This window comes from Mucilaginibacter pallidiroseus, assembly GCF_007846085.1.
GTDB classification, from domain to species: Bacteria; Bacteroidota; Bacteroidia; order Sphingobacteriales; family Sphingobacteriaceae; genus Mucilaginibacter; species Mucilaginibacter pallidiroseus.
Window position 1 is genome coordinate 1 of record NZ_VOEJ01000003.1, and the last position, 230686, is coordinate 230686.

The window sequence follows — 230686 nt, forward strand, 5'->3', positions numbered from 1 at the left end:
ATTATTTTATTTTCTAATCTCTTTAAGAACTTCTTCGCTTCATCTCTCGAATCTGCTTTTATATCTTCAGCCGTTGCGGCTTCAAATCTTCAATCTTTTCGCTCCTGAGAATTGCTCTCAGGCCTAACGTTTTAAAGTCCGTCGTTTCCGATTTCCTCTCCCCCGTTTCGGGTTGCAAAGGTAATAACCTTTTCTATTATTTCCAAACTTTATTTTTTTAAATTTTAAAGCTTGTTTTCTTTGTTTTTCCGCTTCCGAGTTACCTCATTTGCGGGTTGCAAAGATGCAAATTTTAAAGCTTTCTGTCAAGTAAAATTTTCATTTTATTTTAACGTCTTCTTAACCTGCTATCTCTTCAAAAAACAACCTCTCTACGTTCTTGAGCGGGATACAAATGTACGGCTGTAAGTCCATTTGGCAAAAAGAATTTTAAAATAATTAAAACAATCTGTAACTATCTGTACTATAGCTCAAAATAGGTTGCTGATATTATCAAAGCGTCTAACTACGGCACCTATTCTTGCTCTTCAAATATCAAAAACTATCCAAAAAACGCGTAAAACGCCTAAAAAATCGCATTTGCTAAAATTGAGACTCCTCGAAAATCCACAGTTTTATTTTGTGTAAATTTGAAAAACATATGGATAACACTGCTTTTCCGCCTCATTTTTTAGACTCATTGGCCAACGAACCCGGGTTTGACCGTCAAAATTTTGTTGATGCACACCATACATCTGAGCAAATAACATCAATAAGGCTTAATCCTTTTAAAATATCAGCTACTAAAACCGATCAACAAGTGCCATGGTGCACAAATGGATTCTATTTAACTGCACGGCCTTCCTTTACATTTGACCCGCTTTTCCACGCGGGCGCTTACTATGTACAGGAAGCGTCATCTATGTTTATTGATCACGTGATGAAAACTATCCGCACAGATATGGCCGAACCAGTTAAGGTGCTCGATCTGTGTGCCGCACCAGGCGGCAAAAGCACCCTGCTTAATTCGGCGCTACAAAGCAGTGATTTGCTGGTAGCAAACGAGATCATTAAAACGCGTGTACCTATATTAACAGATAACCTTAATAGGTGGGGAACTTCAAATGTTATTGTAACTAATAACGATCCCCGAGATTTTAAGAGCATCAACAGCTTTTTTGATATTGTTTTGGTTGATGCACCATGCTCCGGTTCGGGTATGTTCCGTAAAGATCCGGCTGCGATGAATGAGTGGAGCGAAGGCAACGTAAACCTTTGCCACCAACGACAGGAACGGATCCTTGCCGATGTGTACCCTGCCTTAAAAGAAAACGGACACCTTATATATAGTACGTGCTCTTACTCGCACCAGGAGAATGAAGACATATTGGATTGGCTATGCAGCGAATTTGATCTTGAGAGCGTACGCATACCTATAAATAACGACTGGGGCATTGTTGAAAGCCAGTCGGACCAGCAAAAAGCGTGGGGTTACAGGTTCTATCCGGGTAAAGTTAAGGGTGAAGGTTTATTTGCGGCTTGCCTGCGCAAAAAGGTAAGCAGCGGCGGAATATCAAACTACAAAAACAATGGTCAGCAAAAACTACCTGCCAAAGAGATAGATATTATAAAGACATATATTAACAATGCCGATGACTTTTACCTGTTTAAAGTGAATGATGACTGGTTGGCTATAAACCGTGAACATAAGGAAAGCCTGAATATGCTACACCGGCATCTATACATCAAGAAATCTGGTGTGCGGATTGGCAAACTTGCAGGGAAAGATTTGATACCCGATCATGAACTGGCGCAAAGCCTAATTGTTAATAAGGATGCTGTTTTATCAACGCCGTTAAACCATGAGCAGGCCATACAATATTTAAGGCGGGATGACATAGATATAAATATTGCCGGAAAAGGCTGGAGCCTGATGACTTTTGAGGGGCTTGCGCTTGGCTGGGCAAAACTGTTACCAAACCGTATTAACAATTACTACCCCAAGGAGATAAGGATAGTATCTAAACCACCGGCAAACTAATTGCCATAGTAGTAAAGCCGCCTACATTTATTATATAGGCGGCTTTCTATTTCTATTTATTGTGAAGCATTGTCAGCACATCAGCTTCGTTACCCTCAAACGGACCCGAGGCGCCAATTTTAATGCCAGCCATTGCAGCAGCATATTCCCCGGCTTCCTGGATACCCGCGCCTTTTACCCGTTTATATAAATACCCCGCCATATAGGTATCGCCGCAACCAGTTGCATCAACAATTGCTTCCGGCTTATATGCAGGTATAGTGTAAAATACATCATCGGCATAAATAATCGACCCTTCACTACCAAGAGTGGCAACAACTTCTTTCACACCCCAATCGGCCAATACTTTTGCCCCTTCCCTGATATCAGCGATACCGGTAAGTACCTCAAGTTCGTGCTCGTTTACTTTTAAAATATCTATGTACTGCAACACCTCACGTTTATCGGCCCAGTCAATGGCATTCACTTTTTGATTAACTACCTCACGCAGGTAACCCTGTGCATCAACAGCAACATTACCTTTTCCAAAAAGATATTTAATAAGTTCGGTAGATACGTCATCGGCAAGAAGCGCACCTATATGATATATTGTGGCTTCGATATCTTGCAGATCATTTACGGTAAAAGCATCTGCCTTTTGCAAAACACGTTGCGTGCGATGATTTTGGTCTTCGGCATAAATGTTCTCGAAATATACCGAATGCTGGCTCGGCAACACTTTTACATCAATGCCTTTATCCTGCAAGTTGGTAACGCTTTGCATCTCGCTTTCCGCAAGTGCAGTAACCAGTTTATATTTTACCGGCAAATGCTGTATCGCGTTAGAAAAATAATAAGCCGTGCCGCCGGCCATATGTTTTTCTGCCCGGGATGTTACTACCTTATCTAACGTAACGTGACCAATGCAACAAATATCGTACATGCAAAAAGTGTTTTAAAACCAAAGGTTGCTAAGGTAATAAACCTGCAGAAATTGTTTATTAAAACTTAATGTAACGATAATAAAAATGACAAAATGCAAGAAAGCTTTTACGGCTGGCAATAAAGGATTGAGGACGCGAACTAATCCTTTTTAAAAGTGATGGTGAAAGTGGTGCCCTTGTTTACTTCGCTATGCGCTGATATTTGCCCGCCCAGATTAGTCACGTAGCTATGCACAAGATACAGGCCTATGCCTTTACTATCATCATGATCATGAAAGGTTTGCTGTAGCCCGAAAAGTTTGTCGTGCACCTTGTCCATATCAAAGCCTATCCCGTTATCGCTAAAAGTAAGCTGGCAAACACCATCCTGGCAAACGGATGAGATATTTATTACCGGCGGATGGCCGGGCCGGGCATATTTAATAGAGTTGGATATCATATTTAAAAAAATACTATCCATATATACTTTATTGAAGGCAACACCGGGCGCACATTTAAAATTGGCATTTATCTGCGTACCCGAGTTTATAATTAGCGCACTTAAAGATCGCTTTACAGTTTCCAGGCTTTCTGCAAAACTTACTTGCATGGGGTTGTTATGGCTTGTACGCGCAGAGGCCATATCATCGAGGTAATTGTTAAGGGTATCTTTTAAATCTTCGGTTGCCTGGCGCAGTACGTTAATAAACTCAACAGTATTCTTGTCTTCTATTTTGTTAACGTTTAGCATACCAAATATCATAAGCAAATTATTTACCGGCGATCGCATATCATGAGATGCCCCGTAAGTAAGTTGCTTCAGTTCCCTGTTGATAACCGTAAGTTCTTTGATCAGGAGATTACGATCATGATCCTGCTTCTTTTTATGCGTTACATCTTTTGCAATAGCGTAAACTACTTTCTCCTCCTTAACAGGCATAGATGTCCAGGATAGCCAAACAATTTCCCCGTTTTTTTTAACGTACCTGTTTTCATAGTTAATAAGCGGTACATCATTAACTAATAACTGCCTGTTCACAGCAGTAAGCATTTTGTCTTCGCAGTAAATAAAGTCGCTTATGGGCCGGGCAAACAGCTCTTCTTCAGAATAGCCAAGTAACTTTGATACAGCCGGGTTTATACGACGGAAATAACCATCGTAACCGGCAATACACATCAAATCGGCTGTTACCTCAAAGAAGCGCTCCAGGCTGAACAAGTCCTTATCAAAATACTCTTGTAATACTGCAGACATGCGATTTATTTGCAAACGCCCTTGAAATTTTGCAACAGTGGTAATACTGCAAACGAGCGCTTTGATGTTTATACGGCGCGTATACAACAAATGTTCAGCTATTTATGACGATTTTTCATCATAACAGTTGCGTTGTTACAAAAACATTAACGAAAAGCGCCTTTAAACGTCAATTGGCAAATTGCGTGCTAAAATGTGAGTGGACGCCCATAGTATAAACGTAACACCATGTCCGAAAAAGAAAGCCTGAAGCCTTTTGGAAGTAATTTTTCGGCTTTTAATGCTATGTAGGCAGTATAGCGAATGCGCCATTTGGGATTGATTAGCTTATTTTGCAGCTCGCGTATCATTGCTTTTTGATTATCAACGAGCGGGTTTTTCAAATACCGGGGCAATATGGATATCGCGGCGCTTTTAGTTACGATATTGTCAGAGAATAGCTCTTTGTACAAGCGGTCAACTATTTTCTTTACAAATGGAAGCGTGTCCCGCTCTATCTGTGCATACTCTATCAAATGGTCAACCACGAACTGCGGATTGGTTGATGATTTTGCCCTTTCAAAAATATGGTCCATTTGTTCCACAAAGTAGTCGCCCCACCTGTCTGTACCCTTTGCGAGTGCCTCAACCACTATAGGGAATGGCTGCAATTGTTTGTTAAACTGTACTTCGGCTACTTCCCGTTTAAAAGTTTCGGGATGGGTGTTTGCATATACTAACACATCTGCAAAAAGCTTCTGCATGTCTTTTTCCGGCATTTTATCCCAAAAGGCCTTTATCCTATCTGCAAACAAAACCATGAAACCGTTCATAAGCTTATCAAATAACTTGTCAATCAAAAAACAATAGTAAACAAAACAGGACTGTTATTTTCATAAAGTCCTGCTGTGTTTAACCTAAAAATATTGCTTTTGTTTAGTAATGCGCCATGATGTATGGCTGATTACTTTACTTTACGTATCAAATTATTGCCAGCATCAGCAACGTAAACGTTTCCTTGTGCGTCAGCAGCAATGCCGCTTGGGTTGTTGAACAATGCTGTGCTGCCACTGCCATTTGTTGAACCATTAGTGCCTGATGTACCCGCCAATACCGTAAGTTGTTTTTGCGTATTTATTTTTAGGATGCGGCCATTTTTGTCTGTTATGTACAAGTTGCCTGCAGCGTCAAAAGATAATGAGGTTGGGGCCGCCACTACTGTTGTAGCACCAGGGCCACCTACGTAAACGTTTACCAAAAAGTCTGAAGTTATTTTACGTATCACGTTTGATCCGGCTTCGGCCACGTAGATATTACCGGCGGCATCAAGCGCAATGCCGCTTGGTTTATTAAAGTTGGCTTCGGTGCTAATACCATTTTTAAAACCTTGCGTGCGGCTCCCGGCAATAGTGCTAACAGCTCCGGTAGCAGTGGTTACCTTGCGGATAAGATTGTTACCCAAATCGGCCACATAAAGGTTAGCTCCGGAAGCATCTAAAGCTACAGCAGTAGGTGTATTAAAACTTGCTCCGGCACCGGTGCCATCATTGTAATTAACGCTGCCGCTACCTGCAAGCGTACTTACAACGCCCGTTGCAGTTATCTTACGTATCAGATGGTTGCCCCTATCAGCTACATAAACATTGCCGGCTGCATCAACAGCAAGGCCTGATGGTGAATAGAATTGTGCAGTTGCACCCGGACCATCCTGATAGCCCAAAACGCCGGTTCCTGCCAGGGTAGTTACAACACCTGCAGGGGTAATTTTACGAATACTCGAGTTTGAGGCATCCGCTACGTAAATATTGCCAGAAGCATCTGTAGCTACACCGGTTGGTGCGTTGAATGATGCTGCAGTACCTGTACCATTTGCAAAGCCGGCAGCTCCGTTTCCGGCAAAAGTACTTACCTGTGCAAAAACGCCTGATACATCCCCGCCGGTGGTGAATTTAATTGTATTGCCATAACCTGTACCGGCACTATTGGTGGCATAAGCACGCAAATAATAAACAGTATTGGGGCTTAGACCGGTTAAGGTATTGCTGAATATGTAAGAAACTACATTCTCAGTAGCCTTGGTATCCGCAATTGTTGGTTCCTGGTTGGTAGTGCTGTAGCAAACGCCATACGCCGAGTAGTTGGATACGCCAGAGGTAACAAAGCCGCCGGTGTAAGCCGTTGTGCCTTTATTATCGGTCACTACATCAACTGTTACCAGCGTGGGTATGGTTGTGGCCGTGTTTGTACCTTTTGTGCAGGCAGATATGCCCGCAACTACAATAAGCAATAGTAAATTAACGAGAGTAGAAATTTTTTTCATCTATTAGGGTATGGGCTTTACAGTTGTTACGCGTAAAAAACGCGATTTGAAACAACAAAGTATTACAAGTATCGGCAAAAAGTATGGTTGTGCCGATAAAGAGGATTCTTTTTAACAATCCAGCAAAATTATTCACTTATTTCTATCCAAACAGGTCCGTGGTCGCTGGTTTTTTCCCATCCGCGTACTTCCCGGTTTACGCCAGCTGCAACGAGGCGTGCATCTAAAGCAGGGCTCAGCAAAAAGTGGTCAATCCGTAGGCCGGCATCGCGGCTGTACGCATTGCGAAAATAATCCCAGAATGTATAAATAGTTTGACCCGGGTATAGTTTGCGAAGTGCATCTGTCCAACCCTGGCTTACAAGCTCTTCAAAAGCAACGCGTGTTTCGGGCCGAAAAAGCGCATCATCAACCCAGCGCTCGGGGCGGTATACATCTAATTCGGTGGGTATTACATTGTAATCTCCGGCCAACACAACAGGCTTGCCAGATGCCAGCAATTTCGCTGCATATTTATTAAAGCGCTTAAACCAACTCAATTTATAATCGAATTTTGGACCCGGAGCAGGGTTGCCGTTTGGCAGGTAAAGGCAAACAACTGTAATACCATCTATCTCAGCAGCTATCATGCGGCTTTGCAGATCCTCATCGTCGCCGGGTAAAATGCGATCAAGCTCGGTTATTTTCTTATTTCGGGCTAATATTGCAACACCATTCCAGCTTTTTTGCCCGTGCCATATAGCATTGTAACCCGCGTCGATGATAGCCTGCTCAGGAAACTTTTCCTGGGGCGCTTTTAGCTCCTGTAGGCAAACAATATCCGGAGTGGTTTCGGCAAGCCAGCGTAACAATACCGGCAGTCGGCCATTTACGCCATTAACGTTGTAGGTTGCAATTTTCATAAGCTTAAATATACAACTCCGAAGGTATTAAAATTTTAGCCTGCGATAAACAAGGAGTGCATAAATAACAAATGGCCGCACGTTAATGGTGCAGCCATTTACTTTAACATTTATATTGATCACGGTTGCCCTGCACCACCACCAGCGCCGTAAACCTGCCCAGTAGAAAAACTTGCATCATTGGCAGCAAGCTGTACATAGATAGATGCCAGTTCCACCGGTTGCCCCGGCCTGCCAAGCGGCGTTTGTCCGCCAAACTCCTTCAATTTTTCGGGCGTGGAACCACCGCTTACCTGCAGGGGTGTCCAAACAGGTCCGGGAGCTACGGCATTTACCCTGATACCTTTAGGGCCAAGTTGTTTGGCTAATGATTTTACATAGTTTGCCGTTGCTGCTTTAGTTATTGCGTAATCGAACAAATCCGGAGATGGGTCATAAGCTTGTACTGATGTTGTGCCGATGATTGAAGAACCAGCCGGCATATGCGGAAGCGCCGCCTTGATAGTCCAAAACGGTGCGTAAATATTTGTTTTTATGGTAGCGTCAAAATCTTCGCTTGTAATGTCCATAACTGATGGCTTGGTTTGCTGCCTGGCAGCATTATTCACCAATATATCCAAACCACCCAATTGCTTTACAGCTTCATCAACCATGCGCTTGCAAAAGGCTTCGTCGCGCAAATCACCGGGAATAGCAACAGCCTTACGGCCTTCAGCCTTTATCAAAGCCACTACTTCGCGTGCGTCCGGCTCTTCTGTTGGGTAATAGTTTATGGCTACGTCGGCACCTTCCCGGGCGTAAGCAATAGCAGCTGCCCTGCCAATGCCCGAGTCGCCGCCTGTAATTAAAGCTTTACGACCAGCTAACCTGCCTGATCCTTTATAACTTTTCTCTCCATGATCAGGCCGCGGGTTCATCTGGCTCACCAAGCCGGGCCACGCCTGTTTTTGATCTTTAAACGGCGGCTGCGGATATTTGGTAGTAGGGTTAGTAAGATCAGCCGACGCAAGAGGTGCCGGTCGGAGTGAATTGGTGTTACCCGCCAGTGCCGGAGATACTGCCGCTGCTGCTATCGTTGCACCCAAGCCGCCAATAATTTGCCGGCGTGTTAGTTTATGTTCTTCATTCATGATATATGTGCATTTGTTTACATAGACAACTAATTGCACATACCACAAGTTTTAATTTATTTCTTTTTAAGAAAACTAATTGTTATTTAAAGTCAATTGTTTTTTGGCACGACTTTAGTAAAGGTGATAGTATGAAAGTAGCATACAAAAATCCAAAAGCATCAGTAAAGGTTTGCCCTGTAATAAACATTGTTACCAGGAAGGTTTTAGACTTGAAAGCCATTCATTTTGCTCTTACGCACATTCCAGGCATGATTGCCTGATCAACATATATACATCATCTACCTATTAAGAAGCTCCTGTTTGGGGCTTTTTTTTGTTTAAGCAGATTATAGTTGAAATAGTAATAACATTTACTTGCGCGTGGGCATAAATTACTAATTTAAAGCATGTTCCGACATAACAGATGCTCGTCTACGTCGCTTTGTGGGCTTTTTGTTTCGCTTTCCCCACCAAATTAAAAAGCCTGTGATTGGCAAACTTGCGCATATAAAACTTGCAAAAAATGCAAGTAACTGTGTGGGCAAACCGTATATGCGACCTGTGTGGATGTCCTTATTGGAGTTGCGCCATTTTAATCCAAGCGGCTTTTTAGCGTGTTCCATTTTATCGAACAGTTTACCGGTGCGGGCGTCGTAATAATAATAACTCATGTTGCGCCAGCCATCCGTGCGGTTTTTTAAGTACACATAGGTCATTATTACGTTCTCTTTTTTATCAGGCAGGTTAAAACCAATCACCCGGTAATTATTAAAAACATTGGCCTGCATGCTATCAAATATCCGGTCGATATTATTACCGGTAGTGTCAGCCGTACTTATAATCGGCGCCTTGCGTGTAAGTTCAACCTTTTTAGACGAACCAAAGGCCTGGTACAATCCTTTTTCCCACCATTTAAATGACCATGTTAAACCGGTTATAGCTATAATAATGGCTATCGGCAATACATAAAAACCCAGGCTGTTGTGTAAATCATAGTTTACGCGTTTATACCTGGCGCTCCACTTTACAGTAATGTTCTGCTTAAACTGGCGATAGTTTTTTGGAAGCCAAAGCAAAAACCCGGTAATCATCATCAGCAAAAACAGTAGGATACAGCCGCCAACTACTACGCTACCTACAGGCTTTATTAATAACAACTGCCTGTGCAATTGCTCAACCACGTTGAAAAATTCATAACGGCTGTCAATAACGCCCAACACCTGCCCGGTGTACTGGTTTATGTAAACATCGTTTTTGTACTTAAACTGGCTAAAGTAACTTAAGGTGAGATGTTTCTTGTCGTTTACTTTGAAGTTCGAAAACACATAACTGTCTTCCTTTCCCCCAATTTTAAATGAATTTATAGGCTGACTCTCTCCTACGGCATTTTGCGCAATTCTTAATAATTCAGAAACCGGCCTTGCAGGGCCGGTTCTTTTTACTTCAACCAAATCTTTATGAACAAGGTCAAAAAGTTCTTCGTCAAATACCTGTATGCAGCCTGTTATTGATACAATTACTACAATAATACCTGTTACAAGGCCAACCCATAGGTGCAGCCAGGCGGCAACTTTTTTGACATTTTTCCAGATCATCATTAAAACGAATAATTCATGGTTAGCAAATAGTTGCGCGGCGTACCCGGAAACAAACGGATATAGTCGTAGCCACCTACCCAGTATTTTTTGCCTGTGAGGTTGTTAGCGTTAAACTGCAACTGCATGCGGCCCACTGTGTAAAACATGGCGGCATCAAGCAATGTATAGTTCGGGATACTTTGTGCAAGATTAATAGACAGCGTGCGCCTGTCTACATAGTTGGCGCCTAAACCAATACCCAAACCTGACAAAGGCCCTTGAGCCAGGTTATACCTTGTCCATATGTTGGCCATGTTGCGCGGTGCATTTGGTTTTTGCGCGCCAATTTCGGCAGGTATTGTGCTCTCGGTAATTTTAGCATCATTGTATGCATAAGAGGCCAATATGCTCCAATTTGCAGATAGGCGACCGGTAATATCAAACTCGACACCTCGTGAACGTTCTTTACCTACAGGCCTTAACAAATCGGGCTGGCCGGCAACGTTGGCGTTATAGAGCGTATTACTTTGCTCTATTTGGTAAACCGATGTAGTAATTAAAAGCCTGTCGTTAAACCAGCTGCTTTTGGCGCCTGCCTCAACCATATTGCTTTTAACGGGATCAAAAGGGCCACCTGCATTTGGGTTTGACAATGTAGCGGCCGTTTGCGGGTTGTAACCCATTACATAAGTACCGTAGACATTGATATTGTTTGTGGCCGAATAAACCAGGCCAAACCTGGGCAGCCACGCGCTTGAATGTGTTTTTACCTGGGTAGATGTAGCGTAATTGGCAAAATCTGTATAGTATTCATAACGTACGCCAATTAGTGCCTGCAATTTACCCAGCTTAAGCTGATCCTGTATATAACCGGCATTTAAGTAGTAATAAGCCGGCGACAGGTTAGTAGGCGCAAAGAAGGCTTTGCTATCATCCTGCATGCGCTGCGAGTTGATGGAATTGTTTAAATCAAACGACGGCACGTTGGGTACCGGGTTGCCTTTTGAATCGCGCAGGTATTTAAGGCTGTCTTTGGCAACGTAATTTGCAATTGTACCCGTATTGGTTGCGTTGCGGTAGCCCGATGCCGTTAGCTGCGATGCACCAACAGGTGTTTTTTCGCTGCCGTAATCGTAACCGGCAACTATTTTATGTTCGATGGGCCCGGTGTTGCCTTTGTAATTAAAGTATCCGCTAAAATTGTCAATATAGCGTTTACGAGTACGTGCAAATATTTGCATAGCAACCAGGTTTGGTATATCGTTACCTAATTTATCTTTAGCGTACACATTTGCCCCGCGATGCTCATACAAACTTTCCTGGTAGCCGGTTTTTGAGTACGCAGCGTTGAAACTGAAATGATCGTTAAAATTATGATTTAAAGACAGGGTAACAATGTAGGTCTGCTCGTTCAGGTAATCGTTGCCCGTACTTAGTGATAGCGATTGCGGGGTTGAATAAAGATTGTTACCAATAACAGACTGCCCCCTATCCAACCGGCTTTTTGAGCTATTATAAACCATATCAAAGTTGATATGCGTTTTAGGCGATGCAATAAAGGTTAATGAAGGTGCAACAATCACGTTTTTATCAAACTGCAAATCGCGGAAAGAGTTAGCGTCTTCGTAACCAAGGTTTAACCTGTAAAGCAATGTGCTGTCTTTATTGGCGGGGCCCGTGAAATCTGCAAGGCCCCTGAAAGTATTGAAGCTGCCCAGCGAAACACTTATCGACTTGCGATTTTCATTCAAAGGTTTTTTAGTTACCCTGTTAACTACACCACCCGGGCTTGCATTGCCGTAAAGAGCCGATGACGGGCCTTTTAAGACCTCCACCCGCTCCAGGTAATTGGTAAGCGGCTGTTTCCAGAAACCTGTGCTGCTGCGTAATCCGTTTACCAACTGGGTATTGCTCTGGCCATTCACCCTGAAACCGCGTATAGTGAGGTCATCATAAAAAGAGAACTGCGATACCCCGCTGAAGTTTTTTACCACGTCGCCTAAGCGCACGGCACCCTGATCGGCCATTAGTTCTTTACTGGCATAAGATACCGACTGTGGCAAGTCCTTGATATCTGTTTCAGTTTTATTACCTATAAAGGTTGATTTGGTTTTGTAGGTTTTGGCTTTGCGACCGGTGATTTCTACCATCTGCAACGAATTATCATTGATTGATAATATAAGGTTTACATTTGTTTTGCGCCCAGCCTCAACAGTGATTTTCTTACTTACTTTTTTGTAGCCAACATAGGTAGCATTGATGATATATTGCCCAGGCTCAATTTGCGACATGGCAAAGTTTCCGGCGCCATCAACAACAATACTTTTGCCTGCAGGCTCTAATAACAAAGTGGCATTAGCCAAAGGTTCGTTACCATCGCCTTTGATTGAGCCTTTGATGCCCCCGGCAGGCGACTGACCGAATGATAAATGGGAAAGGAATAAAAAGGTAATAAGTAAGTATCTGCTCATACAACGAATTTTGCGCAAATTTAGAATTAATCTAAATAAATACAAGTCTTATTTAAAATCCTTCTAAATAAGAAAATAAAAAGCCTTGGCAGTCATACCAAGGCTTTCATATCAAATAATTTTGCGCTAATCTTTAAGCTTAAGTGCTTTCCCCGCTATGTCTTCCCATCTATAATAATGGAAAGTGCGATCGGTACTCATTACCACAAAAAGGCCGTGCTTGAACGTATCATTCAATGGTACGTTAACCACGTCCGATCCATCGCTCTCGCGGGCCGCAACGGGCACAATTTCAAGCAGTTTATGTTCAAATGGATTTGCCTTTGTACCCTCCCGGCTAAACAACTGGAAGCGGTTTGCACCTTGGTCAGACACCAAAATATATCCTGTACTATCTGTCAGTTTGTAAATGGAAATTCCTTCGTGGTCAACCTTAAAGCCTGTCGTACCAAATAAGGCTAATTGCTTATTTCCTTTTGACGGATCGGCGTAATACTGGCGCACGCCAAACTGCTCGTCCGAGTAATAGATGTAGCCTAATTCGTTGTCTACAGCAATAGATTCAATTTCCTTTTTGCCGCTATACTCGCCAAATTTACGCACCAGCGTAGCTTTTACATGGCCGGTGCCGTCATCCTCAAGCAGATACTGCCACAGGTAGCCGCCTGTTTTAGGGCCGTTTTTGCGACCTGCAATTGCATACATTTTGCCATCTTTTGCTGTGTATATCGAAATGCCCATGAGGTCGCGGTACTCAGGGCCTGTTTCGCCAACAAAAATCTCAATGCCGCCATTGTCCACAGGTTTCATGTCGGGCACCGAAAATATGCGCAGCTTATGCGTCATCCGTTCGCTGGCTACGGCAATATCTGTAGGTTTGCCATTCAACATTAAACCATACGCCAGGTCAACATTATTCGGGCGCTTTAGGTTATGCACCACCTTGTCCTGCACAATTTTACCGTTCAAATCAAAAACATAAAGCGCGCCGTCGGCATCCTTGTCAGTTCCAATCACTAAACTTTTTGCAGGGTCGGTTTTGTTTACCCAAATGGCGGGGTCATCACTATCATGTGCAACAGGCTCGGTAATTACGGCGGGTTTTACATCAGTAGGTAACGGCCCTTGCTGGCCGCAAGCCGTGCTCAATAAAACGATTGCAACTACTGGCAGCGTATATAAAAGGTTACGTTTTTTCATGCAATTACAGTTTTGTACCATATGCACCAACGTATGTAGCCGGCTCGGGCGATACGTAAGTTAAACCATTGCTAAGCGTAATACCGGCTTTATGGTGGCGGGTAAAGCTTGTTGTACCTTTGCCTAATGCAGGCGAATTACCTTGCAAGTGAAAATCCCATGCGATATTAAAATCAGCGCTGGCAACAGGGTTGTTAAGCGGGAAGTTAACAAATTTAGGGTCGTTTTCTCCTGCTTTTGTGCCCCTTACATCATGACCGCCACCTTCTACAACATCATTTTTACCAACCTGAAACTGATCAACCGTTGCCTGGTCAAAACCGTAGTACCAGTTGTAATCATTTTTTGAACGGTTATCTTCCAATTTCTTAGGGTCGTGCTTTATGCCAAAGCGCGTGTTTGTAAATAAGTTATTGTAAGTATCGGCACGCACGGTAGCTTCCAACCAAACAGAACCGCCTTTTGCAGTTGGCCTTCTCCAGCCCGTATTGATCATTGTATTGTTGTACGAAATGATGTAAGCCTGCGGCGTACGGTCGCCCGCATTTGATAGCTTAAGCGCGTTGGTGTTGGTAGCGTAAATAAGATTGTAGGCAACATCAGCCAAACAACCCGATTTAAAGTTCATGGCCTCGCCGCCGCTAACGCCGGTTGTGTAAAATAGGTTGTTGGCAAAAATAATCTTGCCACCTTCAATATAAGTACAATCCTCCTGGAAGTTACGGATGGTACTGTGCTGAACTATCAGTTTACCATTTACGTTTGAAAACCAAAGTGCCGGCAGGTTTTCGCCAGCGGTAGCCTTATACAAGCCCATTTTTACCGATGTAGATGCATCCGATGTGGTTGCACCTCCGTATTCAAGTACTGTATAATCAAGTACAAGTTCGGCGCAGGTTGGTGCGGCTAATATGCCGCCCCAAAGCTTACCAAATTTATTTTCGGCAGTGCGGTAGGCATCACTCACAGTAAACTTAACGGGGTTGTCAATAGTACCTAACGAATACAGGTTGCCTTTAACCACAATCTCGGGTTTGGCAGTGACATCCATTAATACTGTAACACCTTCTTCGATGGTAAGTGATTTACCTTCAGGAATAATAATGTCGCCCTTTATTTCATGCACGCTGCCCTTGGTCCACACACCGGAAACCTCGCCAATGGCAGATCCGCTTGTGGGTGTTGTATCAACATCAATGTTTGCTTTTTCGCAGCCGGCAAAAACTGTTGCCGATAGTATTATTGCTGCTATAGTTTGCTTAAACTTCATTTTGTTATGTTGTAATGTTGTTTGTATGTCTTAGTTAAATTTATATCGCAGGCCTATCAGATAGCTTTGGCCATAATAATCGCTGCGGATAAGGGTTTGTCCGTTTGATACCAATTGCTCTTTAATGTCATCGTTAGCGCTGTTGGTGCCTTTTATGTATAACTTCGATGGCGTGTTAAGGATGTTGTTAGCCTTTACAAATACACTTATGCCGTTTTTAAATCTTTTCTCGGCAGATGCGTCCATCTGCACAAAACCTTTTTGCCACAGATCGTTATTAAGGAATTGTGATACAGTATTGATACGTTCGCCAGTGTATGCACCAGCAACCTGTGCATCCCAGCCATGCTTGGTATCCTTATAAAGCAAGGAAATATTACCGATGTGAGCCGACTGGCCATACAATGGGCGGCTTTGGTTAACTAAATAAGCTTCCTGATCGCCGGTGGTTGCATTGATTCGTCTGGCAGTTTTAGGCGTTGTAATGCGCGAGTGTGTATAGGTATAATTTGCCTTCACGCCTATTTTACTAAAGAACTTGATATAATCTATCTCGGCACCATAGTTATGCGCCGTACCAAAATTGCCCGGTGTATAATAAATATCCTGGCCACGCACTGCATCCGGCTGGAAGGTGTATTCGATAGGGTTTTTGATTCGTTTATAAAAACCGCCTACCAATAGTTGCTCTGATGCACCCGGGAAAAGCTCGTAACGCAAATCGTAATTGTCGGCTAAGGCGCGTTTCAAATCGGGGTTACCACGCTCTTCATATTCCTCGTTAACTATTTTGCTTGGTACTATCTCGTAAAAGCCTGGTCGGTTAACCGCTTTGTAATATGATGCATGTAATTGTGCCTTATCAGTTAGGTGGTACTTTAAAGTTGCGCTTGGTAATACATCGGTATATACCTGGCTGCCTGTTGGTCTTGATTCGCCCTGCGGAAACAACAGGTTATAACCCTGGTTGGTATGCTCAACCCTGGCACCACCAATCAACTCCAACTTATCTGCAGTAAATTTAAACATACCGTAACCGGCACCTATTTTCTCAGATGCATCGTACGTTAACGAGTTGGCTACCCCACCTTGCGGGTTACTCACAGTAAGGTTTAAATCGCTGTAGCTTTGAAAATCCACACCGTAGCGTGGTGCTGTTCCGTCGGCCTTAAGTGGTGCAAAAAGGTTGTACTTGTTAAAGAAACCGGCTCGTTCTTTATCGCGGTATAAACCACCGGCCATAAAATCAATTTTGTTAGCACCTGATTTAATTGAGTATGTTAAATCTAAATAACCTGCCTTGTCCTCATCAGTGTTACGCTCCCAACGGCGTTCAACCGGGTTGGTATTAACTAACGACAAGCGGGTATCCTGCCCGTTTGTGCGCAACCCGTTAACGCTTATGTTGGTATTATCCGGCACTTCGTTACGTGCCGATGAATACACGCCAGACCATTGCACCTTAAATTTATCATCAAAAAATTTGTGATCGCCATGCAACGTGGTATTGTATATCTGCTGTTCGGTTAAGCGGGCACGGGTGCTGTAAACCAATTCGGCATTGTTGCCGCCGCTTGCTGTATAAATATTGTTGTAAGTGGTAGTTACCTGGTCGCGCAGTTGCTGATTCTTCAGGTCAACATACACATTGTACAAGCTTATCTTGTTGTTCTTGTCAAACACATAATCAATTTTTCCATGTAAGCCCAGGCGCTTTTGCTGCTCAGAATATTCGCGATAGCTTTTGCTGGTGATTTTGGCGAAGGCATCCGTACCGTCTACAGCTGAATTATAAAATGTGCTATTGCTACCGCGGTAAGTGTTTTGATAGCTACCGGCTACTATAACGCCTAATTTGCTGTCAAAAAAACGCTGACCAATTGATATGCTTCCGATAGCGTTAGGAGCAGGTTTTTTGGATGTGTATTGTAGGGTTCCTTTGGCAAAGTCGGCCTGCGTTGCATTATAGTTACGGCCATTGATCTCATAGGGCGACTTATGACTTATGCCTGATGCGTCGTAACTGGTAAAGTTACGGTCGAAAAATAATTGGCTGTAACCGGTAGCGATATTGGCATTGATCTGGAAATGATCTGGTGCGTTTTTCATTACCATATTTACCGCACCGCCAATAGCATCGCCCTCAAGGTTTGGCGTAAGTGTTTTATAAACCTCAAGCCTGTCCAATAGGTCAGACGGGAACAGATCTAATGGTACATAACGGTATTTATTATCAGGACTGGGAATTTTCACACCGTTCACAAGCGTGTAATTATAGCGTTTATCCATACCGCGCAGAATGGCGTACTGGCCATCACCGTTGCTGTTACGCTCGATAGAAACGCCGGAAACACGTTGCATTACGTTAGCCACAGTTAAGTCCGGAGATACTTCTATGGATTTGCCTGATACGATATTCATCACCTGTGTAGCATTTTGTTCGATACGGCGTGCATCGCGGTCATTTGAGCCTGATGCGGTTGCCCTGACAGTTACTTCACCTAAATCTTTCCCGGCCGATTCCATGTAGAATTTAACATGTGGGTTATCTTCTTTTAAAACAGTCACATCCCGAGTGATGGTTTTATAAGTGATATAAGATACGCGAAGTGTTACCTGCCCTACCTTAAGGCCTTTTAATTCGAATGATCCGTCTAAACCGGTGCTGGTTGCCTGGCCTGTGTTTGAAGAGATGGTGGCACCAACCAGGGGCTCGCCGCTTTGTTTATCATATACGTGCCCCTTGATATGTGCAGCACTTAGGGTTGCTGCAGTTAACATGAGGGGTATTAATACTTGTAAAAGTTTTTTCATTGCTTTTAATGGGTTGCGTTGTGTCAATAGTTTTTGTTCGACACTGCAAAGGTGTAACGCCCCGTGTAACGAATGAAATTTTAACAGTTACATAAAAGCAACAGCGTTACGTACAGCATATACACAAAAGCAACATTAATACACAATACACTTATTTACAGATATTTAATGAGTTAAAAAAGCGCCGTTATGCTTTTATTATCGTTACATTAAGATAATGTTAAGGACTGTTTTAAGCGCCTATCGTTAACTAAAAAACATTGTCAGTAACGTTATAACGACTGTATAAACGCGGTGAGATTGTCGCCTTGAGCGATGTTTAGTTTTTTACGAAGCCTGTATCGCGACACCCGAAGGCTGTCTGTAGAGATACCTAACAGGGTTGCAATGTCTGAAGAATCAAGGTTGATGCGCAACAAAGCAATCAATCGCATATCAGCCGAAGTAAGTTCATTGCTATATTGCCTGATGTTCTCGTAGAATTTCTGGTGTACCTGCTCAAACGCTGTTGTAAATTCTTTCCAGTTTTGTTCATGGTTAAAGCTCTCGTTTATCTGCATGATGATTTGCTGCATCTGCTTTTTTTGGTCACGCTTGTCTTCTTTAACCATGGCTTGCAATGTACTGCGCAGGTTCTCGAGTAACTGGTTATTACGGATCAGGTTGAGCGTATGGGTAGATAGTTCGCTGCTTTTCACCTCAAGCTGCCTGCGCAGGTTATCTTCTTCCAGGTGCTTGTTTTTCAGCTCGAGCTGGGTAAACTCATGCTCGGCGGCTTGCTGCCTGGCCAGGGCCTGCTGATCTTTAATTTTCAAACGCTGCCTGCTAAATATTACTATCACTAATACGGCAAGCAAAATAGCCACCACAAATACAGCAATACCAACAATTCTGTTGACCTTTCGTATGTTGTTAAGGTGTGTTATCTCATCACTTTTCTTATCCATATCATACAGCACTTGTAAAAAGGCTGTTTGCTCCATCCCTTCCTTAGAATATACCTCTAATGAAAAACGACGGCTTAGCTCTGCATAATGATAGGCACTGTCCATGCGCTCCATTAGCGCAAAAGCCTGGCCCATATCTTTGGTGCATGATGCCATTTGATATGTGTTATCAGTTTGCTTAGCCATTGCCATTGCCCGCCTGGTGTAAACAAGGCTGCTATCATAGCGTTGGGTTTTGCGATAGATATCGCCAAGATTATTTATCACCTCTATGCTGGCAACCTTATCACCAGCATCATTATAAAGTTTAAGTGCGTTTGTGAAGTTTACCCCTGCCGAGTCGTACTTTGCCAAATCCTCATACACGCTGCCCAAGTTCTCGTAAATTTTAGCTGCCCCTTTAATGTGCCCGGCCTTCCGGTAGTTTCCTAACGCAGCATTCTGGTAATACAAGGCGCTGTCGTAACGTTTTGCCTTTTCATACAAATGGCCGATGTTGCCCATTATTTCTGCACGGCCTTCCAGGTTACCGGTTTCATTGTAAATGGAAAGTGCTTTAAGGTAAAGCCCCATTGACTTTTGGGTTTGCTTGTTATAATAATAAAGTACGCCAAGCTCGCCCATGTTCGCAGCAATTAAATTTTTATTGGGCTGCGCTGCCAATTGCTTTTCTGCACGGAGATAAAATTCAAGTGCCTGCGCATAGTGCCCCTGATTATAACATACTTTGCCCATTTGCTGCAAGCACAAGCCCTGTGTAAGCACATCATTCTTATCTAAAGCTACATTATATAACTTACGCAAAGCAGTAAGTGCCGAATCGGGGTGTTGCTGTGTAAGCTTACGAAGATCGTTTGACAGTTTTGGTTGGGCATAACAGGTCATAAACGCCTGCGCAGTAAATATCAGAGAAAATAAAAGGGTAACTTTTTTACGCATTAACTGCCATTGCTTGTATAGCAATTCAAATTAACGATTACAATGTTAAGTATATGTTAAGCAATGGTCTACAGCTAAGTTTGCTTTCTGCTATTGCTGATACTTGTATTAGCTTAACGCTTCATCGAACCTTAAGCGCTGCCCGAAACGCACGCCCGGCGTAATATGACTGTGCGCCGTTATGATAAACAAAAACGGTATTGTAACGCCTGTCGGCAAATATGGCACCGCCAAGTTTCCGTATTTCAACCGCGGTGGCCAGCCAGCTCGATGTTTTTAAATCAAACTTTCCTAATTGCTGCAGGTATCGGTACTGTTCCTCATTTAAAAGCTGCACCCCCATTTCTTCAGCCATATCAACGGCAGTATTTTCAGGGCGGTTGTCCTTTCTTGACTCCCACCCTTCCCTGTCATAGCAAGTGCTGCGGCGGCCTGCGGGAGTTTCGGCCGAGCAATCGAAAAATGTGTATTCGTCTGTTTTATCATCAAAAGCAACCACATCAGGTTCGCCGCCGGTAATTTCCATTTCGTTGAGCGACCATTGCTTCTCTTCATTGTCTTTTAGCCTCGTTTCAACATCTGCCCAATCCAAGCCGGGATGCCTGTCCATATTTTTAAGGAAACGGTTTTTTAAAATCTCCAACAGATCCTGACTTTGAGTTGCTGATAATTTCATACTGATGTTAATGTAAGATTGATATTTATTTGCCTTGCCACTGCGACGATCCATTTGTAATAACAGCATTATTGCTGTAAAAAGTGCAGCACCAATTGTTCCCACTCTTCATCTAATGACACAGCCGGGCGCGCTTTACTTGCCCGCCTGTACCAATAATCGGCGTTCCAGGTATCACCTTCCTTTCGGTGCAGGTAGGCGTGTACCCATGCAGATGGTTGGTCGGTTAGCTGATCTATCAGATCATGTGCCTGTTGCCAGTTGCCTTTACCATCATACCAAAGGCTTTTCAATTGAACCGAAAAGGCACTATCTGGTTGTGCTGACTGCATGGTTGCTTTAAAATCGGGTAATGTTTTCATAGCCTCGGTTGTGTTTGTGCAAAATACAAAAAGCCGCTTTACTTTCGTAAAACGGCTTCAGTAAGGCCTTTAAAATTTTGCCATTACTTAGCAACTGTTACGGTACTTATAGCACTGCCTACTTCATGGCCTGCTGATTTTTTGAAATCAAAGCCAAATAATTGGGCAATGGTTTGTGCCAGTTGCTTATGGTAGGTTACGGTTGCTGTTTTTACTTCGCCGGTTGGCGGGGTATCCGGGCCGATAACGGCAAACCAGGTTTGCTCAGCACCCTTTACATCGGCACCATGGTTGCGCCAGCCATCGCTTTCGCCGCGGCCATGGTCGCAGGTAATTAAGAGGGTTGTTTTATCTTTATAAAATGGATCGGCCTGTACCATGTTCCATAAGTTCATTATAAAGCCATCTTCCTGTTTTGCGCGTGCCAGGTAATCTTTATAGTTGCCCTCGTGAGCCATATCATCCGTTTCATCAAAGGCCATATACAGCACGCGTGGTTTGTATTGCTTTATATATTCCTTGCTAAACTCGTAAGTAATAAAGTCTGACCGGGTAGAGTCGCCTATATATTTGGGCGTGCTGTGCTGCAACTCGTTCAGGTACTTCAATCGAGGGTTTGCATCTGCATTTTTAAGCTCGGCATAACCCGAATATACCGGCAAGCCTGATCTACCAACATTTAAAATCTGAGGAAACCTTTCCCATGATGAAAAGGCAATCACCTTACCTTCAAAACCTTTTTGCTTGTTTATAAACTCCAGCACATTCATGTTTGGGTTAACAATAGGGTCATTGGTATTCATCCGCACATCGGGGAAGCCGGTAAATATTTCGTTATAGCCAGGGTACGAAAAGCGGTATTGATTGGCCAGCTCATCTTTATTCCCTAAATCGCGGTTACCGTAAAGCTGCCCTTTTTTGGCTACTACATTCCATAAAAACGGGAACAGCATTTCGCGTCGTGCTGTTGCCGTAGCGGCCCAGTACTTCTTCCTCACATCATCTTTATCGCTGGTATATTTTGAATTTACCAGGCCCGAGTCGGCCCCTCTGAAAACTTCCTGCCAGCGCATACCGTCAAGCGTTACAATGATGAGGTTTTTGGTTTGGCGGTTTTGGGCGGTAACTGTTAAAGCACTTGCAGCCAAAACCAGTACAGCAAATAATTTTTTCATAAAAAGTATATTAAAAAAGCATGGCCGTTATTGCTAACGGCCATGCTTGTAAAACAGGTGAATTATTTTAGTATCCACATGATACCATTAATATCGTCGTTACCACCAAACTGGCTATCGAGCGCTTTTTGATAGTTTGCCGAATTGGCCGTACGCTCTGATGATGGATACTGGAAACGTGTTGCTATACGTGTACCGTTACCTGTGCCGGGGCCGGTAGTAAACGTTGGCACACCGGTACGGCGATAAGTAAAGTAAGATTCCAGACCAGAGTGGCGGAACAGCGCCAGGTATCTTTGCTGCAAAATTTTGGTTAAACCAGCGCCATCCGCAGTGTATTTTACTGTGGCCTGGTTGTAATACGTTGCAAAGTTAGCCGCAATGCTGTAGGTATCGTAATTACCTGCAACAGATACGCTTGTTGAACCAGGGCGGTAGAAGTAGGCCGTAAATGAGCCTGTTTCTGGGATACCGTATGATTGCATTGACGCTTTTATACCGTTTTGGTAATAGGTCTCGGCACTTGCGCCGCTTGCCCAGCCGCGGTTTAAGCCTTCGGCGATGTTAAACATCATTTCAGGAAAACCAATTTGTATAGCAGGCTCGCCTGTGTAGGTCGAGTAGAAATGCTTGCGGTTAAGGAACGAGTAACGCTGTAAACCGGCATTGTTATACATTACGCTCAAATCCAAACCCGGGTCGGCGCCTACAAATGATGCAAAATCAGTAGGGCTTTGCTTTTGCTCATCAACCAGATAACGCGAAGGCTCAGCAGTTACAAACACGCGCGGGTCCTTTAAGCTGGTAAGCAAACCAACATAAGTTGCAGACATGTTTTTACGTGACCCGCTCTGGCCAAAGTTATTCGGGTTTTGCGGGTAGTAATTATTTGGCTCACGGAAAACGTATTGCAGGTTATCGGCGTTGCTACTCATCAATGGATACTTTGATGGAGATGCCAGGATGGCCGCAAAGCGCGAAACTACTTTAAGGTCGGTATCAGCAGTTTTTTTGCTTAAGGCAACTAATAAACGCAGTTGCAAAGCATTAACTGCCTTTTGCCATTTGGTAAGGTCGTTAGCAAAATAGATATCGTTTTTAAGGGTAGCGCCTTCGCCGCTTCCAAAGTTGCCTGGGTTAGCTATTAACTGCCCTAAATCATCATTAGCGCTATCCAGCCATTGTAGTGATTGCAGCATTACGGCCTTTTGCGAATCATAAGCTGGGTTTAACTTGTCCAGCCCCTGCAACGCCTCGGTCATCGGGATGTCGCCCATTTCAAGGCTCATCTTGCTAAATAAGTACGCCTTAAAAAACTTACCGAGCGCCTCGTACGGGTTTATGGCAGCACCACCTGTAGCGGCAGCTTGCTTTTCCATCTCCTGCACGTTTTTTAATATGGTATAATAGTTATCGCCGGCACCCAGGTCATAACGGTTGTTACCGTAATAATCGTAGTTATAAAGGTAGTATTGTGCGTATATCTCCTTTTGGCCATCGGGTGTTTCGGCAATGCTGTTTAGCACACCATTAAAAAGCAATGAGGCCGGTACCGAGTTCGGCACGTTTTGGTTTTGGGTAAGCTCGTCAAAGCTCTTTTTACAACCCGTTACTGATAACAGCAACGCTGCAGGCAGTATATATTTTTTTAATATCGTTTTCATTTTTTACTGATGATCAGTGTTTTGCTTAGAATGATACATTAAGGTTTAAACCGTAGCTACGTACCGTTGGCGATTGCAGGCCTGTTGAGCCGGATGCATAGTTGTACTGGTCAAGGTCAACATCCTTAAAGCGTTTGTCTTTATAGAAGTAAAGCAGGTTACGGCCATATAACGATACCGATGCTTTTTGGATAAAGGTTCTGGCTAACATGGTTTTAGGAAAATCGAAACCAATGGTAACCTCACGCAACTTCGAGTATGTTTTGCTCATTAAGTTGGCTTCGTCCACATTGTAATATGAGCTTACGTAACCCTGTACAAATGATGTAGCCGTATTTGGCGCATATTGCAATTGGTTGTAGTTAAGCACTGCACCTGTTTTTGAATCGTAGTTGATAGACTGCCCGTTTGAAATAACAACACCTTCGCCTACGTAGCTGCCATTGTAACCTGTTTTGCCAAAGTTTGACCAATCCTGGAAACGTGCTGCACCAAGTGCGCCTTCGGCAGTTTCTGCATTAGCGCCGCCACGCATGGTTTTGTTGTGCATGTAATCAACAATAACACCACCAACCGAGCCATCAAACTGGAACGAGAAGCTTAGGTTTTTATACCTGAATTTGTTATAGATACTCCATGAATAGTTTGAGTTCATGTTACCCAGGAACTGGGCTACCGGGCTCGAAAGCGGTTTACCGGCCGCATCATTTATGATCTGGCCATCAGGTGTGCGTACAAATGCCGATCCGTATAATTTGTCTGTACGATCGCCTGCTTTAAAGAAGGTTTGGTAAGTATCCTGGCCTGCAGGCAACTCTTTATAAATCTCTTTGAAAGTTGATATGTTTGCCAACACATCCCAGCTAAAGCCGCCCATGTTTTTGATAGGCGTACCCATGATAGAGCCTTCGTAACCTGTCTTTTTGGTTTTTAAAGCGTTTAGGTACTCAACAGTGTAACCTGTAGCACTTGATATAACGTTGGGCAAAATGCGCGGACCATCGATATATTGGAACGCGGTACCTGAGAAGCCCAAACGGTTCGCCAGGAATTTAATATCAAAACCTTCCTCGTAGTTTACGCGGGTTGATGTTTTAATACCGTTTTGGTACAAATAATCTGTAGCGTAACCTGCCGTTTGGCTGTTATAAGGTTTACTTGTAGAGAATGAAGTATTTAAAGAATAATCAGGGCCGTTGTACGGAGATGTGTAGGTAGAGCCATAACCCAGCGGATTATTAAATAATGATGCACCTGTGCCGCCACCGTAAACAGTGATTGAGCTAAACGGAGCCGGGCCGATAGTTGTTGATGTAGCATCAGAACGAATGTTTGAGTATGATGCCCTGCCTTTTAAGAAAGTAATAAACTCAGGCATTTTTATATAATCAGACACTACGGTAGCTACCGATACGCTTGGATAGAAATAGGTTGTAGGCACCTGAAAAGCGGACGATTTATCGATACGGCCGGTGCTTGAGATGGTTGCATATTTACCAAAGCTGGCGTCTAATGAATAATACGCACTTAATACGCGCATATCCGAGCTGAAGCTGGTTGCCTGCACCGGGTTCATCGAGTTACTGAATGAGTACACACCCGGTACGTTCAAATAATCTGTCGATGCCCAGTTTGAGTTGTAGCTTAAGTTACGCATGTTTCCACCTACGGTACCCGATAAGTTCAGAAACTTTTTAACGGTATAATCGTAGTTGATCATCAACTCCGTATTGTTGTCAAAAAGGTTGCGGCGGTCTTCGCGGTAGTCGCCAAGGTTACCTTCACGTCCGTAAGGGTGTGCCGAATAAGGCATTTTTTCGGTGCGAAGGATATTGTAGGTATTGATAGCCGAACGCAAAGTAGCATTTAGGTTATTATTGATTTTGTAGTTAGCAGAAAGATAGCCGTATGTATCATTTTTGTAATGACCGCGGGTCCACTCTTTTACCATAAACCATGGGTTGTGGTAACGGGTATACTCTGCAAATTGCTGTTGTATACCTACTTTACCTGGCTGCCAAATGGCTTTAATATCCGGTGCGTTAACATCCCAATCGGCACCTGTCCATATAGCCAGGTTGTATATTAAGCTGTTAGGGCCGTAGCTTACATCCGGGAAATTATCTGTTGTTTGGCGGTTAAAGCTCACGTTACCTTCAAACTTCCAGCGCGGGTTAGGGCTAAATGCAGCGTAGATATTAGCATTGGCAATATCAAGGTACTGCTCAGGTATGTAGCTATTTTGGTGCTGCTGCGATGCCGAGAAGCGTACGTTGTAGTTATCGCCATTGGCACTTAATGCAACGTTATTGTTGGTTTGGTAACCCGTGCGCAAAAAGTTGTTAAGGTTATTTGCGCCACGAGCGGTGTAAGGAGTAGCCTGACGAACGCCGTTGATAATAGGGCTATCGTATTGCTCAATTAGCTGGCCATTAAAATATGGACCCCAAACGTCATAATCGGCATCCACACCACCCGGTGCACCACCTTTACCGTCAACAAATTTATAGTAGGTATTCTCGCCTGCGCCGTATGATTTTTGCACACGCGGGAAAGCAAGGAAACCGCTATTAATAACGGTACTGCTGTTAATATCAACCGTTAAACCTTTTTTGTTCTTGTTGCCTTTTTTAGTGGTTATTAATATAGCGCCATATGATGCACGGTTACCATAAAGTGCCGCAGCGGCAGGGCCCTTTAATACTGTGTAAGTTTCAATATCATCCGGGCTGATGTTGTAGGTGTCCGTATTGATAGGGAAACCATCTACCACGTATAAAGATATCTGGTTACCACGTATCCTTACGCTTGGCGCACCCAGCAACTCTGCAGAGGGGCCAACTGATAAACCGGCTACTTTACCGATAAGGCCTGTAACCGGGTTAGGGTCGCGGGCTACGGTAAGGTCTTCGCCGGTTACGGTTGATACTGCGTAACCTACGCGGCGGGTTTCTTTCTTAACACCCAAGGCAGTCACTACCACTTCGTTAAGTGTTTTGCTGTCGCCTTTTAAATTAACCACCATGGTATTGCCGGTACCAACAGTTGCTTCTTGCTGGGCAAAACCTAAAAATTTAAACGTCAAAACCTGGCCGGGGCTGGCATTGATAATAAACCTTCCGTACACATCTGTAGTTGTGCCCTGGTTAGTTCCCTTAACCATAACACTTACGCCTGGCAGCGGCTGTCTGGTTTCATCATTTACTGTACCCGTAATTTTTGTTTGAGCAAACAAAAAGAGGGGCGTAAGGCTACACACGAGTAAAAGTGCAAGCTTCTTTAAATTAGGGTAAAAGTGTTTCATCTGCTTTTAAATCTTGTTTGTTTAGTTTGATTTTATCAGCAGCAAAAGTAAATTGTGTTTATTATTACTAAACTAAGTTTATATTAATTAAACTTTAAAACAGATAGGGAGAAAGGTTAAGCACCACGAGCACTAATAACACTAACAACACAAAGCCGTTAAATTAAATTAACAATGCTTACAGTGTAGTTTTTTGTGACTGCAAATGGCTTATAGACTTTTGCTTAAGTTCCTGGATATTGATAACCGGGATGTTTTCAAGCTTTGCTTCGTCATCCCAATGCCTAAAACGAATTATCAGATCTTTATCGGGATTAGCCTCAAATGTGGCAGCCTCTACTACAGACATTACGCCACCCTGAAAGTTGAGCGTAGCCCTGCTTGCAGGAGACAGCTTAGCAAAGTAATCGGGATATTTAAAGGTAAGGTAACGCTTGGCTACTACGTGGCTTTGTACAAGGCTTGCAACACGAGCCGAATAACCAAGGTTAAGGAGATAGTCGGCGCCCAGTTTTTCATGCTCAACATTACCCATACCATCCATGCTTTCGGCTTCGCCCTGTGCGGCGCATAAATGGCCTATATCGTGGAAAAAGGCAGCAAGTACTACTTCGTCGTCATAGCCCTCAGCCTGGGCTAAAGCAGCGGCCTGCGCCATGTGCTCAAGCTGAGACACGGGCTCGCCAATGTAATCTTCATCTCCGTGCAGCTCATATAAAGCAAACACCTTTTCGGTAATTTCCTGCGGGCTTAGTTTGGGGGGCATAACAAACTTTTCAGCAAAAGAAGGGGCACAACATTAAGTTATCATTAAGCCTCTATCATATAATTTATCGCGGCGTTTTTTGTGAGCGTATTTGTGATAGTTTGATTTAATGTATAATTTTCGGCCATACAACCAGTTATAATGATTGATGGAAGACGATATACTTATACAGATAAGCAACCGTATTAAAGAGCGACGTCGCGAAAAAAACATTACTGTACAGGAACTTGCCAGCCAGGCAAATGTAAGTAAAGGCCTTATTTCGCAGATCGAAAACAGCCGTACTATCCCCTCTCTGATTGTATTGATCGATATTATTCGCGCACTCGACATAGACCTGAATGTATTTTTTCAGGATATTAAAAGCCGTGAACGCAACTTCCCGCTTATTATTAAACGGAAAGATGAGTACGAACGCTTTGAAAAAGAAGACACTGAAGGATTTCATTATAGCCGTATTTTTACCCAGCTTATTAAAAATTCCACTATTGACATCGTAATCCTTGAGCTTGAACCAAATGCCAGGCGCCCGCTTGTGCAAACAGAGGCCTATGAGTATAAGTACATCATTAGCGGAGAGATTGAATATTTATTTGGCGATGATAGCACCCACACGCTTTACCAGGGCGACAGCATGCTTTTTGATGGGCGCATTTCCCACACTCCCCGCAATGTAGGCAAAGGGAATGCAACTATGCTGGTCATCTATTTCTTTGAAGAGAAGCAGAACAATTAAACATAAGTTAACATACCCTTAGTTTATAATTAATAAACATAGTTTATAATTGCTAAACATCTTTCAGATGATTGCATACTATGTGTATTATTTTTAAGCGCGATAATCATGTTGCTGTTAAATAGGCTAAGGCCTTTTGCAGCCAAGCTGCCCTATCCTGTTATATCTGTATTAGCAGGGCTAGCAGCTTTCGGAGCTTATACCTCTATGTATGCCTTTCGCAGGGCTTTTGCCGCCGGTACTTTTGCCGGGCAGCAATATCTGCATGTAGATTATAAAGCATGGTTGGTTATAGCCCAGGTGTTGGGCTATATGTTAAGCAAATTTTACGGCATCCGTTTTATTGCAGAGGTTAAGGCCCAAAACCGCGGGCGATATGTTTTAATGCTGGTTGGCATATCCTGGCTTGCCTTACTGGCTTTCGCTTTTATTCCGGCTCCTTATAATATTGTTTGCCTGTTTGTAAACGGCTTTCCGCTTGGCATGATCTGGGGATTGGTGTTCGGCTACCTTGAAGGCCGCCGGGCTACAGAGTTTATGGCTGCTGTGTTGTCTATAAGTCTTATTTTCGCTTCGGGCTTTGTAAAAACTGTAGGCCGTACCCTGCTTACCAGCTTTCATGTAAACGAGTTTTTGATGCCATTTGCAACGGGGGCAATATTTGTTTTGCCCTTGATATTATTTGTACTATGCCTTGAAGCCCTGCCTCCACCAACAGCGCAAGACAAGCAGCAGCGTACCGAACGCCGTAGCATGCCCCCGCATGAGCGCCGGGCATTTATAATACGGTTTTTACCGGGCATTATACTTACCGTAATAGTATACCTGATGCTAACCATTATGCGCGACGTAAGGGACAACTTCGAGGTGGAAATTTGGCACGGGCTGGGCATAAAGAACAATGCAATTTTTACCAGCATAGATAGTATTATTTCTTTAATTGTATTGGCTGGCATGGGCCTACTTATCCTTGTAAAAAACAACTTAAAAGCTTTCGGTATCATTCACCTTTTTATCATAGGCGGATGTATTTTGGCCGGCGTTGCAACATTGCTCTTTAATGCCAAAACCATTGAACCAATTACGTGGATGACACTTGCGGGCCTTGGCTTATATGCCGGTTATGTACCTTACAATGCTATATTTTTTGAAAGGATGATAGCTTCTTTCCAATGCAAAAGCAATGTCGGCTTTATTATGTATGTAGCAGATGCCATTGGCTACCTTGGCAGCATAAGCGTATTATTGGTTAAAGAGTTAGGCAACCCAGGCGTTAGCTGGGATGTATTTTTTAAAGACGGCTTATTAATTCTGTCCGTTGTGGGCAGCATAAGCGCTACATTTTCATTAATATACTTTTGGCAAAGCGCACGCCGTAGCCGCGTGCAGGCCAAACCTTTAAAGTTTTCAGCAATATGAGTAACAGATCTGCCATAGTGATTGGCGCAGGTATAGTTGGCCTTGCAACGGCACGAGCATTGGCTACACGCGGCGTTAAAGTAACCGTTTTTGAACGTAACGAGCGCGCGGTAGGTGCATCCATTCGTAACTTTGGTATGGTATGGCCGATAGGGCAACCAACCGGGCCTTTGTTCGACAGGGCGATGCTATCAAGAAGTATTTGGAAACAAATTTGCACCGAAGCAAACATCTGGCATGATGAGGTTGGCTCATTACACCTAGCGTATCAGGATGACGAAGTGGAGGTGATGCAGCAATATGCTGATGTTAATAGCAGCCTGCGCGACTGTTCATTACTTACTCCGCAACAGGCATTGTTAAAATCTGAGGCGGTTAACCCCAATGGCTTAAAAGGCGCTTTGTGGAGTGGTACCGAAATGATTGTTGAGGCGCGCGAGGCCATAGGCCATGTGGCCGCCTACTTAGTCGAAAAACACGGCGTAACGTTTAATTGGAACACGGCCATAAGCGAAGTGAAAGGCAATACGGTAACCTCCGGACAACGCAGCTGGCAGGCCGATGAAGTATTTGTTTGCAGCGGCACCGAGTTTGAAACTTTATACCCGGAGCTTTTTGCAGCCGCCCCCCTCACAAAATGCAAATTGCAAATGATGCGCATGGCCGCCCAGCCCAATAACTGGCGCATTGGCCCTTCGCTTTGTGGTAGCTTATCAATGGTGCACTACCCCGGCTTTCAATCGGCAGCATCATTACCCGCACTACGTAAACGGTACGAAGAACAATACGCCGAGTATTTAAAATGGGGGATCCATGTGATGGTTTCGCAAAACCATTTGGGAGAATTAACCGTGGGCGACTCGCACGAGTATGGCCTGGTGCATGACCCATTTGATAAGGAGTTTATCAATACCATGATTGTAGATTACTTAAAAACTTTCACCGCACTTAAGGATACCCGGATCATACAAACCTGGAACGGCATCTACCCAAAGCTAACTAACGGCAAAACGGAGTTGATTTTGGAACCCGAACCCGGCGTTACCATCATTAACGGGCTTGGCGGTAACGGCATGACTCTATCGTTTGGGCTCTGCGAGGAACTGATAGCAGCAAAATATTAAGCCAAAAAAACGGCGGAACCATTTTTATAGTTCCGCCGTTTTGTATTTATGCAGAGCAATTAAATAAGCTCCAACAGTTCCTGCAAATTATTGATTATGTGATCTGGGTTTGCTGCCTGTAATTGGTCAAACGTGTGGGCGCCTGTGGTGATACCTATGCTCATGGCACAGCCCGCGTTTTTACCTTCTTCAATATCTATTACCGAGTCGCCAACTTTAACAATTTGAATTGGCTCGACATTAAACTTATTGGCAGCCATCAAAATCATATCAGGCGCGGGGCGGCCGTTGCTTACATCGCTTGCAGTAATCAATTCATCATACTCCCGGCCTTTTTGCCAGCCCAGTTTATCAACTATAGTTTTGGCAACACGCCCGCTGTAGCCGGTGTTTAACACAACTGCGATGCCTTTCTGCTTAAGTGCAGTAAATGTCGCCAAAGCACCTGGTTGAGGTGCTATCTCGCTATTGCTATAAGCATGATCTAATCCTGTAGCAAAATCGGCAAAGATGGTTAAAGCAACCTGCTCATCCGTAACATCGGCTTTTTTTAATAATATACTTTTTATGGCCTGAAGCTTTTCCATACCTGCACCAACTTCAAGTACATCGTTAAGTGAAACGCTATACCCGGCGTTTAATATTGCCTTATGCAACGTTTTATAAACTATGTTCTGCTCATCTATTGTTGTTCCCGCCATATCGAAAACAACCATCTTTATTAAAATAGCCATTGTAAAATTTGTTTAGCAAAACTAAACATAATTTAATTATCGAGCCATTAACTGAGTGTTATGAAAACTTTATAAAGCATTTATTTTGAAAAAATAGTACCTGTTCATCGAACTATCAAAGGTCTTTTGACAAACTGTAAACAAGTCAGTTAACTGCAACCAAATAATTTGATTTAGTTTTACAGCACTACATTATGGCAAAGAAACCTATCGGCAAATACGTTATCTATATTCTTGGCTTATTGGCAGCCCTTGGGCCGTTTTCAATTGACATGTATTTGCCTGGTTTTAAAGTTATAGCGGCTGATCTTAAAACCTCTCCGTCCGAAGTTTCGCTAACACTGTCCAGCTATTTTATTGGTATATCGGCAGGGCAACTTTTATACGGGCCTTTGCTTGACAAATTTGGGCGGAAGAAGCCATTGTACTTTGGTGTGTTTATTTACCTGGCAGCCTGTGTTGGATGTTATTTTTCTACCGATATTAACCAACTTATAATTTTCCGCTTTATACAGGCAATTGGCAGCTGCGCAACTGCAGTGGCATCAGTAGCTTTGGTTAGAGATTTGTTTGAGGCTGATGAACGCGCAAAAGGTTTTGCTTCCATCATGTTGGTTATAGCCCTTTCGCCTATGTTGGCGCCAACAATCGGCGGCTATCTCATAACTATAGCCGGCTGGCACACCGTATTCATATTTCTGGCAGTAATGGCCGTGCTCATACTTACCCTGTCGTACTTTTTTATACCCGAAGTTTACGTACCCGACCCGCAATATTCACTTAAACCCGGCCCAATCTTAAGCAACTTTTTATTGGTATTAAAAGAGCCGCAGTTTGTTATTTATGCATCGGTATCGGCTTTGATATTTTCCGGGCTATTTGTTTATGTGGCATCGTCGCCTATTATTTTTATGGAGTTGTACGGCGTTAGCGAAACCACCTACGGATGGATATTTGCAGGCTTATCTGTCGCCTTTATAGGATCAAGCCAGGTTAATTCTTATATATTAAGATGGTACTCCAGTCAAAAAATCATCAACTACGCCATGGGGCTTTGCCTTTTAAGCAGCCTGATATTTTTGGTTTTTGCCTTAATGGGGATGCTGAACCTGACAAACACCCTTGTTTTCCTGGCTTTGTTCCTTGCAGGGCTTGGCTTTATTAACCCAAATGCTTCTGCCCTTTCACTCGAGCCTTTTAGCAAAAATGCAGGTAGCGCTTCTGCATTAATGGGGGCTTTACAAATGGGTTTGGGGGCTTTGGTTTCGGCCGTTGCAAGCTCCTTTCCGGCCGGCTCAGTATTGCCTATGCCGCTGGCAATGGCCGTAGCATCGGTAATTGCAGCTGTTATATTGGCTGCAACTAAACAGCCAAACAAAAGAACCAGCAATTTATAAGGCCTTGGCCATTCGTACTTTATCATAATCCAATTACAATGTGCTTTTTATTGCATTACGTTCGTCCAACGGCATTCCTTATCATATAATGATGTAAATTTGATAAGCTCAAAATTGTGATACCTGATGAAGAAGTGTTTGTTGCTGGCTTTAACTTGTGTTTTACTATCCGTTGTTACCGTTGCATCGCCTTCACCAGATAGCCTGCTAAATGTACTTAAAAGCGAGATAGCTAAAAAAGCGGCATATGACTCTAAAAAAGAAAATCATATTACAACGCTTATACAGCAATTAAACAAGCAGCCATCATCCAATTTAAGGCAGCGTTACGATATCACCTTATCACTCTTTGAAAGCTACAAGGACTACCGTTTTGAGCCTACATATAAATATGCTAAACAGCTTGTTTACCTGAGCACCCGCCTTAACGATAAAAAATTAATTGCTGCAAACAAGCTACGCATGGGTATGACCATGATTGCATCAGGCATGTTTAAGGAGACGTTTGATTGCCTGCGTGAGATAAACCCCGCCTTGCTGGATAACGACTTAAAGAAAAACTATTACATCCTGAGTTCATGGGCGTGGTCAGACTTGTCAAAATACAACGCCGATAGATACTATACGCCCGAAAACCTTGATCGGAAATACCAATATCTTGATTCGGCGATAGCGCTGACTGAAAAAAACTCATTTGAACAACTGATTTTGTTAGCGCAGCAAAATCCAAGATCAGGGTCGCAACCTGTACAATATTATCTGGAGCTGCAAAAACGGCTGCTTACAAGGCACGAGGAAGCTATGGTTGTTACCGGCCTAAGCCGCTATAAAACAGGTGCCGAAAAAATTAAGTTGCTTGCCACAGCTGCAATAGATGATGTTCAATCGTCTACTTATCGTGCACAGGCCATGCTGGATCTCGGCAATACCCTTTATGAACAAGGCAATGTTGACGATGCTTACTACTTTCTACAACAGGCCATGATCCAGGCCGATAAGTTTGGAAGCCGTATGCAGCGCTACCAGGTAGCCAGGCTGTTGCCAATGGTTGCTCAAAAACGCGATCAGGTTATAAAGCAAGGCAGGCAACGCTTTATAGTTGTTATCGGCGTCATATCAATTGTAGCAATTATTGCCGGGCTTGTAGGCTTTATCATATTTGTACAATTAAAAAAGGTACGCGCTGCCGATGTGATTATACGTGAAAAGAACGACTTGCTGGCTAAGCAAAATATCCAGCTTTTTGAGGATGGCAAAATCAAGGAAGAATACATAGGTTTCTTTTTCAGCGAATTATCCAGGCACATCTTAAAGCTTGACCGCCTTAAGAATAACGCGCACAGGAAGATAAAGTCGGGCAGTATAGAAGAGGCATTGCAGCAATTAGAAAAGGTTGATGTACAAGGCGAACGCAGGCAGCTATTTGCCACATTTGATAAAGTGTTTCTTAAACTTTTTCCTGATTTTATAAGCGTGGTAAACTCCATGCTGCAGCCCGAAAACCAATTAAAACCCAAAGCGGATGGTACCCTTACCACGCAACTGCGCATTTTGGCCCTCATGCGTCTTGGTATCAATAATAACGAGACCATAGCGCTTATCCTCGAGTCGACCGTCAATACCGTTTACACCTACCGCATTCGCCTTAAATCTAAGGCAAACGTACCGCCCGACAGCTTTGAGCAGCGTATTATGGGCATCCAAATTGCCCAAAACCTGTTGGCTTAAGCAAGATTTTTGCTGAACATATTTTTGTAAACACCTCTTTTACAACGTCTTGATTTTATAAATGTCAAGATTTTTGACACGGGCATTGCTTGTACGTGTATTTAAAAAGTCTTAGGGTGTAACTTCGTCATACACCATTTATAAAGCGGGCTCCGCCCCGTACATTACCTAACTTCCGAATGAAAAAAATTGTTGCCTGCGATGCAGCGCCTCCGTGAGCGTGTGCATTATGCTGCCCGGTAAATTAATCCCGGAGAAACTACTTTTTAACCAATTAACCAATTTTATGGAAAGAAAACTTTTACTTTTTACAAGCATCTTTGTGCTTTTAATTGCCTTTGCCATACCGGCAAGCGCACAAAACCGGACAATTACCGGTAAAGTTACCGAGGAGGGCGGCACCACGCCCATGGCCGCTGTTAGCGTTGTTGTTACAGGATCTGCCATAGGCACTACTACAGATGCCGATGGTAAATACACTTTGAGCGTGCCTGCAAGTGCAAAGAGCCTCACTTTTAGCTTCATTGGATATTCTTCTAAGGAAGTCAACATCAACGGTGCCTCCACCATCAACACCAGCCTTACCACATCCAGCAACTCGTTGCAAGAGGTTGTGGTTGTGAGCGTTGGTTACGGCACGCTTGACAAACGTGAAGTATCAAGTGCTATAACCCACGTATCAGGCAAGGATCTTTTGCCGGTATCGGCTAACAATCCGCTAATGTCTTTACAAGGCAAAGTGGCCGGGTTAAGTATCACGAATACGGCCAGCGGCGATCCAAACTCATCACCAAGTATACAGTTACGCGGCGCATCATCGCGTAATGCAGGGCTTGGTCCGCTATACGTGGTAAACGGTGTTCCTGGTGGTAACATTGATAACATTAACCAAAATGATATAGAAAGTATAGACGTGCTTAAAGGCGGCGCTGCATCAGCTATATACGGTACACGCGGCAGCAACGGTGTTATCATCATCACTACCAAAAAAGGAACCTCACAATCGCGCCTGTTTTATGATGGCTACGCCAGCTGGGACTATGTAACCAACAGATTGCAAAGCCTGTCGCCGGAGGAATTTGTTGAAAAACGCGTTCAAAACAAACAGGGACAGGATTACGGTGCGCGCACAAACTGGCTTAAAGAGGTAACACGTTCCCCGGCTTTTAGTCAGAAACATACTTTGCAACTTTCAGGCGGCTCGGGCAAAACCAACTATTTTGCCTCTGCAGATTACCGTAACGCCGATGGTATCGACCTGCGTGCACATAAAAAAGAATACGGTACCAGGATAAGCATCAACCACACTACAGATGATAATTTCCTGGTAGCTACGCTTAACGTTGCGCCGCGTTATATGTACGCCAACAATTCCGATCAGGGCAATTTTAACAACGCCCTTACCCTAAACCCAACCTACCCTATTTACAACGAAACGGGGGCTTTCAACTACCTTAACACAGGCTTTTTCTCAAACAACCCGGTGGAGAATGCTACAGTGATCAAATCTGAAGCTGAGATCAAAGAGCTCGACATCAGCGGATCATTAAAGGCCAACATCCTTAAAAATTTCAGCACAACCATCACCGTGTCTGAAATTAGCCGTTCGGCACGTAATATGGATTTCAGGCCATCAACCCTATCATCAATCGTACAATCAAACAGGGTTACACAAACCAACTATGCAAGGCAGGAACAGCAGGAAAATGATCAGAAAAACGTGGAATGGATAGGCAACTATTCATTAGACCTGAATAAAAACCATTTCAAAGTATTGGGTGGCTATTCATACTCGCTGTATAACTACAAACAGTTTGCGGCTCAAAACTACGACTTCCCTTTTGACACCTACCTGTGGAACAATCTTGGCTCGGGCCTTTACAATGGTGGCGCTGCCGGCCAGGGCCAATCTGCCGTTGGTTCAACCCAAAACGGATCGACATTAATCGCATTCTTTGGCAGAGTTAACTATGACTTTGATAACAAGTACATCCTTACAGGTAGCTTGCGCCATGAGGGATCATCAAAGTTTGGTGCCAATAACAAGTGGGGTAACTTCCCGGCGGTATCAGGTGCCTGGAGAGTATCAGAAGAAAACTTCATCAAAAACAGCGCGCCATGGATCAACGATCTGAAATTAAGGGCTGATTACGGTATAACAGGTAACCAGGACTTTGGTAACTACCTGTCGTTATTGCTTTACGGCGGTGCCGGGTACTTTCCATTCAATGGCGTTCAGTACCAGGTTTACGGGCCATCATCTAACGTTAACCCTGACCTTAGCTGGGAACGTGCATACAACTTCAACGCCGGTGTTGATTTCAGCTTGTTCAATAGCCGCTTAAGTGGCTCGGTGGATTACTACATCCGTACCAACAAGGATTTACTTGGTTACTATAATGTACCGTTACCGCCAAACCCGCAGTCGCAAACGTTTACTAACGTGGGTACAATGCGCAATCAGGGCGTGGAAGTAACTCTGTCAGGCGTTGTAGTTAAAGGTGCTAATTTCAGCTACAATGTAAGCACGGCCCTTTCGTACAACCGTAATAAGTTTATTTCATTCTCTAATGACCTGTACCAGGGCGCTACCTTTCAGGACGTAGCAGGATTATCAGCTCCGGGGTCCCCAGGTAACGTACAACGTATTGAAGAAGGTCACAGTATTGGCGAATTTTATACGCTTAAATCGGCCGGTGTTAATGATGCTGGCGCGTTGTTGGTGTATAAAAAAGACGGCACAGTGGTACCTGCAAACCAGGCATCGAATGATGATAAACAATACGTTGGCAACGGCTTACCAAAACTGAATGTTTCATTAACTAATAGCATCCGATACAAACGCTTCGACTTGAATATATACCTGCGCGGTGCATTCGGATATAAACTATTCAATACCCCGGCATTTTATATTGGTACGCCATCGAGCCAGGCAGATGCAAACGTGCTTAAATCGGCCTTTGATAGCAAAAGCAAATACTCGAAGCTAACCAGCAACTCAACTACATCTATCGCGTCAGATTATTTCCTGGAGAACGGCTCATTTGTAAAAATCGACAACGTATCTATGGGCTATTCACTGCCGCTTAAAACAAAGTATTTGAAACAGGTTCGTTTTTATGCAGCCGGCAGAAACCTGCACACGTTTACAAGCTATACAGGCGGCGACCCCGATCTGGTACAGGTTAACGGCCTTACGCCGGGTGTAAACACCTCATTAAATTATTATCCGTCAACCCTGCAAGTTATAGTGGGCCTGCAAGCAACATTTTAATTTATAAAACATGAAAAGATATAAACTATATATAAGCACCTTATTCTTTACTGCAACACTTGCAGGCAGCTGCACCAAGCTTGATGAGAAGGTGTACGACCAGGTGGATGCATCGGGTTTCCTTACCCGCCGCGATGATGTGATAAGGGATTTTTTACGCCCATTTGAACATGGCTACTGGAGCATACAAGGCAATGATTATTATGCAGCCGGCGAAGATTGCACAGATGAGTTTGGTACCTATAACCGCCAGGGCGACTGGCAGGACGGCGGATACTACCAACGTATGCACTACCATACCTGGACACCGCAGGATGGATTTACCAGCGGCGTATGGACCAATCTGTACCAGGGTATTGTGCTATCTACAAACTCGCTGCAGGATATGGAAAGCATACAGGATCCTGCCAAACTAAATGTTACGCCGGAAGAGCTGGCTGATTTTAAATCGGAGCTGCGGACCTTAAGGGCATGGTTTTACCTAAGAGCGCTTGATTTTTACCGCAATATTGAGATTATTACCGATGTAAAGAACTCCACGCAAGGTAAACCACAATCTACACCGCAAGAGACCTTCGCATTTATAGAGAAAGAGCTTACCGATGCCATACCAGGATTGCCAACGCGCGACCAGTTAGGCGCTAAAGGTATAGGCCGCTGGACAAAAGCCGGTGCGGCAGCATTGCTGGCAAGGCTTTATTTAAATGCCAAGGTTTACACCGGCGTTGAAAAATTTACCGAGGCCGAAGCTGTTTGTCGTGATATCATCAGCGGTAAATATGGTGGCTACGCACTTGACACGCGCTGGGACGCACCGTTTGACTATACCAACACGTCATTAAACTCTGAGGTGATATACGGTTTCCCGGGAACGCTTGCGCGTACGCACTGGCAGTATGATGGCGGTATGTTTTTCAATGGGATGACTTATGATGCCGCACCGCTTTACATGGGCTTTACAGATTTTGGCCAGGCAAACCCACGCTTTGCATTACAGCCCGGCCGTGATGTTGACAGCGTAGAATACACGCACCAATTAGGTAAACCGTTTGTGAAATTTCAGCGATACCCCGACGATCTGAGATTGAAAAAGTATCGTAACCTTGGCAATAGCCAGCGCGAGGGTATGTTCTTATATGGTTATCTGCCATTTACACGCACCGTTAATGGCCAGCCGCGTGCAGATACCGTTAGGGGCAACAAGGGCCCATACGCGCTGTTTATACGTGACCAGGTTGGCCAGTTCCTGGGTGCGAAGCCGGGAACAAGAATTGCAGACAAGGAATCGAACATGAATCATGCAGATCATAACTCGGGCGTGTTCCTGATTAAGTACCCAATTTATCCAACTCCCGATGCTAATCGCATCACATCAGCCTATGCAGAGGTGCGCTTATCTGAAATTTACTACACCCTTGCCGAGTGCCAATACCGCAAAGGCGACAAAGCCGGCGCAGCATCAACACTAAACCAGGTACGCAGGCGCAACTACCCTGACGGATCTGCAAGTTTGTACAGAACCGATGGCAGCCAGCTAACAGATCAGGAAATGCTTGATGAGTGGGGACGTGAATTTATTGGCGAGAACCGCCGCAGAACGGATCTTATACGCTGGGGCGTTTTTAATACCGGCACCTGGTGGGATAAAAAACCTGATGGCGATAGCCACACCGAGATTTTCCCTATAGGCAGGGACATTTTAAACGTTAACCCGCAGCTAAAGCAAAACCCGGGTTATTAATAATAACCATAAAACAAGAGCGGCGTTCTATTTGAACGCCGCTTCTTTTTTTGTACAAATTGTTACCAAATCACTCTAATTATCGTGCTAAAAGGAAACTCAAATTTAATTGCCCGGCTTATTAATTAAGCTAAGGCGCGCATACAGCTCGGCAATACAAGCCTCATCTAAGAGCCATTTAGGCTTACTTATTTCATCAGGCTTGGTAGTCCAGCTATGGGTGGTGTAACCATATTTATCGCGGGTATTTTGCCACGCGTAGTTCAGGTCTTTTTCAATAGCTGCAAGGTATTTGTAGTTGCCATCTACTTTATATAAAGCCTCGTAACCTCTAAATAGTACGGTTACAAACCAAGGTAAATCAATGTGCAGTGTCAAATTTTTATCATGCGCTACGCTGCTAAAGTGTTTGTAGCTATCGGCAGCCAATTGCTGTGCCTGCTGCAGGTATTGTTTATCGTTGGTAAACTTGTACAGCAATACGGCGGCCTCTATAAGCGAGCCTGTGTTATACGTCCAAAAAGTGCGGTTTAGTTTACCGCCTGGCTTTACGTCGTTAGCAATAACACCTGTCGAATCGCGCAGGGTTGTGTACATCCAGTTGTAAAACTTTTTACCCTGGTTTAAGTAGTAAACGTCTTTACTGCCCTCATAAATTTTAAGCGCTGTAAGCGTAGCCATGCCGTTTGTACAGGCAGGTTTTTGATCGTTATGGCCCTCTAACCACATTACGCCGCCGCCCATATCTTCGTTCCAGCCGCTTTCAATAAACTTAAAAACCTCCTTTGAGCGCAGCAGGTAAAGCGGGTTTTTGGTATTGAAATATGATTCCATGTAATCGATACCAACCAAGCCGTTGTCATCGTAATAGCGGTCAGATTTTTCTAGCTTTACGGGGTATGCCTGGTAGCCTGCCGGTTTACGTACCTCATCCCTATACTGTTCAACGCCCGTTACCAGGCTATCCTGAAACTTTTTGTATTTGCCTTTTAAAGCAGGCACCTTCATCAACACATTGGTTGCCGAAAACATACCTGAAAAGGGCCACAAAAAACTTACAGGTTTTTCGCCAACGTTGCCGCCCTGCATATAGGTAAGGCTATCCTTTTTGTTGGATGGAAAATTTTCTGAGAACAAACCTTTGTATGCCGGCACCCGGTAATTTTTCCAGATGCTGCTGTACATAGTTTCGGCACGTTTTAAGTATTCGGTCGACTGAACTTTTTGGGCATTTGCATTTGTTGTTGCTGCAAACACGGCAGCCAGCACAAATGCCGAAATAGTTTCCGTTTTAAATAACTTCATAGCTTTTATATAAATGCTTATTGGGCCGATGGCGGAGGCACTTTTGTACCCCAATTGGTATTTGGCTTATTGCCCATTGTAAACGATAGCTTGCCGCCTTTCATCAACTCATCGCGGTAAAGCCAGCAGTTGTTTAGCGGTTGGCCTTTAAAAGTTGCCGATTGTACATAGATATTCTCACCGCCGTTGTTTCTAGTTTCGATGGTTAATGTTTTACCATCGCCAAGCGTAATAGTTGCCTTATCAAACAAAGGGCTTCCCAGCTGAATAATTGGTCTTAAATCGGTAAATCCTTTAACATCAAACAAGCCCAATGCGTTTATGACATACCACGAGCCAAGCTGCCCCTGGTCCTCGTCCTGCCCATATCCATATCCATGAATAGGATCGGTACCGTAAAAGTCGCGCCCTATCAGCCTTGTCCATTTTTGTGTAAGCCAAGGCTTACCCGAAAAGTTGAACATCCAGCTAATGTGCAGGTTGGGTTGGTTACCATGATTGTAAATAGAGTTGATGCCGGCAAAAGCGTCGATAGTTTTACCGCCACCAAAGCCAAGCTTTTCTGACACAGTGAAAATACTGTCGAGCCTTTTGTTAAAATTATCTCGCCCAATAGCATTTACTAAACCTGCCGGGTTTTGTGGCACGTAGAAAGTGTATTGAATAGCATTACCTTCCTGAAAACCGCGCCATGGCTGGTATGGGTCAAACTTATCTATAAAGCTGCCGTTGGCACGCTTTGGCTGCATCAGTTTATTCTTCGGGTTGAAGATGTAGCGCCATCCGTTTGACAGTTTTATCAACTGCTGATAATCGGCCGTTTTGCCCATTGCTTTTGCCATTTGCGCAGCTGCAAATGCGCTGTAGCTATACTCCAAAGTGTGCGAACCAGCAAAGTTTGAGCCTGTCGAGTCGGTTACAAAGTCGCGGCCTGTTTGGTCAAAAAATGGCACATAGCCGTAATCAACAAATGCTTTTGTATCTAACTTACCTGCACCTACCGGCCTGTTTTTATAATTAAGCTCGTTTGCTTTAACAGCCTGGTAAGCCAAGTCGATATCATAATTGCGGATGCCCGTATTGTATGCACCGGCAATTGAGAGGCCCACAAAGTTGGTACCCACCCCAGATACGTATTCGCTATTGGCAACGCCATCGCTAAACCAGCCTTTGTCTTTATAAATTTGTAATTGCGTATTCACAAAACTGCCGTACCATTCCGGGTACGATAGTGCCCATAGCTGGGTTAAGTTCCAAAACCCACCCCAAATGGCATCTGTGTTAATAAATTCTGCCTTTAGCTTGCTATCCGTTTGCGAAGGCAGCCGGCCTGTTTGCCCGCCATGCTTAGGGTAATCGCCATTTACATCGCTTGCAATACCCCTGCCCAAAAGCGCGTGGAAAAGCCCTGTGTAAAACTTGGTTTTATCTTGTTCATTAGTGCCTTCTACAGATATTTTAGCCAGCTGCTGTTCCCAAACCTGTTGCGCATTGGCTTTGGCCTCATCAAAAGATAAGCCGGTAGCCTCGGCCATATAGTTTGCCTTTGCATTGGCTGTTGATGTATACGACAAGCCTGTTTTAACTTCTACTACCTCGTTATTTGTTGTTTGATAATTTAGTACCAGGCCGGCTCCTTTGCCTGTTGCCTGGCTCATGTTTTGTTTTACATTGCCAGCGTTAAAAGCATCAACATTTGCGGGTTTTTTACTCAGCTCACCGTAGAAATACATGTTAACTTTACCCTGCGGATCATAAATGTTCACGTATTTTGGATAGGTACTTACAAAGCCTTCAAAGTGCGTATCATCAATCATCTTTATTGATGCATCGGTTACATCGCTACTTTCGCCTTGTTTATTGCCGATATCAAGAATAATATGCGACGATGCATTTGCCGGGAACGTATAACGCTGAAAGCCCACGCGCTTAGTTGCCGTAAGCTCGGCCGTAATACCGTAATCATCAAGCAAAACCTTGTAGTAACCTGGTTGTGCAACCTGGTTCTTCCTGTCGAATTTTGAGCGGTAGCCATTATTCGGGCCTTCCAATTCGCCCGGAATAACTTTTAACGGACCGTTGGTGGGCATGTAGCTTACGCCCCCCACCTGCCATTCGTGGAAATGCACAAAGCCTTCTATCGAGTTTTGGCGGGTATCATAACCAACGGCTTCCCAGCCCGATGCGTTGCCAAAGTGCCCGTTTGTTGACGGTGCAAGCTTAGCCATACCGTAAGGCACTGCAGCCGGCGTATAAAAAAACCAACGACTATGTGCCGTGCCAATATTAGGGTCGACATATTTTGAAACCTGCCCGCGTTTAACACTGCAGCCGGCCAGCGTGGCAGCCAGTACTACAGCGCTTAAACTTAAATTAATTTTCATGTAGATGTTATATAACGGCGGCCATGCGGCCGCCGGTTAATTTATTTTTCGTATTTGGCCATCATAGCCTGTACGCGCTGCATCCAGGCCTGGTCAACACCCTCAATTTCGGGTGCACGGTTTGAACCATTAAAGGCGGCAAAAAAGTAATAAGCATGTGAGTCGGCGTTACGGGTTGCCTTATTCAGCGCATCAATATTATTGCGTGCATAGGTAAGCCATTTTTCATCCTTATCCTGCTCATAAAGCCTTATCATGCCCTGCGATCCCCAACCGCACCATGCAGGGTTAATACGTGTCTGGGTTGGGTCGGTATTAAATATATAGCCTTTGTATTGCGCGTTCCATAATACTGCATTCATGGCGTTGCCAATTGCCTGCGCCTTGGCCAGGTATGATGCATCATTCATAGCTTTTCCTAAAAGGATATCTGCTTCTAGCATTACGGCATTATCGTATGTGAATTTTTCATAATGCTTTGTGCCTGCACCGGGGCCGTCAATTTTCCAGATGTACAAGCCGCTTGCCGAGTCATACATTACCGCGCGTAACCAATCATTAGTTTTAACAGCCCAGTCACGGTAAATGGTTTCGCCGGTTATGATATACAGCTTAGCAAATAATTGCATGGCAACTCCGTTGGATTGTGTTGGCTTATCGGGTTTAGCAGTATTCCACCAAAAGCCGCCGCCGTATGTGCCATCCCACATGCCGCTGTTTATCAACCAATCGGCGCAAGCCCTGGCTTTCGCCAAATATGCGGCTTTATCTGCACCTGTAGTAATCTCATACGCTTCCAGGTAAACCATACCTGTTAAGCCGTTATCATCTATATATTTATCGCCCCCGGCACCCGTGCCGTTCAGGTTTACAGATGCAAAGTAACCACCACGTGGGTCGGCTTTGTCCCAAAAGCCTTCCATAAATTTAAACGTGTTGTTCATGTACGGTAAAACAGATGCATCACCGGCTGCTGCCAAAGCAGCATCCGCGTATATCTGGCTTACGTTATACCATTCAAAACACGAGTTTGACAGGGTTGTGGTGTTAGCCCTGTAGCTAAAGCTCGATGTTAAAAGGTTACTTGTAACAAAGCTGCGGGTTTCTTTAGCCAGTTCAAGGTAGCTTTTGGCGTTTACCGGTGGTACTACAGGAGGCGTTGTGCCACCGCTGCCACCGCCGCCGGGCGTAACGCCGTTATCTTTACTGCACGACGCTGTAATTACCATTGCAGCAGCCATTAACCCAAATATTGCTTTTTTCATGATGATGATTATTTAAATAGTACCCGCAGCAAAAGCCGCGGGTGCCTGTACAACTGTTTTATAAAACAGTTACTTTATGTGTATAAGCATTAGGCTGTAACATTACATCAACCTTCACATTTTTCCTGTCGGCAGATGGGTCAAACTTGTAAGTGTTATCCCATTGCGAGTTTACCACCGGCACCAGGTAAAAGTATGATGCAGGCTTACCTGCAGGCTGATCGTTATTTTGATTAACGCTGCCCACATACTCGTTACCCGCCACAGTGTGGATGATGAACTTGTAACGCTCATCACGTCCCCATGAAAACTGGTAAAACTCAACCGCCACTTTTGGTGCCTCAAATACCCCATTACCAATGTAGCTTAGCGTACCTATCTCGGTACCATAAGCAGACATGTACAAACCAATTGAACGGATCTCAACAGATTTTGCGGTAGCTGATGTAAAGTCGAAGTTTAAACGATATGGTTTCTCGCTACCGCTTACCGTAGTTGGTGCAGTACCTTCTTTAATTATACCGTTGTCGATGTAGTATTTTTTACCACCTTCGGTATTTTTATCGGTAAGGATATAATCGCCGGTTTTTAAAGCGGTGTAAATTTCAAAAACACCTTCTTCGGTTTTCTTTAACTTGATAGCCTTGCTCAGGTCGGTACCGCCCTCGGTAGCAGAGCCTGTTAAGTAAAGCTCGGCAGGGTTTTCTGCGAAACCGGCCGGGCGCTCCAACTGCATGGCGTGCGATGTTGTAGACGTTTTGGCATTGGTACCCTTAGAAGCAATTACGGTCCATTTTAATTTACCGGTGCTTGATGCCGCAATCCCAGCTGCATTACCAATTTTGTTAAGATCCTTGTGTGATATGGTCACCTGGGTTTGCGTACCGGCCCCGTCTGACAATACTTTGTAAACAGGTTTGCTAAAGTCGCCGCCCTCTTTGTCAAAGGCTACTTCATAAAGTATCAAGCCACCATCTGCCGTGGTTGCTGCATCCCATTTAAACAGCACATTGGCATTGGTTGTAGGCTCAAGCTTTACAGCTACGTTATCGTTAGGCGTAGCCAAAGTGCCTACAGGCGTAAGGTTAAGGTCTAACGGGTGCTCATCTTTTTTGCAGGATACTGCTGCAATTGCAGCCAGCAGCATTACACCTGTCAGCTTCATTATCTTTCTCATATTTTTAATGGTTATTATGGTTTAATTGGTGTAGCCCGGGTTTTGAGTCAGGTTTTTATTCAAATCAACATCACGAGCAGGTATAGCCCACAGGTAATCTCTTGACGGATTAAACTTGCGTTGCTGCACCCTGATGTAACCATTATCTGTGTTCTGATCTGTAGAGAACTTGGCACCGTGGATAAATCCGTTCATGGTTACCTCGGCTATTCTCCATCTCCTGATGTCATCTACACGCAGGCCTTCCATAGCAAGTTCCACGCGGCGCTCACGACGGATAATGTTTGTCATATCGCCGTTACCCGGGTAGTTTAAAGCACCTGCTTCGTTGAAACCGGCACGTGAACGCAGTGCGCCAATGGTTTTAGCCCAAACGGTTGCATCCATCTGGCCAAGGCTTTGTTTAGCTTCCGCGTAATCCAATAACACTTCGGCATAGCGTATCAGATGCAGGTTATTGCCTGATACAAAATTTGCCAGTGCACTTGGGTCATAATACTTTCTCCAGTAATATGCTGTTGCAGATGCTGCCTGCGAGCCTGCACTGTACTCATCCAAACCCGGCTGAACAGGGTCTGAACCTGGCCTGATATAGATAGTTTTGGTTGAGTTATTTGCATTAACCCAGGTATATCGGTCATACACTATAGTTGCAGTTAAACGCGGGTCGCGGTTTACATAAGGGTTAGCCTCGTTATAACCTGAGCCCGACTCCCTGATGCCTTTACCGTTAAGCATAATGTAATCATCAACAAGCTCCTGAGTTGGTGCCATATTGCTTACGCGGCCACCTACGGTGCGTGGTGCAAAATCCCAGAAGTTTTGCCATGTGCGCAAGGTTGGTACATATTGCAATGACAGGATGCTTTCTTTGGTGTTTTTATTAACGTTAGGATCGCTGAACAATGCGCTGTAGCTTGTTTCCAAACCATAGCTGCCATTAGCACCCTGGTCGTTCATCAGTTTTTCGCAAATCGTTGCCACATCGGCCATACGGTCGCCCTGGTAAAGGAGTACCCTCGCCTCAAGCGCCAATGCAGCACCTTTGGTAATACGCCCATTCTCTGAAGCAGGGATAGCATCTTTGGAAGGCAATACGGCAGCAATAGCTTCCAGTTCGCTCACAACAAATTTTATTACATCGGCCTTTGGTGAACGTGCAATAACTTGTGCGTCTTCAGGCGACAAATCGCGGTCAACAAGTGGTACGTCGCCATACCATTTGGCTAAATTGAAGTGTTCAAACGCACGTATAAAACGGGTTTCGGCAACAAGGCGAGCTTTTACTTCAGCTGGCAACGTCGTGTTTTTGTCAATGTTAGCCAAGAAGATGTTGCACGATTTAATGGCCGAGTAATAGTTGCTCCAGTCGCCGCCAAATTTGCCTGTTTGCGAATTTGCATTACCGCTGGCAATAATGTTAAGGTCGCCCGATGGTGAGTAAGCATTATCGGATATCGCTTCGGCATCAAAGTACAAACCGCTGTTGTAAATTAAGCTGTAGTTATTGTATAGGGCATTGTAAACGTTTGCGTCTACCTGCCAAAAGGTAAGATCAGAGAACCGGTCTGTTGGTGCAATATCAAGTTTTTTACAACCCGATGCCGCTACAACCGCAACAGATACGATTAAAAGCTTTTTTATAAATTTCATTTTATTATTTTTAAGATGATCTGTTTATTAGAATGTTATGTCGAGGCCTGCTCCATAAAATACCGGCAGCGGGTATTGCCTTGCGCTGTTTGATGCCGAACCCGGGTTAAGGTTGTTGCCAAACTCGGTAGTTTCCGGATCGATAAATTTCAGTTTGCTTAATGTTGCTAAGTTTTGGCCGATAAGCGATAATCTTAACCTTTGGATACCCAGTTTTTGAGTTACTGCTTTACTGAAGCTGTAACCAATGTTTACGTTTTTAAGGCGTATGTAGGCAGCATTGTACTTGTAAAGGTCAGACCCGGTGCGCCAGTTGTTGGTATTTGACGGCGAACCGATGTTAGCCAATATTGGGTAACGGGCATCCGGATTGGTTGGCGACCAGATATCACTTTGATGATCATAAACAGTAGCACCATAACCATAGTGGAAAGGCTCAACCAACTCACCGCGTAAAAACGCGTCACGCTTGCCAACACCCTGTACGAAGAGCGATAAATCAAACCCTTTGTATGATGCACGGTAGGTAAAACCAAATGTGTAGCGTGGGAAAGGATTACCTAAAATGGTTTTATCTTTCTCATCTAAGATACCATCGCCGTTGCGGTCTTTAAATTTAAGGTCGCCCGGCTGTACGCCGCTATTGGCGAATTTTGGTGAGCTATCAATATCCTGCTGGTTCTGGAAAAAACCATTGGTTTCGTAACCGTAGTATTGCGTAATTGGCTGGCCAACTCTTCTTATCAACTGAAATACATCCTGGTTATAAATGTTTTCTGTTGCGTCGCCGGTAAGCTTTAATAGTTTATTTTGGTTATCAGCAACGTTTACACTAAAGCTTTGGCTCAGGTTTTCGCCGCGTAGGTTGTATGTTAATGAAACTTCCCAACCGGTGTTACGCACTTTTGCTACGTTATAATCTGGCGAGCCTGCGCCAAAAATCAAAGGTACATCGGCGCGCGCTGCAAGGATATCGCTTCTTGTTTCGCGGAAGTAATCTAAAGTAGCAACCAATTTGTCGCCAAATAAACCGGCATCTAAACCAACATTTAGTTTTGCAGCCTTTTCCCATGTAATATCGCGATTAGCAATATTGGTACCTGCACCACCTACTATGTTGTTACCAAAGCCATAAGCATTGGCATAGTTAAAGTAAGTAGTTTGATACTGGTAATTACCTACGTTTTGGTTACCCACAACACCGTATGATGCTCTTAGCTTTAACGTGCTCAAAGAGTTACGCAAAGACTCCATAAATGATTCCTGGGTAACGATCCAACCTGCACTTACTGACGGGAAGAAGCTGCCCCTGTTACCTGCTGCAAATTTTGACGATGCATCCTGGCGGAACAAAGCTTCCAACAGGTACCTGTCTTTGTATGAATAATTTACACGACCGAACAATGATAACAAGCTGGTAGAGTTAACAGCTATACTGTTGTTGGAGTTTTGGGTGTCAACAATAGTACCTGTAGTGGGCGTACCCAACAACGGGTCTGTTAACGTCTTCTGCAACTGGAAACCACGCTGATTGTAGGTTTCGCTCGACCCGCCTATTTGTACCTTAAAGGTGTGATCGTTGATCTTTTTGTTATATTCTGCAGAAAGCTTTGTATTTGTCAGGAACGATTTGCTGTTACCATCTAATACGGTAAGGTCGTTACCGTAAACACCTGCCGGCAAATAATTTACCTGCGTACGGCGGAAAAAGGTACCGTTATTTTGTATGGTACCGCCAAACTCGCCAACCAATTTTAAATCTTTGGTTACGCTAAGCTGGCCGTTAAATGCACCAAATATCTCGTCGTTATCTGCTTGGTTAAAGCCACCTTTTTCAAGCACGCCGTACTCGTTGTATTGCGATGCAACAGGATTGGTAAGGTAGTTGCCATCAGCATCTTTCCAGTTGTAGTTATGCGGCACGCGGTTGGCATCGGCAAAAATGTTATTGTCGCCAACGCTGTTTGTTTTGTTGCGTGTTTTGGTGTAGTTTAAAATAACGTTAGTTCTGAACTTACCTATTACCGATGTTTGGTTTAACCTCAGGTTATATTTCTGATAACCGAAATCTGCACCCGAGCCACCATTACCAATTAAGTTGCTGCCCTGGTTTTGGTAACCTGCAGAAATGTAATAAGAGTTGGTTTCGCCACCACCTGTAATGCTCAGGTTATGTGATTGCAAAGGAGCTGTTTTAAGCAGGTGCTCGATATCCCAGGTACCGTTACCGGCATCTTTCAACGCCTGGATCTGATCCGGAGAATAAGCTGCAGGCAGGCCCGAATTTACTAGCGATTGATTTTTGTAGTAAGCATTATCCCATGCGTCAACTTTGTGCACCAACACTTTTGCATCTTGTATGCCGTAGCTGCCGTTGTAGTTAACCGTCGGCTTGGCATTAAACCTGCCACCTTTAGTAGTAACCAAAATAACGCCGTTTGCCGCACGCGAACCGTAAATAGCTGCCGAACCGGCATCTTTTAGTACAGAAACGCTTGCAATATCATTAGGGTTAATAGTGTTTAAGTTACCACCTACTATACCATCAATAACCACAAGCGGCGTATTGTCGCCCAGTGTACCTACACCACGAATGTTAACGGTAACGTCGCTACCCGGGTTTAGGTTAGATTGCTGGATAATTAAGTTTGGCGACTCGCCCTGTAAAGCCTGGTAAGTGTTTAGTACAGGTTTGTTCTCAATGTTTTTTGAACTGATTGTACCTACAGCACCCGTAACGTTTATACGTTTTTGCGTGCCGTAACCTACTACCACAACTTCGCTTAGGCTGGTGTTGTTGGCTTTAAGGCTTACGTTGATCTCGGTTTTGCCGGCAACAGGAATTTCCTGTTTTGCATAGCCAATGAACGAGAACGTTAAACTGCGGCCGGTGTAAGCATCGGGCACATTTAATTTGTAGCGGCCGTTAACGTCGGTAATAGTACCAATTGTGGTACCTGCAATGCTCACGTTTACGCCTGGTAATGGCTGATTGTTTTCATCAAGTACCCTACCGCTAATGCTGATGTCTAAAGCGTTTTTAATGTACAGGCGGTTACCAGTAACTGTTGCATGTGCAGCAGTATTAAATACAGCTACGCCAAGCATGCCAGCTACCAGCGATCTGCTGTAGAGCCACTTTAGTTTTCTTAGTTTGTGTAATAGTTTTAATCTCATAACTACGGTTTTGTTGGTTTATATGTATTGGTTTTATTGTTTGCCTAAGCGCTCTTCACTACGCTTTGGCTTTGTAATTTTCTTTCCAGTAATTTTCAATGTTCTCGAGCGACATGCCCTTGGTTTCGGGTATCAGTTTCCAGGTGAGCCACAAGGCCGGCGAACAGCAAATGGCAAACAGCCAAAACGTCCATGATGAGCCAAGCCCTTCCAGCATAACGGGCGTAAGCTGGCCAACTAAAAAGTTGCCTATCCATAATGAAAGGGTTGCAAGCGCCATGGCCTTGCCGCGCACAGCGTTAGGAAATATTTCGCCCACTATTACCCAGCAAACCGGGCCAAATGAGAAGGCAAAGCAGGCTATGAAGGCTAATATGAAAATGAGGATCCACGGGCCGGATGTAATGCCAAGTGCAAACAATGCGCCTATGATAACCAGCGAAATTACTGCCCCGCCTACGCCGGCAAACAACAGTGGCTTACGCCCCCATTTATCAATAGTAAAAATGGCTACGAACGTAAACACCACGTTTACCAAGCCAATGGTTACCTGCCCGCCAAGCGCACTGTTTAGTGTAAAACCGGCTTGCTCCAATATCCTGGGGCCATAATAAATCACGGCATTTATACCACATACCTGCGACAGGAACGGCAGCAGCAAACCTATCCACAACGCTTTGCGGTAAGCGGGTTTAAACAATTCGTTTATCGATGCATCTTCACTTTCATCCTGTGCTTTAAAGGCGGTTATCTCACTTTCGGCCGCTGTTGCGCCGTCAATCTTTGTGAGGATGGCTTTGGCTTTTTGCTCATCACCTTTAAGTAAGAGCCACCTTGGCGACTCGGGCACTAAAAATAAACTTACCAAGAACACAGCGGCCGGGATTGCACCAAGGCCAAGCATGGCACGCCATACCTGTGCCGAAAATATGGTGTTCATGGTGCCGCTGCCATAACTATCGGCAGCATGATTTGCCAGGTACGCGTTCGAAAAATAAGCCAGTACAATACCAATGGTTAATGCCAGTTGGTACAATGACACCATCATGCCGCGGTAGCGCGATGGCGAAAACTCTGATATGTACAGCGGCGATACCATTGATGCAACGCCGATACCAAGCCCGCCAACAAGACGAAAAACAATAAGCACCGTGAACGACTCCGACAACATACAGCCAAGCGCCGATGCAAGGAACAGCACGGCCGAAAGAATCAATACTATCTTGCGGCCATATTTATCGCTAAGCTTGCCGGATATACTTACGCCTATAATGCACCCCAAAAGTGCGCAGCTTACAAACCAGCCCTCGCTAACGGCATCCAGCTTAAAATCATTTTTCACAAGGCTTACTGTGCCGGAAATTACGGCGGTATCAAAGCCGAATAAAAAGCCACCCAGTGCCGCTACTATGCACACCAAGTACAGGTAAGTGGCGCTCTGTTTAGTTTGATTTTGGGTTATCGTATCAATCATTTCGCTTATTTTAAAAATGCTTTAATAACCCGGGCACGGCTTTTTCCAAGATTGGTGAGTGTGTACGAACCTGCAGCGGCAGGTATCACAAAGGTTTCGGCATAGGCGTATTTATTTACTGTGCCGTCGGCTGTTTCAAGGCTTACGGCCTGTCCTTCAACCAGCATCATTACGTGGCAGCAATTGTTGGTATCTAAACTGATCTGCTTATCAAACTCTAAGCGGTGTACATCATAAAAGTGATCGGCATGGGTGGGCACATGTATAATTTGCCAATCATCTCCCTGCTCAATTACCGATTGTTTAGAGATCAGCTCAGTCTGCACCTTTTCGCCTTTGCGGTTAAAGTCGAGGTTTTTAAAGGCGTGCTCAATATTTATGGGGCGGGGTTTACCGTCAAGGTCGAGCCTTACCCAATCGTACATTTTAAATGTGAATATGTAGGGCGTAGCACTTATTTCAAGTACCAGGTTGCCCGCACCTGCGCTGTGTACGGTACCGTTAGGAATTAAAAACAGGTCGTGCTTTTGCGCGGCATGCGCCTGTACAAATCGCTCAATATCAATTTCCTTGCTATTCTCTTGGCTGTCTTCAAGTGTTGATTTAAATACGGCAGGCTCTATACTTTCTTGGAAACCGAGGTACACTTTTGCATCCTGTTCGGAATCCAATATGTAATAGGTTTCATCCTGGGTTATGTTCTCGCCGAAATTCTCCTGGATATAATTTAAGCGGGGATGACATTGTATAGATAAGTTTCCACCATCGTAAGTGTCCAAAAAGTCGAAGCGGATCGGGAACTCGTCGCCAAACGTGGCAGCATGCTTACCAAGCACCTGCTCACTATTATGAAACATCAGGGTATCAAATGAAACCTCGAGCAGGTTGCTGTCACTTTCGAACACCAAGCCGTTCTCCGGTACGATCAATTCAAAGGACCATGCGTAGTTAACTACGTCGGTATTTAAGTTTTTAATACGTTCCTTAATCCATTGGCCACCCCATGCACCCGGCTCAAACCATGGCCTTACGCGTATAACCGACTGGCTTATTTTATTTAAACCATCAGCCAAATCGCTTTTGTACATCCAGTTAATGGTATCAGGCCATTGGCCGTCTGCTACAGCAGTTATGCTGTCAAGAATTGCCTTTTTATGCTCGTTTAACAGCGCCCAGTCAACAAAATAAAAGCGCTTGTACATTTTAAAATGCTCAGTCAGTTCGGCAGCACCCAGGTTGTTGATAGACCCTGCCCTCAATCTAAACTGTAATTCGTTTTTAGGCAGGTCGATGTATAATATAGCTGCGTCCCAATTTGCAAGGGCAGCACCCGTACCAATTAAAATATTAACACGCTTCGCGTTGTCCGGCGATGTAGCCTTAAGCTCTGCTTCGCAATAAAGGTCGGCCAGTTTTAAAGTACACTTGGTTCCCCAAACAGCTTCCTCTTCACCCAAAAAAGGCGCAATCAACGTGTCAATATCTGCCGATGATTTTAAAAAATCTTCTGTATCTATCCAGTTGGCTTCAATACCTTCTTCAGCAAGGCAATTGTTAATACCAGCTTTAATTCTATCCCAAAACACACCAACATATCCATCAATAACCACCGTTTTTTGCCCAATGATCCATCTGGTAAGCGACTCGTAGCCGTTGAATATCTTACCATCACCGAGCTGGCAAACCGGGTAAATGTTGTAGCCCCCGTCAACATCAGGATGTTGCGGCAGCTGAGCCGGCATTAAATATTGTGCGGTTTTACGTAAAGCTTTTTGCGTATCTGTAGGGTTGATTTTTAAATCAGAATTCATCTTTTTAAATAATGCGTATACATATAGTTAATGCAATCGGCCTAGGGCCAAAAAACATCAGGAAAAGCAAAAATTATAACTGGTTTATTATGAAGTAATGTACAAACATATAAAATAAATTAAATATGCAAATAAGTTTGAAAAACTATTTTATGCGATGATATGTGTGTAAGTAACACTAAGTAGCGCGCAAAACAATCTGTTTATGTACATACATATTTGATTTTTATACAAAATTGTTATAATTGCATATGAGTTTGAAGATGCGCTACAATATCGACCATAAGAGCCCCGTACCACTCCATGCCCAGGCAGAACAAATGCTAAGGGAGTTAATCACCGAAGAAGAGTACCAAAACGGGAAGAACATCCCCAATGAGGTTGATTTAGCTAAGATGCTGGCCATATCACGCACAACCCTGCGCATGGCTATCAATAAGCTGGTATTTGAGGGGTTATTGGTTCGAAAGAAAAGAGCGGGCACCAAGGTTGCTACCGGCGCGGTAAGTTCAAAGTCGAACAACTGGCTGAGCTTTTCGCAGGAGATGAAACTGCGCGGTATTCCCATCAAAAACTTTGAACTGCACGTGAGCTGGGAAACACCAGACATAAGCCTTGCCCATTTTTTTGATATAAAGCAAGATAAGCCTGTTTTGAAAATGAAAAGGGTACGCGGACGCCCGGAAGAACCTTTCGTGGTGTTTGAGTCTTATTTCCACCCGAGGGTAGGCCTTACGCTTGATGACGACTTTAAAAGGCCGCTTTACGAATTACTTGAGCAGGAACATTCGGTTATTGCTACGCTATCTAAAGAAGAGATAAGCGCCATTTCGGCAAGCAAGGAAATTGCGGAAAAGCTGCGTGTACCTGTAGGCAGCCCAATTCTGTTTCGTAAACGCTTTGTATTTGATCAGGGTGAGCGCCCTATAGAATTTAACGTAGGCTATTACAAAGCTGATAGCTTTGTGTACACTGTTGAAAGCCGCAGGTAATAACGGCCAACATAACCATCTCTCCCTTACATAAACATACCACCGGCAAATGCGTCAAACACGACTAACCGGTGGTATGTATAACGTTTGAAGCAGGCATTAGCGCCGCAACTGCTTATTCGCTATTTACTTTTATTGGGTATAGTAAGTTTCTTTAACACCTTGCCATTCCTGTCAATCGCTTGCATGAGTAATTTATCGGGCGTTAATGAGAAAGTTAAGAAGCCTTGTATCGGTGCAAAAAAATCAACAGGGCCGCGTGGCTTCAATTGTTCATTGGCCTCCGAACCGGCACCAGATATAAAATGATAGGTAAACTTGCCCGGCGGATGGTAGTACTGCAAATGATGCTCATGCCCGGAGATGTACACGTTAACCTTATATTTCTCCAAAACACTCTCCAGCGCATAGCGCATTTCCGGTTTGTTTAAGGCCCGGTTACCTGCCGTGTAAAGCGGATGATGGCCAATTACAATTTTCCATTTGATGCTTGAGCTGGTATCGCTCAAAACTTTTTCCAGCCATTGCTTTTGTTTGGTACTGTCCTGCTTAATCAATTCATCGCGGTAGCTGCTGTTGTATGAGCTTGGCTCAAGCGGGTTGGTATCAATAAATACCAGCAGCGCTTCGGCGTTGGGGCCTACCTTTTGCTTCATGGAATAATAGCGGGAGGGCATATTCCACCTGCCGCTTACCTGCGAATAGTCGACTTCGGCTTGTGGGTTTTGGTGGTAGTCATGATTACCCAACACCACATACCAGGGGCGGTGCAGCGGGTACTGGTAAAACACATTTTCGAAAGATAAGTTCCAAAGCGGATCGTGAACGCTTGCCACGCCGTCGGGGTAAATGTTATCTCCTGTGGATACGATAAACGATGCGTTGATGCCTGTTACCGCCTTGGCAAGGGTAGCAGCCATATCTTTTTGAAAATACTCGCCGCCACGGCCAAAATCACCAACTACGGCAAACTCCAAAGCGCCGTCTATCGACTCCTGGTCTTTTATAAACCCGCCTCGATAGCCTTTAATATATTCGGCCTGGTAATCTTTGGTTTGGGCAAATGTGCACATTACAAACAACTGCGCCAGCAGCAAAAGGGTGTACTTCATCTTCATAGCATCTAAAATAGGCAATGCCCGGCTTGCGGCCGGGCAATTGCAAATAACTCAATAATTTATTAATAACCGGGGTTTTGTACCAGGCTTGGGTTTAAAGCACGTTCGCTGGTTGGTACCGGGTAAATACGCTTGTTTGTTTCGGCGTTGGTTTTAAAGCCCCATGCGCTTTCAAACTTACCAAAACGTATCAAGTCGTTACGTCTCCAGCCTTCCCAGGCAAACTCACGGCCACGCTCATCAAGTAATTGGTCAAGCGTTACGCCTGACACAAGCGGTGCTTTTGCGCGGGCGCGTATCTTGTTAACCAAAACATCGGCAGTTTGCAGTTCGCCATTAACAGCGGTTGGTGCGGCACCGCGTAAAATAGCTTCGGCCTTCATCATCATAACATCGGCAAGCCTTAATACCGGCATATCATTACCCTGGTAACGGGTGCTTGGGTTGGAGTTTTTATCCGGGTAAAATTTAATTGAACGCACGCCTTTTGCTTTGCCCAACTCATCATTACCCACATCCATGGTTGCTGGTTTTACCAGTGTCATTTCGGGCGTAAAGTCCAATTGATAATCAACCGCTGCACTACCGTCTGCTCCTGTGTATGATGCGTCAACACCCTTTTTGGTTGACTTGATGATAATTGGAGAACCGTTGTTTTCAAACTGTTTACCTGCCAACCATTGGGTATTACGCACATCATTTGTAAGCGTAAATTTTGCATAAAAGTCTTTTATGGTACTTAATGCTATACTCGGACGAAACGGAATGGCATATTTATTTTGCACCGCGGTATGTAAACCAAAACGGGTAAAATGGTTACCCTCCGCCACGTTAGGATCATAAGGTACGGCAAATATGGTTTCTTTTATTTGCGGGCCGTTCTCGGGTGCAAACAAGGTCATGTAATCGGCGTCTAACGAGTAAATGGTGCGGGCCCTGGTTAACACACTATCTGCCATGGCAACAGTTTCGGTAAACTTAGCCGAACCTGTGTAGTACTGCGCGTTCAGATAAAGTTTTTCCAACAGTGCAAACGCCATCCATTTGGTTGGGCGGCCGTAAGTAATTTGCCCTGCCGACGCACTTAGGTTTGGAATAGCCTCTTTCAACTCTTTCTCTATAAAAGCAAAAACCTCGGCCCTTGGCGCGGTGGCCGGCTGGCCAACAACCGGGAAACTTGATATGATAGGGATATTGCCATACAGATCCATCATGAAGTAATAGTAAAGGGCACGCATGGCCCGCATTTCGGCAATGGTGGTTTTGGCCGTTGCGTTGCTTGCATTTGCCTCAAAAAGGCTTATTAAGCGGTTACAAGTATTGATGCCACCAAAACCCCACTCCCAGTTTGATTTAACGTTGGGATGATCTGGCCCCCAAGTGTGCATGTGCAGAAAGCGGTACTGACCGCCATCGTCATAATTACCATCACGCGCCGGGATGATGGCCTCATCTGTCGACAGCTCCTGCATGCGCCAGTAATCAACTGCGTAAATAGAGCGTAGCTGCGTGTAAACGGGGCCGGTTGCGGCAATGTAACTATCCGGGTTGTTAGGGAAATTATCGGGCGTAAGCTCCGACTCGACATTTACACCAAGTTTTGTACAGCCAACTACCGCTACCGATAGGATTGCTGCTATTATTGATATTTTTTTCATGGTTTATTACAGGTTAAAAGGTAACACTCAGGCCAAGTAGGTACGAGCGTGTTTTGGGGTAAAAATTGTTGTTATCAATACCGGGAGTAAGGCCGCCCATGTTCATCTCCGGGTCCACACCGCGGTATTTGGTAATAATGAAAAGGTTGTTACCGGTTGCATAAATCCTTAAGCTGTTAATCACTTTGTTTTTTACCGGGATGGTGTAGCCCAAAGTGGCATTATCTAAACGCAGGTACGAGCCGCTTTCCAGGTAACGGTCAGACAGGAGGTAGGCATTATTATCCGTAGCTGCTTCGCCCAACGTAAACCTTGGTATGTTTACGTTTACGGCATCCTGCGGGCTGTTTAAATTGGCAAGCGTAGCATTCAATATTTTGTTGCCATATACACCACGTACAAAAAAGCTCAGATCGATATTTCTATACGTGAAGGTATTGTTCCAGCCGTAAAGCAATTTTGGCTGGGCATTGCCGGCTATCACAAAATCTTGTGATGATGGTGCGGTGGTTAACGAGCCGTCGGCTTTAACAATTTGTGTTACACCCGCAGCATTTTTGCCGCCGTAATGCCAGATATTGAACGTACCGATAGGGTAACCTTCTTTAATAATTTGTGATGAGTTGGCCGATTGCCCTTTACCGCCCAGGTAAGCTGTGTACTGGTAAGGCAATGAGAATAAGCTGCTTGATAATGATTCAACTGTATTTTTATTGTGAGAGAAGTTTAAGGTGGTTGTCCATTTAAACTGACCTCTTAACGGCCTGGCTGTAAGCAAAACCTCGATACCCTTGTTGCGTATCTTACCGGCATTAGCGGTAAGCGAATTAACAAAGTATTGCGTGGTTGATACACCATAATCGTAAATCAAATCCGATGTTTTTTTGTCATAAACATCTACCGAACCGCTAAGCAAGCTGTGGAACAAAGTAAAATCGATGCCGATATTGGCAACGTTTGTGCGCTCCCATTTCAAATCGGGATTAGCGTTTTGGTAAGGACCAATAGAGTTGACGTAATTACCGTTATAGTAAAATTTAGATGTGGTTGATGTGCGGTAAAGCAACAGACGCGTAAAGGCGTTAAAGCCCTGGCTGTTACCGGAGCTACCGTAACCGGCACGTAGCTTAAGATCGTTCACAAAATTTACATCCTTCATAAATTCTTCCTCGCTGATGTTCCAGCCGGCAGACACCGCAGGGAAAGTACCCCATTGGTTATTTAAACCAAACGCCGATGAACCATCACGACGAACTGTTGCCTGGAAAAGATATTTATGGTTGAACTGATATTGCGCCCTGCCGTAAAAAGATATCAGCCTTAAGGTTGATATAGGTGGCAATTGGTCGTAAGCTACTACAGAACCTGCAGGTGCATTACCCAAACCAAGGTTGTTGTACGTTAAAGCATCGGTAACAAAGTTTCGGTTTGATGTACTAAAACCATCGTTAAGACGATCTTCCTGCCATGAGTAACCAGCAAGTAATTTCACATCGTGCTTGCCAAAGGTTTTATCATAGTTAAAGAAGGTTTCGAGGATCTTTTTGGTGTTGGCGAAAGTGTTTCTTAAACCGTAGCCATTGTAACCCTGCGCCAGTCCCGAGAACCTGTTATAATACGTGTTATTGTTTGTTTGCTCATCCTGGTATGATAGGCTTAAGGTGTATTTTAAACCCGGTAAAAGTTTGGCTTCGGCAAGTGCGTTACCTAAAAAGGTTTTTACCTTTTTGTCGATGGCGTTGTTGTCAATCAACGATACCGGGTTTAGGTAGTTACGTGTGCGCGAAAAATTTTCGGTATAGGTTCCATCCGGCTGCTTAACACTTACTGTTGGCAGGTAGGTAAGCATGTTCAGGTAAACCAAATCAGATATATTGCTGCTTGATGTGATGCTGTTTACTGCCGATACGTTTAAGCGAAGCTTATCTTCAAAATATTTCTGGTCTACATTGGCGCGCAACACCATGCGCTCAAGGCCTGTTGTTTTGATGATACCTTCGTTCTTAAAATAGTTCATGCTGGCGCTATAAGCAGTGGTGCCCGAATTACCAGATAATGAAAGGTTGTGATTTTGCGATATGGCTGTTTGCTGTAACTCCTTTTGCCAATTGGTATTGGCACCGTTATCGTCAGCAGGGTTTAAGCTGCGGTTACTTTCGGCAAGGTAGGCGCGTAACTGGTCGCCGGTTAATACATCAATCTGGTTTGATACCTTTTCTGCAGCACCGTAAACATTATAGCTTAGCCTTGACTGGCCCGCCTTTGCCCTGCGTGTGGTGATCATAATTACACCATTTGCTGCTCTTGAACCGTAAATAGCTGTGGATGATGCATCTTTTAGCACGTCCATTGACATGATATCATCTGGTGCAACAAGATCAATAGATGCGCCCGGCACACCGTCAATAACATAAAACGGTTCCTGCGCGCCGCTGCGTAAAGTTGACGGGCCACGTAGTATAACAGTACCCACATCATTAGGGTTACCGCTACGCGTAATGTTTAAACCGGCTACTTTACCCTGCAGCAATTGCGCCGGCGTGCTTACCACACCACGGTTAAAATCTTCCTGGTTAAGGGATGATACGGCACCTGTTAAATCGGCCTTGCGGGTAGTGCCATAACCCGTTACTACCACCTGCGAAAGTGAAGTTGAACTTTCCGATAGCGAAACGGACAAGGATATCTTATTACCTGCCGATGCCTGGTAACCCGTAAGCGTTTTGGTGATGTAACCAATATAGGTAAACGTAAAGCTATACGTGCCGCCCGTTTGCAGGTTAGCCATGTTAAATACACCGTTTACATCTGTAATGGTATTTAGTGACTTACCTGTTGCAGCATTTTGGGCTTTAACAGTTACACCGGCCATTGGCGTACCTAAAGTATCTTTTACAATACCGGTTGCCGAGGGTGTGCCTTGCGCATGCGCCGCCGTTACAGACAGCATAATGCAACAAATAGCTATTGCTACCTGCAAGCACCTCATGAAATGATTTTTGTAAATTTTAAGCATAGTGTGGGTTTTGTTTTTTTACTGACTTTTAGGGTTTGGTGATAGTGTAGGTACTATCTGTTAGGGTGTATTTAAGATTGTTTAATGACATGATGGTGCCAAGCACATTGCCTATAGAATCATGACGGGTATTAAACTCGCCGGTGAAATAGTATTTCTTGAGATTGGCTTTGGCCTGTATATGCACGCCGTACACTTCCTGCAATTTTTGCATCACGGCCGGTAACTGTTGGTTTGAAAACTTTACATCATCGCCGTTTACGGTAGTAGTGCCTTTTACCATAGCCAGGGTAGATACGGCAAAGTTTGATACCCTTGCCATCAGCTTTTCTTCGTCGAAAACAAGTTCCTTACCTGGCAGCAGCAAAATATTGGTGGGGTGCGAGCTGGCATGCTGCCAAACCTTAACCTTACCGCTAAGCAGGCGTACTTTAAAAACCTTTGTACCAGGCCATGCCGTTACGGTAAAAACAGTACCCAGGGCGGTAGTTGCTAATGGGCCGCCATAAACGGTAAATGGGCGTGCTTTATCTTTAGCTACAAAAAATTTTGCTTTCCCTTTTAAGTACATATTTCTTAAAGGCCGTTTAAAAGGTAGCTGGTATTTGATACTGGCTTTGGCCGAAAGCACCACCGTTGAGCCATCATCCAGCTTGATGTTCTTTTGCGCTGATGAAGTGTTTGTTATAGTTTTCCAATCGGCAGAATCAACAGTTTTGTTGATGGCTACCTGTTGATGCACATTGCCCACGGGAGTTTTGGCATCAAAAAGTAACAGAAAGCCAACAGCCAGGCAAAAAATCGCAGCTGCACCCATAAGTACCCTGTTACGCAACTTGATGACCCTTACAAGCGGTGTATCATCTACCTGCTTTAGGATGTTGCCCAACATACGGTCGGTACGCTCTTCAAGCGGCTGGCTGTACTTTGCAAAGTTTTTCCAATCGTCGTCAGCTAAGTACCGCTCCAGCTCGTCCGGGTTTTCTTTAAAAAACTGGTAAACCTGTTCAGCCTCTTCGCTGGTGCACTGGCGATTAAAAAACTTTGCAATAAGTTGAGCTGTAGGCTGCATATACCTACAATACGGCTAACTGTTAAGCAGCCCCCAATGCTTAATAATTATTTAACATAGCATCTAACAAGGAAAGAAAAGAAACTGTCGCTATAGCCGATTTGCGCAATTGTTTTATGGCAAGGCTGATATGATTTTCCACAGTTTTTGAAGAAAGGGATAGCATTTCTGCAATCTCTGCATTGGTAAGATGGTTAAAGCGGCTAAGCTTAAAAACCATTTTGCGCATAGGCGGCAAAAGCTCAATTGCCTTATTTACCTGGGTTAATGTATCGCGGTCGGCAATCCGGTCACTATTATCAGCAGTGATAGTTTGCTCGAGCTGGTTGATGTAATTATTCCGCACCGCATCTTTACGCAACTCATCTATCAATATGGTTCGTGCTATTCTGAATAACTGTACGTCAATTGGAAATTGTTCGGAAATATTAAGCCTGCTGTTCCATAGTTTTATGAAGGTAAGCTGCACAACTTCCTCGGCAATGTATGATGATGATGACTTGCTTACCAGGTAGGCATACAGTTTTGCATGGTATTGAAAGTACACCATTTTAAAGGTTGTTAAACAACCTTCTTTAATTGCAACCAGGTTTTCCATGTGTCGCAAAGATTTGCCTTTGGTGTTACTTTACCTTTGTATGCGCGTTAGCTTATTGTTAATTATTATGCGCGGGCAAATACATCTTCTTAAATTAAGCCAGGCAAGTTACTTCCTATAGGCACAAAAACCTTGGCTTTCGGCTATCTACGCTTGTTACACTAAAAATTAATGGTACTGATTTTAGCGTTCATGCTTTGTCCATACCAGTTTGCTAACGTCGTACCCTAAGCTTTGGGCTTGTTTTAAGTAATCAGTAACTACAGCCGGTGGCATAGTTTTTTCGCGCGACAATAGCCATAGATATTTTAAATTGTTTCCGGCAATCATAGCATACTTATAGTCCTTATCAATCGCAATTACATTGTAACCAGCATAAAATGGCCCAAAGAATGAAACTTTCAAACGTGCGAGATCGGTGCCTTTAACAAACTTAGCTTTACCAACACTTTGTTTCCACTCCTTTTTAACGTAATCATAACCTCGATTGTCAACACGTATATCGCCATTGGGCTTAAGCGAATAATTAGCGGTTACATTGCTTAAATTCTTTTCGAATTTAAAATCCATCCGGCATATCTCGTACCACTTACCCAGGTAGCGCTCTTTATAAAAAGGCTGTACCGCATTAGCCCCTTTCGGGATTGAAGCACATGATGACAGACCAACAATTAGGGCAGCGGCACCTATACCAGCAAGGCCTATTTGCCATTTTTGTATTTTCATTATTGAGCAACCTGCTGCGGCAAATTTTGTTTCTGCTTATTCAATAATCATCGGTAAATTACATACATAAAAATGCCATCACTAACATTCCTAAATTGTTAACGATGGCATTTTTGTAACTTATATCTTAAATTATTTACCTTCAGCGGCGGCTTCAATAACTGCTGCAACCGCTTTAGGCTGTGTAAGGTACAAGGTATGGCCACCTGTTATATGCGTTACTTTAGCTTTTGAGCGTGCAAACATTGTATCTTCAAGGCCCATGTTTACTACCTCATCATTTGATGGTTTTATCGCGTAAACTGGTTTATTTTTCCATGCAGTGATAGTTACTTTGTCAGTAAAAGCTTTAACAGTTAGTGGAATTTGTGAATCATACATAAAATCAGCTTTTTCTTTGGTTTCGCCTTTGGCAAACGTCTCCCAGAAAGTTTCTTTTGCTAAGTAAACGTTACCTTTTGCGTCGGGAGGTAAAATACCTTTGGGCTGGTCTTTAACCCTTTGCACAAGGTCAAGCGTCGATTCCCCTTCATCAGGTATAAATGCAGCTACATACACCAGGCTTTTTACATTGTCTGCAGACCCGGCCTGTGTTATAACCGTACCGCCCCAGGAATGTCCTACCAATACAACAGGGCCCTTTTGGCGTTCTAAAGCGTTAGTGGTTGCCGTTACATCATCGGCTAACGAGCTTGTTGGATTTTGCACAAGCGTAATATTGTAACCATCTTTTACCAGTATTTTATAAACAGGCTCCCAACCAGACGCATCCGCAAACGCGCCATGTACTATTACAATATTTTTTATTTTGGATGTTTGAGCCTTGCCTGTAAAGGGATTACAAACAATTGATAAAATTGCCACTGCTACAGCGGCAATACTTTTGATAGATAAATTTGCTTTCATGTTTTTGATTATTTGGAACACAATAATCTACAAACATGCCCATCATTAACTCATTGATAATTAATCAGATATCAAATCCTTTAATAAATATCTATAACTATATAACGTCAATTTACTATCCTTACAAGTACGTTAAAAATGCTTTCGGTTTAAGCCAAGCCTTTTAATTTTTGAATTGAGTGTTGTGGCAGGAACACCCAACAGTTTAGCTGCTCCTGACGGTCCGGAAATTTTTCCCTTGCATAAGGTTAAAACATCGAATATGTGATCGCGCTCATTTTCATCGATGGTTTTTACTTTCTGAGGCTTCCCATTTTTGTCGTTCAGGGTCTTTTCATGGGTAGGTAATGGAATTTCATTCACAACCTTACCTTTGTTCAATAGCACTTGCCGCTCAATCAGGTGCTCCATTTCCCTGACATTACCCGGCCATGCATAATTCCGCATCTGTTTGAGAACCCCATTGGTAAATCCTTTAATGTCTTTCTTTGCCTTTCGGGAATATTTGTGTAGAAAATGTACTGCAAGCAGCGGTATATCCTCTGTACGTTGCTTAAGCGCAGGGAGATGAATTGGGAAAACATTGAGGCGGAAGTAAAGATCTTGCCTGAAAAAGCCTTTTTTTACCTCTTCAGCTAAATCCCGATTGGTGGCAGAAATAATCCTGACATCGGTTTTAATGGTTGCCTTGCCCCCTACTCTTTCAATTTCTTTTTCCTGAAGCGCCCGTAGTAATTTTACCTGCAACTCTAACTGCAGCTCTCCTATTTCGTCAAGAAAAAGTGTACCGCCGTTGGCCAGTTCAAACTTACCAATCCGTTTATCCATCGCACCGGTAAACGCTCCTCTCTCGTGTCCGAACAACTCGCTTTCTATCAGGTTTGGCGGAACAGCAGCACAATTTACCATAACCAAAGGCTTTCCGCTACGGTCAGAGCAGTTATGTATTGCCTTTGCAACCATCTCCTTCCCTGTTCCGGTTTCACCAAGAATAAGCACGGTAGATTCTGACGCAGCCACTCTATCTATTAATGAAAAAACCTTTTTCATTTCGGGGCATTCTCCAATAATTCCTTCGTAATTTCCCGCAAACCGTTCGTCGGTTGATAGTAGTGCTTCTTCATCAGAATGACTATTATGAACCACCATGTTATCAAGCTGGAATTTTAGCCTTTGATATGCAACCGGGAACACGCTTTCGCAACGAGCAAAAAAAGAATCGAGGGTTGAAGATTGTTCAATTGCATCAATCTGCTTTTTAAGGTTATTAAATTCTACAGGATCCCCATCTGATTGAGCGTGCATTTTATCTTTTAACTGCCTGGCATCTTCTATTTTAAACAAAACAACGTCTAATAAAAGGTCGGCTATTATGCTAAAAAAACGCAAGCACTCGGTGTCTAACTGTCTTGATTTATTATGGAGGCCAATTGTCCCTATTAACGTGTTGTTAACCTCGAGCGGCAAATAGCAATGATAATGGTAATCAGCGGTACGCCCAACATTATGGTTGTTTCTCGCTTCCAGCTTCCATTCTTCCATTGTTTTAAGCACAGGATAGGAAAATTGTGCAATGATTTTTTGTATAGACGTAATTGGCGTTGGTACGTCGATAAATTGAAAGTTTGGCCGGCCTTCGTCAAAGTCGTATTCTGATAAATAAGACTCTTTGATAAGGTTCATTTCGGGATCGTAAAGCACCACGTTAATGCAGTCAATCGAAAAAAGCGGGTGGAGCTTAGAAAAAATCGCCTTTAAAAAATCAGTAGTAGCTAACCGATTTTTAAGCGTGTAGGCACCGTCGCTGAGCGCGACAATATCATCTAAAAGGGTTTCATCAATAGTTTTAAAAGGCTGCTTTTCAGTCATTACTTAATTCCTAAAGTTAACTTCCTAATAAAACAAATTTACAAATTAACTTTCTTTTGCAGCAAGGGCACTATCTATAGATGATACGCAATACTTCAAAAGCAAAAAAATAAACCCTGAAAGCGATAATCTGCAGGGTATTGTTTTGAAGAAAATTAACAGGTGAACCTTTTACAACCCCGTCCTCTTTTTTAACTGATTTTAATATGATTTTCATGGCTTTGAACTTTGCCACCATAGTCCAATTTAAATGCCTCGTATTTAACTAGCTAGCTTACAGTAATTTATAATTTAAATAACTTTCTGACGTAAACGAAATACAGCAAATTTATGAGGGCATCAGCTTTGCCCACAAACAAGGCTGCATCGTTAATTTACGAAATATCATGAGTTGAAAACTTCATATTTCAACATAAACAATTGTTTATCAATTCATTATTCCGTTGGCACCTTTAATGTTAAAGTCTGGTTAAAAGTAAATTTTATGAAACCATCACCAGACTTACTAACACCACAAAATCACACTTTAGTACTTATTGATTATGAAAGCCAAATGGCTTTTGCAACTAAAAGTATATCCATAAGCGAGTTGCGTACCAATACTGCTATCATATCAGGTGCGTCAAAAATATTTGGCGTGGAAACGATAATTACAACCGTTGCCGAAGAATCTTTCAGCGGGCCGGTGTTCCCTGAGGTTGAAGAGTTTTACCCGCAAGTGGCATCAAATTATATCGACCGCACATCAATGAACACATGGGAAGATGAAGCTGCGTACAAGGCCATCACAGGCAAGGGCAAAAAGAAACTTGTTTTGGCCGGACTGTGGACGGGAGTTTGCATTGTTGGCCCCGCTTTATCTGCCATCACAGAAGGTTACGACGTTTATGTAATTACAGATGCTTGCGGGGACGTTAGTGCAGAGGCTCATGAACGCGCAGTACAACGCATGATACAATTTGGCGCAAAACCAATAACCTCGGTACAGTATTTACTGGAGCTACAACGCGATTGGGCCCGCCAGGAAACCTACAAGGCCGTAACAGATTTAATGAAAAGGTTTGGCGGGGCATACGGGTTAGGCATACAGTACAGCCATCGCATGCTTGCTCATTAAATTATTTCATTATACATCAAATCATACGGCATAATCAACACCCATTAGTGAAAAAGGCTTTACTCATGCTGGCTTTGGTAATATCTTTTCGTTCAACTGCGGTACTGGCTCAATCGTTCAAGTTAATGCGGTTTGATGAGGATTACGGTGCGTTTAAAAACGATACTTCAGCAAAGCTTTATGATAAGGTTAAATACCTGGCGCTTACGAAAGACCGAAATGTGTATTTGTCATTAGGGGGAGAACTACGATACGAGTACGCCGGTAAATTTGACGAGAACTGGATTGCACATCAAGGTTATAATTATAGCTTTTTACAGCGCTACTCGTTACATAGCAATTTGCAGATTGGTAAACGTTTGCGTGTGTTTGCGCAACTAAATAGCGCGATTGAAAACGGCAGCAAGTACGGGCCCGCCCCTGTTGACGAAGACAAACTGAATGTACAAAACCTTTTTATTGAAGGCAAACTATGCGATAGTGATAAGCAGTCGTTATCGTTACGTGTTGGCCGACAAGAGCTTAATTATGGCACAGGCAGGCTAATATCAGTAAGGGAAGGCACAAATGCCCGCTTGTACTTCACCGGAGCTAAGGCGATGTATCGTTCACCAAATTTTACACTCGACGCTTTTGTAATGATGGCAGACAATGTATACCCTGGAGTATTTGATAACAAATCTACTTATAAAGCAAATTTATGGGGCGCCTATTCGTCACTCATTATACCCAAAGGGGGCAATTTCGACTTTTATTACCTGGGGGTTGCCAATGCTGATAAGGAGTTTGAAGATGGCCAGGCCCAGGAAATAAGGCATACCGTAGCAACCCGCTACTGGAGATATGGTGGCGGGTTTATATATAATCTTGAGGGCGCGTACCAATTTGGCACATTCGGCACAAGTAGAATTAACGCGTGGACAGCAGCCATAGATGTAGGATATGTGTTTAATGATATGAAGGGAAAACCAAGCATCAACCTTCGTAACGATTACATATCCGGCGATATGCGAAAGGGCGATGGCAAGCTGCAAACGTTTAACCCGCTATACCCGCGCGGTGGGTACTTTGGCTTCAACCCCCTTATCGGGCCGGTCAATCTTATTGATTTACACCCGTACGCAACTATCAGTATCGCTCAAGGGTGCATGCTGCAGGCAGATGTTGTTTATAACTGGCGGTATTCTGTTAATGATGGGTTATACCGGCCAAGTGGAAACTTCAACCTGCCGGGCTCAGGCTCTGCGAAAAAATATATCGGCACCACTTACCTGGCAAGTGCAGATTATCAGTTAAGTAAGTTTTTTTCAGTCAGTACAGGTGCGCAATATTTTAAAACAGGCCCATTTATAAAAGACGTGGTAACCCCTACAGCCAATTCCTGGTTCTTTAATACTCAAATTACATTTAAATTTTAAGACAATGAAAAACATTAAAAAACTGCTATTGAGCATTGTAGCGATCATAACCATATCGTTAAATGTATATAGCCAAAACGCGAGTGAAAAGCTCACACCTATAAATACTTATAATGTGTTAGGTAATGCAAGCGGATTAACAATTGCCGCAAAGGTTCAAAGCCCATCTGCACAGGCTACGCCTCTTCAAATAATTTGTGTGTTTGAATATACCGAAGGTGACATTTTTAACTCGCCACCCGCTTTACCACGTAATTTAAACGGTATGGTGCACGTAGATGAAGCATTGAAAGGCCTTATTACCGATTTAAGACAGAGCGGAAAATTTGCAGGCCACGCGTTTGAAACCCTTTTAATTACACCTGCTGATAATAGTATACCTGCAAAAAAGCTACTACTTATCGGCCTTGGCGATCGCAAAAACTTCAACCCCGATTTGATGACGGAAGTAGGCAGAATAGGCATGAGAGAAGCTTTGCGCCTTGGTGTTAACAGTTACTCACATGCCAGCGATTTAAAAGATGCAGGTATTGATTCGCCAACCGGAACAGTTGCGGTAAACGTTGTAAAAGGCGCTCTTGACGCTTATGAAACCGAGAAGTATTTGCAATCAAAAGCTATGGCAAAAGCGCCAACTGTTAAGCAAGTCACCTTATTAGCGGGCCCGGCATTTTTTACACCATCTGGTGATGCCGTCAAAAACTACCTGTCAACTCAAAAATAATATTGCCATGAATAAAGCAGATCTTGTTTTGTACAATGGTAAGATACATACCGTTGATAAAGAATTGCCTAAGGCAACAGCCGTGGCTATACTAGATGGGAAGATCATTGCCGTTGGCGATGACGCTGATGTACTAAAGTTTGCGGACGATGACACCAGAACTATCAATTTACGCAAAAAGACGGTTATACCAGGCATCAACGACTCACACACGCACTTAATAAGAGGAGGCCTTAATTACAACCTTGAACTACGCTGGGATGGGGTGCCATCACTTGCAGATGCAATGCGCATGCTTAGGGAACAGGTTGACCGTACTCCCTCTCCGCAATGGGTAAGAGTGGTAGGCGGATGGTCGGAGTTTCAATTTACGGAACGCCGCATGCCAACCTTAAATGAAATTAATGCGGCAGCGCCAGATACGCCTGTATTTATACTACACCTTTATGACAGAGCCTTACTTAACCGCGCGGCTTTAAAAGCGGTAGGCTACACAAAAGACACACCCGCACCGCCCAGAAGTGTTATCGAGCGAGATGGTAAAGGTGAGCCGACGGGTATGATTATAGCTACCCCTAACGCGCTTATCTTATACTCAACTTTAGCGAAAGGGCCTAAACTATCTTACGAACATCAATTAAATTCCACCCGTCATTACATGCGCGAAATGAATAGGTTTGGTATTACAAGCGTAATTGATGCAGGGGGCGGCTCTCAGAACTATCCTGATGATTACAAAGTGATTAAGGAGCTTCACGATAGTGGGATGCTGACAGTGCGGATAGCTTATAATCTTTTCACCCAGCATCCAAAACATGAGAAAGAGGACTTTCAAAGCTGGATAAATTCTGTAAAGTTATACCAGGGAGATGATATGTACCGCCACAATGGAGCTGGGGAAATGCTGGTATTCTCGGCAGCAGACTTTGAAGATTTTATGCAGCCAAGGCCCAACCTGGCCGAAAACATGGAAGCCGAACTGGAAGATGTGATACGCTTACTAGTTGAAAACCGGTGGCCGTTCAGATTGCATGCCACTTACAACGAAAGCATCTCCCGCTTCCTTAATGTTTTTGAGAAGGTTGACCGCGATATTCCGTTTAATGGTTTGCCATGGATATTTGACCATGCTGAAACCATCGACGAAAAAAATATCGAACGCGTAAAATCCCTTGGTGGTGGCATAGCGATACAAGACAGAATGGCTTTCCAGGGAGAATATTTTGTTGATCGGTATGGCAAAACTGCTGCATTAAATACGCCCCCTGTTAAGAAAATGCTCGCAATGGATGTGCCGGTTGGCGGGGGTACCGATGCTACAAGGGTTTCAAGTTATAATCCCTGGCTGGCGCTTTACTGGCTAAGCTGCGGTAAAACAGTGGGTGGTTTGCCAATTTACAATGACGACACCCGCCTAAGCCGCGAAACAGCACTTGAGCTTTACACACGCGGCAGCGCATGGTTCTCTAATGAGCAGCATAAAAAAGGCAGCATTAAAGTTGGCCACCTTGCAGACATTGCCGTGCTCGACCAAGACTATTTTACTGTTAACGACGAAGACATAAAAAGCATAGAAGCAGATATGACCATCGTGAACGGAAAGATAGTATATGCAAAAGGATACTTTAAAGAATTTAACCCGCCACCTATACCGGTATTGCCGGATTGGTCTCCAGTAACGGTTTATAACGGCTATTTTCCCGGCAGCAACCATTTAGAACAGGCACATTCAAAGCAAGCAATTGCCGAAAAAAGACGATCGGACGAAGGTATCAGGCAAGCACAAATTGCTTCGGCTGTGCACGCATGTATTGACAGTTGCACTGTACATGGCCACAATCATAATGCCGCGCGCCTAAGCGATATCCCGGTAACAGATTACACCGCTTTTTGGGGAACATTAGGATGCTCATGCTTTGCTTTTTAAATTCTTACCGCCATGAATGAAATACTCAAACACTTGCTTTACTCGGATTTATGCTCAACAACGTCCAATTATGCCATTTTGGTTTTCAGGATATTGCTCGCGTTAGAGCTGTTCCGGGTTCATGGCATGAAGAAGTTTAGAGGAAACGATGGCAAGCCGGAGGTTGTGCCAAACCCATTGGGCTTACCTGCGCCAATTAACAACCTAATAGCAACACTATCAGACACGGTAGTTCCGCTACTTATTGTGCTGGGTGCATTAACAAGGTTGGCAGTATTACCCACAATAGGCGTTACCGCAGTAGGCTACTTTGTAGTACACAGGCACGATTCATTAGAGGTTCGTGATGTACCCTACATATACACCATCTGCTTTTTACTATTATTAGTAATTGGGCCCGGCAGCTATTCTATCGATCAAATTTTATACAATCACCTTAAATTAAAATAAAATGGAACCAAACATCGGATTATCATCAACCAACTTAAGTAACGTTGCACATGCCCTTAACAAAATATTAGCTGATGAATTTGTGCTTTACACCAAAACCAGAAACGCACATTGGAACGTAGAAGGGCCAGATTTTCATGCTAAACATTTGTTTTTTGAACGCCAGTATCAGCAGCTCGACGAAATTATGGACGGCGTTGCGGAACGCATCAGGTCGTTAGGACATTACGCGCCGGCAACTTTAAAACTTTTTTCAGAACTCACACAACTGTCTGAGGTGCTGCACAGCAAGAACGACGCAACCGGCTTCATTAAAGAACTACTTGTAGATCATGAAAGTATCATCATTGGTTTAAGAGAAAACATTAACGTTTTTGCTAACAATTTTAAAGACCTGGGTACAAGCGATTACATTACCGGGCTTATGGAAACCCACGAAAAAATGGCGTGGATGCTTCGCTCTCATTTAAAATAAATATGAAAGATCAAAAAAGCACGTGGCTGGTTACACTCATTTTGGCCTTGGTAGCAGGTTACTGCGATACAGTAACTTTCGTGTCTGCAGATTCAATATTTTCGGCCCATGTTACAGGGAATTTTATTGTATTTGCTTACCAGCTGATTAAAGGTTCCGAAACGCTGGCCTGGGTAAAGCTGCTTACCTTTCCGGTATTCATCATTTCCGTGATGATTGGCGGAAAGATCGCCGCCAAAGCCGTTGACCCCTACAAACTGCTGCTAATAGAAGGTTTAACCTTATTTACCGCCGGTTTATTATCTGCTGTATTTATCAGAACGCCGGGCTTAGTATGGGAAACTTATTTGGTAGTGATGATGGTTGTAGCTGGCATGGGCCTGCAAAATGCGTTTGGCAAATTATATGCTAAAGAAACGTTTGGGCCAACAACCATGATGACAGGAAATGTAACGCAGGCTTCGCTCGATCTGGGAAAAGCCATAACCTCATTCTTTAGCGACTTAGCATCAGTTGCAAGCCTTAAAAAACAGCTTGTGATTATCGGTGGCTTCCTTATTGGTTGTGTAGCTGGCGCCCTCATGTCAAAATTATTTGGCCTTAGTGTGCTTATTTTACCCGGCGCAGGCCTCGTCATCTGCCATCTTTCAACAGGCAGAAACAGCAAGTTGTAAATATATAAACCAACAAGGGAATTGACACCCTTGTTGGTTTATCTTATAGTTCGCAAGCTAGTCAATTGGCGAAATACCGTAAATTTTAAAACCAATCTTATTAATTAATCAGCTATAAAACAGCATGTTGGCTGCTGGTATATTGTTTGGCTTTTATGAACGATTTAAAATCCAGAATAAGATAAGGGCTGATATATGAAATGGCTGTTAAAATATACTCTACTAATTGCAGCCGCTTTGATACTTAAGTGCGCCAGCGCACAAAAACTAGAGATACAATCACCGTTATCAAAAAATGGGCGTACCATTTTTTATACAAAAACTAATATAGATACTTTGATAAGGTTAGGTAATTATTACCTAAACAGGCCGGGCGAAGCTAAAAAAGACTTGGATAGCGCATTACATTATGCCCAACGTGCCAATACTGCAAGTATTTCTATTAACTACAAGCAGGGCAAAGGGCAAAGCATGCTGCTACAAAGTAAGGTATTGCGCGAGGCCGGAAATAAAGACGCAGCCTTTGTAACTGCAAATGCTGTACGCAATTACGCTACAAAAGCACAGCTCCCAAAGCTCCTGGCTGATGCTTACATGTCATTAGCAGACTTTTACAGTAGCGAAAATGATGATCTTGCAGTAAGAATATCTTACACAGAAAAGGCAATTCCGCTTTATCACCTCACAGGGCATGTTTTAGATCAGGCCAAAGCCCTTAAAATGCTTGGAGATTATTATCATTTACAGGCTAACAATGCTAAGGCGCTTATTTTAGTTGAGCAGTCGTTATCGTTATTTAAATCGGTTGGGTATAAAGATTTACAGGGAGTTTATGACCTTTTGGGTTACCTTAACGCACGGTTGGGCAATGATGTGCAAGCGCTAAAATATGGGTTATTGGCAGTAAGCACTGCAGAAGCCCGTAGTGACACCAGCATGCAACTATGCACCATTTACAATCGTGTAGCAATAACTTACAACGGCCTTAAAAAGTACAATGAGGCTTTTAATTACTATCAAAAAGCACTCAATGTAGCTTTACTTTATAAAGACAAGGAGGCTATACAGCAGATACGTTTTAACCAGATTATCTTGCTGATGAGTATGCACAAGACCAAACAATCACTAAATTATCTGCAAAGCATTGTTAGCCATTACCCACCGGGCAATAATACACGCTGGCGCATCACCGCACTATCCTTATTTGCTACCATACATATGGACTTAAATCACATGACCGAGTCGCGCCGGTATGTTGATTCTCTCATTTATTATTTCCCTGAATTTGGGAAAGAATTTGGCTATGCCCCATTTGTTAATCAACCCATCATTAAGTTTTATTACAAAACAGGTCAGTTTAAAAAGGCTTACAAATATTTGGTAGCCAATGACAGCATGGCCAGGGCAAGAAATAACCTTACAACCATTGCCACCAATGAGTTGATGTGGTCTAAAATCGACTCGGCAAACGGCAGCTATGCAAACGCACTATCACACTATCAACTTTATAAGGCGGCCAGCGACTCCTTAAAAAACATTGATAATAAAAAACAGATAATGGGTTTGCAGTATCAGTTTGATATTGATAACAAAAACCGTGACATACTAGTGCTAAAACAAAAAGCGCAATTGCAGCAAAACAGAATAGACAATGAAATGAACGTACGTAATGCTGTGTTGGGCGGCCTTGTGCTATTAATGGCCTTATCGGGATTGATATATAGCCGTTACAATGTTAAAAATAAAAGCAATAAGCTATTAACGCTGCAACAAATTGAAATAAACCGGCAAAACAGCACCCTGCTTAAACTGGTTGACGAAAAGGAATGGCTTTTAAAAGAAATTCATCACCGGGTAAAAAACAACCTGCAAATAGTGATTAGCTTACTTAATACGCAGTCAGCCTATCTGGAAAATGAGGACGCGCTTGAGGCAATTAAAAATAGTCAGCATCGCATGCAGGCCATGTCATTAATACATCAAAAACTTTATCAATCCAATGACTTAGGTACTATCGATATGGCAGTATACATACGAGAGCTGGTTGAGTATTTAAGCGAAAATTTTAGCAGGGAAAAGAGGATAGCTGTAAAGATGGATATAGCCGCCATCAGGCTTGCCGTATCGCAGGCCGTTCCGTTGGGATTGATTTTAAATGAAGCGATAAGCAATGCCATAAAATACGCTTTCGTAAACAGGCTTACGGGCCAGATAGATATTTGCCTGAAGCAAATTAGTGATGAAAAACATTTGTTATGCATTGCTGACGACGGGATTGGTTTACCCCCGGATTTTAATGCCGACAATTTAGAGTCGCTTGGGATGAGTTTAATGAGAGGCCTTACTGAACAACTTGATGGCGAATTCACATTAAAAAACGATACCGGTGTTAAAGTTTGCATTGTGTTCGAGGCCATGAAATTTAATAATTTAGAGAAATAGATTTCCTGTACCACAAACAGGAGATGACAAGTAATATGAGAGAAAAAATTTTAATCGTTGAAGATGAGTTCATCGTTGCAAACGATCTAAGGATTATGCTTCAAAAAGCAGGTTACGATATTTGCGGCATAGCACCTTCGGTAGCAAAGGCCCTCGATCTTATAAAAACAAAAAAACCTGATTGGGTTCTGCTGGACATATTCTTACAAGGCTCAAAAACAGGGATAGATCTTGCGGAATCGTTGACCGAGATGGGCTTACCATTTATATACATATCGGCAAATACCAACCAGGCTATTCTTGAGGCTGCCAAATCAACGCAACCATATGGCTTTCTGGTAAAGCCTTTCAGAGAAAAGGATCTTTTGGTTATGCTTGATATTGCTTTGTACCGGCATGAACAAGCCAAAAAGCTGAATACGCCAAAGACACTCACTTTGGCCGAGCAAATAGCACAAATTGTTTCTAAAGCTGATGGTAAGGATGAACGGCTTAAGCAAGTAGCTACAAGTTTACTTAATGTTGTACCCTTCTCTTGCCTAAACATCACCAAAATTGCTGCAGGTGCAGAAAACGATCAGGTTTTTTTAATTAAAAACTCGCTCAACATTTTTCAAAAGTTCAGTTTTCAGGATATGCTTGAACAGGTAGGGGTAAGTCAGCGGCAGTACACTTCATGGCGCGTTCCCATAACCGAAGGCCGAAATCAATTTTATACCAATTTTGAATTTAGGGGGCTCAAAATGGATAATCTTTGGATTAAAGCCTTAAGTGATCATTATCAATACCAATCATGTTTGAGCATTGAGGTTGCTGCTGACAACAGCGATACCTACCGTTTTACCTTTTTTAATGCAGAGGCTGAGGCCTACAACCAACTGCAAATGGACATTTTGCAGCGCAATAACGAAGTTTTAAAAAGCACAATACAAAACATATTACTGTTTAAAGATGCCCCGCCTAAAACGGAGGCAATTTATCGATCAGGGCCCACCACACAACGCCTAACGGTACCGACCGAAAGTTTCAATGGTATTATAGGTGAAAGCCAATTACTAAAAAATGTATTCGAAAAAATTTCCATTGTGGCGCCCGATGACACTTCGGTGCTTATAATGGGCGAAAGCGGCACAGGTAAAGAACGCATTGCGCAAACTATCCATAAATTATCTCCAAGAAAAAGCAAGCACCTTATTACCGTTAACTGCGCTGCGCTGCCAATTAACCTGATAGAGTCTGAGCTGTTTGGCCATGAAAGAGGTGCTTTTACGGGCGCTACTGATAAACGGATAGGTAAATTTGAGCAGGCTGACGGCGGTACAATCTTTTTAGATGAAATTGGAGAGCTTCCGCTTGATGCACAAGTGAAATTATTAAGGGTACTGCAGGAGCGTGAGATTGAAAGGCTTGGTGGCAACTTCACCAAAAAAGTAAATGTCAGGATAATTGCTGCTACCAACCGCAACCTGGAGAAAGAAGTGGCAGAAGGCCGCTTCAGGCTCGATCTATACTACCGTTTAAATGTATTCCCTATAGAGCTACCACCGCTTAGGCAACGTAAAGAAGATATACCGTTGCTTGCCAACTATTTTGTTAACAGGCTGGCAAAAAAATCTGGCAGGGATATCATCGCCATTAGCGACAAGGTTATGGATGAGCTATTAAAGTACGACTGGCCAGGTAATATTCGCGAACTTGAACACCTGATTGAGCGCAGTATGCTGATGACCTCCGGAAACATCGTTGAATATGTGGAAATTCCGACCACTGCACAAATTGGCATTGCACAAGCACCCGGCACTCCGCGTGTCATGACTTTGGAAGAAATGGAACGAGAACACATCTTAAACACGCTGAAGATGTGCAACGGTAAGGTATTTGGCCCTGGCGGGGCCGCAGAAATGCTTAATATTCCATCCACTACCCTTAACTCAAAAATTAAGAAACTTGGCATCAGGCATGAATTTGTAAAGTAGTGTAATGAAAGGCCCGAAAGGGCCTTTTTTAATACAGGTACACCCTTTCGTAAAATAACGAAATAAAATTAAGTCGAAATCTTAAATTCGAAATAATTTATTGATTATCAACCATTTAAATATAGGCATGTGATTAGCATAAATAGAAGTAAACCACTAATAATTTATCACTATGCTACCCACCAGATCACAGGAAAAATTTAGTAATACTCAGCTAAATCAAGACAGACATTTTTACAACTGCATAGATCAGCTTTCCCTTACATCACTTTTATCCAGCTCCGGAATTGCCTGCTGGGTGTTTGACCAAGCTACCATGAGCTTCAACGTATGCCCAACGTTTAAAAATTTATTAGGGCTTGCTAATAAAAACCGCTTCTCTTTTACAGAACTATTTAGACTTCTTTGCCCTGCTTCCCGGTCGCGGTTAACTTCAGAAATAAGAAAGGCTTGCCTGAAGGAGAGTGAATTCTCAGTTCAGTTCATGACCCGGAATGCTACGGGCGGCCCCGGCAGATGGTTTAAATTAACCGGACGAGGTACATACACTAACCGCAGTTATATGGGTACACTTATGGAGATAACTGATGAAAAGAGCAGGGAAATATGGAATAACGATAGAATGGCTTTATTAAGCCATGAGTTAAAAGGACCGCTTAGTGTAATAAGGCTGTACCTACAGCGTGCATCACAGATCGCATCAGCCAAAAGTGTTAGGGATGCCGAGCTCTTTTTAAATAAGGCAGACGAGCAGGTGTCTACAATGTCGACGTTAATGGATGACCTCCTTGAAAACTCCGTAGAGAATCCATCAAACCTCAATTTAACCTACACTACTTTTGACCTGGCCGGGGCTGTAAATGATGCGATTACTAATTTAAAATTAAGGCACCCTGACAGAAATTTTATTGTGAAGATTGGATCGTGGTTAAGTTTAAGGGCAGACAGACCTAAAATAATTCAGGTATTAACAAATTATATCACCAATGCTATAAAGTACTCTGCAGATAATACGCCAATAAAAATAAATGCTGTTAAGATCAATAATGAAATCTGCGTTTCTGTTGAAGACAAGGGAACCGGGATTAGCCAGGAGCACCAGTTAAAGGTGTTTGAAAGGTATTACCGTATTCCCGGCGCTAAAGCAAAAGGCTATGGTTTGGGCCTGTACCTGGTTAAAGAAATTATTGCCGGCCATGGTGGTCGCGTTTGGGTAAGTAGCATACTGGGCAAGGGGTCATGCTTCTGCTTCTCACTACCCATATCTTCCAACAAGCATAGTTAGCTCACAGATAAGCGACACTTTAGCGTTAGCTTATTCGTTTAAGAAGCTCCTGTTCCTGAAAGTGTCTGATACATATATTAGCATGTAACAAATTGTTTCACCTCAAACATTATTGCCGCTTACATAGGTCTTAAGACCGTGCTACACATCAAGTACGTGCTTCTATAAAACTGTACCTTCAACTAACCAATTTTTAAAATTCCGGGAGTCAGCGATATCTCTTGTGTGAGGGCTTGTGCGCTAAAAAACATTATAAGCCATTAGTTTTTAAAATTGACTAAGGCTACGTATTTATAAAGTATGTTAACGGCAAAAGCCGCTCAAGCATATCTAGTGATACACGTTAGCGGCTTTCTTGAGATATATAAAATTAACCCTGTATAAAGGCCAATATATCGGCACTGATTCTGGCAGCTTCTGTTGTTGGCATTCCGTGCGGAAAACCTGGATATGAAATAAGTTTACCATTCTTTAAAAGCTTTACGGCTTTCACGGCAGATATTTCAAACGGTACAATCTGGTCGTCCTCACCGTGCAATACAAGCACCGGTATATCAACGGCTTTAAGGTCTTCGGTAAAATCAGTTTCAGAAAATGCAGCAATGCCATTAGTATGCGCTAATACGCTACCCATCATGCCCTGGCGCCACCAGTTGTCACGAATGCCCTGAGATATCTTAGCTCCTTCGCGGTTGTAGCCATAAAAAGGAATTGTAAAGTCCTGAAAGTACTGCGGCCTGTTAAAGGCAGTACCCTGACGAATCTCATCAAATACAGACATTGGTACGCCATCAGGATTGCTTTCTGTTTTAACCATCAAAGGTGTCACCGCGCTGATGAGTACAGCTTTAGGAACAATTCCTTTACCATATTTTGCCACGTACTTAATAACCTCGCCGCCACCGGTTGAGTGACCAACGTGAATTGCATCTTTTAAATCAAGCGCATCTACCAATTCCTTTACATCGTTTACATAGGTTTCCATATTGTGCCCCTCGGATGTTTGAGTAGACCTACCATGCCCACGGCGATCATGTGCAATAACGCGGTAACCGTGCTGCACAAAAAACATCATTTGAGCGTCCCAGTCGTCGCTTGATAATGGCCACCCGTGATGAAAGAAAATTGGCTGTCCTTTGCCCCAATCTTTGTAGTAAATCTCTGTACCGTCTTTAGTTGTAATTTTCATGACTTTAGTTTTTGTGTTTATTAATACAATTTTGATGGTTAATTACGATTAACATGCCAATACATAAATTATTATTGTTCAGACTATTGCGATTTTAACCCGGTTTAAAATCAGCGCTATATCGTCAATTTACCTTGTGCATGAAAATAGCCTTTGTAAATTTACCAAGCATAATAAGCGCTACACAGGAAATCCATTAATATCGGCTTTTAAGTTTACAAATCAAGGATACATAACCTACTTAATATACTTAATCAGTAAACTTCCATTTTTTGTATTTTAGATATAAATACGAACTGACTTGCATAATAAGATAGTGTGATTACATTTCAATCATCTGTTTATAGCGATATGCCACACCAGCAAATTAATTAAGATAGCTTAAAACTTGTAGCGCCTGTTAAATCATTTATCAACTTTGCCTAAGATGAAAAAATACAATTGCAGATGAATCAAATTTCGAGAACAATTGCATTTCTGTGTACTATCCTATTTTTCGCTGCCGAATCAAATGCGCAGGTTGATCTTAAACATGCATTGCCTGATTTGTTGAAAAACTACGCTCAGGCGTCTGATGCGAAGATGAAAGCGGGCTATGCATTAACTATCAGCAATTTTTATTTGTATAACAAGGGTTACCCGGTGGCATTAGACTCGGCTGTGATATATTGCAAACAGGCCGAAATGTTAATGAAACAAGTTACTAATGCACAGCAAATAGATGACGCCAAATTACTGAATGCACGGATATGGATTGCCAGAAAAATGCCTGCAAGCGCCGAGAAATATTTTAATAATGCCAACGTAAAACTGAAGGCCAGGCTTGGCTTGCTACTTGGCAGATATTACCTGGTTAAAGATGGATCTGACAAGCAGGATATGAGCATGGCAAAGCGCTATTTTGATATGGCGCAGTCCTATGCCCAAACGGCAAAAAACCCCTCGCTGCTAATTTCATCAATGATTGAACGGTACAAGTTGTTAAAGGAAAATGGTACGGCAGCCGATAGCTGCGAAAATTACTTTAACAGCATTTTAGCTACATGCAACAAGTATCGCAAAGGCTTGTTAGCGGCTCATGCATGGATCAATCGCGCCTATTACGCAGACAATGCGGATTTGAAGATAAGGTATTTTGAAGAAAGCAAAGCTGCAGCACTTAAGGCCGGCGATAAAGCCTTTTACGCCTTTTCATTGAAAGAACTTGCAGATGTCAATCTTCAAAAAGGAGAACTGGAGCTAGCCGAAAAAAGGCTGCAAGACGTGTTACAAATTTATAAGGAAATCGATTACAAAAATTTGCAATTTACTTATGATTTATTGATCTCGACGCTTTCAAAAAAAGGAGAATATGAAGCAGCTATGCGCTACGGTTTACGGGCTGTGCACTATGCAGAGAAAACCGGAACCGAGCTCGGACTTAGTTTTTTTGAATATCGCCTGGCAAGGCTTTGTGAGTATTTAGGGCAAAGGGATGAAAGTTTGTTTTGGGCTAAAAAATGTTTAAAATCATTTGAACCTGATACGTATTACCCTTACGGTGTATACTTTAAAGTTGAACGTGAAAACATTACACCGCTAAAAGCCAGCGGTGTTCTTGTGCGTTTAAAGCAATTAATAAAAAAACATCCTACCATAGCTCCTGATCAGTCCTTCGCAGTCGCTTTGATAAAGGCTGAATGTTATACGGCCCTTAACAAACCGGCAGAGGCCAAAAAGAACTTTGCCTACGCAACTGAGATTATAAAACTTGCCACTGTAAATAGCAGCCCCTACATTATCCTAACTCAGGGAATGGCAGCCTCATACACTCATTTGGGCCAGTATGAAAACGCCCGACCATTTGTAGCCATGCTGTTACGCGCCCCACAAGCCATGATAGACAAGGCTAACCAGGCAACTATTCAAGAGCAACAATTTAAAATTGACTCTGCTGCGGGCAATTATGTTACCGCCATTAAGCATTTTGAGAAGGCGAAGGCTATAAGGGATTCAATTCTTAACCATACCCGGTTAAAGCAAACTGAAGAACTACAAATTCAATTCAAGACCGCCCAAAAAGATCATGAAAATCTTGTTTTACGCAACCGTAATACAGTACAAAAATCTGAATTGACCAAAAGTACGCTCCAAAAAAAGTTGTATTTGACAGTATTGGTTGCTTGTATACTTATACTTGGTTTAATGTTTTATTTATATGTGGCCAAGCAACGCAACAATTATTTGCTTAAACACCAGCGTGACGAGATAAATGATCAAAATAAACAGCTTAATCAGCTTTTACGGGAAAAAGAATGGCTAATAAAAGAAGTTCATCACCGTGTAAAAAACAACTTACAAATAGTTACCAGTTTGCTTAACACCCAAACCGCATATCTAAAAAATACCGAAGCCTACAACGCTATCAGGGACAGCCAAAACAGGATGCAGGCTATTTCAATTGTGCATCAAAAGCTTTATCAATCAAATGATTTAGCTAAAGTTAATTTCAAGGTTTATGTGCACGAACTTATCAAAAGCATCTACGAATCGTTCGAATCTAAAATTAACTTTGAAGTAGATATAACAGATGTGTATTTAGATAGTGCTGAATCGGTACCTATAGGCTTGATACTTAACGAAGCAATAACAAACTGCATTAAGTATGCATTTGAAGGGGTCAAAAATCCGCTCATTTTAATATCGCTCAGCTTTAAGTCTACAGAAGACTACAACCTGATTATCAAAGATAATGGCATTGGTTTGCCAGCTTCATTCGACCCCGAAACTTGCACGTCGCTCGGCATAACTATGATGCGGGGCTTGGTAGAGCAAATATCGGGAAGCTTTAATATTTATTCTGATAATGGGACAGTGATATCAATTGACTTTAAAAGGGTCCCGAAAACGGCAGAGTTAAATTATATGTGATGCATCAGTGTTTGGCCTCTTTAATTGGCTTCTTCCCCTTCAAATTAACACTTAAAAGGTAGCCCGCGGATTTGCCACAGACTACCTTTCCTAAAGACTTATAGTACAGCAATTTCTTCTAATATAGTGCTTAGCTTGTCAGGTTGTGTCAACATCGGAAAATGCCCGGTTTCCAGGGTGTAAACGTCCTGGATGCCAGCATCACTTACCATTTGTTTCTGCAGTAAATTGCCAATGCCGTTATCATTCAACGTTTCAACATAAAACTTCTTAATACTGCCAAAGTTTTTGTCGGTTAACAAGACCTCGTCACTAAACGGCGCTGCAGGCTCCGGCTTGTAATGCTCCAAGATTTCCTCCTGAACCTTTTCGCCCGCATCCTGGCAAAATATGTTGGTTATGTTTTCTCTTACGATATCAAAAGTAGATTGGTCTGGAGATACAATTAAGGAAGCACCCAGCAAGGATTGCGTGTCTTGTAAAGATAGCGCGTATGCTGACTGGCCGCTTTTAGGAACGTATGCGGCAATGTAAATCAACTTTTCAACTAAGTTGGGTATGGCTTCGGCAACACCAGACACGATGATCCCGGCCATGCTATGACCAACAAGTATAACTTTTTGATTGATTTGTTTAATGCCTTCAACAATATGTGTTACATAAGATTGCATGTGTAAATCTTTAGGGTCGGTATTATCATCTCCGTGCCCTGGCAGCAATGGAATTATAACCTCAAAGCCTTGTGCTTTTAAATTTTGGCTTACTGTTGCATATGCAAACGGGGTGGCCCAAGCGCCATGTACGAGTACAAAAACTGGTTTATTATTTAAGTTGACCATATTATTTATGATTTAGAAGTAGTTTTTAATAGGTATTTGTGTGTGCCCGACAACACTAATTCACCGCGCTGATTATGAACCGTTGCAGCCGTTTCTACTACACCTGTTGCCCCTTGTGGCGTTAGTGAGATAATTTCGAGCGCCGGGTACAAGGTATCTCCAGAGTTCACTTCCTTTAAAAACTGACATGTAAGCTCTGTAAACGCAATAAACACCTCGCCAATAACATGCGGAAACATGGTTGCTCCCGGTGCTGTAAATGCCAACACTTGTAAACCATGCACTACAGGTGCCTTATGCCCATGTTTTTTTGCCCATACATCATCATAGTGCACCGGATGATTATCGCAAGATACTGTTTGGAATGCAGCTGCGTGAGCATCAGTAAGGGTACGGCTAGGTGCCCTGAATATTTCGCCAACTTTTAGTTGTTCAAATGTGCGGGCATCGACAATAAGAAAATTGTCCGGATCAAAATTTCGAGTCGCTTCCATAATCGTGAAGTTTTACTCTTCAGATTCCAAATTGGAAGCCAACATACAGCAACACTGGTATTCAACAACTTAACCCATAATCAGGATATGACAGCTCACGATATTCCGTTATTTAATGATAGTTGAAATTAACACACTTTTAAATCGATTCACTTAACCTGTTCTTTAACATATACGAAGTACCTATGAGCCTTCGCCTCATTCGTAAATCGGCGATATGTCGTTGGCTATACAGCTAGCCAGTGTGTATAATTTACTTATAATCAAATCCATATCTAGTGGACTCATATTTGGGCACGTAAGGTTTATATTCTCCACCATCAAACCTAAATAGCTATCAAAGGAAAGATGACGCTTAAACTATCACGCGTGCGGCCTTGCCAAATCTTCATCATCTCCCTGATGGTATTTTGCAGTTATCAAGGGTTTTGCCAGATCGATCTTAAAAACTCGCTTAATGATCTTAAGGCTCAAATTAACACCGCTAAAGACGATAATACCAAAGCTAAATTAGCTATCACAATTGGCAGCTTTTTCTTAACCATTGATTTTCCAATTGATGGATAGCGTTGGTGAGTGACGCATTCAATGTCATCCAGCTAAGTTGATGTCGCTTAAAATCATCATAGACAAAAAAACGCCGATCTCTAAGAAACCGGCGTTTTAGTAGCCCATAAGGAATCGAACATTGTAATTAACCCTATCTAACAATACCTTATGTGATCATGTATGCAATAAGCACTAAATCACTAACCACTATTTGATGCAGATATCTACAAATCTTACTTATTTAAAAAAATTAAATAATGGGGCTTGTAGATAATATCTCTAATTAATAATGCATGAAATTTAGCCCTAAAAGCTTCAACCACTAGTTAATTAACGCTACTTATCTGTTGATAAAGAGTACGGAAAATCTTGTGGGTTAGTTCCGCGTGCTTTATTTGGCTTATCAGTCATATTAAAGTTTAATACCGCACCTGCCTGAAGGCCTTTATGGCTGATCCAGTTTTTAGAATAAGGCTTACCATTCATTTGCAGAGTTTGCACATAGCGATTTTGATCGCTGTTTGCCGCGGCCGAAATCACAACCTTTTTACCATTATCTAAGGTGATGGTAGTCTTTTTGAATAGCGGCGCACCAAGTACATATTGATCTGTAGCCGGTGTTACCGGATAAAAGCCCATAGCCGAAAAAACATACCAGGCAGATGTTTGGCCGTTATCTTCATCGCCGCAGTAGCCGTTTGGTATCGCTTTGTACATACGGTTCATTGTTTCGCGTACCCAATATTGTGTTTTGTAAGGTGCCCCCCCAAAGTTATACAGGTAAATCATGTGCTGTATGGGCTGGTTGCCGTGCGCATACTGCCCCATGTTTGCAATCTGCATTTCGCGTATCTCGTGTATTACGCCGCCGTAGTTTTTTTCGTCGAAAATTGGTGGCATCGAAAACACAGAATCAAGCTTATCCACAAATTTGTTGTGTCCACCCATTAGTTTAGCCAAGCCATCTATATCCTGAAATACCGACCATGTATAGTGCCAGCTGTTGCCTTCTGTAAAGGCTCCACCCCACTTAAATGGGCTAAAAGGGCTTTGGAAAGTACCATCGGCATTTTTGCCACGCATCAAACCTGATGATGGGTCGAACAGGTTTTTATAGTTCATGGCGCGCTTTTTATAAATATCAATTTCGCTTGCCGGCTTGCCCAATGCTTTGCCTAGTTGGTAAATGGTAAAATCGTCGTAGGCATACTCCAAGGTCTTTGCCGCATTTTCGTTGATCTTAACATCAAACGGAATGTAACCAAGCTCATTATAATACTTTACGCCGTTGCGGCCAACTGCAGCTATTGGGCCTTCGTTATTAGCACCATGTTTAAGCGCATCCCAAAGGGTATTGATATCATAACCGCGCAGGCCTTTAATGTAAGCATCTGCTACAACAGAAGCCGAGTTATTGCCCACCATAATATTGGCATAACCAGGGCTGCTCCACTCGGGTAGCCAGCCTCCCTCCTTATAATCGTTAATTAAGCCTTCCTGCATTTCCTTATTTATTGAAGGATAGACAAGATTTAGAAACGGATATAATGCCCTGAATGTATCCCAAAAGCCGGTACCAGCAAACATGTACCCCGGCAGTATTTTGCCATTATAAGGGCTCCAGTGCATCACTTTGTTGTTTGCATCAAGCTCGTATAGTTTGTTTGGAAAAAACAAGGTGCGGTAAAGGCACGAGTAAAATGTCCTGATCTGATCTATGGAACCACCGTCGACAGCAATTTTACCAAGCGTTTTGTTCCATACCGCTTTGGCTTTGCTTTGCGTAGCGTCGAAAGAGTCGTTAGCCAGTTCGCGTTCTAAGTTCAGTTCCGCTTGTTCAAAGCTGATAAAAGATGATGCAGCCTTGGCTATTACTTTTTCACCCTTCTTCGTTTTAAAACCAATAACGGCACCGCTATGGTCGCTTTCCATCTCAAGGCGGTTGTTCAGCGTATCGGCAGCAAAAGTTTTGGTTATGGTAAAGTCTTTATCGAAGTATAAAACAAAGTAGTTTTTAAAGTTTTTTGCAATAGGCCCCCTGGCGTATTTGGTAGTATAGCCAATTATCTTCCTTTCTTTCGGGAATATCTTAATGTACGAGCCTCTGTTCTGGGCGTCTACAACTACAAATGCACTGTCTGTTTGGGGGAAGGTAAATCTAAATTGCGCGGCCCGTTCGGTAGGTGTAATTTCTGTAGTTACATCGGCATCAGCCAAAAATACACTATAGTAATACGGCTTTGAAACTTCTGCATTGTGGCTGAACCAGCTTGCGCGTTCATCATCCTTAAATTTAATTTTGCCTGTTACGGGCATAATGGCAAACGCACCATAATCGTTCATCCAGGGAGAAGGCTGGTGGGTTTGTTTAAATCCGCGTATTTTATCGGCATCGTAAGTATACGCCCAGCCGTCGCCCATTTTACCGGTTTGCGGTGTCCACATATTCATACCCCATGGCAACCCTATAGCAGGATATGTGTTACCTGTTGACAGGCTTGGTTTTGACATGGTACCCATTAGCGGGTTTACAAACTCAACCGGGTCTGTAAGATGGTTGGGAGTTTGTGCTGAAGCGTAAAAGCAGGAAATGCCCAAAAAGGCAGTAAATAATTTTTTCATAAATAGATGTAGGATCTTAGGTTAATGATGGGTTTTGCGTGTAGGCAGCCCATAATTCGTCAAGATTTTTACCGGTAAGCTGTTGCCATATTTCGGGCGTATATGTATGGTCGCGAAGGCTTTTGTCAATTGTTTTTATAGTGCCGGCTTTTATTTTATTTTCAATCCAAATAAAAAAGCGGGCCGTTATGCGATAGCTGTTTTTGTAATTGTGCTCTGGCTTTAAATCTGGCAATGTCCATTTAGCGCCGGCGTTATCTATGCCTGCTGTGTATCTTACATAATCAGCAATGCCCTCTGTTAGCCAACCCGGTCCTACGCTTCGTCCGTAGCTCTGGATAATGTGCATTACCTCATGTGTAACCACATCAATATCGCCGGGGTGCGCCATCATGTAAACAGGGCTGTACCTAACCTGGCCATTGGCTGTTGCTGCAACCCCTTTATATGCGGTATCTACCAAAAACTTTACTTCTTTTATGGTTTGTGGATTATATTCTTTAGCAAGTTTTGGGTAAACCTCGAAAAAAGTCTTGATCATACGGTTCTTCAAGGCAGGATCAAAGCCGGCATAGTTGCTTTCGTAAATAAGTGTGTAGCCACCTTTCTTTATAACTTCCTGTGCATGGCTGGCTAATGATGTAGTAAACAACAATGCCGTTGCTGCGGCAACATATCGAAATTGTTTTTTCATTTATTACGCTGTTATCAAATTCATATAAAAAAAACCAGGGTGTATAAACACCCTGGTTTAAGTTGTTAGTTGTAACCCGGATTTTGTTTCAGGTTTACGTTGAGATCCCTTTGTTGTTGCGGGATAGGGAATAGCGATTTTGTAGCTGTAGTTGGGCTGTGATCCCACCAGCTTGCGGTGGTAAATTTGCCAAACCTTATCATGTCGTCGCGTCTGAATCCTTCAAAGATAAATTCGCGGCCACGCTCGGCCAGTAGTTCATCAAGTGTAAGTGTACCGATAGTATAAGCACGAGACTCAAAGTCGGCAGCGCTGAAAGCACGTTTTTTACATTCGTTTACCAAACGAATAGCCTCGGCAGTTGCACCGCCACCGGCTTTTCGCATAAGGGCTTCTGCCTTTGCAAAGTAAACCCAGGTAAGGCGGTAAACATTCCAGTCGGTATTATTATAGTTTGGATCAATAGCAGGTACGCCACCCGGACCCGCAATTTGATTGCCAAGTTTGTACTTGTTGAAACGCACGCCGCTGTTTTCTTCGCCCTCGCTCATGTTTGACACGGTTGAGTTTGTTTTGTTCCTGCGGATGTTATCAACAAATACCAGTTGCGAACCATTGTACTCTTCAGATGCAAGTACAGGCGTTACACCGTCGGCAAATTTCACCATCGGGCCTATAAGCAACCAGTTTGATCTGCGTAAATCTGCAGCATCATAGGTTGTGTAATTACCAGGTACCACTACTACACCATCGTTACCGTTACGGCCGCCGCCATAAATTTCCTGTTGCTTAAAGTGGTAAAACTCACCCGTCCATGATGGCTGGAAATTTGCCACAGAATAGTTATAAGCAATAGAGAAAATCACTTCTTTAGAAAGATCATTGGTAGTTTTAAACTGATCTGTAATGTTTGGATCAAGAGCCATAGTTCCATTTTGGGCACCACCTGCACCGTTAATCAATTGATCGGCCGCTGCAATACAATCATCCCAGCGTTGTGTACCAGACCAAACCTCGGCGTTTAAGTAAAGCTCAACCAGCATGGCGTAACCAGATGCCTGAGACATACGGCCAAGCTGGCCTCTTGATAGTTTTGGTGCTTTGTCAATATTCTCTTTAATCTCCTTCTCAATAAAATTGAAAACTTCTGCTCGCGGCATTGTTTCGGGCCTGGTAGGTATACCAACCTGCGTTACTACAGGTATGTTACCAAAAAGGTCCATCAATTTTAAATAGTGGAAAGCACGCAATAATTTAAGCTCGGCTATGTACGAGTCTTTTTCAGCTTGAGTTATTCCCATTTGGGCAAGGCTTCTTTTCTCGATGTTCTCGATAGGGTCATTACAATAGCCCACGCCTGTGTACATTAAACGCCATGCGTTGTTCAATCCGTTTTCGTCGGTTGTCCAGGTATGGTAATGCAGGCGTTTCCATTTACCACCGTCTTCGCCATGGCGGCCCTTTGTAGGCCATGCCAATTGATCGGCAGATAACTCGGCAGGCCGCCACCAGCCATCCTGGCCAGATGGTGTAACCCAGGCATTAGCATGTGTGTACGGCCTTAATACAGCCGATAGCACTTCGGTTTTATTGTTATAAAAGTTATCAGCAATTAACTGATCATATGCGTTTTCCTGTAATTGCTTTTTGCAGGCCGTAGTGATCAGAACGGCAAACAACCCTATATAGATGATATATTTACTTTTCATGTCCCTTTAAATTAAAATCCAACGTTTACTCCAAAAACAAATGATCTTGTGCTTGGGTACGCACTTCTGCTATCAACACCCGGTGATGTACCAGTATCCTGGATGTAATCCGGATCGCTACCGGTGTAACCTGTTATAGTAGCAAGGTTTTGGCCGGTGAAATAGATGTATAATCTATTCATGTACTTGGTTTTCAGCTTAAAGTTGTAGCCAAGCGTAACCTCATCAAGCTTTACGTATGTACCGCTTTCTATGTAGTAATTCGAGTACTGGTACGTATCGTTAATTTGGGCGTATTTGGTAAACGTGCTTTGTAATAAGTTGCCGCTCCAGGTCCTGTTAGCGTATGATAGTGCTGTGGTGTTAAGAATATCAAAGTCAAACTTACCCCTTAAGAAAATTCTTAAGTTGAAGTTTTTATACCTGAAGTTGTTATTTAATGATGCATAGTACTTAGGTACGGCATTACCAATAAGTGCAAGGTCGGTTACGTTACGATCTTTAGAGTTATTGATTTGCGTATTTGAAATTGCTTCGCCATTTCTGTTATAAAACAACCATTTACCATCGGCAGTGAATCCTGCAAAACGTTTACCCCAAAACTCGCCAAGGCTACGGCCCTCGTAAGTTGTAATTGCATCGCCAAGGTCACCAGCGCCGCCAATGCCACCGAAAGTTTTGTATAAAACTTTGTACTCATCATTTGAATAAGAATCAAGCGTGTTTTTTAAAGTACTTGCGGTAACATCTACATCCCAGCTAAAATCTTTTTTCTTGATTGCTGCATAGCTTAACGCCACCTCAATACCTTTTGATGAAATCTGGCCAACGTTTGTGTATAAATTGCTTTGTACATACGGTGGCTGCGGAGATGTATAGGTGTCCAACAGGTCTTTTACAGTACGGTTAAATAAATCTATCGTACCAGATAACCTGTTATTAAACATGGTAAACTCAGTACCAATGTTTACTTCTCGCTTACGCTCGAACCTCAAATTTGGGTTAGGGTTACGGTTAGGACCGTATGTTTCCAGGTATTGGCCATCAGGGTAAATGTAACGACCGCCGCCACCTAACGTTACGCGCGAAGCGTTGTTGGCAAAACCACTGTTACCTGTTTCACCGTAACCACCTCTAATTTTTAAGCTATTGATAAAAGTTACGTTTTTTAGGAAATCTTCTTCAGATACTACCCAAGCCGCTGATGCTGCCGGGAAATTTCCGAATTTGTTATTGTTACCAAACCTTGAAGATCCCTCTCTCCTGATAGATACGGTTGCAAGATATTTACCGTTGAATGAGTAGTTTAACCTTCCAAACAAGGCAACAAGCGTATTGTCATTTTTATTACTTGACATGGAAGCTTTACCCAAACCAAGTGCAGAGCCCTGGCCAAGATTATCTTCGTGGAAAAGGTCGTTTATAAAGCCACGGTTTGATGCGCTGAAGCCTTCTTCGATATGGTACCTGTAGCTATAACCACCCAGCACTGTTACGTTATGCTTCCCTTGAAATAAGCGGTTGTATTGAATTGTCGGCTCAAAAGCATAATCCTGAGACAGGAATGTACCCCTTGCAGCATAACCACCGCGTGGAAAGTCTGTATTTTCTACAGAGTTTTCGCCTGCTTTAAGTATGTATTGGCCATCAACCCTGTTATCCCTCAAAGCCGAACCAAATGCAGATAGTGTAAGCCCGTCGATAATTGTAAGGTCGGCTTTAACGTCTGCTGAACTGGTTTGCTGTTTACGGTAGTTGGTTTCCTGCGCCAGGCGTGCAAGCTCGTTACGGCTTGTTAAATCAAAGCGATAGGTACCATCCGGGTTAAAGTTTGATAGCGTTGGGTTTTTGGTAAGTTCGCTTTCAAAGCCCTCGCCACCCAACAAATTGGCATTGTTTAAGTTAGTAGCCAAATTAACCTGCATTTTAAGCCTGTCATTTAAACCGGTTTGGTTTATATTCAAACGCACGGTATAATCTTTCCTGCCGTTTTCTTTAGCTATACCTTGCAGATCGCGGTAGTTTATACTTGCGCGGTAATTAGTTTTGTCGCTACCACCAGATAAGGCAAGGTTGTGGTTTTGGCTAAAGTTATCGTGATTGATAAGCTGATCATAAAAGTTTGTTGAACTGCCAAAATCCTGCTGCCTTATATCGCCTGATGCAATACGGTCACGGAATTGCTGTGGTGTTAAAAACTTCAATCGCTGGTTCAGATACTCCTTACGGATGTATGACGAATAGTTGAATTGCGGCGGCCCTTTTCTTCCCTTTTTTGTGGTGATGATAATTACACCTGCGTTGGCCGTTGAACCATAAATAGCCGCACCTGCACCGTCTTTCAGCACGTCGATTGATTCGATATCATCCTGTTGTAACAGATCGAGGTTACCACCTGGTATACCATCAATTACGTATAATGGGCTGGCACTGCCTGTTACGGTTACTGCACCACGTAATTGCACTGCTACGCCGCTGTTTGGGTTTGAGCCGCTTGTGCGGGTTATTTGCAAACCGGCAACTTTACCCTGTATAAGGTCTAAAGGATTACGCGAGCCAGTTTGCCTGAAATCTTCCGGGCCAACGTGTGATGTGGCCGAGGTCACTTCTTTCAGGTTTTTTGTGCCGTAGCCTACGCTTACTACCGTAACCTCATCAAGACTTGTGCTTGCCAAGCCCAGTTTTACGGTATAACCACCCTGCCCAGCTTTTTGATTTTGCGTGGCAAAACCAATAAAAGTAAAGCTGAGTGTATCGTCTGCGTTTGCATCTATACGGAAAATACCGTTTACATCTGTAACTACGGCCTTGCCCGAGCTTAGGTTTTTTACGGTTACACCCGGCAGTGGTGTACCTTTGTCGTCAACTACCGTTCCGGTAATTTCCTTTTGAATATTTACCGCCGCTGCATTATTTCCCACTTTGTAGAGCGTCGGCTTGAATCCAACAGCGGCATTTGCCAAAGCTGGATCACTTAATAAAACAACAGCGGATAAAGCTGTGATCTTAAGTAAAGTATTTTTCATACGCGATTGGTTAGATCTTTGTTAGAATTTATTTATTGGTTTTTGGGGGATAGAATATATCACCTATCCCTTGTTTGTGAGGTTTGGCTATCCAGATAGCTGCTATCTTAAAATAGCATAGAAATTATTGGGCTTTCAGACGCATTAGTGAGGGTTTAGTTGAAGTAATTAGTCAATAATCTGTTATGATGAGGTTTAAAAAATCCGTCAAAAGCATGCTTTTTAAAAAGCATAACAAGCCCCTGCAAGCATTCATATCCGATTGCCGCTCCATGTAAAGAGTTTATTTGTATGGTGATCTTAGCCTTGAGCTAAAAGATTGAAAATAGGTTTGATGCAAACGGGCCAAGCCGCCTTTTCACAAAGTTGTTTAATGTAACTTATAATATTACCATCCCAGGCACCGAGCGGAATAAAATCAAAAGCCCTAAATATTTATCAAAATGATTTACAATTACTTATAAATAAAAAGTGTCGAAAAAATCAAACTTTTTTTCGACACTTTCCTATTAATTAAACCAGCTATTATTGGATATACTGTTCTTCCGTGGCCTGCGAACCGTCATTTGCATACTTGTAGTCATCAGGGTTACTAAATTTGATTTGCATAATCATTTTATCAAACTCATCTCCTTTAACTAAAGCTTTAGATTTAATCCTGAATTTATAAGTATATATAGTGCTTACTGTGTTTTCTAAGATGTTAGCAATAGTTTGGTTTTCTTTTATGCCCAACCTCATTAAAGCAAATATTCTCAGGCTGGTGTTTAATACTTCCGTTTTCTTTGGAATTACATGATCTACCTCTGGCAATAGTTTATTGAATGATGTAATAAAATTGGGGAATAGCTTAAGAAAAATATGATCGAAAGTGTTAAATAACGTGGCTCTCTCCTGCTTTACATCAATACTTTTAACGAGGTTTTGAAGATCCTTAAGGCTTTCTGTTTTAATGATGCGCTCCATAGATCGCTTTAGCTTTTCGCGCTGCGAGATATTGGCCGAAATACTACTAAAGAAATAGCCTATATACTCTTCTTTAATGATGGCATCCTCGGCTAATTTTTTGTTCATTTGGTCGAGGTGCTGATTTTGCTCTAATACTTTTGCTTCTCTTAACCTTACTACCTTAAGCCTGTCATACACTTTTTTTGCAATAATTAATGTCCCGCAAATAGCCAAAACCAGCACAATGATCAGGAAAGTCAAAAGCTTATTTTTCCCGCTCTCCAACCGAATAAGCTTCTCGGCCAAAACTGCGTTCAGCGCGGTTGAGGCTTCCATCACACGCAGCTTATTCCCGTAAAAGCTTGCCTGGCTCAGGGCCTCTTTAATTAAAATTTCGGCATCTGTTAGGTTGCCCTGCTCAAAAAGCATTTTACCTAATGTAAATATTGCCAGGGTTTCTTTTGTAGAAGATCTTATATCTGCAATAGCAGAAACCGTAATTAGGTTCCTTTTCTCGTTGTCGTCAGTTATGTGGCTTAAATCGTGTGCCACCATGGCCTTTTGGTGTTGGGTTAATTTGTCCATGTTCAATAATGCACGATAATGCGCTTCTGCTTTAGCGTCATGCCCTAAACGCTTGTAATAAGCTGCGGCATAGAAATGCCTTTCATAAGACCCGGGCTTTGATAATAACACAACGGAATCAAGCGCCTTAAGTGATGCCGCCTTATGATCAGCGTTGTAATTCTCATCAGTATTATAAAGTGCAAGACGACCATACGCTATCGACTTTAGTTCATAATATTTAATCTTCAAGCTATCGGGCATTTTTTTGGAATCCATTTGATAGATGCCGTCAAAGGTTTCTTTGAACATGCCCCAGGAAAGTTGTATGGTAGCCAGTTTTATACGGCTATCATATTGCTTAGCCATATCCGGGATACGATTGCTTATATCTATGAGTTTGGTTGTGTAAATGTGTGCCGAGTCGAAGAGGTAGTCCTTGTACTCCAAATATAATTTATTACTAAGGTGGTACTGCCTATTTAAATCATTAACAGCGGTTTGGTGCAGTTGCTTTCTTAATTGATTTATTCTTATTTCTTTAGCCTTATCGTAAATCTTTTTATTTGTGATTTCGTTTTTTAAAACTGTTAGTAAACTATCACTAACCGGGCTGCTATAAGTCGCTATAGGCAAAAGAACATTTATTAATAACACCAATAAAATTTTCATATGCAGCAGAAATAATGGCTAAATTACCTTTTAATGCCAATATTTCCTTCTAAGTAAATTGGTTTTACCAGTACTGCATTGCTGCTTAGTTACAAAATCTGGTTTTGAATTTATCGAGATGCTTAACATGTTGAATTGAGTGCACCCTCTTAAGCTTACCTTTTTATTTGAAACTTAATTGAATTAGATATCATTGTCAGATAAACTAACTCAATCCATGAAAAGCATCATCATTCTTATCTTAATCTCAGCATTTTACATTCCGCTAAAAGCACAAGACACTACCTATAGCCAAAAACTGGCAGGAGATCATATTATCGGCGTTTGGCAAACACAAGATCAAAAAGCTCAGATCACCATTAGCAAACAAGACAGCTTATATTTTGGAAAGCTGAGCAATGCCACCTTAAATATTGATAAATCAATTCACATTAATCTGCCAATAAGCCTGCTTGGAATTTATATTTTACGTGATTTGAAGTTTAATGGCGATAACAGGTGGGACGGAATGATATTCGATCCGAAAAGCCAAAACACCTATAAGTGTTACCTTAGAATGAATGCTGACGGCACAATGAAGGTTAGAGGATATAAAGGGATTTCGCTATTTGGGAAATCGCAATATTGGAAGAGGGTTAAATAAAACAAAGATGGAATAAATGAAAAACGCCGATCTCTTGTAAGAGATCGGCGTTTTAGTAGCCCGTAGGGGAATCGAACCCCTGTTTCCAGAATGAAAATCTGGCGTCCTAACCCCTAGACGAACGGGCCTTAATATGTTTCCCTTGTTTTGGGACTGCAAAGATAAACGTTAAAAACATTTTTTAAAATTTTATTTCAAAAAAAATTTAAATGGCTGGCTATCAGTAATAATAATTTAGTTCGACAAACAAAAAGCTGTTAGCCCTGCTTTTAAATCATCTAATTATACAATAAATTTATAAAATCATCTCCCATTATATATGAAAGCCATTTGGAACGATCAGGTTATAGCCGAAAGCAATGATACCATCGTAGTTGAAAATAATCATTACTTCCCAAAAGAAAGTGTAAGGACCGATCTTTTGAAGGAATCTGCTACTCACACCACTTGCCCGTGGAAAGGCCTTGCATCTTATTACAGTATCGAAGCTGGCGGACAAACCAACAAAGACGCGGCATGGTATTACCCCGAGCCAAAGGACGCTGCCAAACAAATTGCCGGCTATGTTGCCTTTTGGAAAGGTGTTAAGATAACCGACTAATATGAAACAGTACGACGCAATTGTAATTGGATCCGGACAAGCCGGGGCACCACTGGCTAAAAAACTTGCCGCCGCAGGTAAAAAAACTTTAATTGTCGAAAAACGCTTCTTTGGAGGCACTTGCGTTAATGATGGCTGCACGCCAACCAAAACAATGATAGCAAGCGCACGCGTGGCATACCTTGCCAGCAAATGCAATGACATGGGCGTAACCATAAAAGGCTACAAGGTTGATTTACGCCAGGTAAAAAAGCATAAGGATGAGATAGTGCTTAAGTCTCGCAATGGAGGGTTAAAGGCTGCCGAGAATACGCCTAATCTCGATGTTTTATTTGGAGAGGCATCTTTCACGGGGCCCAAGACCATAGCTGTCACAACTAAGAAAGATGGTACACAGGAATTTAAAGCCGATCAAGTATTTATTAATACCGGCGCTAAACCTGTTATCCCGCACGATGTGGAAGGATTGGATAGTATCAACTATCTTACATCAACCACCATTATGGAACTCGAAGAGGTTCCCGAACATCTGTTGATTATTGGTGGTAACTACATAGGGCTGGAATTTGGGCAGATGTTTGCCCGCTTTGGCAGCAAGATTACCATTATCGAAAAATCCGCAAGGATACTTGCTCATGAGGATGAAGATATATCTCAGGAAATAACAAATATTCTTGAACAGGAAAATATAACTATTCGTAGTGGTGCCAATGTAATTCGCTTCAAGCAAAAAGCAGCAGGTAAAATAACGGCTACAGTAAAAACAGGTGGTACCGAAGAAAAAATTAAGTGTAGCCACGTACTGGTAGCTATTGGCCGTGCCCCGCAAACCGACACATTAGGGCTGGATAAAACGGGTGTAAAAACCGACGGTAAGGGCCACATATTGGTAAATACCAAACTGGAAACAAACGTTAAAGGCATTTACGCGCTTGGTGACGTTAAGGGCGGTCCTGCTTTTACACATATCTCATACAATGATTTTACCATTGTTTACCGCAACCTTATCGACAAACAAAACTTAAGTACGCGCAATCGCCCGGTACCGTATTGTATGTTTACCGACCCTGAACTTGGTCGGATAGGTATAACAGAGGCCGAAGCAAAAGAAAAAGGGTTGAATTACAAGGTGGCCAAACTACCCATGGCCCATGTTGCCCGCGCAATTGAAACCGGCGACACCCGGGGCATGATGAAAGCTATTGTTGACGCTAAAACCAAAAAGATTTTAGGAGTAGCTATTTTGGGTAGCGAAGGCGGGGAGATCATGTCGGTATTGCAGATGGCGATGGAGGGCGGCATCACTTATGATAGGATCAGGTACTGCGTGTTTGCGCACCCAACTTATTCGGAATCGCTCAACAATTTATTTATGACCCTGGAACCCTAAGCCGCCCGATGATAAAAGTTGAAAATCTTGTAAAATCATTTGGGACGGTAAAGGCAGTCGATAATATTTCTTTCGAAGTTAACGATGGCGAAAATATGGTATTACTCGGCACAAGCGGCTGCGGTAAAACCACGTTGCTTAAAATGCTAAACAGGCTGATCGAACCCGACAGCGGATCGATAACAATCAACAATGAAAATATTAATGCACAGCCTGCCGAGGATCTTCGCCGCAACATGGGTTATGTACTTCAAAACAACGGATTGTTTCCCCATTACACTGTGGCGCAAAATATTGCCGTTGTGCCAAGCCTTTTAAAATGGGACAAGGCCAAAACGCTATCAAGGGTTGACGAGCTAATTCAGAAACTACATTTATCGAAAGATCATCTTGATGCCTACCCTCATGAACTTAGCGGCGGACAGCAGCAACGTGTAGGCCTGGCGAGGGCACTGGCTGCCAATCCGCCTGTGTTGTTGATGGACGAACCATTTGGCGCGCTTGATAATGTCACCCGCTCAAAAATACATGATGAATTTAAGGCCCTTGACGAACTAAAGCGCAAAACCATCATAATGGTAACGCACGATGTGCAGGAAGCTTTTGAACTTGCCGACAGGATTGCTTTAATGGATAATGGCCGTATAGTGCAAACGGGAACACCTACCGAATTACTTTTTAACCCCGTAAACGATTTTGTACGTGGTTTTTTACAACACCAGCGTCTGCAATTGGAATTACGGGCTGTAAAGCTTGCAAACATTTGGGACTACCTGCCAACCGGCGGCCGAAAAATAAACACATCTTTAATCCCTGCTACAGCCGGTGTTTGGGAGGCGTTGAAAAATTTTAAATTCTTCCCGCGCGAAACCATCAACCTGTTAAACCAGCAAAACCGGGAAGTTAAGTCTGTTACGTTTGATGAGTTGATGTCTGCTTATTCACAGTTTAAAATACAACAGCCGCATGAATGAGCATCAGCAAACCCTGTTCGAGTTTATGCAGCAGCAGGCCGATAAGCTTGGCGTACAAACCCTGCAACACATAGGCCTTACCTTTATCTCGTTACTTATTGCGGTGATTATTGGCTTACCGCTTGGCATATACATCACCCGTCAAAAAAAAATATCGGGCCTGGTATTGGGCATAGCCGGCGTATTGCAAACTATACCCAGCATTGCGCTGCTCGGTTTTATGATCCCGGTTTTAGGCATTGGTGCCAAGCCTGCCATTGTTGCGCTGTTACTTTATGCACTGTTACCTATTATACGCAATACTTACACAGGCATTACAGGTGTTAACCCCGCTGTGAAGGAAGCAGCCATTGCTATGGGCCTTAACAAGTGGCAGGTACTGTTTAAAGTGGAGCTACCGTTAGCCATGCCCGTTATTTTGGCGGGGATACGCACAGCCACGGTAATTAACGTAGGTGTAGCTACCCTGGCATCTTACATAGCAGCAGGCGGATTAGGCGAGTTTATCTTTGGCGGCATATCGCTTAACAACACCAACATGATTTTGGCAGGTGCAATACCTGCCGCACTATTGGCCATTTTGTTTGATTTCCTGCTATCACGATTACAGAGGCTCAACTTTAAAAAAATAAGGGGTGCCGTAAAGGCCGCTCCTGTGCTGCTCGTATTACTCGCCTGCCTTTACTTCATTCCCTCGGCATACGGCAGCAAACTTACCGCAGGCTTTACGCCCGAATTTATGGGTCGCCAGGATGGCAATCTTGGTTTAGTCAGCAAATATGGCCTTAAAATACACACCATTGTTATAAATGATGCAGTAATGTATAAGGCTGCGCAGGAGAAAGAACTGGACGTTATAAGCGGCTACTCTACCGATGGTCGGTTAAAGGCCTATGATTTGGTTGTACTGGATGACGATAAAAAGATTTTTCCGCCCTATTATGCAGCCCCTATTGTGCGTGAGGATGCTTTAAAGAACTTCCCTGAGCTTGAAAAAACACTTAACTTACTTTCCGGGCTGATAACTGATTCGGTTATGACCGACTTAAACTACCGTACCGATTACCTGCACCAAACGCCCGAGCGGGTGGCCAAAGATTTCCTGCAATCCAAAAACCTTTTAAAACCCGATAAGGGCGGCAAAAACGGCATTGTGCGCATCGGCTCAAAAATATTTGGTGAGCAATACATTTTGGCCAGCATATATGCCATGCTGATAAAAGGCTATACCGACTATGATGTAGCCACCAAAACGGGCCTGGGTGGAACCAAAATTTGCTTTGATGCCCTTACTAACAATCAGATCGACTTCTATCCCGAATATACCGGCACCGGCTTGCTTGCTATTTTACAGGCGCCTACCCAAACCGTTACGCGGCTGCAAGCAAGTAAGGATAGTACCTACAATTATGTACAGCGGCAGTTTCAGGAAAAATATAAGATCAAATGGCTGAAACCCATTGGCTTTAATAATGCCTATGCTTTAATGATGAGACAAAAGCAGGCAAACGAGCTTAATATCAAAACAATTTCTGATCTTAAACGCTATTTGGAAATCAAATAATACCGATGGATTTATCCGAATGTTATAAAAAGGTGAGGCAACGCACCGAAGACATTTGCAGCCCCCTGCAAACCGAAGATTATGTCGTTCAGCCTGTAGTTGATGTGAGCCCGCCCAAATGGCATATAGGCCACACTACATGGTTTTTTGAAACTTTCATACTCAAGCCCTATTTTATGGGTTATCAGGAATATGATTCTAACTTCAATTACGTCTTTAACAGCTACTATGAAACTGTAGGTAACCGCGTAATCCGTACAGACAGGGGCAACTTAAGCCGCCCTACCGTTATCGAAATACAGCTTTACCGTAAGTATCTAGATGATGCCATGTACAACTTTTTAAGTGAAGGCGTTACTGATGATGTTAAGGAACTATTAGTGCTTGGTTTGAATCATGAAGAACAGCATCAGGAACTGTTACTTACCGATATCAAATACATACTGGGCAATAATCCGTTGTTTCCTGCTTACTCACTCGATTATAAAACGCCGGAGATTGACCATACCGATGCGGGCATGATAACCCTAGACGAGGGTATTTACGAAATAGGCTTTAACGGCGAAGGCTTTAGCTTTGATAATGAGCATAACCGCCACAAAGTTTACTTAAACAGCTTTGCAATAAGCCCCAATCTGGTTACCAATGCCGAGTACATAGAGTTTATAGAAGCTGGTGGTTATCATGACTTTCGCCACTGGCATGCTGCCGGTTGGGACTGGGTAAATACAAACAAGGCCGAGGCACCTATGTACTGGCACAATATTGACGGGCAATGGCACAACTATACTTATCACGGCTTACAGCCCGTAACTGCGCACCAACCCGTATGCCACATAAGCTACTACGAAGCTTATGCTTACGCATCGTGGAAAGGACTGCGCCTGCCTACCGAATTTGAGTGGGAAGCAGCATCTAATCAATTTAAATGGGGCAGCCGCTGGGAATGGACAGAAAGTTCGTACCTTCCTTACCCGGGCTTTGCTAAAGCACCCGGCGCAATTGGCGAGTACAACGGCAAATTTATGGTGGGGCAAAAGGTTTTACGCGGCGCTTCAGAGGTGACGTCGCCAGACCATAGCCGTAACACCTACCGCAATTTCTTTCAACCCGAACTGCGCTGGCAGTTTACAGGCATACGCCTGGCCAAATAACGTCAACAATGGCAAGTAATACACTAACACCACAAGATTGCGATTCGCAAATCATGAATAGCCAATTTTATAAAGATGTTATAGCCGGCCTTGGCTCAACGCCAAAACATCTCGATTCTAAATACTTTTACGACGCCGCAGGCGATAAGCTCTTCCAGGACCTGATGAGTTGCGACGAATATTATCCGACCAATTGCGAAATGGAGATATTTACCTCACAAACCGCAGAGATTTGCGAGGCAATGATGGGTAATGGCGACGCCTTCGACCTTATTGAGCTTGGCGCCGGTGATGCCACAAAATCATCGCACTTGCTACGCTACTTAATAGATAACAAGGCTGACTTCTCATATATGCCAATCGATATTTCAGACAATGTAATATCGCTTTTAAATATCACCCTGCCGGTAACATTACCGGGCATAAATATCACAGGTCTTAACGGCGAATACTTTGATATGCTTAAGAAGGCTGCGGCAATGTCAAACAGGCGCAAGGTTGTAATGTTCCTTGGCTCCAATATTGGCAACATGCCCGTAGCTGATGCGCAGGAATTCGCAAAAGAACTGCGCCGCCACCTGTCGCCGGGCGACATGGTATTTGTAGGCATCGACCTAAAAAAGAGTCCAAAGACGGTACTTGCAGCCTATAACGACAGTGAAGGAATAACCAAACAATTTAACCTTAATCTGCTGCACCGTATTAACCGGGAGCTGCATGGCAACTTTAATATAGACAACTTTGATCATTACGCTGTTTACGACCCCGAGACCGGTGCCTGCCGGAGCTACCTGATAAGCCTTACGCAGCAAGAGGTAATGGTGGGCGACAAGCTTATTCATTTTGAGAAGGACGAATATATTTTCATGGAAATTTCTCAGAAATACACCATGGCGCAAACAGAAGAAATGGCCATCCAGGCAGGCTTTAAAGCAACGGCGCACTTTACCGATAGTAAAAATTGGTTTACAGATGCGGTATGGCTGGCTGTATAATTTCCCAGTTTTAAGTATCATATATCCAGGAAAAACATTGCGCTTTTTCGAAAGTCATTAATTGAAATTTTTGTTATAAAGCATTTTGCTTTGCAAAAATTCGATACTTTCGCACTGCGAATTTTCTCCCTCAAATTTGCAGTTAAGTTGCTGTAGCTCGAGCTACGGTACAAAAAACCAATTGTAAGTAGCGCGCACTTTTATGCGCCATAATTTTTTTGACTGTACTTGTGTTATGAGCGCAAATTTATTTGAGCCTGTTTTTATTGAACGCTATTTTGATGCGGATCCGCAGCATCTATTTGCCGCGTGGACCGATCCGGAATTGATAAAACTATGGCTTTTTAAAAGTGATAGCAGCAACATAAGCAGTGTGGATATTGATTTGCAGGGTGGGGGCTGTTTTTCAATTATCGAGCAAACGTCTATCGGGCAACTAATAGACCATTTTGGTATTTATAAGCGCATTGTACGCCCGCAACGCTTATCATTTACCTTGCAGGTTCCCCACCATTTCACAGGCTCAACCACAATTGAAGTAAATATAAACCCCGATGGCGATGGCAGTTTGCTCGCCTTTAAACAAACCGGCATCGACCCTAAGATAGTTGGCAACGCATGGCAAAAAATGTTCGATCAGTTAGATAAAGTCTTCGCAACACTCTCTTGATATTGCCTTTGTAATTATAAGCCCTATATTTATACAAAACAACCTTAAATGACGCCTTCATCAATGCTCTTGTTGCTCATCGTATTTTTTGTACTCATTGTATTGTTCTCTTCATTTGTAACAGTTAAACAGGGTACAATTGTAGTTATAACCATATTTGGTAAGTACCGCCGCATACTCACGCCGGGCCTAAACTTCAAGATCCCCTTAATAGAAAACATATACTCTAAAATATCTATTCAAAACCGGTCTGTAGAGCTCGAGTTCCAGGCGGTTACGTATGACCAGGCCAATGTTTATTTCAAGGCCATGCTGTTATACTCGGTACTTAATCAGGAAGAAGAAACGATTAAGAACGTCGCCTTTAAGTTTGTTGACGAGCGTAACCTGATGCAGGCGCTTATCCGTACTGTTGAAGGTTCTATCCGTGCGTTTGTAGCCACAAAAAAACAGGCCGAGGTATTGGTGCTTCGTCGCGATATAGTAGAACACGTTAAAGAGCAATTAGACAATATATTGGAGAACTGGGGTTACCATTTGCAGGACTTACAGCTTAACGATATTACGTTTGATGATATCATCATGAAATCAATGAGCCAGGTAGTAGCATCAAATAATCTTAAAGCGGCTGCCGAAAATGAAGGACAGGCTTTACTAATTACAAAAACCAAGGCTGCAGAAGCCGATGGTAACGCTATAAAAATATCTGCCGAGGCCGAGCGTCAGGCAGCACAGCTACGCGGGCAGGGTATAGCATTGTTCCGCGAGGAAGTAGCCAAGGGTATGACCATGGCTGCCAAAGAAATGCAAAGCGCCAACATGGATACCTCGGTTATTCTGTTTACCATGTGGACCGAATCAATCAAACACTTTTCTGAAAACTCAACCGGCAACGTTATTTTCCTTGATGGCTCTGCAGATAGCATGCAGCGCACCATGAAAGAAATGATGAGCTTAAACCTTTTGCATACCGAAGCAGTCAAAAAGTAACAAACTTTACTGCCGGTTAAAATGGTTAAAAATATTTTTAAAGTGCTATGCGCTGCGGGTATGTTTTGCCTTAGCATTGCAACATCAAAGGCCCAGCCGCACCGTATGTTAACCCCTGATGATTTCAGGGGAATGCCACGTGTAAACAACCGGGGCGTGGTGGCTTATACCAATTGCACCATAAATTTTAGTTACCAGGCCAACCATGCCGACGGCTACTACCGCGTGCATGCCAATGTGAGCCTCACCATGAACCGCGACCGCTCATGGATTGATATGAACCGTATAACATCGCAAGCCCAGCTTAACGAAATTTTGAAGCACGAACAGGGGCACTACACCATTGCCTACCTGGAGCAACAGGAAGTTTTAAGAGCCATACAACGCACCCGTTTTACAGCCAACTACCGCTACGAGGCTATGGATGTGTTCAATCGCATTGACGCCAAGTACAAGCAGCTTAATATTGATTATGACGAAGATACCGAGCATAGTGTAAACAAACAGCAGCAACACAGTTGGGACGTATACTTTGCAAAGCGCCTGCAATTTATGCCGCAGGAAACTGCAAGCCTGTGAGTTGAACATTAGCTTGCCATGTGTGCATTTATAATTACTTTTGGGCAATATGCCTGCTGGTACTAAAATTTACTTTGCTTCTGATTTTCATTTAGGGGTTGATGGGGTTGAAAAAGCCGCCGTTCGTGAAGCCCGCGTTGTGCGTTGGCTGGAGCATATACGCCACGATGCTGCCGAGGTTTTCCTGGTAGGCGATGTTTTTGATTTTTGGTTTGAGTATGCAACCGTTGTACCCCGTGGCAATATTCGCTTTTTGGGCAAACTGGCCGAAATGGCCGACGCGGGCATAAAGCTTTACTTTTTTAAAGGCAACCACGATATGTGGATGTTTGATTATTTTGAAAAGGAGCTGAATGCAACCATCATAAGCAATGAAATGGAGTTTGAGCGCAGTGGCAAAAAGTTTTATCTGCATCACGGAGACGGGCTTGGCCCCGGCGATAAAAAGTACAAGGTGCTTAAAAAGATATTTCGCAGCCCGCTGTGCCAGTGGTTATTTGCAAGGCTGCACCCCAACCTGGGCATAGGAATAGCCTCAAGATGGTCGCACGGAAGTAAGCTTTCTAATGCACGCATGGCCGAAGAAAAGTTGCACCCCCAGGAGTGGATCGAGCTTTATGCCCAGGAGCTCGCAACCACCCATCAGTTTGACTACTTTATTTGCGGTCATCGCCACAAACCAAAAGATATACCCATCCCCGGCAGCAACAGCCGTTATATTAACCTTGGTGACTGGATAGGCAATTTTACCTATGCCGTATTTGATGGTAACGATGTTGAACTGAAATCTTTTGATGGCGGCAAAATGAGCTACGTACCCAAGTAATATCAACGCATCATCACACCGGCCATATTCTATTGAGACACAGCAGCTATCTTTTACAATCTGCTGAATTTATTATCTGCCTTAAAATGCGTATTTTCGCATGCTTTTAGCAAGCGCAGCCACAATAAACCATTTTATAACGATGCTTTATAGTTAGTGACGTAGCTTGTATAGCAAAGCGGGGCCGCAGTAACCTACAAACTACTGCAATTGATTTTCTACGAATTATAATACGATGTTAGAGAAATTAGAATTGATATTTCAGCGCTGGAAAACGGTAGAAGGCGAACTTAGCAGCCCGGATGCGATGGCTGACATGAAGCGTTTTGCCCAGCTGAATAAAGAATATAAAGACCTGGCTAAAATTGTTGACGAGTATAACGTTTACAAAAACGTAATGAGCAACATTGACGCCAACAAAGAAATTTTAGCAACAGAGAAAGACGAAGAGTTTCGTGAAATGGCTAAGATGGAATTGGATGAGCTTTTAGAGAAACAGGATGAAATGGAAGAAAAAATCCGTTTGATGCTGATCCCTAAAGATCCGGAAGACTCGAAGAATGCCATTGTGGAAATACGCGGCGGTACCGGTGGTGACGAGGCTGCGCTGTTTGCAGGCGACCTTTACCGCATGTACATGCGCTATTGCGAACGCCGCGGCTGGCGTACCGAATTGGTTGACTACACCGAGGGTACATCCGGAGGTTACAAGGAGATTGTATTTAACGTAAATGCCGAAGATGCCTACGGTAATTTCAAATACGAATCGGGTGTACACCGTGTACAGCGTGTGCCTGATACCGAAACCCAGGGCCGTGTGCATACATCAGCAGCTTCTGTTGTGGTATTGCCGGAAGTTGATGAGTTTGACATTGTGTTAAACCCTGCTGATATCCGTAAAGATTTATTCTGTGCATCGGGCCCGGGCGGTCAGTCGGTAAATACCACTTATTCAGCAGTGCGTTTAACACACATGCCAACAGGTATTGTTGCGCAATGCCAGGATCAGAAATCGCAGTTAAAAAACTTTGACAAGGCTTTACAGGTACTACGTTCACGTGTTTATGAAATGGAGCTGCAAAAGCACCTGGAAGAAACATCGAAAAAACGTAAAACGATGGTTGCTACTGGTGACAGGAGTGCTAAAGTACGTACCTATAACTATCCGCAGGGCAGATTAACCGAGCACCGTATCGGTTTAACCATATATAACCTTACCGGTGTTATGAACGGCGACCTGCAGGAAATTATGGAAGCTCTGCAATTTGCAGAGAATGCCGAAAAGCTAAAAGAAGGAACGGTTGCTTAAGTTGTTATTATTTATTTAGCTTTGTTATAGCAGGTTAATATTATACGCCATGAAAATAACTATTGAGATAGACGAAAGAAGCGAGGTTGTGAAGCTTACTGCTTTTTTCAAGGCTTTTAATATTGAAACAGTTAGTATGGTAAAAACTGACGGCGAAACAAAGCATATCATTACCAAAGGCGACAAATCAATTGACCCGGAAGCCCTTTTTGGCATTTGGGAAAAAGAGCCTAAAAACCTTGACGATATACGTAAAGCCGGCTGGCAAAAGAGATAAGAATATTGGTCATGATATTATGTGATACCAATATTCTTATCCATCTTTTCAATGGCGACAAATCTACCTTTTCCACACTCACTAATTTCGGATTTGATAATGTTGCCATCTCGGCAGTAACCGTAATGGAACTTTACCAGGGCATGGGCAACAAAGCTGAGTTGCAAAACATGAAGAAGAAGATTCGGTTTTATGATATCATTGAAATCGATTCAGAAAGCTCTGCTTTGGCAACTGACCTGATTGAGAAATTCAGGTTGAGCCATAATCTACAAATCCCCGATGCAATTATTGGCGCATCGGCCATAATCCATCAAATACCGTTATTTACTTACAATAAAAAAGATTTCAGCTTTATGCCTGGCCTGCAACTGGCCTAGGATATTTTTTCATTTCATTTCAATTTCATGTTGCCAATATATTTTAGCATTAGTTAAGTAGCATTCTGTATGCAATGTGCGTATGGTTTGTAACAATGTTTTACTCAAATGTAATCCTGTACAATATGCTGGCACTAAAAAAACTTACAGGCACCCCAACACTTTACAGTCACGACACCCGCTTAATGGGTAATAACTTTATTTTTAGTGTTGTAGCCGATAATCATGCCTGGGCCAATGAACGCATTAACGCCGCCATTGCAGAAATCACCCGTATTGAAAAGATGCTAAGTGCGTTTACAGAAGACAGCCAGCTTAACTTAATAAACAGCAATGCCGGTATTGCACCTGTAAAGGTTAACCCCGAAATTTTCGGTCTTGTACAAAGAGCCATACAGATCTCTGAACTTACTTATGGTGTGTTTGATATAGCTTACCCGGCTATATCCGAACTCGATAAGAATAGCAAAGCAGCCAAATCAAAAGATAAATACGATTATACCAACATTGAGCTTGATGCGCTTAAGCAAACGGTGTTTTTAACAAACAGCGATATGCGCATTGGCTTTGGTGCGCTAAGCATTGGCTACGCGGCCGACAGGGCACGTTATATTTTGCAGATGGAAGGCATTAGCAGCGGCGTTATCAATGCCGGTGGCGACCTGGTAACATGGGGCCTTCAACCTGATAATACGCCATGGACAATTGGCTCTGCCGACCCATCAAAAGCTGGCTTGCCATACGCTGATACGGTAATTAGCAATATGGCAGTAGCTACCTCATTTAACAATGGTGTTAAAACAGCCGCCTTGCCTGCCGGGCAATTAGCTAATATCAGCCACGAAAACGGTTTTGAGGTTAGTAAAATTAAAAGTGTAAGCATTATTACCCCTACTGCAGAACTTGCCGACGCAATGGCATCACCTATTATTACAATGGGTGTTAATACCGGTTTGTATCTTATTAATAAGTTAAACCAAATTGCCGCAATCATTACTGATGATCAGGCTCGTTTTTATACTTCAAACAGCATTGGGCTTTTAGGCTGATGCTGTTTGTATTTCCCTTCTCCCCTAATTAAAACTTAACACAAACTTTTAAAATTTGGTACTACTTTTACGCTCAATTTAATTATACGTGCACGGCCGACAGCGGCCCAAATTGTGCATGTTAATTATCCAGCCCTCTTCCTGAAAACTTAATGATAAAGCAGTTTATATACATTGTGCTATTAATTGCGTTTAGCCTTTGGCTAACGGCCGGCACAACTACTGCTAAAAATTCGCCGCCTGCTTTTTATCGACACAGTGTATCCTTAATGCCTGATAACGCGTTACAACAACAGCGTGATACTACTGCAAATAAAAAACAGCACCCCACAGAAGAGGAGAAAAAGAAAATAAAGGAGATTGCTAAGGCTAAAAAAATGCCAAAGCCCGAAAAGGTTGAGGAAGTTAAAGTTAAACCAAAAAGACAACGTCGCCCTGATGGCTTGGAAAGACCGCCCGAAATACCCAGGAGAAATAATAATTAGTAATTTTAAAACAGACTTAGTAATTGATGAGATACTTTGCCGTACTGTTTTTTATAACCATTTGCAACGCTTTACATGCAGCCGCCATAAAACCCGGCCTGCTTGCTTACGCACCATTGCAATTGGCAGCCGATACCGACACAACGGTGGTTGATACTGTCCCGGCAAAAAAGAATTCGGCATCGGTAGGGATCAGCTATGGCAGCGACGCATTATTTTTTGGCCGGACAGGGCCAATAAGGTATCCCTTCATGGCTACAGATTTGATATTCAACAGTAAAACAGGCTTTTTTGTATACGGCTCTGCTTTGAAGGTTTTAGGTTATAAACCGGTTGTTGACGAGGTTGACATCGGCGGCGGCTACTTCTATCGCTTTTCTAAGAAATTTACCGGAACCATAAGCTATACACGTTTTATTTTTAACAAAAATGCCGACATCATTAAATCGGCATCTTCAAATGACATCAACTTTAAGAACTCGTACGACTGGAAGTATCTAAAAACAAGCATCATTGCCGATTACCTTTTCGGTAAATCATACGATTTCTTTACCACAATCAGCAACTCAAAGTATTTTGAAAGTGAGTTTAACATTTTTACTGATCAGGACTTCATTTCAATAAACCCAACCATTAATATCATATTGGGCACGCAAAATTTTGTAAACCGCTATAATGTTGACCATCCGCGGCGTATAGAAGTTGATAATATATTTTCGCCTTACCCATATGGCCGTAACCCGAGGGGTAACGCACGTTTTACTATGCTTAATTACAGTTTTAAGCTACCGTTAGCCTATAACACACCGCATTACACGCTCGAAGCATCATACCGCTACTCAATTCCAGTAAACGTTGAGGGCGCGCTTAAAAACAGAAAGGAATCTTTCTTTAACTTTACATTTTACTACGTTTTTTACTAAGGCCGATGAATGTACTGATCATAGAGGACGAACGATCGCTTGCTTACGAGATAGAGTTGTTTTTGAGCAAGAACAATTACATATGCGAGGTTTGCGTAAACGGCACCTCGGCATCTGAGAAGATTGCTGTTAACCTTTATGATTTTATATTAATAGACCTTGGCCTGCCCGATTATGACGGGCTTGACCTGCTTAAAGAAGCTAAACAAAATAACAGCTCGGCATCATGCATCATCCTGACGGCGCGCGCTGAAGTAAGCGACCGTATAAAGGGGCTTGATCTTGGGGCCGATGATTACCTGCCCAAACCATTTTCGTTGCTTGAATTACAAAGCCGTATGCAGGCAATTACCCGCCGCAAGTTTGGGCTTACCAACCATGTAATTGAGCTGGAGTACTTTATGGTAAACCTAACCGACCGCAGCATATCTTTCAATAATAGCCCAATAAGCGCCATCACCAAAAAAGAGTTTGATTTGATAGCTTATATGCTTCTGCATAAAAACCGCACGCTTACTCGTGCGCAACTGAGCGAGCATATTTGGGGCAGCGTTGTTAACGATGATTACGACTCCAACTTTATTGATGCCCACGTAAAAAACATACGCAAAAAGCTAAGCGCCTTTGCCCCTGCCGATTGGTTAGAAACCGTGCGTGGCCTGGGCTACCGTATTAAAACAAACGCTTAGGTATTGAATTTAAAAACCAAACTTACCTTCTTTAATGCCATCTCCAAACTGGTGGTAGTTACCTTGTTTGTGTTGCTTTTGCCCAACATTATTGAGAATATTAATAAAGAATATACAGATAGTCGGCTGGAGAAACAGCGGGACAAGTTATTGCAGATTGTTCGCGAACAAGGCATACAAACTTATATTGAAAACGGCCAAAGCTACGGCAGCTACCTACCCCTTAAAGAAGAATACATTAGCCTTGATGAGGTTGAACCATCATACTTTGCTGATACTATACAGGACGAAAAGCGACTGGTTGAGCGGGACACTATTGACTACCGCATACTTAGCCATACCTTTAAGGTAAACAATCAAAACTACCTGCTGGAAATTGGTAAAAGTATTGAAACCATTGGCGATACCAGCGGCCCGCTGCAAAATATTGCATTCCAGATATTGCTGGGAATGATATTGATAACCATCCTGGCCGACCTTATTTTTACCAACTACATCCTGGCTCCACTAAATAAAATTGTGCGTACAAAACTGGTGGCAAACAGGTTTCCAAGCTTTACTACTTACAAAGAGGTCCGCACAACCACTACCGATTTCAGGCACCTTGATTTAAGTATCCACCGCATGGTAACTACAATTGAGCAAGCCTTTTTAAAGGAAAGAGAATTTATTTCCAATGCATCGCATGAATTAATGACACCTATCTCCATACTTCAAACAAAAATTGAGAACATGTTTGAAGAGGAAGATATAAACGACGAGGTTAAAGTGCGCTTGCTTGAGATGCAAAAAATACTTAACCGGCTCAAAGCTATTACCAAAACCCTTTTGTTGATATCGCAAATAGAGAACGACCAGTTCCTTAAAGAGGACCACATAAAAGTAAGCGACCTTTTGCAGGACATCTATGATGAGATCTCCATTCGCCTGCAGGACAAGAATATTCAGCTTGACATAATCATACACCAGGATGCTACTTTTATACGTGTGAACAAGTTTTTACTTTTCAACCTGCTATTTAACCTGGTAAACAATTCCATAAAATACAATGTCGAAGATGGCACAATCAACATTACCGCGCAAACTACTACAAAGGGTTATGAGATAAGCATAGCCGATACCGGCATAGGTATTCCGGAAGCTGAGCTACCTTTGATTTTTAACCGCTTTAAAAAAATAAAGCAATCGTTATTGCAAGACAGCTTTGGCTTGGGCCTGCCAATCGTTAAATCCATAGCGCTTTTCCACGAGATAGGCATCTCTGTAGATTCGGAACAAGGCAAGGGAAGTACCTTCACGTTAAACATCCCGGCAAAAATTATAGCTAAATAAGCGCGCGCTGTACTAAAAAAAAGTCAGCCAATAATTGCTGTATAATTTTTTGACAGGGAAATCGAATTCTCATTTTCCTTAACCTTAAAAAATTATATTTTAAATATTATCAGTGCTTATTAGCGCAACTTAAAGCTGCTTAAAATAATTTTTAGTGCTTTGGCATTGGCTTTGCAAACCCATGCACAACACAACATACTTAAATTATGAAAACACTAAGAACACGTTTAGCAACTTACAGCATAGCATTAGCATCACTGGGTATTTTAGCCGCAGGTTGCGACTCGATGACCAAAACCCAAAAAGGTACTGCAATTGGTGCAGGTGCAGGTGGTACTGTGGGTGCAATTATAGGTAAAGCAGCAGGTAACACTGCATTAGGTGCAATTATAGGTGGTGCCGTTGGTGGTACAGCCGGTGCTTTTATTGGCCGTAATATGGACAGGCAAGCTGCCGAAATTAAACAAACTGTACCTGGTGCTACCGTTATTCGTGAAGGTGAAGGTATCCTTGTAAAATTCGATTCAGGTATTTTATTCGATACAGATAAATCGGACCTAAAAGCCGCTGCCCGTACCAACTTACAAAACCTGGCTACATCATTACAAAATAACCCGCAAACCAACATTCTGATTGTGGGCCATACAGACAACACCGGTTCAGATTCACACAACATGGATCTATCAATCCGCCGTGCCGAATCTGTTAAATCCTATGTAGCTGCGGGTGGTGTTGCCAACTCACGTTTAACCGTGCAGGGTAAAGGCGAAAGCGAGCCAATTGCCGATAACTCTACTGTAGACGGTCGCGCACAAAACCGCCGCGTAGAGATTGTAATTGTAGCAAACGAAGCCATGAAAAACCAGGCTCGTAGCGCATCAAATTAATTTGTTTTAAGTAAGATCAGTTAATAGTTTCAGAAGCCCTGTACTTTAGGTACGGGGCTTTTTTTGTGCCCCGCCATTCCCTTAGCTATAATGGCTATTTTTGTACATTTGCGGCATGGCATCCATCAAACCATCTGTACCAAAGGGTACCCGCGATTTTTCTCCGGCCGAAATGGCTAAGCGTAACTTTATTTTTGATACCATTAAAAGCGTTTTCAAAAAATACGGTTACCAGCAAATTGAAACCCCTTCAATGGAGAACTTAAGCACCCTTACCGGTAAATATGGAGATGAGGGCGACAAACTGATGTTTAAGATTCTTAACAGTGGCGATTACCTTGCTAAAGCTGATGCCGCAGCATTAGAAAATCGAAATTCAAACAAAGCCACTGCTTCTATTTCAGAGAAAGCCTTGCGATATGACCTTACGGTGCCCTTTGCACGTTACGTAGTGCAGCACCAAAATGAAATTACTTTCCCTTTTAAACGCTTCCAGGTACAGCCTGTTTGGCGGGCAGATAGACCGCAAAAAGGCCGCTATCGCGAATTTTTTCAGTGCGATGCTGATGTAGTAGGATCGCCGTCATTGTTAAATGAAGCCGAATTTGTGATGATATATGACGAGGCTCTAAGCAAGTTAGGGCTTCAAGACTTTACCATCAAAATAAACAACCGCAAAATACTATCGGGCATTGCCCAGGTTATTAATAAGCATGATAGCATTGTTGACCTCACAATAGCTATTGACAAGCTTGACAAAATTGGTCTGAATGGTGTTATAAAAGAACTGCTGGAGCGCGGCTTTAATGATGCCGACATTGAAAAACTTAAACCGGTAATTTTATTGGACGGCAGTAATACGGAGAAATTGGCCAGCTTGCGTGATGCGTTACAAACCTCACCTATCGGCTTACAAGGCTGCGATGAAATACAAACTGTTTTCGATTACCTTGCCAACTGCAAATTACAAAGTGCAAACTTAGAGCTGGATATTACACTTGCCCGCGGGCTTAACTATTATACGGGAGCCATTTTTGAGGTGAAGACAAACGAGGTAGCAATGGGCAGCATTGGCGGTGGTGGCCGTTATGATGACCTTACCGGCATGTTCGGTTTAAAGGGCCTTACCGGTGCAGGTATCTCTTTCGGGGCAGATCGCATTTACGATGTATTGGAAGAGCTTAACCTTTTTCCTCAATCAACAGATCAAAGCACGCAAGTATTAATCATTTGCTTTGATACCGATGGCGAACGTTATGCCTTACCACTATTACAAAATTTGCGAAACAGCAATATCAATAGTGAAATGTATCCGGCTGGTGCAAAAGTTAAAAAACAGATGGAGTATGCCAATAACAAAAATATCCCTTACACCATATTAGTAGGGAGCGACGAAATGCAAACCGGCCTGCTGACTTTTAAAAACATGCAAAGCGGCGAACAGGAAAAACTGACAGCCGAAGATATTCTACAGAAGCTGAAGTAAATTTATGTTGAACTTAGCCTTACGGTAAATTTAGTGCCCTGGCTTGGTTGGCTGCTTACAGTGATATTGCCACCACAAGCTTCTACCTGGTTCTTGGTAATAAATAAACCCATGCCTTTCGCATCGCTATTGCCATTAAAGGTTTTGTACATACCGAACAGCTGATCGCCGTATTTTTCGAGGTTGATGCCTATTCCATTATCTGCTACGCTAAAACCTGGTTTCCCATCAGCTTCAATATAATCAACTATAATAATCGGGCGCTGCGTTAACGAGCGATATTTAATAGCATTACTTATTAAGTTGAAAATAATGCTTTCCATGTATGCCGGGCTGTAAACCAGGTTTACGTGCGCAGGTATGTTGTTTTGTATATCCACATTCCAGCGTTTGATATCATTTTGCAACAAGCCAATTGCCTTTTCAAAATAGTCGCGAAGATTAATTTCAGAGGTTTGGATATCAATATTGGTTTGTATCGATACCACTTCATTTAAATTATTGATGGTATCGTTAAGTAACTCAGACACATTCAATAAGTGAGCAGACATTTCGGCCTTTTCACGTTCATTAGTATGCGGATCATTGATCACATCCATGATCATCTTAAAGTTGCTTGAATGTGTACGCAAGTTGTGCGATACGATGTAAGCAAAGTTTAGCAACCTGTTATTTTGCCCGCTAACAGTATTTAATGTACGGCGCAATTGCTCCTCTTGCTGCTTTTGCTCTGTAATATCGGTATGCGTCCCAATTACACGGGCGGGGCTGCCATCTGCAGCATATTCAATTACTTTGCCCCTGTCAAGTATCCATTTGTAGCTACCGTCTTTACATTGCACCCTATGCTGATTCTCATACATGGCGGTTTCACCTCGCAGGTAGCCCTGCACATCATTAACATATTTTTCGCGGTCGCTGGGGTGAACACGCTTTGTCCAAACACCGGGCACGGTATCAAACTCATGCGGCTCAAAACCTATCATCCGGATGCACTGATCGGAGTGGAAAACGCTATTAGTGCGTAAATCCCAGTCCCATATACCACCGCCAGTACCTTCTGATGCAAAAATCCAGCGGCGCTCGCTTTCCCGCAATGCGTCTTCGGCAATTTTGCGATCTGTAATATCTTTTATCTGCGATACAAAATAAAGTGGTTTTCGGGCCTGGTCTACCACCATTGATACGTTTAGAAATATCCATAAAATGCTGCCGCTTTTCGTAAAGTAACGTTTTTCCATTTTATAGGTAGTTACCTCGCCCGCCAACAATTTATCCAGCAGCTCAAGATCAGCTTGCAGGTCTTCCGGGTGGGTTATTTCCTGGAATGTTTTACTTAACAGTTCCTCTTCGGTGTAGCCCAACAACTCGCAAATACTGTTGTTAACCTTCATAAACCTGCCTTCTAATGATACCAGCACCATTCCAATGGGCGAGTATTGAAAAGCACTCTTTAAGGTTTCGTTAGCTATTTCTGCTTGTTGCTCATCAAGTTTCCTTTGCGTAATATCAATATGGCAACCCACCATTCGTACGGGTTTTTTTCCCTTCCATTCAATAACACGGCCTGTAGTATTTACCCAAATGGTTGAGCCACTCTTGTGCCGGTACCTAACATCGATATTGAAAGGAATTTTACCTCCGCTTTTAAAGCACTCGGCCAAGTGAACTTCTAAGCGGCTCTTATCTTCCGGTTGGATGATTGTGTCCCATAAGCTTATAAAATCTTCCAGTTCGTGCTCCTCATAACCAAAAACAGCTTTTAGCTTAGGGCTAAGGTAAACTCTATTGGCTAAAATGTGCCAGTCCCAATGGCCGGCAAGGCTCTCTTCCAGAATGATCTTGTGAATATTATCCATTGAACAGCGGGGGGCAATACAACCGGTGTTAATGTACACAAAATCAAATCACCTTTCAACTAAGGGCACGTAATATTATTTAGGTGTTGTGTGTCAATTAAATAAACTCCAACCCGGCAAAACTTTTATCAAGCACCTGGTTGTTGTTTACATCAAGCCACTTGTCAAGCAGGGTGGCGTAAACACTCCTGAAATCAATTTCGTATTTAAGGTCGCCGTTGTCAAGCTGGGCCAGGTTGGGTGCATTGTTATAAATACCTGCTTTTTTCAGCTTGCCGCCAAACATCATAATGTTATTGGCCGTGCCATGATCGGTACCGTTGCTGGCGTTTTGTTCAACGCGGCGGCCAAATTCAGAGAAGGTCATTACCAGCGTATCATCCAGCTTACCGGTTGCCTTGAGGTTTTTAACAAAAGCAGCTATGCCTTCGCTGTAAATTTTAAGGTTGCGCCCCTGCTGATTTAACTGCGTGGTATGCGTATCGAAACCACTTAATGATACATAGTAAACCCTTGTTTTTAAACCCGAGTTAATAAACTTTGCTACCGTTTTAAGCTGATTGGCAAAGCCGGTTTGCGGATACTCGGCCACTGTTTTATAGATCTTAGATGTTTGCTGAATGTAATTTGCCGACGAATATGTTTCAACCATGGTTTTGTACAAATAACCCAGGTTATCATCATTCAGATGCAAATCGTCGTGCTCGTGCACCAATTCTTTAAAAAGTGGCTCGCGGGTTGATTGATAAAGCTTAGCAGGATTTTGCACCGCTATCCCTTTCATTTTTGCACCCTTCATTGCGAGTGAAAGGGTATCATCTACCTCAATAGCAGTATAAGTTTCCTTATTTACAGCGCAATTGCTATCCAGGTACCGGCCTATCCATCCAGTGTTTAAAAACTGGCTCGAATCACTTGCGGTTTGCCATATATCCATCGACCTGAAGTGCGACCTGTCCGGATTTGGATAACCAACCGAATTGATCACCCCCATCCATCCCTGGTCATAAAGTTCCTTCAGGGCTATCATATTGGGGTTTAGTCCCTGCATGTCATTAAGCTTAACTATATCAGGTTGCTTTATGGCAATCGTGTTTCGTTTTTGATAGTAAATATCGTTACCATAAGGCACAATTGTATTAAGCCCATCATTACCGCCCGACAGTTGTACAATTACCAGATTTTTATAACCACTAATTTGAGGCGAGGCCAAAGCCTCCAACGGTTTCAGGAATGATGGCACCAAAAATGCGCCCGAGGCGAGGCTGCTATATTTTAAAAAATCTCTTCTTTTCATGATGGTTTAATTTTAGCAAAGCTGGTACTCGGGAGTGGATACCAGCTCAATAACCATTGCTTTTACATCTTTTGAACGGGTTACAATATTCATCAGGTTATTGTTAAGCCGTGGCGCAATCAGGATTTGTGCTATAGTAGCCCTGCTGGTGTTTGCCGGTATACCATTTAAAAATCGGCTCCAATCCGGCTGGGTTTGTACTTGCGTATTCACATCCTTACGCTTATTAAGCGAAGTGGCTATAAAGGCCTCGTCTTCCGGATCGGGCTTACCGCTAAAATTAATAACGCCATCGTTTAACACAGTTGACGGGATCTTGATGCGATACATCAGCGATGAGCTATCTATCCAATTTTTGCCACCCGGCCAGCCTGCCACATTTGGCGGGTAGAACAATACCTGGCCAAGTGCCCGCTCAAATTGCATCAGCACATCGGGATTTTTGTAATCGATATAAAACTGGCGGTTAAGCCCAACAATAAACTCTACCGGCGATTTAATAAGCGTGCCCACATTTTTATCAGCATAAAACCATTCGGCGTTAAAAATATGCTTCAGCAAAGGTGTAATCTCGTAGCCGGACTGGTAAAAAACATCGGCCATGCCGGTAACATGAGCAGCATCCGGCGTTTCGTTTACAAGATATTTGTAAAGCTTATTACATATAAACAGGGCAGTTTCTTTTTTGCTCAATAGTATGTCAATAATATCATCGCCTGTAAAGTTGCCGCTTTTGCCCAAAAAAGTTTTTGAACCATCATCATGTAATGGCGCACGGGCAACAAAGGCACCATCCTTTCTAAATCCCCATCCAGTGAAGGCTCGTGCCGATTCCTTAATATCCTGCTCGGTATAGTTGCCACGGCCAATGGTAAACAACTCCATCAGTTCGCGCGCAAAGTTCTCATTAGGATGATTCTTCTGGTTTTGCTGATTGTTTAAAAACTGCAGCATAGCAGGCGCTTTTGAAACTTCGGTTAGCAATGTTTTAAAACTCCCTAATGCGCACTGCCTGTGTATATTGTTAAGCTGTTGTGCAAACCAGGGGTTTTGCGTGCGGCAGGCAAAGTGGTTGTGCCAAAAAAGCGTCATCTTCTCGCGCAGCTGTGCATCTGTGGTGCTCATTTGCTGTACCCAATATACGTTTAGACCTTTTTCCTGCTGGCGCTGCTCCTGTAAAAACATCTTGCGGGTAAGCCCGTCTTTTTCTAAAAAATCTTTAAAATTTATATTGCCTGATACAATATCAAGCGGAATATTTGGCTGCGAACGCATAAATAAGTCATCAACCGCTTGCTTAACAGTTAAAGCGCCTGCACGCTTAGCATCTTCAAGGCGCAAACCAAAGGCCGCCCTACTGTATAAATGCTTAATTTTTTTGATGTTATCCATGCCGCTATTTGACATAACGTATTAGCTATAGGTTTAATTTAACACGTCAATTTTTTTTGTATATACATTTCATAAGTGTATCATAAATAATATCTTAGATGTTGTACTAAACCCTAATTACACTATATGACCAAAACCTTTACGCTGCTATTGGTTTGCCTTGCATGTACATTTGCAAAAGCGCAAACCGCCCCTTCCACACAACCCTTCGGAAAGGTTGACATTGCCGACCTCGAACTTAAGTCGTGCGAGTTTGAACCCGACGCAAATGCTGAAGTATTATTTGACAAAGGCCTTGTTTATTACGATCACAATTTCAGCCTCGCTATGGAACGCCATAAGCGCATCAAAATTTTCAACGATAAGGGTAAAGATAATGCCAATATCCGGATTGAATATTTTAGTGGCAGCCACGTAGAAAACATTACAGGGTTGCAGGCGCAAACAATCTCTTTGGTTGATGGCAAACCCGAAATTGTTAAGCTTGATAAGAAGCTAATTTACGTGGAGCGGGTTGATAAACTACGAAGTGCTTACGTATTTTCTTTACCGAATGTTAAGGCTGGCTCAATAATAGAATATAAATACGTTTGGAACACTACATCCATAAGTAACTTCCCTGATTGGGATTTTCAGGACAAAATACCTGTTCGCTACAGTGAACTTATAACACAGGTACCTGATATACTATATTTTAAAGTTAAAAACACGCTTATGGAACCTCTTGTGGTTTCTAAACGGACCGAAGAATCTCGTAACCTCGCCGACGGTACAAACGGTGGCACCGGCTATCAGTTAGTAAAAACGGTTAGAGGCGTTGCCAATATCCACTCTTTGCCAGATGAGCCTTACATGACATCAACCAAAGACAATTACCAGTCTATCGTACACTACCTTACAGGCATAGCACCCATAGGACAGGGTTTTGCAAAAAACTTTTCGGACAGTTGGGCAAAGGTGGGCGGGATACTTGCCGACGATGATGATTTTGGCGGCCAGCTAAAACGAAAGCTGGCAGGGGAAGAAGCAATTATTGCTAAGGCAAAAGGCTTAAATAATGACCTTGACCGTATTGAGTATTTATTTAATGAAGTAAAAAACACGGTTAAGTGGAGCGGCGCTGACAGTTATCAGACAGATGACGGCACTGTGGCCGCATGGCAAAAGAAAAGCGGCAATTCGGCCGAGGTGAACTTGATACTGTATCATCTACTTAAACAATCTGGCGTGCAGGCATTCCCAATGATAGTGAGTACACGTCAACATGGCAAGGTAGCTTCGTACTATCCTTTTCTGTACCAATTTAACCGGGCCGTAGTATATGTGACATTAAAAGACGACCGGGAATTTATATTAGATGCGACAAGTAAATACAATGTTTACAATGAAACACCAGACGATTTATTAAATGGCTATGCCTTGTATATAGATAAGGAGCGGAAGATATATGACATGGTTTACTTATCAAATAGCACGCCGGCTAAGCAAGTAGTTGTTATAAGTGCCGATATAAAAAAGGAAGGTAAAATGGACGGCGTTGCGCAGGTAAGCAGCTTTAGCTATAACCGCGCCCACCGTTTAAAGATGTATAAAACGGACGGTGAGAAGAAATACACGGAATATATAACCGGCAATAACAACAATCTTAAAGTTGCTTCATTGAATATAGAGAACATGGACATTGATACATTGCCGCTTGTCCAAAAAATCAACTTTAATCAGGAGCTTACCGGGTCTGACGATAGCTACATATATTTTAACCCGAACTTATTTACCAACCTAAAATCAAATCCTTTTTTAAGCGAAACCCGGCTTACCGACATCGACTTCGGGCACCGCAACAATTATTCGTTAATAGGTTTGTTTAAAATGCCGCCTAATTACAAGGCCGATGCAATACCTAAAAATATTACGATGATAATGCCAGACAGCAGCATTATTTTTAGGCGCATGGTGGCCAATGATGAAGAAAAGATATCTGTGCGGTATTTCATCGATTATAAAAAGACAACCTATCGCAAAGACAATTACGCCGAGTTTTATGAATTTTGCAAAAGGATGTATGAAATGTTAAACGAGCAAATTGTATTAAAGAAATCGTAGTGATGCTCAAAAAATTATTTTGCTGTAAACCTATTTATTTTGCTGCGCTTTTTTGTATTTCGTTTTTAACAACTAATGCCCAATCAACAAAAATAGGTAAAGAACTGTATCAGGCATCTGCCATTCCAGATTCATTAAAAACGGAGGCAAACTCTGTTGTAAGATACTCATCGGACGTTTTGGTTGTTAAAGGTGCCGGGCGTGCTACCAAAAAGCATCATAGTATAATAACTGTACTGAATGAGAAGGGCGATGACGACGCTATGCAGGTGCTTTTTTATGACCGGAAATTTAATTCCGTTGGCAGTTTTTTAATGACAGTTTATAATGCTGCCGGGCTGCCTTTAAAAAAATATCATAAAAGCGATATGTATGATCGCGCCGCAGTAGATGGTATATCAATAGTTACAGATGATAGATTGCTTGCAATAAAACATACTATTGCAAGCTACCCCTGCACTATCGAACTTGAATATGAAAAAAGCTTGAACAGCTACCTGAGTTTAGGGAGTTGGGTAATACAGCAACCGGAAAAAGCTGTTGAATTTGCAGAATATATAGTGCAAGTAAGCCCGGAAACTGGTTTCAGATTTCAAAATAAGAACACAAAGGTTGCCCCTATAAAAACAAGTGACGGCATTTTAGATACATACATATGGAAAGTGGCCAACCTAAAAGCCGCTAAGCCTGAAGACGACGCGCTTGACTGGCAAATTACGCCAAGGGTGATTTTTGCAGCCAATCAGTTTCAATTTGACGGTATCCCCGGGGACTTTTCTACGTGGCAAAACTACGGTAAATGGCATTTGGCTTTAAACCAGTATGCAAGTGATTTGAACCCGGCGCGAGTGCAGGAAATACAACAGATGACTGCCGACTTAAAAACCGATAAGGAAAAGGCCCGGTTTTTATACGAGTATATGCAGCACAATATTAGGTATGTGAGCGTGCAATTGGGCATTGGTGGCTTAAAGCCGTTTGCAGCCAGCTTTGTAGATCAAAAAAAGTATGGTGATTGTAAGGCCATGTCCAACTACATGTCAGCGTTACTCCAAGCTGTAAATATACCGTCACACTATGCAATTGTAAATGCCGGTACTAATGCCGAACCGGCCGATGAGCGCTTTCCTAACTCTGCGTTTAACCATGTAATACTGTGTGTTCCTTTAAAAGGCGATACCACCTGGCTGGAATGTACCAGCAGCACCCAACCATTTGGCAAGCTTGGCTCATTTACAGAAAACCGTCGTGCATTACTGGTTACCGCAAACGGAGGTTTGTTGGTTAACACGCCAAAAAGCACGGCAGATGACAATCAGTTAAACAGCGATGTTCAAATTAAATTGAACGCCGACGGAAGCGCAAAGGTAAAGATGAAATTAATAGGTACAGGCGGTTATCGCGAAACCTATGTCGACCTGGCCTCAGCCAAGTTGGATGAGCAAAAAGAGTCGTTGCTTAGGTTATATAGGATAAAGCAACCTATACTTTTCAACCTGACAGCAGCCGAAGATAAAAATGGATTAAAAGAAATAGACCTCGACCTTGAATATGACAAGTTTTATGAAATTGCAGCCGGTAATAAACAGTTTTATCGTCCACGTGCATTTGACCTATGGAGCATAACCTGCCCCCCATTAGATAAACGCAAAACAGATTATTACTTCAATTACCCTATGCAAAAGTTATGCACCACATTAATTGACCTTCCCGAAGGTTTTGAGGTTGAATCATTGCCTGCAAATCAAACCTTAAAATTTACGTATGGTAATTACGAGGTACAATACGTTTACGACACTGCAAAGAACCAGGTAAAAAGCGTAGCCAAATTTAATTTGAACAGCCAGGTAATACCTGCTGCGAAATACACCGAGATGCAGCAGTATATGGACAATATTGCAGCTGCACAAAATAAAAAATTGGTAATACGTAAGAAGGCCTAATTTTGCCCGCATGATTTTTAGGCTTGATGAACGCCTGCTGTTTCCGGACCCTACCCTGGCAGAAGATGATGGCTTCCTGGCAGTAGGCGGCGATTTAAGTACAAACCGCCTGCTGCTGGCTTACCAAAACGGTATATTTCCCTGGTATAGCGAGGATGAGCCGATTTTATGGTTCTCTCCCCATGAGCGGTTTGTGCTTTTCCCTGAAGAGTTACAAGTCAGCAAATCTATGCGGCAGGTCTTAAGATCAGCCAAGTTCTCAGTAACCCTGAATACGTGTTTCAACGACGTGATAGAGGCTTGTGCAGCGGCCAAGCGCGAAGAACAGGATGGTACATGGATAACCGCCGACATGAAAGCAGCTTACAACAACTTGCATAAATTAGGCCACGCACATTCTGTTGAAGTGTGGCATGCCGGCAAGCTTGTCGGAGGCTTATATGGTGTACAAATTGGTCGGGTATTTTGCGGCGAAAGCATGTTTAGTAAAATGAGCAACGCGTCAAAAACAGCTTTGATATGGCTTTGCCAAACAGGTCAATACCACATGATTGACTGCCAGGTGCACACAGCACATCTTTAATCCATGGGTGCGCGGATGATTCCGCGGCAACTATATCTGAACATGCTGCAAAAAAGCAACGCCTAAACCTTAGCTTTGCAACAATGGAGCAAGCCCCTAATGAGCGGATTATTTTAGGTATAGACCCCGGCACTGCCGTAATGGGTTACGGGCTTGTGCTCGAAAAAGGCAGCAAGCTTGAGCTGCTGAGCCTTGGTGTAGTTAAGATGGATAAAATTGACGACCACATGCTTAAGCTGCAGCGTATATTCGAAAAAACAGTTGCCCTTATTGATAATTACCACCCGGACTGCCTTGCTATCGAGGCGCCTTTCTATGGAAAAAATATACAGGTGATGCTAAAACTTGGCCGTGCGCAGGGTGTGTGTATGGCAGCAGCACTATCGCGCAACGTTACCATTACCGAGTATTCTCCGCGAAAAATAAAGCAGTCGATAACCGGCAACGGTAGCGCAACCAAAGAGCAGGTTGCCGCCATGCTGCAAACCGTGCTAAAGTTTAATGAAACCCCGGAGTTTTTAGATGCTACCGATGGCCTTGCGGTAGCGGTATGCCACTCATTCCAAAAAATTCCTGTAGCGCGCGGTGGTAAAGTAAAAAGCAAAAAAGCCTACTCCGGCTGGGATACCTTTGTTAAAGATAATAGCTCACGTATTGTTAAAAGCGCGAAATAGCTAAAGCAACATATCAGCAACTTCTTTCCAGCCATTAACACGTACATCCCACTCAACATTTACATTATGGGGCGCTGTAAATAATATGCCCTGCCCTATAAATCGTTTGAAGTGCCCAACATTGTCGTCTATCAGGTAGTCGGCGTTGATGATGCTTTTATCGCCGCAGTAAACAATGTTTTTCCAGGTAATGTAGGGGAAATGGTCTTTCATCCACTGCAATTTGGGTAAAAAAGAATTTGGAAATTCCATAGCCGCTGTAGTTATGAATATTTCGTACTTCTTATATAGCTCACCAATTACTTTTTGGCTATCCTTTATAACAGTAAGGTCCTTAAAAAAGTCATCGTGGTAAACATATTCATTTATAAGGTATTTATGTTCTTCCGGCAAAAGGTCGGTGAAACGTGTTGTTGATAATTGTTCCGGTGCGAATACAATTCCATGGTCACGCTGATACCAGGCTGCGAAGCGCTCATTTGCATCTGCAATTACTTCGTCCATGTCAATAGCTATTCGCTTCATAGTGTTGTCCATACACAATAATACAGTTTATATAGCTGCTCTCACAAATAGATTTTCAAAACCTACAAATGCCCTTATGAAAAATGGCGCATATTATTTATAATAAGTCTAAATTATTTTGATGATGCCAATTATAAGTATACATTTGCCACATTATTTATAATAAGTCTTAATAAGCATGAATATACTTCGACCCCTTCACTTTAAACTATTTATAATCTTAACAGTGCTTTTGGCAACGTTAAATAATAGTGCATTTGCGCAAACACGCGGTACCGTAAGCGGCCGCGTAGTAACAGCTAGCAACCTGCCTGCAAGCAGTGTTTCTATTGGTTTATTAGGTACGCAATACGGCACCACTACAAATGATAATGGCGAGTTTTCGTTCCGCGCACCTGCCGGCTCATATAAAATCATCATCTCATACATAGGTGTGCAAACTGTTGAAATCCCGGTTACAATAACCGCAGGTAATAATACTGTAGTTCCGAAGATTACGGTAAACGCCAGCCTTTCGCAACTTAGCGAAGTAAATGTTATAGCCAACCGCGGTAACCGTTTTACCCGTAAGGTGAGTGTGGATGTGGCTAAGATACCTTTGAATAATCTTGAGAATGCACAAAGCTATACGGTTGTTACCAACGAACTTTTAAAAGAACAAAATATCTTTAATGTAGAAGATGCGCTGAGAAATGCACCCGGCATCCAAAAAATGTGGGATGCTACCGGCCGCGCAGGTGATGGCGGCGGTTATTTCACTTTACGCGGATTTGTTACACAAACGCGCCTGCGTAATGGTGTTGCCGGTTTGGTTACCAGCGGTATTGATGCAGCAAACATCGAAAAAATTGAAGTGATTAAGGGCCCTTCGGCCACGCTATTCGGCAGCACGCTAACTTCTTTTGGCGGTTTGGTAAATCGTGTTACTAAAAAACCTTACGATGTTTTTGGTTTGGAAATTGGCCACACTGTAGGCAGCTATGACCTTAACCGCACGAGTATCGATTTAAATACGCCGCTTAGTTCGGCAGTATCGTTCCGTTTAAACTCGGCATACAACTACGAAGGCAGCTTCCAAAACTATGGCAACAGCCGAACGCTGGCAGTTGCGCCAAGCCTGGCCATCAAAGCCAACGACAAATTATCTTTCCTGTTAGAAAGTGAAATGTTCTTCGGCAAAAATGCTGCTAAGCCTTTCTTCTTCTTTTACGATTCGCCAAATGCATTGGGTGCGCACAAGGTTAGCGACCTGAACATCATGTACAAAAATGCTTACGTAAATGATGATATCCAGTCATTCAGCCGTAGCATGAATTACTTTGGTACCATGAATTACAAGTTCAACGACAAGTTTACTTCGTCCACCATATTCTCATCATCAAACAGCTACTCTAACGGCCCAAGCCCTTATTTTTACCTGATTACTGATGCAACAGCTGCTACGATTGCACCCGGTACACCTAATTTGCCTGGCGAAGCCAACTATGTTTATCTTAACGACCAGTCTACTTACCGTAGCAAGCTAAACGCTATCGAGATACAGGAAAATATTAACGGCGATTTTAACATTGGTACAACACGCCACCGCTTCGTTTTTGGCTTAGATTTCCAACGCCAAAACTCGAATCAGATATTTTACGGCGGATCATACGGCATAGCCCCAATAAACAGCCCTAACTACGATTATGGATCGTTCAACAAAAGGCTAACCGATGCTAATGTTTATGACCCTGCAACTGCATATCCTTACATCTACAAAACAAATACCTACAGCGCTTATGCATCTGATGTGGTAAACATTACCGACAGATTAATTGCATCTGCGGGTTTACGTGTTGACCGTTACGAGAACAAAGGCAACTACAGCGTTACAGGCACGCAAACGTCTGCGCCATATGCTCAAACTGCTTTTTCTCCGAAATTCGGTTTAATCTATCAGCCAATCAAAGAAGCTTTATCATTATTTGCCAACTACCAAAACGGCTTCCAAAACCCTGCTCCTTTCACCAACGAGAATGGCCAGATCACTACTCCGAAAATCCAGAATGCTAACCAAATTGAGGGTGGTGTTAAAATGGCTTTGTTCAACGGAAAGCTGAACGGTACTGTAAGCTACTACCGAATTAACTTAACCAATGTGTTAAGGTCATTTACCGGCCCAAACTCACAGTTTTACCAGGTACAGGATGGCACGCAGCTTAGCAAAGGCTTCGAGGCCGAGATCATTGCCAATCCAATTGCTTCTGTTAACATCATTGCCGGTTTTGCCTATAACGATTCGAAGCTGACCAAAGCTGACGCAGACGTACAAGGCCTTCGCCCTAACACAGCAGGCTCACCATACATGGCTAACTTTTATGCTAGCTACCGCCTGCCCGAAACATCGCTTAGGGGTTTAGGCATTGGCTTTGGCGGTAACTACGTTAGTGCGAATAAAATTATCAACAGCGTAAGCCAGGGAACTTTTGAATTGCCCAAATACACTGTACTAAACGCCAACTTGTTTTATGACAGGGCGCAATACCGCTTTGGCCTGGCAGTAAACAACCTGACTAATAAGGAATACTACACCGGTTACACCACCATAAACCCGCAGCGTTTACGCCAGTTTGTATTGAGCGCATCGTATAAAATAAAATAGTTTATATGACCCCATTCAAAAAAGTAACACTTTTTTGCCACCGCTGGCTCGGATTCATTTCCGGGCTTGTGGTGTTTATAGTGAGTATTACAGGTTGTCTGTTTTGCTTTCAGGATGAAATTCAGGATGCCATGTACAGCTACCGTACGGTGCAAAATACGGGTAAGCCTTACGTGCAACCGTCGCAATTGATTGCCGAGGTAAAAAAGAACTTCCCAACAGTCAGCCCGGATTATATATACTATTATGGCGCCGAGCGCCCGGCCGGGGTATTGGCCAACCAGGGTAAAGATGGTTATCACTATGTGTTCCTAAACCCTTATACCGGTAAAATCACGCATCATGAAAAGCCTCAAACCAACTTTTTTATTATAGTTGAGTATATACACCTGTACCTGTTATTACCGCCTGCAATTGGCAAGTGGATAGTTGGCGTTTCGGTGATTATTTTTATGGTTATCATGATAACCGGGTTAATACTTTGGTGGCCCAAACGCAAAAGCGACCGCAAGCGCAGCTTTACTATTAAATGGGGTGGCCGCTGGCGCAGGGTTAATTATGACCTGCATAACGTGCTTGGATTTTACGCTACTGCTGTAGCCATCGTCCTATCAATAAGCGGTCTGGCTATCGCTTTTGAGCCGGTGAGCAGGGCAATCTACAATACAGCCAACGTTGGCAGAAACATCACTTACAAACAGGAAGTTTCGGAACCAAAATCCGATTCATTAAAGCGGACAGGGGTTGCTACACAACCGGTAGTAGATATGGCATTTGCTTATGCACGCCAACAAAGGCCGCAGGCACAAATGTTTTTAATACACAATGATCCGGCTTTGTCGGGCGCTATTGGTGTGGGTGCGTACCCCAAATCGATGCATTATGCACGTGCAACGGGTTTTGAGTTTGATAAATACAATGGTAAGCTGCTAAAATCATACATCTACGAGAAGAAGAGCCCGGGCCTAAAGCTCACCGAGATGAATTACGATATACACGTTGGCCAGATATTGGGTTTAACCGGGAAGATCATTGCCTTTTTGGCCAGCCTGATCTGTGCATCCTTACCTGTTACCGGCTTTATAATTTGGTTGGGTAAACGCAAGAAAAAGCCCAAGGCAGTACGTAACGTAGTGCATCGCAGAACGCACAAACGCGAACTGGCAATAATTAAATAACCATACTATCATAATCTATTGATTTTTAAACCCGCCGTTTTTACCGGCGGGTTTTTTATTTAGAGCTTTCGGTTATGCGCCAACTGTTTTACCTTCCATATGTTAACGGTTTGATTTATTACCTTAGCCCCTTCCAAGACACCCTTGTACTGCATGAAAAAAATCAATCTGTTACTTACTATCCTGGCCGTAATTATATTTTCGGCTTGTTCTAAAAAATTGAAGCCGAGCCAGGTCACCAAAGATTTTTACACTACCCGCACCGATAGCCTAGTGGCCGTTATTGAGCAACAAACTGCTACAAGCCTAACGGATAGCGCAGGCGTTGCCATCCCGGCCGAATGGGTGGGTACCGTAAACTTTAACCTGCGTAAACCCAACTATGTAATTATACATTACACCGCGCAAGACTCTGTAGCGCAAACCATCCGCACGTTTAGCCTGGTGAAGCCACAGGTTAGTGCACATTATGTAATAAGTGGCAATGGCAAGATTTACCACATGCTTAACGATTATATGCGCGCCTGGCACGCCGGTGTAAGCAAGTGGGGTAATGTAACAGATATGAACAGCAGCTCGATAGGTATTGAACTGGATAATAAAGGTAATGTGCCTTTTACCGAAGCGCAAACCAAAAGCCTGATAACCCTGCTTGCTTATTTAAAAAGAACCTATAACATACCACAGGCTAACTTTATCGGTCACGGTGATATAGCCCCGGGCCGTAAGCCTGATCCTGGCATTTTGTTCCCATGGAAACGCCTTGCCGAAAAAGGCTTTGGATTTTGGCAGGACCCGGTAATTACCGAAGTGGCTCCTGCCGATTTCAATGCTGAGATTGCCCTTAAGCTTATAGGATATGATGTATCTAACCTGCCTGCCGCAATATCTGCCTTTAAACGCCACTTTGTGCAAATTGAAGACAGCCCGGTTTTAACACCTTGTGACTTGGATGTGTTGTTTAATGTTTACAGGAAGTATTAAGCCTTGTCTGCAGGGTGCAGTTAATAGTTATCAGTTGAAAATTTGTTATAAGGCATTTACGATAAATGGCTTGGTTAAATTTCGAAAACAAAAGCCGTTAGCAATAATTCTGATTACTGCTAACAGCTTACTAATAACTGCAAACTATTTCTTTACCCACCCATCTTTCAAAGTCACCGTTCTGTTGAACACCAACTTATCAGGGGTTGAGTTTTTATCTAATACAAAGTAACCTTTACGCATAAATTGCACGGGCTTGCACGGCGTTGCATTGGCCAGATCAGGCTCGATAAACACATTCGATAGCGCCTGTAAGCTGTTCGGATTAATGTAATCTTTAAAATCGCCGTCCTCGTTGCTTGGGTCCTCTACCTGGAAAAGTCGGTCGTATAAACGCACCTCTGCTGTTTTAGCATGTTCAACGCTAACCCAGTGAATGGTACCTTTAACGTTGATACCGCTGGTATCATTACCGGATTTTGACTCCGGGATATAAGTGGCGTGGATTTCGGTAATATTACCTTCTTCGTCCTTAACAATACTTTCTCCTTTAATGATATAAGCATTTTTTAAGCGCACCATTAAGCCTATACCAAGACGGAAGTATTTCTTGGTAGGGTTTTCCATAAAGTCGTCGCGCTCTATCCAAAGTTCGCGACCAAACGGGAACTCGCGGCTACCATCACCGTCTTCAGCTTCAGGATTGTTCTCCCCGCTGAATACATCGGTTTGCCCTTCCGGATAATTGTCGATGATCAATTTAACAGGATCAAGCACCGCCATACGTCGCCATGCCGTTTTGTTCAAATCCTCGCGGATGCAAAACTCAAGTAAACCAACGTCAATCATATTCTCGCGTTTGGCTACGCCGATACGTTCACAAAACTCACGGATGCTGGCTGGTGTGTAACCACGACGGCGCAAGCCGCTAATGGTTGGCATGCGTGGGTCGTCCCATCCGTCAACAAAACCATCGGTAACAAGTTGCAGCAATTTACGCTTGCTCATTACCGTATAATTCATATTTAAACGGGCAAATTCGTATTGCTTGCTCGGGAAAACTTCAAGCTGCTCAATAAACCATTCGTATAAAGGGCGGTGCGGTACAAACTCCAAAGTACATATCGAATGGGTAATTTGCTCGATAGCATCACTTTGGCCATGGGCAAAATCATACATCGGGTAAATGCACCACGCATCGCCGGTGCGGTGGTGGTGCGCATGCTTTATGCGATACATCAACGGATCGCGCAAGTGCATGTTTGGCGCGGCAAGGTCAAGCTTGGCTCGTAAAACTTTGGCACCATCCGGATACTTCCCGGCTTTCATATCCGCAAAAAGCTGCAGGTTTTCTTCAACAGATCGGCTGCGATACTGGTTAGGTGTCCCCGGCTCTGTAGGTGTACCTTTTTGTGCCGCGATTTCTTCGGCAGTGCTATCATCAACATAGGCCAGGCCTTTGCTTATCAGGGCAACGGCAAAGTCGTAAAGTTTATCAAAATAGTCGGAAGCATAAAGTTCCTGCGCCCATTCAAAACCCAGCCATTTTACATCTTCCTTTATGCTGTCAACATATTCAACATCTTCCTTTACTGGGTTGGTATCATCAAAGCGCAGGTTGGTTTGGCCGTTATACTTTTTTGCCAAACCAAAGTTAAGGCAGATAGATTTTGCATGGCCTATGTGCAGGTAACCGTTTGGCTCGGGCGGGAAACGGGTTAATACCCTACCGTTATTTTTACCCGAGGCTAAATCCTCTTCAACTATTTCTTCTATAAAGTTTAATGATCTTTCTTCGCTCATGATTGTGGCAAAAATAGCAAAATTTATTGTGTGATGGTTTAGATGAGCAAGGTAAGAATCGGCTATTGATGTTCTTAATACTACGTATTGACGCCGGCAATTGCTTTGTACCTGGCTATGACATATGGTTATGCCAAAATCCATACATTTACATAACAAACATATTTACCTATGCAATTTGAAAACATCCTGATCCAGAACAAGGGTCGCATACGCTATATAATCATTAACCGCGAAAGCAAACTTAACGCGCTTAACCAATTTACCCTTGCCGAACTACATGATGCATTTGCAGCAGCTTTTGAAGATGAAAGTGTAGGCGGCATTATTATTACAGGCGCCGGGAAAAAGGCCTTTGCCGCCGGTGCAGACATTGCCGAATTTGAAAAAATAGATATTGATGGTGGCCGCCAAATGGCACGCAACGCACAGCACAATGTTTTTAATTTTATTGTAAACAGCACTAAACCCGTTATAGCAGCCATAAATGGCTTTGCTTTGGGTGGCGGCTTAGAACTGGCCATGGCATGCCATTTACGCACTGCAGCTTTTAATGCAAAACTGGGCCTGCTCGAGGTTACACTTGGCCTAATACCTGGCTATGGAGGCACCCAACGGTTAACCCAATTAGTTGGCCGCGGCAAAGCACTCGAGTTGATTATGACAGCTGATATGATAACCGCCGGACAGGCTCTTGAAATTGGCCTGGTAAACAGTATAGCCGAACCGGATGAATTAATGCCGGAAACAGAAGCACTTTTAGAGCGTATCCTTACGCGTGCGCCATTGGCTATAGCCGCAGCAATAAAATGTGTTAATGCAACGGGTGACAGTGGGCAAAACGGCTTTGAAACCGAGATTGAAGCTTTTGCCGCCTGTTTTGGTACCGAAGATTTTGGCGAGGGTGTGGCTGCATTTATACAAAAGCGTAAACCACAATTTAAAGGAAAATAGTGCTTGTTCAGGACAACCTATTAGTTAGCTATGTTTTTTACAATCATTTGTGAGAAACTCAAGCTCGCTGAACAGGCAGTCAATGGAGTAAGACCTTATAATGTGACTTTAAAAAATCTTTTCTCAATGATTATTACACAATCCTGACTATAGTACTGATATAGTCAAAAAATAAAATACAGTCAATCAATCGATTAAATAAACCTTACAATTCGATGAAAAATTGAATGTGATTTGGTGCTTTACTTTGCGACGTGTTAAACAAAACACATTTTTTATAATATCATTTAATCATGAAAACATTAAAAATCGCAGCTTTAGTATTAGCCTTTGCAGGTTTATCAGTTGCAGCAAAAGCACAATCAACGTCAAGTACATCTACAACTACCAATGGCGGTATCCGTTACAGCATTGGTGTTGAAGCAGGCGTACCTACAGGTAACTTTAACAATGCATACAAGTGGAACCTCGGTGGATCATTACAAGCCGACATCCCCGTTGCTAACCAATTATTTGTTACTGTTAACGCTGGCTACAACAACGTATTTGGCGAAACTTTAAATGTTGCCGGCGGTAAAGTTGAAGTACCAAATGTTCAGTTAATTCCTGTTAAAGCAGGTTTAAAATTTTTCCCGGTATCTAATTTTTATGTACAGGGTGAAGCCGGTGCTGCTTTCTTGTTAAACAAATCTGATTTCTTTAATGATAAATCAGTAGCGTTTGTTTACGCACCGCAAATTGGTGTACAGTTCCCGGTAAGCGCAAGCGGCAATTTTATTGATGCCGGTGTACGTTATGAAGGTACTACCAAATACAGCAGTGCATTTAACGCCAGTAAAGTAAACTTTGTAGGTGTACGCGTTGCTTACGGTTTCTAAAAACTACTACCCTGCATCTCACAACAATTTGAAAATCGAAAAAGGAGGCATGTGCCTCCTTTTTTTATGCGTTGAAAGATGAACAAGCTGGCGTTACTAAATTGGTTTTATTTTGTGCAAATATTTGTACCTTACATCCCAAAATACACTACCGTTATACAGTTTGTGCGCTATGAAAAAAATTCTCATCATTGATGACGAAGTTAATGTTGGGCTTTTGCTGTCGAAGTTTTTGACACGCAATGGCTATGAGGTTGATACTGCTACAAACGGAGCCAGCGGGCTTGAGTACTTAAAGGCTAATACCTATAGCCTGGTGCTTTGCGACTTTAGGTTGGAAGATACTGATGGCCGCGAGATGCTGCGGAACATTAAAGCCCTTTATCCTACTACAGGTGTTATTATCATTACCGGCTACTCGGATATAAAAATGGCCGTTGAGCTGATTAAAATGGGCGCTTATGACTATATAACCAAGCCCCTTTACCCCGATGAAATATTAAACACCATAAACAAGGCCATTGAAACCCAATATGCCTTGCAGGAGCAAGCCGCCAGTATTGACCTTGCCGCCGATGAAAAGCCGCAGAAAGAAAATAAGAAACAAGTATTAAGCGCCGAGTTTGTTGCAGGTACCAGCCGTGCATCTAAAGAATTGTTGAGGCAGATTGAACTTGTATCACCAACCAATTATAGCGTAATTATATTGGGCGAAAGCGGAACCGGTAAAGAGTCGGTTGCCAAGAGCATACACCTAAACAGCCCAAGAGCCAATCAGCCGTTTATTGCAATGGACTGCGGATCATTAACCAAGGAGCTGGCTGCAAGCGAATTTTTTGGCCACGAAAAAGGCTCATTTACAGGCGCTTTCAGCACCAAAATTGGCCATTTCGAAATGGCGAATGGTGGTACGCTATTTCTTGATGAGGTAGGTAATTTATCATATGAGATACAAGCCGCTTTATTGCGCACCGTACAGGAGCGCAAAGTAAAACGTATAGGCAGCACCAAAGAAATTGACCTGGATGTGCGCATTATTATAGCTACTAATGAGAACTTGCAGGATGGTATAAGCAAGGGCCGTTTCCGTGAGGATTTGTACCACCGCTTTAACGAGTTTAGCATATACATGCCGCCATTGCGTGAGCGCGGAAATGATATTATGATGCTGGCCGAGCATTTCTTAAAAATAGCCAACCAGGAGCTCGACCGTAACGTCACATCATTCTCGCCCGAAGTAGTTGAATGTTTTATGAATTATCGCTGGCAGGGTAACATACGGGAGTTGAAGAACGTAGTCCGCAGGGCAACATTGTTAAGCGAGGGCAGCGAGATAAGCATGAAGGCACTTCCTTTAGAAATCTCAAACTTTAAACTAGCAGCTTTTGAGCCTTCTTCAGCGATAGCCTCATCGGCAAACGAAGTTAAGGAAGGGCCTAAGCACGACCTGAAGAACGCCGCACTTGGTGCCGAGCATGAGACTATTTTGCGTGTACTTCGCGAAGTTAACTTTAACAAAACCAAAGCAGCCGAGATACTTAATATTGACCGCAAAACGCTTTACAATAAAATGAAAGCTATTAATTTAAAATAGATGAGCAGCGTTGACTTAACAGATGCAAAACAGCTTAGCCTTTTTAAGCATGACCTGCGTAACCAGCTTTCAAATATCATGATGTCTTTGGAGGGTGTAAAATATGAAACCCGCAACAACGGCGGCGACATCGTATTTTACCTGCAAAACCTTACCGAATCGGCACAAAAGATCCAGGAACTTCTGGACAAGCTTGAATAGCATAATTTATGCATAAACAAACGTAAGCGCTAAACCTTTAAGCGCTTTTTTTGTTTGTATGCAACAGGGTAACCTTTTCACGGCCAATGTCAATTTTTAATTATAAGCAGCGCAACAACATAGTACTGGTAAGCATCATTGTGCTTGGTTGTTTCCTACTTTATGCGCTAAGTGAATTGTTTAGTTCCATATTAGGCGCTATAGTATTGTTTACCATCTTCAGGCCGTTTTTTGTTTGGATGGTTGAGAAGAAAGGTCTTAACGCCGCCCTGGCTGCAGTAATCATAATTTCAGTATCACTTATTGTAATTGTAATTCCGTTTTTGCTGCTCAGCATCATGGTAATCACCAAGATAGCCGGCATCAACAGGCAAAGCCTCCCTATTGACGAATGGCTCAACAAAATTGACACCTTTGCCGGCTCAAATTTAAACCAACCACACCTGGCCGAAGATACCATCGCAAAGCTGGGCACCTACGCTACCGACTTGTTCCCTTCAATTATAAGCAGCGCTGCCAACATCATACTCACCCTGCTGGTAATGTACTTCCTGCTTTACTTCATGTTTGTGCAGATGCGCGAGTTTGAAACCGGCCTGCTAAAATATGCCCCATTTAGGGAGCAGCATGCCTATAAATTCGCTACGGAACTGCGCAATTCCACCTACTCCAATGTATTAGGACAGGGTGTGATAGCCATTACACAAGGCGCGTTGTTAGCCAACGGTTTTTGGATATTTGGCATTCCCGATCCTATCTTTTGGGGCGTTATAGGTGCTTTTATTTCATTTTTACCGGTTGTTGGTGCGCCTACGCTATGTATTCCTGCCAGCATTATCATATTTGCTAACGGGCAAAAATGGCAGGGTGTTGTGCTGTTACTATACGGCATTTTGTTTATAGGCAATGTAGATAACGTGTTAAGGATGGTTATCAACCGCCGCATAGGCAATACCCACCCTATTATTTCAGTTATAGGTGTGTTTATTGGCCTACCCCTTTTTGGTATATTGGGACTGGTGTTTGGCCCGGTTTTATTATCGTATTTCTTATTATTGCTGGAGATTTACGAAACCAACCGCATGGCTGCCGACAGGCTGGAGCGTATACGCACCGGGCCAGATATGTAGGGATGCCGTTTTTAAACCAACGCTGTAAAACTTTTAAATTAAGTTGTAAACAGCTGATGTAAATGTTATTTAATAATTATAAAAACAAATATTCAACTTAAAAATTAATATAATATGAAAGATAACACAAAAGTGATTGTAGCATTGCTTGCAGGCGTAGCGGCAGGCGCAGCATTGGGCATATTATTTGCACCTGATAGCGGAACTGAAACCCGCGACAAACTTTCTGATTCATTAAAAAAACTTAGCGACACCATTAAGGAAACTGCTGCCAATGAAATTGACAACCTGGTTGGCTTAAAAGACAAGGTTGTTGAAAATATAAAAACAAAAGTACGTGGTGCCGAAGAAGAGTACCAGGACGATCTGGAACACGCCTAAAAAAAAACAGTTGCCGGTATAGGCAACAAACATCAACTATGGAACAAGAAAAAAAAGAAAGCGCTCGCCCTATAATCGAGCAAATAACGGAGTATGCCGAAACACGCTTTAAGCTGGTAAAGCTCGAAGTGATTGATCGCAGTACTTCAATAATAGCCGGTATTGTTACAGATATTGTTATTATACTGAGCTTAATACTTACCTTTTTATTTGCCAGCTTCACCCTGGCATTGTACCTGGGCGATGTTTTAGGCGCCAACTGGAAAGGCTTTGGCTGCATTGCTGCCTTCTATCTGCTTATAGCATTGGTAGTAATTTTTGCCAAAAACACTTTTGAAAGGCCTATTGTAAACGTACTTGTCAGAAAGTTATTTAAATAAGATAAATGGAACCATCAATCAAAAACATACACGATCTGAAAGTTGAAATAGGCCGCCTTAAAAACCTGACTGCTGAGCAAGGTATTGCTTTAAAAGCACGCTTTGCAGGGCCATCAGCTATTATGGCTACGGTTATGTCCATATTCCCACCTTCACCTACTGTTGACGGCATCAGGAATGCGGGTTTCTTTAAACAGGATTTCCTGGGTATGCTTTCAAGGTTTGTGCTGCCACTAACGCTTAACAAAACTTTGTTCCGAAACTCAAACTTTATTGTGAAAACCATTGTAGGTATCCTGTCGCAAAAAGCATCCGGCTACATCAGCGAGGAATCTGTAGGCGGTGTTTGGGATAAAGTTAAATCTGTATTTGGAAAGCTTACTAAAAAGAAGGAAGAAAAAATTGCAGTAGTAGTGCCTGTACCATTGGCAGCACCGGTTGCAGTGCCTGGCGAGCCATTGGGCTTGTAAAACTATAAACAAATTGGGTATTGTTGTGAAACAACGCCCGGAAAGGGATAACCTCATGTGAGGTATATCCCTTTCGCTTTTTATAACGCTCAGCAACAGTCGGCCTATCATCTAAAATTTATTTTATTTTTGCATTTTATATAAGTTATAGTGGGAAAAGATAAACTTAGGCGGTTTGCCGAGATAGAAACATTTGACAACGTTTTACAGCTTGACGCAGGTAAGCCTTACCAGGGCCAATGGGCAACAGGCTTTTTTAAAAATAACAATCCGGTAGTGCTTGAGCTTGCTTGCGGCAAAGGCGAATACACCGTTAACCTTGCACGCATGTTTCCCGATAAAAACTTTATTGGGATTGATTACAAGGGCAACCGTATTTGGCGGGGTGCCAAAACAGCTATTGAAGAGAACGTGCCCAATGTTGCTTTTTTGCGCATGCAGATAGAAAACCTGCGGGACTATTTTGCCCCTGGCGAAATTGATGAAATATGGATCACCTTCCCCGACCCTCAGCCGCAACTTAGCCGTGAGAAAAAGCGCCTCACATCACCAAGATTTACCGAGCAATACCGGTTGATCTTGAAACCGGGCGGTGCTGTTAACTTAAAAACCGATAACGATGGCCTGCATGCGTATACCTTCGAGAAAATTGAAGAACAGGGCTTTAATCTGCATATTAAAACCGAAGACCTTTACAAGTCGGAGTTTGCTGATGATGTGTTATCAATTAAAACATACTACGAGAAAAAATATCTTCAGCACAACAAAAACATCAATTACCTTAAATTCTCCTTTAAACACTAAATGGCCGAACGCAACTTTTATGATGATGTGTACGATGTTGTGCGGCAAATACCACCGGGCAGGGCAACGTCATACGGCGCTATTGCTGCCTACCTGGGCAGCAAGCAATCATCAAGGGTTGTGGGTTATGCCATGATGGCTTGTGGGAATGCTCAGCCACCTGTGCCTGCTCATAGGGTAGTTAATCGCCAGGGCTTGTTAACGGGCAAATTTCACTTTGGCGGCAATACAATGGAGCAACTCCTTGCATCGGAAGGCATAGCGGTAAAAGACAACCAAATCCAAAACTTTAAGGATGTTTTTTGGGATCCCGCTATAGAATTGGCGCTTTAAGAACATCGCGCTTACGGCTGTAGTCGCTAAAGATGGCGATGATAAACAGAAACACGCCAAAGCTTAAATAGAATGGCCTTGCACGATCGTCGTATTTAAAAAACGTAAACGCCAAAATAATGAGCACTATGCTTAAAACCAGCTCAATGATGCCATGCACTCTAAGCGGTATGCTCTTAAATACGCCAAAGCTGTAATTTGTTAATACGGTGAGCAACAAAAACGCTGTTGCAATACTATATACCAAGGGCATGGAGTGTGTTGGCATTGTGTATAGCGTAGGTGCGGCAAACAAAAACACTATCATAATATAATCAATAATGCCGTGGAGTTTTGGGCCTATCAGTTTCATTTAATAACAGTTACGTCGATGCGGCAAATTCAGCCGTACACACTAATAAAGTATTAAGCAAAGCTTTAGGTTTGACAGAGTGTACATAACCTTACAACTACAGGTGGTTTAGTCGTATTGCAACAGCTCCATCCGATTGCCGAATGGGTCTAAAAAAGCAAAACGTTTGCGGCCGGGTATGGGTACTTCATCAATAATTGTTACGCCACCAGTGTTGCTAAGTATGTTGAAAGCCTCATCAACATAGTCTACCACCAAAGCTGTATGCCTGATGGTGACTGGCAGCGGATCTTCCACGCCCAAGTGCAGTTCTATTTCGCCAGCAGTTAACCAATGGCCGGGGTGACCAAACAGATGGTTGGGGCGCTCGGCAACGTTAAAGCCTAATATTTCAGTATAAAATGCCAACGCTTCCTCAAGCTTCTCGGCAGGTACACATATATGAAAATGATCTACCCGCTTAGGCCTGATCATGGCTATGCTGGGCAAATGTAAGCACGTAGTTATTATTGTCTAATATGGTAAACTCGGTAGCCCCGTAAAAAGTAGTCTCCAAACCCTTCAAAATGGTTACCTTATCTTTCACCTGCTCAAACAAGCTGTTTATATCATCTACACTGATATAAAGCAATAAGGAGCCACCGCTGGTACGGCTAATTTGCGGCAGGTCGTCGCCAAGGCTTTCCATGCTTTGCAGCATTATGGATACGCCGCCATTGTTAAGCATTGCCCATACAAGAGGGCCGCTACCATCGTCAGGCACTGTCATTTGGGTTTCAAAGCCAAGTATCTTATAAAAATCTATAGTAGCATTTACGTCGTTTACAAATATATTGGGCGATAGGCTTTGCATAATTAGGGTTGTTATTGTTTTCCAAATATATAGTTAAATCGTTACGCCGATATTTTAACCTTCATAAAAATTTACGGCGATTACTGGTAGTTTTGTGGTAGTACAAAGCAAATACTTATGGGACAATTAATAAATGATTTTGAAGCCTATCGTACCAGGATGAACGACAGGATAATGGAAACCGCAAATACCAATATTAAACGCTTTTTTTCACTGGATACCACTACCTACGCCGATGGTGCACTGGATGTAAAAACAAAAGAGATGCTTGGGCTAGTTGCATCAATGGTGCTGCGTTGTGATGATTGCATTAAGTATCATCTGGGTAAATGCCACGAAGCCGGGGTTAAGCACGATGAGATGAACGAAGTATTTATGATAGCCAACCTTGTTGGTGGCTCTATAGTTATACCACACTACCGTAGGGCGGTTGAGTATTGGGACGAACTGAATGAGCTTAGCAGCGCACAGTAGCTAAATGACAGTAAATTAAATTTAAAAATATGCCAACTGCAAAATCAAACCCTAATGCTGAAAAGCAACGTTGCTCCTGGTGCGGAACCGACCCGCTTTACATGGAATACCACGATAAAGAATGGGGGAAGGTAACACACGATGACAAAGTATTTTTTGAGTTTTTAACGCTTGAGGCAGCACAGGCAGGTTTAAGCTGGATTACCATACTGCGCCGCAGGGAAAATTACAGCAAGGCTTTTGCAGGGTTTGATGTTAAAAAGGTGGCCGACTTTGATGAAAATGATGTTGAGCGCCTGAAGAATGATGAGGGTATAATTCGTAATAAGCTAAAGATCAACTCGGCAATAAAAAACGCACAGCTATTTATTGATGTGCAGCAGGAATTTGGCTCATTCAACAATTACCTATACACCTTTATGCCCAACGGTGAGCCCATAACCGAGTATACAGGCCCGCATGTAAGCACGCCCGAATCTGACGCCATAAGCAAGGACATGAAAAAGCGCGGCTTTAAGTTTTTTGGCACTACCATTTGCTATGCCTTTATGCAGGCCACAGGCATGGTTAACGACCATGTTCCGGATTGCGATTTTAGATGAATTGATCACGCTGATTGCTGAAATGATTGCGACGATATCCAATTGATACTTTACGCATCAACATAAATTGTATTTTTGAAAAAGCGGGTAGATAGTTAACTGTACAAGTCTTATCGGTGTAATCTCCTCGTAATCTGTGAAATCATAAACAACATGAAGAAACTGTTTCTATTGGATGGCATGGCCCTTATGTACAGGGCGCATTTCGCGTTAAGCAAATCCCCTCGTTTTACATCGGGTGGTGTAAATACATCGGCAGTAATGGGTTTTACCAATACCCTGCTGGATGTGCTTAAAAAAGAAAAGCCTACACACATGGCCGTGGTGTTTGACACAGATGCCCCAACAGAACGCCATACCGACTATGAAGCCTACAAAGCGCATCGTGAAGCAATGCCGGAGGATCTTTCAAAAGCGATGCCTTATGTTATAAAACTGATACTGGGTTTCAACATTCCGGTAATTACTTCAGATGGCTACGAGGCCGACGACATTATAGGCACCCTTGCCAAAAAAGCCGAGAAAAAAGGGTACCAGGTTTATTGCATGACACCCGATAAAGACTTTGCCCAGCTTGTATCTGAAAACATATTCATTTATAAACCTGCCCGCATGGGTAACGACATGGAAATACTTGGCGTTAAAGAGGTTTGCGCCAAATGGGAGGTTGAACGCGTAGAGCAGGTAATTGACATTTTGGGCCTTTGGGGCGATGCGGTAGATAATATACCGGGCATACCCGGCATTGGCGAAAAAACAGCCAAGGCACTTATAAAACAGTACGGTTCTGTTGAAAACATTATAGCCCACAGCCATGAGTTGAAAGGCAAACAGCGCGAAAACGTTGAGAATTTTGCAGAGCAGGGTATGCTGTCAAAAAAACTGGCAACTATTCTGCTTGATGTTCCGGTTGAACTGGACGAAGCCGGCCTTGAGATATGCGCGCCAAGTAAAGATTTGCTGGAGCCACTATTTGCCGAACTGGAGTTTCGTACCCTTGGTCGCCGGGTGTTTGGCGACGACTTTAGCATTACAGAGTTAAAAGCTGTTAGCGTACAAACAGATCTGTTTGGCTCACCCACTGCCGATGGCCGCACAACACTTACTGTTGACGTTAGCGATATTGCCACCGCAGATCTGCCCATTGCAGGTAAAAACATTGGCAATGTGGAGCATACTTATCACCTTGCCGATACACCCGAACTGCGTGCAGAATTAATAGCGCATTTACAGCAACAAAAAAACTTTTGCTTTGATACCGAAACTACCGGTACCGACGCCAATCATTGCGAGCTGGTGGGCCTGTCGTTCGCAACCAAAGCGCACGAAGGTTGGTATGTACCTGTACCCGCCGATGAAGAGCAAACCAAAGCCATTGTTGCCGAATTTAAAGCGGTGTTCGAAAATGCAGCCATCAGCAAAACCGGGCAAAACCTGAAGTTTGATATCTTGATGCTGAAATGGTATGATGTGGAGATTAAAGGCGACTTGTTTGATACCATGATGGCGCATTATATCATCGACCCGGACACCCGCCATAATATGGATATTCTGTCAGAAAATTACCTGGGTTACAAGCCTGTTTCCATCACTGAACTTATTGGGCCAAAGGGTAAAAACCAGGGCAATATGCGCGATGTGGAGATAGAAAAGATCAAGGAATATGCTGCCGAGGATGCCGACGTTACCCTGCAGCTTTGGGAAGTTTTTGAACCGAAGATAAAGGAAGCCGGTGCCGAAAAGCTGCTGCACGAAGTAGAAAACCCTTTGATATATGTATTGGCAGATGTAGAACACGAAGGTGTTAAAATTGATAATGAAACGCTTAAAGAGTTTTCAAAAGAGCTCGAGACAGATATAGCCCGTTTGGAAAAAACGGTTTATGAAAAAGCAGGTGTTAGCTTTAACATAGCATCGCCGAAACAATTGGGCGAAGTGTTGTTCGAGAAACTCATGCTAGACCCAAAAGCAAAAAAAACCAAAACCGGCCAGTATCAAACCGGCGAGGATGTTTTACTTGCCCTGGCCAACAAAAGCGATATTGTTAGGGACATACTTGATTTTCGACAATTGCAAAAGTTAAAGTCTACCTACGTTGATGCTTTGCCGACGATGGTAAACCCAAAGACAGGACGCGTGCATACCAGCTACAACCAGGCAGTTGCCGCAACAGGCAGGTTAAGTTCAACTAATCCTAACCTGCAAAATATACCTATCCGTACCGAGCGTGGACGGGAAGTACGGAAGGCCTTTATTCCGCGCGATGAAAACCACACCATTGTATCTGCCGATTATTCGCAGATAGAACTGCGCATTATTGCCGAGATCAGTAAAGATCCAAATATGCGCCAGGCTTTTATTGATAATGTGGATATTCATACCGCCACTGCTGCAAAGGTGTACGGTGTTGCCATTGAAGATGTTGATAGTACACAACGTCGTAATGCCAAGGCAGTAAACTTTGGTATCATCTACGGACAATCTGCGTTTGGATTATCGCAAAACCTGGGTATACCACGTAAGGAGGCTGCGGAAATCATCGAAAATTACTTTATACAATATCCCGGCATAAAAAACTACATGGCCGACACCATGAACTTTGCCCGAGAGAACGGTTACGTAACTACGCTGATGGGCCGTCGACGTTACCTGCGCGATATCAACTCCGCCAATGCAACTGTGCGTGGCTTTGCCGAACGAAATGCCATTAATGCACCTATACAAGGCTCGGCTGCAGATATGATCAAGATTGCCATGATCAATATCCACAAGGAGTTTAAGGCACTTAGGCTTGATGCCCGCATGACGATGCAAGTACATGATGAGTTGGTGTTTGATGTACCAAACCACGAGATAGAGATAGTGAAACCCATCATCCTTGACAAGATGAAGAACGCTATTAAGACCGAGGTACCCATTATGGTAGAGATAGGAACCGGGTTGAATTGGTTAGAAGCGCATTGATGGGATGAAATACGTTTGCCTTTTGATAATAAGTATGTTATTGGGTTGTAACCAACCTAACAAAAAGGCTATATCAAAAAAAGCTATTGGTAATAAAACAGATTCGTTACGTGCGATAAAACGAAGGGAAATTGAAAAAAAATGGCTGGCTGATAGTTTAAAAAATGAAAAAGTTGTTACCGATGTGATAGCGTTTATAAAAACAAGGCAAATCAAGAGTTTTGATAAGATTATCCGGATATGGAAAGATACATCCATATCGGCATATGTTAAAGTTGGTCATCTTTTTTCAAAAAAACTTAAACATATTTTTATCAGAACTCATGCTGGTTGGAAATTAACAATCTATGTTTATCGCTTGGATAATTTAAAAAGGGAAATAACCGATGATTGGTCAGATTTAACTTATATAGGAGATGAGATTAAAGATATAAACGGTGATGGTTTAAAAGACCTGTCAATTAATTGGTACCCTTCTTCAGGGTGTTGCGCGCGTAATAACTTCCACATATACCTTTATACCGAATCCGACAAATTCACTAAATACTTCGACTTTATTAATCCGACGTTTTATCCAAACGAAAGCTGATTCGTGGTGTCGAATACAGCCATCCGGGCGAAGTTCCATTATACAAGTACAAATGGAACGGTTTAAGACTGGACACAATTGAGTATATCTACCCTGCCGATACAATCAAGAAAAAATTTTACAGAGTTAAGCATTATGGGGATGAAGACAACCCTAAAAAGCGGCAGGAATTATCAACCGTACCAAATGAATACCACAATGTAATAGGTTATGATTGGTTTATGGATTATTGACTACCTATTAAGTCAAAGCTATACCATACATACACAGGAAATGAGTTTTTATTATTTTAAATGAGGCAGGCATAGGCTTTTTAAAATTGAACGCTCGATTCACCCAAATCCCCCTAATTCATTAATTGTAAGCAAGCTGCGCTTTCACTTAAATAATTGCAGTTTTTTAAACACATTTTTAGGATTATCTGTTTGTTTATACGGGGTATAGTTTGCTAACTTACCCCTTATATAACCCCAAATGAGAGTATTCCATTTAAGTGCCGAATGTTACCCCATTGCTAAGGTTGGCGGGTTGGCCGATGTGGTTGGCGCCTTACCAAAATATCAAAACGAAGCCGGCTTAAATGCTGCCGTTGTGATGCCTTTTTATAACCGCAAATTTGTTCACGAAAACCAATTCGATCTTGTTTTCCAGGGCACTACCCTATTGGGTACAAGGCGTATATATTTTGAGATCATAAAAGAAAAAACCAATAAACTTGGCTTTGAGCTTTTCATGATCAAAATTCCGGGCCTGCTGGATCGTGAAAATATTTACAGCTACCCTGATGAACGCGACCAGTTCCTGGCTTTTCAGATCTGTTTTCTCGACTGGATAAACTGGAGCGGACAAACGCCTGATATTGTGCATTGCCACGACCATCACGCGGGCCTGGTGCCGTTTTTAATGTATCATAGCGCACTTTACCGCAGGTTGGCACACATACCAACTGTGTTTACCATACACAACGGCCAGTATCATGGTGCGTTTGGATGGGGCGAATTAAGCAAACTGCCCGAGGTTGACTTTTACAAAACAGGCATGCTCGAGTGGAGCGGCGGCATTAATCCGCTTGCTTCAGCCGTAAAGTGCTGTTGGAAATTCACCACGGTTTCGCCAAACTACCTACGCGAACTTACATGGAGTTCCAACGGCCTCGAATACCTTTTCTACCTCGAACGATTTAAAGGTTATGGCATTGTAAACGGCATTGATACCGAGGTTTGGAACACTGCTACAGATCCAATGTTGCCTGCCAAATTCACCTCAACAACGGTAACCAAAGGCAAGCAAAAAAATAAAGAAATATTGTGCGAAAGGTTTGGCCTCGCTGCCGATAAACCCTTGATAGCATTTATAGGCCGGCTGGTAGTTGAAAAGGGTGCAGACTTACTGCCCGAAGCTATTGAACGCAGCCTGCGCACACATGGCGACAGCGTTAACTTTTTATTGCTCGGCGCCGGCGATGCCGAAACAGAAAATGCCCTGCAGCATTTAAAAACCTTATTTCCGCAAAATTGTAATGTATTTATTGGGTATGACGAAGCTTTGGCGCACCTGATATATGCCGGGGCCGATTTTCTGTTGATGCCGTCGCGGGTGGAGCCATGCGGACTTAACCAATTATATGCTATACGCTATGGTACTGTGCCGATCGTAAGGTCGACAGGAGGGCTGAAAGATACCGTAATTGATTTTGGCGATGATGGCGGATACGGCATACGTTTTGAACAAGCTAATGCTGATGATATTTACGCATCAATAAACCGGGCAGTTGTAGTATATCAAGACAGTAAAAAAATGCTGCAGTTACGTAAAAAAATGATGGCCCTTGATTTTTCGTGGCAGCAATCGGCCCAAGAATATATAAACCTCTATGAAAGCTTAACCTCCTAAATTATGACATCTAAAGTAATCAGCATTGTACTGGGTGGCGGCCAGGGTAGCCGTTTGGCACCATTAACGCTTACCCGCTCCAAACCGGCAGTACCAATTGCTGGTAAATACCGCCTGGTTGATATACCTATTTCAAACTGTTTGCACTCGGGTATCGACCGTATATTCGTGCTTACGCAGTTTAACTCGGCATCGCTAAACAAACACATCAAAAACACCTATCACTTTGGCACTTTCAGTACCGCCTTTGTTGATATACTTGCTGCCGAGCAAACGCCAACAAGTGCGGGCTGGTTCCAGGGCACTGCCGATGCTGTTAGGCAAAGCTTGCACCACCTTGCCGTGCATGAGTTTGATTATGTATTGATCCTCTCCGGCGACCAGCTGTACCAGATGGACTTTGCAGAAATGATGCAACAGCACATTGATAAGGGTGCTGATATTTCAATTGCAACCATACCTGTTGATGCTGCAGATGTACCCGGCTTTGGCATCCTAAAAACGGATAGCGAAAGCATGATTACGTCATTTATCGAAAAGCCAAAATCAAATTTTGAAAGCTGGGCATCAGAGGTTAGCGATGAAATGAAGCAACAGGGCCGTGTTTACCTTGCATCAATGGGTATCTATATCTTTAACCGTAAGCTGCTTTACGATTTGCTTGAAAGCAATGACTATCCGGACTTCGGCAAGGAGATCATTCCGCAATCTATAGAAGGACATAAGGTACTGAGTTACCAATACGAAGGTTATTGGACCGATATCGGAACCATCCCATCTTTCTTTGAGGCTAACCTTGGGCTTACTGATGATATCCCTAAGTTCAACCTGTTCGATAAAAACTACATCTATACACGTGCGCGCATGTTGCCGCCTACCAAAGTGTCATCAACCAGGTTTGAGAAGTCGATCATTGCTGATGGTTGCATTATTAACGCGAAGATCATTAAACATTCGCTAATTGGTATCCGTACCCGTATAGGCTTTAATACCGAAATAGAAAGCTGTTATGTAATGGGGAGTGATAATTACCAAACCCTTGAAGAAATTGATGAGGCCAGGAAAAACCACTTGCCAATTATGGGCATTGGCGATAACTGCTGCATCAAAAATGCTATCATAGATAAAAACACATACATAGGCGACAATGTAACCATCAATTGCGCCGGAACCTTGCCTGATGGCGACTACCCGACATACACCGTGGTAGACGGTATTGTGATTATTAAAAAACGTGCAGTTATCCCAAGCGGCACCGTAATTTAATTTTTAAGATATCGAAACAAACCGTGAGTTAATTGGCTTATTATTTTAACCAATAAACTAAAACTAATTAGCCATGAAAAAAACGCTGTGTATGGTCGCCGTAGCTGCGATCTCTTTCGGAAGCATTAACGCTTACGCGGTAAACCCGTTGCAAACCCAACAGGATACAACTAAGAAGAAGATGGACAAGAAAAAGATGAAAAAGAAAAAAATGATGAAGGACACTTCAATGATGAAAAAAGACACCATGAAGATGTAGTAAATCATTACTAAGCAAAAAGCCCCTTTTAAACTATTTGAAAGGGGCTTTTTGCTTTAAGGCTATAAACTACAAGTCGAGCGCCTCACCTATTGCGGGCAACTTAAGATTGAGGCCCGCCTTTAAAAACTTCTCTTTAACCTCGTTTTTATCGATGGCAATAACCGGGAATGAATCATAATGCACACCGATTATGTTTTTACAGTTGATGAATGCTGCTGCTTTTATAGCGTCGTCCGCACCCATGGTGTAGTTGTCGCCGATTGGCAAAAACGCCCATTCGATGTTTTCGTCGGCCAGTAACTTCATATCATAAGTTAATGCAGTATCGCCGGCAAAGTAAATTGTTTTACTTTCCGAGTATATCACAAAGCCTGCCGGGTTTCCGCCTGGGCTACCGTCTGGCAAGGTGCTTGAGTGTACGGCATTAACCATTTTAACCCGGCCAAAATCAAAATTAAAGCCACCGCCAATGTTCATGCCATGCACGTTTTCAATTCCTTGCTTAACCAACCAATCAGCAATTTCGGCTATACAAATTACTTTGGCGCCGCTGCTTTTCGCTATGGTAACCAGGTCGGCAACGTGGTCGCCATGGCCATGAGATACCAGGATGTAATCCGGCTTCAGGCTATTAACATCAATATTTTTCGCCAGTTCATTTGGCGTGATAAACGGATCGAACAATAATTTCTTACCGTCAGCAACCAACTCGATAGTTGATTGGCCATAATATGTAACTTTCATAGAGTTTGTTTTTTTAGTACAATAGACCTTACCAAAACAGTGCCGATATGTAGCTTAATTAGCGAGACACCTTAGTATGATGCCTTACGCTTATTTGCCGAACAAGCCGCCCATGCCGCCAAACATAGCGCTGGTCATGGCTGCCATTTCACTTTGGCTCACGTTTTCGGCCTGCTCCATTGCTTTGTTTACAGCAATAACTAAAAGCTCTTCTAATTCTTCCTTGTCAGCCTCTTTAAGAAAGCTTTCATCAATAGTTACCGATTGCACGGCTTTATTAGCATTTGCCTGCACGGTAATTTTACCACCTTCTGCAGTGCCGGTTACGGTAATTGCATCCAGTCTCTTTTTTATCTCGCCAGCCTTTTGCTGGGCTTCCATTAGTTTGTCGAACATATCAATTTTGGTTATTGGTTGATTAGTTAAATAGTGAGTGGTTCTAACCAATTAACTACTCACTCAATCAACTACTCTCTATTTTTAATCTTCCGCTGTATCGCCGGCGCCGTTGTAGGCTCCTTTGCGCACTACCGGCATACCTGTCATTTTAAACAGATCGTCGAGGTGCAGCAGGCTGCCGTTTACCATATTACCCAACAAAACAATGGTAACATCGTTTTTCATATCACGCAAATAAATATGCCTGAAGCCGTGCCACCAACCAGTGTGGTACACTACCTTTTGGCCCGGGCTTTCAAATATTCGCCAGCCGTAACCGTAGTTAAAGTGCCCGCGTATCATTGGGTTACGGCCGGTATATGCCGAGTCTTGCGTGGCGGGTTTAATTAAACGCCCTGCCTTAAGCGCCTGGTCGAAAAGGAACAGGTCGCCAACGGTGCTGTAAATACCTTTATCGCCAACCGGGCCATCCAAAAAGTTTTGGGCTACAGAGTATTTCCAGCTATTGCGGTCATGCCCAACAACATCGGCAGGAATCTTGTCATAAACGGCTTTTGAATAAACAGCTGTATGCGCCATACCAGCCGGTTTAAATACATGTTCTTTCATGTAATCGGCATAGGTTTGGCCGGTAACCTTTTCAATAATGGCGCCCAGCACCATAAAGTTACTATTGTTGTATAAAAAGCTTGCGTTAGGCTTATTAAACCTGGCGGGTTTGTATTGGGCTATCAAATCCATAACCTCTTTATTTGTCAGGCCTTTCTTTTGGTTTAGATGCTGGGTGCGGTATATGTTATCGATGAAATAAACATAGTTCATCATACCCGAACGATGCGTAAGTAACAACCGGATAGTTACCCCCTCGTATGGAAAATTCGGAAAGTATTTACGCACATCATCATCAAGCTTAATTTTGCCCTGCTCCCAAAGCTGCATAATGGCAGTACCCGTCATGGTTTTGGTTACAGATGCCAACTCAAATTGCGAAGCTAATGTTAGGCTATCGCGGGTTAAGTGGTTAGCCCACCCAAATGCCTTTTCATAAATAATTTTGCCTTTTTTAGCTACCAAAACGTTACCGTTAAAGTTGCTTACCTTGTGCAAATGCTCCATAAAAGCATCAATTTTCTTATCCTCGTCCTTAGGGTTGTACTTTAAAAGTTCGGCCGGGTTAAAAGGCTTACCATTATCGGCTTCACCTTGTTTATTTTCGCCTTTTTTTGACGAGCACGAAGTAATGACAAGTAACGAAAAAACGAAGGTAATAGCAGTTGAAAACACTGGCTTCATAGGTAAAAAATACATCACTAAAACAGAGGGCGAAAATTAGAAATTATATAGCAGGTATAAGATTAAATTTTAACTAATGTTTCAACAAATTTAAAAAGCGCATACTTTTAACCATGAATTTATTTATCCGTGTATTAACAGCTTTAAGTTGTTTGATTTTAAGCATTGGCGCATTGGCGCAAAGCGCACCAAACGATCCTGTTAAAGAAGGGCAGCAATTAACTGCAGCTAAAAAATATGCAGAGGCCATTGAAAAGTATAAGGCCGCACTTACAGCCGAGCCTACTAATGCAAATGCTAATTATCAAATGGCCTACGCGCTTTACTTAAGTGGCAAAGGCGCAAGTGGGATACCCTACCTCGATAAAGCAGTAAAAGGCAATACAAGCCCACAATTTATCGCGGGCGCCTACAGCTTACTGGGCAGTATTTACAGTAGCAATAAACAACTGCCATTAGCTATTGAGGCCTATAAAAACGGCATTAAAGAAGATACTGCCAATAAGCGTATCTATTACAATCTGGGAATAGTTTATTATCGAAGCAAACTTTACAACGATGCCCAACAAACCTTGCTGAAGGCATTGCAACTCGATAACCACTACACAGATGCCCAGCGCATGTATGCCTTAGCCGCCTTTCATCAAAATAAACGGGTTGATGCCGTATTAGGCTTTTGCAGGTTCTTACAATTGGAACCCAATACAACCCGAAGCGCTGAAGCTTTTGGCAATTTGCAGGCTATTTTACAGGGTGGCGCCTTAAAACCCGAGCAGGGCTATCGGCCTGATGCTGCAACAAAGCTGGCTGCCAACTGGCAAATGCAACTGGTTGGCAAAGCACTATTAGGCTTCGCCACCCGCAGATATGCCTCGCCTACCGATTTATTAACAGCCCAACTAAAAGCCGTATTTGAGGCGGCAGCGAACGATAATAAATACAAGTATGCGTTTGCAAATTACTACAAGGCGTTATCCCAGTCGGACAACGTGGAAGCATTTGCACGCATCATAAGCCTGAAAGCAATTCCGGAAAATCAAAAATGGCTTGATAGTAATCGGGACAAAAAGTTGTCGTATGAGGACTGGATGAAATCGACAGCGGTGACACTTTAATATCGGGCGGGTTTACACCGAGCCAATAACTTCATTGTATTAATTTTATAGCAACTGGCTTTAAACCACATAAAAGCCTAAATTTGCCACGCTAAAACATACTATCATTATGAGTTTCAGAACAGAACATGATACCATGGGAGCGGTACAGGTACCGGCCGACAAATATTGGGGCGCACAAACAGAACGCTCGCGTAATAATTTTAGAATTGGCCCCGAGGCATCAATGCCAAAGGAAATCATTGATGCTTTTGCTTATTTAAAGAAAGCTGCTGCATATACCAATACAGATTTGGGTGTTTTGCCAGCCGACAAACGCGACCTTATTGCTGCCGTTTGTGACGAAATATTAACCGGTGCTTTAGACAGCGAATTTCCGCTTGTTATATGGCAAACCGGCTCGGGCACACAATCAAACATGAACGTGAACGAGGTGGTGGCTAACCGTGCGCACGTTTTACAGGGTAACAAATTAGGCGAAGGCAAGACCTTTATCCACCCTAATGATGATGTAAATAAATCACAATCATCAAACGATACTTACCCTACGGCTATGCACATTGCTGCATACAAAATACTAATTGATGTTACCATCCCGGGTATCGAAAAACTGCGTGATACCCTACAGGTTAAAAGCGAAGAATTTAAAACCGTTGTTAAAATTGGCCGTACCCACCTGATGGACGCTACGCCTTTAACTTTGGGCCAGGAGTTTTCGGGCTATGTATCGCAACTAAACCATGGCCTTAAAGCCCTGCGCAATACCTTAGACCACCTGAGCGAGCTTGCACTTGGTGGCACAGCTGTAGGTACAGGCATTAACACGCCGCAAGGTTATGATGTTAAAGTGGCCGAATACATTGCACAATTTACTAATCTGCCATTTATAACTGCCGAGAACAAATTTGAAGCTTTGGCAGCGCATGATGCTATTGTTGAGAGCCACGGTGCCCTTAAACAAATTGCCGTTTCTTTAATGAAGATAGCTAATGATATCCGTATGCTGGCTTCTGGACCGCGTTCTGGTATTGGCGAAATTCATATACCTGATAACGAACCGGGTTCATCTATTATGCCGGGTAAAGTTAACCCTACCCAAAATGAGGCAGTTACCATGGTGGCTGCACAAGTTATGGGTAATGATGTTGCCATATCAATAGGCGGCTCAAACGGCCATTACGAGCTTAACGTATTTAAGCCGGTTATGGCTGCAAATTTCCTGCAATCGGCCCGTTTGATTGGGGATGCCTGCGTGTCGTTTAACGATCATTGCGCTACAGGTATCCAGCCGAACTACGATGGTATTAAAAAACACCTCGAAAATTCGCTGATGCTGGTTACGGCACTTAACCCGCACATTGGTTATGATAATGCTGCCAAAATTGCTAAAACAGCGTTGAAAGAAAATAAATCGTTACGTGAAGCGGCTATTGGTTTAGGCTTACTAACCAACGAGCAGTTTGACGAGTGGGTGCGCCCCGAAAACATGATTGGAAGTTTGAAATAACAAAATCGTATAAAACCCCTCTCCACAAAACGGAGAGGGGCTTTTTTATTGCTATGCAAAATTTTTCACGTTTAAATCTTTCCATTTCAAACCACAAAAAAACTTTAAGCTTTCTGCTTTTAGCTTTCTGCTTAAGCGCTTGCAAATTCAACCCCAACATGCAAGGCAGCGGTCAAGCTTATTTGCAGGGCGAATGGCTGCAGGACACCTCTGCTCTGCAAAAGAGGCTGGTAACTTATTCGTTATATAACCTTAAGTTCACTTGCGACTCGTTTTTTGTAGGCATGCAATCATACACATCTGTTAACCACGGCGACGACTCCTGCGTTGTAAACGGCAGATGGGCCGAATACGCCAAGGGTGTGTACGAGCAAAAGAACGATACTATCCATTTAAAGGGCTTATTCAGCAATGCCAACGGATCATACAAAGTACCTAACGGCTGTTTCCGGTCGGGTGTTTATGAAGAGTTTTTTAAGGTGAGCAAGCTCACCGACTCTACTTTGCGGTTCAGCCCAACATCAAGCGTAATTCCATTCAATACACATTTAGTAAAAAGATATACCTGTAATCCAAAACCATTGTAATTATGAAATTTTCATTATTAAAAAAACTATTTCTGGGCGTAGCCATGATGTACCTGCCCCTGCAAAGCATGGCCTGGGGCACTAACGGCCACCGCATAAGCGGGCAAATTGCTGATAGCTACCTTACCCCAAAGGCCCGCGCAGCTATAAAAGCATTACTTGGCGATGAATCACTTGCTATGGCCAGCAATTGGGCGGATTTTATTAAATCGGACCCTAAGTATAATTATCTGTATAACTGGCATTTCATTGACTTCGACAAAAAGTATGAGTATGCAGAATTACAGGCTTTTTTAAAACAGGACACTGCTGTTGACGCTTACACAAAGCTCAACTACTTAGTAGGCGAATTAAAAAAGAAAAACCTACCGAAAGAGAACAAATTGCTGGCGCTTAGGATGCTTATACACATTGTAGAAGATGTGCACCAACCATTACACACGGGCCACACTAATGATAAGGGTGGTAACGACGTTAAAGTTAACTGGTATAAAAACGAAACAAACCTTCACTCAATCTGGGATTCTCAGTTAATAGATGCACAGCAACTAAGCTTTACTGAGTACGTAGCCTGGATTAATCACACCACTGTTGCGCAACGTACGGAGTGGCAAAAAGCGCCGATCAGCCAATGGTTATATGAGTCGAACCAGCTTGCCGAAAAAATTTACAGCGAGGTAAAAACCGGTGATAATATCAACACTTTCAAATACACATTCAATCACATAGCTGAGCTTAATACTCAATTGCTTAAAGGTGGCGTTCGCCTGGCAGGTTTATTGAACCAGATATTTGCATAATTTTTAGATAAGAGGCAGAAAGCAAAGCTCCCAGGGCATGGTTGCTTTAACTTTCTGCCTTTTCGTTTTAAGCTTTAATATATGAAGATCTTAATGGTTTGTCTGGGCAACATCTGCCGCTCCCCGCTGGCCGAAGGCATTATGCAGCACCTTGCAGATGAAGCAGGTTTAAATTGGCAGGTCGACTCGGCCGGTACTGGCAAATGGCACATTGGTCAGTCGCCGGATATGCGCTCTATTAAAGCCGCCCGCGATCAGGGTGTTGATATAAGCAAACAGGTTTGCAGACTTTTTACCGTGGCCGACTTTGATGAGTTTGACCTGATATTGGTAATGGACAAGAGCAACCTGGGTAATGTACGTGATATGGCACGCAATGATGCCGACCGTAAAAAAGTGAAGCTGCTTTTAGGCAATGACATTGTACCCGATCCATATTATGACGATGAATTGTTTGCGCCTGTTTTTAAATTAATTGAAGCCGGTTGTAAGGAAATTATAAAGCAGTATGCTTAAACTTGCTTAAATCCGTTTTATAATCATGAAGAAATTATTGTCAACCCTGGTGCTGCTTATTGTTGTTGTTGCAGCACAAGCCCAAAATGCCGGCATAGATAAAATTGCAGATGCCTATTTAGCTGTAAAAGATGCCCTTGTTGCAAGCAACGCAACGCTTGCAAAAAGCCGTGCAAAAGATTTATCTAATGCGCTAAAAGCTCCCGCAAAAGGTTTGCAGCCTGCTCAACAAAAGCTGTTATCTACATACGCCGGCAAGTTAAAGGCAGGCAGCCTTCGTATAAGCCAAACCAATTCTATCGACAGCCAGCGTACACAATTTGAAGATTTATCAAAAAACATGTACAGCCTGCTATCGGGCCTAAAACTTAACAAGGCGCCGCTATACCAGCAGTACTGCCCCATGAAAAAAGCATCATGGTTAAGTAAGGATGAAGATATACGCAACCCTTATTACGGCGATGATATGCTGGAGTGCGGAAAAGTTACCGCAACTATTAAAGGAAAGTAAAAACGATGTCCTTGCAGCGATAGCGAAGCAATCTCGTCGCTTGGCAGCAGATACGATGAGATCGCTACGTCACTACACTCCTCGCGATGACATAAAACATAAAACAAAAGGCCACGCAAATTGCGTGGCCTTTTGTTTTAATAAGCAAGTTTGCTATTACGATTGCTTTAAATAAGAGTTGATCACTTTTACAGTTTCCGCTTTGTTTTTGGCACCGCTCCATTTTTCTTTGGCTGATGTTTCGGCTACCTCGAAAAGGCGGTCGTAAAGGCGTTTACCTTCTATCTTGTCTGTTAACTTCAAGGTCGGGTTTTTGGCAAATACTTCTTCCCAAGCTACGCGTGCATCTTTCCAGTATGCCTGTTGGTCTGCCCACCATTTTTTAGCATAGGCAAATTTTGCTTCATCTACTTTGGTAAATTCTTCGTAGCCTTTTTCCTGTGCTATCAATTTGTCGCCGTTTGCGTTGCGCAATACTTTGTTGTTATCCTGTTCAAACATCCAGCCCTTATCAGTCATGTAGATGCGATTACCACGGTTAAGCACATTATAGTCGTTGCGTTTGGTGTACTCGCGACGTGGCAGCGGCGAATCAGTGCGGCTTTGCCATTCGTGGCGGCCATCAACATGCGTCCAGGTGCCAATACCTTCGTAACGCGGGCTATCATCAACCTGGTAAACCTTTTGTATCCAGCGGCCTTTAACATCGGCGGGTTTAAAGTTAACCTTCTTCCATGTATTGTCTTTTTCGTAAGTAAGCATGCTTGGCTGTTCGTACACCCAATCCTCACGCCAGTGTTTAATGATGGTACTGTCGCCTACAACAAGCAAGTGCTGAATGGCAATCTTTTTAGGTGAGTCTTCAACTATTGTTGCCCACTCATAACCCCATGACTTATAACGAGGGAAAAACTTGTAGGCCGTGTCGGTTGCAAATGTTTCAGCATAATTAAATGTTACTTTATAATAACCCGCGAGCGATTTTATTGCCGCCCTGTCCTGATCCATCTTTGTTTGTGCAGATACACTTAGCGCGCCTGCCGCCAAAGCCGATAAAAATATAAGTTTCTTCATTACAATTTTTATTTAGATTAATTCTAAACAAATAAAGGTATAATGTTTTGAATCGCCAAAATGTTGTGCGAAAAAATTGCAGAGCGGTGATTTGTAATGCGTAATATAATTGGTTAGCTTTGTAAGTATGATGAAAAGGACGGGCATATTATTGTTTGCCCTGCTGTATACTATTACAGCAGCGGGCTTTGCCCTTAACTTACATTATTGCGGCAACTATGTTGCCGATGTTAAAATTAATGCCCCGGCCAAAGGTTGTGCTAAGCCAATGGCTAAGAAAAAAATGCGCTGCTGTAAAGACAGCCGTTTGGAGGTTAAGGTTAAAGACAACCACCAGGCGCAGCAAGCTTCTATGCTTGCCAAGATTTTTGCTATTGATCTCCCGCGTGAAGCTTATCAGTACGCATTTGCATTACCCGTATCAGGTGTTGCAGTAAACACACTTGATCGCGGGCCGCCCGGGCCCTTGCTCTCGGGCAAATCTATTTTTACCAAAAATTGCGTTTTCCGGATCTGATTGCAATTGAACTTAAGTTTTATCAAACCAAATTTCAATTACAAGTGAATTAAAAAAGATCATGAAAACGTTAAAAGCATATATCGTAATATTTATTGCAACCATTGCTGTTGCCAAAGCACAATTTACTAAAGCCGAATTACAAGTAAGCGGACTTACCTGCTCACTTTGTGCCAACACTACCGAGAAATCATTAAAAGCGCTACCATTCATTAGCGAGATTAAGCCTGATTTGGTACGCAATGTTTATTATATCACATTCAAAGATAATACCCCAATAAACTTCGAGCTAATAAGCAATAAGATAAAAAAATCAGGTTTTTCTGTGAGTTATTTAAAAACAACTTACAATTTTGATAATACTCAGCTGGCCGATAATTCCTTTACTTACGGTGCCGATACCTATAAATTGCTTAATAGCGATAAACAGTTAAAAGGGCCGGTATCACTTACAATTGTCGATCAGGGTTTTGCACCCAAATCAGTTACCAAAAAACATTTGGGTAAAGAGCCTGTACCAACCACCACAGCTACAGGTCGTATTTATCACGTAACAGCTATTTAAGCTTCCTCTTAAAATTATGAGGTCCGTTTTATTGGCTTTTTGCCTTATGGCATTGGCATGTACCGTATTTGGGCAGGAGTTGTATGTAAATACCGAACCTGCCAGTAATATGGCTGCCGGCTCATTGGGCATCCGGTTAGAAAATCAAGGATTTTTTAAACCTACGTACAAAAATCGCAGCACGCTGGAGGCCATGTACGGCCTGTCGGGAAAAGTAATGGTGCACGGTGCAGCCTACCTGTCAAACTTCTACCAAAACAGTCAACGGTTTGAGGGTGGAAGCTTTTATGCCAAATACCGGTTCCTTTCCTTTGATGACGTGCAAACACATTTCAGGGGCGCAGTATTTGGTAAGGCGTCACTTATAACCAACCCGTATGTAATGCAGGAAATATCGTTAGAGGGCGATAATACCGGCCTGCAAAGTGGCCTGATCTTTACGCAGCTGCTGCACAAATTTGCCATTTCGGGTTCGGCAAGCTATCTGCGCGGATTTGACAATCTTGGTAACAACCATGCGCAAATCACCGGGGCAAAAGATGCTTTAGCCTATAGTTTGTCTGCAGGGTTATTGGTCCTGCCAAAAATCTATCGCAATTACAATCAGGTGAATGTTAACATTTACGCCGAAGTACTGGGAAAGACCAACCCCGGCTATAATCAAAGCTATCTTGATATTGCGCCGGCCGTGCAGCTGATATTCAACAGCGTTTGCCGGCTCGACCTATCGTACCGAACGCCTATTTACAATAACATGCAGCGCAACAGCGCCAACATGTACCTGCTGCGTTTCGAATATAATTTTTTTAACCTTTAACTACCATGAAAGATTATCTAGTACTGTTATATATGCTGGTGTTTAGCACAACGGCAAGCCTCGCCCAAGACCATATGCAGCACATGCAGGCTGATACTGCAAAAAAACAAATGAAGCATGACCATGCTAAAATGATGATTGATATGCAGCATGATACCAGCAAGCATACCATGAATATGATGACCAGCCAGTTTTCTCGTGATTTACCAATGAACCGCGACGGCTCCGGAACCTCATGGGTGCCCGATGCAACGCCCATGTACATGTATATGATACACGGTAAAAACTGGATGCACATGATACATGGAAGCATCTTTACCCGCTATAATAAACAGGATGTATTTGGCAAAGGCGCTCGCGGCGACAGCCAGTTTGACGCGCCTAACTGGTTAATGTACATGGCACAAAGTAAGGTGGGAAAAAACGGCTTGTTCTCCATAAACACCATGTTTTCGTTAGATCCTTTTTTAGTTGGCGCCGGCGGATATCCGCTTCTTTACCAAACAGGGGAGTCATACCAGGGGCGAAAACTGGTAGACAGGCAACATCCGCATGATTTGTTTGCCGAATTGAGCGTTGCCTACACGCACCGCGTTGCCAAAAATACCGATCTATACCTGTCTGTGGGCATGCCGGGTGAGCCAGCCTTGGGGCCACCTGTATTTATGCACCGTTTATCGGCCATGAATAATCCGGATGCCCCCCTGAGCCACCACTACGCCGATGCTACACATATCACTTTTGGTACGGCTACGCTGGGCTTCCGCTATAAAAACGTAAAGCTGGAAGGGTCGGCATTTAAGGGCCGGGAACCCGATGAATTCAGGTATAATTTTGATAAGCCAATGTTTGATTCATACTCCATGCGTTTATCTGTAAGCCCTTCAAAAGAATGGGCACTGCAAGTATCACATGGCTGGCTTAAAAGCCCTGAAGAGGCCGAACCTGACGATAATGTAAAGCGTTTTACAGCATCAGCCATACACACAAAAATGCTGGGCAAAAGCAGTTACGTAGCTACAACTGTTGTTTACGGGCAAAACACATCTCACCATGGCGGTATCCTTCCCTCAGCATTGGCAGAAAGCAGCCTGCAACTAAACAAAAATGCCATTTACGGGCGTTATGAATTTGTTGTGAAAGAAGCCGGCGAGCTTGACCTTAGCAGCCTGCCCGATGAAACCCGTTTCAATATCAATGCTTTTACGTTAGGTTATAACCGCATGATCACAACGTTTAAAAAGACGAATTTAACGATAGGTACGCAGGCAACCGCTAACTTTTCGCCCACAATGCTAAGATCATTATACGGCACCGCTCCTATTGGTTTTCAGGTTTACCTGCGATTAACCCCTTCGATGATGAAGATGAGCGGAATGAAGATGTAGATTAAACTTTAATCAATATTGCGTCATTGCGAGGAACAAAACCTCGGAACTATCTATAGACGATATGCACACCGGGAAATTGCTTCGTACCTCGCAACGACGCTTTTTAATATTTTAAAACCGCCTTATGGTTTCTGTAATATGGGCCAGGTGGTGCTTACCATGCCAGGCGTAAGTAGCCACAGCCTTTTTAAGCGGCACTGTTTCGCCAGATGCCGGGTGGATAAAACTCAGGTTCCACTCGGTATCGGTAAAACTTTCAAAAAGCGTGGTCATGTGCTGGTGTATACCCTCAAGCATACGTAACGATGGCTCAACAGCCAGGCGGTAATCGGGCAGCAGCGCCCAGTCGCCCTCTTCGTAAGGTTTTATAATGGGGGTGTCTTCGGTAAGGGCAAGTTTGAAACGCGTGAGCGAGTTCATGTGGCTATCGGCCAGGTGATGCACTACCTGTCGCAATGTCCAGCCACCCGTACGATATTGAGTATCCAATTGCCGCTCGGTAAGCGGCATTACCACGTTACGCAACTGCCCGGGCAACAATTTTATTTCACTTATCCAGCGGCGCTTATCTTCTGCAATGTAGGTTAGCGGGGCTTTAAATTTTCCAATGGGGAAACGCATTTGTTTGTCGGTAAGCATAAGATACAGTTAGGTAACTAAAATTATTGCTGCTTGCGTAAGCTTTTGGCCTAAATTAGCGTTTTGTACTTGTTTTAAAATACGGATGATAAAAAAGTTACTGGCACTATTACTTGTTCTGAATGCTGTGTTAAGCTATGCCGAAACCATTAAAACCGATGTACTGGTTATTGGCGGCGGCGCAAGTGGAGTGGCAGCGGCCATACAAAGCGCACGTAGCAAAGTACCTACGCTACTTATTGAACAGGGCCCCTGGCTTGGCGGCAGCATGACTGCCGGAGGCATGTGTATCCTGGAGGCCAACCGTAAAAATCCTGCCGGCATATTTGCCGAATATCGCAATCACATCCGTAAATGGTATAAGCCCAGATTGGGTTATGACACTACCAGCAATGCACCACTGGTATTTGAGCCTTCGATGGGAGCAAGTACCCTAAAAAAGATGGTGGACACAGTAAAAAATCTCGCCGTAAAGCTCAACACAGGTTTTACAGCGATCAAGAAAGACGGTAACGGTTGGGAAGTAAGCATTACGCAAAACGGGCAAACGGATATTATCAAAGCTAAGGTTGTAGTGGATGCTACTGAATTTGGAGATGTAGCTGCAAAAGCCGGAGCCATATTTACATCAGGTTTTGACAGCCGTAAGGATACCGGCGAACAGTTAGCTCCCGATAATGCTACTAACCAGATACAGGACATCAGCTATTTGGCAATCCTTAAAGACTACGGGCGCGCGGCAGATAAAACCATAGCCAAACCGGCCGGGTATGATGCATCCCGATACACATGTTTAAAAACGCAGGATATAAAAAAACTACTGGCAGCGGCAAGGTTACCAAATGAAAAGTACCTCATCAATTGGGCAAACTGCGGCAACCAATATTCGGTAACTGCCGAAGATTTGCAACCCGAAAACCGTGCAGACACATACAATAAAGCTCGTTTGCGCACGCTTGGCCTTATATACTTTTTACAAACCACCTTAGGCTACAAAAACCTGGGCATGGCAGAAGATTATCCTACGCCTGATAAACTACCCTTCATCCCTTACGTTCGCGAAAATGGCCGTGCTGCAGGCCTGATACGCATGGTTATTGATGATATTTATTCGCCTTATAATCGCGCATCGCAGCTTTACCGCACAAGCATAGCCGTTGGCGACGCAATGCCCGGGCAATTTTACAGTGAAGAGCGGGTGCCGCACATCAATTACCCGCCCTTTCCGGCTTATGGCATTCCGTTAGGCAGCATAGTAGCGAAAGACATGGAGAACCTGCTTGTTACAGAGAAATCGTTATCGGTAACACATCTTGTTAACGGTAGCATTACTTACCCATCCATCCAGATGACACTTGGGCAGGGTGTGGGCGCCGCAGCCGCTTATTGTGCGTTTTTTAAAACATCAACCAAAAACCTTAACGTGCGTGTTATACAACAGGAGATCTTAGATTATAAAGGTATCATTATGCCCTTTAATGATATAGCCACCACCGACCCCGATTACCGCGCTATACAACAAGTAGGCGCTTCGGGCATATTACAAGCAATCCAAAAAGCTAATGGTAACAGTGCAGATGTGCTTTTCATGCCAGACAGCAGCGTAAAAACTGCAGATATACAACCTATGATGATAGAAATGTATGCCCGTGCATTTTTATGGTTCAATAAAGAAAAGCCCGGCGAGGTATTTACTCTTGGAAACCTTTTGTCATACATCAGCGAGATGAACCTGGCCGACCCTCAAACACTGCAAAAAACAATGGCTGCATCATGGAAAACCAAATACAAGTTTACCTTGCCGTTTGATGTTAAACGCCCCGTTACCCGGCGGGAATTTGCCGTGTTAGCCAATCGCTATTTTAACCCATTCGCACGCCGGGTTGATATTACAGGCAAACTCATTAATTAATGCTCACCTTCCACCTGCTACAGTCGAAGTTTTAGGGTTGTTCAAATTGGCATTAAGTTTGGGCATCTTGCAATATCCCAAGCCATCTTTTTAACTTTGCCCCATGGAACAGATAACCTTGAGCGATTTTGAAAAGGTTGAATTAAGGGTAGGTACAATAATTGAAGTATCGGACTTTCCGAAAGCTAAAAAGCCAGCCTATCAGTTAAAGGTTGATTTCGGCCCGTTTGGGATAAAGCAAAGCAGTGCACAAATCACTAAGCATTATACCAAAGAGGAATTGCCCGGCAAGCAGATATTAGGCGTTATTAACTTCCCGGTAAAACAGATAGCCAACTTTATGTCGGAGTTTTTGGTTACCGGGCTGGCTGATGAAAATGGTGATATTGTACTTGCGGCAATAGATAAGCCGGTACCAAACGGCAGCAAACTAATTTAAAACAACATGAGTTACGAACACTGGATAATTGGCCCGCAATTGATTGGTTTAGTGTTTGTAATTGCAGGCACAGTTACCAAACGGTACCCGCCAAAAAGCATCAACCCATTATACGGATACCGCATGCCATCAGCCACAAAAAACCAGGAAACATGGAATGCAGCCAATAAGTATTCGGCGCAATTTATGACAAAGATAGGCGTAGCGCTTTTGATAACTGGTTTGGCTATAAGCGCTATATTACAATTGCTTGGAATTAATCTTGACGGTTTTATGGGCGTACAATGCGGGTTGCTTATCATGTCATCAATGGGCGCGGCCGTTATGTTGATTGTATACACCGAAAAACATCTTAGTAAACTATTTGACGAAAAAACCTGATGCAATATTATAATTTCGGCGATGACGAACAACCGGCCGTATCTCCTGATGATTTTTTTATGAACGAGGCGCTTAAGGAAGCGCGCCAGGCTCTTAAAGAGGACGAAATACCTATTGGTGCTGTGGTAGTTTGCAAGGGTAAGATAATAGGCCGGGGGCATAACCTTACTGAGCGGCTTAACGATGTTTCTGCACATGCGGAAATGCAGGCTTTAACCGCAGCAGCAAACTATATGGGTGGCAAATACCTGCCCGATTGCACTTTATACGTAACCCTTGAACCCTGCGTAATGTGTGCCGGTGCCAGCTATTGGTTCCAGATAGGGCGTATAGTGTTTGGTGCCTATGATGCACGCATGGGCTTCGGTAGGCTCAACCAATCGGTAACGCACCCAAAAACATTAATTACCGGTGGTATTCATGAAAATGAATGCTCACAACTGGTTAAAGATTTTTTTAAAAGCAAAAGGAAAAGGAAGTAACAAAGAATAAGCTGATGTTAACTTTTTATTTCACTACTAACAACCTACGGGTAAGTAATAACCAAAACTTGACAATTAGTTAGAACAAAAAGCGTTTTCGGCGCTTATATTTGCTGGGTCACACAATTTGTTTAACCTTAAAAAATTAAATATTATGGCATTTACACTACCGGCGTTACCTTACGCTACTGATGCTCTTGAACCGCATATTGACAAAGCCACCATGGAAATACACCATGGCAAACATCACCAGGCTTATGTTACCAATCTTAACAAAGCTTTGGAAGGCAAACCAGAGGCTGATGCTAAGATCGAGGACATCATCAAAAACATATCAAAATATCCTGCTGCTGTACGCAACAATGGCGGTGGACATTTTAACCACACCTTGTTCTGGACTATCCTTTCTCCAAACGGCGGCGGCGAGCCAACAGGCGCATTAGCTGATGCTATAAAAAGCACTTTCGGTTCATTTGCTGATTTTAAAACCAAAGTTTCTGAAGCCGGTGCAACCCGCTTTGGTTCTGGCTGGGCATGGTTAATTGTAACACCTGATAAAAAGTTAGCTGTTACATCTACTCCTAACCAGGATAGCCCTTTAATGGATATTGCCGAAGTTAAAGGCACACCAATTTTAGGCATAGACGTTTGGGAGCATGCTTACTACCTAAAATATCAAAACCGTCGCCCCGATTATTTAGCTGCGATATGGAATGTTATTAACTGGAACCACGTAGCAGAGCTTTACGCAAAAGCAGTATAATTCACTAACCCTGTAACGGATTATCATAAAAAAGCGGCCCGGTTAAACAATCGGGCCGCTTTTTTATTAATCTATTATTCAAAATGTCATTGCGAGGTGCGTAGCAACACGGCAATCCCCTCGCGTTTATGGCGAATTAGTGAGATTACTGCGCTTCTCGCAATGACATAGTCCAATCCAAAATATAACATATCCCCCATGAAAGCAATCGTCCTCGAGTCTGCAGAAAACCCGATAGTATATAAAGAAGTTGATAAGCCTGTACCCGGCCCCGGCGAAGTGTTGGTAAAGATAAAGGCTGCCGCACTTAACCGCCGGGATTATTGGATAACGCAGGGTAAATATGCCGGTATAAAATATCCAACAATTTTAGGTGCCGACGGAGCAGGGATTGTAGCTGAAGCAGGCGATGCAAATAGCGACTGGCTTAACAAGGAAGTGATCATCAACCCATCGCACAACTGGGGTGAGCACGACGAATACCAGGGAAAAGATTTTAAGATACTCGGCCTGCCTGAGGATGGTACGCTGGCAGAATATGTGTTGACCAAAGCCGAATATCTTTATCCTAAACCGGCCCACTTAACGTTTGAGCAGGCAGCTGCATTGCCCTTAGCCGGGCTTACCGCCTACCGCGCGTTATTTACAAAGGCCAAGGCCCAAAAAGATAGCAAAGTTTTAATTGTGGGCGTTGGTGCCGGTACGGGTACTTTCCTGCTACAATTTGCTGTTGCTGCAGGCTGCCAGGTTTTTGTGACATCGGGCTCGGGCGAAAAACTTGAACAAGCCAAACAGCTTGGTGCAGCGGCCGGTGTAAACTACAAAGCACAAGATTGGGCCGATGAGTTGAAGCATCTTGCAGGCGGCTTTGATGTAGTAATCGATAGCGCCCTGGGCCCCGACTTTAGTAAGATACCTAACCTTTGCAACCCCGGTGCGCGCATAGCTTTCTTTGGTGCTACAGCCGGCAATATCCCCGAGATAGATGCCAGAATGATATTTTGGAAACAATTGCAAATATTGGGAACCACTATGGGCACCCAGGCCGAGTTTGCTGCCATGGTTGACTTTGTTACGCAGCACCAAATAGTTCCTGTCATAGATGAGGTTTTCCCGCTTGCTAATGCTAAGGAAGCTTTCCAGAAGATGGGTGCAGCAAAGCAGTTTGGGAAATTAGTTATTAGTATATAGTTCTTAAATAAAGTATAAGGATGGTATTGATGCTAAGTCATTAAACATCCTTATTAGCTATTAATACGCTGCGTAATTAGGGTTTAGATAATAAACTACTATTTTTGTAGCCTTTATTATATTTATGATCAAAAAACCAATCAGCCTGTTGCTGAAAGAATCGGCTGACGATAGCGAAAACTCTTTAAAACGCACCCTTGGGCCAATCAATCTAATACTGATAGGCATAGGCATTATTATAGGCGCCGGGCTATTTTCTTTAACGGGTATTGCTGCTGGCCAGCACGCCGGGCCGGCCGTTACCATATCATTTTTAATAGCTGCATTGGGTTGTACATTCGCTGCGCTATGCTATGCCGAGTTTTCGGCCATGATACCGGTAGCAGGTAGCGCCTACACCTACTCGTACGCAACGATGGGCGAACTGTTCGCTTGGATAATAGGGTGGGATCTTGTATTGGAATACTCGGTTGGTGCCGCTACGGTGGCCATCAGCTGGTCGCAATATTTAACCAAATTCCTATCGTGGTTTGATCTTTACCTGCCTCCGCAACTAACCTTATCCCCTTTTGAAACAGCTAAGTCAGCCAATGGAGATATTGTTAGTGGTGTCATCAATTTACCAGCAGCGCTTATTGTTATTTTGGTAACGTCTATCATCATCCGGGGAACAAAAGGTTCGGCTATTGTCAACGCTATAATTGTTACGCTGAAGGTTGGCGTAGTGCTGGTGTTTATCGCGGTAGGCTGGTCGTTCATTAACCCGCAAAATTATCACCCATATATTCCGCAAAACACGGGAGTTTGGGGCGACTATGGGTGGTCGGGTATTTTGCGTGGTGCCGGTTTGGTTTTCTTCGTCTTTATCGGTTTTGATGCCGTATCAACAGCCGCGCAGGAAGCCAAAAATCCGCAGCGCAACATGCCTATAGGGATCATTGGCTCTTTGGTGATTTGTACTATACTGTTTGTGATTTTTGCACACGTGATGACGGGCATGGCTAACTACAAGGAATTTATTGGCTCGGGCGCACCGGTAGCCATTGCTATCGAAAAAACTAATTACCAGTGGTTAAGCAAGGCCATAGTTTTAGCTATATTAATTGGTTACACCTCGGTTATCCTGGTTGATTTGCTTGGACAATCGCGTGTATTTTTTTCCATGTCAAAAGACGGGCTGCTGCCAAAAGTATTTTCAGACGTGCATCCAAAGTTCCGCACGCCATGGAAATCAAATATAGTGCTATGCGGCTTTATTGCCGTGTTTGCTGCATTTGTACCCATCCGCGTTGTTGGCGAAATGACCAGCATCGGTACGCTACTGGCCTTTGTTATGGTTTGTGCAGGGGTACTTACCCTGCGTAAGCAACAGCCCAATGTACACCGTCCGTTTAAAACGCCGCTAGTGCCTTTAGTACCTATATTAGGTATTTTAACCTGCTTTGCCATGATGACTTTTTTGCCAGGCGATACCTGGTTAAGGCTATTGATTTGGCTGGGAATTGGTTTGCTGATATACTTTACTTACGGTAAAAAGAATAGCGTAATCAGGAGGATGCTGGCCAGGGGCGAAAAACTGTAAAGGATGTTGTATGCTTAATTTGCGCGTAGATGCTATTGAATGGGATTTATCTGATGTTGCGACGTTTTATCTTACTCCTATCAGCGGGCAAAAAGTTGCATACAAAGCGGGGCAATTTATTACGCTGGTGTTTAGCCATCATAATCATGAAATACGCCGCTCTTACTCGCTTAGCTCATCTCCTGACGAAGATCGCCTGGCAATTACCATTAAACGGGTAAGCAACGGCGAAATCTCGAGGTTTATGCTAACCAAAGTGCAGGTTGGCGATATTATACAGTCGACAGACCCGGCAGGTGTATTTACTGTTACTTATCCTGATCAAGAAAAAGACATTGTGTTTTTTGCAGCGGGCAGCGGCATAACACCTGTTTATGCGCTGATAAAATATATACTAAACCGCGCCGGCAAAAGTAAAGTCCATTTAATTTACAGCAACCTTAAACGCAGTTCCATTATTTTTAATGAGCAGCTTACAAAATTATCAAACGCTCATTCTGACAGATTTAACCTGGTGCACCTTATTAGCGATGAGGCAAATCGTTTAAACAATCTGGTAATTGAAAAGCTGGTAATGCAACAGGTAGTTTTTGATGCCAGTGTAGCCGAATTTTACATCTGTGGACCTTTCTCCTATATCCGTACCATAACGCTTACGCTACAATACATGGGCATTGCAACCGGGCAAATTCATAAAGAAAACTTTGTACTGGAAACCATTCCTGTAAAGGCCAATACAGCCAATTATCCCCCTCGCGACGTAACCATTAATATCGACGGCACAACTCACAACATCACCGTAGCCGAAAACCAAAGCATTTTGCAGGCAGCCCTGCAAAACAACATCCAGCTACCCTACAGCTGCCGAAGCGGTATTTGCAGTGCCTGCGTAGCCCGCTGCAAAACCGGCCAAGTAGAAATGACCCAAAACGAAGTACTTACTCCGCAAGACATACAAAACGGCTGGATACTAACCTGCACCGGGCACCCGATTAGCGATGATGTGGTGGTGGGTTATGTGGGGCGCAGAGAGTACTAATACTGCCCCACGCTCAACAACACCAACGTACAAGCATAATCTGTAGCAATGCCGGCTTCATGGGCGCGGCGGCGGAGTTCGGCGTTTTCGGTTCCGGGGTTAAAGATGATGCGTTTGGGTTTGGTGTTTATGATATAGTCGTATAGTGGTGGCTGGTTTTGCGGGCCTACATAAAGTGTAATGGTGTCAATATCGTTATGGATGGATTCAGGCTTTTCAATCGGTACGCCCGCCACTTCGCCTGTTTTTATACCAACGTTCACAATTGTGTGGCCATAATTGGTTAATCTGTGCGCGGCCAGGTAAGCGTATCTGCTTGCATCGGGCGTAGCTCCTAATATGAGTGTTTTCTTATCAGCCATAATATTTAAACAGATAGGGTTGGTAATAGTTTGCAGCGGCAGTTGGCAGGCTCTAACACCCAAAGTATTAAAGCCTGCGCCTTATTTACCCTAAATTTCCTCCCGTCTTAAAAAATTAAAATAATTTAAAATGTTTTTAGGGCATGCTCGTCTTTATATTTAAATACCAAAGCATTGAGCACCGTTGTAATGCCCCAGGATAAAAACAGCCACATCATACAAACTATTGCGTCGTATGGTAAAAGCCTGTTGGGATTTATCCGCAAGCGGGTTGCCAACGATGCCGATGCCGAAGATATCCTGCAGGATGTTTGGTATCAGTTTAGCAACGTAGTTGATGCCGGTGCCATTGAACAGCCAAGCGCCTGGTTGTATCGCGTTGCGAAAAACCGCATACTGGACAAGCATAAAAAGCATACCGAAACCCTGCTTGATGATATTTTACCCGGCGACAATGATGACGATGAAGCACCGGACTTTAAAGCCATCCTGATGCAGGAAACCAAAACACCGGAAACCGAATACTTACGCAACCTTTTTTGGGAACAGCTTTTTGTAGCGCTTGACGAGCTGCCCGAAAACCAGCGCCAGGTATTTGTGTGGCAGGAGCTTGACGATTTACCTTTTGAGGAAATTGCCAAACGTACCGGCGAAAATATCAACACCCTTGTATCAAGGAAAAGGTATGCAGTGTTGCACTTGCGCAAGCGTTTGCAACAGCTTTACAAAGAAATTATAGAATATTAGAAGAACTTATTGAAATGAAAAGAAATTATAGAAAAAAACTATTTCTAGCGCCCATTTGCATAGCCGCGGTATTGTTTGGGCTCAGCTTAGCAGTAATGCTGTTATGGAACAATTTATTACCGCAGATACTGCATGTAAGCACTATTACATACTGGCAAGCCATGGGGATATTTGTGCTTTGCAAAATTCTGTTTGGCTTTGGCCCTGGCAAAGGTGGCGGAGCGCCATGGATGCGCCGCAAGCAAATGATGGCCGAGCGCATGCACAACATGAGCGATGAGGACCGCGAACGTTTTAAGGAGCAACTTAAAGCCCGTTGCGGTTGGGGAAAATCACGCTGGGATTGGAATGACAGACCCGACACAAAAGAAGCAAAAACAGAATAACCTCCTCTCGCCGAATGCTTCAGCAGTCTTCGCAGAATACATTTTGATAAAAGTCAGTCTACGCTTGTCGATCACTCAATCACAACGAGAGTGCTTCGACAGGCTCAACATGACACTATAATTTAACCACCAACAAAACTCTTACTGCCATGAACATACTTGTCTTTAAAACCAATGTTACTACCAAACAGCAGGTAAGCTCGGTACATAACCTGCTCACCGCCATGACCGACATTGAACAGTACAATTTCGACCTGGAAGATTGCGATAACGTACTACGGGTGGTAAGCAATAACCTTGAAGCGCAAACCATAAGCAGTGCACTACAGGTGGCCGGCTTCAGCTGCGAAGAACTGGTTTAATTAGATTGCATTTAAAAACGCTTAGAAACACTTGTAATATAGCGTAATTAACTCGAGGCCAGCAAATAAACATATAGCAATAAACTATTGATTTATAGTTTCAGATAAATATATCTTATTGCATCCCGACATATTTTAACGCCGCATCTGCACAATTAATACCGTCAATAGCTGCAGAAATGATGCCGCCTGCATAGCCAGCCCCCTCTCCGCATGGAAACAATCCGGCAATCTGCGGATGCTGATAGGTTTCACGGTCGCGCGGGATTTTAACAGGAGATGAAGTACGTGATTCTACGCCCACAAGTAGTGCCTCATTTGTATAATACCCTTTCATTTTACGCCCGAACGCAGGCAGTGCTTTGCGAAGCCGCTCATGTATCCAGTTGGGTAAAACCTCCTTTAAGTCGGTACTACGGCAGCCTGGCAAGTACGAGTTTTCGGGAAGGTTTACAGATACGCGACTCTCAACAAAATCAACCATGCGCTGCGCCGGGGCAACCAAATTGCCACCCCCTGCTTTAAAAGCAAGCCGTTCTATCTCCTGCTGGAAGTTTAACATCCGGAACGGATCAGCCATATCGCCCTTTACATCTTCCATATTGATTTGCACCACCGTGCCCGAGTTTGCAAAGGGATTGTTCCGCTTAGAAGGGCTCCAGCCATTCACCACAATCTCATCTGCATCGGTAGCACAAGGAGCTATAATACCACCAGGACACATGCAAAATGAAAATACACCGCGATCATTCACCTGTTCAACTAAATTGTAGTACGATGGCGGTAAGTCTGGTCCACGGTATTCGCAATGGTATTGCGCACGGTCAATAATTTCCTGCGGATGCTCTATGCGTACACCCAAGGCAAAAGGTTTTGCCTCTATTAATATGTTCTGCTTATGCAGCACTTCGAAAACATCACGCGCGGAGTGGCCAGTAGCTAAAATAACAGCATCGCCGTTCAGCTTTTCTCCGTTGGCCAATTGAACACCTTGTATCTTTCCAAAGTCTACCAGCAAGGCGGTTACCTTGCAATCAAAAATAAACTCGCCACCGGCATTTAATATGCTTTCGCGCATGGCAGTAATTATTTGCGGTAGCTTATTGGTACCGATATGCGGGCGTGCATCCACCAGAATATCCTCGGTGGCGCCATGTGCTACAAAAGTTTTAAGGACAGCATTTACATCGCCACGCTTGGTTGAGCGGGTATAAAGCTTACCGTCCGAATAGGTACCCGCCCCACCCTCACCAAAGCAATAGTTTGATTCCGGGTTTACTAAGCCTTGCTTATTGATATTAGCCAAATCACGACGGCGCTGTTTTACGTCCTTGCCACGCTCCAATACAATCGGCTTTAGCCCTCGCTCTATACATTGCAAAGCTGCAAAAATACCGGCCGGGCCTGCACCAACAATTAAAACAGGCTTTGCATCTTTTACGTCTTTATAATCAACGCTAAAAACTTCGTGTGTATAAGGCTCATCGGCGTATATGCGTACCTGCATACGGTAAACCACCTTGCGTCCGCGTGCATCTATAGATCTTTTTAAGACCTGTACACCTGTAATCCTTTTCTGCGGAATATTGGCTGCTGTGGATGCAAGGGCTGTTAAAACCGACTGATCGTCCTGCTGCCCGGGCGGGCAAACAATTTCAATTTCTTTTTTCATGCTAATGGTGCCGGGTTTTTATCCCGGACAGTGCAAAGGTAAGTCTTTTTTAGCTGAGGTAAAACCCATGCCGGCACTGTTCTGTACCGAACGTTGAGTGTCCGTTTCCGAACGATTGAACTACGTCATGAAATCAAAATAGATGATTATCAATTGCTTATAATATTGGCAGCAGTTTGGCATACCCCATTTTAAATATCAATGCCATGACACCGAACACCGACAACAGATTAAACCAGCTTTGGGCAGGTTGCTTAAAAAACGATCGTAAACAGCAGGAAATGTTGTATAAAATACTGGCCCCTAAAATGCTGGCCGTTTGCATGCGTTATGCAAAAGACAAAGATGAGGCGCAGGACATATTGCAGGAGGGCTTTATAAAAATGTTCAAGAACATGAACAATTACCGCGGCGAAGGCAGCCTTGAAGGTTGGATACGCCGTATAATGGTACACAGCGCTATATCGCGTTACCGCAAAGCAAAAACAACTGTATTGGTAGAGGACTTTGCAGAGCAAAACATACCAATGGGTGCAAGCAGCAACGGCAATAACCTTGAAGCTCGCGAGATTATGCAGATGGTAGATGAGCTGCCTACTACCTACCGCTCTGTATTCAGCATGTACGCCATACAAGGTTACTCTCACCAGGAAATAGGTAATAGCCTTGGTATTTCTGAACTGCTATCACGTACAACACTGCACCGTGCACGTACCATGCTTAAAAATAAATTAATGCAATTAACTGCAGTGGAAAGTCATTGCTTCGCATAACCCGGATTCAGCCGATTGATATGATTGAACGACTTTAATTTAGCTTGACAGATTTCTAAAGTTAAAGAATTTCATCATCAACCCAATACCGTTAATTTAAACAAAAAAGGTTGACCAGTATTACGCTGATCAACCAATCTCTAATCTCCAGTCACTAATGTTTACCGGTGCTTATTACTCATCCAGAAAACCATATCGCCACCTTTCATGATATCTTCATGACTGATAGAAAGGCCGTTTAACGGTTTGCCATTCAGCGTTATCTTTTGCACATAAACATTTTTATCGCCTTGGTTTTTAACGGCAATGTTGAATGTTTTGCCATTGCCTACCTGCACCACTGCACTGTTTACAGATGGGCTGCCGATAGCATACACAGGTGAACCCGGCGCCATTGGATAAAAGCCCAGACTGCTGAAAATGTACCAGGCACTCATCTGGCCTGTATCATCATTACCACCCAAACCATCTGACGTTGGCTTATACATACGTGGCAATATCATGCGTATGCGCTCCTGTGTTTTCCATGGCTTATCTGTCCAGTTGTACAAATAAGCAACATGGTGCGATGGTTCATTACCATGCACGTAATTACCAATAATACCGTCGCGGGTAATATCTTCTGTTTCAGCAAAGTATTTATCAGGCAGGTTCATAGTAAATAGCGAATCCAGGTAACCTACAAAACGCTTGTTACCACCCATAAGCTTAATTAACCCTTCCGGATCCTGCGGTGCAAATAAGGTGTAGTTCCAGGAGTTACCTTCAATAAAGCCCTCGTTAATGGTGCTTAAAGGGTCGAACTTAGTGCGGAATGTTCCGTTAGCCAGTTTAGGCCTCATGAAGCCCGCTTTTGCATCATAAACATTTTTGTAGTTTTCGCTGCGTTTTATAAACTCATTGTAGATGTCAGTCTTGCCCAATTTTTTGGCCATTTGCGCAATTGCCCAATCATCATAAGCGTATTCAAGGGTATTTGATACAGACACCCCTGTTTTTTCATCGGGCACGTAGCCCATGTCCATATACTCGCCAATGCCTTCGTAGCTGCGGTGGCGTGCAGTGGTTACAGCAGCTTCCAAAGCTTTATTTGCGTCGAATGGTGCATTACCTTTAACAATGGCATCAGCCAATAGCGATACGCTGTGGTACCCGCTCATGCACCAATTCTCATTTCCCGAGTTGCTCCAAACCGGTAACATTTTCTCAGGGCTTTGATCGTAATGAGCCAGCATGGATTTTATCATGTCCGCATTACGCTGCGGCTGGATGATGTTAAACAGCGGGTGCAGGGCACGGTAAGTATCCCATAACGAAAAGGTTGTGTAGTTAGTAAACCCTTCTGTCTTGTGTATATTTTGATCCAATCCCTTGTACTGACCATCCACATCCATGTAAATAGTTGGGTTGATCATGGTGTGATACATAGCGGTATAAAAGTTTTCTTTCTTTTCCTTATTACCAGCTATCGTAATCTTGTCCAACTCATTTTCCCAGGCTTGCTGCCCGTCTTTCTTAACTTTATCAAAATCCCAGCCCGGTATCTCAGCCTGCATGTTGGCAACAGCGCCGTCCATACTCACCGGAGACAAGGCAAATTTAATCTTGATCTTTTCACCTTCAGCTGTCTTGAAATCAAAGTAAGCACGAATCTGCTTACCGGCTATTTCCGGGAAGTTTTTGCTTTGATTGAACTTGCCCCAGAAACCGTTATAAGCCTGGCGCTTGTCGTACTTCTTAAACCCGTGCGATATAAACGGTTTAGAGAACGACATGGCAAAGTATAAGCTACGCGTACGTGCCCAGCCATTAGTTTGGCGATAACCCACCAGCGTACTATCATTCAATACTTTTACATAGGTCCAAACCGTTTTATCAGGATAATTATAAATACCGGCCATCAAATCCAGTATAATGTGCGATTGGTCTGACTTTGGAAAAGTATACTGATGAAAGCCAACACGCGTGCTGGTAGTCATTTCGGCCAGGATGTTGTTGTCATCCAGTTTCACTTTATAATAATTGGCTGCGCTTACCTCATTGGCATGCGAAAATGCCGAGCGATAGCCACTACCCGGCTTATCTGCCGTACCAGGGTTTAACTTTAAGGGACCAACAGTAGGCATAATTAAAAAGTCGCCAAGGTCAGAGTGTCCCGTACCGCTAAAGTGTGTGTGGCTAAAGCCTACAATGGTTTTGTCTTCATATTGGTATCCCGCACAGTATTCGTAAACCTTAGGGTTATATTTTCCATCGCGTTCATAGCTTACAGTATCCGTTTCGGGGCTAAGTTGCACCATACCAAACGGAACAGTTGCACCCGGGTAAGTATGCCCCATGCGCGCCGTACCCACTATAGGCTTTACGTATTGAACAAGATTTTCATGTGTTGCCTTTTGTGCTATGGCGCTGAGGCCGCAACCGGTAGCAAGGGCGGCCGCTAATAATTTTTTTATCATTAAGTAGAAACTAAGCGATCAGTAAATCAATTTAAACGTTAGCAAATATAAAATCATCTGTATGTTAATCAGTAATTAATTACATTTACATACACTGTAAATTGCCATTATGGCGCAATTGTTACATATTGTAACATCGGTATGAGATTTGTATCTAAACTAAAAACACAACAAAAAACTATGAAAAGATTATTGACCGTTGTAATGGTTATTGTGGCAGCAATGTCATTAAGCTCATGCAGCTATAACAGCATGGTTAAGGCCGATGAAAACATTAAAGGCAAATGGGGCGAAGTACAAACCCAGTACCAACGCCGCAGCGACCTTATACCTAACCTGGTAGCAACCGTAAAAGGCGAGGCAAACTTTGAAAAAAGCACATTAACGGAGGTTACCGAGGCGCGTGCCAAAGCAACTTCTATACAGGTAGATGCAAGTAAACTTAGCCCCGAGGCTATCGAGAAGTATCAGCAGGCACAAGGGCAACTTAGTACTGCGCTGGGCCGTTTATTGGTAGCGTCAGAAAACTATCCTACACTGCGGGCAAATGAAGCGTTCCGTGGTTTACAGGTGCAGTTGGAAGGAACAGAAAACCGTATTTCTGTAGCGCGCCGCGATTTCAACGTAGCTGTGCAGGATTATAATAGCAAAATACGTTCGTTCCCGGCTAATATTACAGCCAAAATGTTCGGCTTTTCTGAAAAAGGATATTTCCAGTCTGAAGCTGGCGCAGATAAAGCACCAAAAGTTTCTTTTTAATTGTTCAGGAATTAAACCAGGATTGAGCAGATTTAAAGGATTAATGGGATTTTAAAATCATAAATCTTACCAATCTATCAAATCCGCTTAATCCCGGTTCTAATCGGTGCAATCACCAAATAAATCAGTGAAATCATATAGAATATTATGGCGGCAATTACCGACGAAGAGCAGCAACGTATACAGCAGGCTGTAGCCAATGCCGAAAAAAACACGTCGGGCGAGATTCGCGTGGCGATGGAAAAAACCTGCAGCGAGGAAACACTTGATCGTGCGGTGAAATATTTTAGCCAGCTTGAAATGAACCGCACCCACTTGCGTAACGGCGTATTGATTTATGTTGCCACTGTTGATCGTAAGTTTGCCATAATTGGCGACGCCGGAATTAACAAAGAGGTACCGGCTGATTTTTGGGATACCACGAGAGATGAAATGCTAAACCATTTTAAATACGGAAATTTGGTTGAAGGCATAATAGCCGGTGTAACAAAAGCCGGGGAGCAACTTAAAAGGTATTTCCCGCACCAACTTGACGACAAAAACGAACTGCCGGACGATATTGCTTTTATGGACGGCAAATAAGTATAAAATGCTGAAGAAAATATTTTTATGCCTCGGTTTGCTATTTTGTATAGCCGGGGCATTCGCTCAAAACTACCCTGAAAGGCCATCGCAAAGCCCTGTTGCAGACTTTACAGGCACGCTTACCGATAGCCAAAAGCAACAGCTTGATGCGCGTGTAAAGGCATTTGAGGATTCTACATCGAACCAGGTGGCGATTGTGCTTATCAAAACACTGGGCGATTACGAGATAATCGACTATGGCGTAGGCCTTATACGCAAATGGGGCATTGGCCAAAAGGATAAAAACAACGGCGTACTGGTACTGATTGCTGTAGACGACCGCAAAATGTCTATACAAACCGGGTATGGACTTGAAGGTGCATTACCTGATATCACTACGCAGCAGATCATTCAAAACGATATGCGCCCCCGCTTTCGCGAAGGCGATTATTACGGCGGTATAGATGCCGCGCTGACCAACATCATAAAGGCTACCAAAGGCGAATATGTGGCTCCTAAAAAAGCCAAACGAAGCAGTGGAGACGGCGATGGCGGGCCGGGCGGATTTATCATCATCATTGTTATTGTAATCATCATCTTTATCATCAGCAAAGGCGGTGGAGGCGGTGGTGGTAAACGCGTTATTGGCGGCCGTGGCGGCGCAAGCCCGTTCTGGTGGTTCCTGGCAGGCAATATGCTTGGCGGTAGCGGCCGTAGCAGTGGCAGCGACTGGGGTGGCGGCGGCAGCTGGGGCGGTGGTGGCGGCGGCAGCAGTTGGGGTGGCTTTGGTGGCGGCTCGAGCGGTGGCGGCGGTTCAAGCGGCAGCTGGTAATCTTCTCATATCTATTCTTAAAACTTCATGAGCGATCTTAAATGGAAAGTTCTTTCCAGTCACTACATACATAAAGGTCCGTGGGCTACTCTGCGATCTGACGAGTGCGAGATGCCCGATGGCAAAATTGTACCGGATTATTACGTACTCGAATACCCAAACTGGGCCAATGCGGTGGCCTTAACTCATGACAACAAAATCATTATGGTAAGCCAGTACAGGCATGCAGCAGGCATCGTTTCGCTGGAAATACCGGGTGGCGTTGTTGAAGCCGGGGAAGAACCGATAGAGGGGATGAAACGGGAGCTATTGGAAGAAACCGGTTATGCGTTTGATAGCGTCGAATTGATAAGCACCATTTATGCTAATCCATCTACCGCCAATAACAAAACTTTTTGTTACCTGGCACTCGGCGGCAAAAAAGTACAGGAGCAAAACCTTGATGAGCACGAACAATTAATTGTGCATGAGTATAGCATAGCTGAGATAAAACAATTATTACTTGATAATAAAATACCGCAAGCTTTGCATTGCACGGGTTTGTTTTATGCGCTAATGAAATTAGGGGAGCTGAAGGGGTAAAGAGTCAAGCTTATCAAACCGCGTCATTGCGAGGCACGAAGCAATCTCCCTAATAACAAGGTTGGCAAAATAACATTTTAAAGATTGCTTCGGACCTCGCAATAACGCCAGAGAGGCATCAAAGCCTTCTTATTTTACAAAAGCATACTGAATCAAATTGGCACCCATCCTAAGCGCTCTTAGTCGCGCTTCTTGGCTATCGCCGGCGTAGGTACCATAATCTTCCCACCCGTTCCCCAAATCACACTCGTAAGTGTAGAAACATACCAGGCGGCCTTGGTATACTAATCCAAAACCTTGCGGGCGCTTACCGTCATGCTCGTGCACTTTGGGTAATCCTGTAGGAAAGTTAAATTTTTGATGGTAGACGGGGGAGTTTACCGGCTGCTCCACAAAATCAAGCTCAGGAAAAACCTTCTTCATTTGCGGCCTGATAAACTTGTCGAAACCATAATTATCGTCGATGTGCAAAAAGCCGCCGCCCGTGAGATACTTTCGCAGGTTTTTAGCTTCCTGGTCACTAAAGATTATGTTGCCGTGCCCAGTCATAAACACAAATGGATAATTAAATAACTCTTCACTCCCTACTTCTACAACATCTTCTTCGGGTTGAAAGTTGGTCTTAAGGTTAGCGTTGCAAAATTTGATGAGGTTGATAAGTGCGGTTCGGTCACCATACCAGTCGCCGCCACCATTGTATTTTAAGCGCGCAAGTTTGTAAGCGGGGACAGTAAAACTACTCGCCGCTAATAGTAAGCCCGCAACTGCAGCTATACAAGCCAAACGCATCATAAAGGTAAATCTACTTAACGGTTCAAAAAATTGGCCTCAAAACAGGCCTCCAAAGCGGCTGTTTCGGTACGCAGACGGCTTTCGCCTAAAGTTATCGCTTTGTAGCCGCTTTGCAAAGCAGCATCCACTTCAGCCGGGCTAAAGTCACCTTCGGGGCCTATCAATATTAAATAACGGCCGTTTTTCTCAATAGATTGCGCAAGGCTTACTTTTTCATCTTCTATACAGTGAGCAATAAATTTTTGGCCATCAATGTTAGTTTTGATAAATTGTGTAAAACTAACTGGCGCGTTAAGCACCGGATGGTATGCCTTAATAGATTGCTTGATAGCTGAAGTAATGATCTTATCTAACCGCTCAACCTTGGCCTCTTTACGTTCGGACCGTTGGGTAATGATTAGCGATATTTCATCGATACCAATCTCTGTAGCTTTTTCTAAAAACCACTCAATTCTGTCCAGGTTTTTGGTTGGCGCTATAGCGATATGTAGGTAGTGATTGCGTTTATTATAATCTGTAGTAACTGAGTTTATTTGTAAAATAGTGCGCTTAGGGTGCGCATCTTTTATTTCGGCTTTGTACAAGCCACCCTTGCCATCAATCAGCGTTACTTCGCTGCCCACCTCAAGCCGTAACACGCGGATAGCATGTTTACTTTCTTCCTCGCTTAAAAAGTATTCGGAAACGTTAGGTGTAATATCGGGGGTATAGAAAAGCTGCATGTATAAATCCTTAAATTACAACTACCACCACATGGTACTTTAAGAGCTCTGTCTTGATACTTGATACTAACTACTTGATACTTCGAAATACTAATGCAGGTCTACCGCGTCTTCTTCATTGATAAGCAATTCCAGCTTTACCGACTCGATGTACTGATCGGATTTCTTCAACACGGTAATGTTATAGCCGTTACTTTCCTTCTGCTCGCCAACGTCAGGTATCTTACCAAAAATGTCGCCTAACCAGCCCGATACGGTGTCATAATCGCCGTCTTCCGGTAAGTCATGCGGTAAGTGCTCGTTAACATCATATATTGGTGCAAGTGCATTTACTACAAATTCGCGTTCATTGATCTTTTCAACGATAGGCTTTTCCTCGTCGAACTCGTCCTGGATCTCGCCAACAAGTTCCTCTACTATATCTTCAAGGGTAACCATACCTGCAGTACCGCCAAACTCGTCAGATACGATGGCTATCTGGATACGTTTTTGCTGTAATTCGGCCATCAGATCATTGATCTTCTTGGTCTCAGGTATAAAGTATGGCTTACGGATGATGTCACGCAGTACAATATCTTCACCACGTGCAAGCAAAGGCAAAATATCCTTGGCATGTACAATACCAATAATTCTGTCAATCACCTCATCATACACCGGCATACGCGAGTAACCCTCGTCTATCAGGATATTAAGCAATTCTTCTTTTGGAGTTTCTACCTCAATACCCGAAATTTTAGTACGCGGTACCATGATGTTCTTGACAACACGCTCGTTAAAGTCGAATACATTTTGGATCAACTCATGCTCGTTTGAGTCGAGCGCGCCGGTTTCGCGTCCCTGCTCAAGCAGGTATTGCAGCTCTTCGGAACTATGGTGCGTTTCGCCGCCCTCTAATGCGGTAATGCCAAACAACTTTAAAATAAAATTGGCAAAACCGTTAAGCAGCCAAATGGCAGGCTTAAAAATTACAAAGAAAAACCTTAATGGCAACGATACTGCCAATGTAGTACGAACAGACTTTTGAATGGCAAGCGATTTTGGAGCTAACTCACCAAACACGATATGAAGTACAGTAATTACCACGAATGACAATACGTGGCTGGCAGTGATGAAGCCCGGTGTAAGCTCGATATTCATGGCCATGAAGGCACGTAGTACAATGTTTGTAACTACACCCTCGCCCACAACACCAAGGCCCAGGGAGGCAATGGTTATACCCAGCTGCGTGGCAGCCAGGTAACCATCTAAATTATGCAGTATGCCACGGGCTATTTTGGCTACGCCGCTGCCCGATTTGGCTTTAATTTCTATCTGCGAACCGCGAACCCTTACCATTGCAAACTCTGCGGCTACAAAAAAACCGTTGAGCAGCACCAATAAAATGGTTGCTATTATATAAAAAGCGCTTATCTCGTAATGCCCGGGGTCCATTCAAAAATTATTTGTTATCGGGAAAAGTAGTCTTGTAAAGCTGGATGCTTTCTTCAATCACTTTATGAGCGTAACGTACACCTAACAAATGTTCGATTGTAACGTTTTTGCCTTCAAGCTTTTTATAGTCTTTAAAGAAGCGTACAATCTCTGTCATGGTATGCGGCGGCAACTCATTTAAATCATTGATGTAGTTTACAGACATATCGTTTTTAGCAACCGCAATGATTTTATCATCCTGCTCGCCGTTATCAACCATATGCATTACACCAACAACTTTAGCTTCGATGATAGACATCGGAAAAACGTCGATAGAGCATAAAACCAGGATATCTAACGGATCTTTATCATCGCAATACGTTTGCGGGATAAAGCCATAGTTTGCCGGGTACATCACCGATGAAAATAAAACCCTGTCCAATTTTAACAGGCCGGACTCTTTATCAATTTCGTATTTAGCTTTTGAGCCCTTAGGTATTTCTATGATCGCATGAACAACTTCAGGAACGTTATCGCCAGGTGATACCTGGTGCCAGGGGTGTTGAGTACTCATTTATTATTTTTATTCTTGTTTAGTGTTTTGTAGTTCGTCGGTATCATCAGCCTTACTCATGCGCCTGCGCACATAAGCAATAATTAACGGTATCGACGTAATTATAATAAGCCCCAATACGATGTACTGGAGATAATCTTTTAACTGCGGAAAGCGCCTGCCTAAAAAGTAACCTGCTAATGTTAACGTAGTTACCCATGCAACGCTGCCTACAATATTGTAAATAGTGAATTTTTTAATATCAACTTTTACAACTCCTGCAAATATAGGTGCAAATGTCCTAACTATTGGGAAAAATCTGCCTAAAATGAGTGCCATCCCGCCGTGCTTTGCATAAAACTCTTCGGCAACGGCTATATAACGCTTTTTAAAGAAGAACGAATCGTTCCGTTTAAACAACATCGGCCCTGCACGGTAGCCAAACCAATACCCCGTAAAGTTGCCTAAAACGCCGGCGGCTATTAGTGATAATATCAAAACGTGGATTGGAACATCAACCATGCCGGCGGCAGCTAATAAGCCCGCAAGGAAGAGCAGATAATCGCCCGGGAGGAAGAAACCGAAGAATAGCCCCGTTTCTGCAAATACAACTATCAGTAACAGGTAAAACCCGCCGCGTAAGATAGACTGCGCATCTGTTAAGTTTTGAAGGTATTCCCAAAAGGCTTCCATTAGACTATATCTGTAAAACTACAAATATTTAATGGATTTGCTTTAGCGACTTTATTTTAAATAAGTGCTGATATCAATGTTGGGTAAATACCTATAACTATTGTTGCCAGAGCCGAAAAGCCGAATACCAGTTTGTAATATGCCGGTATAGCCACCTCTGCATCATCACCGCTACGAAAGTACATGGCGATAATAACCCGGAAATAATAAAATATGCTGATGATAGCGTTAATAACGGCTATGATAACCAGCCATACCTTATACTGCGAAAGGGCACCTGTAAACATGTAAAACTTGCCGATAAAGCCGGCCGTTAACGGGATACCAGCTAATGATAGCATACTTACCGTAAGTACAAACGCAAGAAACGGATTATGCTTAGCCAAGCCGTTAAAGCCCTCAAAATTATCGGTACCAGAGTGCTGTCTTACCAATATCAATGAGCCAAAAGCTACAATTGAGGCAATTGAATAGGCCGTTGCATACACAAATATTGAATTGGCGGATGCTGCGCCAATAGCCACAATGGCAAACATCAAATAGCCTGCGTGTGATATGCTCGAAAAAGCCATCATGCGTTTAAAGCTTTGCTGATAAAGCGCGGTAATGTTTCCGATAAACAAAGTAACGATGGTAATAACCAACAGCACCGGTGTCCAGAAATCAGCCATTAAAAGGAAGCAAGCCGAAAACAGGCGCAGGAATGCTGCAAAACCCGCTACCTTAACAACGGTAGACATGTAAGCAGTAATAAGCGAAGGAGCACCTTCATATACATCTGGCGTCCAGAAATGGAATGGAGCTGCACCTACTTTGAAGCACATACCCACAATTATGAGTAAGATACCTGTGTAAAAAAGCGGATCGATATTTTGGGGATTGCCCGCTACATAGGTACGGATGCCCTCCAAGTCGAACGAGCCGGATGAACCATAAATAAGCGCTATACCGAACAGTAAGAAACCAGTAGAAAAAGCACCCATCAGGAAATACTTCAAAGCAGCCTCGTTTGATGCGAAGTCGTTTTTACGAATCCCTGCTAAAATATACAAGCTAACAGACATGATCTCGATACCGATAAACATCATGCTGAGGTTGTGATACGATACCATTACAATAATGCCCGCTAATGAAAACAATATAATAGCATAATATTCGGCAATGTGATTGCTTATCTTCTCGAAGTAGCCCTTCGATAAAAGTAATATCAATATGGTAGATACAATGCTGATGGCAGAGAATGCGATAGAAAAGTTATTGAAGAGCATCATGCCGCTGTACATAGGTGCAGCTTCATTTTTTTCAGTCCACTGCATAACAGCGGTACCCAATGCAACCAGCAGCCCCAACACGGTTACAGGCAACAAAGCTTTTTGAGCTTTATATAACCCCATGTACAAAAGCACCAGCGGTAAAACAGATATGATTATTAAAGTAGTCATTCTTATAATTTCTAAAACCTGCCTGTATTGAATTTAGCCCCAACAGTATTTACCAGGTTTGTAACTGCGGCTTCAGATATGTGTAACAATGGTTGCGGGTAAACGCCAATGACAATAATCAGCGCGCAAATAATACCCAATGCCAGTTTTTCTGATCCTTTTATATCGGCAAATACAGCTGTCAATTCGTTGCTTTCGCCCTGCATAACATTTTTGTACATGCGCAGCATGTAAACCGCACCAAAAATAATGGTTAAGCCGGCAACGGCAGCAAACCAGATACCGTAATTGTACACACCTTTAAGCAATAGAAACTCGCCAACAAACCCGTTTGTAAGCGGTAGAGCTACAGTGCCCAAAACCACTATTAAAAAGGCGATGGCAAATTTTGGAGCCACCTTGGCTATGCCACCCATGCTGGCAATTTCGCGCGTTTGTAAACGACGGCTTATAATATCCCAAATAAAGAACATACCCACCACATTGATACCATGACTTACCATCTGGATCATGGCGCCTTGTACACCCTGAATGTTCCAGGCAAATATGCCCGCAGCAATAAGGCCAACGTGCGCTATGGACGAATAAGCAACTAAACGCTTACCGTCTTTTTGATTGAATGCAATAAGTGATGCGTAAACAATACCGATCACTGATAGTATTATAGCTACACTTTGCCATTGTAAAAAGCCAAGCGGTGCATTAGGTATTAGCCAACGGATAACACCGTAGATACCCATTTTAAGCATAATACCTGACAGCATCATTGTACCTGCCGAAGGTGCTTCGGTATAAGTATCGGGCTGCCATGTGTGGAAAGGGAACAAAGGCATTTTAATAGCAAATGCTATAAAGAAGGCCAGGAACACCCATGACTGCTGTGACGGATCGAGCGTTAAGTTATAAAACGCATGAATATCATAAACCTTGCCAGGCGTTTGCAGGTAAAGGTAAATGATACCCACCAACATAAATAGCGAGCCGGCAAACGTGTAAATAAAGAACTTTATATTAACCTTAATGCGGTTTTCGCCACCCCAAAGCGCGCAAATAAAGTAAATTGGAATAAGCGCTGCTTCCCAGCCAACATAAAATAAGAAACCGTCAAGCGCAGTAAACACAGTTAACAAACCAGCCTGCATAAATAATATTAAAGCATAAAACGCTTTTGCATTGGTGTGCTCATGCTGATAAGTAGTAAGAATGATGAGTGGAACCAACACAGTGGTTAGTAAAACCATTACCATGCTGATGCCATCAATACCCGCGCTAAAGTATACACCGGCTACCGGTATCCATGGTACATCAATAACATACTGTGTTGATGCATTGGGCACAAAGCCGGCCAAAAAGTAAATAGCTAAAGCAAGCTCGGCAAGGCCGAAAAACATAGCAACATGCTTTGCGCTTTCGTTCTTAAACAACAGCACAATAAGCGCTGCAACTACCGGTAAAAAAAGTAAAATGCTAACCGTCATTATATCTCGATAAAACGCTAAGTGCGCTTTTTATACTTTAATAAAATTGTACACCAATATGGCAACAATGCCAATTACCATCATAAATATGTAGAAGCCTACATTACCCGTTTGCAATAAACGCAGGCCCTTGCTCGTTTCAACAGAACCTTTGCCAAGCCCGTTTACAAAAGCGTCAATACCGCTCTTATCAACAACCTTATAGAAGAATACCGACATGGCATCCAAAGGCTTCCTGATAATGGTATCGTATAATTCATCAACGTAAAATTTGTTGTACGAAAGGTTTGTGAGCGCTGTTCGTTCCTCTGTATCAGCAACCGGGATATTGGCACCTTTACCATATTTGCTGTAAGCATAAGCCATGGCCGCTAAAGCAATAGCAACAGATGTACCCATTAATATCCATTCGGTATTGTGGCTAAGCTCGTGCTCGCCTAACACTTTGTGTGATGCTTCAAATACCGGGCTTAAATAAGCACCTAACTCATGATGCCCGCCTAATACAGCCGGTACACCTATAGCGCCCGCAATAGCAGATAATATTGCCAGGATAATTAACGGAATAGTCATGTTAGCCGGCGACTCATGTAAATGATGTTCCTGCTCATGCGTACCACGGAATTTTCCCCAAAACGTTAGGTACATCAATCTGAACATATAGAAAGATGTTAAACCTGCTGTAATTACACCTACCACATAAAACACAGTGCTGTGTGCAAATGCCGCTGCTAATATTTCGTCTTTTGAGAAGAAGCCCGAAAACGGTGGAATACCAGCTATTGCGATGGTACCGATCAGCATGGTAATAAAGGTAACTTTGATATTGCCTTTCAGACCGCCCATTTTGCGCATGTCCTGTTCGCCGCTCATGGCGTGGATAACCGAACCTGCCCCTAAGAATAACAAGGCTTTGAAAAATGCGTGCGTTAATACGTGGAAAAATGCACCGGTATAGGCACCAACACCTAAACCTAAAAACATGTAACCCAATTGCGATACGGTTGAGTAAGCCAACACTTTTTTAATATCGGTTTGGGTAAGTGCTATTAAAGCTGCAAATGCTGCGGTAGCTAAGCCAACAATGGCAACTACTTCCATTGTATCAGGCGCGAGCGTGAATAAAATGTTGGAGCGGGCAATCATGTATATACCTGCTGTAACCATGGTTGCAGCATGTATCAAAGCTGATACGGGGGTTGGGCCGGCCATTGCATCGGGCAGCCAGGTAAATAATGGCAACTGGGCCGACTTACCTACTGCACCTACAAACAATAAAATAGTGATCAAAACGAATGGTGCACCGTTTGCGCCCATTGAGGCGGCCTTAGGGAAGATATCGCCATAAGCAACGCTGCCGAATGTATTTACGATTAGGAATATACCTAAAAGAAACCCTAGATCGCCTATGCGGTTCATGATAAAGGCTTTCTTCGCAGCATCAGCATAACTTGGGTTGCTATACCAGAAACCGATAAGCAGGTATGAGCATAAACCTACACCTTCCCAACCTATAAACATTACTACATAATTTGAGCCCATTACCAGCAGAAGCATGAAGAACACAAACAGGTTTAGATAAGCGAAGAACTTACCAAAGCCTGCATCATCATGCATGTAGCCGATAGAGTAAAGATGGATAAGGAAACCAACGCCGGTAATTACCAATAGCATTATGGAACTTAACTGGTCAATCAAAAAGGCGAAAGGAATTTTAAAATCGCCTACCGCAATCCAGTCGAACACAGTTACATTGATAGGTACCCCGGTAGATTTTATCTGAAAGAAAGCGGAAACGCTTAAACCAAATGCCACCAGTACCAATACACTGCCTATAGCCCCAATAACACCTTTAGACAAGGTATTACGGCCCAATCCGTTAATGATAAAGCCGGCTAAGGGTAAAATAGGTATAAGCCAGATCAATTTGTCCATATAAGTATCTTATGCTGCCTATCCCCTGAAGGGGAGTAGAAGTTTTTCTTTTTTTATTTTATCCTCCTGCACCCCTGTGAGGGCGCCGGTGGGCTTACCATTTAAGCCTGTTCAATACGTTAATATCTATCGAGTTGGTATTGCGGTAAATCATTACGATAATAGCCAAACCAACGGCTACTTCAGCCGCGGCGAGTGCCATGATGAAGAATACGAAAACCTGGCCCGCTGCGTCGCCACGGTAAACCGAAAATGCTGTAAGCAACAGGTTAACCGAGTTAAGCATAAGCTCAACCGACATAAATATAACGATTGCGTTACGGCGCAATAGCACGCCCATAACACCTATCGAAAAGATGATTGCACTTAAAAGGATGTAATGATTAAGCGGAACCGCTTGTATGGTATTTGTTAAACTTTCCATATCAGATGGTTGCTTTAGGTTCTTTATCTTTTGTTGCCAATAAGACGGCACCAACCATTGCAGATAGCAACAGTACCGACGATACTTCAAACGGTAACAAAAATTCGTTAAACAATACCTTACCTAAGTTTTTAACCAAGCCAAGGTTAGGATCTTTAAGCACAACAGGAGCCGATGTACCCAATAATTTTAATGATGACACCAATGCTACGGCAAGTATGCCACCGCCAAATACTGCGGCAACCTTAACCATAAATGGCTTAACAGGCTCGCTCTCCTTATTAAGGTTGATGAGCATCAGCGTATATAAAAACAAAACCAGTATGGCACCCATGTAAACAATAAAGTTTACAATAGCCAGGAACTGGGCGTTCATTAAAATGTAGTGAATGGTAAAAGTAAAAAAGGTAAGTATAAGGTAAAGGATGCTATGCACCGGGTTTTTTGCAGAGATAACCAGTATTGAAAATACAATGGATAAAAACGCGATGATGTAAAATGTCTGCATATTATTTTTACAATACCTGCCCGGCTAAAAAGCTGGGCAAAGGTATAAAACTTTGGTTATTGATTTAAAGGCGCCTCTACTAATTTGTCTTTACCGTAAATAAAATCTTTCCTCAAATAGTCTGACGGTACGATATCGCCGTCAAGATAAATAGCTTCTTTAGGGCAGGCTTCTTCGCACAGGCCGCAAAAAATGCAACGCAGCATGTTAATCTCATAAACGGCTGCATACTTTTCTTCGCGGTACAGGTTTTCTTCACCTTTCTGGCGCTCGGCAGCTGTCATGGTAATCGCTTCGGCAGGGCACGACAATGCGCATAAGCCACATGCAGTACAACGTTCGCGGCCCTCTTCATCGCGCTTAAGCGAGTGCATACCACGGAAGTTTTCAGAAAATTCACGCTTTTGCTCCGGGTATTGTATGGTAACCGGTTTTTTAAAGAAGTGCTTCATGGTAATGCTTAACCCCTGTACAATGGCAGGCAGATATGCCTTTTCCATAAGGGTTAACGGCTTTACCGTTAGTTGTTTCTTTTTATTACTTAATGATTCCATTGAAAATAACCTCTCGTTAATTAAAAAAAGTAATAACAATACCTGTAACCACAATATTTGCAATGGCAAGCGGTATTAGTGTTTTCCATCCAAGATCCATCAACTGATCGTAACGGAAACGCGGGATTGTCCAGCGCACCCACATAAAGAAGAAGATGAACAGGAAAATTTTTGCAAAGAATATAGCCGTGCCAATCAACGGCGCAGCAACCGGGCCTACATGTGCAGCAACCCAATCCATGCCCGGATAATTATAACCACCCCAATAAAGCGTGGCCATTACAGCCGAGGAAATGAACATGTTGATGTATTCGGCAAACAGGTAAAAACCAAGCTTCATTGATGAGTACTCGGTATGGTAACCGCCCACAAGTTCCGTTTCACACTCCGGCAAATCGAACGGTGTACGGTTAGTTTCTGCAAAAGAGCACACCAGGAACAATATAAAGCCCACTGGTTGATATAATACGTTCCAGTGCCAGCCATGCTGTTGTTTGGCAATTTCGCCAAGGCTTAGGGTACCAGTAACCAGCAACAGGGCAATTATGGAAAGACCCATTGAAATTTCGTAGCTGATGTTTTGTGATGCAGCGCGTATAGCACCCAGTAAAGAGTACTTGTTGTTTGAAGCCCAGCCACCAATCATTACACCGTAAACGCCTAATGATACTACACCAAAAATGTATAATATACCAACGTTAATGTCAGTAACCTGCAGCGGGATAACCTTATCACCAATTACCAGATCCTGACCCCAAGGTATAACAGCCGAACCGATACACGCCGTTAATATTGCCAATGACGGGCCAACAATAAATAAAAAGCTGGTTGCATTGGCAGGGATGATCTCCTCTTTCAAGAACATCTTTGCACCATCGGCCAGTGGTTGCAAAATACCAAATGGACCGGCGCGGTTAGGGCCCACCCTGTCCTGGAAAAATGCGGCAATCTTGCGCTCGGCATAGGTAGAATACATGGCAACCAACAGGCTGATACCGAATATAATTACTATAAGGCCAAACTTTATGGCAATATCAGTTAGTTCCATTACAGGCGTGTCTCCCTTTCAAATTGTTCTTTATTTGCCTCTATCAATAACGGGTTGCTTTTAACAACAGGCAGTGGTTTTAAAGTTTCGTAGTGGTTTGCGCTGATAACCGATTTGTTTGAAATTTTGCGTGGGCCTTCAATAACCCAGTCAGCCGTTTTCTTTTTATCAAAACGGCAGGTGTTGCAAATAAATTCTTCGGCTTCGCCGTACTCATCCTTGCGGGCAGTAACGCGTATAACATCTTCGCCTTTGTACCAAAGGGTTACTTTACCGCAGCAGCCTTCGGTATGGCACTCGCGATGTGCTTCAACTGGTTTAGTAAACCAAACACGGTTTTTAAAGCGGAAAGTTTTATCGGTTAAGGCACCGACCGGGCAAACGTCGATAACGTTACCCGAAAAGTCGTTATCTACCGCTTTTTGTATGTAGGTAGATATTTCAGAATGATCGCCACGGTTAAGGATACCATGTATACGATGGTCGGTTATCTGATCGGCAGTGAACACGCAACGGTAGCAAAGTATGCAGCGCGTCATGTGTAATTGTATCTTGTCGCCAATGTCAATCTTGTCGAACGTACGGCGGTCAAACTCATAACGTGTTTTAGCAGCACCGTGCTCAAAGCCAAGATCCTGCAGGTGGCATTCGCCTGCCTGGTCGCAAACCGGGCAATCAAGCGGGTGGTTTATCAATAACATTTCAACCACGCCTTTACGCGCCTCAATAACTTCCGGCGAGGTAATGTTTTGCACCTCCATGCCATCCATTACGGTAGTACGGCAGCTTGCTACCAGCTTAGGCATAGGGCGAGGGTCTTTTTCAGAACCTTTGCTTACCTTAACCAAACAAGTACGGCATTTACCGCCGCTACCCGCCAGTTTTGAATAATAGCACATAGCCGGCGGAACAATATCTCCCCCAATCATCCTCGCGGCGTTCAGGATTGTAGTCCCGGCTTCTACTTCAATAGGAAATCCGTCTATTGTAACTTTCATTTATAATTCAAAATTAAAAAGTCAAAATTCAAAAACTTTGCACTTTTCATATGCCTTACTTATTTAAATTGATAATGATCGAAGCAATGATCTTTGATATTTCATCTGCTTCATTCAACATCTCATTTAATTTTTCCTTTTCGTTTGGTAAGATTGTATCTCTTATCAAACATAGCCAGTACTTCGTTTCATTGCTGATTTCAGAGCTATTGTATAAAAGTTCCTGAAATCTTTCGTCGAACTACCCGACTTAGCTTCAATAATATTGGCACCTATTGAGGTACCACTTCTAATTAACTGATCAAAAACAGAAAAGTAAATTCTTTCATATTTAGCAGCTGATATTAAAAGCACAATCTCCTTTGAGAACTAATAACACCTGTATTTGATGTCGTAAGGCTTTTCTATCAAGCTATCTTATTTTTAATTTTTACTTTTTAATTTTGACTTAATTATGCCACCGGCTCAGGCGTAGGCAACGGATCTGCGTAATGTGCAATACCGTAGTTACCGCTAATTGCCGCCGATGGATTTGATACATGCCATTCAAACTCATCTCTGAAGTGGCGTATTGCACTTGCTACAGGCCATGCTGCTGCATCACCAAGCGGGCAAATGGTGTTACCTTCTATCTTCTTGCTTACATCAACCAACAGGTCCATGTCGCTCATTTTACCGTGACCGTACTCCAGACGATGCAATACTTTTTCCATCCAGCCCGTACCTTCACGGCATGGCGAACATTGTCCGCAGCTTTCATGGTGATAAAAGCGGGCAAAGTTCCAGGTATTGCGAACAATACACTGATCTTCGTCATAGGCAATAAAACCGCCCGAACCCATCATGGTACCGGTAGCAAAACCACCGTCAGACAATGATTCGTAGCTCATCAAACGGGCTTCGTTATTAATGGTTTTCAGGATGAGGTTGGCAGGCAAAATTGGTACTGATGAACCACCTGCAACCACTGCCTTTAAGCGTTTGCCATTGGCAATACCCTGGCAATAATCATCACCGTAAATAAATTCTTCAACAGGTACGCCCAACTCTATCTCGTAAACACCGGGACGTTTCAAATTACCGCCTGCAGAGATGAGTTTAGTACCCGTACTGCGGCCGATACCAACCTTTGCATACTCGTCGCCACCCTCATTAATGATCGGGACAACTGCTGCAATGGATTCAACGTTGTTTACCACCGTTGGGCATCCGTATAAGCCAGCAATAGCCGGGAACGGAGGTTTTATCCTCGGGTTACCCCGTTTACCTTCAAGCGACTCTAACAATGCGGTTTCTTCGCCGCAGATATAAGCACCACCACCAGGTTGTACATAAAGCTCCAGATCGTAACCTGTGCCTAAAATATTTTTACCAAGGAAACCGGCATTTTTGGCCTCCTGTATAGCTCTTTCTAAAATACGTATCTGCGGCATCATTTCGCCACGAACGTATATGTACGACGTTTTTGCGCCTAAGGCATAGCTGGCTACAATCATCCCCTCAATTAATAAGTGAGGGATGTGCGTCATCAAATAACGGTCTTTAAATGTACCCGGTTCAGACTCATCAGCGTTACAAACCAGGTAGCGTTCAACACCTTCCGGCTTAGCTAAAAAGCTCCACTTCATCCCGGTAGGGAAACCGGCGCCTCCACGTCCACGTAAACCCGATTTTTTAACCTCTTCAACCACATCATCGGGCGAAAGGGTTTTTAAAGCCTTTTCAACAGATGCATAGCCGCCTTTTGAGCGGTAAACGTCGAAGGTGTTGATACCGGGTACGTTAATATGTTCTAATAAAAGTTTGCGTCCCATTAGTTGTTGGCCTTTCCTTTTAAATCAGTGATCAGCTTATCAACCGAGTCGGTAGTTAAGTTTTCGTAAAAAGTATATTCGGGGCCAATTTGCAAAACAGGGCCAAAGCCACATGCAGCAAGGCACTCAACACCTCTCCAGCTAAACAAGCCGTCAGGCGTTACATCGCCTTCTTTAACGCCAAGTGTTTTTTCGATATGCTCCATTATCGGCGTTGCACCAACAATTTCACAAGGGCCGGTACGGCAAACCTCAAGCATATACTTGCCTTGCGGCTTTAAAAAGTACATGGTATAAAAGGTAGCAACCTCGTAAACCTCAATAGGCTGAATGCTTAAATACTCGGCTACTTTGTCCATAGCCTGCGGGCTTACCCAACCAAACTCGGCCTGCACAAGGTGCAATACCGGCAACAAGGCAGATTTTTGCTTGCCTTGCGGGTAGCGGCTTACTATATCATCAAATTTGCTGATCAGTTCCGGTGTAAAAATTACCGGCGTACTGGTATCCTGTACACTAAGCATCTAATTCTCCCGCTATTACGTTTAAACTACTCATGTTGATAATCGCATCAGATAATAACATACCGCGGCTCATTGGCGCATACATCTGGTAATTGATGAAGCTTGGCCTGCGGAAATGCAAACGGTAAGGTGAGCGGCCACCGTCATTCAACAGGTAAAAACCAAGTTCGCCGTTGGCACCTTCTACAGCGTGGTAAACTTCGGCTGTTGGGGTGTGCACCTCGCCCATCACAATTTTAAAGTGATAGATAAGCGCTTCCATGTTATTATATACTTCCTCTTTTGGAGGCAGGTAAAAGGCCGGTACATCCGCGTGGAATATATCCGACGGCTCTTTTTCAATTTTATTAAGTGCCTGCTCTATAAGGCGCAGGCTTTGCCACATTTCTTCGTTACGTACCAAAAAGCGGTTGTAAACGTCGCCATTTTCACCTACAGGCACCTCAAAGTCAAACTCTTCATATGATGAATAAGGCTCCATTGCACGCACGTCGTAGTCAACACCGGCTGCACGCAACAAAGGGCCGCTCCAGCTGTAGCTCAATGCGTCCTCGGCAGTAACAGCAGCTACGCCCCTGGTACGATCTACAAATATCCTGTTACGGTTAAAAAGCGCTTCAAACTCTTTTAGCACAGCAGGGAACTTCGTAATAAATTTACGGATCTTGGCAAAGGCAATATCATTGAAGTTGCGCTCGAAACCACCTATACGGCCAATATTAGTTGTTAGGCGTGAGCCACAGATCTCTTCATAAATTTCATAGATCTCTTCGCGGTATTCCATCATATAAAGGAAACCGGTAAATGCTCCCGTATCAACGCCCAATACACCATTACAAACAATATGGTCGGCAATGCGGGCCAGTTCCATAATGATGATACGCATGTAGTCTACACGTTTAGGAGTAGCTATACCCAGCAGCTTTTCAACTGTCATGTGCCAGCCCATGTTGTTTATAGGCGACGAGCAATAGTTAAGCCTGTCGGTAAGTGGCGTTATCTGGTAAAATGGGCGGTGCTCCGCAATCTTCTCAAACGCACGGTGTATGTAGCCTATGGTTGATACGCCGCTTACAATGCGCTCGCCATCCAACTGCAAAACGTTTTGGAACACACCATGCGTTGCAGGGTGCGTTGGACCAAGGTTGAGCGTAGAATACTCGGTTTGCGGGTCGTTATCGGTATATGCGGGATGGTTCTGCATCTTCTATCTTCCGAAAAAATAATCTTTTTTATCAACACGATTCGGGTCTTCCAGCGGGAACTCTTTCCTCATCGGGAACACTGTCATGTCATCAACATTCAATATCCTGCGCAGATCCGGGTGGCCGTCAAATATAACCCCAAAGAAGTCGTAAGTTTCGCGCTCCATCCAGTTGGCGCCATCCCAAAGCGGCGTAGCCGATGGGATATGCAGATCATCAACAGACAATTGTACTTTTACACGAATACGCGTATTAGTGGTTAAGCTGTGTAAATGATAAACAACTGCAATGGCTTTCTCAAGCTCCGGATAATGTATAGCAGTAATATCCGTCAGGAAAATAAACTTAAGCGACGGATCTGTTTTAAGGTAAGCAAGCACATCGGCTATCACTTCTCTTTCGGCCTCAACCGTAAGTAAGCCAAAATCTTCGCCTGTTTGTTTTACCGTGTTGGTAAATCTCGCAGTAAGCTTTTGTAAAAGTTCTTCGTTAGCTATCTTACCCATTATTATTGAATTCCGTATTTAGCAAGTAATGCCTGGTATTTAGGCTCTTCGCGGCGACGCAGTGTTTCTGTTTGTACAAGTTTTTGGATACCCATAAAGCCATCAATAATTGCTTCGGGGCGTGGCGGGCAACCGGGCACATAAACGTCAACCGGTATCACTTCATCAATACCCTGCAAAACAGAGTAAGTGTCAAATATACCACCGCTTGATGCGCAGGCACCAACAGCCATCACCCAACGTGGCTCGGCCATTTGAAGGTAAACCTGGCGAAGTACCGGTGCCATTTTTTTTGATATGGTACCCATCACCATCAGCAAGTCGGCCTGGCGTGGCGAAAAGCTCAAACGCTCGGCACCAAACCTCGAAAGGTCATAGTGCGAGCCCATGGTGGCCATAAATTCGATACCGCAGCATGATGTAGCAAATGGCAGAGGCCATAAAGAGTTTGAGCGTGCTAAACCTATGGCTTTATCAAGCGATGTGGCAAAAAAACCAGATCCTTCAACACCGGCAGGCGCGTCAACTATTTGTATATCACTCATGAATTTTATCAAATAAAAAATACCATCAGTAAAACTGATATGCAAATTTAAATAAAATACCGTTTGTAATGCGCGATCTCAAGCTTGCACAATATATTTAGAATCAATCTAAACAGATTGTATTAGTCCCAGTTTAAAGCGCCTTTTTTAAGAATGTAGAAGAAACCGGCAAGCAAAGTGCCCATGAATATAAACATCTCTACCATACCGTCACGGCCCAAATCACGGAAGTTTACAGCCCATGGGTACATGAAAATAACCTCCACATCAAACAGTACAAACAGTATCGCAACCAGGAAGTATTTAATTGACATGGGTGTACGGGCGTTACCCACAACCTCGATACCCGACTCGAATGGAGTAAGCTTGTCCGAAGTATTACGTTTAGGGCCAATTTTGTGTGTAACAAACATAGTTGTAACAACAAAACCTATTGCAACCAGCATCTGGAATATAATAGGCAAATAATTAACCGGTAAACTTTGTAATTCCATGCTGCAAATATACAAACAGGTGCGTAATAAAAAAGCCCTCTTTTTTTGAAGAGGGCTTTTAAAACATTCAGCTTAAGGTTATTTACCTTTTGATGCACCGCCTTTGCGCGAGAAGAACGCTGCTACCTGTTTGTTGGTAGGGTCAAGCTCACGGGCTTTGGTGTAATTTTCAGTAGCTTTTGCCTCGTCTTTTTCTTTGTACATGGCAAGGTTACCTAAGTATATGTAAGCTTCTGCTAATTCTCTTTTTGCTCTTTCGTCAGCGGGCGGGGTAGCACTTACTGCAGCAATATATTGCTCGTAGTAAGGTTTAGCATAGCCTTTAATGTTATTCCTGTCGGCATCTTTACTTTCGTTAACACGAGCCCTGAACAACAATACTGCCGGAATTGGCTTACCAGCTTTTTGATTGATGTGGCTAAATGCAGAATCTGCTTTAGTTAACAAAGTAGTATCAGGCTTTTTAGGATCAAAGGCATAGTAGTAGCTTGAACCCAAACGCAGGTAATCATTCAGTGTGCTTTTACGCGATTTTGCAACATAAGCCGCATAAGCATCACCAGCTTGCTCGTATCTTTTTTGAGCGTAAAGTGACTTACCAATTTCTGCATATACATCAGCCTGAGTAGTATCAATTGCATACGCTTTTTTCAAGGCGCCGATACCTAATGAATCCTGACCTGAAGCGATTTGCAAACGGCCTTGTACAAGGTAGTCACGCGCAATGATACGTTTAGGGTCAGCTTTTGATATCCAAGTATTAATAGCTGTTAAACCAGCTGGATAATCTTTATTCTCTAAAGCGGCAATGGCCAGGTAACGGTAAACTCTTAAGTTACCATTCGCAGCTTTAGCCAGTTCATTAGCTTCTGTTTGCAAGGTTTTGTAATCACCAGCATAAGCAAGGAAGTCGGCATAACGCATACGTGACTCAACAGACATATCTGTTAACGACAAGTATTTACGGTAAGCATCAACACCTTCTTTGATTTTTACAGATGCCATTTTAGGATCAGATAATGCCCAACGAGCATCAGTTTCTGCCCATTCGCGGTAAGCCGGTCCGTAGTTGGGATCGATAGCTAAGGCCGCTTTAAATTCACGTTCCGAATCTTCAAAGTTGTTAGCAAATTTCCAAATCACACCGGTTGCAACTTTGGCACTGGCCAACTTAGGGTCAATTGCAAGTGCAGCCTGGTATTGGTCTAATGCCTCAGTGTTTTTCAACTGGCTACGGTAAGCATCACCAAGCGCTACCAATAGCTCGGCATCTTTAGCATTTACTGCTTTACCTTTGTTTAGGATAGCTATTGCAGCGTTTGCATCAGCAGCGGCAACTTTACCATCTGTTTGGTTCAATAAATAAGCTTTACCAACGTAAGTGTATGGTGTGCTGCTTTTACCTGCCAGAGCAATTGCCTGGTTAAAGTTTGTAGTAGCATTAGCTTTATCTTTATCAACAAAAGCTGCGGCACCTAAACCTGCATAGTTAAGGGCAGATTTTGGGTTAACAGCAATACCTTTCTGAAAAGTTGCTTTTGCAGAATCCGGATAGTCTTGAAGGATGTAAACCCAACCCAGGTAAAAGAAGTTTTCGTCTTTTGTACCCTGTGTTACGGTCAAATTTTTAAGCATCGACTTAGCTTTCTGATATTGTTCGGCATCGATCGCTTTTTTGGCATCTGCTATGCTTTGCGCAAAAACTGATGAGCCAACAAGCACCAGCGCTAATACTAATTTGCTTATTTTACTGATCATTTTCATCTTTAGTTGTATATGTTAATATTAGTGTGTTATGTTTATTTGCCTTTGCGGTAGTGAATCAGGCAACAAGCCCGATTTCAATATTATTCTCTGCCCCCTCTCGCTGGCCAGGAACCAGGCAAAACCTGCACCCAAGCCACGTTTACCTGAACAGTCGATAACGTATAACGATCTGCTTAACGGGTACAGATCTTGGACAAGAGTTGATTGCGATGGTTTAAAATACTCGTTAGGCGCCTTCTTGTTATCTTCATTCTTAACCCCCACTATCTTTACTTTATCTACCGCAGCGGCATAGTCATCATCGGGGTCGTTTAACCAGGCAAAACCCGTTAATCCAATAGCGTCCTGATGAGTACTAACGTATTTTATAACCTCTTTATTGGATTTCAGCGCATAAATATTTTGTTTTGGCAAGTTTTTTACCCCTGCAATTTGCTTCAAATACCTTACCAAACTTGAGTTAGGATTATCAAAAACAAGGCTTTTGGTGGTCTTAACCGTACCATTAAGCATTCCCTTCAAATCCTTCAAGGTTAGTAACGTATCAACCGACTGTTGGTTTACAATAACTGCAACAGCATCAATAGCAAATTTAGTTACAACGGGTGGTAAGGTGCGCCTTTTAAATATGCCGGTTTCAGCGGTGTCCAACTCGCGGGCCATTATCGCTACCCTTACACTGTCGTTAAGTAACATATTAAGCACGCCGGTCTCGGGCCTGTATTGAAAAACAGGATTTGCTTCCGGGTTGGCTGCCTTAAAAATATATGCCTCTTCATCGATAATCGGCGAAAAAGATTCGTCCACTGCTATTTTAGCCGTACCTTTTAAAAAATTATCGCTTTGCACTTTTGGTTTATTGCCGTTGCCGCAAGCCTGCATAAGCAAAGTGGATGCACATGCAGCTACAAGAAATAATTTTAAATTAGTTTTCATCGGGATCCTTCCTAAAATAGCGCGAAAAACGCAGAACTGCATAAACTAAAATAACTGAACCGTAGATGGTTCTTTGGGTTTTGGGGATGTCAAAGGGGATATCGTCCCAAAAAATAAGGCCTAAGCCTAAAATGCAAAACCCTATAAATGCGGCTACTCCTAAAATAAGCAAAAACCGCCTTTTGGGCGATTTTTGCTGTTCTTTGTTATCTGATAACATTAATTTACTTGTTACTCCTGTGCCAAAGCAAATGCTACTGGTACGCTATATTGTACACGTACCGGGCGACCGTTCTGGATACCAGGGGTCCACTTTGGAGAGTTTTTAAGGGCGCGTATTGCTTCTTCGTCACAACCGCTGCCAATGCCTCTAACAACTTTAATATCGGTTAATGAACCATCACGCTCAACAACGAAAGTTAAGATTACCCTACCTTGTACGTTGTTTTCCCTTGCAATAGCAGGGTAACGGATAGCTTTACCTAAGTACTTACCAAATGCTGCGTCACCGCCCGGGAAGCCCGGAGATTTCTCTACGGCTGTGAAGATCTGGTTAGGGTTCTCTTCTACCACTTGTTTAATATCAGAGTTACCAACCGGCTCATCAATCCTAATGTCGGCATTCGGGTCACCTTTCTGGTCTTTCTGACCTGGGTCAGCAACCTCCAACTCTTTGACTGTTGGTGGTTCTTTCTCACGCACCTCGTTATCCGGTTTTACTACCGGAGGAGGGAAACGCACCTGGTCAACCTTTGGTTTAGGTGGCTCCGGAGGTGGCGGAGGTGGTTGTTTTGTTTGGTCCACCGGTGGTGGAGGCAGCACAACTTCGGTAACTTTTACCTTTTCTGCTGCTTTCGGGATGAATCCTTCAATTTTATTGATGATTGTTTTTAGCGAGATCACGAAAACGAATACTACGCATCCGATGATAAGGGCCCTGTTAGTATGGCGGGCATTTGTTTTCCTTAACTCGTACGCACCATATGCTTTATTACGCCCTGCAAAAACAACGTCAATCCATTGCTGATTCAATATGTCTAATTTTGATCCGAACATCTTATAGCAATTTTATAATAACGTTAATTTATTCTTGTTTAAATTGTTAATAATTACCATCTCTTTTCAGGAGGTCAAGCTCCGGTTGAGATATATCAACAATAGCGTAAGATTGCACTGCTGTAATCTTCATTTCATCTAACGCGTCAACAAGGTTTTTGTAGTCAGACTTATCGCTTGGTTTGATCAGCACTATCATGAATTTACCTGTAGTTTGCTGTATTTCTTTACCTTTTTCGATAAGGGTTTCACGTAAACCATTTTTACCATAGCCAACTGTTTCTGGCTGTGATTTTCCAGGCTCACCTACAAACCACTCTACCTTATTATTAGCGCCCAGTAACAAAGTCATTGAACGGGAAGCCGCAACAGCCAATTGGTCTGTTTGCTTCTCTTCCTTATCAGGCATGGCAACATCCATAGCCTTTGGTTTGGCAAGGGTGGTAGTAAGGATGAAGAAAGTGATCAACAAAAAAGCCAAGTCAACCATTGCGGTCAAATCCACACGGGTGGACGCCTTCTTACTTCTTACTTTCCCGCCTTTTTTACCCCCGCCGGAGGAGGTGTCTAATTCTGCCATTTTTTATTTTGTTTTCTGAGCAGTTCTCAGCGAAGTGATTAAACTGAATTTATTAACTTTTTGTTTCTGCAACAACGCGATAAGCTTCTGCACTGCAGGATACTTTTCTTTGTTATCGCCTTTTATTGAAATCAATAACGGTTTCTGTTTTATAGAAGCATTAACCTTGCGCGATTCCCTGATCCAGTCAGACAACTCACTGGTTGCTGTTGTATCATAAGGGATGCCTGGTTGTTTGTAATTCTTTTTATCGTTACCGTCCAGTGCCAAAAACTGTTTTAATGAACCGATAGGTACACCGAAAATAGTTGTCGACATAAACTTGTTTTGCTCCTCGGGAGTGAAGTTGATTTTATACTTCTCGCCCATTTGCAATAAAGTTTGTTTGCGAACATCTGCACCGTCAACCGTGTAGAAAACTTTACCGCCGTCGCCAATGGTTAACAATAACACATTTTCGTCAGGGATAGCTACCTCAACACTTGATGATGGTATATCAACCGGAATAGGGTCTTGCGGCCTTGGTTTCGCGGTCAAAATGAAGAAAGTTAGCAACAGGAAGGCTACGTCGCACATAGCCGTCATGTCTATGTGGGTACTCTTTCTGGGAACTTTTACTCTTGCCATGTTGTAAAATTAAAATTATTAGTGTGAAAAAACAAATTAAATCCAAATTATATTTTGTTATAACGTGGATACAGCCACTAATATTTTATCTTAAGCTATTTTTGTGTGATGCTGCGAACGTTTGAACGATGCTGAAACCAGTTTCGTCGATAGCGTAAGTCAACTTGTCAATCTTAGATGTAAAGATGTTGTACATTACGATTGATACAGCTGAAGTACCGATACCCATCGCAGTGTTGATAAGTGCCTCAGAGATTGAGTTTGATAATGCTGAAGGGTTTGCAGCACCAGATGAACCCAGCTCGCCGAAGGCCTTGATCATACCCACAACCGTACCTAACAGACCGGTTAATGTACCGATTGATACCAAAGTAGCGATGATGGTTAAGTTTTGCTCTAACATTGGCATTTCCAAAGCAGTTGCTTCTTCGATGTCTTTTTGGATAGCTAAAGTTTTTTGATCAACATCCATTGTCTGATCAATTTCCATCTCTTTGTATTTTTTCAAACCTGATTTGATCACGTTTGCTACAGAACCTTTTTGTTTGTCGCACTCTGCGCTTGCAGCGTCGATTTGGCCTGAGTTAAGTAAAGATTGGATTTTTTTAACGAAAGATTCTACGTTACCAGTACCAGATGCTTTACCAATAACAACCATCCTCTCGATAGAGAATACGATTACCATTAACAGGTATGACATAATTAAAGGTACGATAACACCACCTTTGTGTACTGTACCGAATAAATCTGTAGGCTCGCCGTCAGCAACGTCGCCACCTTTGTAGTGACTTGGATCGCCAAGGATGAAGATGAATATACAGATAGCGATAGCCAGGCAAATTGGAATAGTTAAAGATGCAAATGCGCCGGATGCACTTGAGCTTTCTTGTTTAACAGGAGTAGTTGGTTTTGTTGGTGCGTTTGCCATTACTTTGAAATTTTAGTTTTTCGTTTTGTTTAATATAAGTTAATAAAATGTGTGCGCATTTAAGCGAATAACAAAAATAGAATTTCTATGAAATAAAAAAACTATTAAAGCAATTCTTTATAATAATTTAATATCAAGTTGCTTATGCTATTATCAAATTGGTAATACATAACGCCTTGAAAAGCAAAAATTGTCTATTTGACAGACAATTTTTTACAATAAAACTTATTTTTTTTATAACTCGCAAGTTATAACACATATTTTGTGTGTAACTAACCTGATATAATCGGGTCTAACAACATCACGCTACATGCATACAAACCTTACTGGTCTGTTTATAATTGGTTTTTTTATTAGTTAACGCCTTTTAGGGTACTAATACAAATTTATACTATTTTTTTAGTTATCCGCCCGCTTTTTTCGATTTATATCCATCGGCAAGCAGCATGGCAAGTATCTTGTCCTTGAAATCGCCCTGCAACAATATTTCGCCATCTTTCACGGAACCGCCTACACCGCACTTTGTTTTAAGCTTTTTACCTAAAGCCTCCAAATCTATCGTTGTCCCTACAAAGCCATTCACCCGGGTTACTAATTTGTTTCCCTTTATGCGATCCAAAAAAATCTTAAGGTTTTGCTGCTGTGGTGGCAAAGTTTGCTGCGCGGCTTCGTTCTCCTCCTGGTATTGAAAGTTAGGGTCAGTAGAGTACATGATGCCTGTATAGTTCTTCTTAGCCATGGTTTAATCTTTATAGTTATTACCTACAATTACATTTAAAGATGCCGGCATTACGTTAATATCAATCTGGGTACCGGCAACTTGCGGCTCTCCATCTAAGTGGATGGGCCCTTCGGTATGGCGCGTTATCTTAATATCTTTCCCTTTAATGATATCAACATACTCGGATCCATCTGCTGTTTTAGTAAACATGCGCACGCCCATTTCCGGGAATCGCCACAATGGAAACGGCTTTATAATGCAAACATCAAGCAGCCCGTCCTGCACAGAAGCCTTTGGCGATATGTGCGCATTGTTGCCGTATTGTGATGAGTTTGCAATGCTTAACATAAATGCCTCGCTGGTTACTGTGACACCATCAATATCTATTTTGTACTGCTGCGGCTTATATGTTGAAATTTCGTTCAGGGTCGATTTTAAATAATTCATAAATCCCCGCTTATCGCTTCCATGCGCAAAAACATGGCTTATATGTGCATCAAAACCCATACCTGCCATATTAAAAAACCATTGCCCGTTTAGCTTGGCAGCATCTATGGTGATGCTCCTGGCATTATTTAATGTGTTAAACGCACCTTTTATATCCATTGGTATATTTAAAAAGCGTGAAAGGCCATTACCCGAGCCGGAAGGGATGATACCCAAGACAACATTGGTGCCAGCAATGGCCGACGCTATTTCATTTATAGTGCCATCGCCGCCAACAGCTACAACAACGTCATACTCGTCAACAGCGGCCCCGGCAAGGTGGCGGGCATGTAACACCCCGGTGGTATATTCGGTATCGTATTCAAAAACATCTGTATCCAAATATTCTTTAATAAGCTCCGGCACGCCATCCTTCTTCTTCCCCCCAGACACCGGGTTTACTATAAATAAAGCTTTCCTTTTCAACTATATATGTTTTGCGCTGCCAAAAGTAAATATTTTCGGCTTTGCGAAAAATTGTTTTATTTTTGCCCACAAAGGTGGACTGATTTATTGCCGCGCACTGCGGCCAAATTGCAACCACGTAAAAAAGTGCTAAAGTTTTGCTTCTTTTTACAACGTTACAACTCAATCCTTCCTTTTTTGTAAACGTTTATTTAACTTAAATATGCCATATTTATTTACATCCGAATCAGTGTCTGAAGGGCACCCGGACAAAGTTGCCGATCAAATATCTGACGCATTAATTGATAACTTCCTGGCTTTTGACCCCGAATCAAAAGTGGCCTGCGAAACGCTGGTAACTACAGGACAGGTTATTTTGGCCGGTGAGGTTAAATCAAAAGCTTATTTGGATGTACAAAAAATTGCCCGCGAAGTAATCAACAAAATTGGTTACACCAAAGGCGACTATATGTTTGACGGCAGCTCATGCGGCGTATTGTCTGCCATTCATGAGCAATCTCCGGATATCAACCAGGGTGTTGACCGCAAAGCTAAAGAAGAGCAGGGCGCCGGCGACCAGGGTATGATGTTTGGCTACGCAACCAGCGAGACGGATAATTACATGCCATTGGCTTTGGATATTGCACACGCGTTATTGATTGAGCTTGCAGCCATACGCCGCGAAGCTACCGACATTAAATACCTCCGCCCGGATGCAAAATCGCAGGTTACTTTAGAATACAGCGATGATAACCAGCCTACCCGCATTGATGCTATAGTAATATCCACACAGCATGATGATTTTGACGAAGAGCAGGCTATGTTGGAGAAGATCAAAAACGATATCATCAGCATACTTATACCACGCGTAAAAGCTAAGTATCCAAAATACGCGCACTTTTTCAACACCGATATCAAGTATCACATTAACCCAACCGGTAAATTTGTTATCGGCGGCCCGCATGGCGACACAGGCTTAACCGGCCGTAAAATTATTGTTGATACTTACGGTGGCAAAGGTGCTCACGGTGGTGGTGCATTTAGCGGTAAAGACCCATCAAAGGTTGACCGCTCTGCAGCTTATGCTACGCGTCACATTGCTAAAAACCTGGTAGCCGCCGGTGTTTGCAGCGAAGTGTTGGTACAGGTATCATACGCTATAGGTGTTGCCCAGCCAATGGGTATTTACGTAAATACTTATGGCACAAGCAAAGTAGGCCTGAACGATGGCGAAATAGCTAAAAAAGTTGAAAGCGTATTCAACATGACACCTTATGCTATTGAAACCCGCTTTAAGCTGCGTAACCCTATTTATAGCGAAACCGCTGCTTACGGACACTTTGGCCGCCCAAGCGAAACAGTAACCAAAAAATTCAACGCGCACGATGGCAGCATTATTGAGCGTGAAGTTGAACTGTTTACCTGGGAAAAACTGGACTACGTTGATCAAGTAAAACAAGCCTTCGGTTTATAATTGAAAGCTTAACTAAAATATCAAAGGCGTCCTTTTTAAACCGGGACGCCTTTTTTTATATTGTAACACCACCTGTCATGACCAATAATAAACACGCCCCTACCCTTTTAGTGGCTCTGGCTTTTTTTAGCATCTATGTAATATGGGGATCAACCTATTTAGCTGTTATTTATGGATTGAAAAGTTTCCCGCCGTTTATATTAGTCGGCTTACGCTATTCCGTGGCTGGTTTGATACTATTTGCCTGGTGTAAGCTAAAAGGCGAAAAGCTGCCCGAGTGGCGCTTTCTGTGGCGACATGCGCTAAGCGGTACAATGATGCTGGTTGGCGGCACCGGCATGATAGCCTGGGCCGAACAGTACATCAGCTCGGGGCAGGCGGCCATACTTGTAGCTACCGAGCCGCTGATGTTTTTACTGGTTGATCGTAAACGCTGGGGCGAGTATTTTTCAAACAAGTACATACTTGCCGGTTTGGTTATTGGCTTTACGGGAATCTTTTTATTTCTAAAGCTTGGCGTATCGATTTCAAATACATCACCTATGGCTACCATTGCCAGCATAGTTGTAATTGTTAGTGCTTTGATATGGGTAATGGGTTCCCTTATAACAAAAGATAGCCAGGGCGATAGTTCTACGGTGATGAACGCCGCTGTTCAGCTACTTGCCGGAGGGTTAGCAAGCGGCCTTGTTGTTTTGGTGAAAGGCGAATATACCGGCTTCAGCTTTGGTAAAGTAAGCACCGAAGGCTGGGGCGGGCTAATCTTCCTGATTGTTATGGGATCTTTAGTTGCCTACCTTTCTTTTATATGGCTCATCAGTATAAAGCCACCTGCCATAGTTAGCACCCATACTTATGTAAATCCTGTAGTGGCAGTATTGTTGGGCTGGCTTTTAATTGGCGAACCGGTGAACCGCGCCCAGTTACTAAGCCTGCTTATTATTTTAGTAGGCATATTGCTGGTTAACGTGCCGGCTTACCTTGAAAAGCGGACTGAGAAATCTGCAACAGAAAGCAATTGATCTACTGAATACTAATTACGGCGCCATATTTAATATTAATAGAATACATGCAAAACTCGACAGATAATCCCTGGATAACAAACAGCAGTAAGCCGGTTTACGACAACCCCTGGATAAACGTAACCGAGTACCAGGTCACCAATCCATCGGGCAATCCGGGTATTTACGGCAAGGTTAGTTTCAAAAACATGGCCATAGGCATTTTGCCGCTTGACGATGATATGAACACGTACCTTGTAGGCCAGTTCAGGTTTGCATTGGGCCAGTACAGCTGGGAGCTGCCGGAGGGCGGCGGTCCACTTGGCACCGATCCGCTCGACTCTGCTAAACGTGAATTACTTGAAGAAACAGGACTAAAAGCTAAAGAATGGATTGAAATACAGCGGATGCACCTTTCCAATTCTGTTAGCGATGAACTGAGCATTGCTTATGTTGCGCGTGGCCTTGAACAGCACGAGGCCGAACCCGAAGATACCGAGCAATTGATAGTGCAAAAAATCCCGTTTGATGAAGTTTACCGGATGGTTTGCGCCGGTGAGATCACAGACTCGGTAACTGTGGGGGCAGTGCTTAGGGTTAAGCTGATGATCATTGAAGGGCTGTTATAAGCCTGCTTACCATTTTCTTAAAAAGATTTACCTTTGCGGCAGTAATGAAAAAGCTTTTAGGATATATAGTATCGCCGTTTGCTTTACTGGCGTTTTTTTTGTCGCTGCTCATTTTTCATCCTATACAATGGATGTGTTATAACTGGGGCGGATACAAGGCGCACAAACGCTCAGTAGATATACTAAACTTCTTCCTAACCTATTCGGTTACACTGGCATTTAATAGCATACGGTTTGTTAATAATCAAAATCTGCCCACCGGCAGGCCGATGATATTTATTGCCAACCACCAAAGCTTGTTTGATATACCGCCCATGATATATTTTTTGCGAAAGTACCATGCAAAGTTTATATCAAAAGCCGAATTGACGAAAGGTATTCCTTCAATATCCTATAACCTGCGCGTAGGCGGCGGTGCCAATATCGACCGTAAAGACCCGCGCCAATCCATTACGGAGCTGGTTAAATTTGGTACCAGGATGAAAGAAAACAACTGGTCGGCCATGATATTCCCGGAAGGCACACGGTCTAAGGATGGCAAGGTGAGGCCTTTCCAATCGGCGGGCGTAGTTACCCTGCTCAAAAAATGCCCTGATGCCTTGCTGGTACCTATTGCTATCACCAACTCCTGGAAACTGGTACAATATGGGATGTACCCATTAAATACCTTTACTAAGCTAACATGGGAGGTTCTCGAACCGGTTGAACCCTCAAGTGGACTTATAGATGAATTAATTAAAGGTATTGAGGATAGGATAAGGGAAAAAGTAGAGCAGAAATAGATTTTCCCTTTTTGTTTAATAAGTCGCTTTAAGTCATGTCATCGCGAAGAGCTTCGCAATGACATAACTATTCCTTCTTAATAGGTTACATGGTTAGATAAGATTGCTTCGTACCTCGCAATGACGCGTACTATTACAAATTATCTGCTGCGAAGGTGTTACCCTGCTTGATATCGCCGGTTTCGTAGCCCTTTTTAAACCAATACATGCGTTGGGCACTGGTGCCGTGGGTAAAGCTGTCGGGCCTAACATCACCCTGAAACTCGCGCTGCAGTCGGTCGTCACCAATGGCATTGGCTGCATTAAGGGCTTCTTCAATATCTCCCGGATCAAGCACATTCTTTAAATTGTGCTCATAGTGTGCCCAAACTCCTGCATAAAAATCGGCTTGCAATTCAAGCTTAACCGATATCTTATTAAACTCCGTTTCGCTCATTTGCTGGCGAGCCTGGTCTACCTTGGCGGTTACCCCTAACAGATCCTGCACATGGTGGCCAACCTCGTGTGCTATTACGTAAGCCTGGGCAAAGTCGCCGGCTGCGTTAAACCTACTTTTAAGCTCGTCGAAAAATGTAAGATCGATATATACTTTCTGGTCGCCGGGGCAGTAAAACGGACCAGTGGCCGACGATGCATTACCACATGCGGTTGATACACCATCGGTAAAGAAAACCATTTTAGGCTCGGCATAGGTGCGACCCATTTCTTTAAAAATCTTGCCCCACACGTCTTCCGTGTCGGCCAAAACCACTTTGGCGAACTTGCGCTCCGGCGTGTCTTCCTGGCCTGAACCGCCGGGGCGGGTATCTATCTGTTCGGTTTGAGCCGAGCCGCCGCCCTGCTGCTGGTTTAATATCTGCGATGGATCTATCCCGGTAAAAAAGTATATAGCTGCGGCAATAATGCCTACTATACCTCCGCCAAAAGCCAAACCACGGCCGCCACCGCCGCTACCACCATCCTCGGTGTTACTGCTCTCGCGTCTGCCCATCCATTGCATAAAAACCTCCTGTTTATTTTAGGCTTTAAACAGTAAGGCCCAAACATTTGTTTGAGCCTTAACTTAATCACTTATGTTGCTAAATATTTAGCGTTCCAGCTTAGCCACACGTGTAGGCGTGTCTTTGCCTGATACAATGCTGCGCGAGCCTAATGCAATGGCTTTGATAGTTGCTACAATATTGTTTACATCAAGGCTTTCAAACTCATCGTTAACAGAGTGGTAAAGTTTGTCGGTATCTATCTGGTCGGTAGAAATGCTGTGCGCCGGTACACCCAGGCGGGCCAGGGTGGCGTTATCGCTGCGGTAAAATAAATCCTGCTCCGGGTATGGATCCGGATGGAACTTAAACTCGGTGCCCTCAACATTCTTTTGCAATATCGAGCCGAAGTTCGATCTTTCGAAGCCGGTTATAAAGGCCGTGTTTGGGCCAAACTTGGAGTCTTTACCAATCATCTCGATATTGAACATAGCAACTACCTTATCGGCATCCAATTGCTTCGAAAAGTATTGCGAACCATAACCGCCAATTTCTTCGGCCGTGAAGGCAACAAATATCAGCGTACGCTCGTTATTTTTTAGCTTCTTATAGTATTTGGCCAATGCAATTACTGCCGTAGTGCCCGATGCATCATCATCCGCACCGTTGGCAATACTATCGCCTTCCATCGGTTTAATTATACCCAAGTGGTCGTAATGGCCCGAGAACACAACGTATTCTGCAGCCTTGCTTTTACCCGGAATCATACCGACAACGTTAAATAAGGGTAACTCTTCCGATTTTACGCCGCAGCTAACCTCAAATGTTTTTGGTGCAGTTGCACTTAATACGTACACAACCGGCGCTTGCTCAGCAGGGTTGTTCACAATGCCGCCCTTGATAGCCCTGTCGCGAATACGTTTAAATATGGCTGCCATAGATGGATTCATCACCACTAACGACTTTTTACCGCTACGCATAACGCCCGAATATTGGCTCCTAAAATTTTTCTCATCAGTAATATTTACTACGGCGATACTGGTATCTCCCTTCCAATTGAATGATGTACCGGTTGAAGCTGCAATGCTTTCTGCAGGTAACGCTGTACCATCAAAAGTCACTTTCAGATCGGTAGGCGTAACACGTGTTTTTGAAAATGACTGCCTGAAGCCTTTACTGCCTTTTAATGGTTGTAAACCGGCAGCTTTAAATTCACCCTCGATGAAGGTTGCGGCTTTATCAATGCCCGGTGTAAACGTGCCCCTGCCCTGCATATCGTCGGCACTCAGGGTTTTAATAATGCGCTCAACATCTGCCTTATCAACAAGTTTGTTTACATCTTGTGCAAAGGTTATTGAGGGCGCCAGGAACAATGCAGCAACTGCTGCGTATAATTTCAATTTCATGTACTGAGGTTTATTTTACTTTTGATGATAACCAGCTGTCGCGGAAATCCTGTTGTTGTTTGGTTAATTGTTTACCGGCCTTTTCATAGCTTACTACTTCAAATGCAGGGCTTTCGTCTGCCGTGATTACGGTTTCGTGCTCACCTGTACGGTTGGTGTAGGTAATGGTAAGCTTATCACCGGGTTTCTTTTCCGATACCGCTTTTGAAAGGCCTGCAGCATCAACCGCATTTCCATCAACCTTGGTAATAACATCACCCGCATCTAAACCGGCTTTGTAAACAGGAGTGCCTTTAATTGTTGGCGAAGTGATAGCCACACCATCTGCAGCACCTTTTGTTTGACCCGATTTACCGCGACCACCGCCACCTGATAACGAGCCGATCCAGGCTTTGCCTGGCTGCGCTTTGCGCAACACATAGCCCGCTTTATCTAACAGCGCCGCATAGTCGTTTTTCTCAACGCCATAAATGTATCGTTTAAAAAAGTCGGCGGCAAAGCCGGGGTTAGTCACCTTTGCCAGTACAGCCTGCAGGTCCTCAACCGTATATGGTTTTTCGGTTTTACCGTGGGTTAACCATGCTTGGCGCATAAAATCATCAAGGGTTTTATTGAACTCGCTGCGTAAACGCAGGTCGAGCGCCAAGGCTGTAGCACCGCCATAATAATAGTAACTGGTAAAGATGTTACCTGTATTTAGTTGATCTACAGCTACGCCTGCATCGGCATATATGGCGTATCTGCTGGCTTGTATTGGCGTAAAATATTTGGCACCCGGTGTATTCAAAACAGAGTTGATCAAACCTGCCAGTGTACGGGTATATTCATCAGGCGTATGGAAACCGGCACGGGTAAGCGCAAGCTCTCCGTAGTATTGCGTAAAACCTTCGGCACACCAAAGCTCGTTGCTCATGTTGGCATGTGTAAAGTTAAAAGGCTCTAACGTTTTCGGGCGGATACGCTCTACGTTCCATGAGTGGAAAAACTCATGCGAAAATGTGCCCAGCAACCACTGCTCGTTACCGCCAACTTTATTAACGGGCTGTACAATTACTGTGGAGTTGCGGTGCTCCATACCGTCGCCGGCAGTGCTTGGGTGCACATCATGTAAAAACACGTAGCTGCCGTAATCAAACGTTGGCAGTTCACCAAAGATGGCCTTTTCTTCAAGCACCACTTTTTTAACCATGTCGGCAAACTTATCTACCGTTGCCTGGTCATCGTCAGAATGTGTGCTTAGTTTAATGGTTTCATCTTTGCCATCGGTATTCTTCACAACCCAGCTGGTTTCCTTATAGGCAGAAAGCTCAATAGGGCTATCCATCATATACTGCATATCGCGTGCAGAATACACATTGGCACCTTCGGGTTTCAGCTGTGTTGCAACACGCCAGCCATGTTTAGCTAAATCATTAAATACAAATTTGGCAGGGCGGTTCTCCAAACCAATGCCCCACATAAATGAGGCGGGCATGCTAAAGTGCGCATGGCTTGGCTCTATACTGGTGTAAGTACCATCTGTCCAGTTACCAAATAGTGTATAGCTTATTTTTATTGTGGATGGGTGCGCGGTAAGTTCATAAACGTCGCCATCAAGCTGTTTAAGGGTAAGCGCTTTACCAGTTGCATCTGTTGCTTTAACATTATACACGTTTTTGCCAAATTCATGCGTGGCGTATCTGCCGGGCGATGATCTGCTCATACGCACTTTTAGCGGACCAGCCGGCACCTGCGGGATGGTCATGCTTATCTCGGCCTCATGATGGGCAGCATTTGGAAATGATACGTTGTAAACAATTGCATTGGAGCCGGTTTGGGCAATGGCAGCAGATGCGAGCATTGAAGCAGCTGCCATAAAAAGTAATTTCTTCATGGTGTTATATTACGGTTGTAAATTACCATAAATTGACCATACTGGAAATATCAATTTCGTTACGCATTAACCAACGTAAATTGCCTAATCAATCGTAGCTATGGCGCTCGAAATCAAAGTCGGACTGGCCAGAAATAATTCGCTTTCGGCGTTCTACATCCGTATCCAGGCTATGATCGAATGTTTGGTTGGTTACGGCAATATCTCGGTCTTTATCGCGCTCGGCGAAATAACTGTTGGCTTCGGATATCTTCGCAATAGCCACATCATAAGGCCCACGTGGCGACATCAGCTTGACGAAAACCGGTAAACACTCGAAAATTATAAACAGGTAACCGATGAAAGATATGGCCAGATAAGTATCCAGATCGCGCTTACCTTTTTCATTGAATGACAATTGCCCAAGCGCCCAGTTGCGGTCGGCGAAACCGGCCACGTTTGCAAGGCTGTCCAGTTGTCTTTCGTTAAATAAACGCGTGCTGCTTAAGCCTTCAAAATCGCGACGCTTTAACAGGTATTGGTCCATCTGCCCTAAATTATCTGTAACAGTTTTAAGGCGATCTTCTTTTTCTTTTAAAATCTGTGCTTTCTGCTTGGCATAAGTGCCGTAGCCTGTAATGCCTGAGGTTTGGTTGGTTTTATCACCAAAAACCTCCTGGTTCAATTCATACCTCGAGCGATTGATATCGCGCTCGAGCGAATCTTTCTCTTTTTTAAGATCAGTGTTTTTAACAAGCTCGGGCGTGTATTTAAGCTGATAGGTTTTTTGCAAGGAATCAATTTTGGTGCGCTGCCCTTTAAGATAAGCCGTTTTTAACTTAGTGCGGATCTCTTTGTCGAAAATCTTGAGCTCAAGTGGGCGCGATATTACGATGCCTATAACAATTGCCAATAAAATACGCGGCGATGCCTGCAGTATTTGCTGGTTAGTTGTACCTACTTTGTTGATGCTGGATACAATATAACGGTCCATATTGAAGATAGCCGTTCCCCATATTAAACCAAATATGATGGCAAAGCCGACAGCAAATGCATTACCGCTGAAAACGAAGTACATGGCATAACCGCCAGACAAGGCTGCAAACAGTGCCGTAAAGAAAATGGTTGCCCCTATACCAACGTATTTATTATGTTCGATAGGATATTTTCTCAGTGTATCTATATGCGCTCCGGAACAAAACCAAAAGAAGCGGGTTATTTTTTTCATTAATAAAAAGGTTTTGCTAACAACACCTTATGTATAAAACGCACTTAGGTACTGATTGTTACAGTTCATAAATAAATAATTGGTATAGAAAAACCTACCTTTGGGCCATAATTGTATTTATTATGAAAGAAATAAGCGTACAGGAATTAAAAGAGAAACTTGACAACGGCGAAGATTTTCAACTGGTTGACGTTCGTGAAGATTTTGAATATGAAACATCAAACCTTGGCGGCACTTTGATACCGCTGGGAGGCATTTTAATTGAAACAGATAAAATTGCTAAAGATAAGCCTGTTGTAATAATGTGTCGCAGCGGCAAGCGCAGCGCAGCTGCCGTTATGCAGTTAGAGGCACAAGGTTTTAGCAACCTTTACAATTTGCAAGGCGGTATCCTGGCCTGGAAAGCAGCTATCGACCCAACTATTAACGTTTATTAAACATGGGCAAAAAGCTGATATTTAACGTACTGCTTAACCTTGGCATTTTCTTGTGCCTGCTGCTTACCTATTCGGGCTTCCAAAGCGGCCGTTATGAGTATGTGTTAGGCTCGGTATTTATTGGCGCTGTTTTAGTGATCATTAAAATAAGGTTGATTAAAGAAGTGAGAAACACGCAACGCTAACAAGCGCCCGATATCAAACAAAAACCCGCTCCATTTTTTGAAGCGGGTTTTTGTTTGTTGATGAATACTTTTAAACTTATATGTTTACTTGGCAGGTACTTTTAAGCCCAGCGCCTCTATATAGCCTTTTTGGGGCACGCAGTTTATAAACCTACAGTTCTCTAAGAAATCATCGAGCGCTTTTTTAAGCTCGGCCCTGTTTGCGGGGGCAGCTTTGCGGATATCATCAAAAGATGTCCGTTTCTTTTCGGTGTATTCAATTATCTTTTCATAATTAGCCGGCAAGTTAAAGCTCATGAAGCCACTGGTGTTATCCAGTTTTTTATATGGCCAGTAGTGCCAGCCAATATTGTTCTTCTCGCACAGGATACGAAAGTCCCGAACCCATTCGTCTTTATTTTCACCGGTTTCGCCAACATAAATGGGCACGTTGTATTTATTACGATAATCTATATACTCCTGTATCACGTCCTGCTTTACATCTGTCCAATATTTATGGAAGGTATAAACCAGCCTGCTATCAAACGGGGCACCAAAAACTTTAAAGTTGCTATCCCATTGCGCACCGCCAATAAACAGGATATGGTTTTTATCTACAGTGCGTATTGCGGCTGTTATCTCTTTGTAAGTTGGCTCGAGGTGAGGGTTAAGATCATTTACATCAAAAAAATGTGCAATAGGTTCGTTGAGCAGGTCGTAGCCTAACACAATCGTTTCGTTTTTGTAATGATCTGCTATTTTACGCCAAAGCTGTGCTGTTAATTTGCGGCTTGCTGCGCTTTTAAACAAAAACGGGTATCCGTCGCCATCGTCTATATTATCACCGGTTTGCCCGCCGGGTGCACAATGCATATCTAAAATAACGGGCAAGTTTTCTTTTTTACACCATCCGATAACCCTGTCCAACAGCTCAAAGCCACGGTTAGCATTGTTTTGGCCCATGTAATCTTCATTAGTAAAGAGCTTGTAATGAAATGGGATACGCAAAGAGTTGATACCCGACTGTTTCAAAAAATGGATATCGGCCTCGGTAATATAGTTTTCCTGAAACTTGCGCCAAAACACCTTCATCTCTTCGGGGCCGACGATTTGCGTAAGCGCCTCATTTATCATCCGCTGCGAGTTAACACTCTTAAACTTAAACATGTAACCCTCGGGCACCAGCCAGTTGCCCAGGTTAGTGCCCTTTATTAAAAACGGCTTTTTATCGGGCCCGATAATTTCTTTGCCCCTTGTATCATAAAATCCTTTTGCCTGGCCAAATACATTCACCGAAATTGCCAGTGCTGCTAAAACTGTAAAAAATCCCCTCTTCATCATTTATCAATCATTTTGTAAAAACGCACGTAATCAATATCCATCGAGGCCGGGAAAGCTGTGTCATCAACCCCTTTTTGACCGCCCCAATTGCCGCCGACGGCAATGTTAAGCAAAAGGTGGAATTTTTTATCGTAAGGCCAGGTAGCAAAACCGTTACTTTCATTAACGTAAGTATAAACCAACTCGCCATCGAAATAACTTTTAATGGCGTAAGGTGTCCAGTCGATGCGGTAGATATGATAATCGGTACTGGCGGTTGCGATTGTTTTGCCTGCACCTTTGCCGTTTGCCCCGTTGTAAGTTTGGTTATGAACAGTAAAATGCACTACGTTGGGGTCAAACCCTACCATCTCCATCAAATCTATCTCGCCCGATTTTGGCCAGGGCCCATAAGAATAGTCATCGGGCAGCATCCATATAGCGGGCCATGTGCCTACACCCGATGGTAGCTTGGCCTTTACTTCTACCCTGCCGTACAACATGCTACCAGCTCCCTTTGATACCATACGCGCCGATGTGTAACCGGCACCGCCCATACTTTCTTTTTTGGCGGTAATGGTTAATTTGCCATTGGCGACATTTGCATTGCTTCCATCAGTATAGTATTCCAACTCGTTATTACCCCAGCCGCCTGCGCCAATGTCATAGCCCCATTTGGCTGCATCGGGCTTGCCGGTATTGTCAAATTCATCTGCAAAATAGGCGCTGGTTTCAAAAGACCAGTTTTTGTCGGCTATTGGAGTTGTGGTAACAGGCGGAGTTGGTACCGGCGTATTTTTTGAGCCCGAGCATGCCCAAAAAACAAATGCAATAGCCATGCAGGCAAATGCAGTGTGTGATTTTCTCATAAGGTAATTTTTTAAGGGGTATTAAGGTCTGTAATTGGCTTACAATTAACTCAAATGTAGGTAATAAATTCAGCTTATTTATGGGCCTGTTTGCGCACTGCGTTTAATATACTTACTTTGCAAATGCCATGAAAAAGTATTTAAAACTGATACCGATTGCCCTGCTGATAAATTTCGCTATTGTACCTTCGGTCTCTGCGCAGACCTTGAAAGTGGCCATAGCAGCCAACCTGCAGCCTGTAATGAAAGCTTTGCAAAGCGATTTTAAGAAGAAAACAGGCATCACAATAGATGCTATATCAGGATCATCGGGCAATTTGAGCAACCAGATCAAGAATGGTGCGCCATATGATATTTTCATGTCGGCCGATGCGGCGTTTCCAACCATGTTGTATAAACAAGGCTTTTCGCAACATCAACCGGTTTTTTATGCCGACGGTGTGCTGGTTATTTGCGGTATTAACAAAACAGCTGTTAACAACTGGCCATCGGCGATACAAACTGTTGCCGTCAAAAAAATAGCTATTGGCAACCCGGCCATAGCGCCCTACGGGAAAGTCGCAAAAGAGGCGCTTGAAAAGCTGAACTTGTTTATTAAAGTACAACCCAAAATCGTGTTCGGCGAAAGCATATCGCAGGTTAATACATACATCACAACCGGTGCTGTTGATGCTGGCTTTACAACGCTTTCGCTGATAAGAGATCCGTCCAACAAGACCAAGCTTAACTGGGCACTTGTAGATAGCAAATTATATACACCAATACGCCAGGCCATGATATTGTTAAGACGTGCGGAAGGCAACAAGCAGGCAATCAGGTTTTATAAATACTTAACCAGCTCGGCGGCAAAAGCTATTTTTAAAAGCTACGGTTACCACGTAAATTAAATATACCAATGGACCTTTTGCCCATATGGCTAACCCTTAAACTCGCCGCAATTACCACGGCAATATTGCTTGTTATAGGTGTACCGCTTGCCTGGTGGTTATCGGCAAAAAGGTCTGTTTTTAAAATCATAATTGAGGCTCTCATAACCATGCCGTTGGTGTTACCCCCGTCGGTATTGGGTTTTTATTTGCTGCTGGCGTTTAGCCCCCAAAACGGCCTGAGCAAATGGCTTCATAATACTTTTGATGTACAGCTCGTATTTTCGTTCCCCGGCCTGGTGCTGGCATCGGTAATATACAGTCTGCCGTTTATGGTAAGCCCGGTAAAATCAGCGTTGCAACAACTCCCTGTTTCATTGGCACAGGCGTCATACACTTTGGGCAAAAACCCACGGGAAACTTTTTTACACGTACAGTTGCCTAATATTAAACCATCTCTGTTAACAGCTACCGTATTAACGTTTGCACACACCCTGGGTGAGTTTGGCGTAGTGCTCATGATAGGCGGAAATATTCCGGGAGTTACCCGTGTAGCATCAATAGCGGTTTATGATGCCGTTGAGCAGATGGATTATACGTCAGCCAATCAATACTCGCTTGTTTTATTTGCCATTACGTTTATTATGGTTATGGGTGTTTTCATCTACAACAAGTACCAATTTAAAAGCCCGCTTGAATGATAAAGGCAGATATAAAAAAACAGCTGAAAGACGGGCAATTGCTACATATTAATAAGGCCTTTGTCACCGGGAGCATAACACGCGTTACAGGCCCATCTGGTGCCGGCAAAACCACCTTTTTGAAAATGCTGGCCGGACTGATAAAACCCGACGAGGGCTTAATTTCTGTTGATAGTAATGAGTGGTTCAACTCCGCTGGCAGCATAAACCTAACACCGCAATTGCGTAAAGCAGGCTTTGTTTTTCAAGATTATGCTTTATTTCCTAATATGACGGTTATGCAACACTTAAAATATGCATGCGGTGATAATGATTGGATTGATGACTTACTAAAAATCGGCGGGCTTGACTCCTTTACGGACAAAAAACCGTTGCACCTATCGGGCGGGCAGCAACAAAGGCTGGCTATATTAAGAGCTTTGGCTATAAAGCCTAATGTGCTGCTTATGGATGAACCATTTTCGGCAATTGATGTGAAAACGAAGATGAAACTGCTTGCAGACCTGCAAACCCTTTTACGGGACATGAACACAACGGTGATTGCTGTAACCCACAACCCACAAGAATTGGATGGCATTGCCACCGATGAGTTGATTATCGGCGAAGATTAAGTATACGTTAATTAAGCCTCCTGATACTGACGGATTGGTTGTGTTATTAACCATTGTTTTGCCTCTTCGGCATCTTCAAAAGGTTTGGTTACAACATTGGCTGCTACAGATTCAATTGTCATATCAGTTGCTAACCGGCTAAATGTACTTTTAGAGTAAACCCACGCAACGTGTGTTACGCCGGCCTCCTGCAGCATAGGGAAATAAGTTTTGGCAACCCACTCTACAGCGGTATCCCAGGTACCCAACAAATGCGTATTGTCGTTTAATATTTTGGTGCATCCGTGAGTTATAACCGCATTCAATATCTTGAAACAACCCGTTTTAACAGAGTGCCCGCTATGGAAACCGTTCCAGTCAGTAACTATGTAATTTAACTCGCTATTGTAGGTAACCTCAACTCCGGGCAGCGACTGATCGCCTTTATCCGAATGGCATTTTTTATGCCCGGCTATTGATGATACCGGTAACCGCATACTAAAAATGGCTCCTTTAGCAGGCTGACTTTCAACCCAAACAGCACCGTTGTGCCGGTGTGCTACTTCAGCAACCTTGGCAAGGCCACGCCCCAGTTTACGGGCAACACTCTTTTTAGTAAAGCCTACAAATATCGTATTGACTAATTGCCGGTTTATGCCTACACCAAAGTCCCGTACAGACAAAATCACATTGCCGCCAATAATTTCCAGGCATAATTCAATATTACTTGTCGGCTCAGAAAACTTAACAGCATTATCAATTAAACACTTTACAGCAATCTCCAGACCCTGCCTGTTGCCGAAAAAATCGATTGATTTAGAGCAGCCTTTAACCACAATATGCTGATTGATACCAGCCCGTTTAAAATCCTTAGCAATCTTTTTAAGCAGCTGCGTTATGGAAAATGTTTCTACCTGCTCAAACAGGCTGTTGGCAAATTCGTCATTTACCTTGTTATTGATTTTGTGAAGAACCTCATCAAGCTCAACAGAACAAGCTTCTATATGCCCGGCCACCTCCCGATATTCATTGTCAGCTACATTACCATTAATAATAAGCGAAGCGAGGCCAAGCAGGCTTGCTACGGGTTTACGTATATAATGCGAATTAAAATATGATATCTCCTGCATCTGCTCTATCTTTTCGAGCAGGCGTTCTTCATAAAGTTTGCTCTCGGTAATGTCTCTGAAATGCACTATAAGTCCGTCGGCCAGGGGGTAAGCACTTATGTTGAGCCATTTTTGAACGGGCCAAAAGTAGTAGGTAAATTCAACCTTGGTGTTTTGGGCGATCGCCTCCTCAAGCTTTGTGTCGAAATCGGTATGGCGCGCTTCTGCAAATATCTCCCATAAATCCTTACCTATTACATACTCCCGTTGATAACCGATCATTACTTCGGCAGCGTAGTTCCAATAAATTATGCGATGATTTACATCTACCTGAAAAAAACCAACGCCGGTTGTCTCAAGTATCTTGTTAAGCTTTGCCTGTGTTATTTCGAGCTGCCCTGCTATGGCCCTACGATCGTCAATATTTTGGGCAACCACAACCCGGGCCGGCCTACCTTTAAATTCAACCGAATAAGAGATAATTTCGACACTGAAAACGGTACCATTCTTATCAGTATGCCTAAATTCGCCGGCTTTTAACCTATGGCTGTTCAGCCCTGATAACGCGCTAAACATCATTTCTAAATCTTCCCGGGGGCGTAATTGAGCAATGGTCATTCCTAAAAACTCCTTGTAAGTATAACCGTACACGCGTGTAGCAGCTTTATTTACATCCAGGATATTCAGGTTGTTGATGTCAAACACCCACATTGGAGATGGAGCGTCATAAAATAGAACTTTAAAATCACGCATCGACAATACTCCTCCTCATATTAAAGGCATCAATCTATGAATTTTAAGTTACAGAAAATAAAAACGAGAATAAAATAACTAACAGTTATAATTGCAAACCTGGTTAACAAACCTGTCAACCACGTAAGTGGATAATTGGCCGCCCGGGCCGTTGAGGGTGTAGTCAAATCCGTGTGTGGCCCACGGTAATCTTAAATAAAAATGCCTGATGCCTTCAGCAGTCAATTTTTCGTTTAAACGGGTGGCATGGCCCGGCGAAACCAGTACATCGTTATCGCCGTGAATGATAAGAGTAGGCACGGCTTTGGGGCCAACAAATTCAATGGGCGAGCTATTGGCATAAGCCTGCGGTACCTGGTGGTAGCCTCCGCCTAGATAACGCTCCATCACCGCGCGGGAATCCATAACCAGTTTACTGGCAGGTTTTGCATATCCCCAAACCATATCTGCAGGGCCGTAAAAATTAATCAGGCCTTTTAAACCGGATATATTTTTACTGTAGGCGGCCAGCATAGCTACCTGAGCCCCTGCCGAGCGGCCAAGGCAAACCAAATTATTGATATCAATATTCAGTTCTTCGGCATTATCGCGCAGATAGTTAAATGCAGCCTCGAGGTCATTTACAGGTGCTGGGCTTTGGTGTTGCGGCGCCAGGCGGTAATTTATAGCCGCCACGTTATAACCCAGTGTAGCCAAATGGCTGTTTAGCTGTGGCAACTGTTTACTGTCGCCGCTACTCCATGAGCCGCCATGCACCACAACAATACATGGCCGCCTTCCGCTTAACTGTGCCGGGTAAAAGTCAAGCGCCAATATTTGTCCGCCCACAGTAGCGTAAGGCATACTTTTATGGGCTACCATTGTACGCCCCAAACCTTTAAATATTTTTAGCAGGCTAAACGGCTGTTGGGTGTTATCTCCATATAAAAAAGTACTGCGTGGGCCAAATGCTGCTGCGAAGTGCCTTTTTAAATTTGCCGCCAGTAACCAGGCTTGTATTACTGGCTTGCAGAGCAGCAGGAAAGCAATGGTACCAATCACCGCCACAGGTAGCACATAAACGTCTGTCGACACCGCTACTACTATTAACAAAACAGCAAACAACGCAAACAGCCATGAAAACTCTGTTACGGCAATTGCCAGCAGCCAAAGGCGATAGGTAGGCGCTGAAAATACACTCAGCAGCGAAACAGAAAACAAGACAATAGCGAGTACGAGTATAAACATTTGCTTTATATAGCGATGCCCATTTGGTTACACAACTTACGGTAATTAAAGCCAGCTAAGTTTTCGCTGAATAAAATGAATAAAAAAACGCCCGGCAATGCCAGGCGTTTAAAAGTTTATGTTCGGGGTAAAAATTATACCAGGTTTGTTTTGATATAAGCGTAGCTTTTGGTGATACTATCAAACGGATCGCCAGGGGTAACATCCTGCTCATTAAAGAAGTATTGCAAACCTGCTTTTTTAGCATTGGCAAATATCTTTTTAAACGGGATAACGCCATTACCAACTTCGGTAAACATCTGTTTTGGTGTGCTATCCATATCTTTAACGTGCCACAGCGGGAAACGGCCAGGGTAACGGTTAAACAAGGCAATTGGATCTTGCTTTGCTCTGTACATCCAATAAAGGTCCATCTCCATTTTTACCAGCTTCTCGTCGGTATTGTTCAACAGCATTTCATATGGCAACTTGCCGTCCTGCTTTACAAACTCGAAATCGTGATTATGATAGCAAAGTTGTATACCTGCTTTTTTACAAATTTCGCCAGCTTTGTTAAGCTTGTTGGCTGTTTCTTTATAATGGCTTAGCGTACCGCGCTCGCTATCTAACAAATATGCGCAAACCATATATTTAACACCGGCTGCAGCTGCATCATCAACAGCTTTTTGCCATTCGTTGCTAATTGTACCTTTTACAGCAGGCATTCCTTCGCCCAGCATATAGTGTGCGCTTGGCATGATCAGGCCGTTATCGCTCAGTACTTTTTTGTACTCGGCAGGCTCCATGCCGTAAAACTTTTGCGTGCCTGTATAAGTAGCACCCTCAACAGAGTTAAAGCCAATACCGGCAACCCTTTTAAGCGTGCCAACAGGATCTTTAGCCATGGCATCGCGTACGGTGTAAAGCTGTAAGCCTATATATTTCTTATTGCGGGCAAATAAATCTGGAGCCATTAAAAGCCCTGCCGATAGCATCCCCGTGGTTTTCAGGAAGGAACGTCTGGTTGTCATATTAGTTGGTTATTATTGGTTTGTGTAAAAGTAACGCATTGACTATACAAAACAAATAGACCACATAATTATTACAAGGTTTAATTACCGCCTGCAGGCTTTGGCTTGTTACCTTTGTAGCGGTTGGGCCTGCGCCTGCTATCCTTACGCGGGCCGCCGTGCGGTTTCTCCTCTTTCACCGGCTGTATACCCTGTAATTCTTCGGGCACATCCATTTGCTTAATGGGCTTTTCGATCAAGTCTTCAATGGTCTTAAGGCGGCGTTCGTCTCTTTGATTCACAAAAGTAATTGCGGTACCTGTAGTAGCAGCACGGGCAGTACGGCCAATGCGGTGCACATAATCTTCAGGGTCGCCGGGCACATCGTAATTTACAACAAGGTCAATGCCTTCCACATCAATCCCTCTCGATAAAGCATCGGTACCAATAATAACCGGCAGTTGCTTGTTCTTGAATTTTAATAGGATCTCTTCACGTTCGCCCTGCTGCAAATCGGAATGGAAGGCTGCAGCATTGATGTGGGCTGCCTTTAATTCTTTATAAAGCGACTTAACTATTTCCTTTCGCGATGCAAAAATGATGGAACTTAAGTAACCGCCATCTTTTAAAAGTCTTTTAAGCAAGGGCGTTTTTTGCTGGTCGTGCACGCGGTAAATCTGCTGATCGATACCCGCGGCCGGTTGCGATATAGCGATATTAATCTGCTGGGGCTCGTTCAATATATTTTTTGCCAGCTTGCGTATGCGCGGAGGCATAGTAGCCGAGAACAACAACGTTTGGCGCTTTTTAGGCAGATAGCCTACAATACGCATAATGTCATCATAAAACCCCATATCAAGCATACGGTCGGCCTCGTCAAGCACCAGGTGCGTAATGTTGTTTAGCTTCAACACGCCCGATGTAAGGTGCGCTATCAGCCTGCCCGGGGTGGCAATAATAATATTTACATTATTTTGGATGCCACGGCGCTGCTGCTCATAAGCCATACCATCGCCGCCGCCAAACACAGCCTGCGAACTTACACCAGTAAAATAGGCCAAGCCCTCAACCTGCTGGTCTATCTGCTGGGCAAGCTCACGCGTTGGTGCAAGCACAAGGGCAGTTGTATGGTGGCTATCAGTATTGCTTATGTAATTTAAAACCGGCAACAGGTACGATGCCGTTTTACCCGTACCTGTTTGGGCACATGCTATCAGATCGTCGCCATTGAGTATGACCGGGATGGCCATGGATTGTATTGGCGTTGGGGTGTTATAACCCATACTTAAAACGCCTTCGAGCAATTGCTCGTTAAAATTAAAATCTTGGAATGTCACAGTTTTGTTAAAGGTGCCTTGCAAGATAGGCATTTTAGTTCTTATAAAAACAAATGACAAACTAAACAGAAAACAATCCGGTAATTAGCCTGTACTATTAGCAATCAAAAAACGCGCATCTATCGTATAATGTTTACTCCCCTAATTGGTTATTATAAAATACTGTCTGGCAAACGGTTACTATTTCTTTTTATCATTCTTATAAGTTTTGGTGCGTCCGCGAAAACCACGCCCGACACCGTTGATTTCAATGGCGTACCCGTTAAGCAGGATACCATATCTACCCTGATAGCCAAACGTATTATTAATCGGGAGTTTAATGATATTTATCAGCAGAATCTTCGCCCTTCGTTTTTTGGGCAGGAGTATTTTCAGCCGGTTAAAACGCAACTGGTAGGCGATGTGGTTGCCAACTTCGGCGTGCTGAATACGCCCCGCTCGCGCTTTTTTGTAAATGCATTTGCCCGCATAAAAGTAAGGCTGCTTTCGCAGCGCGGCGCGCCGGTAAAATCGCCCAGCTATATGCCCGGCATACAGCTGTTTTACCGCCTTAATGATGATATTTATCACCCGCAATTTTTAAGCGGAGGCTATACGCACCACTCCAACGGCATCCGGGGCTCAACACTAAGGCCGGACAACAGCTTTAATGTCGACAGCGGGAAATTCTCTACTAACTTTTATACCCTCAACTACACTATCGGCAAACGCATAGACAAGGAAACGCGCATTATAAATCACTATGCTACCGGCGGGGTGGAGATACATGAGGGCTTGTTTGGCACTGCAGGTACAGCTTTTGGCTTGCCCGGCAGGTATGGTTTTGTACGCGTAAACGGCACTTACATGCGCAACCTTGCAAAACGCTACCAGGATCCTATAAAAACAGATCATTGGCTATTCGATAACTGGCAGCGCATACAATTCGACTTTACATACATTGCCGATAAGTACGAAAATTACAATGCCTTCAACCTTAAAAAACGGCTCAACGTTAGTTTAAAATACTACTATCATCTTCCATTCATCCAAAACATGGCCATCATGGGTGGCGCAGGCTACCGTGGGCAGGATGATTATAATATATCTTTTCAAGACAGTTACGGCTACGTAACTATAGGCATATCCTCGGGCCTGTCCTTTATGTTTAACAGGTAATTTAGAATGTTTATTTTTTAATATTAAACGTGTTACGTTGTAATTTTTTTGATTGATTGCCCGTTATTTTAGCAACCAACAAAATAAATCATACATTTACTATCCAAAGTATAACATGTGGCTTTGCGGCCGCTAACGTAACCTATTATGAAAAAATTAATATTAGGCGCAGTTGCTTTAACAGCATTCACCACTGCGACATTTGCCCAAAAAGGCAAAACAGTAAGCTTGTTTGATGGCAAAACCACCAAAGGCTGGCACAGCTACCTGCAAAAAGACGCAGGCGCATGGTCTGTTGTTGACGGTGCCTTACAGCTTGACCCTAAAGCACCTCACCCTGCCGACTTAGTTACTGATGGTGAATACGAAAACTATGAGTTGAAAATTGATTGGAAAATTGCCGAAGGCGGCAATAGCGGTATTATCTTCGGTGTGAAGGAAGACAGTACATTCCACGCTACATACAACACCGGTATAGAAATGCAGGTTTTGGATAACGAAAAGGCTGAGGACAATAAAAAACCCAACCACCTTGCTGGCTCGTTATATGATATGATAGCCGCCCCTAAAAATGCCGCAAAACCTGCAGGCCAATGGAACAAGGTAGTATTGCGCAAAGACAACGGTCACCTTACTTTTTGGTTGAACGGCAAAGAAGTTGTAAACGTGCAAATGGGCAGCCCCGAGTGGCAAGAGCTGATAAATAATAGCAAGTTTAAAAACTGGAAAGACTTTGCAAAATATCCAAAGGGACATATTGCATTGCAAAACCACGGTGCCGTGGTAGCTTTCAAAAACATCAGCATAAAACAGCTTTAACCAAACAAGCTGAGCAACATTAACAAAATTATAGTTCGACATATATTTTATTAGATGGAAGATCTTCAGATCAAAAAGTCAGCTACAGAATACGACGTGATTGTAGTTGGCTCTGGTGCCGGCGGTGGTATGGCCGGTTATGTGCTTGCCAACGCGGGCGTAAAAGTATTAATGCTCGAGGCCGGTGCATATTTCGACCCTCGGGTTGATTCGCACCAGTTAAAATGGGCCTGGGAATCGGCCCGCCGCGGTGCGGGTACAACCCGCCCTTTCGGCGATTTCGACGCTGCCTATGGTGGCTGGGAACTGGAAGGCGAGCCTTACACCACAAAAGACAATACTGAGTTTGCATGGTTCCGTGCAAGGATGCTTGGCGGCCGCACAAACCACTGGGGCCGTATATCATTACGGATGGGCCCGGAAGATTTTAAACCAAAGGATGGTTTGACAGACCCTTGGCCTATTACCTATGATGAATTGAAGCCTTATTATGATAAGGTTGACCGCATGATAGGTATTTACGGCACGGTCGAGAATATTGAAAGTGAACCTGACGGTATATTTTTACCTCCGCCAAAGCCGCGTTTAAATGAGCTCTTCATTAAAAAAGGCGCTGAAAAAGCTGGTGTAAAAGTTATAACGGGCCGTGGCTCGGTACTTACCGAAGCTTTGCCGAATAACAAAGACCGTGGTGCATGTTTCTTTTGCGGGCAGTGCGGACGTTCATGTAAAGTATATGGCGATTTCTCGGCATCATCTTGCCTGGTTATCCCGGCGCAAAAAACCGGTAACCTGAAAGTGATTCCTAACGCTATGGTACGCGAGGTAATCACCAATAAAGAAGGTAAAGCAACAGGCGTATCGTACGTAAACACTATTGATATGCAGGAGTACCAGGTAAACGCCAAAGTGGTAATACTTGGTGCAAGCGCCGGCGAGTCGGCACGTTTGCTGCTCAATTCAAAATCAGCAGCGCACCCGGGCGGCCTGGCAAACAGCAGCGGCGTTGTGGGCAAGTATATTCATGACTCTACAGGCTCCGGCGCGGGTGGGTTTTTGCCACAACTAATGGATCGCAAACGTTATAACGAAGATGGCGTAGGTAGCGTGCACATTTACTCGCCATGGTGGCTTGACAATAAAAAACTGAATTTCCCGCGTGGCTACCATATCGAGTACGGAGGTGGTATGCATATGCCAGCATACGGTTTTATGGGCGGCATACAAAGCATGAATGGTGCTGTACCGGGCCGCGATGGTAAAAAGAAACCAGCCGGCGGTTATGGCGCATCACTTAAAGATGATTACCGCCGCTTTTACGGCACACAAGTTGGCATGGCGGGCCGTGGTACATCTGTTGCCCGTGCCGACAACTATTGCGAAATTGACCCGAACGGTGTTGTGGATAAATTCGGCATACCGGTACTACGTTTCCATTACAAGTGGACTAACGAAGAAGTTAACCAGGCCAAACACATGCAGGATACCTTTGAAGAGGTACTTCACAACATGGGTGCAATAAGCTTTGGTAAACAGGGAAAAGAAACCAATTACGGTTTGGAAGCACCTGGCAAAATTATCCATGAAGTTGGTACCGTACGTATGGGCGACGATCCAAAAAAATCGGCGCTTAACAAATGGTGCCAGGCTCACGATTGTAATAACCTTTTTGTGGTTGATGCCGCTCCGTTTGTACAACAGGGCGATAAAAATGCCACCTGGACCATCTTGGCCCTAAGCATGCGTACTGCAGAATACATCCTTCAACAACGTAAAAAACTTAACGTATAACGCATCATGAACAGACGCGACTCCCTTAAAGCCTTGGGTATAGGCACACTTACAACAGGCTTACTGTTGGGTGGCTGTAAGCCGGGCGAAAAAGAAACAACCGAGGTTGCAAAAAGCGGTACTGAAGCAGTACCCGGCCGCATGCCTGCCGAAGTAGAACGTGAGAAAAAAATAAAGGAAGAAAAATATTTTGATGAGCACGAAATGGCTACCATCACTCTCCTGTCAGACATTATCATTCCTAAAGATGAACATAGCGGCAGCGCAAGCGATGCCAAAGTGCCCGAGTTTATTGAGTTTATTGTAAAGGATATACCAAGCCACAAACTGCCCATGCGTGGTGGTTTAAAGTGGTTGGATATGCAGTGCCTTAACCGTTATGGCCAGGCATTTATAAAATGCTCATCAAAACAGCAAACCGAATTGCTTGACCAGATTGCATACCCCGAACTGGCTAAGGCCGAAATGCAGCAGGGTGTGGTATTTTTTAGCCGCATGCGCGATTTAGTAGCATCGGGTTTTTGGAGCTCAGAAATGGGCACAAAAGATATTGGCTATGCTGGCAATGCCCCAAACAAATGGACCGGAGTACCTGCCGACGTGCTAAAGCAGTACGGTATGGAAAACGTGGTGATTTAATCTGCTAACAAAATCCTTTATACAAAAGCTGCTCTAAAAGGCAGCTTTTGTTATTTGTGCGTAACATCTGCATTAAAGATGAAAATCAACAATAGATATGTATCTACATTTATATAGAAACCGCTTATAGCCAAAGCAAAAAATCAATATCTTGCAGCGCCATGTATTTTATCTTATCAAAAGTACTGCTCGTCATCATACAACCTTTTACATGGATGGCTGTATTGTTAGTTTGGGCTACTTTAACAAAAAACAATAAGAAAAAGCAAAGGCTGCTAATTGCTACATGCGCATGGGTTTACCTTTTTGCAAATGGCCTTGTAATTAACCTGTTTGCCCGCGCCTGGGATTACCCGCCAAACAAACATCCGGATAAGGGTTATAGCGCAGGCATCTTATTAGGCGGTTTTATATCTGAAGATGAAGACGGAAACGGCGTTTTCAATGGCGCTTCAGACAGGTATATACAGGCTACGCGCCTGCTGGCCAACGGCACAGTAAAAAATTTGCTTTTTACAGGTGGCAACGGCTCTCTAAATCCCAGCAAATTCAGGGAAGGGGCATTTGTAAAGGGCGAACTTTTGAAAATGGGCTTTGCCGATAGCACGCTATTAATTGACAGCCTTGCCCGTAACACGTTTGAAAATGCAGCCAATTCGAAAAAGTTGCTGAAGCAATCCGGCTTAAAGCCACCCTACCTGCTTGTTACGTCTGCGTTTCATATGCGCAGGGCCATGCTTATTTACAAACGCGAGGGCATCAATGTTACACCCTATCCAAGTCATTATATTGCGGGCCGGCACATATCTATTGCTAACTTGGTACCTGCTATTGAAAACTTTGGCACCTGGAACACATACACAAAAGAAATTGTAGGGTACATCGTTACCTTAATTAAATAACACTATGAGAAAACTATTTGTACTAATTGCATCGTCGGCAATAATGCTGAGCACAGCTGTAGCGCAACAAAAAACAGCTGCAAAAAAAACATCGGGCAACCCAATTGCTCAGGGCTGGTACGCCGACCCGGAAGCGGTAATTTTTGGAAAAGAATACTGGGTATACCCAACCTATTCGGATAAATACACCAGGCAGGTTCACTTTGACGCCTTTTCTTCAAAAGATCTTGTGAATTGGACCAAACATGATAACGTGCTCGATTCATCGAACGTTAAATGGGCATGGCGTGCCATGTGGGCGCCGGCCGTTGTTAAAAAAGACGACAAGTACTACTTCTTTTTCGGCGCTAATGATATACAGAAGGATACCGAGCCGGGCGGCATTGGTGTAGCTGTGGCCGATAAGCCGGAAGGCCCTTTTAAAGATTACCTGGGCAAGCCACTTATCGACAAGATTATTAACGGTGCCCAACCAATTGACCAGTTTGTGTTTAAAGACAAAGACGGCCAGTACTACATTATTTACGGCGGTTGGGGGCATTGTAACATAGCCAAATTAAAAAACGACTTTACAGGGTTCGTGCCATTTGCTGATGGTACAACCTTCCGCTCCATAACACCTGAAGGATACATTGAAGGCCCTGTAATGTTTATACGTAAAGGCAAATATTATTTTATGTGGAGCGAAGGCGGCTGGACAGGTCCCGACTATCGCGTTGCGTATGCAGTAGGCGACAATATTAACGGGCCGTTTAAAAAGATAGGTACTATACTTAAACAAGATCCTGCTGTTGCTACAGGCGCGGGTCACCACTCGGTTATACAGGTTCCGGGTAAAGATGAATGGTATATTGTTTACCACCGCCGCCCGCTTACCGAAACCGACGGCAACCACCGCGTTACCTGCATCGAGAAGATGACCTTTGATAAAAACGGACTTATAAACCCGGTTAAAATCACAAACGAAGGTGTCACCGCCAACAGGATCAAGTAAAACCGGGATTACGCGGATTTTTTAGATTCATACGACTTCACGAAAAAGCCTGTTTTTCAACTTGAAAAACAGGCTTTTTGACTTTTGACTACCCTACCACTTTCATGTTCTCTGCATCCCAGTGAATTACCTTTTTCTGGAAATAGCTTTCGTTACAAGCCAAGGCCGGGGCTGCTGCCCTGAAACCAAAAACAGCATCTTCAACAACCGGCTTACCGGTACGGATGGATTCAAAAAAGTTGGCAAAGTGATCGTTAGAGGCATTATAGCCCTGAGGGGCTTTAAAAATAACATCCTGATCGTGCTGGCCCTCTTTTTGGGCAGCAGTGTAGCGTTTGTTATAATCGTCAAGGATTTTTTTCTGCTCGGCTTCGGGATAGGTCATGAGCGAGTCCCAGCCACCAATACCCGGTGCTACCGACATTTTATTTCTTCGTAAAGTAAATCCTTCGCCATCGCCCAGATCAAGTACGCCGTCGCTTCCGTAAATTTTGGTGGTGCTGTGTTCGCCTTCTCCGCTCACAAAGTTTACCCGCAAGGTTACCTGAAAGGCCGGGTGCTCTTTGGTTTCGCCGTAGTGTATTACTGCGCTCATCACATCGGGCACGTTACGGCCATCCTTCCAGTAGGCAAGGTCGCCTATAGAGTAGATACTTTCCGGCCCTTTTGAGCCCGTTATATAATGGATGCCGGTAAGTAAATGCACAAATAAATCGCCTGCTACACCTGTGCCATACTCGCGGTAGTTTCGCCACCTGAAAAAGCGTAGTGGATCAAAGTCAACTTTATTTTTGGCATTCGCCTGAAAACGGGCCCAATCCACATTTTGGATATTGGCATCTAAGGGCAAGGTGTATTGCCACGCACCCAAGGCACTTTGGCGGTTAAATAATGCCTCAATAGAGTTGATTTTACCAATCGCACCCGATTCATATGCCTCCTTTGCTTTACGATAAGCAATACTGCTAACCCGCTGGCTCCCCACCTGGAAAACCTTACCTGTTTGCCGCTGAACGGCTATCTCCTCAAGCCCCTGGCTCAACTGGTGCACCATCGGCTTTTCGCTGTAAACCGCTTTACCTTTGCGCATGGCATCAATCGATATCTGGCTGTGCCAGTTATCACTGGTTGCAACAATCACCGCATCAATGTCTTTACGGTCAAGTATTTCCCTATGATCCATTGTGGTAAAAATGTCTTTGCCGTAAAGTTCCTTGGCGCGTACCAGCCTGCCTTTATATAAATCGCAGGCGGCAACCATCTCAATACCGGGCACAGTAAGGGCGGCGTTAGTATCGTTCACGCCCATAATACCCATGCCAATGGTAGCAACGCGTATCTTATCATTGGGGCTAATTCGCTTTTGCGCCTCTAAAATGCGTACTTCATTTTCTTCTTTAGCGGCAAGGCTGGTCAGGGATGCTGATGTAAGCAAAACTGACGTACCCAGATGTTTTAAAAACTTTCTGCGGTCGGTTGACATAGGTATTTCGGTTATTGGTAAATAATTGGTTACGTAGATTGCAGGAACAATCTCAGCGATTAACTTTCAGCAAGTTAACAAGCTTAACATTAAAATAAAAAGCTTTTTTAAATAATTTAAAAAGTAATATCTTGCATCAGTAACCTATAACACCCAACATCAAGCGATATATGAAAAAACTGCACTTACTGGCATGTGCCTTAATGTTTAGTGCCGCAACTTTTGCGCAGCAGCCAAACAAAAGCATAGCCATAATACCCGAGCCTGTTATGATAACACAACATGCTGGCTATTACACATTTCCTAACATGATAGTGGTGCAGGCCGCTGCTAAGCCCGAGCTAACCCCAGTTGTTGATCTGCTGAAAAAGAAGTTTTCTACCGCCGCCGGTAAAATGGTAGCGGTTAAACATGATAATGCCGAGGGAGCTATCCATTTGGTATTGGCCAAAAACAATGATGCGCAGCTTGGCAAAGAAGGTTACTACTTATCGGTAAAAGCAAAGGGCGTAACTATTACTGCAAACACACCGGCTGGTTTATACTACGGCGTGCAAACTTTATTACAGCTATTACCAAATCAAATTGAGGGCAAAGAGGTAGCCGCAGGTGTGAGCTGGTCGGCACCGATTGTTGATATAACCGATTATCCGCGTTTTGCGTGGAGGGGTTTGATGTTTGATGTATCGCGCCACTTTTTTACCAAAAAAGAGGTGATGAGCTATATTGATAACATGGCCCGTTACAAATTTAATTTACTGCACCTGCACCTTGCCGATGACGAAGGATGGCGAATTGAAATAAAAAGCCTGCCAAGGCTTACCACAGTTGGTGCCTTTAACGTAAAACGCGAAGGCAGCTTTGGTGACTTTATTCCTCCAAAACCTGATGAACCACGCAATTACGGTGGCTTTTATACGCAGGATGATATTCGCGAGCTGGTTAAATATGGACAGGATCGTTTTGTTGACATTATGCCGGAGATTGATGTGCCG

General features: G+C 43.3%; 208 protein-coding genes, 1 tRNA gene and 1 pseudogene (1 of these 210 cut by a window edge). 109 read left to right on the top strand and 101 right to left on the bottom strand.

Going from position 1 to position 230686, the window contains the following annotated elements; translation table 11 throughout:
• The first annotated feature begins 640 nt into the window (after positions 1-640).
• Positions 641-2020, top strand: coding sequence for a methyltransferase RsmF C-terminal domain-like protein (locus FPZ43_RS06910; RefSeq protein WP_146381145.1), 1380 nt, complete (start codon positions 641-643; stop codon positions 2018-2020).
• A gap of 52 nt (positions 2021-2072) precedes the next feature.
• On the opposite strand, the gene FPZ43_RS06915 is transcribed toward FPZ43_RS06910, so the two are convergent.
• The 6 genes from FPZ43_RS06915 to FPZ43_RS06940 form a co-directional block, all read right to left on the bottom strand.
• A complete protein-coding gene (locus FPZ43_RS06915) occupies positions 2073-2942 on the bottom strand; it encodes a PfkB family carbohydrate kinase (protein ID WP_146381146.1) in 870 nt (289 codons plus the stop codon).
• Between the two features lie 140 nt (positions 2943-3082).
• On the bottom strand, positions 3083-4177 hold the full coding sequence (locus tag FPZ43_RS06920) for a PAS domain-containing sensor histidine kinase (protein ID WP_146381147.1): 1095 nt from the start codon (positions 4175-4177) through the stop codon (positions 3083-3085).
• 188 nt (positions 4178-4365) lie between these two features.
• On the bottom strand, positions 4366-4989 hold the full coding sequence (locus tag FPZ43_RS06925) for a hypothetical protein (RefSeq protein ID WP_146381148.1): 624 nt from the start codon (positions 4987-4989) through the stop codon (positions 4366-4368).
• 131 nt (positions 4990-5120) lie between these two features.
• Complete coding sequence (locus FPZ43_RS06930) at positions 5121-6476, bottom strand: hypothetical protein (protein WP_146381149.1); 1356 nt, start codon at positions 6474-6476, stop codon at positions 5121-5123.
• Positions 6477-6604: 128 nt separating this feature from the next.
• Positions 6605-7378, bottom strand: a complete 774-nt coding sequence (gene xth, locus FPZ43_RS06935) for an exodeoxyribonuclease III (RefSeq protein ID WP_146381150.1) — start codon at positions 7376-7378, stop codon at positions 6605-6607.
• A 119-nt stretch (positions 7379-7497) separates the two neighbouring features.
• The gene (locus FPZ43_RS06940; protein WP_146381151.1) at positions 7498-8508 is read right to left on the bottom strand and encodes an SDR family oxidoreductase; all 1011 of its coding nucleotides are present in this window, start codon (positions 8506-8508) and stop codon (positions 7498-7500) included.
• 131 nt (positions 8509-8639) lie between these two features.
• On the opposite strand from FPZ43_RS06940, the gene FPZ43_RS19490 reads away from it, so the two are divergent.
• Positions 8640-8771 (top strand): hypothetical protein, encoded by a 132-nt coding sequence (locus tag FPZ43_RS19490; RefSeq protein ID WP_261381006.1) that lies wholly within the window; start codon positions 8640-8642, stop codon positions 8769-8771.
• Between the two features lie 114 nt (positions 8772-8885).
• Here the strand turns inward: FPZ43_RS19490 and FPZ43_RS06945 are convergent, their stop codons facing one another.
• The 12 genes from FPZ43_RS06945 to FPZ43_RS07000 all read right to left on the bottom strand — a co-directional run bounded on the left by FPZ43_RS06945 (position 8886) and on the right by FPZ43_RS07000 (position 27655).
• Positions 8886-10088 (bottom strand): PepSY-associated TM helix domain-containing protein, encoded by a 1203-nt coding sequence (locus FPZ43_RS06945; protein WP_146381152.1) that lies wholly within the window; start codon positions 10086-10088, stop codon positions 8886-8888.
• Entirely contained in the window at positions 10088-12538 is a 2451-nt protein-coding gene (locus tag FPZ43_RS06950; protein WP_146381153.1) for a TonB-dependent receptor, read from the bottom strand. The genes FPZ43_RS06945 and FPZ43_RS06950 overlap by 1 nt, the downstream gene beginning before the upstream one ends.
• 126 nt (positions 12539-12664) lie before the next feature.
• Positions 12665-13738, bottom strand: a complete 1074-nt coding sequence (locus FPZ43_RS06955) for a phytase (protein WP_146381154.1) — start codon at positions 13736-13738, stop codon at positions 12665-12667.
• Between the two features lie 4 nt (positions 13739-13742).
• Positions 13743-15008, bottom strand: coding sequence for a right-handed parallel beta-helix repeat-containing protein (locus FPZ43_RS06960; RefSeq protein WP_146381155.1), 1266 nt, complete (start codon positions 15006-15008; stop codon positions 13743-13745).
• A gap of 30 nt (positions 15009-15038) precedes the next feature.
• Positions 15039-17822, bottom strand: a complete 2784-nt coding sequence (locus FPZ43_RS06965) for a TonB-dependent receptor (protein WP_146381156.1) — start codon at positions 17820-17822, stop codon at positions 15039-15041.
• A 272-nt stretch (positions 17823-18094) separates the two neighbouring features.
• On the bottom strand, positions 18095-19708 hold the full coding sequence (locus FPZ43_RS06970; RefSeq protein WP_261381008.1) for a tetratricopeptide repeat protein: 1614 nt from the start codon (positions 19706-19708) through the stop codon (positions 18095-18097).
• 121 nt (positions 19709-19829) lie between these two features.
• Positions 19830-20384, bottom strand: coding sequence for a DUF4256 domain-containing protein (locus FPZ43_RS06975; RefSeq protein WP_222430946.1), 555 nt, complete (start codon positions 20382-20384; stop codon positions 19830-19832).
• 68 nt (positions 20385-20452) lie between these two features.
• Positions 20453-20746 carry a hypothetical protein gene (locus FPZ43_RS06980; protein ID WP_146381157.1) on the bottom strand — a complete coding sequence of 98 codons (294 nt, stop codon included), beginning with the start codon at positions 20744-20746 and terminating at the stop codon, positions 20453-20455.
• Between the two features lie 83 nt (positions 20747-20829).
• Positions 20830-21921 carry an alkaline phosphatase family protein gene (locus tag FPZ43_RS06985; protein ID WP_146381158.1) on the bottom strand — a complete coding sequence of 364 codons (1092 nt, stop codon included), beginning with the start codon at positions 21919-21921 and terminating at the stop codon, positions 20830-20832.
• A 62-nt stretch (positions 21922-21983) separates the two neighbouring features.
• Complete coding sequence (locus tag FPZ43_RS06990) at positions 21984-23585, bottom strand: SusD/RagB family nutrient-binding outer membrane lipoprotein (RefSeq protein ID WP_146381159.1); 1602 nt, start codon at positions 23583-23585, stop codon at positions 21984-21986.
• A 25-nt stretch (positions 23586-23610) separates the two neighbouring features.
• Positions 23611-26889, bottom strand: coding sequence for a SusC/RagA family TonB-linked outer membrane protein (locus tag FPZ43_RS06995; protein WP_146381160.1), 3279 nt, complete (start codon positions 26887-26889; stop codon positions 23611-23613).
• A gap of 178 nt (positions 26890-27067) precedes the next feature.
• Complete coding sequence (locus FPZ43_RS07000; RefSeq protein ID WP_146381161.1) at positions 27068-27655, bottom strand: HDIG domain-containing metalloprotein; 588 nt, start codon at positions 27653-27655, stop codon at positions 27068-27070.
• Between the two features lie 148 nt (positions 27656-27803).
• Between FPZ43_RS07000 and FPZ43_RS07005 the strand changes: the two genes are divergently transcribed.
• From FPZ43_RS07005 to FPZ43_RS07015, 3 genes are all read left to right on the top strand, one after another.
• A complete protein-coding gene (locus tag FPZ43_RS07005) occupies positions 27804-28391 on the top strand; it encodes a helix-turn-helix domain-containing protein (protein ID WP_146381162.1) in 588 nt (195 codons plus the stop codon).
• Positions 28392-28499: 108 nt separating this feature from the next.
• Entirely contained in the window at positions 28500-29810 is a 1311-nt protein-coding gene (locus FPZ43_RS07010; protein WP_146381163.1) for a DUF5690 family protein, read from the top strand.
• On the top strand, positions 29807-30934 hold the full coding sequence (locus tag FPZ43_RS07015) for a TIGR03364 family FAD-dependent oxidoreductase (RefSeq protein WP_146381164.1): 1128 nt from the start codon (positions 29807-29809) through the stop codon (positions 30932-30934). Before FPZ43_RS07010 ends, FPZ43_RS07015 begins: the two co-directional genes overlap by 4 nt.
• Positions 30935-30993: 59 nt before the next feature.
• On the opposite strand, the gene FPZ43_RS07020 is transcribed toward FPZ43_RS07015, so the two are convergent.
• The gene (locus FPZ43_RS07020) at positions 30994-31668 is read right to left on the bottom strand and encodes a phosphonatase-like hydrolase (protein WP_146381165.1); all 675 of its coding nucleotides are present in this window, start codon (positions 31666-31668) and stop codon (positions 30994-30996) included.
• A 194-nt stretch (positions 31669-31862) separates the two neighbouring features.
• Between FPZ43_RS07020 and FPZ43_RS07025 the strand changes: the two genes are divergently transcribed.
• The 4 genes from FPZ43_RS07025 to FPZ43_RS07040 all read left to right on the top strand — a co-directional run bounded on the left by FPZ43_RS07025 (position 31863) and on the right by FPZ43_RS07040 (position 39808).
• Complete coding sequence (locus FPZ43_RS07025) at positions 31863-33065, top strand: multidrug effflux MFS transporter (RefSeq protein ID WP_146381166.1); 1203 nt, start codon at positions 31863-31865, stop codon at positions 33063-33065.
• A gap of 126 nt (positions 33066-33191) precedes the next feature.
• Complete coding sequence (locus tag FPZ43_RS07030; protein ID WP_146381167.1) at positions 33192-34793, top strand: DUF6377 domain-containing protein; 1602 nt, start codon at positions 33192-33194, stop codon at positions 34791-34793.
• Positions 34794-35079: 286 nt separating this feature from the next.
• Positions 35080-38067: a SusC/RagA family TonB-linked outer membrane protein gene (locus tag FPZ43_RS07035; protein ID WP_146381168.1), complete on the top strand. Its 2988-nt coding sequence runs from the start codon at positions 35080-35082 to the stop codon at positions 38065-38067.
• A gap of 10 nt (positions 38068-38077) precedes the next feature.
• The gene (locus FPZ43_RS07040; protein WP_146381169.1) at positions 38078-39808 is read left to right on the top strand and encodes a RagB/SusD family nutrient uptake outer membrane protein; all 1731 of its coding nucleotides are present in this window, start codon (positions 38078-38080) and stop codon (positions 39806-39808) included.
• 105 nt (positions 39809-39913) lie between these two features.
• Here FPZ43_RS07040 and FPZ43_RS07045 read toward each other — a convergent pair whose 3' ends face one another.
• From FPZ43_RS07045 to FPZ43_RS07080, 8 genes are read right to left on the bottom strand one after another with little or no spacing between them, the layout of a single operon-like run.
• A complete protein-coding gene (locus FPZ43_RS07045) occupies positions 39914-41113 on the bottom strand; it encodes a glycoside hydrolase family 76 protein (protein ID WP_146381170.1) in 1200 nt (399 codons plus the stop codon).
• A 17-nt stretch (positions 41114-41130) separates the two neighbouring features.
• On the bottom strand, positions 41131-43497 hold the full coding sequence (locus FPZ43_RS07050; RefSeq protein WP_146381171.1) for a GH92 family glycosyl hydrolase: 2367 nt from the start codon (positions 43495-43497) through the stop codon (positions 41131-41133).
• A 41-nt stretch (positions 43498-43538) separates the two neighbouring features.
• Positions 43539-44762: a glycoside hydrolase family 76 protein gene (locus FPZ43_RS07055; protein ID WP_146381172.1), complete on the bottom strand. Its 1224-nt coding sequence runs from the start codon at positions 44760-44762 to the stop codon at positions 43539-43541.
• Between the two features lie 58 nt (positions 44763-44820).
• Positions 44821-45939: a SusE domain-containing protein gene (locus FPZ43_RS07060; RefSeq protein WP_146381173.1), complete on the bottom strand. Its 1119-nt coding sequence runs from the start codon at positions 45937-45939 to the stop codon at positions 44821-44823.
• A 21-nt stretch (positions 45940-45960) separates the two neighbouring features.
• Positions 45961-47592, bottom strand: a complete 1632-nt coding sequence (locus FPZ43_RS07065; RefSeq protein ID WP_146381174.1) for a RagB/SusD family nutrient uptake outer membrane protein — start codon at positions 47590-47592, stop codon at positions 45961-45963.
• Positions 47593-47619: 27 nt separating this feature from the next.
• Positions 47620-50769 (bottom strand): SusC/RagA family TonB-linked outer membrane protein, encoded by a 3150-nt coding sequence (locus tag FPZ43_RS07070; protein ID WP_146381175.1) that lies wholly within the window; start codon positions 50767-50769, stop codon positions 47620-47622.
• A gap of 58 nt (positions 50770-50827) precedes the next feature.
• A complete protein-coding gene (locus FPZ43_RS07075) occupies positions 50828-52243 on the bottom strand; it encodes a sugar porter family MFS transporter (RefSeq protein WP_146381176.1) in 1416 nt (471 codons plus the stop codon).
• Between the two features lie 5 nt (positions 52244-52248).
• Positions 52249-54054 (bottom strand): class I mannose-6-phosphate isomerase, encoded by a 1806-nt coding sequence (locus tag FPZ43_RS07080; RefSeq protein WP_146381177.1) that lies wholly within the window; start codon positions 54052-54054, stop codon positions 52249-52251.
• Positions 54055-54305: 251 nt separating this feature from the next.
• Between FPZ43_RS07080 and FPZ43_RS07085 the strand changes: the two genes are divergently transcribed.
• Positions 54306-55046 (top strand): GntR family transcriptional regulator, encoded by a 741-nt coding sequence (locus FPZ43_RS07085; RefSeq protein WP_261381009.1) that lies wholly within the window; start codon positions 54306-54308, stop codon positions 55044-55046.
• Positions 55047-55168: 122 nt separating this feature from the next.
• On the opposite strand, the gene FPZ43_RS07090 is transcribed toward FPZ43_RS07085, so the two are convergent.
• The 9 genes from FPZ43_RS07090 to FPZ43_RS19240 form a co-directional block, all read right to left on the bottom strand.
• Positions 55169-56164 (bottom strand): metallophosphoesterase, encoded by a 996-nt coding sequence (locus FPZ43_RS07090; protein WP_146381178.1) that lies wholly within the window; start codon positions 56162-56164, stop codon positions 55169-55171.
• Between the two features lie 62 nt (positions 56165-56226).
• On the bottom strand, positions 56227-57822 hold the full coding sequence (locus tag FPZ43_RS07095) for a RagB/SusD family nutrient uptake outer membrane protein (protein ID WP_146381179.1): 1596 nt from the start codon (positions 57820-57822) through the stop codon (positions 56227-56229).
• A 13-nt stretch (positions 57823-57835) separates the two neighbouring features.
• Complete coding sequence (locus FPZ43_RS07100) at positions 57836-60772, bottom strand: SusC/RagA family TonB-linked outer membrane protein (protein ID WP_261381011.1); 2937 nt, start codon at positions 60770-60772, stop codon at positions 57836-57838.
• Positions 60773-60866: 94 nt separating this feature from the next.
• A complete protein-coding gene (locus FPZ43_RS07105; RefSeq protein WP_146381181.1) occupies positions 60867-61910 on the bottom strand; it encodes a FecR family protein in 1044 nt (347 codons plus the stop codon).
• 40 nt (positions 61911-61950) lie between these two features.
• Positions 61951-62508, bottom strand: a complete 558-nt coding sequence (locus FPZ43_RS07110) for a sigma-70 family RNA polymerase sigma factor (protein WP_146381182.1) — start codon at positions 62506-62508, stop codon at positions 61951-61953.
• 183 nt (positions 62509-62691) lie between these two features.
• Positions 62692-63234: a lipocalin family protein gene (locus FPZ43_RS07115; protein ID WP_146381183.1), complete on the bottom strand. Its 543-nt coding sequence runs from the start codon at positions 63232-63234 to the stop codon at positions 62692-62694.
• Positions 63235-63366: 132 nt separating this feature from the next.
• A complete protein-coding gene (locus FPZ43_RS07120) occupies positions 63367-64140 on the bottom strand; it encodes an alpha/beta hydrolase (RefSeq protein WP_146381184.1) in 774 nt (257 codons plus the stop codon).
• A gap of 132 nt (positions 64141-64272) precedes the next feature.
• Positions 64273-66009: a sigma-54 interaction domain-containing protein gene (locus tag FPZ43_RS07125; protein WP_261381014.1), complete on the bottom strand. Its 1737-nt coding sequence runs from the start codon at positions 66007-66009 to the stop codon at positions 64273-64275.
• 70 nt (positions 66010-66079) lie between these two features.
• Entirely contained in the window at positions 66080-66226 is a 147-nt protein-coding gene (locus FPZ43_RS19240; RefSeq protein WP_186461775.1) for a hypothetical protein, read from the bottom strand.
• Between the two features lie 267 nt (positions 66227-66493).
• Here FPZ43_RS19240 and FPZ43_RS07130 point away from each other — a divergent pair, with 267 nt between their 5' ends.
• From FPZ43_RS07130 to FPZ43_RS07175, 10 genes are all read left to right on the top strand, one after another.
• A complete protein-coding gene (locus tag FPZ43_RS07130; protein WP_146381185.1) occupies positions 66494-67126 on the top strand; it encodes a hydrolase in 633 nt (210 codons plus the stop codon).
• A 47-nt stretch (positions 67127-67173) separates the two neighbouring features.
• Positions 67174-68544 carry an alginate export family protein gene (locus tag FPZ43_RS07135; RefSeq protein WP_222430947.1) on the top strand — a complete coding sequence of 457 codons (1371 nt, stop codon included), beginning with the start codon at positions 67174-67176 and terminating at the stop codon, positions 68542-68544.
• Positions 68545-68548: 4 nt separating this feature from the next.
• Complete coding sequence (locus tag FPZ43_RS07140; protein ID WP_146381186.1) at positions 68549-69268, top strand: M17 family peptidase N-terminal domain-containing protein; 720 nt, start codon at positions 68549-68551, stop codon at positions 69266-69268.
• A 7-nt stretch (positions 69269-69275) separates the two neighbouring features.
• On the top strand, positions 69276-71195 hold the full coding sequence (locus FPZ43_RS07145) for an amidohydrolase (RefSeq protein WP_146381187.1): 1920 nt from the start codon (positions 69276-69278) through the stop codon (positions 71193-71195).
• Between the two features lie 12 nt (positions 71196-71207).
• Positions 71208-71645, top strand: a complete 438-nt coding sequence (locus FPZ43_RS07150) for a DoxX family protein (RefSeq protein WP_146381188.1) — start codon at positions 71208-71210, stop codon at positions 71643-71645.
• A gap of 1 nt (position 71646) precedes the next feature.
• A complete protein-coding gene (locus tag FPZ43_RS07155) occupies positions 71647-72120 on the top strand; it encodes a Dps family protein (RefSeq protein WP_146381189.1) in 474 nt (157 codons plus the stop codon).
• Between the two features lie 2 nt (positions 72121-72122).
• Complete coding sequence (locus tag FPZ43_RS07160; protein WP_146381190.1) at positions 72123-72794, top strand: YoaK family protein; 672 nt, start codon at positions 72123-72125, stop codon at positions 72792-72794.
• Positions 72795-72989: 195 nt separating this feature from the next.
• Entirely contained in the window at positions 72990-75236 is a 2247-nt protein-coding gene (locus FPZ43_RS07165; RefSeq protein WP_146381191.1) for a tetratricopeptide repeat-containing sensor histidine kinase, read from the top strand.
• A gap of 35 nt (positions 75237-75271) precedes the next feature.
• On the top strand, positions 75272-77212 hold the full coding sequence (locus FPZ43_RS07170) for a sigma 54-interacting transcriptional regulator (protein WP_186461776.1): 1941 nt from the start codon (positions 75272-75274) through the stop codon (positions 77210-77212).
• Positions 77213-77384: 172 nt separating this feature from the next.
• On the top strand, positions 77385-78497 hold the full coding sequence (locus FPZ43_RS07175; protein ID WP_146381193.1) for a sensor histidine kinase: 1113 nt from the start codon (positions 77385-77387) through the stop codon (positions 78495-78497).
• A gap of 370 nt (positions 78498-78867) precedes the next feature.
• On the opposite strand, the gene FPZ43_RS07180 is transcribed toward FPZ43_RS07175, so the two are convergent.
• On the bottom strand, positions 78868-79686 hold the full coding sequence (locus FPZ43_RS07180; protein ID WP_146381194.1) for an alpha/beta fold hydrolase: 819 nt from the start codon (positions 79684-79686) through the stop codon (positions 78868-78870).
• Between the two features lie 447 nt (positions 79687-80133).
• Between FPZ43_RS07180 and FPZ43_RS07185 the strand changes: the two genes are divergently transcribed.
• Positions 80134-82596 (top strand): tetratricopeptide repeat-containing sensor histidine kinase, encoded by a 2463-nt coding sequence (locus FPZ43_RS07185; protein WP_146381195.1) that lies wholly within the window; start codon positions 80134-80136, stop codon positions 82594-82596.
• Between the two features lie 98 nt (positions 82597-82694).
• Here the strand turns inward: FPZ43_RS07185 and FPZ43_RS07190 are convergent, their stop codons facing one another.
• Both FPZ43_RS07190 and FPZ43_RS07195 read right to left on the bottom strand, forming a co-directional pair.
• Positions 82695-83435 (bottom strand): alpha/beta hydrolase, encoded by a 741-nt coding sequence (locus FPZ43_RS07190; protein WP_146381196.1) that lies wholly within the window; start codon positions 83433-83435, stop codon positions 82695-82697.
• Positions 83436-83440: 5 nt separating this feature from the next.
• Positions 83441-83929 carry a MaoC family dehydratase gene (locus FPZ43_RS07195; protein ID WP_146381197.1) on the bottom strand — a complete coding sequence of 163 codons (489 nt, stop codon included), beginning with the start codon at positions 83927-83929 and terminating at the stop codon, positions 83441-83443.
• A gap of 348 nt (positions 83930-84277) precedes the next feature.
• Here FPZ43_RS07195 and FPZ43_RS07200 point away from each other — a divergent pair, with 348 nt between their 5' ends.
• Positions 84278-84496: a hypothetical protein gene (locus FPZ43_RS07200; protein ID WP_146381198.1), complete on the top strand. Its 219-nt coding sequence runs from the start codon at positions 84278-84280 to the stop codon at positions 84494-84496.
• Positions 84497-84814: 318 nt separating this feature from the next.
• Here FPZ43_RS07200 and FPZ43_RS07205 read toward each other — a convergent pair whose 3' ends face one another.
• From FPZ43_RS07205 to FPZ43_RS07225, 5 genes are all read right to left on the bottom strand, one after another.
• Complete coding sequence (locus FPZ43_RS07205) at positions 84815-87100, bottom strand: GH92 family glycosyl hydrolase (RefSeq protein ID WP_146381199.1); 2286 nt, start codon at positions 87098-87100, stop codon at positions 84815-84817.
• Between the two features lie 16 nt (positions 87101-87116).
• Entirely contained in the window at positions 87117-87794 is a 678-nt protein-coding gene (locus tag FPZ43_RS07210; RefSeq protein WP_146381200.1) for a basic secretory protein-like protein, read from the bottom strand.
• A gap of 65 nt (positions 87795-87859) precedes the next feature.
• Positions 87860-89503, bottom strand: a complete 1644-nt coding sequence (locus tag FPZ43_RS07215) for a RagB/SusD family nutrient uptake outer membrane protein (protein ID WP_146381201.1) — start codon at positions 89501-89503, stop codon at positions 87860-87862.
• 11 nt (positions 89504-89514) lie between these two features.
• Entirely contained in the window at positions 89515-92529 is a 3015-nt protein-coding gene (locus FPZ43_RS07220; RefSeq protein ID WP_146381202.1) for a SusC/RagA family TonB-linked outer membrane protein, read from the bottom strand.
• Between the two features lie 525 nt (positions 92530-93054).
• Positions 93055-94713, bottom strand: a complete 1659-nt coding sequence (locus FPZ43_RS07225; RefSeq protein ID WP_146381203.1) for a DUF6377 domain-containing protein — start codon at positions 94711-94713, stop codon at positions 93055-93057.
• Positions 94714-94930: 217 nt separating this feature from the next.
• On the opposite strand from FPZ43_RS07225, the gene FPZ43_RS07230 reads away from it, so the two are divergent.
• The gene (locus FPZ43_RS07230) at positions 94931-95356 is read left to right on the top strand and encodes a DUF2147 domain-containing protein (RefSeq protein WP_146381204.1); all 426 of its coding nucleotides are present in this window, start codon (positions 94931-94933) and stop codon (positions 95354-95356) included.
• Between the two features lie 56 nt (positions 95357-95412).
• Here FPZ43_RS07230 and FPZ43_RS07235 read toward each other — a convergent pair.
• Positions 95413-95484 (bottom strand) — tRNA-Glu (locus FPZ43_RS07235).
• A 191-nt stretch (positions 95485-95675) separates the two neighbouring features.
• Between FPZ43_RS07235 and FPZ43_RS07240 the strand changes: the two genes are divergently transcribed.
• The 20 genes from FPZ43_RS07240 (at position 95676) to hisS (ending at position 113916) form a co-directional block, all read left to right on the top strand.
• Positions 95676-95957: a DUF427 domain-containing protein gene (locus FPZ43_RS07240; RefSeq protein ID WP_146381205.1), complete on the top strand. Its 282-nt coding sequence runs from the start codon at positions 95676-95678 to the stop codon at positions 95955-95957.
• 1 nt (position 95958) lies between these two features.
• Positions 95959-97347 carry a dihydrolipoyl dehydrogenase gene (gene lpdA / locus FPZ43_RS07245; protein WP_146381206.1) on the top strand — a complete coding sequence of 463 codons (1389 nt, stop codon included), beginning with the start codon at positions 95959-95961 and terminating at the stop codon, positions 97345-97347.
• An 8-nt stretch (positions 97348-97355) separates the two neighbouring features.
• On the top strand, positions 97356-98321 hold the full coding sequence (locus FPZ43_RS07250) for an ABC transporter ATP-binding protein (protein WP_146381207.1): 966 nt from the start codon (positions 97356-97358) through the stop codon (positions 98319-98321).
• Positions 98314-99885 carry an ABC transporter permease/substrate-binding protein gene (locus FPZ43_RS07255; protein WP_146381208.1) on the top strand — a complete coding sequence of 524 codons (1572 nt, stop codon included), beginning with the start codon at positions 98314-98316 and terminating at the stop codon, positions 99883-99885. Before FPZ43_RS07250 ends, FPZ43_RS07255 begins: the two co-directional genes overlap by 8 nt.
• 5 nt (positions 99886-99890) lie before the next feature.
• Positions 99891-101039 carry an ergothioneine biosynthesis protein EgtB gene (gene egtB / locus FPZ43_RS07260; protein ID WP_146381209.1) on the top strand — a complete coding sequence of 383 codons (1149 nt, stop codon included), beginning with the start codon at positions 99891-99893 and terminating at the stop codon, positions 101037-101039.
• A gap of 8 nt (positions 101040-101047) precedes the next feature.
• The gene (locus FPZ43_RS07265) at positions 101048-102034 is read left to right on the top strand and encodes an L-histidine N(alpha)-methyltransferase (RefSeq protein ID WP_222430948.1); all 987 of its coding nucleotides are present in this window, start codon (positions 101048-101050) and stop codon (positions 102032-102034) included.
• Between the two features lie 235 nt (positions 102035-102269).
• Positions 102270-102704 carry an SRPBCC family protein gene (locus tag FPZ43_RS07270; RefSeq protein WP_186461777.1) on the top strand — a complete coding sequence of 145 codons (435 nt, stop codon included), beginning with the start codon at positions 102270-102272 and terminating at the stop codon, positions 102702-102704.
• Positions 102705-102752: 48 nt separating this feature from the next.
• On the top strand, positions 102753-103694 hold the full coding sequence (locus FPZ43_RS07275; protein WP_222430949.1) for an SPFH domain-containing protein: 942 nt from the start codon (positions 102753-102755) through the stop codon (positions 103692-103694).
• Between the two features lie 21 nt (positions 103695-103715).
• Positions 103716-104273, top strand: coding sequence for a DUF922 domain-containing protein (locus FPZ43_RS07280; protein WP_146381211.1), 558 nt, complete (start codon positions 103716-103718; stop codon positions 104271-104273).
• A 49-nt stretch (positions 104274-104322) separates the two neighbouring features.
• Positions 104323-105099 carry a UDP-2,3-diacylglucosamine diphosphatase gene (locus tag FPZ43_RS07285; RefSeq protein ID WP_146381212.1) on the top strand — a complete coding sequence of 259 codons (777 nt, stop codon included), beginning with the start codon at positions 104323-104325 and terminating at the stop codon, positions 105097-105099.
• A gap of 235 nt (positions 105100-105334) precedes the next feature.
• Positions 105335-106408 (top strand): peptide chain release factor 1, encoded by a 1074-nt coding sequence (prfA, locus tag FPZ43_RS07290; protein ID WP_146381213.1) that lies wholly within the window; start codon positions 105335-105337, stop codon positions 106406-106408.
• A 49-nt stretch (positions 106409-106457) separates the two neighbouring features.
• Positions 106458-106685: a hypothetical protein gene (locus tag FPZ43_RS07295; RefSeq protein ID WP_146381214.1), complete on the top strand. Its 228-nt coding sequence runs from the start codon at positions 106458-106460 to the stop codon at positions 106683-106685.
• 11 nt (positions 106686-106696) lie between these two features.
• Positions 106697-107065, top strand: a complete 369-nt coding sequence (locus FPZ43_RS07300) for a type II toxin-antitoxin system VapC family toxin (protein WP_146381215.1) — start codon at positions 106697-106699, stop codon at positions 107063-107065.
• Between the two features lie 125 nt (positions 107066-107190).
• Complete coding sequence (locus tag FPZ43_RS07305; protein WP_146381216.1) at positions 107191-108114, top strand: FAD:protein FMN transferase; 924 nt, start codon at positions 107191-107193, stop codon at positions 108112-108114.
• Between the two features lie 152 nt (positions 108115-108266).
• On the top strand, positions 108267-108599 hold the full coding sequence (locus tag FPZ43_RS07310; RefSeq protein WP_146381217.1) for a hypothetical protein: 333 nt from the start codon (positions 108267-108269) through the stop codon (positions 108597-108599).
• A gap of 26 nt (positions 108600-108625) precedes the next feature.
• Positions 108626-109522, top strand: coding sequence for a hypothetical protein (locus FPZ43_RS07315; RefSeq protein ID WP_146381218.1), 897 nt, complete (start codon positions 108626-108628; stop codon positions 109520-109522).
• 5 nt (positions 109523-109527) lie between these two features.
• Positions 109528-110211 (top strand): response regulator transcription factor, encoded by a 684-nt coding sequence (locus FPZ43_RS07320; RefSeq protein WP_146381219.1) that lies wholly within the window; start codon positions 109528-109530, stop codon positions 110209-110211.
• Between the two features lie 3 nt (positions 110212-110214).
• Entirely contained in the window at positions 110215-111543 is a 1329-nt protein-coding gene (locus tag FPZ43_RS07325) for a sensor histidine kinase (protein WP_146381220.1), read from the top strand.
• A gap of 206 nt (positions 111544-111749) precedes the next feature.
• Entirely contained in the window at positions 111750-112430 is a 681-nt protein-coding gene (locus FPZ43_RS07330) for an OmpA family protein (RefSeq protein WP_146381221.1), read from the top strand.
• Between the two features lie 115 nt (positions 112431-112545).
• Entirely contained in the window at positions 112546-113916 is a 1371-nt protein-coding gene (hisS, locus tag FPZ43_RS07335) for a histidine--tRNA ligase (protein WP_146381222.1), read from the top strand.
• A 2-nt stretch (positions 113917-113918) separates the two neighbouring features.
• Here the strand turns inward: hisS and FPZ43_RS07340 are convergent, their stop codons facing one another.
• From FPZ43_RS07340 to FPZ43_RS07350, 3 genes are all read right to left on the bottom strand, one after another.
• Positions 113919-115775 (bottom strand): PAS domain-containing sensor histidine kinase, encoded by a 1857-nt coding sequence (locus FPZ43_RS07340; protein WP_146381223.1) that lies wholly within the window; start codon positions 115773-115775, stop codon positions 113919-113921.
• 97 nt (positions 115776-115872) lie between these two features.
• On the bottom strand, positions 115873-117072 hold the full coding sequence (locus FPZ43_RS07345) for a DUF1501 domain-containing protein (RefSeq protein ID WP_146381224.1): 1200 nt from the start codon (positions 117070-117072) through the stop codon (positions 115873-115875).
• A 12-nt stretch (positions 117073-117084) separates the two neighbouring features.
• Entirely contained in the window at positions 117085-118464 is a 1380-nt protein-coding gene (locus tag FPZ43_RS07350; protein ID WP_261381018.1) for a DUF1800 domain-containing protein, read from the bottom strand.
• A 126-nt stretch (positions 118465-118590) separates the two neighbouring features.
• Here FPZ43_RS07350 and FPZ43_RS07355 point away from each other — a divergent pair, with 126 nt between their 5' ends.
• The 4 genes from FPZ43_RS07355 to ruvC all read left to right on the top strand — a co-directional run bounded on the left by FPZ43_RS07355 (position 118591) and on the right by ruvC (position 123767).
• Positions 118591-120567 carry a DUF3857 domain-containing protein gene (locus FPZ43_RS07355; RefSeq protein ID WP_146381226.1) on the top strand — a complete coding sequence of 659 codons (1977 nt, stop codon included), beginning with the start codon at positions 118591-118593 and terminating at the stop codon, positions 120565-120567.
• 2 nt (positions 120568-120569) lie between these two features.
• Positions 120570-122510: a DUF3857 domain-containing protein gene (locus tag FPZ43_RS07360; protein ID WP_146381227.1), complete on the top strand. Its 1941-nt coding sequence runs from the start codon at positions 120570-120572 to the stop codon at positions 122508-122510.
• Positions 122511-122520: 10 nt separating this feature from the next.
• A complete protein-coding gene (gene aat / locus FPZ43_RS07365) occupies positions 122521-123093 on the top strand; it encodes a leucyl/phenylalanyl-tRNA--protein transferase (protein ID WP_146381228.1) in 573 nt (190 codons plus the stop codon).
• Positions 123094-123176: 83 nt separating this feature from the next.
• Complete coding sequence (gene ruvC / locus FPZ43_RS07370; protein WP_146381229.1) at positions 123177-123767, top strand: crossover junction endodeoxyribonuclease RuvC; 591 nt, start codon at positions 123177-123179, stop codon at positions 123765-123767.
• On the opposite strand, the gene FPZ43_RS07375 is transcribed toward ruvC, so the two are convergent.
• The gene (locus tag FPZ43_RS07375; protein WP_146381624.1) at positions 123768-124292 is read right to left on the bottom strand and encodes a 5' nucleotidase, NT5C type; all 525 of its coding nucleotides are present in this window, start codon (positions 124290-124292) and stop codon (positions 123768-123770) included.
• A 178-nt stretch (positions 124293-124470) separates the two neighbouring features.
• Here FPZ43_RS07375 and FPZ43_RS07380 point away from each other — a divergent pair, with 178 nt between their 5' ends.
• The 3 genes from FPZ43_RS07380 (at position 124471) to FPZ43_RS07390 (ending at position 129095) form a co-directional block, all read left to right on the top strand.
• A complete protein-coding gene (locus FPZ43_RS07380; RefSeq protein ID WP_146381230.1) occupies positions 124471-126933 on the top strand; it encodes a TonB-dependent receptor in 2463 nt (820 codons plus the stop codon).
• A gap of 5 nt (positions 126934-126938) precedes the next feature.
• Positions 126939-128111 (top strand): PepSY-associated TM helix domain-containing protein, encoded by a 1173-nt coding sequence (locus FPZ43_RS07385; RefSeq protein WP_146381231.1) that lies wholly within the window; start codon positions 126939-126941, stop codon positions 128109-128111.
• Positions 128112-128264: 153 nt separating this feature from the next.
• Positions 128265-129095: an N-acetylmuramoyl-L-alanine amidase gene (locus tag FPZ43_RS07390; protein ID WP_146381232.1), complete on the top strand. Its 831-nt coding sequence runs from the start codon at positions 128265-128267 to the stop codon at positions 129093-129095.
• A gap of 144 nt (positions 129096-129239) precedes the next feature.
• On the opposite strand, the gene FPZ43_RS07395 is transcribed toward FPZ43_RS07390, so the two are convergent.
• Entirely contained in the window at positions 129240-130898 is a 1659-nt protein-coding gene (locus tag FPZ43_RS07395) for a glutamine--tRNA ligase/YqeY domain fusion protein (RefSeq protein ID WP_186461778.1), read from the bottom strand.
• Positions 130899-131069: 171 nt separating this feature from the next.
• Here FPZ43_RS07395 and FPZ43_RS07400 point away from each other — a divergent pair, with 171 nt between their 5' ends.
• The 10 genes from FPZ43_RS07400 to FPZ43_RS07445 all read left to right on the top strand — a co-directional run bounded on the left by FPZ43_RS07400 (position 131070) and on the right by FPZ43_RS07445 (position 138023).
• Entirely contained in the window at positions 131070-131852 is a 783-nt protein-coding gene (locus FPZ43_RS07400; protein ID WP_146381233.1) for an enoyl-CoA hydratase/isomerase family protein, read from the top strand.
• Between the two features lie 293 nt (positions 131853-132145).
• Complete coding sequence (locus FPZ43_RS07405) at positions 132146-132730, top strand: outer membrane beta-barrel protein (protein ID WP_146381234.1); 585 nt, start codon at positions 132146-132148, stop codon at positions 132728-132730.
• Positions 132731-132902: 172 nt separating this feature from the next.
• Positions 132903-134324, top strand: a complete 1422-nt coding sequence (locus FPZ43_RS07410) for a sigma-54-dependent transcriptional regulator (RefSeq protein ID WP_146381235.1) — start codon at positions 132903-132905, stop codon at positions 134322-134324.
• Complete coding sequence (locus tag FPZ43_RS07415; RefSeq protein ID WP_146381236.1) at positions 134325-134525, top strand: hypothetical protein; 201 nt, start codon at positions 134325-134327, stop codon at positions 134523-134525.
• A gap of 86 nt (positions 134526-134611) precedes the next feature.
• A complete protein-coding gene (locus tag FPZ43_RS07420) occupies positions 134612-135655 on the top strand; it encodes an AI-2E family transporter (protein WP_146381237.1) in 1044 nt (347 codons plus the stop codon).
• A 114-nt stretch (positions 135656-135769) separates the two neighbouring features.
• Positions 135770-136036 carry a YtxH domain-containing protein gene (locus FPZ43_RS07425; protein ID WP_146381238.1) on the top strand — a complete coding sequence of 89 codons (267 nt, stop codon included), beginning with the start codon at positions 135770-135772 and terminating at the stop codon, positions 136034-136036.
• Between the two features lie 38 nt (positions 136037-136074).
• Positions 136075-136416 (top strand): phage holin family protein, encoded by a 342-nt coding sequence (locus tag FPZ43_RS07430; protein ID WP_146381239.1) that lies wholly within the window; start codon positions 136075-136077, stop codon positions 136414-136416.
• Between the two features lie 5 nt (positions 136417-136421).
• Positions 136422-136886 carry a hypothetical protein gene (locus tag FPZ43_RS07435; protein WP_146381240.1) on the top strand — a complete coding sequence of 155 codons (465 nt, stop codon included), beginning with the start codon at positions 136422-136424 and terminating at the stop codon, positions 136884-136886.
• A 150-nt stretch (positions 136887-137036) separates the two neighbouring features.
• Entirely contained in the window at positions 137037-137690 is a 654-nt protein-coding gene (trmB, locus tag FPZ43_RS07440) for a tRNA (guanosine(46)-N7)-methyltransferase TrmB (RefSeq protein ID WP_146381241.1), read from the top strand.
• Complete coding sequence (locus tag FPZ43_RS07445; RefSeq protein WP_146381242.1) at positions 137691-138023, top strand: MGMT family protein; 333 nt, start codon at positions 137691-137693, stop codon at positions 138021-138023. It abuts the gene before it with no gap.
• Here the strand turns inward: FPZ43_RS07445 and FPZ43_RS07450 are convergent.
• From FPZ43_RS07450 to FPZ43_RS07460, 3 genes are all read right to left on the bottom strand, one after another.
• Positions 138004-138375 (bottom strand): hypothetical protein, encoded by a 372-nt coding sequence (locus FPZ43_RS07450; protein ID WP_146381243.1) that lies wholly within the window; start codon positions 138373-138375, stop codon positions 138004-138006. The two genes, FPZ43_RS07445 and FPZ43_RS07450, sit on opposite strands and share 20 nt — an antisense overlap.
• Before the next feature lie 108 nt (positions 138376-138483).
• Positions 138484-138849: a VOC family protein gene (locus tag FPZ43_RS07455; protein WP_146381244.1), complete on the bottom strand. Its 366-nt coding sequence runs from the start codon at positions 138847-138849 to the stop codon at positions 138484-138486.
• The gene (locus FPZ43_RS07460; RefSeq protein ID WP_146381245.1) at positions 138836-139228 is read right to left on the bottom strand and encodes a VOC family protein; all 393 of its coding nucleotides are present in this window, start codon (positions 139226-139228) and stop codon (positions 138836-138838) included. The genes FPZ43_RS07455 and FPZ43_RS07460 overlap by 14 nt, the downstream gene beginning before the upstream one ends.
• Positions 139229-139345: 117 nt before the next feature.
• Between FPZ43_RS07460 and FPZ43_RS07465 the strand changes: the two genes are divergently transcribed.
• The 7 genes from FPZ43_RS07465 to FPZ43_RS07495 all read left to right on the top strand — a co-directional run bounded on the left by FPZ43_RS07465 (position 139346) and on the right by FPZ43_RS07495 (position 147275).
• Entirely contained in the window at positions 139346-139702 is a 357-nt protein-coding gene (locus FPZ43_RS07465) for a carboxymuconolactone decarboxylase family protein (RefSeq protein ID WP_146381246.1), read from the top strand.
• A gap of 29 nt (positions 139703-139731) precedes the next feature.
• Positions 139732-140304, top strand: a complete 573-nt coding sequence (locus tag FPZ43_RS07470; protein ID WP_146381247.1) for a DNA-3-methyladenine glycosylase I — start codon at positions 139732-139734, stop codon at positions 140302-140304.
• A gap of 153 nt (positions 140305-140457) precedes the next feature.
• On the top strand, positions 140458-143268 hold the full coding sequence (polA, locus tag FPZ43_RS07475) for a DNA polymerase I (RefSeq protein ID WP_146381248.1): 2811 nt from the start codon (positions 140458-140460) through the stop codon (positions 143266-143268).
• 40 nt (positions 143269-143308) lie between these two features.
• Positions 143309-143857 (top strand): hypothetical protein, encoded by a 549-nt coding sequence (locus FPZ43_RS07480; protein WP_146381249.1) that lies wholly within the window; start codon positions 143309-143311, stop codon positions 143855-143857.
• Positions 143858-144331: 474 nt separating this feature from the next.
• Positions 144332-145750: a glycogen synthase gene (locus tag FPZ43_RS07485; protein WP_146381250.1), complete on the top strand. Its 1419-nt coding sequence runs from the start codon at positions 144332-144334 to the stop codon at positions 145748-145750.
• 3 nt (positions 145751-145753) lie between these two features.
• Positions 145754-147016: a glucose-1-phosphate adenylyltransferase gene (locus FPZ43_RS07490; protein ID WP_146381251.1), complete on the top strand. Its 1263-nt coding sequence runs from the start codon at positions 145754-145756 to the stop codon at positions 147014-147016.
• A gap of 73 nt (positions 147017-147089) precedes the next feature.
• Positions 147090-147275, top strand: a complete 186-nt coding sequence (locus FPZ43_RS07495) for a hypothetical protein (RefSeq protein ID WP_146381252.1) — start codon at positions 147090-147092, stop codon at positions 147273-147275.
• Between the two features lie 69 nt (positions 147276-147344).
• Here FPZ43_RS07495 and FPZ43_RS07500 read toward each other — a convergent pair whose 3' ends face one another.
• From FPZ43_RS07500 to FPZ43_RS07510, 3 genes are all read right to left on the bottom strand, one after another.
• Positions 147345-148022 carry a metal-dependent hydrolase gene (locus FPZ43_RS07500; protein WP_146381253.1) on the bottom strand — a complete coding sequence of 226 codons (678 nt, stop codon included), beginning with the start codon at positions 148020-148022 and terminating at the stop codon, positions 147345-147347.
• Positions 148023-148112: 90 nt separating this feature from the next.
• On the bottom strand, positions 148113-148418 hold the full coding sequence (locus FPZ43_RS07505; protein WP_146381254.1) for a YbaB/EbfC family nucleoid-associated protein: 306 nt from the start codon (positions 148416-148418) through the stop codon (positions 148113-148115).
• Between the two features lie 84 nt (positions 148419-148502).
• Positions 148503-149714, bottom strand: coding sequence for a serine hydrolase domain-containing protein (locus FPZ43_RS07510; protein ID WP_146381255.1), 1212 nt, complete (start codon positions 149712-149714; stop codon positions 148503-148505).
• Positions 149715-149827: 113 nt separating this feature from the next.
• On the opposite strand from FPZ43_RS07510, the gene FPZ43_RS07515 reads away from it, so the two are divergent.
• The 6 genes from FPZ43_RS07515 (at position 149828) to FPZ43_RS07540 (ending at position 154750) form a co-directional block, all read left to right on the top strand.
• A complete protein-coding gene (locus FPZ43_RS07515) occupies positions 149828-150829 on the top strand; it encodes a tetratricopeptide repeat protein (RefSeq protein ID WP_146381256.1) in 1002 nt (333 codons plus the stop codon).
• Between the two features lie 109 nt (positions 150830-150938).
• Positions 150939-152336 (top strand): class II fumarate hydratase, encoded by a 1398-nt coding sequence (gene fumC / locus FPZ43_RS07520; RefSeq protein ID WP_146381257.1) that lies wholly within the window; start codon positions 150939-150941, stop codon positions 152334-152336.
• A gap of 158 nt (positions 152337-152494) precedes the next feature.
• Complete coding sequence (locus FPZ43_RS07525; RefSeq protein ID WP_146381258.1) at positions 152495-152923, top strand: fumarate hydratase; 429 nt, start codon at positions 152495-152497, stop codon at positions 152921-152923.
• 2 nt (positions 152924-152925) lie between these two features.
• Positions 152926-153723, top strand: coding sequence for a S1/P1 nuclease (locus tag FPZ43_RS07530; protein ID WP_146381259.1), 798 nt, complete (start codon positions 152926-152928; stop codon positions 153721-153723).
• 81 nt (positions 153724-153804) lie between these two features.
• On the top strand, positions 153805-154239 hold the full coding sequence (locus tag FPZ43_RS07535; protein WP_146381260.1) for a low molecular weight protein-tyrosine-phosphatase: 435 nt from the start codon (positions 153805-153807) through the stop codon (positions 154237-154239).
• Between the two features lie 25 nt (positions 154240-154264).
• Positions 154265-154750, top strand: a complete 486-nt coding sequence (locus FPZ43_RS07540) for a DUF3347 domain-containing protein (RefSeq protein ID WP_146381261.1) — start codon at positions 154265-154267, stop codon at positions 154748-154750.
• Between the two features lie 156 nt (positions 154751-154906).
• On the opposite strand, the gene FPZ43_RS07545 is transcribed toward FPZ43_RS07540, so the two are convergent.
• Positions 154907-155824, bottom strand: a complete 918-nt coding sequence (locus FPZ43_RS07545; protein WP_146381262.1) for a DUF6607 family protein — start codon at positions 155822-155824, stop codon at positions 154907-154909.
• Positions 155825-155951: 127 nt separating this feature from the next.
• Here FPZ43_RS07545 and FPZ43_RS07550 point away from each other — a divergent pair, with 127 nt between their 5' ends.
• From FPZ43_RS07550 to FPZ43_RS07565, 4 genes are all read left to right on the top strand, one after another.
• Entirely contained in the window at positions 155952-156341 is a 390-nt protein-coding gene (locus tag FPZ43_RS07550; protein WP_146381263.1) for an HYC_CC_PP family protein, read from the top strand.
• Positions 156342-156402: 61 nt separating this feature from the next.
• The gene (locus FPZ43_RS07555; RefSeq protein WP_146381264.1) at positions 156403-156906 is read left to right on the top strand and encodes a heavy-metal-associated domain-containing protein; all 504 of its coding nucleotides are present in this window, start codon (positions 156403-156405) and stop codon (positions 156904-156906) included.
• Between the two features lie 46 nt (positions 156907-156952).
• On the top strand, positions 156953-157723 hold the full coding sequence (locus tag FPZ43_RS07560) for a hypothetical protein (protein ID WP_146381265.1): 771 nt from the start codon (positions 156953-156955) through the stop codon (positions 157721-157723).
• A gap of 5 nt (positions 157724-157728) precedes the next feature.
• Positions 157729-159111, top strand: a complete 1383-nt coding sequence (locus tag FPZ43_RS07565) for a hypothetical protein (RefSeq protein WP_146381266.1) — start codon at positions 157729-157731, stop codon at positions 159109-159111.
• Positions 159112-159225: 114 nt separating this feature from the next.
• Here FPZ43_RS07565 and FPZ43_RS07570 read toward each other — a convergent pair whose 3' ends face one another.
• On the bottom strand, positions 159226-159753 hold the full coding sequence (locus FPZ43_RS07570) for a YfiT family bacillithiol transferase (protein WP_146381267.1): 528 nt from the start codon (positions 159751-159753) through the stop codon (positions 159226-159228).
• 85 nt (positions 159754-159838) lie between these two features.
• On the opposite strand from FPZ43_RS07570, the gene FPZ43_RS07575 reads away from it, so the two are divergent.
• From FPZ43_RS07575 to FPZ43_RS07610, 8 genes are all read left to right on the top strand, one after another.
• The gene (locus tag FPZ43_RS07575) at positions 159839-161665 is read left to right on the top strand and encodes an FAD-dependent oxidoreductase (protein ID WP_146381268.1); all 1827 of its coding nucleotides are present in this window, start codon (positions 159839-159841) and stop codon (positions 161663-161665) included.
• A 103-nt stretch (positions 161666-161768) separates the two neighbouring features.
• Positions 161769-162104, top strand: a complete 336-nt coding sequence (locus FPZ43_RS07580) for a tRNA-binding protein (RefSeq protein ID WP_146381269.1) — start codon at positions 161769-161771, stop codon at positions 162102-162104.
• Between the two features lie 6 nt (positions 162105-162110).
• The gene (locus tag FPZ43_RS07585; RefSeq protein WP_146381270.1) at positions 162111-162485 is read left to right on the top strand and encodes an SdpI family protein; all 375 of its coding nucleotides are present in this window, start codon (positions 162111-162113) and stop codon (positions 162483-162485) included.
• Complete coding sequence (locus FPZ43_RS07590; RefSeq protein WP_146381271.1) at positions 162485-162967, top strand: nucleoside deaminase; 483 nt, start codon at positions 162485-162487, stop codon at positions 162965-162967. The genes FPZ43_RS07585 and FPZ43_RS07590 overlap by 1 nt, the downstream gene beginning before the upstream one ends.
• 154 nt (positions 162968-163121) lie before the next feature.
• Positions 163122-163730: a superoxide dismutase gene (locus FPZ43_RS07595; RefSeq protein WP_146381272.1), complete on the top strand. Its 609-nt coding sequence runs from the start codon at positions 163122-163124 to the stop codon at positions 163728-163730.
• A 198-nt stretch (positions 163731-163928) separates the two neighbouring features.
• Positions 163929-164921, top strand: a complete 993-nt coding sequence (locus tag FPZ43_RS07600) for a zinc-binding dehydrogenase (RefSeq protein WP_146381273.1) — start codon at positions 163929-163931, stop codon at positions 164919-164921.
• Positions 164922-165045: 124 nt separating this feature from the next.
• Positions 165046-166503: an amino acid permease gene (locus tag FPZ43_RS07605; RefSeq protein ID WP_146381274.1), complete on the top strand. Its 1458-nt coding sequence runs from the start codon at positions 165046-165048 to the stop codon at positions 166501-166503.
• A gap of 10 nt (positions 166504-166513) precedes the next feature.
• Positions 166514-167542 carry a ferredoxin--NADP reductase gene (locus FPZ43_RS07610; RefSeq protein WP_146381275.1) on the top strand — a complete coding sequence of 343 codons (1029 nt, stop codon included), beginning with the start codon at positions 166514-166516 and terminating at the stop codon, positions 167540-167542.
• Here FPZ43_RS07610 and FPZ43_RS07615 read toward each other — a convergent pair.
• On the bottom strand, positions 167539-167904 hold the full coding sequence (locus FPZ43_RS07615) for a CoA-binding protein (RefSeq protein ID WP_146381276.1): 366 nt from the start codon (positions 167902-167904) through the stop codon (positions 167539-167541). The two genes, FPZ43_RS07610 and FPZ43_RS07615, sit on opposite strands and share 4 nt — an antisense overlap.
• 189 nt (positions 167905-168093) lie before the next feature.
• On the opposite strand from FPZ43_RS07615, the gene FPZ43_RS07620 reads away from it, so the two are divergent.
• From FPZ43_RS07620 to FPZ43_RS07630, 3 genes are all read left to right on the top strand, one after another.
• Positions 168094-168651 (top strand): RNA polymerase sigma factor, encoded by a 558-nt coding sequence (locus FPZ43_RS07620; protein WP_146381277.1) that lies wholly within the window; start codon positions 168094-168096, stop codon positions 168649-168651.
• A gap of 14 nt (positions 168652-168665) precedes the next feature.
• Positions 168666-169037 carry a hypothetical protein gene (locus FPZ43_RS07625; protein ID WP_222430950.1) on the top strand — a complete coding sequence of 124 codons (372 nt, stop codon included), beginning with the start codon at positions 168666-168668 and terminating at the stop codon, positions 169035-169037.
• Between the two features lie 149 nt (positions 169038-169186).
• Positions 169187-169399: a hypothetical protein gene (locus tag FPZ43_RS07630; RefSeq protein ID WP_146381278.1), complete on the top strand. Its 213-nt coding sequence runs from the start codon at positions 169187-169189 to the stop codon at positions 169397-169399.
• A gap of 115 nt (positions 169400-169514) precedes the next feature.
• On the opposite strand, the gene FPZ43_RS07635 is transcribed toward FPZ43_RS07630, so the two are convergent.
• On the bottom strand, positions 169515-171071 hold the full coding sequence (locus FPZ43_RS07635) for an NAD(P)/FAD-dependent oxidoreductase (protein WP_146381279.1): 1557 nt from the start codon (positions 171069-171071) through the stop codon (positions 169515-169517).
• Positions 171072-171277: 206 nt separating this feature from the next.
• On the opposite strand from FPZ43_RS07635, the gene FPZ43_RS07640 reads away from it, so the two are divergent.
• On the top strand, positions 171278-171844 hold the full coding sequence (locus FPZ43_RS07640) for an RNA polymerase sigma factor (RefSeq protein WP_146381280.1): 567 nt from the start codon (positions 171278-171280) through the stop codon (positions 171842-171844).
• 161 nt (positions 171845-172005) lie between these two features.
• Here FPZ43_RS07640 and FPZ43_RS07645 read toward each other — a convergent pair whose 3' ends face one another.
• Positions 172006-174303 (bottom strand): GH92 family glycosyl hydrolase, encoded by a 2298-nt coding sequence (locus FPZ43_RS07645; RefSeq protein ID WP_146381281.1) that lies wholly within the window; start codon positions 174301-174303, stop codon positions 172006-172008.
• 180 nt (positions 174304-174483) lie between these two features.
• On the opposite strand from FPZ43_RS07645, the gene FPZ43_RS07650 reads away from it, so the two are divergent.
• The 4 genes from FPZ43_RS07650 to FPZ43_RS07665 all read left to right on the top strand — a co-directional run bounded on the left by FPZ43_RS07650 (position 174484) and on the right by FPZ43_RS07665 (position 177040).
• The gene (locus FPZ43_RS07650; RefSeq protein WP_146381282.1) at positions 174484-175062 is read left to right on the top strand and encodes a LemA family protein; all 579 of its coding nucleotides are present in this window, start codon (positions 174484-174486) and stop codon (positions 175060-175062) included.
• A 147-nt stretch (positions 175063-175209) separates the two neighbouring features.
• Positions 175210-175644 (top strand): TPM domain-containing protein, encoded by a 435-nt coding sequence (locus tag FPZ43_RS07655; RefSeq protein WP_146381283.1) that lies wholly within the window; start codon positions 175210-175212, stop codon positions 175642-175644.
• A 7-nt stretch (positions 175645-175651) separates the two neighbouring features.
• Positions 175652-176458, top strand: a complete 807-nt coding sequence (locus tag FPZ43_RS07660; RefSeq protein WP_146381284.1) for a TPM domain-containing protein — start codon at positions 175652-175654, stop codon at positions 176456-176458.
• A 27-nt stretch (positions 176459-176485) separates the two neighbouring features.
• Complete coding sequence (locus FPZ43_RS07665; protein WP_146381285.1) at positions 176486-177040, top strand: NUDIX hydrolase; 555 nt, start codon at positions 176486-176488, stop codon at positions 177038-177040.
• 129 nt (positions 177041-177169) lie between these two features.
• On the opposite strand, the gene FPZ43_RS07670 is transcribed toward FPZ43_RS07665, so the two are convergent.
• The 29 genes and pseudogenes from FPZ43_RS07670 to FPZ43_RS07815 form a co-directional block, all read right to left on the bottom strand.
• On the bottom strand, positions 177170-177832 hold the full coding sequence (locus tag FPZ43_RS07670) for a DUF4159 domain-containing protein (protein ID WP_391563965.1): 663 nt from the start codon (positions 177830-177832) through the stop codon (positions 177170-177172).
• Between the two features lie 14 nt (positions 177833-177846).
• On the bottom strand, positions 177847-178554 hold the full coding sequence (locus FPZ43_RS07675) for a 16S rRNA (uracil(1498)-N(3))-methyltransferase (protein ID WP_146381286.1): 708 nt from the start codon (positions 178552-178554) through the stop codon (positions 177847-177849).
• 90 nt (positions 178555-178644) lie between these two features.
• On the bottom strand, positions 178645-179985 hold the full coding sequence (locus tag FPZ43_RS07680) for a hemolysin family protein (RefSeq protein ID WP_146381287.1): 1341 nt from the start codon (positions 179983-179985) through the stop codon (positions 178645-178647).
• Positions 179986-179992: 7 nt separating this feature from the next.
• Positions 179993-180538, bottom strand: a complete 546-nt coding sequence (locus FPZ43_RS07685) for an inorganic diphosphatase (protein WP_146381288.1) — start codon at positions 180536-180538, stop codon at positions 179993-179995.
• 9 nt (positions 180539-180547) lie between these two features.
• The gene (locus tag FPZ43_RS07690; protein WP_146381289.1) at positions 180548-181210 is read right to left on the bottom strand and encodes a DedA family protein; all 663 of its coding nucleotides are present in this window, start codon (positions 181208-181210) and stop codon (positions 180548-180550) included.
• 56 nt (positions 181211-181266) lie between these two features.
• The gene (locus tag FPZ43_RS07695) at positions 181267-182652 is read right to left on the bottom strand and encodes an NADH-quinone oxidoreductase subunit N (protein ID WP_146381290.1); all 1386 of its coding nucleotides are present in this window, start codon (positions 182650-182652) and stop codon (positions 181267-181269) included.
• A gap of 11 nt (positions 182653-182663) precedes the next feature.
• Entirely contained in the window at positions 182664-184130 is a 1467-nt protein-coding gene (locus FPZ43_RS07700; RefSeq protein WP_146381291.1) for a complex I subunit 4 family protein, read from the bottom strand.
• 30 nt (positions 184131-184160) lie between these two features.
• Positions 184161-186065 carry an NADH-quinone oxidoreductase subunit L gene (gene nuoL / locus FPZ43_RS07705; protein ID WP_146381292.1) on the bottom strand — a complete coding sequence of 635 codons (1905 nt, stop codon included), beginning with the start codon at positions 186063-186065 and terminating at the stop codon, positions 184161-184163.
• A 94-nt stretch (positions 186066-186159) separates the two neighbouring features.
• A complete protein-coding gene (gene nuoK, locus FPZ43_RS07710) occupies positions 186160-186489 on the bottom strand; it encodes an NADH-quinone oxidoreductase subunit NuoK (RefSeq protein ID WP_146381293.1) in 330 nt (109 codons plus the stop codon).
• 1 nt (position 186490) lies between these two features.
• A complete protein-coding gene (locus FPZ43_RS07715; protein ID WP_146381294.1) occupies positions 186491-186997 on the bottom strand; it encodes an NADH-quinone oxidoreductase subunit J family protein in 507 nt (168 codons plus the stop codon).
• Between the two features lie 56 nt (positions 186998-187053).
• On the bottom strand, positions 187054-187551 hold the full coding sequence (locus FPZ43_RS07720) for a NuoI/complex I 23 kDa subunit family protein (RefSeq protein WP_146381295.1): 498 nt from the start codon (positions 187549-187551) through the stop codon (positions 187054-187056).
• Positions 187552-187567: 16 nt separating this feature from the next.
• Complete coding sequence (gene nuoH, locus FPZ43_RS07725) at positions 187568-188599, bottom strand: NADH-quinone oxidoreductase subunit NuoH (RefSeq protein WP_146381296.1); 1032 nt, start codon at positions 188597-188599, stop codon at positions 187568-187570.
• Entirely contained in the window at positions 188599-189597 is a 999-nt protein-coding gene (locus FPZ43_RS07730; RefSeq protein ID WP_146381297.1) for a 2Fe-2S iron-sulfur cluster-binding protein, read from the bottom strand. The genes nuoH and FPZ43_RS07730 overlap by 1 nt, the downstream gene beginning before the upstream one ends.
• A gap of 55 nt (positions 189598-189652) precedes the next feature.
• Positions 189653-189954, bottom strand: a pseudogene (locus FPZ43_RS19700) (four helix bundle protein).
• A 95-nt stretch (positions 189955-190049) separates the two neighbouring features.
• The gene (gene nuoF, locus FPZ43_RS07745) at positions 190050-191411 is read right to left on the bottom strand and encodes an NADH-quinone oxidoreductase subunit NuoF (RefSeq protein ID WP_146381298.1); all 1362 of its coding nucleotides are present in this window, start codon (positions 191409-191411) and stop codon (positions 190050-190052) included.
• Complete coding sequence (locus FPZ43_RS07750) at positions 191411-191935, bottom strand: NADH-quinone oxidoreductase subunit NuoE family protein (RefSeq protein ID WP_146381299.1); 525 nt, start codon at positions 191933-191935, stop codon at positions 191411-191413. The genes nuoF and FPZ43_RS07750 overlap by 1 nt, the downstream gene beginning before the upstream one ends.
• Positions 191928-193139 (bottom strand): NADH-quinone oxidoreductase subunit D, encoded by a 1212-nt coding sequence (locus FPZ43_RS07755; protein WP_146381300.1) that lies wholly within the window; start codon positions 193137-193139, stop codon positions 191928-191930. The genes FPZ43_RS07750 and FPZ43_RS07755 overlap by 8 nt, the downstream gene beginning before the upstream one ends.
• 3 nt (positions 193140-193142) lie before the next feature.
• Complete coding sequence (locus FPZ43_RS07760) at positions 193143-193646, bottom strand: NADH-quinone oxidoreductase subunit C (protein WP_146381301.1); 504 nt, start codon at positions 193644-193646, stop codon at positions 193143-193145.
• Positions 193647-193648: 2 nt separating this feature from the next.
• The gene (locus tag FPZ43_RS07765) at positions 193649-194191 is read right to left on the bottom strand and encodes an NADH-quinone oxidoreductase subunit B (RefSeq protein ID WP_146381302.1); all 543 of its coding nucleotides are present in this window, start codon (positions 194189-194191) and stop codon (positions 193649-193651) included.
• Between the two features lie 122 nt (positions 194192-194313).
• The gene (locus tag FPZ43_RS07770; RefSeq protein ID WP_146381303.1) at positions 194314-194685 is read right to left on the bottom strand and encodes an NADH-quinone oxidoreductase subunit A; all 372 of its coding nucleotides are present in this window, start codon (positions 194683-194685) and stop codon (positions 194314-194316) included.
• Positions 194686-194763: 78 nt separating this feature from the next.
• A complete protein-coding gene (locus FPZ43_RS07775) occupies positions 194764-196449 on the bottom strand; it encodes a tetratricopeptide repeat protein (protein WP_146381304.1) in 1686 nt (561 codons plus the stop codon).
• A 21-nt stretch (positions 196450-196470) separates the two neighbouring features.
• Entirely contained in the window at positions 196471-197388 is a 918-nt protein-coding gene (locus FPZ43_RS07780; protein ID WP_186461779.1) for a PstS family phosphate ABC transporter substrate-binding protein, read from the bottom strand.
• Positions 197378-197608 carry a hypothetical protein gene (locus tag FPZ43_RS07785; protein WP_146381306.1) on the bottom strand — a complete coding sequence of 77 codons (231 nt, stop codon included), beginning with the start codon at positions 197606-197608 and terminating at the stop codon, positions 197378-197380. Before FPZ43_RS07785 ends, FPZ43_RS07780 begins: the two co-directional genes overlap by 11 nt.
• Before the next feature lie 11 nt (positions 197609-197619).
• Positions 197620-198444: an energy transducer TonB gene (locus FPZ43_RS07790; RefSeq protein ID WP_146381307.1), complete on the bottom strand. Its 825-nt coding sequence runs from the start codon at positions 198442-198444 to the stop codon at positions 197620-197622.
• Between the two features lie 46 nt (positions 198445-198490).
• Positions 198491-199024 (bottom strand): ExbD/TolR family protein, encoded by a 534-nt coding sequence (locus FPZ43_RS07795; RefSeq protein WP_146381308.1) that lies wholly within the window; start codon positions 199022-199024, stop codon positions 198491-198493.
• 3 nt (positions 199025-199027) lie between these two features.
• Positions 199028-199651: an ExbD/TolR family protein gene (locus FPZ43_RS07800; RefSeq protein ID WP_146381309.1), complete on the bottom strand. Its 624-nt coding sequence runs from the start codon at positions 199649-199651 to the stop codon at positions 199028-199030.
• 85 nt (positions 199652-199736) lie between these two features.
• Positions 199737-200579 carry a MotA/TolQ/ExbB proton channel family protein gene (locus FPZ43_RS07805; RefSeq protein ID WP_146381310.1) on the bottom strand — a complete coding sequence of 281 codons (843 nt, stop codon included), beginning with the start codon at positions 200577-200579 and terminating at the stop codon, positions 199737-199739.
• Between the two features lie 403 nt (positions 200580-200982).
• The gene (locus FPZ43_RS07810) at positions 200983-201318 is read right to left on the bottom strand and encodes a translation initiation factor (protein ID WP_146381311.1); all 336 of its coding nucleotides are present in this window, start codon (positions 201316-201318) and stop codon (positions 200983-200985) included.
• Positions 201319-201321: 3 nt separating this feature from the next.
• On the bottom strand, positions 201322-202212 hold the full coding sequence (locus tag FPZ43_RS07815) for a diacylglycerol/lipid kinase family protein (RefSeq protein WP_186461780.1): 891 nt from the start codon (positions 202210-202212) through the stop codon (positions 201322-201324).
• 202 nt (positions 202213-202414) lie between these two features.
• On the opposite strand from FPZ43_RS07815, the gene metK reads away from it, so the two are divergent.
• The 4 genes from metK to FPZ43_RS07835 all read left to right on the top strand — a co-directional run bounded on the left by metK (position 202415) and on the right by FPZ43_RS07835 (position 206077).
• Entirely contained in the window at positions 202415-203665 is a 1251-nt protein-coding gene (gene metK / locus FPZ43_RS07820) for a methionine adenosyltransferase (RefSeq protein ID WP_146381312.1), read from the top strand.
• A gap of 77 nt (positions 203666-203742) precedes the next feature.
• On the top strand, positions 203743-204687 hold the full coding sequence (locus FPZ43_RS07825) for an EamA family transporter (RefSeq protein ID WP_146381313.1): 945 nt from the start codon (positions 203743-203745) through the stop codon (positions 204685-204687).
• Between the two features lie 47 nt (positions 204688-204734).
• On the top strand, positions 204735-205295 hold the full coding sequence (locus tag FPZ43_RS07830) for an NUDIX domain-containing protein (protein WP_146381314.1): 561 nt from the start codon (positions 204735-204737) through the stop codon (positions 205293-205295).
• 44 nt (positions 205296-205339) lie between these two features.
• Entirely contained in the window at positions 205340-206077 is a 738-nt protein-coding gene (locus FPZ43_RS07835) for a lysophospholipid acyltransferase family protein (protein ID WP_146381315.1), read from the top strand.
• A gap of 133 nt (positions 206078-206210) precedes the next feature.
• Here the strand turns inward: FPZ43_RS07835 and ypfJ are convergent, their stop codons facing one another.
• The 4 genes from ypfJ to FPZ43_RS07855 form a co-directional block, all read right to left on the bottom strand.
• Positions 206211-207077: a KPN_02809 family neutral zinc metallopeptidase gene (gene ypfJ, locus FPZ43_RS07840; RefSeq protein WP_146381316.1), complete on the bottom strand. Its 867-nt coding sequence runs from the start codon at positions 207075-207077 to the stop codon at positions 206211-206213.
• Positions 207078-207164: 87 nt separating this feature from the next.
• Entirely contained in the window at positions 207165-208463 is a 1299-nt protein-coding gene (locus tag FPZ43_RS07845) for a M20/M25/M40 family metallo-hydrolase (RefSeq protein ID WP_146381317.1), read from the bottom strand.
• A gap of 10 nt (positions 208464-208473) precedes the next feature.
• Positions 208474-210336: a M61 family metallopeptidase gene (locus FPZ43_RS07850; protein ID WP_146381318.1), complete on the bottom strand. Its 1863-nt coding sequence runs from the start codon at positions 210334-210336 to the stop codon at positions 208474-208476.
• Positions 210337-210424: 88 nt separating this feature from the next.
• Positions 210425-211543, bottom strand: a complete 1119-nt coding sequence (locus tag FPZ43_RS07855; RefSeq protein WP_146381319.1) for a DUF4407 domain-containing protein — start codon at positions 211541-211543, stop codon at positions 210425-210427.
• A gap of 122 nt (positions 211544-211665) precedes the next feature.
• Between FPZ43_RS07855 and FPZ43_RS07860 the strand changes: the two genes are divergently transcribed.
• Positions 211666-211980, top strand: a complete 315-nt coding sequence (locus tag FPZ43_RS07860; protein ID WP_146381320.1) for a rhodanese-like domain-containing protein — start codon at positions 211666-211668, stop codon at positions 211978-211980.
• Between the two features lie 2 nt (positions 211981-211982).
• Positions 211983-212165, top strand: coding sequence for a DUF6358 family protein (locus FPZ43_RS07865; RefSeq protein WP_146381321.1), 183 nt, complete (start codon positions 211983-211985; stop codon positions 212163-212165).
• 84 nt (positions 212166-212249) lie between these two features.
• On the opposite strand, the gene FPZ43_RS07870 is transcribed toward FPZ43_RS07865, so the two are convergent.
• Together FPZ43_RS07870 and FPZ43_RS07875 are read right to left on the bottom strand one after the other, a co-directional pair.
• On the bottom strand, positions 212250-213485 hold the full coding sequence (locus FPZ43_RS07870; protein ID WP_261381024.1) for a glycoside hydrolase family 5 protein: 1236 nt from the start codon (positions 213483-213485) through the stop codon (positions 212250-212252).
• Complete coding sequence (locus tag FPZ43_RS07875; protein WP_261381025.1) at positions 213482-214333, bottom strand: glycoside hydrolase family 16 protein; 852 nt, start codon at positions 214331-214333, stop codon at positions 213482-213484. The genes FPZ43_RS07870 and FPZ43_RS07875 overlap by 4 nt, the downstream gene beginning before the upstream one ends.
• 128 nt (positions 214334-214461) lie before the next feature.
• Here FPZ43_RS07875 and modA point away from each other — a divergent pair, with 128 nt between their 5' ends.
• From modA to FPZ43_RS07890, 3 genes are read left to right on the top strand one after another with little or no spacing between them, the layout of a single operon-like run.
• Positions 214462-215220: a molybdate ABC transporter substrate-binding protein gene (gene modA, locus FPZ43_RS07880; RefSeq protein ID WP_146381322.1), complete on the top strand. Its 759-nt coding sequence runs from the start codon at positions 214462-214464 to the stop codon at positions 215218-215220.
• 8 nt (positions 215221-215228) lie between these two features.
• A complete protein-coding gene (modB, locus tag FPZ43_RS07885; protein WP_146381323.1) occupies positions 215229-215900 on the top strand; it encodes a molybdate ABC transporter permease subunit in 672 nt (223 codons plus the stop codon).
• The gene (locus tag FPZ43_RS07890; protein ID WP_146381324.1) at positions 215897-216511 is read left to right on the top strand and encodes an ATP-binding cassette domain-containing protein; all 615 of its coding nucleotides are present in this window, start codon (positions 215897-215899) and stop codon (positions 216509-216511) included. The genes modB and FPZ43_RS07890 overlap by 4 nt, the downstream gene beginning before the upstream one ends.
• Before the next feature lie 11 nt (positions 216512-216522).
• Here FPZ43_RS07890 and FPZ43_RS07895 read toward each other — a convergent pair whose 3' ends face one another.
• The 4 genes from FPZ43_RS07895 to FPZ43_RS07910 all read right to left on the bottom strand — a co-directional run bounded on the left by FPZ43_RS07895 (position 216523) and on the right by FPZ43_RS07910 (position 221905).
• The gene (locus tag FPZ43_RS07895; protein ID WP_146381325.1) at positions 216523-218352 is read right to left on the bottom strand and encodes a PAS domain-containing sensor histidine kinase; all 1830 of its coding nucleotides are present in this window, start codon (positions 218350-218352) and stop codon (positions 216523-216525) included.
• 78 nt (positions 218353-218430) lie between these two features.
• Complete coding sequence (locus FPZ43_RS07900) at positions 218431-219579, bottom strand: alpha/beta hydrolase (RefSeq protein ID WP_146381326.1); 1149 nt, start codon at positions 219577-219579, stop codon at positions 218431-218433.
• A gap of 134 nt (positions 219580-219713) precedes the next feature.
• The gene (locus FPZ43_RS07905) at positions 219714-220589 is read right to left on the bottom strand and encodes a sugar phosphate isomerase/epimerase family protein (protein WP_146381327.1); all 876 of its coding nucleotides are present in this window, start codon (positions 220587-220589) and stop codon (positions 219714-219716) included.
• Positions 220590-220669: 80 nt separating this feature from the next.
• Positions 220670-221905 carry a DEAD/DEAH box helicase gene (locus tag FPZ43_RS07910; protein ID WP_186461781.1) on the bottom strand — a complete coding sequence of 412 codons (1236 nt, stop codon included), beginning with the start codon at positions 221903-221905 and terminating at the stop codon, positions 220670-220672.
• 129 nt (positions 221906-222034) lie between these two features.
• Here FPZ43_RS07910 and FPZ43_RS07915 point away from each other — a divergent pair, with 129 nt between their 5' ends.
• The 6 genes from FPZ43_RS07915 to FPZ43_RS07940 all read left to right on the top strand — a co-directional run bounded on the left by FPZ43_RS07915 (position 222035) and on the right by FPZ43_RS07940 (position 228208).
• Positions 222035-223063: a hypothetical protein gene (locus FPZ43_RS07915; protein ID WP_146381328.1), complete on the top strand. Its 1029-nt coding sequence runs from the start codon at positions 222035-222037 to the stop codon at positions 223061-223063.
• A 147-nt stretch (positions 223064-223210) separates the two neighbouring features.
• Complete coding sequence (locus FPZ43_RS07920; RefSeq protein WP_146381329.1) at positions 223211-223882, top strand: 3-keto-disaccharide hydrolase; 672 nt, start codon at positions 223211-223213, stop codon at positions 223880-223882.
• A gap of 54 nt (positions 223883-223936) precedes the next feature.
• Entirely contained in the window at positions 223937-225673 is a 1737-nt protein-coding gene (locus tag FPZ43_RS07925) for a GMC family oxidoreductase (protein ID WP_146381330.1), read from the top strand.
• Between the two features lie 6 nt (positions 225674-225679).
• Entirely contained in the window at positions 225680-226312 is a 633-nt protein-coding gene (locus FPZ43_RS07930; RefSeq protein WP_146381331.1) for a gluconate 2-dehydrogenase subunit 3 family protein, read from the top strand.
• 161 nt (positions 226313-226473) lie between these two features.
• On the top strand, positions 226474-227214 hold the full coding sequence (locus FPZ43_RS07935; protein WP_146381332.1) for a YdcF family protein: 741 nt from the start codon (positions 226474-226476) through the stop codon (positions 227212-227214).
• A 4-nt stretch (positions 227215-227218) separates the two neighbouring features.
• Positions 227219-228208 carry a glycoside hydrolase family 43 protein gene (locus FPZ43_RS07940; protein ID WP_146381333.1) on the top strand — a complete coding sequence of 330 codons (990 nt, stop codon included), beginning with the start codon at positions 227219-227221 and terminating at the stop codon, positions 228206-228208.
• Positions 228209-228296: 88 nt separating this feature from the next.
• Here FPZ43_RS07940 and FPZ43_RS07945 read toward each other — a convergent pair whose 3' ends face one another.
• Positions 228297-229691, bottom strand: a complete 1395-nt coding sequence (locus tag FPZ43_RS07945; protein WP_146381334.1) for a Gfo/Idh/MocA family oxidoreductase — start codon at positions 229689-229691, stop codon at positions 228297-228299.
• A 170-nt stretch (positions 229692-229861) separates the two neighbouring features.
• On the opposite strand from FPZ43_RS07945, the gene FPZ43_RS07950 reads away from it, so the two are divergent.
• On the top strand, positions 229862-230686 hold the start of the coding sequence (locus FPZ43_RS07950) for a beta-N-acetylhexosaminidase (RefSeq protein WP_146381335.1). 1080 nt of this gene lie beyond the right edge of the window; the window shows 825 of its 1905 coding nt (coding positions 1-825); it begins with the start codon at positions 229862-229864; its stop codon lies beyond the right edge, outside the window.

Bases quoted from the DNA above. Each gene is read 5' to 3' on its own strand.
- FPZ43_RS07795 (WP_146381308.1), bottom strand. From the start codon at position 199,024: ATGGCAGAATTAGACACCTCCTCCGGCGGGGGTAAAAAAGGCGGGAAA.
- FPZ43_RS07435 (WP_146381240.1), top strand. From the start codon at position 136,422: ATGGAACCATCAATCAAAAACATACACGATCTGAAAGTTGAAATAGGC.
- FPZ43_RS07395 (WP_186461778.1), bottom strand. From the start codon at position 130,898: ATGAGCGAAGAAAGATCATTAAACTTTATAGAAGAAATAGTTGAAGAG.
- hisS (WP_146381222.1), top strand. From the start codon at position 112,546: ATGGCATCCATCAAACCATCTGTACCAAAGGGTACCCGCGATTTTTCT.
- FPZ43_RS07090 (WP_146381178.1), bottom strand. From the start codon at position 56,164: ATGAAGATGAAGTACACCCTTTTGCTGCTGGCGCAGTTGTTTGTAATG.
- FPZ43_RS07105 (WP_146381181.1), bottom strand. From the start codon at position 61,910: ATGCAGCCTACAGCTCAACTTATTGCAAAGTTTTTTAATCGCCAGTGC.
- FPZ43_RS07200 (WP_146381198.1), top strand. From the start codon at position 84,278: ATGACGCTTAAACTATCACGCGTGCGGCCTTGCCAAATCTTCATCATC.
- FPZ43_RS07905 (WP_146381327.1), bottom strand. From the start codon at position 220,589: ATGACAACCAGACGTTCCTTCCTGAAAACCACGGGGATGCTATCGGCA.
- FPZ43_RS06945 (WP_146381152.1), bottom strand. From the start codon at position 10,088: ATGATGATCTGGAAAAATGTCAAAAAAGTTGCCGCCTGGCTGCACCTA.
- FPZ43_RS07515 (WP_146381256.1), top strand. From the start codon at position 149,828: ATGAATTTATTTATCCGTGTATTAACAGCTTTAAGTTGTTTGATTTTA.
- polA (WP_146381248.1), top strand. From the start codon at position 140,458: ATGAAGAAACTGTTTCTATTGGATGGCATGGCCCTTATGTACAGGGCG.
- FPZ43_RS06910 (WP_146381145.1), top strand. From the start codon at position 641: ATGGATAACACTGCTTTTCCGCCTCATTTTTTAGACTCATTGGCCAAC.
- FPZ43_RS07700 (WP_146381291.1), bottom strand. From the start codon at position 184,130: ATGACGGTTAGCATTTTACTTTTTTTACCGGTAGTTGCAGCGCTTATT.
- FPZ43_RS07875 (WP_261381025.1), bottom strand. From the start codon at position 214,333: ATGAGAAAATCACACACTGCATTTGCCTGCATGGCTATTGCATTTGTT.
- FPZ43_RS07060 (WP_146381173.1), bottom strand. From the start codon at position 45,939: ATGAGAAAGATAATGAAGCTGACAGGTGTAATGCTGCTGGCTGCAATT.
- FPZ43_RS07800 (WP_146381309.1), bottom strand. From the start codon at position 199,651: ATGGCAAGAGTAAAAGTTCCCAGAAAGAGTACCCACATAGACATGACG.
- ruvC (WP_146381229.1), top strand. From the start codon at position 123,177: ATGGAGCAAGCCCCTAATGAGCGGATTATTTTAGGTATAGACCCCGGC.
- fumC (WP_146381257.1), top strand. From the start codon at position 150,939: ATGAGTTTCAGAACAGAACATGATACCATGGGAGCGGTACAGGTACCG.
- FPZ43_RS07640 (WP_146381280.1), top strand. From the start codon at position 171,278: ATGACACCGAACACCGACAACAGATTAAACCAGCTTTGGGCAGGTTGC.
- FPZ43_RS07460 (WP_146381245.1), bottom strand. From the start codon at position 139,228: ATGCAAAGCCTATCGCCCAATATATTTGTAAACGACGTAAATGCTACT.
- FPZ43_RS07490 (WP_146381251.1), top strand. From the start codon at position 145,754: ATGACATCTAAAGTAATCAGCATTGTACTGGGTGGCGGCCAGGGTAGC.
- FPZ43_RS07065 (WP_146381174.1), bottom strand. From the start codon at position 47,592: ATGAAATTTATAAAAAAGCTTTTAATCGTATCTGTTGCGGTTGTAGCG.
- FPZ43_RS07170 (WP_186461776.1), top strand. From the start codon at position 75,272: ATGAGAGAAAAAATTTTAATCGTTGAAGATGAGTTCATCGTTGCAAAC.
- FPZ43_RS07415 (WP_146381236.1), top strand. From the start codon at position 134,325: ATGAGCAGCGTTGACTTAACAGATGCAAAACAGCTTAGCCTTTTTAAG.
- FPZ43_RS07615 (WP_146381276.1), bottom strand. From the start codon at position 167,904: ATGGCTGATAAGAAAACACTCATATTAGGAGCTACGCCCGATGCAAGC.
- FPZ43_RS06955 (WP_146381154.1), bottom strand. From the start codon at position 13,738: ATGAAAAAACGTAACCTTTTATATACGCTGCCAGTAGTTGCAATCGTT.
- xth (WP_146381150.1), bottom strand. From the start codon at position 7,378: ATGAAAATTGCAACCTACAACGTTAATGGCGTAAATGGCCGACTGCCG.
- FPZ43_RS07195 (WP_146381197.1), bottom strand. From the start codon at position 83,929: ATGGAAGCGACTCGAAATTTTGATCCGGACAATTTTCTTATTGTCGAT.
- FPZ43_RS07685 (WP_146381288.1), bottom strand. From the start codon at position 180,538: ATGAGTACTCAACACCCCTGGCACCAGGTATCACCTGGCGATAACGTT.
- FPZ43_RS07430 (WP_146381239.1), top strand. From the start codon at position 136,075: ATGGAACAAGAAAAAAAAGAAAGCGCTCGCCCTATAATCGAGCAAATA.
- FPZ43_RS07765 (WP_146381302.1), bottom strand. From the start codon at position 194,191: ATGAGTGATATACAAATAGTTGACGCGCCTGCCGGTGTTGAAGGATCT.
- FPZ43_RS07410 (WP_146381235.1), top strand. From the start codon at position 132,903: ATGAAAAAAATTCTCATCATTGATGACGAAGTTAATGTTGGGCTTTTG.
- FPZ43_RS07085 (WP_261381009.1), top strand. From the start codon at position 54,306: ATGAGTTTGAAGATGCGCTACAATATCGACCATAAGAGCCCCGTACCA.
- FPZ43_RS07380 (WP_146381230.1), top strand. From the start codon at position 124,471: ATGAATATACTTCGACCCCTTCACTTTAAACTATTTATAATCTTAACA.
- FPZ43_RS07890 (WP_146381324.1), top strand. From the start codon at position 215,897: ATGATAAAGGCAGATATAAAAAAACAGCTGAAAGACGGGCAATTGCTA.
- FPZ43_RS07900 (WP_146381326.1), bottom strand. From the start codon at position 219,579: ATGTTTATACTCGTACTCGCTATTGTCTTGTTTTCTGTTTCGCTGCTG.
- FPZ43_RS07645 (WP_146381281.1), bottom strand. From the start codon at position 174,303: ATGATAAAAAAATTATTAGCGGCCGCCCTTGCTACCGGTTGCGGCCTC.
- FPZ43_RS07115 (WP_146381183.1), bottom strand. From the start codon at position 63,234: ATGAAAATACAAAAATGGCAAATAGGCCTTGCTGGTATAGGTGCCGCT.
- nuoL (WP_146381292.1), bottom strand. From the start codon at position 186,065: ATGGACAAATTGATCTGGCTTATACCTATTTTACCCTTAGCCGGCTTT.
- FPZ43_RS07945 (WP_146381334.1), bottom strand. From the start codon at position 229,691: ATGTCAACCGACCGCAGAAAGTTTTTAAAACATCTGGGTACGTCAGTT.
- FPZ43_RS07035 (WP_146381168.1), top strand. From the start codon at position 35,080: ATGGAAAGAAAACTTTTACTTTTTACAAGCATCTTTGTGCTTTTAATT.
- FPZ43_RS07575 (WP_146381268.1), top strand. From the start codon at position 159,839: ATGATAAAAAAGTTACTGGCACTATTACTTGTTCTGAATGCTGTGTTA.
- FPZ43_RS07920 (WP_146381329.1), top strand. From the start codon at position 223,211: ATGAAAAAATTAATATTAGGCGCAGTTGCTTTAACAGCATTCACCACT.
- FPZ43_RS07160 (WP_146381190.1), top strand. From the start codon at position 72,123: ATGAAAGATCAAAAAAGCACGTGGCTGGTTACACTCATTTTGGCCTTG.
- metK (WP_146381312.1), top strand. From the start codon at position 202,415: ATGCCATATTTATTTACATCCGAATCAGTGTCTGAAGGGCACCCGGAC.
- FPZ43_RS07540 (WP_146381261.1), top strand. From the start codon at position 154,265: ATGAAGAAATTATTGTCAACCCTGGTGCTGCTTATTGTTGTTGTTGCA.
- FPZ43_RS07870 (WP_261381024.1), bottom strand. From the start codon at position 213,485: ATGATGAAGAGGGGATTTTTTACAGTTTTAGCAGCACTGGCAATTTCG.
- FPZ43_RS07750 (WP_146381299.1), bottom strand. From the start codon at position 191,935: ATGCTTAGTGTACAGGATACCAGTACGCCGGTAATTTTTACACCGGAA.
- FPZ43_RS07675 (WP_146381286.1), bottom strand. From the start codon at position 178,554: ATGCAGCTTTTCTATACCCCCGATATTACACCTAACGTTTCCGAATAC.
- FPZ43_RS07375 (WP_146381624.1), bottom strand. From the start codon at position 124,292: ATGAAGCGAATAGCTATTGACATGGACGAAGTAATTGCAGATGCAAAT.
- modA (WP_146381322.1), top strand. From the start codon at position 214,462: ATGAAAAAGTATTTAAAACTGATACCGATTGCCCTGCTGATAAATTTC.
- FPZ43_RS07715 (WP_146381294.1), bottom strand. From the start codon at position 186,997: ATGCAGACATTTTACATCATCGCGTTTTTATCCATTGTATTTTCAATA.
- FPZ43_RS07340 (WP_146381223.1), bottom strand. From the start codon at position 115,775: ATGGATAATATTCACAAGATCATTCTGGAAGAGAGCCTTGCCGGCCAT.
- FPZ43_RS06950 (WP_146381153.1), bottom strand. From the start codon at position 12,538: ATGAGCAGATACTTACTTATTACCTTTTTATTCCTTTCCCATTTATCA.
- FPZ43_RS07940 (WP_146381333.1), top strand. From the start codon at position 227,219: ATGAGAAAACTATTTGTACTAATTGCATCGTCGGCAATAATGCTGAGC.
- FPZ43_RS07620 (WP_146381277.1), top strand. From the start codon at position 168,094: ATGCCCCAGGATAAAAACAGCCACATCATACAAACTATTGCGTCGTAT.
- FPZ43_RS07660 (WP_146381284.1), top strand. From the start codon at position 175,652: ATGCTGAAGAAAATATTTTTATGCCTCGGTTTGCTATTTTGTATAGCC.
- FPZ43_RS07560 (WP_146381265.1), top strand. From the start codon at position 156,953: ATGGCATTGGCATGTACCGTATTTGGGCAGGAGTTGTATGTAAATACC.
- lpdA (WP_146381206.1), top strand. From the start codon at position 95,959: ATGAAACAGTACGACGCAATTGTAATTGGATCCGGACAAGCCGGGGCA.
- FPZ43_RS07445 (WP_146381242.1), top strand. From the start codon at position 137,691: ATGGCCGAACGCAACTTTTATGATGATGTGTACGATGTTGTGCGGCAA.
- FPZ43_RS07320 (WP_146381219.1), top strand. From the start codon at position 109,528: ATGAATGTACTGATCATAGAGGACGAACGATCGCTTGCTTACGAGATA.
- FPZ43_RS07455 (WP_146381244.1), bottom strand. From the start codon at position 138,849: ATGATCAGGCCTAAGCGGGTAGATCATTTTCATATATGTGTACCTGCC.
- FPZ43_RS07760 (WP_146381301.1), bottom strand. From the start codon at position 193,646: ATGGGTAAGATAGCTAACGAAGAACTTTTACAAAAGCTTACTGCGAGA.
- FPZ43_RS07830 (WP_146381314.1), top strand. From the start codon at position 204,735: ATGCAAAACTCGACAGATAATCCCTGGATAACAAACAGCAGTAAGCCG.
- FPZ43_RS07850 (WP_146381318.1), bottom strand. From the start codon at position 210,336: ATGAAGAAATTACTTTTTATGGCAGCTGCTTCAATGCTCGCATCTGCT.
- FPZ43_RS07230 (WP_146381204.1), top strand. From the start codon at position 94,931: ATGAAAAGCATCATCATTCTTATCTTAATCTCAGCATTTTACATTCCG.
- FPZ43_RS07655 (WP_146381283.1), top strand. From the start codon at position 175,210: ATGGCGGCAATTACCGACGAAGAGCAGCAACGTATACAGCAGGCTGTA.
- ypfJ (WP_146381316.1), bottom strand. From the start codon at position 207,077: ATGCAATGGATGGGCAGACGCGAGAGCAGTAACACCGAGGATGGTGGT.
- FPZ43_RS07075 (WP_146381176.1), bottom strand. From the start codon at position 52,243: ATGATTGATACGATAACCCAAAATCAAACTAAACAGAGCGCCACTTAC.
- FPZ43_RS07225 (WP_146381203.1), bottom strand. From the start codon at position 94,713: ATGAAAATTTTATTGGTGTTATTAATAAATGTTCTTTTGCCTATAGCG.
- FPZ43_RS06980 (WP_146381157.1), bottom strand. From the start codon at position 20,746: ATGAAAACATTACCCGATTTTAAAGCAACCATGCAGTCAGCACAACCA.
- FPZ43_RS07145 (WP_146381187.1), top strand. From the start codon at position 69,276: ATGAATAAAGCAGATCTTGTTTTGTACAATGGTAAGATACATACCGTT.
- FPZ43_RS07175 (WP_146381193.1), top strand. From the start codon at position 77,385: ATGCTACCCACCAGATCACAGGAAAAATTTAGTAATACTCAGCTAAAT.
- FPZ43_RS07860 (WP_146381320.1), top strand. From the start codon at position 211,666: ATGAAAGAAATAAGCGTACAGGAATTAAAAGAGAAACTTGACAACGGC.
- FPZ43_RS07390 (WP_146381232.1), top strand. From the start codon at position 128,265: ATGAAAAAAATCAATCTGTTACTTACTATCCTGGCCGTAATTATATTT.
- FPZ43_RS07185 (WP_146381195.1), top strand. From the start codon at position 80,134: ATGAATCAAATTTCGAGAACAATTGCATTTCTGTGTACTATCCTATTT.
- FPZ43_RS07100 (WP_261381011.1), bottom strand. From the start codon at position 60,772: ATGCTGTCTGTAACGGCGGCGCATGCGCAAGGCACACCCTCGGCAACC.
- FPZ43_RS07665 (WP_146381285.1), top strand. From the start codon at position 176,486: ATGAGCGATCTTAAATGGAAAGTTCTTTCCAGTCACTACATACATAAA.
- FPZ43_RS07525 (WP_146381258.1), top strand. From the start codon at position 152,495: ATGCAAGGCAGCGGTCAAGCTTATTTGCAGGGCGAATGGCTGCAGGAC.
- FPZ43_RS07015 (WP_146381164.1), top strand. From the start codon at position 29,807: ATGAGTAACAGATCTGCCATAGTGATTGGCGCAGGTATAGTTGGCCTT.
- FPZ43_RS07485 (WP_146381250.1), top strand. From the start codon at position 144,332: ATGAGAGTATTCCATTTAAGTGCCGAATGTTACCCCATTGCTAAGGTT.
- FPZ43_RS07300 (WP_146381215.1), top strand. From the start codon at position 106,697: ATGATATTATGTGATACCAATATTCTTATCCATCTTTTCAATGGCGAC.
- FPZ43_RS07495 (WP_146381252.1), top strand. From the start codon at position 147,090: ATGAAAAAAACGCTGTGTATGGTCGCCGTAGCTGCGATCTCTTTCGGA.
- FPZ43_RS07550 (WP_146381263.1), top strand. From the start codon at position 155,952: ATGATGAAAAGGACGGGCATATTATTGTTTGCCCTGCTGTATACTATT.
- FPZ43_RS07580 (WP_146381269.1), top strand. From the start codon at position 161,769: ATGGAACAGATAACCTTGAGCGATTTTGAAAAGGTTGAATTAAGGGTA.
- FPZ43_RS19240 (WP_186461775.1), bottom strand. From the start codon at position 66,226: ATGAAAATCATATTAAAATCAGTTAAAAAAGAGGACGGGGTTGTAAAA.
- FPZ43_RS07190 (WP_146381196.1), bottom strand. From the start codon at position 83,435: ATGGTCAACTTAAATAATAAACCAGTTTTTGTACTCGTACATGGCGCT.
- FPZ43_RS07055 (WP_146381172.1), bottom strand. From the start codon at position 44,762: ATGAAAAAAGCAATATTTGGGTTAATGGCTGCTGCAATGGTAATTACA.
- FPZ43_RS07220 (WP_146381202.1), bottom strand. From the start codon at position 92,529: ATGAAAAATACTTTACTTAAGATCACAGCTTTATCCGCTGTTGTTTTA.
- FPZ43_RS07585 (WP_146381270.1), top strand. From the start codon at position 162,111: ATGAGTTACGAACACTGGATAATTGGCCCGCAATTGATTGGTTTAGTG.
- FPZ43_RS07635 (WP_146381279.1), bottom strand. From the start codon at position 171,071: ATGAAAAAAGAAATTGAAATTGTTTGCCCGCCCGGGCAGCAGGACGAT.
- FPZ43_RS07010 (WP_146381163.1), top strand. From the start codon at position 28,500: ATGTTGCTGTTAAATAGGCTAAGGCCTTTTGCAGCCAAGCTGCCCTAT.
- FPZ43_RS06920 (WP_146381147.1), bottom strand. From the start codon at position 4,177: ATGTCTGCAGTATTACAAGAGTATTTTGATAAGGACTTGTTCAGCCTG.
- FPZ43_RS07915 (WP_146381328.1), top strand. From the start codon at position 222,035: ATGTTTACTCCCCTAATTGGTTATTATAAAATACTGTCTGGCAAACGG.
- FPZ43_RS07790 (WP_146381307.1), bottom strand. From the start codon at position 198,444: ATGTTCGGATCAAAATTAGACATATTGAATCAGCAATGGATTGACGTT.
- FPZ43_RS07590 (WP_146381271.1), top strand. From the start codon at position 162,485: ATGCAATATTATAATTTCGGCGATGACGAACAACCGGCCGTATCTCCT.
- FPZ43_RS06970 (WP_261381008.1), bottom strand. From the start codon at position 19,708: ATGCGTAAAAAAGTTACCCTTTTATTTTCTCTGATATTTACTGCGCAG.
- FPZ43_RS07080 (WP_146381177.1), bottom strand. From the start codon at position 54,054: ATGAATTCTGATTTAAAAATCAACCCTACAGATACGCAAAAAGCTTTA.
- FPZ43_RS07315 (WP_146381218.1), top strand. From the start codon at position 108,626: ATGAGATACTTTGCCGTACTGTTTTTTATAACCATTTGCAACGCTTTA.
- FPZ43_RS07215 (WP_146381201.1), bottom strand. From the start codon at position 89,503: ATGAAAAGTAAATATATCATCTATATAGGGTTGTTTGCCGTTCTGATC.
- FPZ43_RS07280 (WP_146381211.1), top strand. From the start codon at position 103,716: ATGGTTAAAAATATTTTTAAAGTGCTATGCGCTGCGGGTATGTTTTGC.
- FPZ43_RS07755 (WP_146381300.1), bottom strand. From the start codon at position 193,139: ATGCAGAACCATCCCGCATATACCGATAACGACCCGCAAACCGAGTAT.
- FPZ43_RS07810 (WP_146381311.1), bottom strand. From the start codon at position 201,318: ATGGCTAAGAAGAACTATACAGGCATCATGTACTCTACTGACCCTAAC.
- FPZ43_RS06965 (WP_146381156.1), bottom strand. From the start codon at position 17,822: ATGAAAAAACTTTTACAAGTATTAATACCCCTCATGTTAACTGCAGCA.
- FPZ43_RS07020 (WP_146381165.1), bottom strand. From the start codon at position 31,668: ATGGCTATTTTAATAAAGATGGTTGTTTTCGATATGGCGGGAACAACA.
- FPZ43_RS07545 (WP_146381262.1), bottom strand. From the start codon at position 155,824: ATGAAGAAACTTATATTTTTATCGGCTTTGGCGGCAGGCGCGCTAAGT.
- FPZ43_RS07095 (WP_146381179.1), bottom strand. From the start codon at position 57,822: ATGAAAAAAATATCAATAATAGCAGCAATCCTATCGGTAGCGGTAGTT.
- FPZ43_RS07595 (WP_146381272.1), top strand. From the start codon at position 163,122: ATGGCATTTACACTACCGGCGTTACCTTACGCTACTGATGCTCTTGAA.
- FPZ43_RS07570 (WP_146381267.1), bottom strand. From the start codon at position 159,753: ATGCTTACCGACAAACAAATGCGTTTCCCCATTGGAAAATTTAAAGCC.
- FPZ43_RS07040 (WP_146381169.1), top strand. From the start codon at position 38,078: ATGAAAAGATATAAACTATATATAAGCACCTTATTCTTTACTGCAACA.
- FPZ43_RS07025 (WP_146381166.1), top strand. From the start codon at position 31,863: ATGGCAAAGAAACCTATCGGCAAATACGTTATCTATATTCTTGGCTTA.
- FPZ43_RS07030 (WP_146381167.1), top strand. From the start codon at position 33,192: ATGAAGAAGTGTTTGTTGCTGGCTTTAACTTGTGTTTTACTATCCGTT.
- FPZ43_RS07670 (WP_391563965.1), bottom strand. From the start codon at position 177,832: ATGATGCGTTTGGCTTGTATAGCTGCAGTTGCGGGCTTACTATTAGCG.
- FPZ43_RS07690 (WP_146381289.1), bottom strand. From the start codon at position 181,210: ATGGAAGCCTTTTGGGAATACCTTCAAAACTTAACAGATGCGCAGTCT.
- FPZ43_RS07695 (WP_146381290.1), bottom strand. From the start codon at position 182,652: ATGACTACTTTAATAATCATATCTGTTTTACCGCTGGTGCTTTTGTAC.
- FPZ43_RS07835 (WP_146381315.1), top strand. From the start codon at position 205,340: ATGAAAAAGCTTTTAGGATATATAGTATCGCCGTTTGCTTTACTGGCG.
- FPZ43_RS07165 (WP_146381191.1), top strand. From the start codon at position 72,990: ATGAAATGGCTGTTAAAATATACTCTACTAATTGCAGCCGCTTTGATA.
- FPZ43_RS07845 (WP_146381317.1), bottom strand. From the start codon at position 208,463: ATGAAATTGAAATTATACGCAGCAGTTGCTGCATTGTTCCTGGCGCCC.
- FPZ43_RS07350 (WP_261381018.1), bottom strand. From the start codon at position 118,464: ATGGATAACATCAAAAAAATTAAGCATTTATACAGTAGGGCGGCCTTT.
- FPZ43_RS06915 (WP_146381146.1), bottom strand. From the start codon at position 2,942: ATGTACGATATTTGTTGCATTGGTCACGTTACGTTAGATAAGGTAGTA.
- FPZ43_RS07355 (WP_146381226.1), top strand. From the start codon at position 118,591: ATGACCAAAACCTTTACGCTGCTATTGGTTTGCCTTGCATGTACATTT.
- FPZ43_RS07345 (WP_146381224.1), bottom strand. From the start codon at position 117,072: ATGAAAAGAAGAGATTTTTTAAAATATAGCAGCCTCGCCTCGGGCGCA.
- FPZ43_RS07045 (WP_146381170.1), bottom strand. From the start codon at position 41,113: ATGAAGTTATTTAAAACGGAAACTATTTCGGCATTTGTGCTGGCTGCC.
- FPZ43_RS07000 (WP_146381161.1), bottom strand. From the start codon at position 27,655: ATGCCCCCCAAACTAAGCCCGCAGGAAATTACCGAAAAGGTGTTTGCT.
- nuoH (WP_146381296.1), bottom strand. From the start codon at position 188,599: ATGGAACTAACTGATATTGCCATAAAGTTTGGCCTTATAGTAATTATA.
- FPZ43_RS07565 (WP_146381266.1), top strand. From the start codon at position 157,729: ATGAAAGATTATCTAGTACTGTTATATATGCTGGTGTTTAGCACAACG.
- FPZ43_RS07150 (WP_146381188.1), top strand. From the start codon at position 71,208: ATGAATGAAATACTCAAACACTTGCTTTACTCGGATTTATGCTCAACA.
- FPZ43_RS07405 (WP_146381234.1), top strand. From the start codon at position 132,146: ATGAAAACATTAAAAATCGCAGCTTTAGTATTAGCCTTTGCAGGTTTA.
- FPZ43_RS07420 (WP_146381237.1), top strand. From the start codon at position 134,612: ATGTCAATTTTTAATTATAAGCAGCGCAACAACATAGTACTGGTAAGC.
- FPZ43_RS07050 (WP_146381171.1), bottom strand. From the start codon at position 43,497: ATGAAAATTAATTTAAGTTTAAGCGCTGTAGTACTGGCTGCCACGCTG.
- nuoK (WP_146381293.1), bottom strand. From the start codon at position 186,489: ATGGAAAGTTTAACAAATACCATACAAGCGGTTCCGCTTAATCATTAC.
- aat (WP_146381228.1), top strand. From the start codon at position 122,521: ATGATTTTTAGGCTTGATGAACGCCTGCTGTTTCCGGACCCTACCCTG.
- FPZ43_RS07385 (WP_146381231.1), top strand. From the start codon at position 126,939: ATGACCCCATTCAAAAAAGTAACACTTTTTTGCCACCGCTGGCTCGGA.
- FPZ43_RS07265 (WP_222430948.1), top strand. From the start codon at position 101,048: ATGGCAAGTAATACACTAACACCACAAGATTGCGATTCGCAAATCATG.
- FPZ43_RS07855 (WP_146381319.1), bottom strand. From the start codon at position 211,543: ATGAAAAAAATAACCCGCTTCTTTTGGTTTTGTTCCGGAGCGCATATA.
- FPZ43_RS07070 (WP_146381175.1), bottom strand. From the start codon at position 50,769: ATGAGATTAAAACTATTACACAAACTAAGAAAACTAAAGTGGCTCTAC.
- FPZ43_RS06990 (WP_146381159.1), bottom strand. From the start codon at position 23,585: ATGAAAACGATATTAAAAAAATATATACTGCCTGCAGCGTTGCTGTTA.
- FPZ43_RS07310 (WP_146381217.1), top strand. From the start codon at position 108,267: ATGATAAAGCAGTTTATATACATTGTGCTATTAATTGCGTTTAGCCTT.
- FPZ43_RS07140 (WP_146381186.1), top strand. From the start codon at position 68,549: ATGAAAAACATTAAAAAACTGCTATTGAGCATTGTAGCGATCATAACC.
- FPZ43_RS07275 (WP_222430949.1), top strand. From the start codon at position 102,753: ATGACGCCTTCATCAATGCTCTTGTTGCTCATCGTATTTTTTGTACTC.
- FPZ43_RS07825 (WP_146381313.1), top strand. From the start codon at position 203,743: ATGACCAATAATAAACACGCCCCTACCCTTTTAGTGGCTCTGGCTTTT.
- FPZ43_RS07400 (WP_146381233.1), top strand. From the start codon at position 131,070: ATGCAATTTGAAAACATCCTGATCCAGAACAAGGGTCGCATACGCTAT.
- FPZ43_RS07730 (WP_146381297.1), bottom strand. From the start codon at position 189,597: ATGAAAGTTACAATAGACGGATTTCCTATTGAAGTAGAAGCCGGGACT.
- FPZ43_RS07450 (WP_146381243.1), bottom strand. From the start codon at position 138,375: ATGAAACTGATAGGCCCAAAACTCCACGGCATTATTGATTATATTATG.
- FPZ43_RS06940 (WP_146381151.1), bottom strand. From the start codon at position 8,508: ATGAATGAAGAACATAAACTAACACGCCGGCAAATTATTGGCGGCTTG.
- FPZ43_RS19490 (WP_261381006.1), top strand. From the start codon at position 8,640: ATGAAAGTAGCATACAAAAATCCAAAAGCATCAGTAAAGGTTTGCCCT.
- FPZ43_RS07780 (WP_186461779.1), bottom strand. From the start codon at position 197,388: ATGAAAACTAATTTAAAATTATTTCTTGTAGCTGCATGTGCATCCACT.
- prfA (WP_146381213.1), top strand. From the start codon at position 105,335: ATGTTAGAGAAATTAGAATTGATATTTCAGCGCTGGAAAACGGTAGAA.
- FPZ43_RS07120 (WP_146381184.1), bottom strand. From the start codon at position 64,140: ATGAAAGCAAATTTATCTATCAAAAGTATTGCCGCTGTAGCAGTGGCA.
- FPZ43_RS06925 (WP_146381148.1), bottom strand. From the start codon at position 4,989: ATGAACGGTTTCATGGTTTTGTTTGCAGATAGGATAAAGGCCTTTTGG.
- FPZ43_RS07530 (WP_146381259.1), top strand. From the start codon at position 152,926: ATGAAATTTTCATTATTAAAAAAACTATTTCTGGGCGTAGCCATGATG.
- FPZ43_RS07240 (WP_146381205.1), top strand. From the start codon at position 95,676: ATGAAAGCCATTTGGAACGATCAGGTTATAGCCGAAAGCAATGATACC.
- FPZ43_RS07005 (WP_146381162.1), top strand. From the start codon at position 27,804: ATGGAAGACGATATACTTATACAGATAAGCAACCGTATTAAAGAGCGA.
- FPZ43_RS07180 (WP_146381194.1), bottom strand. From the start codon at position 79,686: ATGAAAATTACAACTAAAGACGGTACAGAGATTTACTACAAAGATTGG.
- FPZ43_RS07770 (WP_146381303.1), bottom strand. From the start codon at position 194,685: ATGGAATTACAAAGTTTACCGGTTAATTATTTGCCTATTATATTCCAG.
- FPZ43_RS07775 (WP_146381304.1), bottom strand. From the start codon at position 196,449: ATGAAAATGATCAGTAAAATAAGCAAATTAGTATTAGCGCTGGTGCTT.
- FPZ43_RS07155 (WP_146381189.1), top strand. From the start codon at position 71,647: ATGGAACCAAACATCGGATTATCATCAACCAACTTAAGTAACGTTGCA.
- FPZ43_RS06975 (WP_222430946.1), bottom strand. From the start codon at position 20,384: ATGAAATTATCAGCAACTCAAAGTCAGGATCTGTTGGAGATTTTAAAA.
- FPZ43_RS06995 (WP_146381160.1), bottom strand. From the start codon at position 26,889: ATGAAACACTTTTACCCTAATTTAAAGAAGCTTGCACTTTTACTCGTG.
- FPZ43_RS06985 (WP_146381158.1), bottom strand. From the start codon at position 21,921: ATGAAAAAATTATTTGCTGTACTGGTTTTGGCTGCAAGTGCTTTAACA.
- FPZ43_RS07285 (WP_146381212.1), top strand. From the start codon at position 104,323: ATGCCTGCTGGTACTAAAATTTACTTTGCTTCTGATTTTCATTTAGGG.
- egtB (WP_146381209.1), top strand. From the start codon at position 99,891: ATGGATTTATCCGAATGTTATAAAAAGGTGAGGCAACGCACCGAAGAC.
- FPZ43_RS07555 (WP_146381264.1), top strand. From the start codon at position 156,403: ATGAAAACGTTAAAAGCATATATCGTAATATTTATTGCAACCATTGCT.
- FPZ43_RS07470 (WP_146381247.1), top strand. From the start codon at position 139,732: ATGCCAACTGCAAAATCAAACCCTAATGCTGAAAAGCAACGTTGCTCC.
- FPZ43_RS07270 (WP_186461777.1), top strand. From the start codon at position 102,270: ATGAGCGCAAATTTATTTGAGCCTGTTTTTATTGAACGCTATTTTGAT.
- FPZ43_RS07865 (WP_146381321.1), top strand. From the start codon at position 211,983: ATGGGCAAAAAGCTGATATTTAACGTACTGCTTAACCTTGGCATTTTC.
- FPZ43_RS07360 (WP_146381227.1), top strand. From the start codon at position 120,570: ATGCTCAAAAAATTATTTTGCTGTAAACCTATTTATTTTGCTGCGCTT.
- FPZ43_RS07600 (WP_146381273.1), top strand. From the start codon at position 163,929: ATGAAAGCAATCGTCCTCGAGTCTGCAGAAAACCCGATAGTATATAAA.
- FPZ43_RS07330 (WP_146381221.1), top strand. From the start codon at position 111,750: ATGAAAACACTAAGAACACGTTTAGCAACTTACAGCATAGCATTAGCA.
- FPZ43_RS07110 (WP_146381182.1), bottom strand. From the start codon at position 62,508: ATGGAAAACCTGGTTGCAATTAAAGAAGGTTGTTTAACAACCTTTAAA.
- FPZ43_RS07925 (WP_146381330.1), top strand. From the start codon at position 223,937: ATGGAAGATCTTCAGATCAAAAAGTCAGCTACAGAATACGACGTGATT.
- modB (WP_146381323.1), top strand. From the start codon at position 215,229: ATGGACCTTTTGCCCATATGGCTAACCCTTAAACTCGCCGCAATTACC.
- FPZ43_RS07605 (WP_146381274.1), top strand. From the start codon at position 165,046: ATGATCAAAAAACCAATCAGCCTGTTGCTGAAAGAATCGGCTGACGAT.
- FPZ43_RS07210 (WP_146381200.1), bottom strand. From the start codon at position 87,794: ATGAAAAAACAATTTCGATATGTTGCCGCAGCAACGGCATTGTTGTTT.
- FPZ43_RS07205 (WP_146381199.1), bottom strand. From the start codon at position 87,100: ATGAAAAAATTATTTACTGCCTTTTTGGGCATTTCCTGCTTTTACGCT.
- FPZ43_RS07680 (WP_146381287.1), bottom strand. From the start codon at position 179,985: ATGGACCCCGGGCATTACGAGATAAGCGCTTTTTATATAATAGCAACC.
- FPZ43_RS07130 (WP_146381185.1), top strand. From the start codon at position 66,494: ATGAAACCATCACCAGACTTACTAACACCACAAAATCACACTTTAGTA.
- FPZ43_RS07935 (WP_146381332.1), top strand. From the start codon at position 226,474: ATGTATTTTATCTTATCAAAAGTACTGCTCGTCATCATACAACCTTTT.
- FPZ43_RS07425 (WP_146381238.1), top strand. From the start codon at position 135,770: ATGAAAGATAACACAAAAGTGATTGTAGCATTGCTTGCAGGCGTAGCG.
- FPZ43_RS07500 (WP_146381253.1), bottom strand. From the start codon at position 148,022: ATGAAAGTTACATATTATGGCCAATCAACTATCGAGTTGGTTGCTGAC.
- FPZ43_RS06960 (WP_146381155.1), bottom strand. From the start codon at position 15,008: ATGAAGTTTAAGCAAACTATAGCAGCAATAATACTATCGGCAACAGTT.
- FPZ43_RS07510 (WP_146381255.1), bottom strand. From the start codon at position 149,714: ATGAAGCCAGTGTTTTCAACTGCTATTACCTTCGTTTTTTCGTTACTT.
- FPZ43_RS06930 (WP_146381149.1), bottom strand. From the start codon at position 6,476: ATGAAAAAAATTTCTACTCTCGTTAATTTACTATTGCTTATTGTAGTT.
- nuoF (WP_146381298.1), bottom strand. From the start codon at position 191,411: ATGGGACGCAAACTTTTATTAGAACATATTAACGTACCCGGTATCAAC.
- FPZ43_RS07125 (WP_261381014.1), bottom strand. From the start codon at position 66,009: ATGACTGAAAAGCAGCCTTTTAAAACTATTGATGAAACCCTTTTAGAT.
- FPZ43_RS07720 (WP_146381295.1), bottom strand. From the start codon at position 187,551: ATGGAATCATTAAGTAATAAAAAGAAACAACTAACGGTAAAGCCGTTA.
- FPZ43_RS07295 (WP_146381214.1), top strand. From the start codon at position 106,458: ATGAAAATAACTATTGAGATAGACGAAAGAAGCGAGGTTGTGAAGCTT.
- FPZ43_RS07465 (WP_146381246.1), top strand. From the start codon at position 139,346: ATGGGACAATTAATAAATGATTTTGAAGCCTATCGTACCAGGATGAAC.
- FPZ43_RS07305 (WP_146381216.1), top strand. From the start codon at position 107,191: ATGCTGGCACTAAAAAAACTTACAGGCACCCCAACACTTTACAGTCAC.
- FPZ43_RS07535 (WP_146381260.1), top strand. From the start codon at position 153,805: ATGAAGATCTTAATGGTTTGTCTGGGCAACATCTGCCGCTCCCCGCTG.
- FPZ43_RS07250 (WP_146381207.1), top strand. From the start codon at position 97,356: ATGATAAAAGTTGAAAATCTTGTAAAATCATTTGGGACGGTAAAGGCA.
- FPZ43_RS07785 (WP_146381306.1), bottom strand. From the start codon at position 197,608: ATGTTATCAGATAACAAAGAACAGCAAAAATCGCCCAAAAGGCGGTTT.
- FPZ43_RS07930 (WP_146381331.1), top strand. From the start codon at position 225,680: ATGAACAGACGCGACTCCCTTAAAGCCTTGGGTATAGGCACACTTACA.
- FPZ43_RS07895 (WP_146381325.1), bottom strand. From the start codon at position 218,352: ATGCGTGATTTTAAAGTTCTATTTTATGACGCTCCATCTCCAATGTGG.
- FPZ43_RS07630 (WP_146381278.1), top strand. From the start codon at position 169,187: ATGAACATACTTGTCTTTAAAACCAATGTTACTACCAAACAGCAGGTA.
- FPZ43_RS07625 (WP_222430950.1), top strand. From the start codon at position 168,666: ATGAAAAGAAATTATAGAAAAAAACTATTTCTAGCGCCCATTTGCATA.
- FPZ43_RS07650 (WP_146381282.1), top strand. From the start codon at position 174,484: ATGAAAAGATTATTGACCGTTGTAATGGTTATTGTGGCAGCAATGTCA.
- FPZ43_RS07805 (WP_146381310.1), bottom strand. From the start codon at position 200,579: ATGGCAAACGCACCAACAAAACCAACTACTCCTGTTAAACAAGAAAGC.
- FPZ43_RS07610 (WP_146381275.1), top strand. From the start codon at position 166,514: ATGCTTAATTTGCGCGTAGATGCTATTGAATGGGATTTATCTGATGTT.
- FPZ43_RS07505 (WP_146381254.1), bottom strand. From the start codon at position 148,418: ATGTTCGACAAACTAATGGAAGCCCAGCAAAAGGCTGGCGAGATAAAA.
- FPZ43_RS07255 (WP_146381208.1), top strand. From the start codon at position 98,314: ATGAATGAGCATCAGCAAACCCTGTTCGAGTTTATGCAGCAGCAGGCC.